Consider the following 200,423-nt stretch of genomic DNA (forward strand, 5'->3'; position numbering starts at 1 on the left):
TAGTAGTGTGATTGTTCGCGGGGAAGGGGGGCGCAAGCGCTGCGACGGCCTCAAGAGTCAAACGCGCCGCGATTTTCCCTGCAATGAACAAGTCCAAACTATTCTCGGAGAGGCGCGATCGCAAAACCATTCAGAAATAGTTTTCCCCAGCATCACGGGCAAGCCGATCCAAGACGGTGATTTTGGCAAAAGACACTGGCACCCAGTCCTCAAAAAAACGGGGATAAAGCAACGGAAACCCTACCAAATGAGACACACTTTTATCACCCTCTGTCTTGATACCGGGATTGATGCTAAAGACGTTGCGGCTTGGGTCGGCAACTCACCCCAAGTTATTTACCAAAACTATGCAGGCCGAAACCGGGGGCTTTCTATTCCCAAACTTTAGGACAATTTGGCTATAATTTGGCTATAAATTTTTAGCCTACAGACACAAGAAACCGCCACAATCATTTACGGATAAGGGTAATGGGTATTGATACCGTCCCGACTTGAAATCGAGTGAGCCGCAAGGTTCTCGGGGTAATATTTCACCCTCTCCGTTGTTTCAGCCCCCCACAAGACAGGTCAATCCTTTTGTTTAAGGCTTTGTGCTACCTCTTGCAAAAGGGCGATCGCCTGTTGGAGTTTATCCATAATTTCCGAATCTTTCGGGGTTTCTGTGTTGGGTGGTTTCGGTGTGTTGGGTGGTTTGGGCGGATCAATAACCGGAGCCTGACCGCCGCCCAATTGGGTAACATAGCCCAATAAATCGCGATCGCGTCTTAGCCAACCCTCCAAAAATATCTGTTGGCTAGGGTTAGTCTTAACCCGTTGGTAGCGATAGTCAATGCGACCCTGACAGTATCTTTGGGCAGTTTCCAGGTTATTATTTTGTTCGAGAACCCCTTGGCTTTTCGGTCCAAAGCGACCATCTACAGTCAGTCCTCCCAGAGTTTCTTGTAAAAACTCAATACTGCCGGGAACACTAAAATTAACCGCCGTATCAAACTGAACCACCGCCAAAGGTAACACCATTAAATCAGCCTTTGACGGTAGCCAGTACATCGTATAATAAACCTCTTCAACCTCTGGCTGAGTAATTTGCCTAACCGATTTCGACCCCTGACCCTTATTTTTTAAATAGGTGTCGTAGGTCGCCTGGGTGATGCCATAATTAACCACACCTCCCAGGTCTTCCGGGTGTCCAACGCCGCCCTCCCATTTCAAGGTAAATTTGAGGGCAATTTGAAAATTCTCATCAGATTGTGTCATAATTACTCGCCCATGCGTGAAGTTTAACTGCGCTGAACTTCGGCAAAAATTTCCGCCAAAATTTCCTCAGCACCCTGTTGTTTAAGTTTGTGGGCTAATTGAATCCCCAACTGTTCCGCGTCACTAGCCTGTCCGGTCACTGTATCTTTAATTAGGCGTTTTCCGTCCAAACTAGCCACCATTCCGGTTAAAGTTAGGCGATCGCCTTCCACCATAGTATTAACACCAATGGGAACCTGACAACCCCCTTCTAATTCCCGTAAAAATGCCCGTTCACTGTGACATCTTTGGGCTGTGACGGTATGTTCTAAGGCTTTAACCACCTCGAAAATTTCCGTATCTCCCTCTCGGCATTCAAGACCCAGAGCGCCCTGTCCCACCGCGTGCAGAGAGATTTCAGCCGGAATGACTTGGTGAATGCGATCGGCCATTCCCAACCGTTTCAGTCCAGCCACTGCTAAAATTATCGCATCATACTGACCCTCATCCAATTTTTGCAGGCGCGTGTTCAGGTTCCCGCGAATATCCTTAAATTCCAAATGCGGGAAATTGTGGCGTAGTTGTGCCAGACGACGCAGGGAAGACGTACCGACCACCGCACCGGGTGGCAGAGTGTCTAGTTGTTTGTCGCGATGGTTTTCGTGGACTACCAAAGCATCTGCGGGGTCTTCCCGTTCAGTCACACAGCCCAGCATTAGACCTTCTGGGAGGTTTGTTGGTAAATCTTTGAGGGAATGCACCGCCATATCAGTATCATGGTTAAGCATCCCCACTTCTAGTTCCTTGGTGAACAGTCCCTTATCCCCAATTTTGGCTAGGGCTACATCTAGGATTTTATCCCCCTGGGTGGACATGGTATGAACTTCAAACTTGATATCAGGAAAGCGCTTTTGTAGTTCTTCCTGAACCCAGTAAGTTTGAACTAGGGCGAGTTGGCTTTTGCGTGAAGCAATGCGAATGGTACGGGTTTGGGCAGATACAGATGTTGTCATCGAAACTCCTTGACTCTGAAACCCCGTCCTGATTAGAACGGTTTAATGTTGAAATTGATGTTCCTCTCCACAGCGCCCTTTTGGGGGAATGTTAACTTAGCCAGTCTTGTCCCGGCTGGTTAGACTTAGTGGCTGACATCAATTGTGCGATCGCTCTCTAAAATAAATATTAGTTCGGTTAGTTGCACTCGATCTAGCCTACCCCATCGGGGACACAATCACAATGGTAATGGGACAATCATGGTTCCCCCTACCTAGAGGGCTGGGGGAGTCGGAGAGTTACGTCCTGTTAGCAAATTAACTGAACATTGCTTTACAATACTCAACAATCAGTCTAAGCTAGATAAGTACACAGCAAGCGAGCTAAATGCCGAAATATACATCCCCAAGTGAAACGGCTCAATACTTTGGTGTATGTTTACATACTTTAAGAAGATGGGAAAAAAACGGCAAAATTCAAGCGATCAGGACACCATCAGGGCAGAGACGATATGATATTGCCTCCTACACGGTCTCATCAAACGAGAGAACGCAACGGGCAATTATCGCTTATGCCCGCGTTTCAAGTCGCGGACAAAAAGCAGACCTCGCGCGCCAAGTTGCAAAGTTACTCGAGGTCTACCCCAACGCCGAGCTCGTCACTGATATCGCCAGTGGTCTTAATTTCCAAAGAAAAGGACTTAGAGCCATTTGGGAGCGAGTCCGTAAAGGCGATGTCGGATTTATAGCATTAGTCAAGGTGGTTAGGACGCAGTTTTGAGAACGGAATCCATGGCATCATGGAGAGAATCAAACTGCTCAATACAATGGCGAATGCGGGCTTTCAACCACGACCAACATTTCTCTATCTTGTTGAGGTCTGGCGAATAAGGTGGTAGATAGAGCAAACGGCATTGAGCCGCCTCCACTAGCTCAGGAATCCGTCCCCCTTTATGAAACGTTGCATTGTCTAGCACTAGAGTCTGACCTGGCTTCAGTGTTGGAATTAAGATGAACTCCAACCACAACTCAAACACTGTCCGATTACAACAACCCTCAAAGGTAAAGGGGGCTAAGAGGTAAAGGGGGCTAAGAGTTGTTGATGACACCATGGGGCCATATAGCTCACCCTGCCCTGCCTCTTCCCTGATTTGAGGGCATGGAAGCGTTTTCCTTCCTCGCAGTAACCATAAGGGTAATCCGAGTCCTGACTATTCATGCCGGCTTCATCGAGGTAGACCACTTCTTGTGGCTCCATCTGTTCAATCTGAGCCATAAACTCCTCTCGCTGTTGCTTCCAACGTTCTTGGTAGCCGTAAGTTTTTTTTTCTGGTGAAGCCAATTTTCTTCAAGGCTCTGGATATGGTGCGAGGAGAGATGTCGTCATCCCAAAGTTCAGCCATTTGAGCGGAGGTTTTGTGGCCATGCTCTTGGGCAAAAGCCTTGAATTTATGCCAGTCGGTAATTTTGTGGTTATTGCCAGGTGGGTGATTAGGTTTAGGGAGGAAGCCTCCGGTCTGTGCTTTTCTTTGCAGCCAGAGATTAATGGTGTTCCTGCTGACATGGAAAACTTGACTGGCTTCTGTTTTGGGCATACCGTCTAGTTCAATGGCATCAATAACTTTTTGTCTGAGGTCGTAACTATAGGGGGCTGGCATTTTGGGTCTTCTTAGTCATCTCGTCCTCTCCATTATACGTCCTAAGTGTTCTGTCTTGTGCTATAACTTCACCAAAGGAACATGGTACAGCAAGTTAACAAAAACACTATCGTTTAAGGCAAGTGAACCAGTACCAGTCAGATGTGAGTACGGCACTCAATTAGTTTATCGGCGCGGCCTATGGTTTGCTATTTTCCCTGAACCCGTAATCGCAACGCATACATCTTCCCCAAAAATAATTGCCTTAGATCCTGGTGTCAGAACTTTTTTGACCGGATATGACGGCGATAAAGTCATTGAAATTGGCAATGGTGACATGGGACGAATCGTGAGATTATGTCAACACGAATATAATTTAATTAGCCGTTCAACTAAGGTAAGTGCTAAACAACGCCGTTCAATGAGAAAAGCGGCTAATCGGATTCGAGAAAAGATTCGGAACTTAATTGATGAAGTACACAAAAAAACAGCTCATTATCTGACTAATAACTATGGATTAATTTTTCTTCCTCGCTTCGAGTCCTCCCAAATGGTAGCCAAGTCAAGAAGAAAAATTAGATCTAAAACAGTCAGAAGTATGCTGACTTGGGCGCATTATCGCTTTAAGTTAATCCTAAAACATCAGGCAGCAAAGCGTGGTTGCGTGGTGCTTGATGTGGGCGAAAGTCACACATCTAAAACCTGTGGAGCGTGTGGACATCGCCACGCCCAACTAGGTGGTGCGAAGATACATAAGTGTCCCCACTGTGGTAGTCAAACACCTAGAGATGCGAATGGCGCACGTAATATAATGTTACGTGCTTTGAGGGATTCCTCCTTTACTGTCAGCAATGATGGTATTGTTATAGTTACAGTCCGAGCATGGTCAATCAATGTTAAGGAATGTTCAGCTTAAATGAATCAGGGCGATAATATGAATCGCAGCCCTGCGCTAGTTCCGACCCCACGAGCCAGAAGATTAATCAACCCGCCCTTTCGCGAGAGATTATGATGCACCCAACCCGCTAAAATTGGGTTAATAACTATCACAAAAATAGATTTATGTCTTACTACATTTCACCTCGATTTCTTGATAAGGTTTCCGTCCATATTACCAAAAACTTTTTAGATATTCCCCGGATAAAAGTTCCCCTAATTTTAGGAATACACGGACGCAAGGGAGAAGGCAAAACCTTCCAATGTGAACTTGTCTTTAAGACCATGGGAATTGAACCCGTGATGATTTCTGGGGGAGAATTAGAAAGTCCTGATGCCGGAGATCCCTCCCGACTGCTACGGCTACGGTATCGGGAAGCGGCCGAACAGGTGCGGGTAAAAGGTCAAATGTGCGCCATTTTTATTAATGATTTTGATGCCGGGGCTGGCAGGTTTGACTCAGGAACTCAATACACGGTTAACACTCAATTAGTTAATGCTACACTAATGAATATTGCCGACAATCCTACTAATGTGCAATTACCCGGAAGTTATGATGAAACCCCATTACATCGGATTCCGATTATTATAACGGGAAATGATTTCTCTACCCTCTACGCCCCTTTAATTCGCGATGGTCGGATGGATAAGTTTTATTGGGAACCTAGCCGGGAGGATCGCATTGCTATTGTGCGGGGAATTTTTGCTGATGATTCACTCTCGGATAGTCAGATTATCAAATTGGTTGATGATTTTACCGGACAGGCGATTGATTTCTTTAGTGCTATGCGATCGCGTATTTATGACGAACAAATCCGCGAGTTTATCTATCATCAAGGCTTAGATAAAATCTCGCGCCGCCTAGTTAATAGTGTCGACAAACCCCCCGAACTTCCTCAGCCTGATTTTAGTCTTCAACACCTGATCGAGTCTGGGCGTGCTATGGTAGAAGAACAGCAGCAAATCCAGAAACTACGCTTGGTGGAAGAATATAACCAATTCCGCACGGTTAATTCTCAGCCAATTAACCGCAATCCTCAACCGATTAATCAACCACACCTTCCCTATAACCCGGTCATGCCTCCCCATGCTTTTGATGATTTAGGTCCCTCTAATTGGCAGGGAGATAGTAGCAGTTCAACTACTTTTATTGACGGTCAAACTGTCAGCAGTAAGCTGAGTTTAGATGTTTTGGAACAGGTGCAAAAAATCCGGTCAGGGGGTTATCAAATTGGTTTGGAATATGCTGATCAGCGTCACTTTAAGACGGGTTCCTGGAAAAGTTGTGCTATTATTGATGGCGGTATCCCCGAGGCGATCGCTTCTGTGGAAAATTGCCTAAGTCAACACCCAAAGGACTATGTGCGACTGTTAGGCATTGACCCCAAACAGCGGCGGCGTGTGGTGGAAACCATCATTCAGCGTCCCTAAAACCATAAAAGTAGGGGTGAAATGTCCGCCGGGACACACCCCTAATTAAAGTCTTAGAAGCCACAATAACAGCTACAACCCCTAGTTAGGGTGGGTTCAATTCAAGCATTTTCTGGGATGCGATCGCTATGGCATCTTCACTGGTGGATATTTGACCCTCAGCCTTAGCAATTTGTATCTCTTGGAGTAGATCCCCTAATAAGGGACTGGGAGAGAGTCCCAATTTTGCCATTAAGAGTTTCCCGCTAATGACGGGTTGGGGGTGAGCGATCGCATCATCGGGATTCAGATAATGGTTAATTAGGGTAGTAAACTCCTGTAGGGATGCTCCGGCGGCTATGGACAGGACTACTAAGGCGGGGAAAAATTCCCCCACATTAGCAAATAGAAAATATTGTTGGCGTATGGATAGATCGGCTATGGGGGTGGGTTGTATAGCACAAGACAGGAAAGTTAGGACGTATAATGGAGAGGATGAGATGACTAAGAAGACCAAAAATGCCAGCCCCCTATAGTTACGACCTCAGACAAAAAGTTATTGATGCAATTGAACTAGACGGTATGCCCAAAACAGAAGCCAGTCAAGTTTTCCATGTCAGCCGGAACACCATTAATCTCTGGCTGCAAAGAAAAGCACAGACCGGAGACTTCCTCCCTAAACCTAATCACCGACCTGGCAATAACCACAAAATTACCGACTGGCATAAATTCAAGGCTTTTGCCCAAGAGCATGGCGACAAAACAGCAGCTCAAATGGCTGAACTTTGGGATGACGACATCTCTCCTCGCACCATATCCAGAGCCTTGAAGAAAATTGGCTTCACCAGAAAAAAAACTTACGGCTACCAAGAACGTTGGAAGCAACAGCGAGAGGAGTTTATGGCTCAGATTGAACAGATGGAGCCGGAAGAAGTGGTCTACCTCGATGAAGCCGGCATGAATAGTCAGGACTCGGATTACCCTTATGGTTACTGCGAGGAAGGAAAACGCTTCCATGCACTCAAATCAGGGAAGAGGCAGGGCAGGGTAAGTATGATAGCCGCATGGTGTCATCAACAACTCTTAGCTCCCTTTAGCTTTGAGGGTTGTTGTAATCGGACAGTGTTTGAGTTGTGGTTGGAGTTCATCTTAATTCCAACATTGAAGCCAGGTCAGACTCTAGTATTGGACAATGCAACGTTTCATAAATGGGGGGCGGATTGCTGAACTGGTGGAGGCAGCTCAATGCCGTTTACTCTATCTACCACCTTATTCGCCAGACCTCAACAAGATAGAGAAATGTTGGTCGTGGCTGAAAGCCCGTATTCGCCACTGCATTGAGCAGTTTGATTCTCTCCATGATGCCATGGATTCCGTTCTCAAAGCTGCGTCCTAACCACCTTGACTAATGCTATATAAACAGTTATGGGATGGTCAGGGTACGAGTCCCTTATATTTCACCAAGGGGTGAAAGTCCCACTAGGAAGTTATTTCAGGCATTGCAGCCCTATTTCACTCCTAAACGTCTCGCACGACCCACCTAGTATAGCAGGAAGTTGAGAGTAACGGCGATAGCCACCCCCAGTTTTAGGATTCACAACCCGTCAGATTGAAGCGGGGAACGGAAGGCGTGAGGTAGAACCTACTACCAAGACGCGACCACTGCCAACCATCCATGATTAGGGAAACCGAATGTCCGGCTTGAACCATCGTAACCATTGGGCAGCGAAACAGGTTGATACGCTGCGTTCAAAAGAACATGGGGAAAAGTGGGAGTTTTTATATACTACCCAGAAGCAACGAAAGTTGTGCACAGACCTTTAATGTACCCCGGTGGAAAGGACAAATCTAAAGATGGAATGCCCGTATAAACGGAACGTTTAAACCCCTTTTAGGCTCTCGACAAGTACATCTTGTTGAGTAGTGAAAGTGTAATCGTATGCCTTTAAGGAGAAGGGATGTGACTGAAAGCCAAGGCCTAATTGTAATGGTTAGGATATGCCCACTAGTCACGGTGTAGATATAGTTACTGCAATCAACAGGAGTTTAACGGCGAAAGCGAGTTTAAACACTACGATGTTGTATTTAGCTCCAAAAGTTGAAGTACAAAAGCAGGGGTTGGTAACCCTGTTCCCGTTGCCAAGGGGTATCTACATCAGGAGCCGTGTGATGCGAAAGTATCAAGCACGGTTTTGAATGGGAGTGGGGGAAGGCGACTTCCCTCTCGACCCCTACCCAGTCTTTTTCAAAAAAAGCCAGTAATCGGACTTGAACCGATGACCGTCCGCTTACAAGGCGGATGCTCTACCACTGAGCTATACTGGCTTGGGGTAAAGCTGGAATGATGATTTCAACCACTCAACCGACCCACGTTTTCTTAGTATATCATAGTTTTCTAAATTTGTTCCAAATAATTTAATAAATCTGCCATTTCTTGAGGATTAGGCTGAAACTGAGGCATGGGAGGGGTTTTGCCACTAACGACCTGTTGAATAATACTAATTTGTGATTTTCGTTGGGAAATGTCCTCCAGGTTTGGACCGATTTGATGTTCGACTTGGCTAACATGACATCCCGCACAGTTCATCTCAAAAATAGCGTGTCCTCGGGTTGGGTCTCCGGTTAGTGACAACACTTTTTGAATGTAGGGATCGGAAATTTTCACGGAACTGACTCCCCAGACCCAGAGGAGAATAACCACCATCAGCCCTAGGGCAACCAAAGCCACTCGCTGGATGATCTCGGTTATATGAGTGTTGGCAATATGGTTATCCAAAGCTACACGAATACACGAATCTACAAAAAACTTTACTTGTTCACTGTACAGCTTAATACTTTCCTGGGTTGAGGGCAAGTGGCGATCGCTCAAGGTGGAATTTATCGGTGGAATCTGTCAGAGCTAAATTTAATCCAAGATTAATTCAACATTTACGGGCCATGCGGTATAATGTTTCGGAAGGTGCGAGACGTTTAGGAGACTAAACAAGGCTGTAATGCCTGAAATCACCTCCTAGTTGGGAATCCAATCCCTTGGTTGGATATAAGAAGCTCGTTTCTGACCATCCCCATAACTCTTTATATGTCCCGACGCTTGGAGAAATCTAAGCAAGGCAGGGAACTCAAGGTCATAAACAAACTGAGAAATCAGGGAGTAGAGAGTGCGAAATGTTGAGGAGACCAAATAAGGCTGTGATCCCTGAAATCACCTCCTAGTTGGGAAGCCAGCCCCGAGTCTGGATAAGAGGTCGGAGCCTCGAACCATTCCCCATAACTGTTTATACGTCCCAACGTTTGGATTGAACCCCCAAACAAGGCAGGGAACTCAAGGTCATCAAACAAACTGTTTTGATGGGGAAGTTATGACCCCATGATAACAATGAGTAGAGAGTGCGAAATCTTTAGGAGACCAAATAAGGCTGTTATGCCTGAAATCACCTCCTAGTGGGGAAGCCAGCCCTGAGTCTGGATAAGAGGTCGGAGCCTCGAACCATTCCCCATAACTGTTTATACGTCCCAACGTTTGGATTGAACCCCCAAACAAGGCAGGGAACTCAAGGTCATCAAACAAACTGTTTTGATGGGGAAGTTATAGCATTAGTCAAGGTGGTTAGGACGCAGCTTTGAGAACGGAATCCATGGCATCATGGAGAGAATCAAACTGCTCAATGCAGTGGCGAATGCGGGCTTTCAACCACGACCAACATTTCTCTATCTTGTTGAGGTCTGGCGAATAAGGTGGTAGATAGAGCAAACGGCATTGAGCCGCCTCCACTAGCTCAGGAATCCGTCCCCCTTTATGAAACGTTGCATTGTCTAGCACTAGAGTCTGACCTGGCTTCAGTGTTGGAATTAAGATGAACTCCAACCACAACTCAAACACTGTCCGATTACAACAACCCTCAAAGGTAAAGGGGGCTAAGAGTTGTTGATGACACCATGCCACAATCATGCTCACCCTGCCCTGCCTCTTCCCGGATTTGAGGACATGGAAGCGTTGTCCTTGCTCACAGTAACCATAAGGATAATCCGAGTCTTGACTATTGATGCCAGCTTCATCGAGGTAAACCAACCCTTCCGGCTCCATCTGTTCAATCTGAGCCATAAACTCCTCTCGCTGTTGCTCATCACGTTCTTGGTAGCCGTAAGTTTTTTTCTGGTGAAGCCAATTTTCTTCAAGGCTCTGGATATGGTGCGAGGAGAGATGTCGTCATCCCAAAGTTCAGCCATCTGAGCGGAGGTTTTGTGGCCATGCTCTTGGGCAAAAGCCTTGAATTTTTGCCAGTCGGTAATTTTGTGGTTATTGCCAGGTGGGTGATTAGGTTTAGGGAGGAAGTCTCCGGTCTGTGCTTTTCTTTGCAGCCAGAGATTAATGGTGTTCCGGCTGACATGGAAAACTTGACTGGCTTCTGTTTTGGGCATACCGTCTAGTTCAATTGCATCAATAACTTTTTGTCTGAGGTCGTAACTATAGGGGGCTGGCATTTTTGGTCTTCTTAGTCATCTCGTCCTCTCCATTATACGTCCTAACTTTCCTGTCTTGTGCTATAACTCAAGTACAGCACGGCCCTTGGAATATTTAGCACCGCCTAACCCTATTATGTCTTTGATAATCTTGGATTCTATTACTCCTTTATCCAAGGCATCTAATACGGCTTGGCGATAGCGTTCGGCAAGTTTAGAAAGTTCGGTAAGTTCAAACTGACTAGCTAACTCAGAACTTTCTAACTTTTCTGGTAACTCGCTTAACTCCCCATATACTGCGGACTCTAGCAGTTCTGGTTGGGCATAAAGGGAGTCATGTCTCTGAAAATTTAGGAACTCGGCAATTGCCTGGTTAGTCTGCTGAGTTAAATACAGTGAACTGGCGACCGAATGCTTAAAGTCTACCTCCTCTTGTTTATTTAATGCGGTAATTTTTGGTTTGAGTTTGGCTAATTCATTACCGGTTAAGAGTAATCCGGCACCGCCCTCCATACCATAGCCAATAGATAACCATCTTAGGGTATTTTGATGGGTGAGGAAGGGCGTAAAAAACCAAACTGGTGTAGCAGTAACTGCTATTAAGACTGATATGCCGTTTAACAATCTCCAATTGCTCCGAATCGCCTGATTATTGGCGCTGGGATTAATTACGTCCACTGGATTGCACCCCCAATAATTAGAACGGCAGCCACAGCGATCGCAAAAACTAACCACTGCCACCATTCCTCAGATTTACCTTTGTGATAGTAAGCGATCGCCCCCATTGCACCCAAGATGCTGGCGGCAATTAAGGCAAGCCAGAAAGCCGGGAGGCGGAAACTTTGGTAGCTAACAGCCAACAGTGATACAGTGGAAGCACTAGCACCAAATAACAAAATCAATCCAAGAATTCTGTACAATTGAATCATTCTGCTCACTTTCCTTTAGCATTTTTGCCCCCAATGATGGGGGCATTTTTATGGGATTACAGAGTAGACATCAGGGCGTTAATTTTCTGGTCAGCCAGTTGTGCAGACTTTTCCAGACCCTGCCCTAAACGTGCATATTTAGGTCGCAATCCGTGCAGGTATTTGGCAGAATCGTGTTTAGCCGATTGGATCTTGTGTTCATTTCCAGCCTGATGGCGACGGAGTTTCTCATAAGATTCGTTGACCTTGCGGCTATTGTTATCTAGTCGCTTTAAGGCTCGGTATCCTTTGCGGGTACTGACAACGTGCTTATCGGATTCATCAGCCAGGTCGGTGAGGGCATCGGCTTCGGCCGGATCAAGGACACGGGGACGGTCAAGCACGGGAGCGAAACGGAAATGTTCCCAACTACCGGGGTTGTCGGGAGTGATGCCGTTCGGGCTGGTGACAAAAACCGACCCTTGATCAAGGTTGCTATGCTGACCCTCTACGGGTGCGATCGCTCCACCTTTTACATCGTCGCCTCTGAGAAATCCAATCATGGTTTATTGCTCCTAACTAATGGTTAACAGGCTTGGTGATAACGGGCAGCCACCCTCACTCGCGTGGCAATCGCATTTTTTATCAAGTGTTAATTGCCGGATTTTTCTGAGGATTCTTGTTCCTCAATCCACTGGTCTTGGACTGCCAAGAAATCGGCGGCGGCATCAAAACAGAGTGCTGCAATATGGCGGCGCACCGACTCGGATTTAAGTGGTATCGTCTCAGGATGGGAAAGCATGAAACAATACAATTTCATGGCTAACTGTTTGATTTGCCCATATTTAGGGTTCATTTCTGTTGCTCTGTGTTGGGGTTGGCAATATCTACAGTGAGGGTAAAGGGGGGGATTCTCAGATCACCAGTCCCTAGCCAGAATCCTAGCCACAGGAGAGCGATCGCCATGGCAGTTAGGGAAGCCTTGAACCCCACCCATCCGGCATCCCTCACCCCAGGGCGAAAAAACTCAACACCAAACCAACAACTACACCAGTGGCAGGGATTGGCTCAAGTAAGCCTTCCAGAAAACCCAAAACGACTGCGGCTCCGGTAACGCAAAGGGGCGCGGCGTTCAATTCAGCAATATCGGCATCGGATACCCCGGCTTGGCGGAATTTTTCAATAATTTCGTCACGGGTATCATCGTCAGCTTCTGGGGTGTACTGAATCAGATGACTAAGCCGAAAGGTTTGGGTTTCCTCATCCCCATCGGCGATCGCGTGACAGTTCCCCCACTTGTCAAAACCAACAATGGTAAAGCGGTTTCCCCGGGGTGTAGTAAATTTAGCGCCTACTTTCATCCATGGGCTCCAACAATCAAAGCGATCGTCTTTATCCTTGAGTTCGGGCAGGATGTCGGGGTCAACCTCATCATCGTGGCGACGGTAGAACATCTGACCACTACCATCAAACTCTCGGATTATGATTTGCTGCCCAAAAGTTAACTTAACTTGATCGGCAATGTGTTTCGCCTCTTTAATGTCAGCACCAGAGCTAATAACTTCCTCAATACCATCACAGGCCCCTGTAACCAAAATTACATCTTGTTGGTAGCGGCAATGATTCTCCGATTCTTTCAATGTACATTGATTTTCTGGCTGTTGGGTGGGGTCGGATTCAACCTGATGTAAGGGGTTGACCATAGCCTGGTTTGGCAAAAATTCGGGGATAGGCTCGGCCTCTGGTACGGCTTCGGATTCGGCTTGGGCAATAGCGGCTTCCCAAGTGGATTTTGACCGCAGGTCGCCAAACTGGCGGATATCATCTTTTGACAATCCTAGGGCGATCGCATTAGCTTTAAGTTCTGCTAAAGTCATAGTTACTCCTGTAAAGGGGTTTTCAGACCCACTGGTGGCTTGCTTGGCGGCTGACACCAGTGGGTTATTTTGTGTTTGACCTTTCGGTAAATTAACTGTAACATAAAAGTGAATGCTCTGTAAATACCCCTAGCATATTTTTTTGAGCAAGAGTAGAATTGGAGTAACACCTATATGACTGCCACAGTGCCTAGCAACAAGCCAAAGCTACAGGTTTACCTGGATGAACAGATGTTAGAAGAGGGTAAAAAATTGGCAGAGAAGAGACAAAGATCTCTTTCAAGCCTTATCCGCCGCCTGTTGCAGTTGGAAATTGAGGAAGCCAAGAACAAAGGTGAAATTTGAACACCCACTCCTTGTCTGTGCGGGCGTTTCTCTAATAGCAGGTTCAATCAATACACAATCACCAACCCCCGATCGCACCAGGTCGGGTATTTTTTTGTCCAACAGAAGCGGACAGGCAGACAGGCAGAGGACAGGCAGAATTTTTTCTGGGTGTCCACCTTGTAACTCCCTTGCTATAGCAGTTACAGCCACAGTGGACAGGCAGGACACCCAAAAATAAAAATTTGTGATTTTTTTTCAATCCATTACTGGCTGTACAAAAAAATGGCCCGTTTTATATTTTGGGCCTACTCTTGACGGGTTGATGGGGACAGGATGATTGTTGGCGATTGGTGGGTTTAGGGTTGAGGCGATCGCCTATCGGGTTATCAATGTACATTGATATAGTAATCATCTAAGGCAAGGGGCTAATATATGGCCAGATTATTGGACAATAGGGCGCAAAGTGCGATCGCCTACTTGACTGCTATCAATGTACAATGATAGCATTATCAATGTACAATGATAGATGTATAGGATGATTATGGCCAACTACAATCCTGATACCAGTGGTTTAAAACAACCCAAATGGATCAACACCCCGACCCGCGCGATCCGAGTTCCTGATGTATTTGCAGATGAACTATTGGCGATCGCTCATCGTTTGGATCAGGGTGATGTGATTGAGAAGCCAGCAAACAGTAATGGCAACCACCAGGCAGTCGGTGAGCTTCTGTCTGATCAGAGTCGCCAACAGATAATTGATATCCTCCTGGCTGCTACAAAAATGAAGGCTGGCAATGGAGGCGCGATCAAATTGGAGATTACCAAGGCTCTGACGCTGTTAGGAGTTGATGTCAAATTGACACAAAAAGGCTCCCGTTAATCTTCTCATGTATCAATGTACATTGATATTATGGCAGTTTTGGAGGCGACATGGTACAGGTTGGCTGTGTTTTGTATCTAGCCCCAAAATTTAACCACTGTACAATAGCAATCCGTTTGGCTAACGCATATATAAGGAACGGATTATATTTTGTGGATGGGGGCGGGGGGGTGATTTTTTGAAAAATTGTTTTGGCTATAATCGCCTAAATTTATAGCCAAATTATAGCCAAATTATAGCCAAAAGTATTTGTTTAGGGGCTGAAACAACGGAGAGGGTGGGATTTGAACCCACGGAACCTTGCGGCTCACTCGATTTCAAGTCGAGCGCGATCGACCACTCTGCCACCTCTCCAAGGGGATGTGAGCATTGACTATTATAACATAAAGCTGCTGAGATTAGCCATCAGTTTGTCTTGGTATGCGAATAAATGATATAAGAGATAATTATCATATCTTGATGAAATCAGAACCTTGGCTGAATATCTGGACATCCTAGACCAAACGGCGCGATCGCTAAAATCTCGGGGCGATCGCCTTTCTCCTGACCAGGTGGTTAATGCTTTATTGGCGGCGGAAAAGGCGGGTCGCCAAAATCGGAAACCGCACCCCTTCGAGAGTTTGTGTGGGTGTTGGCAATTATATTTCATTACCGGAACCAAAAAAACTCGCGCTAAAGCAGGGGTGATTATGGGGCCGGGTCGTTATCTGCCGGGCTTAGTTAGTGTATTATTAAACTATTCCCCAGTTTCGGGGGTGGAAAGCGGCGATCGCCAAACCTTTGAAGCTGGTAGAATCGAAAACAAAATCCAAGTCGGACTAATGACATTAACTGTTAGCGGTCCGGCTAAGTTTTTGGACAAAAATGATATTCTGGCTTTTGATTTTACCCGTCTAGCCGTGGAAGCCGTGGGGATAAAACTTTATGATAACTATATTCGTGGGGGGAAAACTAGCGAGGAAAGTTTTTATCAACGCCTAGTTAAAGACCAGGCTTTTTTTGCCTATTTCCTAATTCAAGAAAACTTCATCGCCGCCAGAGGTCGAGGGGGAGGGTTGGCGCTATGGGTAAAAGTCTGACGTAGCTGGTCAATATGTGGCTAACTTCGGTATAATTTCAGATTGTTGTGGCTTTTTTTTGATGATGCGCCGATTGATACTTTTTCTAACCGTGGTATTTTGCTGGCTATGGCTAGGGGTAGTATCGCCATATAATTTAGCCTGGGCTGCTACTGACACCGTGGGGGAAACGGTAGCGGAAATCTCTACTTTATCATTGGATGAACTACTAGAGAGGGCTTTTGCGACTAGCCAAGCGGGACGGTTTGCGGAAGCTGAGAATTACTGGACTGAAATTATTAATCGTTACCCGGATAACCCGGCTATGTGGAGTAACCGAGGTAATATCCGAGTTAGCCAAAACCGCCTCACGGAAGCCATAGGGGACTATAACCGGGCTATTGAATTAGCGCCGACGGCTGCGGACCCTTACCTTAACCGGGGAGTGGCTTATGAGGGTTTGGGGCGTTGGTCTGATGCGATCGCTGATTATAATCGGACTTTAGAGTTAAGTCCCTCTGATGCGATCGCCTATAATAATCGAGGTAATGCGGAAGCCGGACAAGAAAACTGGGAAGCGGCGATCGCCGACTATTTCCAGGCGGCGGAATTAGACCCTAACTATGCTTTTGCTAGGGCTAACTACGCCCTGGCTTTGTATCAGACTGGTGAGACTAAAGAAGCTATCCGCAACATCAAAAATCTGATTCGGAAATACCCCAATTTTGCCGATATGCGGGCAGCTTTAACCGCCTGTTTGTGGGATAGTGGTAAAATAGGGGAAGCCGAAAGTAATTGGGTAGCAGCCATTGGATTAGACCCCCGTTATCGAGATATTGATTGGGTAGCTAATATCCGTCGTTGGCCTCCCGCTTTGGTGGCAGCCTTAGACAGATTTTTGAATCTCAAATAGGCGGAAATTGCCGAGGATCACGAACCTAACATCTGTAACTGATACAGACTGGCGTAGAGTCCGCCCTGGTTTAATAATTGGTCATGGGAACCGGACTCTATCAGTCTTCCTCGTTGTAAAACTAAAATGCGATCGACATTTTTAATCGTTGATAAACGGTGGGCAATAATAATGGCAGTTTTGCCGATTAACATCCGATCAAGGGCATCCTGAATTAGGGATTCTGTCATCACATCTAGGTTAGCAGTCGCTTCATCTAAAACTAATATTTGCGGGTTTCTAATGGCTACCCTAGCAAAAGCTAAAAGCTGTTTTTGACCACTGGAAAGATTAGTGCCTCTTTCCCTAAGTTCGGTATCATAACCTTCGGGTAAAGCCTCAATAAACTGAGATACATTCGTCTTTTCCGCCGCCTGTCGAATGGCATCGATTGTATAGGTTTCCCCCAGGGTAATATTACTTTTAACATCTCCGGCGAATAGAAACCCATCTTGTAAGATTACCCCCACATGGCGACGTAATTCGGCTTGAGGTAAATCACGGATATCAATGCCATCGATTAAAATGCGACCGCGACTAGGTTCGTATAAACGACATAATAGCCGAATAATAGAACTTTTGCCAGCACCAGTAGGTCCGACTAGGGCGACTTTTTCGCCAGGATGAATAGTGAAATTAAGGTTTTGGATTACATATTCATCATTTTTATAGGCAAAATAGACGTTTTCAAATTTGATTTCGCCGATCGCCTCATATTTATTAGTTGGTAAAACACTGGCTTTTCCGATTTCGGGGTCGCGGATTTCTATGGGTTGGTTCAGAATGTCATTAATCCTTTCCACAGCAGTTAAACCGGCTTGAATAGCGGTAAATTTATCGGCAAATTGTCGGAGGGGGTCAAATAGACGTTGGGCGAATAGTATAAAGGTGGAAAGTATGCCAAAGCTGAGGGTTTGATTTAATACTTGTTTGCCTCCAAACCAGAGGACGGCGGCGATCGCTATTAGGGCAATCCATTCTAAGGTTGCCGAGACAGCCGAATCATAAAAAATGGTTTTATCAACGGCTTTAATATAACGCTGATTGGTGATGTGAAATAACTCGGCATTGTAACGTTCCCGGCGAAATAGTTGCACGACTCCAATACCAATCAAATTCTCTTGTAGTTGTGCGTTGAGGTCGGAGAGTTCCTCCCGTGCTTTATAATTAGCGGTGCGATATTGTTGTTGAAAATAGATAATTATTGCGGTGACGGGGAACATAGATAAAACCAACATTAAAGCCAACTGCCACTGAAGGCTAAACATGGCGATCGCAATTACTAAAATCGAGAATAAATCGCTAATAATGCCAATAGCACCAGTAGAGAATACATCCCCCAAAGCATCGACATCACTGGTGAGACGAGTAATGAGTTTTCCCACAGGAGTGCGGTCAAAAAATCTGACAGCTAAAGAGGTAACATGGTCAAATAAATCGTTACGAATATCTGCGGTCATTTTTTGTCCAACGGTTTGGACGACATATCCTTCGATAGCCTGAAGGGTAAATCTGAGGGAAATTGTCAATAATAACAGGAAAGCTAAGAGATTTAAGCCTGCTGATAGGGATAATCCCTCTAAAAATTTATAGGTGGGTTCTTGGCGAATTAGTGAAATAGTTTGTCCAATCAAAATAGGTTGGATCGCACTAGAAATAGAGAGAGGAATGAGTAAAATAATAGCGATCGCCAACAGTTTTCTATGTCGTTTGGCATAGTCTCGCAATCGCAAAAATAGCCGCCAGTCCGTTTCTAGGCTTCTTTGTTGTTGAGATGAAAGCATTGTTAATGATAATGGTGGGTCAGCAGAAACTAAGTTAACAAGTGTAAATAATGATTATACCCAAAAATCAGATATATGCACAATGAAGGGCTGAGATTTTAGGGACACAAAAGGCGATCGCTATCTTCTACCTCCACATTAGTCCGCAGATAATCCCCAACCCAATTGCAGGCATATTCCATAGGATCGAGATTTTTAATTCCCTCTAAATCCCATATAATCACCGTCCGGTCATCCCCACCAGATACCAAAAAATTACCATCAGCCGTAAATGCTAGGCTGAGTACCATAGCTTCATGTCCGGGTAAAGTTTGGAGTAACTCCCCTTCAAGATTCCACAATTTTACCTGATTGTTAACACCAGCAGTGGCGATATTTTTACCGTCTGGACTAAAGGCAACCCTGGTTAATCCACCGCTGTTCGCTCTAATTTTTCTGACCAAACTACCATCTAATCTCCACAGTTTTAAAGTATCATCACGACTAGCAGAAGCAATCAAATTTCCTTCAGGATTAATGTCAACTCCCCAAATAACTCCATCTTGATTTAGGGTGTTCACAAGCCCACCCTCTGTAGTCCATAATTTGACAGTCTTATCTTCACTAGCAGAGATAAGAGTTTGACCATCTGGACTAAAGGTTAGTTGCCAAATCCTTTCACTATGAGCCGGAAAACTATTGATCAGTTCCCCATCAATCGTCCATAATTTAATGGTTTTATCATCCCCAGCGGAAGCAATCATTTGACCATCAGGACTAATAGCAATAGCATAAATAACTGTTTCATGTCCAGTTAATATGGTGAGTAGTTCGGGTGGAGATTTTCTGATATTTCTAATATCCCAAAGTTGAACTTCATTATTAGCACCAAGTGCTAATATATCTGCCTTGGGAGTAAAAGCCACAGCGCGATTTAACTTTCCTGAGTGACTAATTATGCTTAAAATCTGACCATTTGTTTGTCTTAAATAGGTGTGATCACCAGACCCATAAGCAATCAATTGATTATCGGCACTGGTGGCTATATTCCACAGGATATCATCGTGATTATACAGGGGTTGTAATAAATATGCGTTACGTCGCCATAGTTTGACGGTTCCATCATCACTAGCGGAAGCAGCCATCAAACCATTAGCGCTTAATGCCACACCTCTAACCACGGCATTATGTCGTTGTAAGGTTTTCATAAAAGTGCCGTCTGTTTTCCAAATGGTTACTGTATTATTTGTACCACTGGTGGCAATGAATTCACCATTAGCACTACAATCAACCCCAAGAATTACATCTTTTTCCTGCATAGTTCTCACCAAGGTGCCATCTATTGTCCAGATTTTAGCTGTTTTATCTGTGCTGACAGAGACCAGTAAATTGGTATCATAACAAAAGGCTACATCCCAAATTGCTGCTTGATGTGCTTCTATGGTGTTTAATAATCTGCCATCGATACTCCATAATTTGATTAAACCATCAACGCTGACAGAAGCTACTATTTGACTGGTTTGATCAAAAGCCACATTCCAAACAATGGTTGTATGTCCTGTCAAAGTTGTTAATAATGTGCCGTCTAGTAGCCATAATTTAACAGTGCGATCGCCACTAGCAGAAGCGATAATTTGACCATTAGGACTAAAATCTATTCCCCAAACTGCCGCATCATGAGCGTGTATATTTTGCAATAATTCACCATCTACATTCCACAGTTTTACCTGACCATCTAAACTAGCAGAAACCACCAAATTACCGTCAGGTCCGAAAGCCACACGATGGACTGTTCCCGAATGTTGTAGGGTATTAATTAAGGTTCCATCTTGCCGCCAAATTTTCACAGTTTTATCATTACTAGCCGTAGCAATTAACTGACCATCACTGCTAATATCTACACTCAAAACCGAGCCTTTATGACCAATTAAACGATTAAATTCATTGCTATTATAAATGGCATTATTTAAAGCAAATGTAACTTGGGATTCAGTGTAGCTATCAACTTTGCCTAAACCCTCTAAACGACGTTTAGCCTTAATAGCATCCACCATAGCATCTAACTGGTTATGGGAGGCTAATAAACCATGAGAAGAAGATGCTAAGGCTCTAATTTCACTAATCCGTACTTGCTGATTTTGTCGCCATACCAAGACACCTAACCCAGAGGAAATGGTCAAAGCTACCGTGGCTATCAGTAACAGTAGCCGCTGCAATTTTGCGACTTTTTTTTCTTGAGCGAGTCGGTGATTGATTTCTTGGACTCTAGCAGCTTCTAAACTGGTTTTGATTTGCTGTTCTTCTAGTTCTTGACTAGCGGCTAAAAATTGATAATCTAAGTCACTTAAACTCCGGGAATGAGCCCAACTTTTAGCATCTATTAACGCTTGTCCGGTTAGTAATCGAGACACATCATTTTTGTCAGATTTAACCCAAGAATCTAAAAGCTGAGAATAGGGGCGAATATTTGCTAACTCTTGAGCAGCCCAAGTGGAATCAAATATAGTTTGATAAATGAGGTTTCTTATCTGTAAATTTCCTTCATTTTTAATAACTAATCCCGACAGAATTAACTCTGATTGTTCGCGGGTATTATCAACTTCTACCGGGCTTTTTTCTAGCAATTTTTGATAAATTCCTAGCATTTTAGGGATGATATCTACCCTGTACTTGATTCGGTTTAAGATAGTCATTAAATGCTCTGGCTGGTCTTGTTCTTGCCATTTATAGATGATTTTAATCCCAATTATTTCATCGATAAACTGGCTTTCTTCTCCCGGCTTAATGAACACAGGTGCATTATTGACCATCAAATTAATTTGATTAATTAAATCACAAACTTTTTGCGTTAAAAAAGGCTGCCCATTAGTCCAAAATAAAATGCGTTCAATAACTGCTATTTTGTCGCCACCTGTGATATTTAATCCTTGGGCTAATATCTGTGCTTCTGAGAGGGTAAAACCTGTTAAATCTATGGCTTTACCAACATTAAAAGGTGTCCGAGTCCGGTCTTGAATCAAATCGGAGGGTGTAGCTACTCCAAAAATGGCAAAAGTGAGGCGATTATATTCAGGATTAATGGCCCTTTGATTATACAAAAAACGGATCAACGCCCAAAAATCATCAGAGGGGAAATCCAGGCTTAACATACTATCAATCTCGTCTATAAAAATGACCAGATTTTTGTGGGGTATTTCTGGCAATAAGATATCATCAATAAAATAGCCTAATTTCTGTACTGGGGAAAGGTTATCTTGATTTTGCCACCAGGCTTTAAAAAATTGGAATTTTTCCCATAACTTAAATCCTCTGAGTAATTCAACAATAATACCTTTATACCACTGTGCAGAAGTAATCTGGTCTTGACCTACTAGGGTTAAGTCAATACTAGAACATCGAAATCCGTCTAGTTCTAAGCGGTATCTTGTCTGAGCCAATAAGGAGGATTTCCCCATTTGACGAGAGTTAAGAACATAACAAAACTTTCCAGCTTTCAAATGTTGATAAAGTTCTCGGTCGGCTTTTCTTTCTACATAACTCTCAGCATTACGCTCTAAGCTACCACCAACTTGATACATAATCAAAACCTCTCAGTCATTTTTATCTGGGGACTGTCCGCCATTGACAGTCTCGCAGCCAGAGGCGAATGGCGCGGGCGATCGCACTTTGGCTACTATCCCAAGGCTGGGGTAAAATCCTGTAACCAGGATAAGGGTCTGATTTAGATAACATTTTCACTAATTCCCACCCGTTAGGAGTTGAACGCAAGAATAACCAATGATAGCGTTGAATCACGAGCATCCTATTATTAATATACAACCTTTCACGGGTAACAATGAAGCCCAAATCAATATCATCACCAGTAGGTAAATCGGTGGGTAAATGCTCAGAAACAGGTATAGTTTCTGGGGGTAAACTGGTGGCTAAAATCACTGATGTAGGGATATCCTGTAAATGGTTGGTAGGTGGCGATCGCGTAATCACACGGTTAGCATAGGCGGGTAAATCCACCACCAACTCAGTGAGTAACTGGTTTAAATCTACCGGACATCGTGGATTTGGGGATATAATTTGTTGGACAGGTAAAATTCTAGGAGTCTGTTGTTGTCCATCAGACACCCTGACTCCCACCATTAGTCCCATAGCCCCCAAACTGACCGCCAGTTGGCTCAAAACTGACACAACGGTATAATCAACCATTAATAATCTGGTAAGGTGCGGATATCTCCCCTATATTGGGGAAGTCCGTACCTTGGATCGGCTGTAGCAGTTACGCTAGAGGCGTTAAAGTAGTAGATATATCGACTGGATAAGCGATCGCCGGAAGAAATACAATTGATGCTAACCTCGATCAAATTCCAGTCCCAAGCAGACATTAGGATCATTTATGTTGAAAAATTTGTTGGCAATTGTTAAACCGTTTTTTAAACCACTAATAGCGATCGCCCTGATTATCACCCTAGGATTTAGCCATGCTGACAGCGCCCTAGCAGCCAGGAGTGGCGGTCGGATTGGCGGTGGTTCATTTCGCGCCCCCAGTCGCACACTAGCCCCCAGTCCCAGACAAGCCCCAGGGGGTGGATATTACGGCCGCGGTGGGTTTGGATTTCCATTTTTACTTCCCTTCTTTGGTTTTGGCGGTTTCGGAGGACTATTTTCTATCCTGATTTTCGTGGCCATTGCCAATTTTATCGTGAGAAGTTTCCGCGCTGTCGGTGAAGGAGTCCAAGAAGCCGAATATAATAATCCCACAGTTTCCGTGGCTGAGGTACAGGTGGGTTTATTAGCTGAGGGTCGCTACCTCCAACAGGACCTCGCGCGCCTCGCGGCCACTGCTGACACCGGAACCCCAGAAGGTCGCGCCCAAGTCCTTCAGGAAGCGACTTTAGCCCTACTACGTCACCCAGAATATTGGGTCTATGGTGCGAGTGAGGCGGATCGGATGCGTTTAAATTCGGCGGAAGCGAAATTTAATCAGTTGGCGATCGCAGAACGTAGTAAGTTTACCGAAGAAACTCTCTCAAACTTCAATAATCAGCGCATTTCTGCTACTGATGACAAAGGGGCGATCGTCAGTCAAGATGCTACCGAAAATCCAGGGGAATATATTATTGTCACCCTAGTTGTGGGAGTTTTGGGTCAGCTTGAATTGCCTAAAATTGAAAGTTCCCAGGATTTGAGACAGGCGATCAGTCGTTTAGGTTCCATTGGTAGTGAACAGCTATTGGCGATCGAAGTTCTTTGGACTCCCCAAGCCAGTGGCGATACCCTTAGCACTGATGATATTTTGGCTTACTATCCTAATCTCAGATTGGTTTAGGCTGTCGTCCGGTGCGTCAAATCATCACGGCTGGTGTGGAGTTGACGCACCTATTTAATCCCATTTAATCCTGTGGCTGGTTCGATCGCCAATTATGTTTGACGATTTGCCTTTCTCTGGCGATCGCTAAGGAGTCGTCTGGCACGTCATTAGTAATCACAGACCCTGCTGCTACTGTCACATCATTTCCGAGGGTTACAGGGGCAACTATGACGCTGTTAGAGCCGGTTTTAGTGCGATCGCCTATAGTGGTGTGATGTTTCTTAAATCCATCATAATTAGCCGTAATAGTTCCCGCGCCAATATTAACTTTTTCCCCTAGGGTCGCATCCCCAATATAGGATAAATGGGCAATATTAGTTTTTGGTCCGACTTCCGCATTTTTCAACTCCACAAAGTTGCCAATTCTGCACCCCTCAGCTATGTTAGCATGACCTCGTAAATGGGTATATGGACCGATACGGGTATTAGAGGCGATCGTGCTATCAGAAATCACCGAATATAAAACCGTCACATTTTCCCCGATTTCGCTATTCTCAATTAAACTTCCCGGTCCGATACGACTTCCCGACCTAATCAGAGTTTTTCCTCGCAGGTGAGTTTGTGGTTCAATAATGACATCTGGTTCCAATTGCACCGTATCATCAATAGTAATACTATCAGGGTCTATCAAAGTTACACCCGCATCCATCCATTCTTCCTTAATCCATTCTTGAAATACCTCATGGGCGGCGGCTAAATGGCGACGATTATTGATACCCATAATTTCCCGGAAATCTTCCACATCAACCGCCATTACCGGGTCTAGGTCATGAACCGTATCAGTTAAATAATATTCCTGTTGGTCGTTGTCTGCTTTTAAATGGGGCAGAATTTTAGCTAAAGCCTGCCAATTAAAACAATAAACTCCGGCATTTATGCGATGATTTTGCTTTTGCGCTTCCGTACAATCACGATGTTCGACAATTTCTTTAACCAGGTTTTTACTATCACAAAAAACTCGACCGTATCCGGTGGGATTCGGCAAATTCGCCGTTAAAATAGTAGCAGCATTTCCCTGTTGTTTATGAATCGTCATCAACTGTTGCAGGGTGTGGGGTCTCAGTAGTGGCACATCCCCGTTAAGAACCAGTAAATCCCCAGTAAAATCCTGTAAATAGGGTAAAACCTGTTGGATAGCGTGACCAGTACCTAACTGTTGTTTCTGTTCGACAAATTCTAAGCCTGCGTCTGGATATTTCGCCACCAGAGAAGTCTGGACTTGATCGCCGCCATAACCGACAATCACCAACTTTCGTAAGGGTTGTAAGTCTCGGGCGCTTTCTAAAACCCATTCGACAAGCGATCGCCCTCCCAATTGATGTAAGACCTTGGGAAGGTCAGATTTCATGCGGGTTCCTCGTCCTGCTGCTAGAATTGCTACTGCTACCATCGGTTTTAATACTTATAGGGTCTTTAAATTTGCCCCGGACTCAAAATTACTGGTTGTCTATAGTAGCTGAAATCCAGCGTTTTTTCCAGTGGCTACTAGGTTCTAGGGGTGAGGTGGCTTGTTCCGTTTGGCGGCGGTCTATAATTGACTGGTGGCGATCGCCCAAATTCGGGTCACGATAGGGGATAGCCGCGCGGGTGTTAAGCTGTTCCAGTTCCTTTTCGCTTAGAGGTGGTAAACCTACCCCGTCCCAACTGGCGATCGTTCCTGGGGCGCGGCGACCAAAGGGGGTACTAGAAGCGATCGCTAATCCTGCCATCATTAAAGCAGTTCGCACCGCCGCCGCACAGGAATAAGTGGCTAAACGTCCGTCAGGTTTTAGACATTGAGCCACCATAGCCAAAAATTCCACCGTCCACAGTCCCGGACAGGTGGGGGGAGAAAAGGGGTCAAGACAAATAGCATCAGCCTGAAAACCGGAATCATAGACCTGTTTTAACATCTGTCTAGCATCACCAATTAGCAGTGTGGCTTGGAGGTTATGGGATGTTACCTGTAATTGAGTCCCCAGAGTCTTGAGATATTCGGGAATAGGAAGCGGATAATCATTTAATAAACCTTGGGCGATCGCCCTTTGGGGGACTCCCTGATCTAATTCTAATCCGATGATTTCAACTTGACAATGAGGGTTAACTTCCCAAATAGCAGCTAAAGCCGCTGCCGTATTATATCCCAAACCATAGCAAATATCCAAGATTTTCAGACTGGGTGCTGTAGCTTTAGCCGCTAAATTCAGGGGTTCGACAAATTTACTTTTTGCCTCTCCCTTCGCGCCAAAACGACTATGGAAAGCCTCCCCAAATTCTGGGGAAAAAAATGTAAAAGAACCATCCTCGGTAGGCTGTAGGGGTAAATCCTGCGGTGCCGACATCATGTTTAACCGTTGGGTATCTCTGGTAATCATATCTTGAATCTGGGGAGATTTATAGCAAATTTACAGGCGGGGAAGCCTGTAATCAGATTAGTGCAACTTTTCCCACTATTTAGAAGTAGACTGACGCAAAATTGGCGATAGGTCAAAATCGGGGACGGCGTAAGTATCTGGACCGCCATAACTACCGACAAAAATAACTAACGCTGTCAGTAACAAAAACAAAAACCCAACCGATCCCAACCCTTGAGACTCATAATCGTAGTCGTATCGATAACGAGGGTCAGAGTTAAGATCCACGTGAATATGGATATTTTTTCCTTCGATTTCGGTGCGATCGTAGCGAATTCTATCACGGTTTGAACCTCTCATGGTAACTTCTCCCTGGTGGTCAACTGTTAGTCTATTGCAGCCACCAGGACAGCCATTCAGGATCAAGCCAAAATAGCAGAAGTTAGGATCGAGTTAAATTCAACTAGCCGACATATCCAATTTGACCAACGAACCTGATTCATTGGTACGATAAACCAATTCATTTGCGCCGTCCGTTACTTTCACCTCCCACCCAGGGACAATCGCTAAAGTACAAAAAGCACCATCTTCCGGTAATCCCAAACAACCATCAGGCCATAATACTGGTTGAGCCTCCATGATTCTCAATTCAGAATCTGGTAACACGAACTGTTGGGATGCTGCCGCCAAAACACCTTGGACAACTTCGAGACCAATAACAGTTAACATACCTCCCTCATCAAGTCCAATCAAATCAGCATCAGAACCGGGAACCACTACTTCTTCTAAAAAGATAACTGCTTCGGGAAAGTCTGGCGGTTGTAAAAAGGTGATGAAGTCTATACCTGTTTCCAGGTTAAATTCTACCCCCAAATCCAATCCATCAGGTTCGTTAAAGTTGCCAGTTTGCAAAATGGTAGTGGTGGTAGTGTCAAAGTTGAAATTCAATTCACTGGTGGGAGGAAGCGGAAAATCGTAGTCAAAACTTTGTATGGGGTTCCCATCAGGGTCAAAGAAGGTTATTTGTAGGTCACTGAGTTGATCACGGGTAACTATGGTTCCCTCAAAACGCCTATCATAACTAAATTCTCCGATGGCGGTATAGCCGAAAATTCCTTGCCAGAATAAGGGATAGGTAATCAAGTCCTCGCTGAGAGGGGACGAAGCAAATACAAAGTTATCTGCTGTTAACTCAGCCGCTGTTTTTCCTAATACTATGGTCAGGGGTACGCCATCTAAACTAATGACTATATCAGGGTTAACTTCAGTGAGTGTCAGCCGTTCAAAACTGAGAGTAGGATCATCTAAACCAATGACATCAACTCCGGGTTCAAAATCAGTAATTACACTGGGATTAATGGGGAAATTGCCGTTATTTAAAATCCAAAACTGGTCAGAACCTGGGCCACCTGTAAGAGTGTCGCCATCAATTCCAGCAAATAATTGATCATCCCCCAAGTCTCCAAATAGTTGGCTACGAATGCCACCAATTAATACATCGTCTCCTTGACCGCCAAATAATTGGTTATTGCTGCCAGTTGATGCGTCTAGGATATCAGAACCTAACCCACCATACAGAATATCATTATTGCCTGCTAATAAGACATCATTTCCGTCTAATCCGTAGATCTGATTATTGCCACCGCCAACACTGCCATCAATTGTATCATTAGCTACAGTGCCAAATTGGATGGTATTATTTAAGCCTTCCAGACTGATATTCAGACCTGGCTGTGATGACATCAAGGCTTCCAGTCCTAATTCTGATGGAGTCATGATAATTCTTGGATAATTCAACAGTTGTCGCCGTCAGGCTATCATGGACTTCCTGAAATCGTCAAAGTTCTGATAATTATATAGTTAAGTATTCCGGCTATCAGTCACCAAAAATCCCCCACCAAAAGGCGGAGGATTAAGCGGTTTAGGTAATAGGGTTGATATTAGGCGTCGCTTTCAATATGGATGAACAGCAAACCCATCAAAACTGCAGGCATCAACCAGCAAACAACAGGAATCAAAATCCAAGGCAGGAAGGAAGCAGCGTAATCACCAGTCATGCTATAGGTCTCCTAATTTCAAAAGTTCAGGTTAATTTTTTACAAAAAAACCGACAGACTGATATTTGTGTGAAAATTCAGTCAGAATCGTGCTGATTAATTATTGACAAAACCTCTAAAGATTGCGTCAACAACAGCAAAGTTTTCTAACAAGAAAAATGCCAAAAATGCACTTCCCATACCGCCGATGAAAAATCCACCAGCGAATTGGCTCCAACCGGCGGCGCTTTGCAGGGAATCACCTTCTTCGGATTTATCCCCTTGGAAAGTTACCAAACCGTAAGCGGCTAAACAGGCTGTGGCAATCAGTAACATAGCCAAGCCACAAATCAGGCCATTGAGGTTGGCGAACTCAGTGCCGCGTTGGGTTCCAAATTTAACCCAGGGACCACCGATAAAGTAACCGTGAGCCATACCGATTTCTAAGCCTCGCAGAAGAGGAGACAGACCGGGACGGTAGGCGGGAAGGTTGCCGATAAAGGTGCGGGTGAAGGCGGAATCACTAATGGGGGTGGATAGATGACCTACAAAGGGATCGCCGTTGTAGGCTTGAATCAACCCTTGATCCGTTGCTTGAGGCATACTGATTTTTCTCCTGTTCGCTTAAAATCTTGAGTTCAGGTGTTAAGCTCATATTTTAAGCAGCCCTGTGCAAACTATCGACAAAAATGGGAGTTAGCGTTAAAAAAGTTCACATATAATCCTAAAAGTTCATAAATTTTTACGTTTTCTGGCCCGATACCACTGGGAGAGGGTGGGGCTGGGAATACGGAGAAGGTAACCGATAATGACGATTTGGTTAATTAGGGTGGTTTGGAGGATGCCAATTTGCTCCCAGCGCCTGGCTGAGGTGATGACTGGGACTGGGGCGATCGCAATTTTGCCCCGTTTCTGTAGTTGCCGCACCAGTGCAAAGTCTTCCATAATTGGTAAATCGGGAAAACCGCCAATATCCCTAAAGGTTTGGGTTTTCATAAATAAGGCTTGGTCGCCGTAGGGGAGTTGACAATAATGCGATCGCATTTTTACCCCGAATTCCACCCAACGCAGTGGTAACATGGGGGCGGCGATTTCCAGTTCAAAGGCTCCCGCGATAATCTCAGGTTGACGGAGAATTTGCTCTATCCAATGGTTAAAAGCGTCGGGAAGCTGGGTGTCACCGTGCAAGAAGAGGATAGTATCTCCGGTGGCTATCGCGGCTCCTGCGTTCATTTGTCGGGCTTTCCCGGCTGCTGTGGTGATGACTTGGACGCTGAAAGATTGGGCGATGGTAACGGTTTCATCTTGACTGCCACCATCAACTACAATTACTTCAATGCCTTTGATACCCTGCAATTGCTTGAGGGTATGGGGGAGGGTTTGCGCTTCATTGAGGACGGGGATAATAATTGATATTTGGGGAATGTTGGCAATATGGCGATCGCTATGGGGTTGGGTCAATCTAGGGGTTCCTGGCTTGAAAATGGTCATCTGTTTCCAATTACTGGTAGCATTATATATCAACTGCGAAACAGACGGGTATACTGGATTTCGTGAGCCATGCTTGCTAATCCTAATCCCCAACTACAGCTAACTAAATCATCATCGTTTAACATCAGTATTTGCTGGCTAATTTCGGTGAGAGTTGGGGAAAGTTGCCAGAGCAGTTTTTGTCCGATGGTTTGACCTAATGGAATGAGTTTGACTCCGGCACCGATGATATGGGTAGCCCAACTATGCAGATATCCCAGTAGGGCTGTTTGGGGGTCTATCTGGCTATGGGCGGCGGTAATTCCAAAGGCGATCGCATAATTACAAGGCTGATCAATGGCTGATTTTATGTATTGAAAATAATCATGATCGCCATTATTTGCCTGGTAGATTTCCCCCATTAGTGCCAAAAGAGAGTTACCCATCTGCCAGCTTTGCAGACGCAATTCTGATGTTTCTTTACTGGCACTTAACCAACTATTCCAATGACATATACTGGCTAAATCTTGATTGATAAAACTCTGAAAAGCTCTCATCATTAGGGCGGCTTCCAGACGAATCGCGCCATAATTGAGGTCTTGAATTAACCAGTGATTCAGGTCTTCGGCGTTGGCGATAGATCCAGTTTCGACCAGAGTTTCTAATCCATCAGAATAGCTATAAGCACCTAAAGGCAACGCCGGACTAGATAGTTGTAATAATGGTAAAATCAAAGCCTGTCTCTTCCCTCCCTTCTCTTATCCAATTAATGATCATGCCCATGGTAGGCTCCCCTGTCGGGGTAAAATGGGGCGATTTCCTGGGTGACATGGCATCCTAACTTAATCAGTAAATCTGCTAAAACTCCATCAGGTTCCAGGCGCAAATACTGGCTGGTAATTTCTAGGGGAACATGACGATTGCCCAAATGATAGGCGGCGCGAATGAGATCTAAATTAGTCTGGGCTGTAACTGTGATGACGGGTTCTGGTTGAGCGACAATAGCTACAACTTTATCCCCGGTTTCGGAAATTAGGCGATCGCCCTCGGAGATATTCACACCACGATCCAAACATAAAGTCATGCGATCGCCGCCGGGGATATCAATATGTTGTCTAGTCTTAGTGCGTTGTTCCGCTGTTAGGGCGATCGTCCAGTCCGGTATGCGATCGAGATCCGGTGCTAATTTTTGAGTAAAAACCAACATGATGGTCACCACCAAGTAATTTCGGACTAGGGGACGCTTATCCGCCTTTTGAATCAGGGGGATAAGCCTTCCCAACTTTGCTAAAGCAAACCGATAAAGTGCAAAGGTCCCTGACCAGTAATCAATTCGACAATCACAGCGACAATTCCAATCATAGCCAAGCGACCATTCCAGACTTCCGCTGCTGTAGTCATACCCCATTCCCAACGTTCCTGGGGATACATTTTGACCCGTTTGCTGGGGCGCACCACTTCCGAGAAATGAACACTAGGACTTTCTAAAGCCTCAACCACCATATCAGCCAAATCATTAATAAAAACCGGATGAGTGTTCAAAGCCGGAACCCGGTAAAAATTCTTAATCCCGGACTCTTCGGCTAATTCCCGATACTCCATATCAATTTCTTGGAGAGTTTCGATATGTTCGGATACAAAACTAATCGGTACAACCAATAAATCCTCGACCCCTTGCTGTGCTAATTCAGGGATAGCCTCTTCGGTGTAAGGTTTTAGCCATTCCACCGGACCAACGCGGCTTTGATAGGCCAGGGTGTGGGGGTTAGGGCGGTTAAGAGTTTTCATAATCAACTCAGTACACCTTTCAATCTCAGCCTGATAGGGGTCTCCGGCTTCCTCAACATATTTAAGGGGGACTCCGTGGGCGCTGAAGAAAATATGGACTTGATCAGGGTTAGGACAGTGATCAAGTTCCTGGGCGATTAGTTGCGCCATAGCTTGTAAATATCCCGATCGCTGATACCAGGAGGGAACCACGGTATAATCAATTTTTTGTAGTTCCGGGTCATCTTCCCAAATCCTCTCAAGCAGCCTAAAACTAGAACCACTGGTGCTAATGGAAAATTGCGGATATAGGGGGAGAATCACTAATTCGTCAATGCGATCGCGCTTAATTTTAGCCAATGCTTCCTCGGTAAAGGGATGCCAGTAGCGCATTCCCACATATACCTGAGCATTATTACCTTTTTCCCCAAGTTTTTCTTCCAGGGCGACCGCCTGTTCTTCGGTAATCCTTCGCAGTGGAGACCCACCCCCAATTTCTTTATAATTTTCCTGGGATTTTGTGTGGCGCATGGTGGCAATCATCCAGGCTAGAGGTTTTTGCAGCCAAGTAAATGGCAGCCGGATAATTTCTGGATCGGAAAATAGATTGTACAGAAAGGGGCGGACATCCTCTAATTGTTCAGGTCCGCCTAGATTCAATAGTAAGACTCCAACTCTTCCCATGGCGCTTAACAGGTTCCCAGACTCTAATTATTGTTACCCATTTTAACAAAATAATATATCAATAGGATCAAAGTCTATAGCAGAAGTTAAGGATTTTTGATTGATGGCAACATTTCTGAGACCGTTAAGCTATCGCTATCAGTGGCTGTATGATGGGATTTCCGCCGTGGCTGCTTTGGCTGTAGGTGGTGAAAGTCGGTTTCGCCGCCTCGCCCTAGAGGGTTTGTCTATCACCCCAGAAACGCGGGTGTTAGATTTGTGTTGTGGCAGCGGACAGGCTACCCAGATTATCGCACAATACTCGCAACAAGTCACGGGTTTGGACGCATCAAGGCGATCGCTTTCTAGGGCCAGGGCTAATGTCCCCACTGCTGAGTATGTGGAAGCCTTTGCCGAAAATATGCCTTTTGAGGACTGTAGTTTTGATTTAGTCCATACTAGCGCCGCCCTCCATGAGATGGCCCCCGACCAGTTACAACAAATTTTAAGGGAGGTTTACCGGGTACTCAAGCCAGGGGGTATATTTACTCTGGTGGATTTCCATAAACCGACTAATCCCATATTTTGGCCGGGTGTGGCGATGTTTCTATGGTTGTTTGAAACGGAAACCGCTTGGGAGTTAATTGATACCGACTTAAAAGGCTTACTGACTTCTATGGGGTTTCAAGTGGATCTTTCCTCACCCATGGCGGACCGGACTGCTTTTCGTCTCTATGCTGGGGGGAGTTTACAAGTTATTCAGGCCCAAAAGCCTAGTTGACTGACAGAAGTTTAAGTTTTTGGAGCAAGTTTTAACAAATATGTGGAAATATTAAGGATTGCTACATTTTGAGGCAGTTGCGAAAATTTTGTGATAAAAACTTGGACTTAAAGATAGTAAAATTTGTCAATTCTGCTGAAGTTTAAACCTTAGATTAGGAGAAGTCCATTGATTTACTCAACTTTAATTGCAGCGGCTCCTAGCACTTTACCCTGGAGTCCCAATGTTGCCATTGTGATGATTGTTTGTAATGTTTTGGCGATCGCTATTGGTAAATTCACCATTAAACAACAAAACGTAGGCGCACCCACCCCCATTGCTGGTATGAGTGCTGGTGCTGTAGTTGGAAGTGCTTGCTTAGGTCATATCCTGGGTGCTGGTGTAATTCTGGGACTGGCTAACGTCGGTGGACTTTAAAAGTTAGATTTGGCACTGATTGTCAAGGGTTTTTATACCTTCTTTCCTCAGTCTAAATTAGACCAGGAAAGGAGGTTTTATTTATGGGAGATTAATTATGATAATCTCCCCCAGAACCATAGCACCAAGCATCAACCCAGCGATGAATATAATACTGTTGTTGAGCAGATAATTTTTGAGTGAGAGGGTTCAGAGACTTTCCGAGAGGGTACAGTAGACTATAGCTGGCTAAATTCAAATAGTGAATAGTCCAATCAACTAAATTTCCTAACCCCACCTGGGGAATCACTTTTAAGACAATAGCAGGGTGTAGAATTCCGGTAGTAAATAAAGTTTTAGCTAAGGCGGGAAATTGAATAACATCTTGTAAAAAAGGTTTAAGCACTGGTTCCCCCAAACGCTCCATATCCTGAAATACGGCGGCGAGAAGTTGATTAATACTATGACTATTAATGGTTTTATCCATCGGGACACTCATAGATTTTTGAAATAACCAAGTCACCGACAAACTGGGTTGATATGGTTGTAACAAAGCCAGAGATTTACTATCCAAAATATTAGCTTTCAATGCTTCATCAATACCGTTAGTTAAGCGATTCAGATGGCGTACCATTGCGCCAAAACCACCAAAACTTAAAGGGGACTGGCTACCGCTACTATCACCAATGGGGATAATAGAATTCCAGGGAGTTGCTAGGGGACTCTGGCGATAACAGGGGAAAAAACCAAATAAGGCTCGTTTAAAATTTAACTGGGATAATTCCACATTTTGATATTGAGGAAGTAGGGTTAAATAATCCTCAAAAAAGTCTGTTAAACTGGGTCTAGCTGGGTGTGCATCAAGATAACTAAACATATAGGTAGTGCGTCCGTCTCGGGCTGGGAAAGCCTCCCAAAAATACTGACATTGATTTTGCACAGGAGTAAAAGAAGCGAATATATCTCCGGTTTCATTGCTAGGATATCCGGTGGCGCAAGTCCCGACCACTAAACAAACAGCATCAGGAGTTTTTCCCTGTCTGGCTTGTTTGATAATGGGGGAAAAGTGACCCATTGCATCTAGTAATAGTCGGCTGGTTAAAGTTTGATTGACTCCGGTTTCTACGGTAACTCCATTGGGGTGAATGGTGGCGGCTTGGTAGGGGGTATTTTCTAAGAGTTGACCGCCAGCTTCTAAAAACCGGGTTTTGATGGTTTCTAGCAAATAAACTGGGTCAACACCAATATTAAGAACATCTCTAACCCAGATATCGGGAATGTCAGGAAAGCTAATTCTAGCGGGGTTATATTCAGTGGCGATCGCTTTTTCTAATTCTTCTGGAGAGAGTAAATTTAATTGCTCAAATACCTGAAGTTCATGGCGGGAAATATTCCATTCTTGTTCTCGTCCCCTCAATTGTCCGCGTTCACAGACGGCGACGCGCCATCCTTTTTTGGCTAAGGTCGCACCGATAATAATTCCTAATGTTCCCCCACAAACTATGACATCATAATCAATTTGGTTAAGGGGTTGATCGGTTTCTGTGACGGTTTCTGGTATGGGTAGGCTATGGTTTTTGATAGCTTCCCAAAGGCGATCGGCGTTTTGTAGTCCGGTGAGAGGGTTTCCCGGAATTTGCGACAGAATTTGTTGAGTCAGAGACATGGCGTTTACAAGTTATCTTCAAGTTTGATAATACACTGGGAATAATTATTCATATTCTAACTCTATTCTGCGATAATTTCTTCCATAGTTCTGAAAAAGCGATCGCCATAACTAGAAGCAGCACGAACTTTGTTAATGTCTATGATTTCTCAAAGCTGGCAACCATGAGCAATTTTCTGATATTTGCCTTTTTGGGTATGACGAGTTGCTTCATTGAGAATAGTTGGTAATCTGTCCTTGGCTATGATTTCCACATTAGAATTTTCAGGGATTAAGTTTTTTCTAAATCCGTTTCCGTAGAACTTAATTAAGGCATCAATATCAGCAATAAACCAAGCCTCCATTGCTTGTACCATAAGATGACAGTAGCGATCGCTAACTTGGGCATCATTCCAGTGATCTCGATTTCTTAAATGTTGCCATGGGTTGTTATTGGTGACAGGTGCTTCTGAGTCAACTAATAAAATATTGCAACAATTCGGATGATCTACTAAAGCCTTGGTAAAACATTCATAGGCATTATTCCGCGAGCCACAGATAATTATATTCCATTTGAGCCGGCGAACACGAACCTTTTTTACCAAGTCTCTAAAGCACTGATTAAAACTACTTCTAAGTCGAGCTTTAGTATTTTTACTATCTCCCCCACCTTCAATATAAATGCGAATTTCCTTTACCATCGATTTCCCCCAATTTCACCCATTCTCCATAAGTCTCCCAGAGTGTAGTTTTCCAGCCATTTTTTGAGTTTATCGGCTTCCAATCGACGAATAAAACTTCCACTTTCATGGCGATCGCATACTAATACTGACTCCGGCGGAAGTGCTGATATTAAAGCATCAGAATGGGTTGTAACAATCAGTTGAGTTCTTTCTGAGGCGGATATTAGCATTTCAGCAATCATTGGGAGTATATCAGGATGTAAACCTATTTCGGGTTCTTCTATACATAAAATCGGTCCTGGTGTCGGATCAAGTAGTAAAGCCATTAAAAATAAATAACGCAGTGTACCATCAGAAAGACGAGTAGCTGGGATCGGCTGAATTAAATCTTTTTCGCGAATAAATATCTGGACTGTACCACCATAAATTTTGATGATCAGTTCCTCGGCTTCTTCGTAAAATTTTTGTAAATTCTCGATAATTTCCCGACTTCCCAATTGATATTGTAAGTTATTTAACACCAATCCCAGGTTACTAATGTCTTCTAATATTGGGTGGGAAGGTAAATCAGTTTGTTGAGCCAATCTGGGTTCAGAATATCTGCCAATTTGCCAGTTACGATATAGATTAATCTGTGCAAATTGAGCAGCCAGATAACTTAACTGAGGATACATATCTGGATCTTTTCTTTGGGATAAAACTGATTGTTCGGGACTCAGAGTTTCTCGACGTAAGGCTCTTTTTTTGTATCCATCAACTTCGGTAGCCTCATTGATAACTGGACGACCCCCTTGATAACGATAAAAAAAATATGGTTCATTTTCTCCTGGATAAGGCTGTTCATTTTCGATTGCTTCATCAATGATTTCTAACCTCTGACCAGTTTCGGTAAAACTGATTCTGTAGCGCAGATTCATTGAACCTTCTAGGGGTGCAATAGTTGCGTCAATTTCGGCTATAGGAATTTTTTGGGTTCCTTTCCACAGGAAATCACTAATTCCTCCTCCTTGACGAATGGGAGTAGTTAAATCTGTAGGAGTGGCTTTTAAAATCCCCAAGGCTTCGATTAAATTAGATTTACCGGAAGCGTTACGACCGATTAATACATTTAAAGGCTCTAATTTAAGCGGTTCTGTATCACTCCCGTAGGAGAGCAAGTTTCGCAACTTTAGACTATGAATAAACTGGGACACCATTAAATTTTTAAATAGGTAAATAGGTTTGATCTAATATAACACAAATCCCAGAATTAGGTCAATTTTGACAGAGAGATTACTGTAGCCATACTATAGCCATCCTCCAAGATTGGCAGCCTAGCCGGGGTATATGGTAAAATAGTAAGTAGTCTAAATGATGTCTTTTTGCTTCTGAATAATCGCAGTTAATCCCCAATAAATCAATAAATGTAACCCCAATATACCCCAATTTAATAATAAATTTTCCCAGGTGGGTTCATAAACTGATGATAACTCAAAGGGTTGGGGAATAATTGTGCCATCAGGGAGGGTTACGGGTGGGGGAATTAGGGAATTTATATCGACCAGGGAACCATAAGCACCCATAGACCAGCGACTGACCATTAACCAAGAAACTACTCGGCTAATTCCTGACATTTGAAATAATACCCCAGAAAAAATAATTTGTGGTAATAATAGCAGGGGTAATGCACTATTAGCCTGGGCGCTATTTTGCACATAAGCGGATACTAACACACCTAAACCCATGGCTGATATGAGGGTCAAAAAGGTGGTAATACTTACCCCTAAAATCCATGGGAATAAAGGGGTTGATGGAGATTGAAAGCAGATGGCAATTATCCCTACCATGAACAGGGTTTGTAAAAGGGCTAATCCTGATAAGACAATGAATTTGGATCCTAAATAAGAAACAATCCGTAAATTTACTAACCTTTCGCGGGTATAAATAGCGGTTTCTTTCACTAATTCTTGCAGAGAACTAGATAAACCCACCCAGATAGCGGCACAGGTAAAAACAAATAACACTTGTCGCGCTAAAGATGCTAAACTGATGTCAGCATCTCCCAGAAAGGGGTCTCGATCGCCTATAGCTAACCTAATCAATAAAATTCCCACAGGCGCGGTTAGCAAATTCAGTAATAAATTAAACGGATCTCGCTTAATAAGCCGCCAATAGCGTTGAGTTAAAATTGATAATTGTTGGGGAATATTGGCGAGTTTTTGCGTGGCAGGTTGCCGCTGTTTTTCGGGTGTTTCTCCCCCAGTTAGATGATTAACTACATAATTCTGAAATTGGGGAGATTTGCGAAACCGTAAAGACCAATCTTGAGCGATCGCTTCTCCCTCTTCCAACAAATTATAAATATCGGCAAAATCTCCCGTATCTAAATCAAAAAACTCGAAGGCTTCCCCTGGGGGTCCAAAATAACATAACCTTCCTCCCCTTCCTAAAAACACGACTCGATCGCACATCATCATATTGGCGGTGGCGTGGGTAACTAAAATCACTGTCCGTCCTTGGTTAGCCAAACGACGCAACAATTCCATCATCTTTTTATCCAACCCCGGATCAAGTCCTGATGTCGGTTCATCAAGAAAAAATAACTTAGGATCCGCTAACAATTCCACCCCGATACTAACCCGTTTTCGTTGTCCGCCGCTAAGTTGCGACACCATGACATCACGGCGATCGAGCATTTCTATTTCATAGAGAGTTTTAGTAACTGTGGCTTCAATATCTGCGTCTGGGGGTAAGCGTAATTTAGCCGCATAGGTGAGAACTTCTCCTACCGTTAAGTGGCGATGAATAATATCATCCTGGGGAACATAACCTATTTGATGACGATAGAGATTAAAGTTTTGTTGTAATTCGTCACCATTCAAATAAACGGAACCCTTAGTAGTCGGACTCAGACCCAATAACGTTCGCATTAGGGTAGATTTTCCTGCACCACTCCCCCCCACTAATGCTACAAATTGTCCGGGTTCAATGGCGAAGGTTAAATCACTTAATAATACCTTCGATTTCCCTCGTCGATCGCGAACTAATCGCAGCAATCTTTGAGCATCTAATCTAATGCGATCGCCTAAATCCATGATTTCTAAATTATCCCCCTGACGCATCAGGGTAAACGGACCGATTCTGATGGTATCGCCATCTAGCAATCGCGTAGCTTTCTCGATTCTTTTACCATTAACAAATATGCCGTTAGCACTATAATCATTTAAAATATAATGACCCGTGTCTAATGGTTCAATAATCCCATGACATCGTGATACAATAGGGGAATCTAACTGTACTGTCGCGGTGGAGTCTCTACCTAACATCACCGATCGCTCTTTTAAAGAGATAGCCGGAATGGCTGAATAGGGGGAGGTGCTGGGATTATTAGGGTCAAAGTAGCGCAACCTAATCTGATTTTTGGGATTCTGACCGATGGTAATTTCCACCCCACTATGTAGTCGATAGCCTTCCTTAACTGTAATTCTAGTATGGTTGACAAACAGACCATTAGTGCTGGGTTGCTGTCCGTCTCCGTCAAAAATATGGTAGGTGTCTCCGATTTGGCGTAGCATTAGATGACCGGAGGAAATCACCAGCCAGGTTTCGGGAACTACTAAATCAGCGCGGCTGCGATCGCGCCCCAAAATATGCTGATTTTGGGTCAATTCAAAGGTGATAATTTGTCCCTGATTGTTTAATTCTAAATAGGGGGACTTCTTAGATAAGTTGGACTTCCCATTTAAACCCGTCATCCCTACACCTCCCAAATCCTATCAGGTCAGCATAGCAAATATATGCACCTGTTGAGTTAACAGACCAGGGACTATGGACAGGGGACTAGGGACTAGGGACAATTAAAAATCCCCCTGAATTAGGGGGACCGAAGGAAGTAGCCGAGGGTTGAATCAGTTGGATAATTTTAGTAATCTGGGGTAATATCCCCAAGAATTGATAGGGTTTTATCAAAATTTTCTTCACCAATAGAGAAGTTTATGCTATATGAATATATGACAGTTGTCGGCGATTTTCAATAGCATCAATTTGGGACTTAATCCACTCCAAATCAGGAGAAATAATTTGTTCACCTGTTAAGTGGTCGTAGGCTTCCCAACTGCCATTAACATCGGCATCATACCAGATAAACCAGTCGCGATAAAGTTCGCCTTCGTCAATATCTGGACACAAGGCCAGCCAATCATCTCCAGTAAAGTGATCAACCTCATCGGCAATTAGATATAGCCAAGAATTGGATTCAACATCGGAGGTAGTAGGGGAAAAAATGGTAGATGTCATCGTTTTTTGTGTGAACTCGATAACTGTAATATACCCAGTGTCTGATTAACTTTGGGATAGTGTATGTGACAGTATTTGAACTGTGACAGTTCCCAAAACCATCAAATTTAGATCTGTAGTAGTCACCCAAAACCAGAAAGACTGGCATAATAACTGAGATGTCAACCTAGGTGTTTGGCGACCTTTCAACTGTCATGACCATTGTTTAACTCTGAGGTTTCTGGCCACTTCAAGCCGCTTGTGCTTGAGTTTTTTTTTCCTCAGACTTGATCACGATCCATTTGCCACTTATGGGGTCACGGTAAGTGGTGAATGGATTAGACTTTAGTTTTTTGTAACCAATTTGAGTATCCATCTGCTTAATTCTGATCAAATCGCCCTCAGTCTTTACAGATCAGGGGCGGGAGGACTAAAGGGTTAGAGTTGGGTTGAAATCGGTATGAACTCTAAAAACTATGCCCTGTATGTTCATTATTGTGCGAAACCTCTCTTATTTACCGTGATACTATGCCCTTGTTCAGGTGAAATTGATCAGATATGATTGTGATATGAAACACCTATGACTTGTGATCTTGCATCCGTGATTTTTCGGAGGTTATACTGTCCCGGTGAGGATAGACCTGGTAACTAATTGACGATTTGCCAGAAAAAGGTTTTATGATGTGGTAAAAGCTGATTTTGAGGATATGATGCACAAAAGAATCGAAGTTTTAGCTACCCGCGAGGAAATAGTCAGACGATCGCCAGAAATCATCCTCAGCAAAATGGAGGCGGCGATTCAAAGCCGAAATCGGTTTACCATAGCCTTAGCTGGGGGAGGGACTCCCAAACCCGTTTATGAGGCCTTAGCCAAACAAGATCTACCCCTAGACCAGATCCATATTTTCTGGGGAGATGAACGCTATGTACCCCCAGACCACCCAGATAGTAACCAAAAAATGGCTCGCAGTGCTTGGTTAGATCGGGTAAACTTCCCAGAGTCTAACATTCATCCTATGCCCACAGGTAGTGGCAATCCCCAAGTAGACGCAGAAAAGCACGATCGCCAAATTCGAGAATTTTTTGGGGTGGCTCCCGGAGAATTTCCCAGATTTGATATGATATTGTTGGGAATGGGGGATGATGCCCATACAGCCTCTCTGTTTCCTTTTACAGATGCACTACAAGTGTGCGATCGCCTAGTAACAGTTGGCAATAAAGACGGTGAACCTCGCATCACCTTCACCATTCCCCTAATCAATCAAGCTGATTGTGTCGTCTTCCTGGTAGCCGGGGCTAGTAAGCGATCGGCTTTGGCTGAAGTTTTTGCACCCACAGGGGATGCAAACGCCTACCCCAGTCGCTTCATTCAACCCCAGGGTGAACTTTGGTGGCTACTTGATGCGGCGGCGGGAGAAGAAATCCAGAAAAGCTGAGATTTTAGAGACTGATGCTAGGTTAGGATCTAATTGTTAGCTATGGTGCGATCGCTTTCGATAGCGTAAGGAGAACTCTATGATTGTCTGTCCAAACTGTAATCATCAGAACCCAGAGGGCGCAACTCAGTGCGAATCTTGTTATACTCCCCTTCCCACGACCACCAGTTGTCCCAATTGTGGCGCAACAGTCCAAGCCGATGCTTCTTTCTGCGGTCAGTGTGGTTATAATTTGCTACCGACCCCAGGCGGTGAAGAAAACCAGAACCCTGATTTAATTCCGACAGTAGTTCCGCCGCTACCAGATTTGGTACTTCCTGACCCCTTACCAGATGAAGAGGTCCCCACAGTAGCATCTGGTTCTAATTCGGCTGTGAATTTACAAAAATCAGGTCCCTCACCCGTTGCTAGTCCTAGTCCATCTTTCCCGCCACCTCAGCCAGACCCAGACCCAGACCCAGACCCAGACCCAGACCCAGTACAACCCCCAACTCAGTCAACAACAGTCCCCACCACAGCCATACCCCTACCATCCTCACCCCCCCCAGCAGCAGTGGTGAGCGCGGGAACTCACGCCACCCAACTTCAGCAACAAACTGCTAAATTGATTCATGTTCAAAGTACAACTCCGCTAGAAATCCCCCAAAACTTACCCGTGATTCATATTGGTAAACCTAATGATCTAGTTCCCCCGGATATAGATGTTTCTGGGTTTACTAATGCGGAAATCGTTTCGCGAACCCATGCTAATATTCGCCTAGAAGGCGATGCCTATTATATTGAGGATGTGGGTAGTTCTAACGGAACATATATTAACAATATTCCTCTGCCAAAAGGAAACCGTCATCGGTTGCGACCAGGCGATCGCATCGCTTTAGGTAAAGGGGATCTGGTGTCGTTTATTTTTCAGTTGTCCTAAGACCTGACCCGTCAATTGCCAGCCACTCAAAACTCACTGGAAACCGGGATGATTTTTAACACATTGGCTGTGCTTTGTCAACAATTATGTTACAATTAATAATGGCTGTAACTGTAAAAGGAAAAATTGGCTATGAACGCTAAGAAAGGAATCATCAAACGTAGTGACCTAATCGGTCGCCTAGTCCTCGATCGCCAAAGTGTCGAACAATTAGGCCACATCGAAGAAATAGCAGCAGATCTGAACTCCAACCAAGTGATAGGCTTCACTACCAAGTCAGGAATGTTACCAGTGGGAGGCAAAAAACGGGCATTTAGTTGGCAACAAATTGAGACTATTGGGGTCGATGCTGTTCTGGTGAATAAATCCTCAGATGAGGGCAATTTTATATTGCCAGAAAATGCTGATTCTAGCATTAATCATGAAGTGTGGACTAATGCTGGTAAAAAAGTGGGGGTTCTGGTTGACTATCTAATTAAAAATGATACGGGTACAGTGACTAATTATTTGTTCAAAACTGATGGTGGTTTGCGAGGCATTTTACAGGGAGTCTATATTATGCCAGCATCAGCCATGACCAGTGCGGGTAGTAAGCGAGTAATTGTGTCAGAATCAATGGTTGAAAATCCGCCCCAGTATACAGAAGGCTTAGATCAAAAAATTCGTCAGGCGGCGGAATTTTTACAGGAGGATTTGGAAAGGACTCTCAGCGACCTGGAAGGCTTAAAACAAGAAGCCCAAAAGTTATCTAAATCATTGGAAAGGGTGGCTGATCAAGATGATCGCGAAGATGATAGCGAAAAAGTTGGCTCTAAGGATTCAAGCCAGCCACAATAGATGAATCAGATTAATAAGTAGGTGATCCAAATGCCTCCCATGACCATATATAAGGCTTAGTCTTGATTTTGGGAAACTTACTTATTTGATATTAAAGCTGTCTGTAGTCATTGATTACACCTATGATGACCAGTGAAAAACTTAGCAGAAAAGGCTCAAAATCTGCTCTGCTAATCACACTATAACTTATAGGTGGGTTATCTATCCTTCACCAGTTTGTTGTATATTTTTGCCTATTAAATTTTGGTGTGATTACTCTCATCCTGCTTCATTCTAGCCGACCTATTCCTTTGCATCGTTGGACTTTTGAGGATAAACCGATCTTGCGTATTGGTCGCTCGAAAGATAATGATGTTACTATTGGTAGTGCCGTGGTTTCAAGACATCATCTGGAATTGTGGAATAAAACCTCTGGATGGGAATTAGTCAATTTTGGTGCTAATGGCACTTATGTTAATAATCAGATGGTTAACAAGAGGCGAATTGTAGATGGTATGGTAGTCCGTTTAGGACATACCGGACCCCGGCTTTTAATTCGCTTAAAACCTGTTAATGATATTCAACTCAACAAGCAATTAGATATCCCCGATTTAGAAGATTTAGCAGCCAATGATATCACCGAATCCGACCCAGGTCATACCACCCGGATCGAGTTTGATGATGATGATGATGATTAAACATTCAGGGAATTTAACTAGCTTTAATCTGGTCAAATCACGATCGCGATCGCCTTTTTTTAATCCCATATTGAGCAGCTTTGAAGGCTAAATAAGCTATCAGGCTACTGATAGCGATCGCACTCAAAAACGGATGGGGATATTTGCCAAATTCTGCTTCCCAGGGAAAGGTCATCCGTTGCTGTTCAAATAACAATCCGCTACAGGAAGCAACGATCGCACCCCCAGCAATTCCTACCCCCAACGCCTGAATGTGATCCTCTAGTTGTTGCTGCTTTTCTTGTATGTGGCGATCGCGTTCCGCTTGGTCAATTTCTACTAATCCCCGAATCGTCGCAATCGCTTGATTAAGTAGGTTGGAACCGGGGTTAAAATAGTTTAAATCCGCGCGGATTTGTTCCTGAAAGGCGATCGCTTCCTTTTCGTAAAATAACCGCCAACCTTCTAGGGGGGTGTCCGCTAGTTGTTCCATGCGTTCTAAGGTCGTTTGATAGTTTTTGCTATTGATGGCGATCGTATTGCGCGCATATTCCATATTTCGCAGTTGTTGAGAATAGTTGAGGGAAGTCGCCAGCAGCGTTTTTAACGTGATTTTCAACTTTTGCAATTCGGCGGCGGACAGCGTTTCCGTTTTTTCCCGATTCAGATAGTTTTGATGTAACTCACTTAATTGGATTTCATTTTCCGTCACAATGCGATCGGCGCGATCGTAATAAATCCGACTATCTTGAAAACTTTTGGCGATTTTGTGATAATATAGTAGTAATTCCGGCAATTCCCAATAACACTTTTGCAGGATTACAGTTGGCTCTTCTTCAAATAGAAACCAAGTCAATAAATGACCGTAGGGATTTTCCTGTAAATCCGCCTTCGGACTACCGTACTCGTAGAGATATCCCCCCAGCAGATTATAAGCGCGATAGAGACGGGGTAATTTTTCCCCATTTTTCAGGTGAAAAAACTTAATCCAGCCCTCTCTAGCCAAGGGTTCCAAGTCGCGGATATGCTCCGGTTTGGTCCTGTTTAAATAGGCACTTAATAACAGAGTTTGCCCTAAATTGGCAGCCGAGTCCGGTTCCGGTTTAAAGCAATTCCCCGGGTTGAATTTAGCTAAATCCGCCAGTTGATATTCATCTTGTCCGGGGTTTTCCGGTTGGTAAATATTCAGATTTAGGGCATAACTATCATGGAGACATTGAGGATAAATAAACCCTTCCAAATCCTGTTTGGTGGTAAAAAATTTGATAGCTCTTTTATCATCAGCCCCCACGAGCAAATCGAAATTTTTGGAGGGTTCATCTAACCGAATATCTAGCGGTAAGTCTACCTTGAACTTCTTAAAAATACTGCCATATTTTGCCCGCACCCATTGGGGGTTAATGTCGTCTAAAGTTTGGGCGGGGGTATCATCATTTGATGTCACTAACCCTCGATGATATTGATAGGCGAACCAATATAAACTAGGGGCATAAATTGGGGCTATTTTATCGCTCATGTTTCTGGCTGCTAAGTTGGCTAAACAGATTAAGACTGTGCTGCTTCTTTCGCCTCTCGCGCCCTAGCCACTAATAAAGCCTTATTATAGACAATTTCTGGGCGTTCTCCCTCCGCTGGCTTCGGGATTTCATCCCCTTGTTGAGCCATGTGAAGGCGCACAGTTATTAACTGTTCTCGGTTGAAGGTGATTTGATGCTTGTTACACCAGCCTTTAATGATTTTAGCCAGCTTTAAGGTTTTATCCTCGGCGGCGGTCAATTCGTCTTCTAATGCTTGTAGATTTTCCGACAGTTGCGGGTAATTTTGGGGGTCGGTTTTTGCTTGTTCCAGCCAGGTGAGGAAGTCTTCAATAATTTGTAGGAAATCTGACGGAATGCGATCGCTCATGGTACAATCTCCTTAGATTAGAAAACCCTGTTTCTGGCAGCATTTAAGCTGTCTTACCTCATTTTAACACAGAAACCCCCCTTTTTTACCACTTGGTTTTGGCTGTGGCTTCTTGGGTTGGGTTCGGGTTGGGTTCCGTGTTGGGTTCCGTGTTGGGTTGCTGGTTGGGTTCCGTGTTGGGTTCCGCTGCGCTTCACCCAACCTACAATTCATTATTAATTGTTAATTATTCATTATTAATTATTGACTGCGCTTCACCCAACCTACAATTCATTATTAATTGTTAATTATTCATTATTAATTATTGACTGCGCTTCACCCAACCTACAATTTATTTGAGGTTGTTCTCGAACTTCTAAAAAGTCCGGCGTAAACTCAGATAAGTTATTCCACCAATTGTTATCAAAATATCCCTGAGAATCAGAGTCTTTTTGTGGCGTTTTACCCTCATCAGCTATGACCTGATTAATATAGGCTAAAACCTTAGCTAACTGGGATTCTGGCAGGGTTTCAATGGCTTTAATTAGTTGTTCTCTGGCTGTCATCTGTTGTTTACCTCCAATTATCAATTACAATCGCTGGCTGTTGGGTTGCTGGTTGGGTTCCGTGTTGGGTTCGGGTTGGGTTCCGTGTTGGGTTCGGGTTGGGTTGCTGGTTGGGTTCCGTGTTGGGTTGCGCTGCGCTTCACCCAACCTACAATTCATTATTAATTGTTAATTATTAATTATTAATTGTTAATTATTAATTATTAATTATTAATTGATTACAAGCCGATCGCCACAAAAGCCGACCAATAACGCCAATCGCCAAACGGACAACTTTCATGATAATCCATCAACTTCAAATCGATTTTATCACACTCCTCTTCTGTCATTTTTAGACCATCAGAACACCACTCTAAAAAACCCGCCGCCGAAACCTCCCTTAGCCAATTTTGTGCCTTATGTAACGCCATCACGACCCGCGCATCTTTCCAAAATTCATAATAGAAACGAATCGCTAAACAAGCCGTCGCGAAATCATCCACACACCATAAACTACTCACTACCGTCGGAGTTCCCGCATACAAAAATCCACTCGCTAACCCAATATATTCATCCGTTAATAAACTCCCCATCAGTCCCGTCTCACAAGCCGAAAGCATCACCAGACGACAGGCGGGAATGTCTAAATTCCGATAAATTTCCCCTAGGGTTAAGCCTTGCTGTGCCGTGTCGAAGCAGCGACCATTCCGGAGGGTAAGGGTCTGGCGTTTTTTCTCCGTGGGGTCAGATTCAAGGGGTGCATCCCCTGCCAAAATAATAGCGGAATTGAGGGGATTTGCGCCGTCAAAGGCTCCGTGACAGGAAAAATGAATCAGATGACTCTCGCGCAGTTTCTCTAGGGTTTCCCGGCGATTGAGGGCGGATTTGGTCGCCGCTTCCTGGCTGAGGATATAGCAGTTGGGGTCGAAGTAGGGGCGGATGAACTCCACCTCCATTTGGGCATAGTTGAGGTCTTTGGTGGGGTTCTGCACGGCGAAGAATTGGGGCGCGGTGGCGGGTTGGGGGCGGTTGTGGAGGTAGTCGAGGATTTGGCAACTGGGGGCGTAGCTGACCCCTTGGCTAAAGCGCTCCAGTAACGGGGTAGCGGGGGCGTTGAGGTCAACGGATAAGGCGTGGAGGGGGAACAGGTGCAGGTAGAGGTGGGGAATCAGAATCAGCCGTTGACAAATCGGCGGCAGGGGTGCGATGATATCCGATAGGTGAAGATATTCGGTGAGGTCATCTAGGCGATCGCCTAGAGCTTGATACCAACTCGCTTGGCGGTAGTCCGCGAAGTAGGTTTGGTTGAATTGGTCGAGGCGCTGGCGTTGGTCGGCGCTGTAGCAGTGAACGTCGATATGGGGGCGGTCTTCGTCTAGGGTGACCGTGAACGCCCAGGCTCCCAAGTTCGGGTCTTGGGGGAGATACCATTCGATGAGAGCCGTTTCCGGGGTCAGGAGTTGGCGAAAGTCCGGGAGTTGGGGGCGCACGGTCTGGAAGGCGTTAAAGGCGGGGTCGTTGATTTCCGCCAGCAGGGTTTGCCGTTGTTGGAGCAGGCTTTGCAGGGGAGTGGTTCCCCGTGCCTCGGTGGCGGTGGCGAGTTCCAGGTTTGCCCGGATTTCCCCGCTTCCCGGTGTCCCCGTCTTCCCGTCGGTGGGGTTCTCCGTGGGGGCGAAGGATTGTTGCAGGGCGGCGATTTCCCGGTTGAGTTGGCGGTATTGTTCCTGTTGTTCGGGGGTGGCGTTTTTGGGAACCAGGTCGGCGCTGGTGAGCATTTCCATCAGGGTGCGGGACTTACTGCGATCGACGGTCAGCAGGGCTTGCTCGTAGCGTTCCAGGTGGATGCAGGCTTGTATCATTTTGCCATAGAGGGGCAGGGCATCTTCCAGGATTTGCCGTTTCGTGTCCGGGGAGGTCGCCCAGTCCCGGCTCTGTTCCACGGCGCGGATGGCGTTGTCGTAGCCTTGGATGGCGATTTCCCAGTTTTGCAGGTCATAGCCGAAGTTGCCGAGGTTGCGTCCGGTTTTGAGGCAGTCTAGGGGGAAGGAGGAGGGGGTGTAGACTTCTAAGGCGGATTGGAAGCAGTGAATTGCCGACTCGATATTGTCGGCTCGCTCTCCCCGGATGCGGTCAGAGTAGGCACTCCCCAAGTTATTTTGAGTCGTTGCCCAATATTCGGGAAAGGCGGTGCGGGTGCGGACTTCCAAGGCGGCTTGGTAGTAGCCAATCGCCGACTCGATATTGTCCGCTCGCTCTCCCCGGATGCGGTCAGAGTAGGCAATCCCCAAGTTATTTTGAGTCATTGCCCAATATTCGGGAAAGGCGGTGCGGGTTATGACTTCCAAGGCGGCTTGGTAGTAGCCAATCGCCGACTCGATATTGTCCGCTCGCTCTCCCCGGATGCGGTCAGAGTAGGCAATCCCCAAGTTATTTTGAGTCATTGCCCAATATTCGGGAAAGGCGGTGCGGGTTATGACTTCCAAGGCGGCTTGGTAGTAGCCAATCGCCGACTCGATATTGTCGGCTCGCTCTCCCCGGATGCGGTCAGAGTAGGCATTCCCCAAGCCCATTTGAGTCCTTGCCCAATCTTCGGGAAAGGCGGTGCGGGTTATGACTTCCAAGGCGGCTTGGTAGTAGCCAATCGCCGACTCGATATTGTCCGCTCGCTCTCCCCGGATGCGGTCTGAGTAGGCAGCCCCCAAGTTTATTTGAGTCGTTGCCCATTCATAGGGAAATGCCGTGCGGGTGAAGACTTCTAAGGCGGCTTGGTAGTAGCCAATCGCCGACTCGATATTGTCCGCTCGCTCTCCCCGGATGCGGTCTGAGTAGGCAGCCCCCAAGTTTATTTGAGTCGTTGCCCATTCATAGGGAAATGCCGTGCGGGTGAAGACTTCTAAGGCGGCTTGGTAGCAGCGAATCGCCGACTCGATATTGTCCGCTCGCTCTCCCCGGATGCGGGTTTGGTAGGCATTCCCCAAGTTATTTTGAGTCCTTGCCCAATCTTCGGGAAATGCCGTGCGGGTTATGACTTCTAAGGCGGCTTGGTAGGCAACAATGGCAATTTCCAGATTATTGGCTCGACTGCCTAATGGGAATTGCTGAATATAAACAGCAAAATTATTAAGATGTTTGGCGAGGTCTTCATTTTTCCTAATACGTTTGGGGTCAAGTTGGGAGTGAAACCATTGGCTGAGGGTTTCGGCAAACTCAAGGTCGAGTTTATCTTGGTATTTTTGGAAAATGGGATAAACTTTTTTCCTGCTTAACCCGCTTTTTTGGGCTTTCAGGATTTTTAACCAAATTGCTAAATACTCACTTCTACTGGTTAACCCGCTGTTTTGGGCTTCCAGGATTTCTAACCCAATTGCTAAATACTCAGGGGATATCCCCTCAACAGTCAGGTGGGAGGTTCTGGGAGACTGGGAGGCGAATAATAATAGGATGTTGAGCCTCTGCCATAGATTTTGCCATTTCTCACGCCAACTGGACATGGTTCCGCCTCCCTGAGTCTTGTTTCCGTGTAGTCGGTGCGGTGAAGCCTCGCGCGACCCCAACTCGATTATACCCCACCCGGCGACTCCGAGCAACCGGGTTAATCTCAGCTCATTGGGCATCCACCGCGCAAATGGCCTGGTCTTAGCCTGCGGCGATTTCCCAGTTTTGCGGGTCAGAGCCGAGGTCGCGTGGGGTGTTGAGGCCCTATAGGGGTAAGGAGGATGTACAGGCCCCTCCTTGTCAGGAAGCGATCGCCTCTTGGATATTGTCGGCTCCCTCTGTGGGGATGGGGTATACTCGGAGAAACCGGGTTTCTTAACCCCCCCGGTTCACAAGTCACGGGAAAAGCGAGCCAAAAGTTCTTCCCGTGATAACTGCCAAATCAACTGAGCTTGTTCCAATGGGGGAACTGCAATCAACCCGTCGATAATCTCAGCTAATTCGGCATCCACCGCCCCAAACTTCACTTGTAGCATACTTTCTAGGAGCGATCGTTGTCCTTGCTGAACTCCTTGTTGTCCGAGAAACCCGGTTTCTTTGAGAAACCGGGTTTCTTAACCCCCCCAGTTCACAAGTCACGGGAAAAGCGAGCCAAAAGTTCTTCCCGTGATAACTGCCAAATCAACTGAGCTTGTTCCAATGGGGGAACTGCAATCAACCGGTCGATAATCTCAGCTAATTCGGCATCGACCGCCCCAAACTTCACTTGTAGCATACTTTCTAGGAGCGATCGCTGTCCTTGCTGGATACCTTCTTCCTTAACAGTTTGTAACCGTTGTAAATACAGGGGTGATAGTTCCATAATTAACTCTCTCTCTTCTGGGTCTAAATTTTGCCGCGCTTCTAGCATCGCGCGCAGGTTATACAGTAATTCTAGCGTGGTTTCTCGGGTGGGATTGTCTCCTGGTAGTTGATAGAGTTCTTGCAAGGCTTGTTTTTGGACTCTCCCCGTCCCCAAAATCCGCAACCATAGGGTTTCTGCTGTCGGCGGTAGTTGGTGGATTACTATAATAGCGCTTTCCAGTCCCTTCGGCATAAAGTACACGCCACTCATCCAGTTTTCCAGGTCTACCATAGCGCCAAAATCTGCTAAGATGGCAGGGGATGCGGTCGGGGTCAGAATCCACAACCGGGGTGATTCTCCGGGAGCGAGCCGTCTTTTTTCCCGGTCGGCTTGGCGTTCCCATTGCGCCTTCATCTCTAATATCTTCACCAGACAACTGCGAATTTCTCTGGCTCTAACGGGATTGCTAAAAGGCTCAAAAACCGCTGGGGTGGTGGCTAATCTTCCCAATAAGCCTAGGTGACTAGCTGGGGCGATATTTTCCGGGTTGGGTGTGAAAAAGATGTCAATTTCTCGCCTTTCTGAAGCCATGGTTTTGCTGGTTTCAGTTTTACCTAATGGCTTTAAGAGTTCCTGGATATATTGCTTGGTGAATTGGTCGTAGATAAATCGGGTCATTTATAGCTGTTTTCTAGGTCTCTAATTACTAATTATACTCTAGTCTGGCTCCGACAGCAGCCCTCAATTGCTGCCTTCACCCCCCCAACTGAGAAACCCGGTTTCTTTGAGAAACCGGGTTTCTTAACCCCCCGGTTATATGTCACCGGAAAAGCGAGCCAAAAGTTCTTCCCGTGATAACTGCCAAATCAACTGAGCTTGTTCCAATGGGGGAACTGCAATCAACCCGTCGATAATCTCAGCTAATTCGGCATCCACCGCCCCAAACTTCACTTGTAGCATACTTTCTAGGAGCGATCGCTGTCCTTGCTGAACTCCTTGTTGTCCGAGAAACCCGGTTTGAGAAACCGGGTTTCTTAATCCCCCCAGTTCACAAGTCACCGGAAAAGCGAGCCAAAAGTTCTTCCCGTGATAACTGCCAAATCAACTGAGCTTGTTCCAATGGGGGAACTGCAATCAACCGGTCGATAATCTCAGCTAATTCGGCATCGACCGCCCCAAACTTCACTTGTAGCATACTTTCTAGGAGCGATCGCTGTCCTTGCTGAACTCCTTGTTGTCCGAGAAACCCGGTTTCTTTGAGAAACCGGGTTTCTTAACCCCCCCAGTTCACAAGTCACGGGAAAAGCGAGCCAAAAGTTCTTCCCGTGATAACTGCCAAATCAACTGAGCTTGTTCCAATGGGGGAACTGCAATCAACCGGTCGATAATCTCAGCTAATTCGGCATCGACCGCCCCAAACTTCACTTGTAGCATACTTTCTAGGAGCGATCGTTGTCCTTGCTGGATACCTTGCTGAACTCCTTGCTGGATACCTTGCTGAACTCCTTGTTGGATACCTTGCTGGATACCCTGTTGAACTCCTTGCTGGATACCTTCTTCCTTAACAGTTTGTAACCGTTGTAAATACAGGGGTGATAGTTCCATGATTAACTCTCTCTCTTCTGGGTCTAAATTTTGCCGCGCTTCTAGCATCGCGCGCAGGTTATACAGTAATTCTAGCGTGGTTTCTCGGGTGGGATTGTCTCCTGGTAGTTGATAGAGTTCTTGCAAGGCTTGTTTTTGGACTCTCCCCGTCCCTAAAATCCGCAACCATAGGGTTTCTGCTGTCGGCGGTAGTTGGTCATCCTATTATAGCTAAATGCTGAGAAACCGGGTTTCTATGGATATCTCGGTTAGGATACAGAAACCCTGACAGCAACCCGGTTTCTTTGATTCCACTCAACCTCAGACATTTCCAGAACTTGTTGGAGAGAGGCAGAGAGTTCAATAGGCATAAAATATGCGTTAGGATAGAGGTAATCTTCCCCTGATTCATCAATTATCCGCAGCATTTGATGACTATTCGCTTTTGAGTCGGGTAAGACTGGATAAATCTTGCGAACTTCTAGGGAAGCTGCATAGTCTGTATTTTTGATGCCAACAACAAAGTTCATTAGTTCATGGCTTTTCCTCTCATGGATAAAGCGGCGGCAGTTCAACATCCAATAAAAATTACTTGATTGGCGAAATCTTCTAATTCTCCCATTTTGGCGTAAACCTCTAACTCTTCGATCGCATAACCCATCGACACTTGAGGACTGAAAAAGAAAATTCCGGTAAACGCTTTACCTTGATTGACGCAATTTTTATCTAACACTAGAAAATCATGATTCGTGGTTACAAGAGGACGCTTTAGTTGCACATAAAGACTCAAAATTATTTCATCAATAGCACTACTATTATTGTCTTCTTGAGCGGTCATAACCTCAACCAATTTCAGTTGTAAACCAATCTTAATCGCTCGATGGAGTGGAGCATCGAAATAGTAATATATTGCCATTTTCATCCTGGCTGCTGCTGCCGTTTTTGCTGAAGCATTTGTTGAAAATCGGCAGTATGATGACCGACTCTCATTGTAATTAAATCAGCTTGCAGGTTCTGGATTTTTTCTTGTTCTTGAGCAATTTGAGCATCAATTTGGTGTTGATAGGTGTAGTAATAACTGAGGGCAGAATAAATGGCAGCGAGGGAAATTTCTGGGTGTTGAAAGTGCAGCTCTTCTGGACTCCAGCCGTGGGCGTGTTTTTCTTGAATCAGTTGGGCAACTGAAACGCGACTATTGGCAATAGTTGCCTGATTTTGAGCATCAATGTCTAGGTATTGCCAAGTTACCGGAGTATCGGTGATGAATGTCATATTGAGGATGGGGATATGGGTTGATACTAGGGGGTTACGACTATTATAGCCAAGTTGCCAGAAACCGGGTTTCTATTACTATCTTTGTTAGGATATAGAAAGCCTGACAGAAACCCGGTTTCTTAGAGTCAGTTTTAGTCTTTCTGGATTTCTAGGTTGGCGAAGTGTTTTTGTAAGAGGCGATCGGTGCATTTATTTAGGGAGTAAAAATCAGGTTTTATAGTGGTAAAATTAGGATAAGGTAAACAGTAGCTTCAACGCCAAAAAGATTCATACCCTTTCTTTAATTTTTCTGTGCCATCTCGCTAAATTATACTTCCATGAGCCATAATAAATCGCTCGAAATCCCATAACATTACTTGTTCAAACGATTGTCTAAATCGCTCTTTTTCATTGGTGGCAATCCGTTCCATGATTGATAGACTTAATTGTTTATATACTCCCAGCAGTCTAGCTGAAAATTGTGTCATAATTGGAAATGTTTCATCAAAGTGCAATTCTGTATCTGTCAAAATCAGAGTGCGACTTGCAGAATGAAAAACACACATTCATTAAGTGAATCAATTCCCGTTAAGCCCCAAACTCTTAAACCATCGAATAAGACAAAGTATAATCCAGGTAATAACTCACCTCGATCGCCCCTGATGGTCTGGTCAATCGGTAAATCTGGTTTTTTAATGGCTAAACCAGGGGCAGCCCCAAAGGTTGCCTGGGGATAAATAGATTTGAAATTAGCTGCAAATAAATAATGATAAAGGTTAGGGGCAATAATATACTTGACAACTCCCAGTTGACCTAGCTGGCTGACAAGTCTGTCGCTAGATTGAATTGGAGAAATTACCGCGAGTTCTCGATTAGCCAATCGAATAACCGTCATCCTGTTCCGACACTGAGTCCCAAATATCGGAAGGTCTATTCTGCAACCCAAACATCTATATCAACTTCTTTTAGCATGGTTTTGGTGAGTAGTTTGATGGCTAGGTTTAATGGTAGGAGCTTATGGTTTTAAAAACAACTTTGTCGATCGCATCTGAGTTAAGATATTTTGACGCGCGCGATACTCCTGTTTAGAGAATGATCGCCCCCTCGGTTGATTGTGCAGCCACTCCAACCCCTGCCGCACCTCTTGACGAAATTCCGTCACTTCTTGGCGCAACCCCTCTAGGCGTTCCTCTAGGGTTTGTAACAAGTCGCTGATGGTGGTTTCCATTACCCCCAACCGTTCACAGACTTCCGCAAAACCAGAATCAATACTATGGGAAACATCCCGAAAAAACTCCTCCTGCTGGGTGACGTTTCTCCTTTTACAGGCTGCCATGTTGAGGCGGATGAAGATATCACCCCATTCTGTATCGGTGAGGTTGCCTTGTTGGGTGAGTTGGTATTCTTCGGGGGTGAGGAATTGGTCGAGTTGGGCTTCTCGTAGTTCAGGGTAACGTTGCTGGGTGAGTTCCTGTTGGGCGATCGCTAAACCCACCCATATATCTCGCCTAATTCAATTAGTGATTTCCCTGGGCAAAAATACCCTACAACCGAACACCTAAGCCTCATCAATATGGTAGTAGCTTAGGGGTGGCTGCCATCGCCTTTTGGTGTCACCAACAACAACAATTATAGCCCAGTTTCCCGCAACCGGGTTATAGCAGAGCCATGTCCGATGCTCAGGGATTGAATGCTAATTTCACCGGTTCATCGTGCCAAGTTTTGCAACCACTGGAGGAGATGGGCAATCAAATCGGGGTCGCTTTCTAGGAATTGCGGTAATCGGCACTCGGGGAGGCGTTGGGGGACAATCACCGCCATGGGGGGATGGCTAAAGCGGGCGAGTTTATTGAGTACCGCGATATCAAAGCCTTGGGGGGGTGGGTCGGTGGGTTCTTCGTAGAGGATGAGGGCAATTGGATGGTCGCTGAGGTCATCCTCGCAGTAGGCTTGTAATTCGGCAATGGTACGGGGTTTACCGTCGGGACTGGGGGGACATCCGGCTTTTTTCAAGGTGGTGTAGATTTGCAAGGCGGGGTTACTAGGGTCGCTGAAGCGGCTGCCATCGATGCAAATGGCTTGGCAGTTGACGGGGTGGGTTTGGATGGCTTGGTTGAGGATTTGGGGGACAAGGGCGAGGTTACACTGTTGAATAAAGGGGGTGTTGTCTTCCACTTCGGGATGAGGGGTGGTGGGGAGATTGTGCCAGGGTTGATAAAATTCGGGATAGGGGAGGTTTTCGGCACAGTTGCAGATGAGTTTGTAGGATGCCTTGAATAGGTCAAAGTTGTTTTCGTAAACTTCATCGCTGAGGCAGTCTTTTAAGGCGGAGACGACTCCTGCATATTCTTCCGGTGTGGCGAGGATTTTCCCTAAACTCCATGCTGCCAGCCTACGGATATCTTCATCCTCAGTAGTGCGGATAATTTCGAGCAACCCAGCGATCGCCTCTGGATTTCCTGGGTCGATTTCCTCTAAACTATCTACCGCCAAGCTACGGGTACTTTCATTCTCAGTGGTGCGGATAATTTCAACCAACCCAGCGATCGCATCAGGGTTTCCCTGTCCGATTTCCTCTAAACTCCATGCTGCCCGCCAACGAGTCAATTTATCCTCAGTGGTGCGGATAACTTGGAGCAAACCAGCGATCGCATCAGGATTTCCCTGTCCGATTTTCCCTAAACTCTCTACTGCCTCCCTACGGGTCTTTTCATCCTCAGTCGTGCGGATAACTTGGAGCAAACCAGCGATCGCATCAGGATTTCCTTGTCCGATTTCCCCTAAACTATATGCCACCAGACCACGGGTATCTTGATCCTCAGTGGTGCGGATAATTTCAAGCAACCCAGCGATCGCATCAGGGTTTCCCGGGTCGATTTCCCCTAAACTATATGCCACCAGACCACGGGTATCTTGATCCTCAGTGGTGCGGATAATTTCAAGCAACCCAGCGATCGCATCAGGGTTTCCCGGGTCGATTTTCCCTAAACTCTCTGCGGCCAGCCAACGGGTATTTTCATTCTCAGTGGTGCGGATAATTTCGAGCAAACCAGCGATCGCATCAGGATTTCCTTGTCCGATTTTCCCTAAACTCTCTGCGGCCAGCCAACGGGTATTTTCATTCTCAGTGGTGCGGATAATTTCGAGCAAACCAGCGATCGCATCAGGATTTCCCTGTCCGATTTTCCCTAAACTATATGCTGCCCGCCTACGGGTCTTTTCATTCTCAGTGGTGCGGATAATTTCGAGCAAACCAGCGATCGCATCGGGATTTCCCTGTCCGATTTTCCCTAAACTCTCTACTGCCTGATAACGGGTATATTTATCCTCAGTGGTGCGGATAATTTCGACCAATACAGCGATCGCATCAGGATTTCCTTGTCCGATTTTCCATAAACTTTCTGCCGCCTGAATACGGGTATATTCATTCTCTGTGGTGCGGATAACTTGGAGCAAACCAGCGATCGCATCAGGATTTCCTTGTCCGATTTTCCATAAACTTTCTGCCGCCTGAATACGGGTATATTCATTCTCTGTGGTGCGGATAACTTGGAGCAAACCAGCGATCGCATCAGGATTTCCTTGTCCGATTTTCCATAAACTTTCTGCCGCCTGAATACGGGTATATTCATTCTCTGTGGTGCGGATAACTTGGAGCAAACCAGCGATCGCATCGGGATTTCCGACACCGATTTCCTCTAAACTATATGCCGCTCGCCTACGGGTATCTTCATCCTCAGTCGTGCGGATAATCTCGAGCAAACCAGCGATCGCATCAGGGTTTCCCTGTCCGATTTCCTCTAAACTCCATGCTGCCCGCCAACGAGTCAATTTATCCTCAGTGGTGCGGATAATTTCGAGCAAACCAGCGATCGCATCAGGGTTTCCTGGGTCGATTTTCCCTAAACTATCTGCTACCCGCCAACGGGCCCATTCATTCTCAGTGGTGCGGATAATTTCGAGCAATACAGCGATCGCATCAGGGTTTCCTGGGTCGATTTTCCCTAAACTATCTGCTACCCGCCAACGGGCCCATTCATTCTCAGTGGTGCGGATAATTTCGAGCAATACAGCGATCGCCTTGGGATTTCCTGGGTCGATTTTCCCTAAAGTCTCTGCTGCCTGCATCCGACTGTCCTTTTCTGGGCAATTCTCAATAAGTTCAATCAGTGCGGACATCGCCAAGGGTCTAATGGTTTGTGGTATCACCTCTCTCGCCGCTTCTTCGATGGGTTCTAAAAAGGTTTGCCATTCCTGTTTTTCAGTATTGAAATAACCAAACCCCCACTTCACCACCTGCCGCACAATATCGGTAGCCAGAGAACAAGTCTTAAATTGATTAATTTCAGCAGCAGCCAGCAAATATGTTTTATATTCATAAAAATCTCTGACCCCATCCTCAAACTCAACCAACGCCCGAATAAACTCCTCCTTCTTCTGAGCCTGAATCTCCTTACGCCCCAACCAACACAAAATCACCTGCTTCCACTGCTTCTCAAAAATCCGATACCGCCTCCCCGCCACCGGAGAATCAACATGATTCCGAGGCAGAAAATAATCCCAATCCTCCACCGCCAACGCTGCAAAATACTCCTGAAACGTCGCATGATAAAAGGCAAAAATACTATCGCCGCGTCCATCTCTGCCCACCCGATTTAACCAACCCAACCGCAACACCAAATAAGCCCACGAAGTCTGATCTGATTCCTCCCCTAGATGCTCTTCCACCAAAGCCTGTGATAACCGAAATCGCTGCCGGGGCAAATTCAGCGCCGCCTTTGCCAGTTCCCCCAATTGCCGATTCAAATTCTGCTTTAATTTCGTGGTATTCGTGCCACAAACTTCCGCATACTTTTCCAAGTCATTTAAATTCTGATTCCACTCATAAATTTTTCGCAGGTAACGCTGATATAACTCCGCCTGAGTGTCCGGCAACGACCCATCCCAAATCATGCAGAGCATCGTCAAACACAAGGGATTTTGGACTAAATCAAGGAGGTTTTCCCGTCCCGGTTCATGGAGGGCGGCGATTAGAGCATCTGCAGGAGTTGGGGCTAAATTTTTCATGGTATTCTGGTGGGAGTCAGGCATAAATTACTAGAAATTACCTATTGACAAAACGACCAAATAGTGCATTGAGAAATCTTGAGTGATCCAGTCAGAAAATACCCCCTAGTTGACATGAGAAACCCTGGCTAAATTTGACTAACCTACCCGACAAGAGTAGCGATCGCCCCCGCCAATAATCTGCATAAATTTAGTTGAGGTTTAACTGCTTGAGCAGGGCTTCACCTGTCGTCTGGGGAACATTATACTCAGATAGAGTTGTTGCGTCAATTGCACCGCCGCCATAGGTCAAAACTCCCCATTGCCCCTGTTCTTTTCGGAGCAACATCATCCCGGCTGTTTCCCCTTGCTGCCAAGTAAGTAAAGCCGTGTCATCAGCGATCGCCATTTTTTCAATGGTTGGGGTAGGCAACCCTGCTGCTAAGGCTCCCGGTTCCAAAAACATGAGGGCAATGCGTTGTATTTCTTGGCGGTCTGAAGTTGGCTGATTGCTGACTGTGAAATTATTGAGGTCAAACTGTGCAGAAATTTCGATGATCTGCTCTCTCGCATCGAGTTCTAGCTGATGCCAACGGGCTTTATCTGTAGTCACGTTGAGCGCCATTTTTTCAATAGTTGGGGTAGGCAACCCTGCCCCGGCTAAGGCTCCCGGTTGCCAAAACATAAGGGCAATGGGTTGTATTTCTTGGCGGTCTGAAGTTGGCTGATTGCTGACTGTGGAATTATTGAGGTCAAACTGTGCAGAAATTTCCATGATCTGCTTTCTCGCATCGAGTTCTAGCTGATGCCAACGGGCTTTATCTGTAGTCACGTTTATCTGTCGGTTTCCAACTAACTCTACAATGGTCTGGCGAGCTTCTGGGAGTAGCACAAAAACCTCATCAGAGTGGAAGTAGCGAATTGCATAGATATCTGCGTTCTCATTGAGCCAATATCCGGCACCATCACCCTCACTAGCCAGAGATGAAGAGGCATAAACCACTTGAATCAAGCCCTGGGAGTCAGTCATCGTGCAGAGCTGATAACGCAAATTCCCGACAATTTTTTCCTGTTGTTGACAGGCTCGCCGGGTCAAACGCTCAAATTCTGTATAAATTGCCTCGGCGTTGTAGTGCCTCGATGCCAACCCAGAGGGGCTGGATACAGTAACGGGAGATGAGGCGATCGCAGCGTTTTGGGGTAGAAAAGACTCCGAAGATGGTCTTATAGTCTGCTCAGTAGTCTGCCCAGTTGTCAACTGCCCACAAGCCAATAATCCACAACTCAACCCCAGGAGTCCAGCCCAGCTCAAAGTTTTGGTCATCTTTTAGTGACATCGAATAAATAGACTTTGAGTTTAGCATACTGCCTACAGCATCGTTTATCGTCCGGGTAAGGAGCGATCGCGCCGTTGGGGTTTGGGTGATGAGGGTAGAGCGATCGCGCCGTCCCTTGGCTCATTGGGAAAACATCTTTTTGACCAATGGAGCTTTATCGATGGTGTTTGGTCGAGAACAATTTGCCCTTCCTTACCCTGAAACTGGCAGGCAATTCGCGTCGGGTAGGCTTTCCCTTGTGTCGTCATTGGGGCAATAATCACCGTGGCAATATAAAGGTAGTCTCCTTGGCAAACTCTCGGATTTCAGCGATCGCAATTAGCAACTATTTCAACCTACCACAGGGAGATAGCTTGACAATTATTTTGCTTTGTGATATCTCAGGTTTATTGGTGCGAAATTTAGAATTAACCGTGCTACGGAGACGAGCGCGCGCACTTTCCCGATGCGCCCAGTCAATTTCAGGCTCATTAGCAATTCATGGGCGATCGTTTTTAGGCTGTCATTGCCCATCACTTCCACGGCGCTTTCATTCTCCGCCAGATCGTCATAAAAGGCGATTTCATCCGCAGAAAGTCCTTGTTCCTCGCCCCGTTGGCGGGCGGCTTTAATATCTTGAGCCAGATTGATTAATTCTTGCAGAACTTCAACCGTTGATCTATTGGTCTTGTTTGTAAACAATCAGCAATAGATTTTTGGGTTAATCCATTAACAGAAGAAGGATTAATTTCAACATTAGTTTTAATTTTGGCTTTTTTACTATTCCATTCAGTTATGGGAACAACTTGAATTATAGGAACTCTTTGATTATAAGTATTATTGGTCACAATAATACAAGGACGAATTTTCCCTGTTTCCGAGCCTTTGGTTGGCTCAAGATTAACGTCAATAATCATTCCTATTTCTAGTTTACTCATTCTACAAAATCCAATAATGCTGACTCAGTTAATTCTTTAAGTTCATTACTTTCTTGATATATTTCTGCATACAAATTAGCAGATTGTTCTAAATCTAATTCTTCTTGAATCTTCTTTTTAAGTGTTGTTTCTACTAATTTACTTGCCAAGAGATTTAAAAAATCTTCCTCACTTTCAGTAAATAGTTCTACAACAATTTCTTTAATCATATTTTTAAGTTGATTTTGTTCTAAGAATAAGTCAGACATAATAACCTCCGTAATGTATCAATGGCAGAATCAGGAATATTCTGGATTTCTTTAAGTCGTTTCGGCGAGATACTCATAATTTTGTCTCCGTCTCCTTTTGGTTTTTGTTTTCATCCCATTCACATTCCCTTGTAGGTTAAATACATTTTGTATATATATCAACAATAGCATAAGATTGAGTTTCAATAATAAAAATTAAATATTTTCCTCCGAATCCTCAAGTTGTAAACTTTTTACTCTTTGAAACTCCTTAGTATTATGAGTTACTAAAATCAGATTATTAGCTAAAGCAATAGCCGCAATCTGAAAGTCATAAGCACCTATAGGAGTACCTAATTTTGATAATTCCGAGCGAATTTCACCATAAATTTTCGCTGATTTACCATTAAAGGGTAAACTAACATATTGAGAGAAAAATAACTCATATAAAGCTAGATTTTGCTCTTTTTTAGCACTACGACAAGCAAATATAATTCTGCTTTGACTACATCACATAAACAAATATCTTGGCGAGGAGTAATTTTAAATTTATTGATTACATTAAGATTACGTCCCGTTAAATATTGAATACAGGTATTGGTATCTAACAAATAAATCATGATTCAATATCCCAAATTCTCTCATCACAATTTACTAATTCTTCTCTAATTAAAACTTCACCTTCCCACTTGCCCGCAGTCTTTTCAAAAAAATCAGCAGGATAACCTAATTCTTCAGGTGTTGGTATTGTTTCTTCAACCAAATCACTAATAACAATTTCTAATTCTTTGTTAGCTAATTGTTGGGGAAGTTGTAATAATAACTTCCCTTCAGGATCAGTTTTTAATTTGAGTTTGATTTTCATAGTAAAATTTCTCCCTAAAACTAAGAGGTGTCAAAAATTGCTAGATCTAGCATACACAAAACTTGATTCCTCGCCCAATTCCTTAACTGGCAAGGGGTTCAGCCTTTTTTAAAGGTGGATGTTATACAGAATCAAGGGGATATGCACCTTAGCCTCAAAAAGCTACAAGTCTTTACTGCCAGGAGTTACTGTTTTTAATCACTCTGGGCAAAGAATCACCGGATAAAGGTTTCCATCTGCTCCGCCTCAAAGGGTAAATTCGGATACACATCAAACCCGGAAAAGGCATTTTTATCGGCTTCCCAAACATTCACCCGACAAAAGGCGATACGGCTACCGCCACACTCAGCGATCGCTCCTTCAACTCTCGCCGACTTCAGCCATTGTTCCAGAATTAAAGCTACATCAAGGAAGATACCGAATTAGGTTTTGGCTACCTTCGGCTGTAAAAATAACAACCACCTTTTCACCTGGCTTGAGCAAGTCACGGGCTTTCACAAATCACTCCTACAATATCAATAATGGCAAGGTTTGATCAAACTGTACCCTGAAACTGGCAGGCAATTCGCGTCGGGTAGGTTTTCCCTTTTGTCGTCATTGGGGCAATAATCACCGTGGCAATATAAAGGTAGTCTCCTTGGCAAACTCTCTGTTTTCAGCGATCGCAGCCAGCACGTCTCTTACTCTATTTTTCCAATTCCTAGAAGGCACGAATCGCCTCCTGAAAAACGGGTTCTCGTAGATCAAGTTTGAGGGAGTCGGGCGTACCTAGATCAACTGATCTTTCTAAAATCTCCTCTAGGTATCGTTTCAACCGGACAAAAGTGAATAACCCAACTGGACGATCAAACTCGACGAGCAGATCGACATCACTGTTTATGTGCGCTTCATCCCTTGCCACTGAACCAAAGATCATCAGAGACTTCACGCCAAAATTTTTTAGTGTGTTTTGGTGATTTGCGAGTAATGTCAGGGCTTCCTGTTTTCGCACGGCCTAACCTGCCAGAAAGAGACTTATTGAAAATTGTAGCGTATAACATTCCCTCTCGTGAGTGGTTATCGCCCCCTTGGGGTTTGGGTGATCAGGGTAGAGCGATCGCGATTGGTAAAAATCACAATCGCCCCAACTCCCGTAGATTCTGCAATTTCAACTCAAAATCTTCCACGTCGTAGGAGTAGAAGGGAATATGGCGATCCGGTCGGGTGCAGTGATTGGTTATGGGTTTTGGTACAATGGCTTCCCTATCGTTTTTTCGTGAATGGGTAGTCCTAAATCTGCCCGCCTACGTCTTTAAACTTCTCAACAAACGCCGAGATTTTCTGGAAAACGCTCTGCTTTTTGGTTTTGTATTGTGGATTAAGCGGACTCATTTTAGGCAGTGTTGAATTTAACTCAGTCCCATTCTCGCTGGCGAACTTGCGTTTCAGCGAGGCACTGATATAGCGTCGCGCCGCTTCTTCATTCAAGCCTTCTGAATGAATCAACTCATCTGCTTCGCGGGCTTGCTCCGCTTGGGCAAATTTAAAGAAAGCATCAATGATGCTCGCCTTATCTGCCATCTCATCGAGATTGGTTTGATTAATAAAATCTACAATCAGGCTTTCTTTGGCTCGATTGCCTAGGCTGGCTCGAATCAAGCGGCGCACTTCTTCGATCAACTCACCTTTATTTTGATTCTTTTTGTTTTGCTCAAAAATTAGCTCAAGAATGTAATCCAGATTTATTTCTTGGGATTTCAGCAAATCCACTTCAAACACCACATCATCCCAATCGATCGCCAATTTTGCTTGTTCACCGTCCGCTTTTTCCCGGCGTAACCAGTCGCGGATATCGTTGTAGGTGGAGCGGTAATCTTGAATGGTGCGATCGCTCGGAATTTTGATCGCTTGCAGTGCCGTCAGGTCTTCATCAGTTAAATAGTGTTCCTCTTTAAACGCTGCCACCGCCGCCGGGTCATTTATATCCACCTGTTGCAAGGCTTTCAGGCTGGCAAATTCATCGTAGTTTTGCAGCACATTTTCAACGCGCAAATATTCGCCAAATAGCTTGGCAAAGTCTTTTTTGTCTGTTTCTAAAAAAATCTCGTCGGGGTTGGGAAAACGCTCCTCTAATTCCGTGACTATTTCCAAAAAGCCGCGCCGTGCTTCACCCGTCACCGCATCCGTAAAGCCCTCCATATATTCCCTGTAGCTTTTTTCCAACACCACGTTTTTCGTGTTTTTATCGCCAAATAGGGTAATAGCGTCAATGGTGGCTTGTTCCAAATCGCGGAAGGTGACGATATTGCCAAAGGTTTTGGTAGCATTATAAATGCGGTTGGTGCGTGAATAGGCTTGCAGCAAACCGTGATAGCGCAGGTTTTTATCCACAAATAAGGTGTTAAGTGTGGGCGCATCAAATCCCGTCAGGAACATCCCCACGACAATCAGCAGGTCAATTTCTTGGGCTTTTACTTGCTTGGCGAGATCGCGGTAGTAGTTTTGGAAACCGTTGCTATCTACGCTGAAGTTGGTTTTAAACAGGGCGTTATAGTCAGCGATCGCCGAGCTTAAAAATTCTTTGGCGCTGCTGTTCATAGCTGATACATCAAAGCTTTCATCCAAAATTTCCCCCACGGCTTCTTGTTCTTCATTGGCTGCAAAGGAAAAAATTGTCGCGATTTTCAAAGGTTTCTCGCGGTCTTTTTGCAACTTATTAAATGTTTCGTAATACAGCTTGGCAGCGTCCACACTGCTCACCGCAAACAGCGCGTTAAACCCTTTGCCGCCCCCTTGCAAGCGGTGGGTTTTTTGGCGGAAGTTCTTCAAGATGTATTCAGAAATCTCGCGAATGCGATCGGGGTGTAACAGGGCTTGTTTGTTTTCGGCGGCGCTCAGTTTTTGCTGGTCTTGCTCGGTTTCAATCGCTTTGAACTTGGGACGAACATCGTTGTAGTCCACCTTGAACTTCAGCACTTTTTCATCACGGATCGCGTCGGTGATTACATAGCAATGCAATTCACGACCAAAGACGCTGGCGGTGGTGTCTGCGCCCAGGGCGTTTTGCGGAAAAATGGGCGTCCCAGTGAATCCAAACTGATAAAACCGTTTAAATTTTTTCCGTAAGTTCTTCTGCGCCTCACCAAACTGGCTGCGGTGGCATTCATCAAAAATAAACACCACTTGCTTTTTATAGATGGCTAGGTCGCTTTCGGTTTTCATCAGGTTATTGAGTTTCTGGATGGTGGTAACGATGATTTTATTGTCATCTTTCTCCAGATTACGCTTCAGCCCCGCAGTGCTGTCAGAGCCATTCACGCTATCGGGCGAAAAGCGTTGATATTCTTTCATGGTTTGGTAGTCGAGGTCTTTGCGATCGACCACAAAAAACACTTTGTCGATCAAATCTAGCTCCGTCGCCAGCCGCGCCGCTTTGAAGCTGGTTAGGGTTTTGCCGGAGCCGGTGGTGTGCCAGATATAGCCGCCGCCCTCAAGACGGCTCCAGTGTTTGGCTTGGTAGGCGCTGTTGATTTTCCATAAAATGCGCTCGGTGGCCGCAATCTGGTAGGGGCGCATCACCAGCAAGGTGTTATTTACATCAAACACCGAATACTTCAACAGGACACTGAGGAGGATGTTTTTCTCAAAAAAGGTGGCGGTAAAGTCTTTCAGGTCTTTAATCAGGGTGTTATCGGCTTTCGCCCAGTGCATGGTGAAGTCAAAGCTATTTTTATTGCGCTGGGTGGTGTTGGCAAAGTAGCGGGTATTGGTTCCGTTGGAAATAACAAACAGTTGCAAATATTTATAGAGGGAATGTTCGGCGTTAAAGCTTTCTTTGCTGTAGCGATGGATTTGGTTAAAGGCTTCACGAATTGCCACGCCGCGTTTTTTGAGTTCGATTTGCACTAGCGGCAAGCCGTTGACTAAGATGGTCACATCGTAGCGGTTGGCTTGGGTCCCCTTTTGTTCAAATTGTTCGATCACTTGTACTTTGTTGCGGGGAAGGTTCTTTTTGTCCAGCAGGTAGATGTTTTGAATGCGACCATCATCAAATACAAAATCATGGATATAGTTTTCATGGATTTTGCGGGTTTTCTCAATAATGCTGTCGCCCGGTTTATCTAGAAAGGTTTCTACAAAGCGCTGCCATTCGCTATCGGTAAACTGCACATGATTGAGGGTCTGCAACTGCTCGCGCACGTTGGCTAACATGGCTTGGGGTTTGGTTAATTTCGGCAGGTAATGATAGCCTTGATTAACTAAGTCCTGAATCAATTCGCGCTGTAAATCGCTTTCGCTTTGGTAACTATTGCTCTGCGGTATTTTGGTGTATTGATCCAGAATGATAAAGTTATTGGATTCGGCGATCGCCTTGTAGTCGGTCATCTATGCCTCCGTTTTGGGAAAGGTGAGTAGTAAATCGCGGTAATATTCGTATTGCTTTACTGTTAGTCTTGCCGGGAACAAACTTCCATTTTTAATTTTTCTCCGATTGCATCTTCAGCTACATCCAGATCATAATCCATTTGCAAACCCATCCAAAACCGGGCGGACATATTGAAATAATAGGCTAAACGTAGGGCTGTATCTGCCGTAATTCTACGTTTACCGTGAATAATTTCATTAATTCGACGTGCAGGTACACGCAAGGCTAGAGCAACCTGATTTTGACTCAGATTCATGGGCTTGAGAAATTCTTCTAACAGGACTTCGCCAGGATGTACAGGGGTCAATTTATCTAATTTATTTTTTGTCATGATTCCACCTCAGTGATAGTCAACAATTTCTACATCTGTTGCATCCCCATCTTTCCACCCAAAGCAAATTCTCCATTGGTCATTAATTCGGATACTATACTGACCGATTCTACTGCCTACCAAGCGTTCAACGAGTCACGTTAAACGTCAAGCGCAAATTTCTCAGAAAAAATTCTTTCTTTTCCGAGAGATGGAAGTTGAGCCAGCATGATCGCGTTATTGGATTGGGCGATCGCCTTGTAGTTAGTCATCTATGCCTCCGTTTTAGGAAAGGTGAGCAGTAAATCGCTGTAGTAGTTATATTGTTTTTGGCGATCGCTCAGTTCGGCGGTCAGTTCGGCGGTCAACGCTGTAAAAGTGTCCAAAATCCGCACGATTTCGGCTTGAATGGCAAGGGGTGGGATCGGGATTTCTAATTTAGCCAAATCGGACTTATTGACTGCGGGCACTCCCCCTTCTTTTTTTAGACCTAAAAGCAGATCGCTTTCTGACTGAAGAAAATAGAAAAGATATTTGTTGATGAGTAGAGCTTCATCTGTTGATCGTAGCTTGTAGCATAACGGCCCCAACCAAAACGGGGTCTTTTGATATCCAACATAGCAAATTCCCCCTTGACCTCGATATGGCGTTGTAACTGTGTCGCCTTCGCAATTGCTGCTTGCGGTATATCCAGATCTAGTTGTTCCTGCGTTAATGTAATCATAATCTGTCGCGTTATCAAAAATTTCAGTTGGCTTCTGTCCAGTATTGATCTCAGCAATCTCCCCCAAGGTATTCCACTCCACCGCCGCCCCATCTAACAGCCTCCCCAGGAAATTCCTACCGCTCATCCCACACCTCCATCAAACCCCATCAATTCCCGCTCAATCTCTTCAATACTCGGCAATTGAGTTTGTAACGGAACAGGCAAAGATTCCAATAACTTATATTCCGCAATACCCATAGGCTGGCTTTTATCTCCCAAAGCATACTCAGCCCACCACCTTGTCTTTGCTTTTGCACAACAACAAACCGATCGTAACCCCATCCTCTTTAGCCTTCATTTGCCTATCCACCGCCGTCATATAAAACCCCAACTGCCCCAAATGCTCAGGCTTAAACTTGTCCGCTTTCAGTTCAATCACAACATAGCAGTGCAATTTCAGATGATAAAACAACAGATCAATAAAAAACTCCTCCTCACCCACTTGCAGCAACACCTGACGACCCACAAAAGCAAATCCTGCACCCAACTCCAACAAAAATTGTGTAACGTGCTTAACTAATGCCCTTTCTATTTCACGCTCCTGAGCCTCCTCAGTCAGACCCAAAAAATCAAAGCGATAGGGGTCTTTAATCGATTCACGGGCAAGATCGGAATCTGGCTTAGGCAAACGCTGCTCAAAATTAGAAACCCCATGACCCTGCCGCTCAATTAAGCGGGTTTCAATCTGCATCACCAGCACATTACGCGACCAATTGTTTTCTATAGCTTTTTGAGCGTACCAAATACGCTTTTCATTGTTGTCTAACTTATCTAAAAGTGCCAATTGATGATACCAGGGTAATTGTGCAAGCACCTCTTGCACAAATTCAATATCTGTCCATGTATGGGCAAAGGCTCGCATATATTTAAGATTGCGTGGCGAAAAACCTTTGATCTGAGGAAATGCACTACGCAAATCATGGGCAAGGCGATCGATAACCTTGGCTCCCCAGCCCTGTTCAGCTTGCCGAGCCAAAATATCCCGCCCAATTTGCCAATAAAGCAAAACCAATTCACGATTAACGGCTAATGTCGCTTTTTGTTGGGCTTTATGGATTCGTTCCTTGAGTTCCCTCAACCAGATGTTATAGCCATCAGGCACATCGATCAAAGCAATAGGACGTTTTGATTTATTCATGCTTCAATCTCCGCCACGATCGCATCAATCTCAGCCCGCAAGCGATCAATCTTCGCCACAGTAGTTTTTAACTCAGCATTAAGCTGGGTAATATCAACTTTTTCGCGAGTATCCTTGGCTTCCACATAGCTACTAACCGACAGATTGTAATCATTAGCCGCAATCTCTTCAAAAGGCACCGATCGGGCAAAGTGATCAACGTTTTCTTTGCTATCAAACACCCCCATAATTTCCGCAATATGGTCATCGGTCAGGGTGTTATTATTCGTTTCTTTTTTAAACAAGCCACTAGCATCAATAAACTGGGTGGTAGAGTCGGGCTTGTCCTTAGATAGCACCAAAACCGTCACAGCGATCGTAGTACCGAAAAACAGATTAGGCGCGAGGGCAATCACCGTTTCAACGTAGTTGTTATCTACCAGATACTTTCTGATTTTGGCTTCCGCACCGCCACGGTAAAAAATACCAGGGAAGCACACGATCGCCGCGCGACCACTGCTAGATAAATAACTCAAGCAATGCAGCACAAAAGCAAAATCAGCCTTAGACTTAGGCGCAAGCACCCCCGCAGGCGCAAAGCGATCGTCATTAATCAGCGTCGGGTCATCACTCCCAACCCACTTCACGGAATAAGGCGGGTTAGAGACGATCGCATCAAAGGGCTTTTCATCCCCAAAATGCGGGTCAGTTAACGTATTCCCCAACTGAATATTAAACTTGTTGTAATTGATGTTATGCAAAAACATATTCATCCGCGCCAAGTTGTAGTTAGTATGGTTAATTTCCTGCCCATAAAAACCCTCTTCAATCCGGTGATCATCAAAATGCTTTTTAGCCTGCAACAGCAGCGAACCCGAACCACAGGCGGGGTCATAAATTTTATTAACACTGGTTTGCTGGTGCATGGCAAGCTGGGCAATCAACCGGGAAACCTGCTGCGGTGTAAAAAACTCGCCCCCCGATTTACCCGCATTAGCGGCATAGTTGGAGATCAGAAACTCATAGGCATCGCCAAACAGATCGATGTGGCTGGCATCAAAACCACCAAAATCCAGCCCTGCCACCCCTTTTAGTACCGCAGCCAGGCGCAGGTTTTTATCTTTAACCGTGTTGCCGAGGCGGTTGCTGGTGGTGTCAAAGTCAGCAAACAGCCCTTTGATATCTGGCTCCGAGGGGTAGCCATTGGCAGAGCTTTCAATCGCCGCAAAAATCGCAGCTAGGTCAGTGTTCAGGCTTTCGTTAGTGTTTGCACTAGCGGCGATGTTAGCAAACAACTGGCTGGGATAAATAAAGTAGCCTTTGGTTTTGATGGCATCATCTTTGAAGTCGTCAGGAATATCACTATCGGACAGCTTGGCATAGTCGATGCTGTCATCGCCGCCCTCGGCGTAGCTAGTAAAGTTTTCACTGATAAAACGGTAAAACAGCGTGCCGAGTACATATTGCTTAAAATCCCAGCCATCGACTGAGCCGCGCACATCATTGGCGATTTGCCAGATTTGGCGTTGCAGGGCGGCGCGTTGTTGGGTACTCGTCATTGTCCAAATTATGGTTCAAAGGTTTTGAATAATGGTCAGTGTGACCTCGGTTTTGTATTTTAGCAAGTATTAGGTATTATAATCCAGCGGTTCGAGATGTCGGGATACTCAAGGCTCACCATATCAGAGAGCCTCTGTGGGATTCTCGCACTGATGACCTAGGATTAGATCAGGGTAGAGCGATCGCGCCGTCCCTTGGCTCATTGGGAAAACATCTTTTTGACCAATCGAGCTTTATCGATGGTGTTTGGTCGAGAACAATTTGCCCTTCCTTACCCTGAAACTGGCAGGAAATTCGCGTCGGGTAGGCTTTCCCTTTTGTCGTCATTGGGGCAATAATCACCGTGGTAATATAACCGTTCATTTCATCCGGTGAGATAATCACACAGGGTCGTTTTTTCTGAATTTCACTGCCAATTGTGGGGTCAAGATTAACCAAAAAAACATCGAAATGCGATCGCTACCACTCCCATTCGCTTTGCTCCCAATCGGTACTGTTGACTGGATCGAGAAGAACATCATCTTGTTCTTTCGCCATTGCTGCAAAGGCTTGCTCCCAGCCTGTGCGTAACCGTCGTGCGTTGCGAATCGTGAGATGATCGCCCTCCACTTCGATTTCAACGTCTGTCTGAATACCACTTTGCTCTAAAAGCAGTTTAGGAATACGCACACCTTGGGAGTTGCCAATTTTAACGATTCGGGTTCTAATCATTTTGCTCATGCTGGGATGGCTTGAAAAGCAGGATGTAATTATAGCATTAGTCAAGGTGGTTAGGACGCAGCTTTGAGAACGGAATCCATGGCATCATGGAGAGAATCAAACTGCTCACGTGCAGTGGCGAATACGGGCTTTCAGCCACGACCAACATTTCTCTATCTTGTTGAGGTCTGGCGAATAAGGCGAAAGATAGAGTAAACGGCATTGAGCTGCCTCCACCAGTTCAGCAATCCGTCCCCCTTTATGAAACGTTGCATTGTCCAATACTAGAGTCTGACCTGGCTTCAATGTTGGAATTAAGATGAACTCCAACCACAACTCAAACACTGTCCGATTACAACAACCCTCAAAGCTAAAGGGAGCTAAGAGTTGTTGATGACACCATGCGGCTATCATACTTACCCTGCCCTGCCTCTTCCCTGATTTGAGTGCATGGAAGCGTTTTCCTTCCTCGCAGTAACCATAAGGGTAATCCGAGTCCTGACTATTCATGCCGGCTTCATCGAGGTAGACCACTTCTTGTGGCTCCATCTGTTCAATCTGAGCCATAAACTCCTCTCGCTGTTGCTCATCACGTTCTTGGTAGCCGTAAGTTTTTTTTTCTGGTGAAGCCAATTTTCTTCAAGGCTCTGGATATGGTGCGAGGAGAGATGTCGTCATCCCAAAGTTCAGCCATTTGAGCTGCTGTTTTGTCGCCATGCTCTTGGGCAAAAGCCTTGAATTTTTGCCAGTCGGTAATTTTGTGGTTATTGCCAGGTCGGTGATGAGGTTTAGGGAGGAAGTCTCCGGTCTGTGCTTTTCTTTGCAGCCAGAGATTAATGGTGTTCCGGCTGACATGGAAAACTTGACTGGCTTCTGTTTTGGGCATACCGTCTAGTTCAATGGCATCAATAACTTTTTGTCTGAGGTCGTAACTATAGGGGGCTGGCATTTTTGGTCTTCTTAGTCATCTCGTCCTCTCCATTATACGTCCTAAGTGTTCTGTCTTGTGCTATAAGTCTCAAAAAAAAATATACAGGAGCGAAAAAGTAGTAACTGAAGAAGTACAGAAAGCGCGAGTAGATTATTGGTAAAGAATTAGAGATGTGGCTCCTGAAAAGCTTGTGTTTATTGATGAAAGTGGGTTATGGGTAGGGATGAGCAGACCGTTAGCCAGAGCTACGAAAGGGAAAAAAGTCTATGAACTGCGGAAATCCTATCGAGGTCAAAAAATGACAATAATTGGTGCAATTAAGCTCTCCGGAGTGGTGGCGACTCAAACATTATAAGGGTCAATGAAAAAAGAGGATTTTCTCCAATTCATCAAGTTAGATTTATTGCCAAAATTTAAAAAAGGAGATGTAGTGGTAATGGATAACTGAAATTCTCATCATCGAGAAGAAGTCAAAGAAATGATAGAGTCAGTAGGAGCCAGGGTAGAATATCTGCCGGTGTATTCCCCTGAGTTTAACCCGATAGAGATGATGTGGTCACAGCTCAAAAGTTTAGTGTGCAAGTTCAGGACGGAGACCATGGAATTATTAGTGAGATTGGTAGAAGTGGCGGTAAGCCTTGTGGATTTACAGTGTTTGAATAATATCAAGTCCGGATAATCAATTATAGTAAAGTCTCGGTTTGAGGCCACCAATGAAAACTGGTCAAGCCTCGAATTAATTCGCGCTGTTTCCACAAACTTCGGCAGCGAGCACACAAGAGTTCCTCTAGCTGATCAAGATTCTCAAATGAACGATTGGCAATGGGTTCATCTACCAGAGGTCACAGTCTTTCTGCTGGTTGTAGTTCCGGGGAATGGGACGGTAGAAACATTAAATGCAGTCCTTCGGGTACTTTCAGATTCTTACTGATATGCCATCCGGCTTGATCAACCACTAACATAATGTGTTGATTTGGACCTAATTTAAATTCGGCAGCAAACTCCTGTAACACTCGACTAAATAGAGTTGTATTGACGTAAGGTATAATCCACCAATCTCAGTACAGGACAAAAAAGCTGAAAGTCTTAGCCAAAAGGGAATCTAGCCGAAAATTCTGAAGGGGGCGCTCCGGGCTGAGGTGAAAGTCGAGGGGTGGGGGGGTAGCGCCAAGTTGGGGTGAGAGGGTTACATCGGAATTACCACAAACCAAACTTCCCTCTCATGAACGAGCTTAACCGATTACGAGACACTTTGCGCCCTCACTTGCCCTGGCACGGGGCGAGATTAAACTTTGTCTGCCTGTTCCTGATGGCGCTATTCCAAACAAAGACGGTTAATCTGATGGAAATAGCGACTGTATTCGCAAATCCTGTGCAAATTTCCTCAAATTACCAGCGATTACAACGTTTTTTTCGGCAATTCAAATTTGACCGGGCAGAGATTGCCCGTTTCGTCGTTAGCCTCATTGACATTCCCCAACCTTGGACTCTTAGTCTCGACCGCACCTGTTGGTCTTTCGGTCAAACCCATTTCAACATCTTGATGTTGGCAGTCGTCCACGAGGGGATTGCCTTTCCCCTGCTGTGGACGATGCTTGACAAAAAGGGCAATAGCAACAGTGGCGAACGCATGGACTTATTCGACCGCTTCGAGGCACTATTTCCTGACGTGGAGGTGGCTTGTCTGACCGCTGACCGGGAATTTGTGGGGCGAGATTGGCTCTCGTATCTTCTCATCGACCCCGAGGTTCCTTTCCGCCTACGCATCCGCCACAGCGAGCTGATTAGTCCTAAGTTAGGAGGAACTCGGCGTAGCGGCGAACGAATGTTTGATTCTCTGCGACCCGGAGAATTTCGCCAGCTTTCGGGTCGCCGTTGGGTTTGGGGACGGCAGGTTTACGTCATTGGCTCTCGTCTGGCTGATTCGGGGGAGTTGTTGATTCTCATCACTAACGCTTGCCCCGAAACGGCCCTCCCCGACTATGCTCGGCGTTGGGGTATTGAAAACCTCTTCGGAGCCTTGAAGACTCGGGGCTTCTGTCTCGAATCGACTCACTTTAAGGACCCTGAGCGCTTGAGCCGTTTATTGGCTTTGCTTAGCCTGGCTTTTACTTGGGCTATGAAGGTGGGTTTGTGGATTCACCAAGGTTCACCCATTCCTTTGAAGGCTCACGGACGACGCTCCCAGAGTCTTTTCCGCACTGGCTTCGATTTTCTACGCCGCACTTTCTCTAATCTGCCTTTGTTTTCAGGGCGGTTTCACCAGGCTCTACAACTTTTGTCCTGTACTTAGTCCACCAATAAGTCTCTCCCGTTTCCGGTCTCACAAAACCATATAGCCATAACCACTCGAATTTCCAATTAATATGGGCGAGTGGTTGACAATCTTCCGCTACATAAATACGTCGCATCACCGGTTTGAGTCCCAGACGGTGTTCATCTTCGCTCCACAATTGCACCTGTGCATCAGGGTATCTCCGGCGAAGTCCCTCTAACTCCGTTACCAGTTTTTTTTCCAGGCTTGCTGCTCGTCTTCGTCACTTTCGATGTGAGCCGGTCTCGGTACACGAAGCCGAAATGTCATTTGTCGCAGAATCTCCCATCCCCTTTGTCGGCTAATTTTTCGTCCAGTTACTCCTGTCAACCAGTCTGCCACCTGGCGACCGTTCCAAAGTCCCCCATCCGGCGCTGTTCCTTGCAGGGCTTGCCATAACTGAGCTTGAGTCACATCATCAATTAACGGTGGATGTCCGGGATTTCCTTTTCGGCGCGCACCCAGCCCTTTTAATCCCAATTGGTTGTATCTCTTTACCAATTCATAAATCCAGATGCGACTGTAGCCCGTAATTTCTTGGACTTCCTCCGTGGTCTTCCCCTTAGCCAACAACCAAATAATTTGATATTGGCGACTTTCCAAGCCCTCTTGGGCTTGGTGATCAGCCCGGCCAAGTTCTTCGGTACTTAAGTGGGGAGCTATACTAATTCGTCTGGGCATAACGCAAGTTTGGCATTGGTCACTGATATTATAACCGATTAAGCGAACTTGATATAACTGGTTTACCAAGTGTTGTTAATGTGCTTAATGATTGAGATAAAGGCTGTATTTCGCTACCTGTTCATTACGATGGTTCAAGCCGGACATTCGGTTTCCCTAATCATGGATGGTTGGCAGTGGTCGGATTTTGGGGTAATGGTTATCCCTCACGCCTTCCGTTCCCCACTTCAATCCTAGAGTTATGATTTCTCAAACTGGGGGTGGCTAACGCCGTTGCTCTTCACTGATACATTTACGCGACATTTATCCGGCTATTGCCTGACAAGGCGACGATAGCACTATTACCCGTTAAGGTAACAGAGGCGGTATCCCGCAAAGCTTTTAGAAAGATTCCAAAAGCACCGTTCCAGTCCCTGGGTAGAGTGAACCCACACTCAGGACATCGGAACACTTTTGAGCCACCTAGCTGGGAATGCACATGACCACAGTGAGTACAGGTTTTGCTGGTGTATTCTTCCGTCACATCTACAACTGTGGTTCCAGTTATCTCGGCTTGATGTCTCAGGGTTAGTTTGAATCGATAATGCGCCCATGTCAGCATGGCGCGGGCAGTCTTAGACCTGATTTTCCGCTTTACCTGACTAGCCATATCGGAAGTCTCGAAGGTGGGCAAAAAAATTAGGCTGTAGTTGTGAGTCAAGTAGTGAGCAATTTGTTTGTGGGCTTCATCAACTAGATTGCGGATTTTGGTTCTCATTCGTTGAGCCGCTTGCCTCATCCGTCGCCTCCTTGAACGACAGGGTTCCTTGGCGATTCGGCTCATCAAATCATCCAAATGTTGACATAACCGAGTGATGCGTCCTATATCTCCGGAGCCCAATTCCAGAAACCGAGAGCCATCAAACCCGGTCATAAAAGTTCGGACACCCGGGTCTAATGCAATTACGCCATTCGCTTCAGTTGGGGTAACGGCAACTGGTTCAGGGAAAATCGCCAACCATCGACCTTTGGTAAACACCAACTGAGTCCCTTGCCCGCAAGTTTTAGGGATGGGTTCGGAAACCATGAAAGTTCATCCTTTCGTGAGTCTTGGATACCAACTCCCTGAAGAGAAATTAGCATCGTTAAACTTGATGGCTTGAGAACTATCCCGACAGCTCCTAAACCTTGCGCCAGGACTGGCTGAAAAGGCGAGATAGGCATCAAAGATAGCATTCTGCCGAATATGGCAGGGTGTTTCTTTGACCCATGCAGGCAAGTCGCTCTGCATCACTTCGTTGCGTAATTTCAGTTTGCTTAGTCGTTTACCACTCCTAGATAATGCAATTGCTTGGTTGTAGCAATACCGACAAGCAGCCAGCCATTTACGCCAGACTTGATTTAGCTCTAGGCTGGGGTAAATCCGGATCTTCTTTGACCTGAGTTTTGTATTTACTCCGTCCGTATAATCGGGAACTGAAGCAGTGGAGGATAGTGAGGATGTCCTCAACCATTTCTGGTTCTGGACTGAGACTTGTCTGGTTGAGAACCATGAGTGAGCACCTGTTTTGCTCACAGAGCCATCGAAACAAGTCAAATCCCCATATTGCCAATCGGTCTGGGTGGGCAACGACAACCATGCCGACATCTCCTGACAAATGATGTCCCAGTAAAGCCAGCATTTTCTTTCCCTTGAAGTTGAGCCCGCCTTCGATTTCTGAGACGACTTCTGCTTCGGGGTAGAGGTTGGACAGTGCGGCCGGCCACCTGTCGGTTGAGGTCTGACTGCTGGGCGCGGCTACTAACTCTGGCATAGATAACGACTTTGCGTTTGTCACTGCCTGATTTGGCAGCAGTATATCACTCAACGTTTTATCGTCGTTGCCCAGCGGGGGTTCTGATGGTCTCGATTGAGCCATTGTCGTCCCATCTGCGGAGTGTTCTTTCATGGACTCCAAGGATTTGGGCGGCTTCCTTGGGTTTGACATATCTGGCAATAGGTTTATCCTCAACGTTATGGTCGAAAGGGAAGTCACCTTCCCCAACTCCAATTCAAAACCGTACTTGAGACTTTCACCTCATACGGCTCCTGATGTAGATACCCCTTTTGACATCGGGAACAGGGCAACAACTCCCTGCTTTGTGACTTCAACTTTTGGAGCTAAATACAACATCGTAGTCTTTAAACTCGCTCTCGTCATAAACACTCTTATTTGTCGCAGTCTCTATATCCACACCGTGACTAGTGGGCATATCCTAACCATTACAGTTAGGCATTAGCTTTCAGTCACATCCTTTCCCCTTAAAGGGTTAGGGGTCGAGAGTGAAGTCACCTTCACCCTCTCCCATTCAGAACCGTGCTTGATAGTTTCCCATCACACGGCTCCTGGTGTGGATACCCTATTTGTCAAAGGAGCAGAATCAAGAGACCTGCTTTCTACTTCGATGTTCAGAGCTATATGCACCACGTAGTCTTTAAACTCGTCCTCGCCATTATACTCTTACTGACCGCAGTATCTATATCCCCACCGTGACCTGTGGGCATATCCCCACCATGACAATTGGGCTTTAGCTTCTGGTCACATCCTTCACCCTCTAAGCATGCGCTTACATTTTTCACTACTGCCTTGTGAATAGCATTACTCACTGGTTTATAGGCAGAGCATTAGAGGGGTTACAACGTTCCGATTATATGGGCATTCCATCGTTAGATTTGTCCTCTCCGCCGGGGTACTTTTAAAGGTCTGTATAGGTAGTCGCACGAACCCCCTACTTTTCCCCTTGCCCTTTTGAGCGCAGCGTGTCAACCTATTTCGCTGCTAGTGTATTACGATGGTTCAAGTCGGACATTCGGTCTTGCTAATCATAGATGGTTGGCAGTGGTCGCGTCTTGGTAGTAGGTTCTACCTCACGCCTTCCGTTCCCCGCTTCAATCCTGGAGTTATGATTTCCAAAACTGGGGGTGGCTATCGCCGTTACTCTCTACTCCCTGATTTCTCAGTTCGTTTATGACCTTGAGTTCCCTGCCTTGCTTAGTTCCCTAAGCGTCGGGACATATAACCAGTTATGAGGATGCTCAGGAGAGGTATCCTTATATCCAGATTCGGAGCTGGAATCCTCACCGGGTAGTTATTTCGGGCATTTCAGCCCTATTTCATACCCGAACGTCTCGCACCATACGCTTACACTTTTCACTACTCCGCAGTTACATCCTGCTGAGAACCTATGAGGGGTTTAAACGTTCCGTTTATACGGGCATTCCATCTTTAGACTTGTCCTGTCCACCGGGGTAATTTTAAAGGTCTGTGTAGGTAGTGGATGAAAACTCCTACTTTTCCCCTTGCTCTTTTGAGCGCAGCGTATCAACCTATTTCGCTACTTAATAATTACGATGGTTCAAGCCGGAACATTCAGATTTCCTTAGTCATGGATAGTTGGCAGTGGTCGGATTATTGGGAATAGGTTTCCCTCACGCCTTCCGTTCCCCGCTTCAATCTGACGGGCTGTGATTCCTAAAACTGGGGGTGGCTATCGCCGTTACTCTCAACGCCCTGATTTCTCAGTTTGTTTATGACCTTGAGTCCCCTGCCTTGCTTAGATTTCTCCAAGCGTCGGGACATATAAACAGTTATGGGATGGTCAGGGGTGCGAATCCCTTATATTCCACCAAGGGGTGGAAGTCCCACTAGGAGGTTATTTCAGGCATTGCAGCCTTATTTGACTCCTAAACGTCTCGCACTCTTCTCGCTTATTATACCGTATTGCCGTAAAATGTTAACCTAATTTGAGATGAAATCATGCTCTCTACTGAAATGGGTCACGACTCCACTCAGCAAATTGTTTTGTGACCTTGAGCTCCCTGCCTTGCTTGGAAGGTCATGTCCAAGCGTTGGGACATATAAACAGTTATGAGGATGGCCATCAGCTCGCTTCTTATATCCAACCAAGGGGTTGGAGTACCCACTAGGCAGTTATTTCGGGCATTGCAGCCCTATTTGATGCCTAAACGTCTCGCACTGAGATCATGATCACAATTAGCCTTTCACCTGCTACTACTTTGATGGCTGGCTAATTGGAACTGCGAGGGTAAAGCTGCATCAACTTCTGCACCTGTTCAGCATGGTAGGAACTACGAGTCAGGGGAGAAGCGACAATTTGTAAGAACCCTAGAGACTCCCCGTAGGCTTTCCAAGTCGCAAATTGTTCCGGGGGAATAAAATCAGCTACAGCCAGATGCTTAGAACTCGGTTGCAGGTATTGTCCTAGGGTCAGGATATCGCAGTCAACCTCTCGCAGATCTACCATGGCTTGGCGGATTTCTGCATCGGTTTCACCTAATCCTACCATTAACCCAGATTTGGTATATAACCACGGGGCGATTTGTCGCGATCGCCTTAATAATTCTAAACTACGGTGATAGTCACCCTGGGGACGAACCCGCCGATATAATCGTTGGACAGTTTCAGTATTATGGTTGAGGACTTCTGGTTTAGCCTGTAGAATGGTCTCTAGGGCTTCCCAATTGCCACACAGGTCTGGGATTAATACCTCTATGGTAGTTTTGGGAGATAGCGATCGTACCGATTCAATACAGCGGACAAATTGAGATGCTCCCCCATCAGGTAAATCATCCCGGTTCACCGACGTAATCACCAGATGATTTAACTGCATCCGTCGCACCGCCTCAGCCAATCTTTCCGGTTCTGTCCGATCAAGAGCCTGTGGTTTTTTCTCAAAGTCAATATCACAATAGGGACAGGCGCGGGTACAAGCCGGACCCATAATCAAAAATGTAGCCGTCCCCGCGTTGAAGCATTCCCCAATATTCGGACAGGAAGCCTCTTCACAGACAGTATTTAATCCCAGATCCCGCAGGATCCCTTTAACGTTCCCAACGCGCTCGAACTGGGGCGCTTTAACTCTCAACCAATCGGGTTTAGATACCATAGTAGCTCATGATATGTTTAGCTTGATTTTAGCCAATTATAGCACAAGACAGAACACTTAGGACGTATAATGGAGAGGACGAGATGACTAAGAAGACCAAAAATGCCAGCCCCCTATAGTTACGACCTCAGACAAAAAGTTATTGATGCCATTGAACTAGACGGTATGCCCAAAACAGAAGCCAGTCAAGTTTTCCATGTCAGCCGGAACACCATTAATCTCTGGCTGCAAAGAAAAGCACAGACCGGAGACTTCCTCCCTAAACCTCATCACCGACCTGGCAATAACCACAAAATTACCGACTGGCAAAAATTCAACCTACATTCCGCAGGTTGACAGGGAATAAAAGATATGGTGCTAGTCTAGGCTAGAAAGGGTTCCTTCGAGCGGTAGGCTCTGGCGATGCAGATTAAAAATTTAGACCATCTGGGTTTAGTGGCTGGAGTGATTGACGAACTTGGCCTGGTCGAGTTGACGGATAAGCGGATTGAACCTCATAGCTTGGAGCATGTGAGTGCCGGACAAGTGGTTAAAGCCATGATTTTGAACGCCCTAGGCTTTCTCAGTGCACCGTTGTATTTATTCAGCGAGTTTTTTGAGAGTAAAGCGGTGTCTCATCTGCTCGGGGAAGGGGTAGAGGCTCGTCACTTGAATGACGACCGCTTAGGTCGAGTGTTGGATGAACTCTACGCAGAAGGGACGACATCATTTTTTCTCCAGGTGGCGCTCCAGGCTGTGGAACGATTTGGAATTGATATTCAACAGCGTCATCTCGATGCCACCTCGATCTCAGTAGAAGGGAAGTATCAGCGGTGCTCGAAGGGGAAATCCGAGGTAGGACTTGAGTCAGCTCCCCCCGGTGAGACATCAGCAGAACCCAGCCCAATTCGGCTGTGTCGAGGCTATTCCCGAGACCATCGTCCAGATTTGAAACAGTTTTTGATGACTCTAGTCTGTGCCGCCGACGGTGGCGTGCCGCTATGGTTGCAGTTGGCCAGTGGCAATGAACAGGACACTCAGCAGTTTGCAGAGGTGCTCAAGGCGTTTGGTGACCAATGGACTAGCGACGGTATCGTTGTGATGGATGCCGCCTTTTACACAGCAGCCAATCTGCAGCAGATGGAGACCACGGGGTGGCTATCACGGGTGCCGCTGACCCTAAAAGCGGCTCAAGAGCTGGTGCACAGCGATGTCACCCGACTGACTGAAGTCCCCTGCAACTCCAAGGATTACCGGATGTGGGAGATTGAGCAGACCTATGCCGGAGTGCGCCAGCGCTGGCGCCTCGTCGAAAGCCAAACCCGCAAAGCCAATGCCGACCTCTGGCAACCCGAATTAGAGAAGCTCGAACACCGCCTCAACCGCCAATTGAAAAAGCTGACCCAGCGGGTCTTTGCTTGCAAACCCGATGCCCTCGAGGCCTTGATGCAGTTTCAAGATGGACTCGAGGTGCATCAGCTCACTCAGGTCTCCCTGGAGACGGTGCGGGCCAAGCGACCCCCCGGTCGTCCCGCCAAATCCGCCGAACCCACCCCAGTTCAGGGCTATCGGCTCCAGGCCACGTTACAGCAGACCGCCACGGCGGAAGACCGCTTTAGCCGTCAGCGTAGTCGCTTTATTCTAGCCACCAATCAACTGGAGCAATCCCTCTGGCCGGCTCAGACCTGCTTGAGCGAATATAAAGGGCAACAGACCGTCGAGAGAGGCTTTCGCTTCCTCAAAGACCCCCTCTTCTTGGCCAGTAGCGTCTTTGTCAAAAAGCCGCAGCGGGTCGAGGCCTTAGCTCTCATCATGGCCCTAACCCTTATGGTGTATACCCTCGCCGAACGCCAACTGCGACAGGCGCTAGATGCTCAGAAGCAAACGGTGCGCGACCAACGCCAACAACCCACCGCTAAACCGACCTTTCGCTGGATTATGCAGAAGTTTCAAGGAATCCACTGGGTTAATCTCGATGGGCAAAGGCAGATTAGCAATCTCAATGATGAACGGCGATTGATTATTCACCTCTTCGGTCCACCCGTTGAGCGCTATTACTACGCATCCGGTTAATTACCTATCAACCTGCGGAATGTAGGATTCAAGGCTTTTGCCCAAGAGCATGGCGACAAAACAGCAGCTCAAATGGCTGAACTTTGGGATGACGACATCTCTCCTCGCACCATATCCAGAGCCTTGAAGAAAATTGGCTTCACCAGAAAAAAAAACTTACGGCTACCAAGAACGTGATGAGCAACAGCGAGAGGAGTTTATGGCTCAGATTGAACAGATGGAGCCATAAGAAGTGGTCTACCTCGATGAAGCCGGCATGAATAGTCAGGACTCGGATTACCCTTATGGTTACTGCGAGGAAGGAAAACGCTTCCATGCACTCAAATCAGGGAAGAGGCAGGGCAGGGTAAGTATGATAGCCGCATGGTGTCATCAACAACTCTTAGCTCCCTTTAGCTTTGAGGGTTGTTGTAATCGGACAGTGTTTGAGTTGTGGTTGGAGTTCATCTTAATTCCAACATTGAAGCCAGGTCAGACTCTAGTATTGGACAATGCAACGTTTCATAAAGGGGGACGGATTGCTGAACTGGTGGAGGCAGCTCAATGCCGTTTACTCTATCTTTCGCCTTATTCGCCAGACCTCAACAAGATAGAGAAATGTTGGTCGTGGCTGAAAGCCCGTATTCGCCACTGCACGTGAGCAGTTTGATTCTCTCCATGATGCCATGGATTCCGTTCTCAAAGCTGCGTCCTAACCACCTTACCTTGACTAATGCTATAGTTCAATTAGGGGTCGAGATAGACCTCACGGTCTACCCCTCCCATTCAGAACCGTGCATGAAAGTTTTCCCTTCACACGGCTCCTAGTTTGATTGCTTCTTTTGTTAAGAACACAGCTTTGCGTCATCTAATGCCGTCTTATTGTCGCGGGTGTGGCGGTGTAGCAGTTGAAGATTTTTGTATTCATCCTTTCCACCGTGGCTTCTAGGTACAATGTGGTCTACTTCAACTAAGTCTGATGGGGTAAAGTATTGCCCGCACCAGGTACACTTGCCTTTTTGCTTTTTGAGTAGTTTTGCTACCCTATTTGGTGTGTCAATTGCATTGCTTGTCCTTTTCGGGTTGCCCAGTAAGTCCAGTTTCCGTCATCAAGTGTTGCGTCTGGGCGTATTAGGGTGTGTCTGACAATCGGAGTCCAATTGTGTTTCCATAACTGAAATCCATCCTTGGTCTTGAATAACCAAGTTTCATACCTTTCTTTCCTATTGCTAAGTTTAACCGTTCCGTGACTGAAATAGTTTCTTAGCTTTTCATGTAGGTTTGCCCTTCCGCATCTTCAAACTTTCCATGCTCTTAACATTTCCCAGACTATATGGTCTAGTTTATTGAAGGCTTCTGTTGAAACTACCCCTGAATAGTAGTTTGACCAACCTCGTATTATTGGGTTGAGTCTGCTTATCAGGGCTGATTGAGGTGCTGTTTTATGCTTCCTGATTACACCTTTAATCACTTCTGTGTGAGCTTTAACTGCCTTATTGCTGGGTTTAATGTGGGTTTTGTGTCCGATTAATCGGCTCGCCGCTCCACCTGTTTTCCCGGATTGATATTTTCCTATAGGGTATTGCCTGATGTTGAATCCTAGAAAATCAAAGCCGGGTTCCTCTGTTTTACCTTCGTACTCAATGGGATTGAGTGTATGGCATATTCGAGTCTTTTCGGGTTTAATTTTTAGTCCTACAGGTTTTAACCATTCGGAAATAGCAGTTTTGCACTGTTCAATGATTTCTAGGTCTTTGGATATGACCACAAAATCATCGGCATATCTTATTAGGTTTACCTGGGTGGTCGTCCCTTTATTAGGATACATTTCTTTTACTATTCTTTCCATTCCATCCAGGGCGATGTTGGCCAATAGTGGACTTATCGCTCCTCCTTGAGGTGTCCCTGTTTCTGTATCCTCGAATACACCGTTATCTAGCACACCCGCTTTGAGCCATTGTTTCAAGTCTCTTTTCAGGCTGCTTGGACAATGAATTTGTGACAGTAGGTATTCATGGTTCACGGTAAGAGCATTTGGCTATATGTTAGGGGTCGAGAATGGAGTCACCACCATCTCCTCCCATTCAGAACCATACGTGAAAGTTTCCCTTCATACGGCTCCTGGTGTGGATACCCTGTTTTGTCAAAGGAGCAGAATCAAGAGACCTGCTTTTTACTTCGATGTTCAGAGCTATATGCAGCACGTAGTCTTTAAACTCGTCCTCGCCATTATACTCTTACTGACCGCAGTATCTATATCCACACCGTGACCTGTGGGCATATCCCAACCATGACAATTGGGCTTTAGCTTCTGGTCACATCCTTAGCCCTCTAAGCATGCGCTTACATTTTTCACTACTGCCTTGTGAATTGCATTACTCACTTGTTTATGGACAGAGCATTAGAGGGGTTACAACGTTCCGATTATATGGGCATTCCATCGTTAGATTTGTCCTATCCACCGGGGTACTTCTAAAGGTCTGTGTGGGTAGAATGCAGAATCCCCCACTTTTCCCCTTGCCCTTTTGGGCGCAGCGTGTCAACCTATTTCGCTGCTCATGCTTTACGATGGTTCAAGTCGGACATTCGGTCTTCCTAATCATAGATGGTTGGCAGTGGTCGCGTCTTGGTAGTAGGTTCTACCTCACGCCTTCCGTTCCCCGCTTCAATCCTGGAGTTATGATTTCCAAAACTGGGGGTGGCTATCGCCGTTACTCTCTACTCCCTGATTTCTCAGTTCGTTTATGACCTTGAGTTCCCTGCCTTGCTTAGTTACCTAAGCGTCGGGACATATAATCAGTTATGAGGATGGTCAGGAGAGGTCTCCTTATATCCAGATTCGGAGCTGGAATCCTCACCGGGTAGTTATTTCGGGCATTTCAGCCCTATTTCATACCCGAACGTCTCGCACGTGCATCAAGTACATAATAACTACTTGTTTTGATGGCAGGGTAAATTCTACCAATTGCATCTTGGGTTGACCTACCCGTTCTGAACCCATAGCTTGTGCCTTCAAATCTCGATTCCCATTCAGGTTCGAGAGCCGATTTAACCAAGGCTTGCCTCGCTCTATCTTGGATAGTGGGTATTCCCAGCGGGCGTTTCTCATCCCTACCAGGTTTTGGAATCCACACCCTACGCAGTGGTTTTGCTTTGATATTTCCTTTGATTTTCTCGGCTAAGTCTAACCTTTGCTTAGGGGATATTGCTATCACTCCATCCACTCCGGCTGTTTTCTTTCCTTGATTGTCTTGGGTCACTCGCCGTACTGCTAAGAGTCGGGCATAAGATGACTTCACCAATAGACGTTGCCACCTTCTTACCTTTGCATCCGGCCCCGATTTAGCTGCTTGAAATATCCTCTTTTGGAGCTTGAAAACTTTCCGCTGAACCTTAGCCCAAGGAATAGCTTTCCATACGTTATTCGTAGTCTTGATTGGTTTGGACTTGCCAAAGCCTTTCTTTAAACTCGCTTGCGTCATTTAAACACCTACTAGACTCTATTCTTACAATCAAACCGTGACCTGTTAGCATATCCCGTCCATTACAGCCGGGCGTTGGCTTTTGGTCACATCTCACATCCTCTAGGACTTGCGGTTACACTTATCCCTACTAACTACCTCGACCAGATAGTCAGAGTCCAGGAGGACTTAAAACGTTCCGTTTATATGGGCATTCCATCTTTAGATTTGTCCTTTCCACCGGGGTACTTTAAAGGTCTGTGTAAGTAGTATTAATAGCCTCCTACTTTTCCCCTTGCTCTTTTGAACGCAGCGTATCAACCTATTTCGCTGCTCAGTATTGACGATGGTTCAAGCCGGACATTCGGTTTCCCTAATCATGGATGGTTGGCAGTGGTCTCATTTCTGGTATTAGGTTACACCTCGAAGCCTTCCGTTCCCCGCTTTAGTCCCAAGGTTGTGAATCCTGAAACTAGGGGTGGCTATCGCAGTTACCCTCACCTTTGCCGTAACTATTCCGTTATGTTAAGAATTATTACGTTGTGTTGCAAAGTGTGTTGACCTTGGGTTCCCTGCCTTGATTTGGTATCGTATGATACCAATTTTCGGGACATATAAACAGTTATGGGAATGGTCAGAAGTGCGCTTCTTGTATTCAACCAATAGGTTGAATTCCCCACCAGGCGGTTATTTCAGGTATCTAAACCCTATTTAATGCCTGAACGTCTCGCACATTAAAGATATAATGTGCTATCATAGCTAAATGTGAGATAAAACTCCGGGATGTAGCGCAGCTTGGTAGCGCACCTCGTTCGGGACGAGGGAGTCGCAGGTTCAAATCCTGTCATCCCGATTTAACTTAAACCCTTATCCTGACGACTATCGGGTAATATCGCTCAACCCGATAGTCGTACCGTTGCGCACAAAATACACCCCATTAAGTCTTAACACACAGGATAATTAGCGCATATCCCTTAGCAACAAATCTTAATTATTGACGGCTTAATCAATAAGCAGTTATGGTCGAAAGGGAAGTCGCCTTCCCCAACTCCAATTCAAAACCGTGCTTGCGAGTTTCCCAGCACACGGCTCCTGATGTAGATACCCCTTTGTCAGTGGGAACAGGGCTACAACCCCCTGCTTTCGTACTTCAACTTTTAGAGCTATATGCTTGCGATAGTCTTTAAACTCGCTTTCGCCATTAAACTCCTACTAATCGCAGTATCTATATCTACACCGTGACTAGTGGGCATATCCTAACCATTACAGTTAGGCATTAGCTTTCAGTCACATCCTTTCCCCTTAAAGGGTTAGGGGTCGAGAGTGAAGTCACCTTCACCCTCTCCCATTCAGAACCGTGCTTGATAGTTTCCCATCACACGGCTCCTGGTGTGGATACCCTATTTGTCAAAGGAGCAGAATCAAGAGACCTGCTTTCTACTTCGATGTTCAGAGCTATATGCACCACGTAGTCTTTAAACTCGTCCTCGCCATTATACTCTTACTGACCGCAGTATCTATATCCCCACCGTGACCTGTGGGCATATCCCAACCATGACAATTGGGCTTTAGCTTCTGGTCACATCCTTCACCCTCTAAGGTTAGGGGTCGAGAGTGAAGTCACCTTCACCCTCTCTCTACCATTCAGAACCGTGCTTGATAGTTTCCCATCACACGGCTCCTGGTGTGGATACCCTATTTGTCAAAGGAGCAGAATCAAGAGACCTGCTTTCTACTTCGATGTTCAGAGCTATAGCATTAGTCAAGGTGGTTAGGACGCAGCTTTGAGAACGGAATCCATGGCATCATGGAGAGAATCAAACTGCTCACGTGCAGTGGCGAATACGGGCTTTCAGCCACGACCAACATTTCTCTATCTTGTTGAGGTCTGGCGAATAAGGCGGAAGATAGAGTAAACGGCATTGAGCTGCCTCCACCAGTTCAGCAATCCGTCCCCCTTTATGAAACGTTGCATTGTCCAATACTAGAGTCTGACCTGGCTTCAATGTTGGAATTAAGATGAACTCCAACCACAACTCAAACACTGTCCGATTACAACAACCCTCAAAGCTAAAGGGAGCTAAGAGTTGTTGATGACACCATGCGGCTATCATACTTACCCTGCCCTGCCTCTTCCCTGATTTGAGTGCATGGAAGCGTTTTCCTTCCTCGCAGTAACCATAAGGGTAATCCGAGTCCTGACTATTCATGCCGGCTTCATCGAGGTAGACCACTTCTTCCGGCTTCATCTGTTCAATCTGAGCCATAAACTCCTCTCGCTGTTGCTCATCACGTTCTTGGTAGCCGTAAGTTTTTTTTTCTGGTGAAGCCAATTTTCTTCAAGGCTCTGGATATGGTGCGAGGAGAGATGTCGTCATCCCAAAGTTCAGCCATTTGAGCTGCTGTTTTGTCGCCATGCTCTTGGGCAAAAGCCTTGAATTTTTGCCAGTCGGTAATTTTGTGGTTATTGCCAGGTCGGTGATGAGGTTTAGGGAGGAAGTCTCCGGTCTGTGCTTTTCTTTGCAGCCAGAGATTAATGGTGTTCCTGCTGACATGGAAAACTTGACTGGCTTCTGTTTTGGGCATACCGTCTAGTTCAATGGCATCAATAACTTTTTGTCTGAGGTCGTAACTATAGGGGGCTGGCATTTTTGGTCTTCTTAGTCATCTCGTCCTCTCCATTATACGTCCTAAGTGTTCTGTCTTGTGCTATATATGCACCACGTAGTCTTTAAACTCGTCCTCGCCATTATACTCTTACTGACCGCAGTATCTATATCCCCACCGTGACCTGTGGGCATATCCCAACCATGACAATTGGGCTTTAGCTTCTGGTCACATCCTTCACCCTCTAAGCATGCGCTTACATTTTTCACTACTGCCTTGTGAATAGCATTACTCACTGGTTTATAGGCAGAGCATTAGAGGGGTTACAACGTTCCGATTATATGGGCATTCCATCGTTAGATTTGTCCTCTCCGCCGGGGTACTTTTAAAGGTCTGTGTAGGTAGTCGCACGAACCCCCTACTTTTCCCCTTGCCCTTTTGAGCGCAGCGTGTCAACCTATTTCGCTGCTAGTGTATTACGATGGTTCAAGTCGGACATTCGGTCTTGCTAATCATAGATGGTTGGCAGTGGTCGCGTCTTGGTAGTAGGTTCTACCTCACGCCTTCCGTTCCCCGCTTCAATCCTGGAGTTATGATTTCCAAAACTGGGGGTGGCTATCGCCGTTACTCTCTACTCCCTGATTTCTCAGTTCGTTTATGACCTTGAGTTCCCTGCCTTGCTTAGTTCCCTAAGCGTCGGGACATATAACCAGTTATGAGGATGGTCAGGAGAGGTCTCCTTATATCCAGATTCGGAGCTGGAATCCTCACCGGGTAGTTATTTCGGGCATTTCAGCCCTATTTCATACCCGAACGTCTCGCACCATGCGCTTACATTTTTCACTACTGCCTTGTGAATAGCATTACTCACTTGTTTATAGGCAGAGCATTAGAGGGGTTACAATGTTCCGATTATATGGGCATTCCATCGTTAGATTTGTCCTCTCCGCCGGGGTACTTTTAAAGGTCTGTGTAGGTAGTCGCACGAACCCCCTACTTTTCCCCTTGCCCTTTTGAGCGCAGCGTGTCAACCTATTTCGCTGCTAGTGTATTACGATGGTTCAAGTCGGACATTCGGTCTTCCTAATCATAGATGGTTGGCAGTGGTCGCGTCTTGGTAGTAGGTTCTACCTCACGCCTTCCGTTCCCCGCTTCAATCCTGGAGTTATGATTTCCAAAACTGGGGGTGGCTATCGCCGTTACTCTCTACTCCCTGATTTCTCAGTTCGTTTATGACCTTGAGTTCCCTGCCTTGCTTAGTTCCCTAAGCGTCGGGACATATAACCAGTTATGAGGATGGTCAGGAGAGGTCTCCTTATATCCAGATTCGGAGCTGGAATCCTCACCGGGTAGTTATTTCGGGCATTTCAGCCCTATTTCATACCCGAACGTCTCGCACCATACGCTTACACTTTTCACGCTCTGCCGTGAGGCAGAGCCAATGAGGGGTTTAAACGTTCCGTTTATATGGGCGTTCCATCTTTAGACTTGTCCTTTCCACCGGGGTACTTTTAAAAGTCTGTGTAGGTATAGCACAAGACAGGAAAGTTAGGACGTATAATGGAGAGGACGAGATGACTAAGAAGACCCAAAAGGCCAGCCCCCTATAGTTACGACCTCAGACAAAAAGTTATTAATGCAATTGAACTAGACGGTATGCCCAAAACATAAGCCAGTCAACTTTTCCATGTCAGCCGGAACACCATTAATCTCTGGCTGCAAAGAAAAGCACAGACCGGAGACTTCCTCCCTCAACCTAATCACCCACCTGGCAATAACCACAAAATTACCGACTGGCAAAAATTCAAGGCTTTTGCCCAAGAGCATGGCCACAAAACCTCCGCTCAGATGGCTGAACTTTGGGATGACGACATCTCTCCTCGCACCATATCCAGAGCAGAGCCTTGAAGAAAATTGGCTTCACCAGAAAAAAAAACTTACGGCTACCAAGAACGTTGGAAGCAACAGCGAGAGGAGTTTATTGCTCAGATTGAACAGATGGAGCCGGAAGGGTTGGTTTACCTCGATGAAGCTGGCATGAATAGTCAAGACTCCGATTATCCTTATGGTTACTGCCAGGAAGGACAACGCTTCCATGCCCTCAAATCAGGGAAGAGGCAGGGCAGGGTGAGCTATATGGCCCCATGGTGTGATCAACAACTCTTAGCTCCCTTTACCTTTGAGGGTTGTTGTAATCGGACAGTGTTTGAGTTGTGGTTGGAGTTCATCTTAATTCCAACATTGAAGCCAGGTCAGACTCTAGTATTGGACAATGCAACGTTTCATAAAGGGGGGCGGATTGCTGAACTGGTGGAGGCGGCTCAATGCCGTTTACTCTATCTTCCGCCTTATTCGCCAGGCCTCAACAAGATAGAGAAATGTTGGTCGTGGTTGAAAGCCCGCATTCGCCATTGTATTGAGCAGTTTGATTCTCTCCATGATGCCATGGATTCTGTTCTCAAGGCTGCGTCCTAACCGTATTGACTAGTGCTATAGCACAAGACAGAACACTTAGGACGTATAATGGAGAGGACGAGATGACTAAGAAGACCAAAAATGCCAGCCCCCTATAGTTACGACCTCAGACAAAAAGTTATTGATGCCATTGAACTAGACGGTATGCCCAAAACAGAAGCCAGTCAAGTTTTCCATGTCAGCAGGAACACCATTAATCTCTGGCTGCAAAGAAAAGCACAGACCGGAGACTTCCTCCCTAAACCTCATCACCGACCTGGCAATAACCACAAAATTACCGACTGGCAGAAATTCAAGGCTTTTGCCCAAGAGCATGGCCACAAAACCTCCGCTCAAATGGCTGAACTTTGGGATGACGACATCTCTCCTCGCACCATATCCAGAGCCTTGAAGAAAATTGGCTGCACCAGAAAAAAACTTACGGCTACCAAGAACGTTGGAAGCAACAGCGAGAGGAGTTTATGGCTCAGATTGAACAGATGGAGCCACAAGAAGTGGTCTACCTCGATGAAGCCGGCATGAATAGTCAGGACTCGGATTACCCTTATGGTTACTGCGAGGAAGGAAAACGCTTCCATGCACTCAAATCAGGGAAGAGGCAGGGCAGGGTAAGTATGATAGCCGCATGGTGTCATCAACAACTCTTAGCTCCCTTTAGCTTTGAGGGTTGTTGTAATCGGACAGTGTTTGAGTTGTGGTTGGAGTTCATCTTAATTCCAACATTGAAGCCAGGTCAGACTCTAGTATTGGACAATGCAACGTTTCATAAAGGGGGGCGGATTGCTGAACTGGTGGAGGCAGCTCAATGCCGTTTACTCTATCTACCACCTTATTCGCCAGACCTCAACAAGATAGAGAAATGTTGGTCGTGGCTGAAAGCCCGTATTCGCCACTGCATTGAGCAGTTTGATTCTCTCCATGATGCCATGGATTCCGTTCTCAAAGCTGCGTCCTAACCACCTTGACTTGACTAATGCTATAAGATGAACTCCAACCACAACTCAAACACTGTCCGATTACAACAACCCTCAAAGCTAAAGGGGGCTAAGAGTTGTTGATAACACCATGGGGCCATATATAGCACAAGACAGAATACTTAGGACGTATAATGGAGAGGACGAGATGACTAAGAAGACCAAAAATGCCAGCCCCCTATAGTTACGACCTCAGACAAAAAGTTATTGATGCCATTGAACTAGACGGTATGCCCAAAACAGAAGCCAGTCAAGTTTTCCATGTCAGCAGGAACACCATTAATCTCTGGCTGCAAAGAAAAGCACAGACCGGAGACTTCCTCCCTAAACCTCATCACCGACCTGGCAATAACCACAAAATTACCGACTGGCAAAAATTCAAGGCTTTTGCCCAAGAGCATGGCCACAAAACCTCCGCTCAAATGGCTGAACTTTGGGATGACGACATCTCTCCTCGCACCATATCCAGAGCCTTGAAGAAAATTGGCTTCACCAGAAAAAAAAACTTACGGCTACCAAGAACGTTGGAAGCAACAGCGAGAGGAGTTTATGGCTCAGATTGAACAGATGGAGCCGGAAGAAGTGGTCTACCTCGATGAAGCCGGCATGAATAGTCAGGACTCGGATTACCCTTATGGTTACTGCGAGGAAGGAAAACGCTTCCATGCACTCAAATCAGGGAAGAGGCAGGGCAGGGTAAGTATGATAGCCGCATGGTGTCATCAACAACTCTTAGCTCCCTTTAGCTTTGAGGGTTGTTGTAATCGGACAGTGTTTGAGTTGTGGTTGGAGTTCATCTTAATTCCAACATTGAAGCCAGGTCAGACTCTAGTATTGGACAATGCAACGTTTCATAAAGGGGGGCGGATTGCTGAACTGGTGGAGGCAGCTCAATGCCGTTTACTCTATCTACCACCTTATTCGCCAGACCTCAACAAGATAGAGAAATGTTGGTCGTGGCTGAAAGCCCGTATTCGCCACTGCATTGAGCAGTTTGATTCTCTCCATGATGCCATGGATTCCGTTCTCAAAGCTGCGTCCTAACCACCTTGACTAATGCTATAGCTCACCCTGCCCTGCCTCTTCCCGGATTTGAGGGCATGGAAGCGTTGTCCTTCCTGGCAGTAACCATAAGGATAATCGGAGTCTTGACTATTCATGCCAGCTTCATCGAGGTAAACCAACCCTTCCGGCTCCATCTGTTCAATCTGAGCAATAAACTCCTCTCGCTGTTGCTCATCACGTTCTTGGTAGCCGTAAGTTTTTTTTCAGGTGAAGCCAATTTTCTTCAAGGCTCTGGATATGGTGCGAGGAGAGATGTCGTCATCCCAAAGTTCAGCCATTTGAGCGGAGGTTTTGTGGCCATGCTCTTGGGCAAAAGCCTTGAATTTCTGCCAGTCGGTAATTTGGTGGCTATGACCAGGTGGGCGATTAGGTTTAGGGAGGAAGTCGCCGGTGTGTTCTTTTCTTTGCAGCCAGAGATTGATAGTGTTCCTGCTGACATGGAAAACTTGACTGGCTTCGGTTTTGGGTATACCGTCTAGTTCAATTGCATTAATAACTTTTTGTCTAAGGTCGTAACTGTAGGGGGCTGGCATTTTGGGTCTTCTGTAGATATCCTTGCCATTATACGTCCTAACTTAACTGTTCTGTTTTGTGCTATAGCTTGTCTGACCTACCCTTTTGAAGGGGGTTCAGATTCATGGTAAAATTTCCCATACCCGACGGGATTTTACCCACCAAAGGGGGGAAAAACTTTCCGCCCCTCCTGATTCTCTTAAGGCGCTTATCTCCTCAAGGAAAAAATCTGGGGTTAGGTTCCGTCTGACCATGGGAGTCGGTGTAGGATTCTCTCAATACTCGCCCTAAAAGGGCGAGGCTTGAAGCCCATTTTTGGGGTCAAAAATGGGCTAGTCTGGATACCAGAACATCCCCTTGATCCCTTCGGGATCTGAGATAAACCCTAGGTTTCGATAAAATTCAACCACATGGGGGTCTGCAAACAACGTGATATTGCTAATATCATCGCTGCGAAGCTTTTTGATGATAAAACGCATCAAAGCCTTGCCTAAACCTTTGTTTTGGAAGTCTGGGTGAACCACGACATCCCAAAGGGTAGCATTAAAGGCATGATCGGAAGTAGCGCGAGCAAAACCGATTAGCCGTCGTTGGTTGCCCCGCATTTGCCACATGGAAACGACCAAAAAGCTATGCTGAATAGCCTTTTTGACCTTCCTGAGAGGGCGACGGGACCAACCGACAGCATTACAGAGTTCTTCTAGCTCATATAGATCAATGTCCCGATCCGTGCTGAAAAAAATCCGAGAATTCCGAGAGTTTGGTTGCCGAGTTACCTGGGACCAAGAGGATTGGTTCTCGATAGAGCATTCCTCTTGTTCCGCCGTTTTGGACATTGAGGTAGAATCAGAACCGCTAAAGAAATTTTTCCAAAAACCCATGCAGGCGTGGTTAAGGTAATAGATGATGTCTTTACTAGATAGTATATCTCCCGTACCTGATCCTCAATTATGGCTCCGGGTTTAAAATCATCAACGTTAGAACTTCTAAAGCGCTTCAATCGGGCGTTTCCGCAGTTTTATGAGCAATTTGTTAGCAGTGAGATTCAATTGCAAAATCTCAAATTGGCCTACAATGTTTATAAAACTACACAAGCGGTGATTGAGATTAAGCCAGAAGGGAGCAGAAGCGCCCTACACTTCGCCTATCGCAATCAATCATTTTTGTTGAGCGATATTTTTGGAGTTCTGGCTGCCTATGGGTTAACCATCCATAATCTTAGTTTGTATGGACAAATCTACCCGCCGATGCTGGTATTCATTAAGCTGGTGGTATCGAGGGGTGGTAAGGCACTCACAGAAAAAACGTCAGATAACGTTTGTCGTGCGATTAGAGAAGCATTGGCGGGGCATTTTGAGGTAGAAGAAATGCTGGCCGTCGAGTTTAACCTGGATGCGGGTTTAGAGGATGTAGCTACGGAGTTTTATGTTGACCCGGTGTTCCACCTACCAGCTTTGTTAATTGAAGCAGATAACCAGCCGGGATTATTCTATAAGGTGATGTATGCCATCTGGCAGGAAGACCTGTTGGTGGTCAATGCTAACTTGCTGGTCTGGCGGGGTCGCACTCGTCTGATTCTGTATCTTCTTGGCCCCAATGAGAGCTTGATCCCAGAATATTTGGGTCAGAAAATTGCTGAGGGTATCCGACAAAGGTTGATGGGTCAGCGTTTTTGAACAAAAAGAGCGACGCACTCGGTTCACGTCCCCACAGGCAGGTGGGGGTCAAGTATCGGTGGGGTCTTAGTCATCCTTTTGGCTCGACAGGACACAGCGTCACGATGTTATATAGCACAAGACAGGAAAGTTAGGACGTATAATGGAGAGGACGAGATGACTAAGAAGACCAAAAATGCCAGCCCCCTATAGTTACGACCTCAGACAAAAAGTTATTGATGCAATTGAACTAGACGGTATGCCCAAAACAGAAGCCAGTCAAGTTTTCCATGTCAGCCGGAACACCATTAATCTCTGGCTGCAAAGAAAAGCACAGACCGGAGACTTCCTCCCTAAACCTAATCACCCACCTGGCAATAACCACAAAATTACCGACTTGCAAAAATTCAAGGCTTTTGCCCAAGAGCATGGCGACAAAACAGCAGCTCAAATGGCTGAACTTTGGGATGACGACATCTCTCCTCGCACCATATCCAGAGCCTTGAAGAAAATTGGCTTCACCAGAAAAAAAAACTTACGGCTACCAAGAACGTTGGAAGCAACAGCGAGAGGAGTTTATTGCTCAGATTGAACATATGGAGTCACAAGAAGTGGTCTACCTCGATGAAGCCGGCATGAATAGTCAGGACTCGGATTACCCTTATGGTTAGTGCGAAGAAGGAAAACGCTTCCATGCCCTCAAATCAGGGAAGAGGCAGGGCAGGGTGAGCTATATAGCCGCATGGTGTCATCCTAAGTACAGGACAAAAGTTGTAGAGCCTGGTGAAACCGCCCTGAAAACAAAGGCAGATTAGAGAAAGTGCGGCGTAGAAAATCCAAGCCAGTGCGGAAAAGACTCTGGGAACATCGTCCGTGAGCCTTCAAAGGAATGGGTGAACCTTGGTGAATCCACAAACCCACCTTCATAGCCCAAGTAAAAGCCAGGCTAAGCAAAGCCAATAAACGGCTCAAGCGCTCAGGGTCCTTAAAGTGAGTCGATTCGAGACAGAAGCCCCGAGTCTTCAAGGCTCCGAAGAGGTTTTCAATACCCCAACGCCGAGCATAGTCGGGGAGGGCCGTTTCGGGGCAAGCGTTAGTGATGAGAATCAACAACTCCCCCGAATCAGCCAGACGAGAGCCAATGACGTAAACCTGCCGTCCCCAAACCCAACGGCGACCCGAAAGCTGGCGAAATTCTCCGGGTCGCAGAGAATCAAACATTCGTTCGCCACTACGCCGAGTTCCTCCTAACTTAGGACTAATCAGCTCGCTGTGGCGGATGCGTAGGCGGAAAGGAACCTCGGGGTCGATGAGAAGATACGAGAGCCAATCTCGCCCCACAAATTCCCGGTCAGCGGTCAGACAAGCCACCTCCACGTCAGGAAATAGTGCCTCGAAGCGGTCGAATAAGTCCATGCGTTCGCCACTGTTGCTATTGCCCTTTTTGTCAAGCATCGTCCACAGCAGGGGAAAGGCAATCCCCTCGTGGACGACTGCCAACATCAAGATGTTGAAATGGGTTTGACCGAAAGACCAACAGGTGCGGTCGAGACTAAGAGTCCAAGGTTGGGGAATGTCAATGAGGCTAACGACGAAACGGGCAATCTCTGCCCGGTCAAATTTGAATTGCCGAAAAAAACGTTGTAATCGCTGGTAATTTGAGGAAATTTGCACAGGATTTGCGAATACAGTCGCTATTTCCATCAGATTAACCGTCTTTGTTTGGAATAGCGCCATCAGGAACAGGCAGACAAAGTTTAATCTCGCCCCGTGCCAGGGCAAGTGAGGGCGCAAAGTGTCTCGTAATCGGTTAAGCTCGTTCATGAGAGGGAAGTTTGGTTTGTGGTAATTCCGATGTAACCCTCTCACCCCAACTTGGCGCTACCCCCCCACCCCTCGACTTTCACCTCAGCCCGGAGCGCCCCCTTCAGAATTTTCGGCTAGATTCCCTTTTGGCTAAGACTTTCAGCTTTTTTGTCCTGTACTGAGGGTGTCATCAACAACTCTTAGTCCCCTTTAGCTTTGAGGGTTGTTGTAATCGGACAGTGTTTGAGTTGTGGTTGGAGTTCATCTTAATTCCAACACTGAAGCCAGGTCAGACTCTAGTGCTAGACAATGCAACGTTTCATAAAGGGGGACGGATTCCTGAGCTAGTGGAGGCGGCTCAATGCCGTTTGCTCTATCTATAGCACAAGACAGAACACTTAGGACGTATAATGGAGAGGACGAGATGACTAAGAAGACCAAAAATGCCAGCCCCCTATAGTTACGACCTCAGACAAAAAGTTATTGATGCCATTGAACTAGACGGTATGCCCAAAACAGAAGCCAGTCAAGTTTTCCATGTCAGCAGGAACACCATTAATCTCTGGCTGCAAAGAAAAGCACAGACCGGAGACTTCCTCCCTAAACCTCATCACCGACCTGGCAATAACCACAAAATTACCGACTGGCAAAAATTCAAGGCTTTTGCCCAAGAGCATGGCGACAAAACAGCAGCTCAAATGGCTGAACTTTGGGATGACGACATCTCTCCTCGCACCATATCCAGAGCCTTGAAGAAAATTGGCTTCACCAGAAAAAAAAACTTACGGCTACCAAGAACGTGATGAGCAACAGCGAGAGGAGTTTATGGCTCAGATTGAACAGATGGAGCCGGAAGAAGTGGTCTACCTCGATGAAGCCGGCATGAATAGTCAGGACTCGGATTACCCTTATGGTTACTGCGAGGAAGGAAAACGCTTCCATGCACTCAAATCAGGGAAGAGGCAGGGCAGGGTAAGTATGATAGCCGCATGGTGTCATCAACAACTCTTAGCTCCCTTTAGCTTTGAGGGTTGTTGTAATCGGACAGTGTTTGAGTTGTGGTTGGAGTTCATCTTAATTCCAACATTGAAGCCAGGTCAGACTCTAGTATTGGACAATGCAACGTTTCATAAAGGGGGACGGATTGCTGAACTGGTGGAGGCAGCTCAATGCCGTTTACTCTATCTACCACCTTATTCGCCAGACCTCAACAAGATAGAGAAATGTTGGTCGTGGCTGAAAGCCCGTATTCGCCACTGCATTGAGCAGTTTGATTCTCTCCATGATGCCATGGATTCCGTTCTCAAAGCTGCGTTATAACCACCTTGACTAATGCTATAGCTCCGAAAGTTGAGGTCATAAAGCAGGGGGTTGTAGCCCTGTTCCCAATGACAAAGGGGTATCCACATCACGAGCCGTATGAGGTGAAAGTCTCAAGTACGGTTTGGAATTGGAGTTGGGGAAGGCGACTTCCCTTTCGACCATAACAAAATGCTCTTACCGTGAACCATGATTACCTACTGTCCAAAATTCATTGTCCAAGCAGCCTGAAAAGAGACTTGAAACAATGGTTAAAAGCGGGTGTGCTAGATAACGGCGTATTCGAGGATACAGAAGCTAGGACTCCACTTGGAGGGGTAATAAGTCCAATACTCGCCAACATCGCACTGGATGGTATGAGTAGGGGTCGAGAATGGAGTCGCCTCCATCCCCTCCCATTCAGAACCGTGCGTGAAAGTTTCCCCTCACACGGCTCCTAGTTTGACTGCTCCATTGTTAAGGACACAGCGTTGGCGTTGTCTAGTGCCGTTTTATCATCGTGACAGTGGTGGTGCAGTAATTGAAGATTCTTGTATTCATCCTTTCCACCTAGGCTTCGAGGTACAATGTGGTCTACTTCAATTAGGTCTGATGGGGTAATGTATTGCCCGCACCAGGCGCACTTGCCTTTTTGCTTTTTGAGTAGTTTTGCTACCCTGTTTGGCGTGTCGATTGCTTGTCCTTTCCTGGTTGCCCAGTAAGTCCAATTTCCGTCGTATGGTGTTGCGTCAGGGCGTATTATGGTATGTCTGACCAATGGAGTCCAGTTATGTTGCCATAATGTGAGTCCATCCTTAGTCTTGAATAACCAGGATTCATGTCTTTCTTTCCCATTGCTAAGTTTAACCGTTCCTTTATGGAAGTAGTTTCCTAGCTTTTCGTAACTTGCCTTTCCGCATCTTGAAATTGTCCATGCCCGTAACATTAACCAGACTATGCTATCCAGTTTATTAAAGGTTTCTGTTGAAACTACTGCTGAATAGTAGTTTGACCATCCCCTTATGATTGGGTTTAGTTTACCAATCAGGGCAGATTGAGGTGCTGTTTTATGTTGTTGAATTACACCTTTTATCACTTCTGTATGGGCTGTAACTGCTTTATTACTGGGTTTTATATAGGTTTTGTGACCGATTAATCGGCTGTTTCCTCCACCTGTTTTTCCAGATTTATACTTTCCTACTGGATATTGCCTGATATTAAAACCTAGAAAGTCGAACCCTGGTTCTTCTGTTTTGCCATTATACTCGATAGGATTGAGTGTGTGGCAGATTCGGGTCTTTTCAGGTTTTATTTCTAGTCCTACAGATTTTAACCATTCAGAAATAGCAGTTTTGCACTGTTCAATGATTCCTAAGTCTTTGGATATGACCACAAAATCATCGGCGTATCTTATTAGGTTGACCTGGGTGGTTGTCCCTTTATTTGGATACATTTCCTTAACTAACCTTTCCATTCTATCCAGTGCGATGTTGGCTAGGAGTGGACTTATTACCCCTCCTTGAGGTGTCCCTGAGTCTGTATCCTCGAATACACCGTTATCTAGCACGCCAGCTTTAAGCAACTGTTTCAGGTCTTTCTTTAGGCTGCTTGGACAATGAATTTTGGACAGTAGGTAATCATGGTTTATTCGGTCGAAACACTTTGCTATATCAGCATCCAACACATAATAACTACTATGTTTGATACATAGATAGATTCGTGCTATTGCGTCATGGGCTGACCGTCCAGGTCTAAACCCATAGCTTGTTCCTTCAAATCTTGATTCCCATTCGGGCTCAAGTGCCGACTTCACCAAGGCTTGCCTGGCTCTATCTTGGATTGTGGGTATTCCTAGAGGGCGTTTTTCATCCCTACCAGGTTTTGGAATCCACACCCGTCGCAGTGGTTTTGCTTTGAGGTTTCCCTTAATATTCTCAACAAGTTCAAACCTTTGTCTTGATGAGATTGCTCTCATTCCATCGACTCCAGCCATTTTCTTGCCTTGATTATCTTGGAGGGCGGGTTTATTAAGCTGACTGTTGGGAAGCATGGCTGACCGTGGAACCCGCCCCTACAGTCGCACTGCTAAGAGTCGAGCATAATATGACTTCACCAATAGACGTTGCAACTTTCTAGCCTTTGCATCCTGTCCCGATTTAGCTGCTTGAAATATCCTCTTTTGGAGCTTGAAAACTTTCCTCTGAACTTTTGCCCAGGGAATTTGTTTCCATCCGAACGCACGTCTTGATTAACTTCGATTTCTCAAAGCCTTTCTTTAAACTCGCTTTCGTCATAGTAACTCCTACTAGACTCTATTCTTTACAATCAAACCGTGACCTGTTAGCATATCCCTACCATTACAGTTGGGCGTTGGCTTCTGGTCACATCTCACATCCTCTAAGACTTGCGGTTACACTTATTCCTACTGATATCTCGACCAGATAATCAGAGTCTAGGAGGACTTAAAACGTTCCATTTATATGGGCATTCCATCTTTAGACTTGTCCTCTCCACCGGGGTACTTTTAAAGGTCTGTGTAGGTAGAACTACTAGCCTCCTACTTTTCCCCTTGCTCTTTTGAACGCAGCGTATCAACCTGTTTCGCTACTCAATTTTTACGATGGTTCAAGCCGGACATTCAGTCTCCTTAATCATGGATGGTTGGCAGTGGTCGCCTCTGGTAGTAGGTTCTACTTCACGCCTTCCGTTCCCCGCTTCAGTCCCAGGGTTGTGAATCCTAAAACTGGGGGTGGCTATCGCCGTTACTCTCAACGCAATTGTTAAGGAATCATTAAGATTTCTAATTTAGCGTTTTGACCTTGAGTTCCCTGCCTTGTTTTGTATATTTCTATACCTAACGTTGGGACATATAAACAGTTATGGGATGGTCAGGGTACGAGTCCCTTATATTTCACCAAGGGGTGAAAGTCCCACTAGGAGGTTATTTCAGGCATTGCAGCCTTATTTGACTCCTAAACGTCTCGCACGGTAGGTTAATTGAAACAATCTATCCTAAGAAAAAGAAGGTGGTACAAGCCACAGTAGTGAGATACGCCGATGATTTTGTAGTGATATCACCATCACTAGATATCATTGAACAGTGCAAAACTGCTATTTCCGAATGGCTAAAACCTGTAGGATTAGAAATAAAACCTGAAAAGACCAGAGTGTGTCCTCAGTACAGGACAAAAAAGCTGAAAGTCTTAGCCAAAAGGGAATCTAGCCGAAAATTCTGAAGGGGGCGCTCCGGGCTGAGGTGAAAGTCGAGGGGTGGGGGGGTAGCGCCAAGTTGGGGTGAGAGGGTTACATCGGAATTACCACAAACCAAACTTCCCTCTCATGAACGAGCTTAACCGATTACGAGACACTTTGCGCCCTCACTTGCCCTGGCACGGGGCGAGATTAAACTTTGTCTGCCTGTTCCTGATGGCGCTATTCCAAACAAAGACGGTTAATCTGATGGAAATAGCGACTGTATTCGCAAATCCTGTGCAAATTTCCTCAAATTACCAGCGATTACAACGTTTTTTCGGCAATTCAAATTTGACCGGGCAGAGATTGCCCGTTTCGTCGTTAGCCTCATTGACATTCCCCAACCTTGGACTCTTAGTCTCGACCGCACCTGTTGGTCTTTCGGTCAAACCCATTTCAACATCTTGATGTTGGCAGTCGTCCACGAGGGGATTGCCTTTCCCCTGCTGTGGACGATGCTTGACAAAAAGGGCAATAGCAACAGTGGCGAACGCATGGACTTATTCGACCGCTTCGAGGCACTATTTCCTGACGTGGAGGTGGCTTGTCTGACCGCTGACCGGGAATTTGTGGGGCGAGATTGGCTCTCGTATCTTCTCATCGACCCCGAGGTTCCTTTCCGCCTACGCATCCGCCACAGCGAGCTGATTAGTCCTAAGTTAGGAGGAACTCGGCGTAGCGGCGAACGAATGTTTGATTCTCTGCGACCCGGAGAATTTCGCCAGCTTTCGGGTCGCCGTTGGGTTTGGGGACGGCAGGTTTACGTCATTGGCTCTCGTCTGGCTGATTCGGGGGAGTTGTTGATTCTCATCACTAACGCTTGCCCCGAAACGGCCCTCCCCGACTATGCTCGGCGTTGGGGTATTGAAAACCTCTTCGGAGCCTTGAAGACTCGGGGCTTCTGTCTCGAATCGACTCACTTTAAGGACCCTGAGCGCTTGAGCCGTTTATTGGCTTTGCTTAGCCTGGCTTTTACTTGGGCTATGAAGGTGGGTTTGTGGATTCACCAAGGTTCACCCATTCCTTTGAAGGCTCACGGACGACGCTCCCAGAGTCTTTTCCGCACTGGCTTCGATTTTCTACGCCGCACTTTCTCTAATCTGCCTTTGTTTTCAGGGCGGTTTCACCAGGCTCTACAACTTTTGTCCTGTACTTAGGAGTGTGTCATACACTTAACCCCATACAATGTGAGGGTAAAACAGAAGAGCCAGGCTTTGATTTTTTAGGATTCAACATCAGACAATACCCGGTAGGAAAATACAAAACTGGAAAAACAGGTGGGACAGCAAGCCGATTAATCGGACACAAAACCCATATAAAACCCAGCAACAAAGCAGTTCAAGCTCATACAGAAGTGATTAAGGGTGTAATCAAACAACATAAAACTGCACCCCAGTCAGCCCTGATAAGCAGACTAAACCCAATAATACGGGGATGGTCAAATTACTACTCAGGAGTCGTCTCAGTCGAAACCTTCAACAAGCTAGACCATACAATCTGGCAGATGTTACGGGCATGGACAGTATCAAGATGCGGAAAGGCAAGTCATGAAAAACTGAGGAATTATAGCATTAGTCAAGGTGGTTAGGACGCAGCTTTGAGAACGGAATCCATGGCATCATGGAGAGAATCAAACTGCTCACGTGCAGTGGCGAATACGGGCTTTCAGCCACGACCAACATTTCTCTATCTTGTTGAGGTCTGGCGAATAAGGCGGAAGATAGAGTAAACGGCATTGAGCTGCCTCCACCAGTTCAGCAATCCGTCCCCCTTTATGAAACGTTGCATTGTCCAATACTAGAGTCTGACCTGGCTTCAATGTTGGAATTAAGATGAACTCCAACCACAACTCAAACACTGTCCGATTACAACAACCCTCAAAGCTAAAGGGAGCTAAGAGTTGTTGATGACACCATGCGGCTATCATACTTACCCTGCCCTGCCTCTTCCCTGATTTGAGTGCATGGAAGCGTTTTCCTTCCTCGCAGTAACCATAAGGGTAATCCGAGTCCTGACTATTCATGCCGGCTTCATCGAGGTAGACCACTTCTTCCGGCTCCATCTGTTCAATCTGAGCCATAAACTCCTCTCGCTGTTGCTCATCACGTTCTTGGTAGCCGTAAGTTTTTTTTTCTGGTGAAGCCAATTTTCTTCAAGGCTCTGGATATGGTGCGAGGAGAGATGTCGTCATCCCAAAGTTCAGCCATTTGAGCTGCTGTTTTGTCGCCATGCTCTTGGGCAAAAGCCTTGAATTTTTCCCAGTCGGTAATTTTGTGGTTATTGCCAGGTCGGTGATGAGGTTTAGGGAGGAAGTCTCCGGTCTGTGCTTTTCTTTGCAGCCAGAGATTAATGGTGTTCCTGCTGACATGGAAAACTTGACTGGCTTCTGTTTTGGGCATACCGTCTAGTTCAATGGCATCAATAACTTTTTGTCTGAGGTCGTAACTATAGGGGGCTGGCATTTTTGGTCTTCTTAGTCATCTCGTCCTCTCCATTATACGTCCTAAGTGTTCTGTCTTGTGCTATACTTTAGACCCGGAACGGTCAAGCTCAGTAATGGGAAAGAAAGGCATGAAACTTGGTTATTCCAAACCGAGGACGGTCATCAGTTGTGGAAACATAACTACACGCCGATTGTCAGACATACCCTAGTGCGCCCCGAAGCAACACTTTATGACGGAAATTGGACTTACTGGGCAACCAGAAAAGGACAAGCAATCGACACGCCAGCAAAGGTAGCCAAACTACTCAAAAAGCAAAAAGGCAGGTGTACCTGGTGTGGGCAATACTTTACCCCATCAGACCTAGTTGAAGTAGACCACATTGTAGCTCGAAGCCACGGTGGAAAGGATGAATACAAGAATCTTCAGCTACTGCACCGCCACTGCCACGATGATAAGACGGCGTTAGATAACGCCAACGCTGTGTCCATAACAATGGAACAATCAGACTAGGAGCCGTATGAGGGGAAACTCTCACGTGCGGTTCTGAATGGGAGGGGGAGATGGTGACATCTCTCTCGACCCCTAATTATGTCAATTATAGGGGAATCATCTGCTTAGTACGCAAGTTTTTAGCTGGTGACGGATTCAGAGTAGGATGTTATCTATGGCAACTATTAAAATCCACAGCGTTGGACACGCCTATGATCTGACGGAGCCAATAGATGGGTCCAATGTTGTTGTATTTATTCATGGCTGGCTGCTGAGTCGTCGGTATTGGCAACCTGTAATCGATCGCCTAAAACCTCAGTATCAGTGCTTATGCTATGACTTGCGAGGGTTTGGCGATTCTCAGTTAGCCAGTCGCCATCCATATTCTTGTGACTATGCTCCGGCTTCTTATGCTCAGGATTTAGGGATATTACTCGAGGAGTTAAATATCTCTAAGGCTTGGCTTGTGGGACATTCTTTAGGGGGGACGATCGCACTATTAGCGGCACAGCAATTGAGTGATCGCATTGCGGGGGTGGTTTGCGTGAATGCTGGTGGTGGTATTTACCTAAAAGAGGAATTTGAGCGTTTCCGAGTCACAGGGGAACAAATTGTCAAGTTTCGTCCGCGATGGCTTTGTTGCCTACCTCTAATTGATTTGCTGTTTACCAGGGCGCAAGTCGCTAGTCCGGTTTCTAGGGAATGGGGCCGCCAGCGATTAATTGATTTTGTGATGGCGGACCCAGAGGCGGCCTTAGGTGCTTTATTGGATTCGACTACGGAGACAGAAGTGCATCGCCTCCCCCAAGTGGTGGCTCAATTACAGCAGCCTGTGTATTTTTTGGCAGGAATGTGCGATCAGATCATGGAACCTCAATATGTTCGCCACCTGGCTAGTTTTCATCATCTGTTTCGCAGTGGCTATCAAAATGTGATTGAACTTGCTAATTGTGGACATTTAGCCATGATCGAACAGCCTGAGCAAGTGGTTGGTCACTTACGGGATATTCTGGCTCAACATGGCTCAACACAAGTGCAGCCCCATAATCACTAAATCCCGTTTGACTCCATCAATGACAGCTATCTGTGGGAGATAACCCCATTGTTGAAAGCCAAAACTGTCAAAGAGTTTCAGGCTGGGTTGGTTATGGGCAAAAATTAGAGCCAGTAGAGTTTCACAGCCAAACTTTGGCCCTTCTTCTATGGCTTGATAGAGTAGTTTTTTGCCAATTCCCTGTCCCTGATAGTCGGTGTGGATGTAGATACTCAGTTCGGCACTGGCATCATAGGCGGCTCGCTTCTTGAAAGCTTGAAAGCTCAACCATCCAATTATGCGATCGCCAATTTCCACCACCCATAGGGGACGTTGGGCTGACTGACATTCCCGATACCAGCCTAACCGACTCTCAACGGAAATTGGCTCTAGGTCAGCCGTGGCGATTTTTTGGGGAACGGCTAAATTGTAAATTTCGATAATTTGGGGTAAATCGTTTTCGAGTGCATCACGAATTTTCAAGTTATTCTCCATAAACTCCCGTACACAGTTTATTGGCAGTTGCTCACTCAGGCTTTGACCACATATTCTGAGTGTGAATATTTGATTCCCAGCAGCTTAAATATAAACTTGAAACAATCATTCAGATATGCCTTTGGCTAGTTTATGGTCTGGTTAGTGCTTTGGTCAGTAATCTTGAGAGCGCGGAAAGGATTTGGGGCTGCCAGTGGTGGTTTCATAATGCGATCGCTTTCTAATATTAGGGGTAACTGTAGAGAAATCGGTATTTTAGACTACCAATTTCTATGGCGGAACCTGTGTCCTTGGCAAATACTGCATTTTCCTGGAGTTAAAGTTGTTTATAGAATTCTAGCTGTTGCTTGGCTAGGGCGTGGTTAGTGTAGCAGGACTGGGCGCGCTCATATCCCCGTTGACCTAGCTCTTGGGTAAGGTCTGGGTTACTGATTAACTTTTCGAGGCAGTCGGCTAGGGCTTCGGGGTTCCCTTCGGGGAAGACTAACCCAGCTTGGTCAATTACATAGGGAATTTCCCCAGAGTCTGAACCAATTAGGGGAACTTGGCAAGCCATAGCTTCGATGAGAACGTGGCCAAATTGTTCTTTCCAACCCACGGAAGTTAGGGTTTTAAATTTGTAGGTAGTTTCTGAGGGTAAAACTAGGGTATTCATGACGTTGATATATTGCCAAACCCGGTCATGGGCAACACTTTCAACGATAATTAGCCTATCTTGAATGCCTAATTCTTGGGCTAGGTCTAAAAGTGGCGATCGCAACTCTCCCCGCCCTAGTAGTAACCATTTCCAAGGGTGATGTTTAACCTGAGCTAATGCTTTAGCTAGGGTGATGAGTCCTTTTTCTTCCACAAACCGACCAACGAACCCTACCACAAACGTATCGGGTTCAATGCCTAGTTCCGCCCTTAATTCTGGTTGGGGTTCCGGTTTAAATAGGGTTTCATCGACTCCTAATTGGGGCATCACCTCCATCGGTCCTTGATATCCATGGTCGCGCAAAATTTCCGCCCCATCCTGGTTTCCTACAATAATACCATCAGTGTTACCTAGGTTATATTGTTCCAGTAGCGACACGGGAAATTTGAGAGTATATGGTAAATTCCACCAGGTAAAAAACACATTTTTAGCGCCTATTCCTAGCAGTTTATTCAGAGTAATAAATTCAGCAAATGTTAAGGCTTTTGCCCCTTGTTCTACTTGGATAATATCAGGCTTAAACGATTGTAACAGAGGAATTAGATCCAGACCAAAAGTGAGCAAACCTTGGTTATTTTGACTGAGGTTAGATATAGGAACCACCTGAAAATTCCCCTCATCCACAGGTTCAGATTTAACCCGCTCACTTTGGACACCGCCAGGGTTCCAAAGACGAGGTACAACCACGATCACCTCAATACCAGGTTCAAGGTTAGCTAAAACCCGCAGTTTCTCCCGGTTGAGGTCAACAATATAAGTGTGACTAGCGACAATAATTTTCATGGCTATCAATTGCCTGTTGTTTGCTAATTAGGTCGAGGGTAAAGGTTAATGATTGATATTGCATATTCCCACGGCTTAAATAAGCCGTAGTTAATCAACAGCTCACCCGTGCTATACCATAAATATAGTTTATCCTAACTGTGGCAAAAAAGCTAATTGAGAGACCAGGAGACACCCAACTAGACCACCAGGTGTTTGGGGAATAATTGTGGCTGTGTTCCCAGGCATTTATTAATCATGCTTGCCAGTTTTTGATAAGTTTTTCATCAAAAGATTGTTATATATTAGATTTCATCTTCATCTAATTCTCCTTCTTCTATGAGTCGTTTAATTTCTTGCTTATCAATTTCTGGTAATTTATAGATAACCCCAGCAAAGTACCAATAATAAACCGCTACCGGGTCAACATCGAGGGGATAATAATAGGTGTTGTAACTAATCACCAAAACAAACACCCAGAAAGAAGCCCCAAAACTGCGGATACTTTTGTCTTTAACGGAACGGTAAGTTTTAAAAGCTGTGAAAGTAATCACAGTTACAAAAAATAGAAAGGCGATAGTCCCTAGAGGTCCAATTTCATAAATGAGTTTAGGATAGTAAGTTTCAATCAATCGAGTTCTGCCAAAAACACGAGCCGAGTTAGTCGCCCGTCCTAGACCATTACCAAAGATTCCCTGTTGTCCACCACTGCTGTGATCAAACTGGTCAGAAATAAAGCCAGTGGGGGGGGAAGCATTCCATCGACTGACAAAACTATCAACTCTTTCCTGAATTACTTCTGGGTTAGTAATCATGACTATACTCAAAAGTAATCCGAGACCTCCAGCAATAGGAATAAAGCGCTTTAGATTAGCAATTTGTCCAGTGAGAACCAGTAGAATAATTGTCACGACTGGCACTAATGCTAAGGCAATACGCTGTCCAGAAATCACAGCATTAACAAATACTAATGCCATGCCAATTAATCCGGTTATACGCCATTTCCCTGATGGATCACTAAAGGCTGTAGCAAAGGTAAAAAATGCGTTAGCAATTAAAAACCAAGCCCACTGCCAAGGAGCGACAAAGGTTCCCGGAAGTCGGATCATATTTTGGGAGGGGCTAAAAACTAAAGAACCGCCTACGAAACACTTATACTCGATGGTTGCTTGAAACAGATCATCCCCTGTCAGATGGTCAGTTCCTTGACAGCGACCACTAGCAAGAAATTGGTATTGTACCATCCCCAAAAGGCAACAGATAATTGCCAGTATTAGAGTCAGGCGAGTGAGAAACAGCAAATCTTTTTTGTCTCTAATGTGGTAGTAGGCACAGGTCATTAGTGGAATATAACCCATAAATACCTTTAAACCCAAAATTCCCATAGCTATGGGTTTATCGCCCGGTCTGGGGTCAAGTTGTTGCAAGCCATTCACACAAATGATGGTGAGAATACAAAAACCCAAAAGAATGAGCAAAGGTTGTTTAATAGCCTTGGGAATAATGATAGGGAGTCCTTTACTTTTCCAGTCTTTATACATAGAAGCTAAGGCTGGAAAATAAAAGCCATCTTTGGCAAGCTGAAATATGACATTTCCGCCCCCAATCCAGTAAGTAATAGTTCCAGAGAAGGGCATATAGATTAGGAAACCCCACAGACCATGGCGGGGGTATTTATAGCACAGAACCAAGACTAATATGCCACCACCACCAGCAATGGCGAGTTTTTCATCTTTGACGAAAAACAGAGCCACCCCAACGATCGCACCAACAATTAGAGTGGGAATTACAGTGCCTAGAACAGCTTTAACGTCTTTAGCAAACTGGCGCTGTTTAGCTTTAAGTTGGGCTTTAGTTAGGGTCGGCTTTTTCTGCTGTTGTTTGGAGTTTTTTTTCCGGGACTTCTTTTTTTTAGATTTAGTCTTAGATGCCATTTTGGGTTCAATTCTAAGTTGGGCAGTAACTAGGCATTTGTAACTTGCTCCCCGACTAAAAACCGCCTTGGTTGGTCACGCTAATCCAAATTATATACCAACAACTAGGGGACTGCCGAATCTGATCCGCCCTGTTATCCCCATCATGAGGAGAGATTAGGCAATTAAGTATTGTTGCACCACTCCCACTAAGCGATCGCACCAATATTGCACCAGATTAGGGTTAGCCGCTTCTACCATAACTCTGATCAGCGGTTCAGTACCAGAAGCGCGCACCAGTATGCGACCTTGATCCCCCATATCAGCTTCAGCATTAGCGATCGCATTTTGTAGAGGTTCGCAGTTTTTCCAATTACGGCGGCTGTCCGGGTTCTCAACTCTGACATTTCGTAACAGTTGAGGATAGGTGAGGAAACTATCATCCACCAGTTGGTTGAGCGATTTTTGCGATCGCTTCACTAAAGCTGCTAGGTGTAATGCTGTCAGTAGACCATCTCCTGTGATGCTGTAGTGATGACAAAGGATATGGCCCGACTGTTCACCCCCCAACATAGATCCCGTGCGCTTCATTTCGCTGTGGACGTGCTGATCTCCCACCGGGGTGCGGATCATTTTTCCTCCCAGTTTTTCCCAGGCTCTCTCAAATCCCAAGTTTGCCATAACCGTAGAAATAATCAAATCCTGGGGCAGTTGCTCCGCGTTTCTGAGGGTCTGACCCCAGAAGTATAGGATATAGTCCCCGTCAACGGTACGACCCTGGCTATCGACCGCTAACACCCGATCTGCGTCCCCATCAAAAGCAAATCCTAAATCCGCTTGATGTTCTACAACCGCTTGGCGGAGTAGGTCCAGGTGCGTAGACCCACAGTTAACATTAATTTTGTGACCGTCGGGAGACTCATGTAAACAAATTACTTCCGCCCCCATTTCTCTAAATACTTGGGGGGCAATATTTACCGCCGCACCCCAAGCCAGATCCAACACAACCCGCATTCCCTGTAGGTTAGTAGTTGGTAGCAGGGGACCATATAGCGAATCAGCATAATTCTGGATTAATTCCGGTCTGTAGTAATGTTGTCCACACGACTCAGAATAAACCGGGAACGCTTCCGCCCCGCGTAGGGCTGCTTCTATTTGCTTCTGGAGGTCGCTGGAGAGTTTTGTGCCGTCTGCGCCAAAAAATTTGATTCCGTTATCTTCTGGGGGGTTGTGGCTGGCGGATATCATCACCCCGCCCATAGCTTTACAGGTTTGGGTGAGGTAGGCTACTCCCGGAGTAGGACAAACTCCTAAATTCCATACTTCTAGTCCGGCTGCCGTTAACCCCGATGATAAGGCCATCGCTAACATATTACCCGAAATCCGGGTATCTTGTGCCAGGATGACTGGCCCTAGATTTTCCTGTTGCTGGCGGAGAATTTGTCCGGCCCAAAAGCCTACCTGTAGCGCCAGTGGCGCGTTGAGAAGTTCTCCGACTCGCCCGCGAATGCCGTCTGTACCAAATAGGGGACTGCTAGGAAGTTCCCCCCCAAATGCGGGACGGGTTTTGGCGGGGTTGACTGCATTTGCTACTGGGCGGGATAGTTTGATGTTCTGGGAAGGGACTGGTGTTGATACCATGTTATTCACTCCTCTCGATGTTCACACACTCACAGAGGAGGATAGCACGTCCGGAACTGAGGAACCTTGATCTACAATTCAAGTCTTGAGTTGATGTCTGGGAGCGTATCAGGATATTTTAAGTTTTGCGATCGCCTTTCATTAGCACTCAGCTAATCATTATGGCCATGACCTAGCTAGACGTAGTTAGGGGTTATTTGGTTCCTAGATTTAAGGGTCAACTGATAGGATTGATAGGATTTTATGTTATTCTCAATCCCTTGACAGCCTCTGGGGTCGAGACTGATACTGAGAGCATATTCAATTCATCATTCGGGGAAAAGTTAAGTTTAATGTTCAAAATTAATCAAGGGCGATCGCTGATTATTTATCCGGCTATATTAGTTGTGATTATCGCTCTAGCCGGAATAGTTTGTTATTATCCTATTATTAACTCATTTTTTCTGTCAGATGATTTAGTTTTAATTGCCATCTTTCAACAGGTCGGACCTTGGGGATTGTGGGTCAATCAACAACATGGTCAATCCTTGTTTTTTCGTCCGGTTCTGAGTTTAATCAGTTTCCTAGATTATCAAATTTGGGGGAATTCTCCCCTCGGTTATCATTTAACTAATTTGGGATTCCATCTCAGCAATGCTTTAGCAGTAGGTTGGATTGCTAGTTTATTAGTTCGGAATTTTCCCATTCGTCGCCACTATAAAATAGTTTTACCCTATATTTCCGGGTTTGTATTTTTACTACTTCCTAGTCACACCGAAGCAGTTTCCTGGATTTCCGCGCGCACAGATGTCATCTCTAGCTTTTTTGGGTTTGTCGCTTTTATCGCTTATTTAATCGGCAGAAATTCCCGATATAAATATCCTTATATATTATCCCTGCTGCTATTTTTTATGGCAGTGTTATCCAAGGAATCTCTCGTCACCTTTCCTGGGTTGATTATTTTGTTTGAAATTTACCATTATTTTACCCATAAACAAGATGGTAAATTGTGGAAAAAAAGACTAGGCTTAATTATTCCATATTTGGCAGTTTTGGCGGTTTATTTTATCTGGAGAGTTATCAAAATTGGTACACTGGTAGGGGGATACGGCGAGGATATTCATTTAAGGTTTGATTTCGCTCATATTGCCCAAAATTTGATTATCTACCCAACGAGAACTTTTCTTCCCCCTATTTTTAACTCTAGTTTTAGTCTGTGGTTATCGATTTTTTGGCTAATTGTTCTCCTGTCCTTGGCTTGTACTTCTTTACTGTTTAAAAGCCGCACTCCCGACCCAAGTATCCCGCCTTTACTGCTGTTTTTAGCAGGTAGTTTTTTTGTCGCGGTTTTACCTGCTATTAATGTGTTTGTGTCAATTACAGATACCCAAGGGGAAAGATACCTCTATTTCGGTTCTGGGTTTGCGTCAATTTATCTAGCCGTAGTCCTAGCGTGTTTGTGTATGAATATCCGGCTGATTTTGGTGGTTTCCTCAATTTTACTGTTGATTTTTGGGTTAACTGTTCAATCTTTGAACCAAAATTGGCGGGTGGCTGGTTCCATTTCTCAAAATATTCTTTTGGGAATGTTACAAGATCACCCTAATCTCCCCGCTATTATTACTGCTATTCCTGATAATTATCGGGGTGCTTATATTTATCGGACCGGTTTAATACAGGGTTTGTATCTATTTGGGGGAGGTGAAAAATATGCGATCGCATTTAATCGCGAACCCGGTGACGGACCCTTTGAAAGGGTACAATTTACCACCAATAACATTCAGACAGTCATGCACCATAATTTACGGGAATTGGACGATACAATTTTAATTAGACAAGATACCCCAGAGATTTATCAATTCAACTTGTCTAACCCGGAAACTTCCTTTTTACCCTGGCCGAAAAATTCCTTAAAAACTCTTGATTACGAAGTGATTAAGTTTGCACCCACCCAATATCAGCTACTCTTAAAAAATCCAGATTTGGCTGACCATCTAATTTTCTATTCCGACGGGAGGTTAACCGCTTCTCCCTATTAACTTGACTGCTAGGTGTCAGCACAACCCCTCATCGAGAATTGACACAGTAGAGACAAGACCAACCCTGTCTCTACTTATCGACTAATCAAAGCACCACCGAATCATTGCTGATGTCTGATAGGTGATAGAGGAGTGTTTATAGTTTAGTGCCACACTCAGGACAGAAATTGTTACTCGCGACATTTTTCGCGCCACAATTACTGCAATAGATTAACTCAACCGCTTTTTCTAACTGGCGGCGTTCCGGTAATCCTATCATCTGAGCATTACTCCTTCCTGGTGCTACCATAGGATAACAATTTTCATCCTTGGTAACATGAACATCCATCAGCACAGGACCCTCATAAGCCAACATTTCCGCTAGTGCTTGGTGTAATTCGTCACGACTCTTAACGACCATGCCTTTTACGCCATAAGAACGTGCTAACATTTCAAAATCTGGCATTCCGATTTCCATGTTAGAAGCCGAATAACGCTCACCATAAAAGGCTTGTTGCCACTGGCGGACCATACCCTGCCAACCGTTATTAATAATTACGGTCTTGACATTTATGCCATATTGTGCTACTGTTCCGAGTTCTTGGATGTTCATTTGCACACTGGCATCCCCAGCAATACAAATCACCTCGCGATCGCTCAAAGCCACTTTAGCTCCCATAGCCGACGGGATACCATAGCCCATAGTTCCTAACCCAGCGCTAGATATCCACTGACGGGGGCCATTTTTCAAAAATTGAGCCGCCCACATTTGGTGCTGACCCACATCCGTGGTATAGTACGCATCCGGTGCCATTTTTCCTAATTCTGCGATCACCTCTTGGGGAGAGAGGCTATCAGAATAAGAGGGAACCACCAGAGGATAATCTTCCCGCCAACGGTTAATCCGCTCTAACCACGATTGAGTTTGATTATCGTTCCCGACATCTCCAATTTCTCGGCAGCGGCGCAACAGGTCTATCAACACCTGGCGAACATCTCCGACAATTGGCACTTCCGGGGTCCGGTTTTTACCAACTTCCGCCGGGTCAATGTCAATATGAATCACCTTCGCCCTAGATGCAAATTCATCAAGTTTCCCGGTAACGCGATCGTCAAACCTAGCCCCGACAGCTATGAGCAAATCACATTCACTAACAGCAAAGTTAGCATAGGCTGTTCCGTGCATCCCCAACATTCCCACAGATAGGGGATGCTTTTCATCAAAAGATCCTTTCCCCATTAATGTGGTAGTTACCGGAATCTGAAAAAGCTCTGCCAATTCCGCAATTTCTGCATGGGCTCCGGCCGAAATCGCCCCACCACCGACATACATCAGGGGACGTTCTGCTTCTTCTATAAGTTTAATGGCTTGGTTGATTTGGCGAACATTGCCTTTAACCGTGGGACGATAGCCAGGTAGAGAAACCTCTCCTGGATTAACGGGAATATAGTCAAATTCTTCCAAACCTACGTCTTTGGGAACGTCTATGAGTACCGGACCGGGACGGCCTGTGCTGGCAATATGGAAGGCTTCTGCGACAATGCGAGCCATGTCACCCGGTTCACGAACCACATAGGAATGTTTGACTATCGGTAGGGTAATGCCGAAAATATCTGTTTCCTGGAAGGCATCCGTACCAATGGCGGGGCGCGCTACCTGTCCGGTAATGATTACCATTGGTATAGAGTCCATGTGGGCGGTGGCAATGCCAGTCACTAGGTTAGTGGCTCCTGGTCCTGATGTACCAAAGCACACTCCCACTCGTCCGGTAGCTCTGGCATACCCATCCGCCGCGTGGGATGCCCCCTGTTCATGGCGAACTAGGATATGCTGTATATCGCCCTCGGCTTCGGCTCGATACAGTTCATCATAAATGGGGAGAATGGCTCCACCAGGATAGCCAAAAATGTGCTGTACGCCATGACGTTTAAGACTATCAATGAGCGCAAACGCACCTGTTGCACGCTTGGCAGCAATTTTAGTTTGAAGTTGCACGATCGCTCCTCTAATTTAACTATATTGTTGAGTTAAAACCTCTATTTTAGATAAGGATTTTGTTTAAGGGGACTGGACGGTTAGGGTTTTAACAAGATTTTACATTGTTCAGCCACCACTATTAAGCCTAACGGTTGGCTCCGATAGGGTTAGGGGGTCGAGGCTTTCCTGCAATTGTATCACGATTTACCAATTGCGGGGCTTTGATAGTGATATCAAATGGTTTGGGCTATGTATGGCTGAATAAATCGGGGTCGAATGTCTACTCCCTGGGGAGATTTGCATCGAACTGGTAGTATCTTAGATAGCTGGTGAGCTGATCTCAAACAAAGTTCGACCGATTGCCTGGAAGACCTGATCAGCAGGCAGTAAACCCAACTGCCAAGTGTAGGATTGTCAAACAGTAAGCGTTAGGAGTGAAAGCCTTGAAAAAGATAGAAGCCATTATTCGGCCATTTAAACTTGATGAAGTCAAGATTGCCCTGGTCAATGCTGGCATTGTTGGAATGACGGTTTCGGAAGTTCGCGGGTTTGGCCGCCAGAAGGGTCAGACTGAGCGTTATCGGGGTTCGGAATATACAGTTGAGTTCCTACAAAAACTCAAGGTGGAAATTGTGGTCGAAGATGAGCACGTTGATATGGTTGTAGAGAAAATCGTATCGGCCTCTCGTACAGGTGAAATTGGAGACGGTAAAATATTTGTCTCTCCAGTTGAGCAAATTATTCGTATCCGCACAGGAGAAAAGAACCTAGAAGCAATTTAAACGCTTTCCGCGATTATTCCCCGCCATGAAGCCTCTCCCACCTGGGGAAGTAGTGGTGGGAGTTTCTTATCCACGCCTTGAGACGATCGCTATGTCGATCAGTGGCCGGGTTGACTATCCCTTGAGAAGGGCACTCAGTTGGGGAAGTAATAGGTCAAAGGCTTTTCCTCGGTGGGAGATTTTTCGCTTGAGTTCTGGAGACATTTCGGCAAAGGTCATTTGCTGCTCAGGAACATAAAAAATGGGGTCGTAGCCAAAGCCTCCTTGACCTTGGGGGGTTTGGGCAATCACTCCTGGACATATTCCTTGGACTTGTTGGACAATAGAACCATCAGGACGAGATATGGCGATCGCACAAATAAATTGAGCGCTACGGTCGGCCGCGGTTTCCAGTTCTTTGAGTAATTTACTAATGCGATCGCTATCGGTGGACGCATACCGGGCTGAATATACTCCTGGCATTCCCCCTAGGGCATCTACGGCTAGTCCTGAATCATCTGCGATCGCCCATTCTCCCGTCGCCTTTGCCACTTCACTGGCTTTTAGGCAGGCATTCTCCAAAAATGTCTTTCCGGTCTCTTCAACCTCCAAATTATCCGGCTTAAGCTGCAATTTGACATCGATACCACCTAGATAAGCCTGCATTTCATTTAACTTACCAGGGTTTCCGGTTGCCACTACTAATAGTTTGGTCATATCATGCACCTGAAATCTGCTTGATTAGCATAAATCACCCCAGACGGTTAATATATATTGATAATTAATTTCTGAGGTGCTGAGGGGTTTAATTGTTTTGTCTACGGAAATTGACAATTCAACAACTATAACTACTGTTATCTGTCCAGGATTTCACCCGCCCCATTTTACGGCTCAGTTTTTGGATAGATTGGGAGTAGACTGGGGGGATAATGGGCTGTTGGTGTTTCCGGCTGATCTATCTTCCCCTCTCTCACCGCGAGCCCTGGGGGAGTTTTTACAGGCTAATCTTGGCGCGCGCCATAGCACACCATTGATATTTATTGGTTTTAGTGCGGGTGTGGTGGCTGCTATGGTAGGCGCTTACAGATGGCAACAATCAGGGGGTCAGGTGAGGGGATTAATTGCGATCGATGGTTGGGGTGTTGGTCGGGTCGGGAATTTTCCCTTTTACCGTATCAGTCACGATCGCTTTACTCACTGGAGTTCTGGGCTATTAGGTGCGGGTGATGGTGGTTTCTATGCTGACCCGCCTGTAGAACATTTGGACTTGTGGCGATTTCCTCACCAGACCTGGGGCTGGTGGCTGGAAACTGGGTTAGTTGGCTTAAAAACAGCTTCTCCTATGATGGCATCTGAGGCAATATTTGCTATATTAAAAAAACTTGGCAAATTACCAAATTGATAGCTTGATGATTAATTTAACTCAGCAGACCGAGAGTTCTTATATTACTATTAATGGCGTAGAACACTATTATCAATGGGTGGGAACTCCCTACCATGGGGAAACTTATAAGCCGGTTATGGTGTTTATTCATGGTTGGGGTGGGTCGGGTCGCTATTGGGAAAGTACCGCTATGGCTTTGGGCGATCGCTTTCATTGTTTACTTTATGATATGCGCGGTTTTGGTCGGTCTAATCGCCCGGCTGTAAATGATAGCGATCGAGGTTATGAATTAACCGAATATGCTCAGGATTTAGCCGCGCTTTTACAGGCTTTAAATATTCCCAAAGTCTATATTAACGCTCACTCTATGGGGGCTTCCGTCGCTGCCATTTTTATGAATCTTTATCCGTCCATGGTAGTTCGGGCTATCTTAACCTGTAGTGGTATTTTTGAATATGATGAAAAATCTTTTACTACTTTCCATAAATTCAGTCGCTATGTAGTCATGTTTCGCCCTAAATGGATGGCACAACTACCTTTAATTCATCAAATATTTATGGCGAGATTTCTGCATCGTCCCCTACCTAGTCAGGTCAGCCGAGAATTTTTAGAGGATTTCTTATTAGCAGATTTTGCCGCCGCCTATGGTACTGTTTTAACATCCGTGAGCAAAGAAGCTACCCAATGGTTTCCCGAAGAATTTAAAAAGTTAACAGTTCCTACCCTCTTGGTAGCTGGGGAATATGACCAAATTATCCCTATGGAAATGGCTAAACAAGCGGCTACTCTCAATCCTAACGTTCAGCTTAATATTTTGCCAAATACTGCTCATTTCCCCATGTTAGAAGACTCTATAAATTACATGAAAATAATTCAAGAATTTTTAATTGATAATTAACAATTGTAGGGGCGGGTTCTGCTGTCAATTACATTTCCCCACCAGAATATCAATAAACCCGCCCCCACCCGGTCATTAATTATTAATTATTAATTATTAATTACATTTGAGGAGAGGTTGGCACGATATGCACATAATGGCGTTTTTGTCAATAGGCGGAAAAAAGACGATCGCTTTTCGGGGCAAAACTCGTGCATCGCCAGCTTAAACTTTTGGTGAGAGAATAATTGTAATCGCGATAGCATGGGGGTTGTAGCCTCTATTTTTGCGGATAGACATAGTAACCCCTTGAGAGCGATTGATTTCATGGTATCACAACCCCCATTGTCTCGTCAACTTTTTGCGAGCAATTTTCAATAAATTTGTAACAATTATTAACAATATTTTGGATGTCAAATTTATTCCCCCGTATAAATTAGCAAAACTTATGTAATTTGGTAAATTTGCTGGTGGGTTAGGTGGAAGGGGGGAGAGGGTAGGGTAGGGTAGGGTAGGGTAGGGTAGGCTGGTGTGTCTTAGGTTTTTTCGGATTGGAAATAGTAATCAAATCGCTTTTCGAGTTGTTGAACGGTGAGATTTTGGGTCCAGTATTCAACTAAAGCGTGTCCGAAAGCCCAAGCATTATGGTCAGGTGGATCGGGGTTATTTAAAAGTAGCGGCCAGAGGGCGAGAAGGTCAAAATTAGGGGATTTAGTGCGATCGCTAGTGAGGAGACAAAACAGATCATAACCCATCTGCAATTTACCGATCGCCACCGGAAGTTGCTCTATGGGTATTTGTTCAGCCAACAGATAGGCGAGGGTAGGGTTTCCGGTGGTGAGGGTAGAGATAAATTTGAGGACAGGACTTTTTAATAAGGCTGTTAACCCTTGGGTGGTTGCCATTTGCCGGGTATAGCGGTCAATAATTTTAGCGGCGGCGAGAGTGCGGGATTTTTGCTCTCGTAAAAATCGGGCTAATCTTAATTGTTTGGTCGGTCCGACTGCTTCCACTAAATGGTTGGATAAAACCTCAGCATTCCAAGGATTTCTCTGAGTTGAGGAATCACTGGTAACTAGGGGTAAAACCAGATCGCAAAATTCTCCTAACTGTTGGTGACGATATTCTGTCGCCTCCCGAATAGCTTTTTCTTTCGGTCTATTTCCGGTTTCCCAATTATAGGGAGGTTCCCATTCTCTGACCGGACGCAGACGGTCAACTTGGGTGACAATAGCGATCGCTTTCAGGTCAGGAACTTCCACACGCATATCCTGCAAAAAATCCCGATCCATTTGTAAGGCTGGATCGAGGGCGGGTGTGACTAATAATAGCAAATCTGCTGTTTGGGCTTCACTAACCACCAACTCCCGCAGGTCTTCTCGTTTCACTTGTTCATAACCGGGAGTATCCCACAAATTTAGGGATTCTCCTGTCGGTGTACTCCAGTGATAATTTTTAATGCGATCGGTACTGGGAAGAACATCAACTTCCGCGAGGTTAGCTTGAAATAGCGTATTAATTAAGCTGCTTTTTCCTGACCCAGTGCGTCCTACTAACAGAATGCTAACCGGTTTTTGTTCCACCTTTTCGGGAGGGTCAGCCTGGGAGATAATCTCCTGTAAAGTTTGGGTTTGCGCCTGGGGTAAATTTTCCTCGGTAACAGTTAACGCCGTCAGGGGAATTTGTTCGCCGCCATAAAGGGCGATCGCTTGTCGGGAGAGGTTTTGTAGGGCTACCTCTCGCATCATTTGACCTAAATTAACTAATAGTTCTTGAGTCGCTTTATTGCTCGGTTTCTGACTCGCTAACCTCGCCGCCGCCGATACCGGATTAAGTATCCATGAAGCCCAACTCCAGACCTGCCATAATTTCCGGGCTGAGGGTTCTAATTTCTGGTAAACTTCATAGGCTTGATAGGCTTGTCCTACCGTTACTTTATTTAGCACTGGGGATAGTTCTTGCATCCACCGATCTAAATCATCTACTGTTCCCCGAATTAATCCATAAGCCTGGGGTACATAAATATCAAGTAGGGGATATTTTACCTCGGGATGATATATATTAGCAATCACAATTACTAGCTGTTTACAGCGTTCCCAAAATTGCCCCCAGTCTAACCAAAATGGCGGATCATTTCGCGATTGTATCAGGATGTCTTGTACCGCTTTTTCTACCTGGGCGATCGCTTCACTCCCTCCCGTGGCTGCTGCCATTTCTTCCGTTAATTCAAACTTGGCGGCTGCTTCGTCACGAGCCGCTTCTATCTGGGCAAGAACTGGCTTTGTCCACCTTACTAATAACCATCGCCACCCCAATAATAGCAGCGTGACAATTCCCCAGATCCAGTTAATACCCCAGCTATGAATTTGCCACCCCGCTGAGATTAATAAAAATCCAACTATGATCGCGATCGGACTGACTATAATTGCCCATTGCCAAGGCTTTAAGTGTACCATTTCTCCATTTTCCTAGTCTTGATCAGCTCATATTTCTGCCTATTGTCTGGAACTGGTGGGCGATGGTATTCACAAAATGTCTCTTTTGTCAAGATGCCTATTGGGGGCTGTCCATTTTTTCGGGAAAATTCGTGCATCGCCAGAGGCAAGTTTGAGACGGCGAATTATGCTAAATCCTTATATGACAAGGGTTATAGACCCTGTTTTTGGCATTTAGGCACAATAAACCCTTGGGTAACATTAATTACAGTCTACCAGAACCCCTATAAACTCGTCAATAATTTGAGAATAATTGGCAATAAATTCTTATTAATTCTTAATGTCGTTGAAAATAACAAAACTCTCTAGCCGTATGTATTAGCAAAACTTAACTATTTGGGGACGATAGCGCCAACTGTTGGGTGAGGGTATGGGTGAGGGTGTATGTAGGCTTGGGAATTAATCCCAAGCCTATTTTGAGGTATTATGTACGGGTAAGACTTTCGTGCAATTGAGTTAGCATTTCCGCCTCATCTTGGGCGGGTTTTTTGCATTTGAGACCCTGACAAACGAGGGCGATCGCACCGGGAGGCAAATTTTGATCAAGTTTAAAAACAGCAGTAGGTAGATACTGCTTGTTTAACTTAGCGATTTGCTCATAATTAGTGCGAACCAAAGTATTATTACAATACCAATCAAAAGCCACAAACAGACTCGGACAGGCTTGTGGAGACTGGCGCATAACACTAGCAAAGGCTTCCAAAGCCTGGAGGGCGCGATCCAAGTAGTTGAGGTCTTCTGTTAACAGAAATAGGCGCACCAAATTAGCGATCGCCACCCCATTCGCCGCCGGAGTAGCATTATCCATATAACTACGTTCACGAATTAGCAAAGTTTCAGCATCATCAAGGGCTGTATTAAAGTAGCCCCCCAATTCCACACTCCAGAGATACTGGTCAAACTCATTCTGAACTTGGACAGCATTTGTCAGCCAAAAATCTGCCAATTCCGGCTGTTGCAAACTAGCTTGATGTAGATCAATTAGCGCTTTGATCAATAAAGCATAATCTTCCGACTGCGATAATACCGCCACCTTGCCGTCATAATTAACCCGGTGAAAACGGTCATCAACCCACTGATGTTCTAGGACAAATTTTGCCGCCTTAGTCGCCAATTCCAAATATTCGGAATTATCCAAAACCCGCGCCGCTTTCGCCAACCCCGAAATCATCAGAGCATTCCATGCTACAATCATCTTAGTATCAGTAACCGCCGGAATACGACCCGGCCAGTCCCTTTCTTTAGCCGCCTGATTATTCTCAGCCACCGGGAAAGTTGTAACCTCCGCTGGTGGCGCACCATAACGGACTGCGAATAGTTTAGTTAAAGCAGTTTCTATCAAAGGATCTAACTCATCACAATTCCAGCGCTGCAATACCGTTTTACCTTCAAAATTACCAGATTTTGTCACCGTAAATTGTGCTTGTAACTCGCCAAATTCTGCCGGACTCAGGAAAGTTTCTAACTCTTGGTTAGTCCATACATAAAACGCACCTTCTTCCGGTTCTTTATCCTGGGAGGTGACAAAACTATCAGCATCTTGTGCCGCGTAGAAATAGCCCTCCGGTGCAGTCATTTCCCGTTTCAGCCATTCCACTGTACCATTAATCGCCCTTTGATAAGCAGGTTGTTTCTCGCCATCAGACCATAGGTCTGCCAAAAACTCAAGAATTTGACCGTTATCATAAAGCATTTTCTCGAAGTGAGGAACTGTCCAGGTCGGGTCAACCGTGTAACGATGAAAGCCTCCCGCCACATGGTCATAAATTCCTCCAGTCACTAAGTCTTTTCCCCGTTGCAAACAGGCTGCTTTACCATCTACTTTAGGTGAAGAAATTAAGCGAGTTCCCCGCCAAGCCATATCCGCATAAGGAATCATCGGAAACCGAGGACCGCCGTAGTTATTACGACCAACTACTCCCGTGTTAGTTTCTAGTCCTTGTTTCAGTAAATCTTCGGTTAATTCCGAGGGTGGTAAAATCATAGACTGTCGCAGTTGGGTCAGAATTTCCTCGGTGACAGTTTCGAGTTTATTTTTGTCAGTCTGGTAAAAGTTGTGAATGGCTTTCAATAAATCCAAAAACCCCGGCCTTCCGTAGCGAGGTTCAATGGGAAAATAAGTCCCACCATAAAAGGGGATCCGATCGCCTGGGGTGAGAAATACATTTAACGGCCAGCCTCCTTGACCAGTCATCATTTGTAGGGCTTGCATATAAATGCTATCGATTTCTGGACGTTCTTCGCGATCGACTTTGATGGGGATAAAATTAGCGTTCATATATTCAGCGATCGCCGCATCAGAAAACGCTTCCCCCTCCATAACTGTACACCAGTGACAACTTGAGTAGCCAATAGACAGAAATATGGGCTTATCTTCAGTTCGAGATTTTTCTAAGGCTTCATCGCACCAAGGCCACCAGTCAATGGGATTATCTGCGTGTTTGCGGAGATAAAGGCTTGATGATTGGGCTAGACGATTGCTCATAATATTAGATAAGTTCTAGTGCTATTGACTATGTTGGGATAATTAGTTTTCAGTATAGCGTTTAAATTTACTCGGCGGTATTCTCAGCTAATAAAGCCCTAGCCGCCTCGATCATATCCTGCTGTAAACCCTTTAAATGGTCGTGGTTATCCAAATAGGTTTTTAGGGCTTCTAGGGGGTCGATCGCACTTCCCGCCGCCAATTGAGGGACACGAGGGCGGGCTAGTTGACTAATTAATTCCGGTTGGATAGTATAACTATGGGCTGCACTGAGGGCGGCGTGCAGTTTCGGCATATCGATCGCATCTAATTGATCTGGTCGCAACTGATACAGTAGTCGCACCACAGCCTGATCAATGTTTTTCTTAGCGATCGCCCCCAGCAATGCGGTTAGGGGGTCATCTTGCTGGGAAATATCCACCCTAATTGTACAAAATGAGCGCACTGGTAAAGGGCAAAATTCCCAAGTTGTTTGATTCTTCGCCAAATTCACCAACACAAACCCCTTGTCTTCTTTTTCCTCTGAAAAATCCACCCTTTCTATACTCCCCGGATACACCACCGGAGGGTTATTAGTAGGATTAAGATTTTGGTGTTTGTGAACGTGACCCAAAGCCACATAATCAAACTGAGGACGAGTCAACAACCCCAAAGGAAGATTAAAACCTTTCCCCACCGCCAGAAACCTCTCAGCCCCGAAACTAGCGCGATCGACCATTAAATGTCCTAACAATACCGTGGGAATATCCGGATCAAGCCGTCGAATTTCTCCCTCTAGGGCTACCGTTAGGCGATCGATGAGTAATTTATTAACCGCCTCCAAAGACAGCCCCTCAGTGTCCGGTCGAGTCAGTAGGGTTGAACGGGTCAACCAGGGGATAGTAATCACCTGAACTAAACCGTGGCGAGTTGGAATGGGATGGGTTTCTAAGCGATCGCCCACCACAAACCCCGGCACTCCCAGAGTCCGATAAATCCCCAAACTCGCCCCCCCCTGTCCTTGGGAATGTTGGTCATGATTCCCCACCAGTAACACCGTGGGAATTTCCGCATCTACCAGGCGGCGAAATTCCTGAGCGAAAGCCTGCTTAACAAATGGTGGCGGCGTAGAATCAGGGAAAGCATCCCCCCCAAACAAAACCAAATCCACAGGTTCTGCGATCGCCCGATCTATACATCGCCCCAAAGTTCTGGTAAAATCTTCCAGACGAGTATTTAAGCCAGTTTCCGGGTTGATCCGTCCTTGGGAAAAACCACTACCCAAATGGATATCCGAAAGATGCAGGACTTTAATCATCAAATTCTCGCCCAATGTATCAATGGCAGGTTACTGTTAACTGAGTAGTGTACCAAAGATTGGGGTTGAAGGGCTTGTCGTTTTCCAGAAACTTTGTGGTATTGTAGGTTTTTGAGAACGGTTGCATATTCCCTTGCCAGACCTTGCCATGTTAAATCCGAATTTGGATGAAATCCAGTTACAGCCAGACGAATACGAACGCTACTCCCGTCACCTGATTTTACCAGAAGTCGGGTTAGAGGGTCAAAAGCGTCTGAAAGCGGCCAGCGTCCTCTGTATTGGCACAGGTGGACTCGGTTCACCTCTGCTATTATACCTAACTGCAGCAGGGATTGGTCGCATTGGGATTGTCGATTTTGATATTGTAGACAATTCCAATCTCCAACGCCAAATCATTCACGGGACCTCCTGGGTGGGAAAACCTAAAATAGAATCTGCCAAAAATCGGATTCTCGAAATTAATCCTAACTGCCAGGTAGAGTTATACAATATCCGCCTCAGTTCCGAAAATGCCCTGGATATTATTAGATCCTATGATGTCGTCGTAGATGGCACCGATAACTTCCCCACCCGTTATCTGGTCAATGATGCTTGTGTTTTGTTAAATAAACCCAACGTCTACGGGTCTATTTTCCGATTTGAGGGTCAGGCTACCGTTTTCAATTATGAAGGCGGACCCAACTATCGCGACCTATATCCCGAACCCCCACCCCCTGGGATGGTTCCTTCCTGCGCTGAAGGTGGAGTTTTAGGGATTCTACCAGGCATGATTGGCGTTATTCAAGCCACTGAAACCATTAAAATTATTTTGGGACAGGGACGGACTCTTAGCGGTCGCTTACTGCTTTACAATTCCCTAGATATGAGTTTCCGGGAATTGAGATTACGGCCTAATCCTGAACGTCCGGTGATTGAAAAACTCATCGACTACGAACAATTCTGCGGCATTCCCCAAGCTAAACAGCAGGAAGCAGAAGCAGCCGGATCTCTCGCGGAAATGACGGTGACGGAATTAAAATCTCTGATTGACAGTGGTGCGGATGATTTTGTGTTGATTGATGTTCGCAACCCTAATGAGTACGAAATCGCCAAAATCCCCGGTTCTGTTTTAATTCCTCTACCCGACATTGAACAGGGTAAAGGGGTTGAACAGGTTAAAGAAATTGTCAATGGTAATCGTCTAATTGCACATTGTAAAATGGGAGGGCGATCGGCTAAGGCTTTAGGAATTCTCAAGGAAGCTGGTATTGAGGGGATTAATGTTAAAGGCGGAATTACTGCCTGGAGTAAAGAGGTTGATCCTTCGGTTCCACAATACTAACAGGGTGTAAAATGGTGCGTCAGTCAGTGGGATTATTCTATATTATTCATGATGATTAATCCGTCGGACGCACCCTACTTTGGCTTGGTTAAATCAATTAAAATATCATAGCGGAAATCATTAGCTAATTTGCTAAGATAATCAGCTAGGGGTTTATATTGACCAGGAATTTTCGCAATAGTATCAGCAATTAAGCGACCGTTTAGTTTAGTGGCAGCTTGATGTAATTCTTTTAGCCACGGTTCCGGCATTACGGAAAGATTGATTTCCGTTGTATCAACAGATGTGTTATAATTGCGATTGGCTGAGTTTTGGGATTCAGAAATAGCCAGATTTTCGGCTAATTGGGATTGATTTTGTTCATAGATAAAACGGACTCCGAGATGTTTAACGATAGTTTGTAATAGCTGGTCTACCCGGAAAGGTTTGCGGACAAAATCATCACACCCAGCCGATAAAACAATAGATTTTTCTTGTTGGAGGGCGCTGGCGGTTAGGGCAATAATTACAGTAGCTTGACCCTTGAGGTGGCGTTTAATTAGCTGAGTGGCTTCATAGCCATCCATAACTGGCATTCGCATATCCATAAAAATGAGATGGGGCTTCCATTCCTCCCAAATAGCGATCGCCTCCTGACCATTTTCCGCCTCTCGGACATGGAAACCCAAGGGGTTCAATAATTTGACCACTAATTTGCGGTTAGTCCAGTTATCATCAACCACCAAAATCCGATATTCCGGCTGATTTTCTGCTAAAGCGATCGCCCTCCCTGGAGATTTTTCGGAGTTTCTAGTCGCCGCCTCAGCCATAGTCACTTGAATATCAAACCGAAAAATTGTGCCTTTTCCTCTCTCGCTGCTAACTTGAATCTCCCCACCCATTAAACCAATAAACTTTTGAGTTATCGAGAGTCCCAAACCCGTCCCCTGTTGAGAATTACGACCAGTTTCTGTTTGCGAAAACGGTTCAAAGAGTAAATCCATTTCCGAGGGGTCAATACCGGGTCCGGTATCCTCAACTTCAAACCATAGTTGCCCAAAATCATGGTTAAATTTACCCAATTTCACCCGCAAAATCACCCCACCTTTCACAGTAAATTTAATGGCATTTCCCAGCAAATTAATTAAGCATTGACGCAGTTTTTGTTCATCGGCATAAATATAAGTCGGGATATGATCATCAATGGCAAAATCCAGAGTTAATTTTTTCGATGAGGCTGGCAATTCTAGCATTTCTCGCAGGGAATTAAGTAAGGAGATTAAATTAAAATTTGTGGGATTCAGAGAAACTCTACCCGCCTCAATTTTCGACATCTCCAAAACATCATTAATCAACTCTAAGAGATGTTCACCACTGCGACCGATAATTTCTAAATGTTCTTTATGGTCAAATAGAGGAATATTAGGATTATGATATAATTCCCTTTCCATTAATTGAGTAAATCCCAGAATAGCATTAAGTGGTGTGCGTAATTCATGACTCATGCGGGCGAGAAATTCACTTTTAGCCCGACTAGCGGTTTCGGCGGCTTCCTTGGCTTGTTGAAGGGCTATTTCAGTTTGTTTGCGATCGCGAATATCTCGGACTACAGCGCAGCCATATTCCCGGTGATTATATTCTAAATGACTCAGGGTAATTTCCACAGCGATCGCCTGACCAGTTTTAGTATAATGAGTTGATTCAAAAGTAAATGAACCTTGGTCTCGCAAATCATCCCAAGAAATTGACCAACCACCAGGGGAAGCGAGGGGATCTATATCTCCCACTTCCATGGTCAGTAATTCCTCTTGAGAATATCCCAGAATTTGACAAGCGGCTTCATTCACATAAAAAAACCTGCCATTAATATCACTAAATAAGACATAATCCCTAGATTTATCAATCGAAAATTGAGTTAAACGCAGCTTTTCGTCGATTTCCTTACTTTCGGTAATATCTTCTAAAACCCCCAAAATTCCCAACACATTACCCTGGGAATCTAACATAGGAATTCTGCTAACATCTAGCCAAATTCGCCGCCCTCCCGGTCCTAGCTTTTGTTTAGGCGCTACCACATTCATTTCCGGGGTGCGAGACTCCAAAACCTGTCTATCTTTTTCTCGGTAAAACTCGGCAATCTCAGCATCTGCAAATAAATCAAAATCTGTCTTTCCGACTACTGATTCTGAACTATCTAGTCCGGCGGCGATCGCCCAATTTCGGTTACAACCTCGAAATACTAAATTAGTATCTTTCCAAAATACTTGTTGGGGGATATTATCCAGAAGTAGACGTAAATACTCTTCTTTTTCGCGAATTTCTTGTTCGGAACGTTTGCGTTGGGTAATATCAATAATTTGAGCGATCGCACAGAGAGGATTTCCCTTGACATCCAAACGCAGATAACAAGTAACAATCCCATAAACCCAATGTCCGTCTCGATGACGGTAGCGTTTTTCGAGGGTGTATTCATCAATTTGTTGGGTAATTAATTGCTCAAATTTTTGCCGACAAATATCCCCATCTTCCGGGTGGGTAATTTCATTAAAATCCAAGTTAATTAAATCCGCTTGGGAGTAGCCCACCCACCGACAAAAAGCCGTATTTACCTCTAAAAAATAGCCCTCCGTTGAGATTTCCGCAATCCCAATGGGGGCTAAATGAAATAAATCTCGCAGGCGATTTTGACTCTCAGCTAGGGCGGTTTCTAGCTGTTGTAATTTCTGGTGTAATTGACGGTGATTGTGATTCATATATCGGTAAAGTAAAGTAGAAACTGGTGGCTAAACCCAGATCAGACTCTACCCAAATATCCCCTCGATGGCGATCAATAATTTTCCGACAAATCGCTAAACCGATACCATTTCCTGGGTATTCCTGCTGGGTATGTAGTCGTTGGAAAATCTGAAAAATTCTCTGGGTTTTATCCGCCGGAATACCAATCCCATTATCATGAATACCAAATTGCCAATTTTGATTTTTCGGCATCACAGAAACCGTGATTTGGGGGGGTATACCAGGACGGTGATATTTAACTGCATTAGCAATCAAATTTTGAAATAGCTGTCCTAACTGAAGGCGATCGCCAAATACCATTGGGAGTTTCTCTGAGGTAATAATCGCCCCACTTTCCTGAATCGCTAAACTTAGGTTACTCAGAGTTTCCTCTAATATAATATTACAGTCGATCGCCTCAAAAGCAGCTTGTTTCGTTCCCACCCGGCTATAGTGTAGCAGATTTTTAATTAATTGCTGTAGTCGCATTCCCTCATCTAAAATCGGCAGCACATATTCTTCTGCTTCCTCCTCCAGGTTAATTTGCGATTTCAGGGTCAGCATCAATTCCGCAAACCCGGTAATGGTCTGTAGTGGTTGTTGTAGGTCGTGGGAAACAATATAAGCAAATTGTTCAAGTTCTTGGTTAGAACGTTTCAGATCTTCGTTCAACTGCTGTAAACGAAAGTTTTGATTTTGTAATTGTTTCTGTAGTCTTCTAATGGTCAGTTGATGTTCAACCCGCGCCAACACTTCCTCAACTTGAAAAGGTTTGGTGATATAGTCCACTCCCCCCACCGCAAAGGCTTTCACCTTATCGATAACATCATCCAAAGCACTCAGAAAAATTACAGGTATATCAGCCGTTTTCTGTTGAGATTTTAAGGCTTCACAGACCTGATAACCGTCCATTTCCGGCATTTTAATATCTAGCAACACGAGATCCGGCGGTTGGTTGGCAACTGCCATTAGTGCTAATTTGCCGTTAATCGCACATTGTACATCATAATCGCGATCGCCAAGAGTTGCCGACAATACCCGCAAATTATCAGGTGTATCGTCAACTATTAAAATGCTACCTTTTTCTGGCTTTAAGCTGTTCACAAAATCTAATTAAAACAATAGGGAATTTTCCAGAAATCATCTGGTAACTGTTGCTGGTCAGTTGGGGACTACCGCCCATAATAATACCACATATAATAATAAACCCTCCCCTCACCAAAGGGAAGAGTTTAACCGGGAGCCAAATTCTCCCACCGCCTCTCAACTAAGATAGCAGTTGTGTGACTATTTGTCTGTATCTTTGATCATTCATCCCTCCGCTTTGTCCTGCTAGTTGTGGATCAATATGCCGTCTCATGGCTTCAATGCGATCGCGGGTGGCGGGGTGAGTGCTTAAAAACGTGGGAGGAGAACTGCTATTTAGAAGTTTTGCCATAAAGTCTATAGCTGCTTCTTGAGAATATCCAGCCCTACCCAAATTAATGATTCCCAGTTGATCTGCTTCATATTCAGCACTGCGACTATTCGGCCGTCTTAGGGCTAATTCTACCCCAATTTGTACCGCCCTATTAGTATCAACTCCAGCCGCCGAAGCCACACCTTGAGCGATCGCCATTTCTCGCATTTGTTGAATAGAATGACGACCGACAATATGCCCAATTTCATGAGCAATTACACTAGCCAGTTGTGCTTCATTATCGGCGGCGTTAATTAAACCTGTATGGATATAAACAAATCCCCCCATAGTAGCAAAAGCATTAATCCGAGAATCATCAACTACTTGGAAAGTATAGGGAATATTAGGGCGATCGCTAGTTTGTGCCAGTCGCTGACCAATTTGGTTAACATACATAGTTAAATCGCGGTTACGATGCAAACGAAACTCGCGACCTACCATCTGATCATTGATCTGTTTACCAATATTGACTTCTTGGCGATCGGAAATAGTAGAAAGCTGGATAACTTGAATTCCTCTAAAAATCAACTCCGGGATAGAAATCGCTTGGGTAGCGGGTATAGAACTTAATAAAATCCCACAGACCACCGTTACTGATAGCAGTGGATACAGCAAGCGACGGGTATTTTTTCGGAGTTGTGGCAGGTAGTTTTTAAACATAATTAAACAGTTGTTAAGGTGGAAAAGCCAGGCTAGAACATTACGAGGAATCCCAAAGGCTGAAAGGGTATGGTTGCACTATTTAATAGTTCGGGTGAACGTCTACAATTCAGGAAAAAAATGTGTGTTCCTCCTTAATGTTACTGTTCGCATTTTTAATCCTTGGCTTTCTCCCTGGTTTGGTGGTCAATCATCTAATTGACGCGCTTAGGTGCAGATTGGCTGTGGAAAACAGCGATCGCCCCTACTACACAGGGTGTGATACCATAACTATATTCTACCCGTATTTGAGACTCACAATCACTTAAAAAAGTTGCCATTCCCAAAGTTCACCCCAAAAATTTGGCGGCTAGGGGGTGAGGTTGAGTCAGATAATATCCCTGAGCATAATCTATTTCCAGGTCTCGGAGGGTTTCAAAGGCTGGGGAAGTTTCTACCCCGTTGGCTATGGTCTCAATAGCTAAAGACTGCGCCACCAACTGAATTATTTGGACAATTGAGCGATCGCCTAAGTCCTGCGCGATATCTTTCACCAAGTCATCGGCTATTTTCAGATAGTCAACGGTGACATAGTTAAGATAGTCCAATGACGAATACCGACCACCGACCTGATCTACTGTAACATAATAGCCCTGAATTTGCAGGTTAGCGATCGCATCCGCCGCCTTTTGAGGGTTAGCTAGAATAGTTGATTCCGCAATTTCCCAGCAGAATAGATCCGGTGTCAGGTCTCGTTTAAGTATTTCTCGCTCTAATTTTCGCCACTGTCGGTAATCATATAGAGTCCGACTCGATATGTTAATAGCGAAACGATATTTTTCCCGATTTTCGGGGCTAGTTTCCGACAACAAATCTAATACTGTTTCAATTACCCAGCGGTCTATTTTTTCAGCTAATCTATAGCCTTGGGTTATTATTGGTACAAGCCACGAAGCTGGAACCACTTGCTCTGGTTCATCAATGAAGCGGATTAGAATTTCACAGTATCGCTTCGACTCCCCACTGTTTAGGGAGATTGCTTCTTGAGTATACAGACCAAACCGCTGTGCTGATCGAGTCTTTTTCAGGCGGTTAATCTGGTGAATGCGATCGCCACAGCCGTCCAGATCGCCACCAGGTAAACAAATAACTTTAGACTGACCACTTAAACCATTTTTTAATGTCGCAGACCTTCTCATAAAACTTGACCCCCAACTTAGCTCAAACAGGTGAGCAGATATTATTGCCTACTTGTACGATAACTAGCCTAGGTAAAATAACCATGAAGATTTGATGAGATTTTTCTTAGGTTAGTTATGGCGAGCCAAGTCTGATAGTCTGCGGAGACCCTGAAAACTTACCGGAAAATCCACAGTTGTCAATCTAAATTTACGAACTGAGACGTGAAAAGTTGCACTGTCTCTGTATTAGGGGTGATACTCAATAACCCGAATCGGTTATCAAAAGTCCATTTCCACCCCAAATGCAGGTGTAGTGATAAAGTGATAAGTGCAGCCAGGATTAATTTTTCCAGCATAGCCGATCGCTCCTTTTCAGATAAACATTAACCGCACCCTTTGTGAATTTAGGATCGATTATAAACAATTAGTTAGATAACGACCATGATTTGATGCAGTTATCATCATGATCTTCTACACTCAATTGTTGTGATTTCCGTCACATTAGCAAAATCCCTAGAGAGCTTCTGTATTTTTAATTACGCTTATCATTTCGCAATATATTCCCCTAGCCTCAGAACCAGCTACCCCATTCATCACCCGAAAATCAAATGGTAGAATGGTAGGCTGGGTCAGAAACCAGCTACCCCATTCATCACCGGAAAATCGAAAACTGACCCACCAGAGCCGCGAATATGGTAGGGTGGGTCAGAAGCAGCCACCCCATTCATCACCGGAAAATCGAAAACTGACCCACCAGGATAGGTCATTATTAATTATCGATTACTTTTAGGTCGCGCTGAGATGTACAATGTCTGCAGTAGAGATTTGTGGAGCTAAAGATGCTGGCATACATCCTAGCGATCGCAGTTGGCTTAGGGAGCTTTACCCTATACATGGCTGCCTTCTTCTTTCCAGAGGTTCATCGCAAAAGTGACTTTATCTGGAGTGGTGTGGGTTTCTTCTACGCCCTAATTCTATGGGTGTGTGCAGCACGCTTCACCGGGGCAATTCTTTTGGGTCAAACTGCTAGTGTCGCCTTGTTGGGTTGGTTAGGTTGGCAGACCCTGTTATTGCGCCGGGAAGTCACGCCACCTCATTTACAAACCCCCCTCCCAGACCCCGTAAAACAGAAGGTCTCAGGCTTATTTAGCAGCCGTAGCGTTAAAAAATCTACCACCCCTAAACCATCATCTAAAAAGGCTAAAAAGGCTTCTCAACCCCCAACCCCCGCCGCCACTCCGGTGACACCAGAAGAAGTAAAACCTGTGGCGGAACCTGTAGCGGAACCTGTAGCGGAACCTGTAGCGGAACCTGTAGCGGAACCTGTAGCTACTACAGAAGAAGCAGAAGCGCCAGCAGAACCATCCCCTGTGGTGGCGGACAGTGAAGCGGTTGCGCCAGTAGTTGAACCAGAAACTATCACGGAGGAACCAGAATTAGCGGTTTCTCAGCCAGAAGTTGTGGAAGTTGTACCCGAAGCCGCGACAACAGCGCCAGCGGAAACCCCCACGACTGAGGAAGTATCGGAGACAGCATCCGAGACAGTATCCGAGACAGTATCCGAGACAGTATCCGAGGAAGTATCGAAGGCGGAGGAAACCCCCACGGAGGAGGTGAAAGAAACTCCAGAGGTAAGCAAACCTGATCGGGTAGAATCTGCTAAAGTGCCAGAAGATAAACCTAGTGAAGCGAAGAAATCCAAAGGATTAGGTAGCTTGTTGGGTCGTTTAAAAGGTATATTTGGCGATCGCAAAAAGAAAGAACCCGCCAAAACTGAAGCGCCGGATACTTCTCTGGACAACCCGAAAGCTCCAGAAACACAAGCGGATGCTTCTGATTGGGATGATAATGATGATAGTTGGGAAACCGAGGCTGATAATGCTTCCCCCTCTGAGGCGGAAAAAACTAACTCCCCCGATACAGCAGAAGCTGGTCAAGTTTCAACCCCAGATATAGACTCTGAGCATAGTGGTGCTGCTGCTGACCCAGTTTCAACGGGAGAACCGGGAGATGAGGAGGCTACAGATAGTAATATCAAAGCTGATGCTACTGATGTGGAGACTGTCCCCACCCCAGAACCTACAGATGAGGAGCATCAAGATAATAATATCAAAGCTGAGGCGGAACCTAGCGCTATAGAGACATCAGAAACGGGGGAACAGAAAGACACCAAAGAAGCTGAAACGGCTGTTTCTGAAGTAGCGGACTCTGAGGAGGTAAAAACAGATTCTGCGGAAAAGGCGGACTCCGAGACAATCATGGCGACTCCAGAACCTGAAACCTCAGATAAGATAGAATCTGAGAAGTCGTCAACAGAGACAGAGGAGCAGAAGGGAAGTTCATCTGAATCTCAATCTGATTCTGTTGTTGCGGAAGAGGAGGACGAGGAGGAGGACGAGGAGGAGGACGACAAAACCCCCCGCGCCTTGAAACGTCCCAGAAAGCCTAAACGCAAGAGATAATCTAAGGTTACATATCGATCCGATTCATTATTTGGGGGAAAAAGTGGCAACCTGGCTTTGTGTTAAACAGTGTGGCGCTTGCTGTCATCTTGACCCGACAGAACGCCCGGAATTAGACCAATATCTGGGAACGGAGGAACTCAAACTTTATCTCAGCTTGGTGGGTTCTGATGGTTGGTGCATCCATTTCAATCATGATACCCGTGAATGTAGTATCTACAGCGATCGCCCTCGGTTTTGTCGAGTCCAGGCTGATGTCTTTGAAGACCTCTATGGTATTGAACCAGACCAGTTAAATGATTTTGCGATCGATTGCTGTCAGCAACAGATTATCGGGGTTTATGGGGAGGACTCCCCAGAAATGGAGCGGTTTAACCAGGCTGTTGGTTGGGACGAATAACCTTGCATCTTCGGGCAGATTAGGTTAAATTGGATTTCATAATTGTTTCATAAAATATCCGTGACACTAATTTCCGAGCCTGTGGATTCTTCCCCAAATCAGTCTAATAGCCTTCCTGTGAGTCCTAACTTTCAGGAACAACCGTTAAATGAAACTACCATAATTGACCCCGCGCGCCTCCCAGGTGACTCTTCCACACAGCCAGATATGGTTTCGGGTGCGGCTGAATCTATCAAAGTTTGGGCGATTTTTACTTCGACATTTTTCACCATCTTTCTGGCGGAAATGGGGGATAAAACCCAGATTACTACCTTATTAATTACGGCGGAATCTCATAATCCTTGGGTGGTGTTTTTGGGCGCGGGAAGCGCTTTAATTACCACCAGTTTATTGGGGGTTTTGCTAGGTCAATGGTTGGCGCGTCATATTCAACCCCAAACTTTAGAACGGGCGGCGGGATTGACTTTGTTATTGATTTCTGCTATCATATTCTGGGAGGTTTTCCACTAAGTGATTGGCTGGTAAAATTAAATACTGAATATCAATGGATTTACAACTGTTAGGACTGAGTTTTATTACGGTATTTTTATCGGAGTTGGGAGATAAAAGCCAAGTAGCAGCGATCGCCCTAAGTGGTACGACCAAATCCCCTAAAGCCATCTTTTTTGGGACAGCATCAGCCCTAGTCCTGGCTAGTCTGATAGGGGTGTTGGTAGGTCAGGGTGTGGCGGAAATTTTACCGACTCAATGGGTGAAAATGGCGGCGGCGATCGGCTTTGCAATTATGGGAACTCGCCTATTATGGAATAGTAGCAAACCCACGGAAGATTAACCTACTTTAACCCTCTACCTTGGCTTTCATGGACTCGTCAAAGTGCCATCAGATTCCGATGACCTGTGTTAAGATGAAATTCCATGCCAATTATTTACTGTTTGTCTAGCTATGATTAACCTAAGTGGTGATATTCATTCCCTTTCCGACTTCCAGCGCCATACATCTGAATTTATAGCACAGATGAAAGAAACTGGGAAACCTATTGTCTTGACTGTAAACGGGAAAGCTGAATTAGTCGTCCAAGATGCTGTATCCTACCAAAAATTGTTAGACATGATGGAATATTTGGAAACACTTGCGGCGATTAAACAAGGATTAGCTGATGTCAACGCCGATCGCACTTCTTCTCTAGCAGAATTTCAACAGAAAATGCAGGAAAAATTAAGTTACTTCCAAACAAGCTGTAACTGCTGAAGATGGCGATAACCAAGTATAATCTCTCCCCAAGCCACCAATTAAGGCGGTTAAATTGTATTCCTCATCACAACCTCATGGGGGGTTACATTTCATTTCACCCTTTTAATCAATTTCTCCGCGACCCACCACGCACCCCATGAAAACAATATGCTCCCCAACAATGCTATAATAAACGGGTGGATATACGGTAGCCAAAAGCGATCGCTATCAGGACGCTCCCAAGGTTCAGTGATTAACCCGGAAGTTGAAGCGACGATCGCACCCGCCGCAATTCCCACACCCACCGCTTGGATATGGTTTTGTAGGTCCCCGTTAGCCTTTTGTTGTTTTCTGTAGTAGTCCGCTTCCGCTTGTTGGCGTTGGCGATCGCATTGTGCTTGGTCAATTTCCACAATGGCGCGAATAGAGGCGATCGCCTGGGAAATTAACCCCGTCCCCTGTTCAAAATAACTTAAATCCGCCGCAATTTGACCCCGGAATTGGGGCGCTGTTTGTTCCCCGAAGTGTCGCCAAAACGATAGTTCTTCCTTATCGGTTCCTAGTGTAGCACAAATCCGCTCGATTGTCTCATTATAATTGTTAAGATTTATGTTAATTGTATTCAATAAATCCTTAATTTTGCGGAGGAGGCGATCGTAAATCAAAGAATCAGCGGCTAGTTGTTTTAACTGAGTTTTAAAATGTTGGAGATAGGCATTATTTTCCGGGTCAGGTGTTGTCGCATCAATTTGGGATTGAATTGCGTCTAAAGTCGGGTCTAGGCTGAGATAATATTGTTTAAGTTGTTGATAAATTTCCCGGCTATCTTGAAAGGCTTTGCTGATTTTATGGCGATAGAAAAACAAATCAAAAGTTGGCTGAAAGCATTTCCCTAGAGTTTTATCGGCTATTTTATCTCGGAATAGCCAGATGAGAATATGGGGGGATTTATCGGGTTCGCGGGGGTTGCCATATTCAAAAATAGGACTCCCAAATAATTCCCCCAGACGGGATGGGGAAGTCTTTTGATGGAATAAAGCCTGATAGGATTGATTGGCTAATTCCGTCAATTCCGAACCTTGCAAATATTGATTTTCCGGGGTCAAATGGAGGGTTAACAGGAGAGTTTGTCCGAGAAAATAAGGAGTTTGGGGAAAGGGTAAAATCTGGTGAGGGTTGAACTGTTCCACCGCCAGAATTTCCACAATGTTGGTGGTGTCGCTATCATCATAGCCAATATTCAGAAAAACCCCATAACTGTCTTGAATTTGGACGGGTTGGATAAAGCCTTCGATATCGGGAGAGTCGGTGAAGGTGAAGGAAATCTGCTTTTTAGGTGGGGTGAGAAGGATACGATTTGGGGTGATGTGAAGATGGGGGTTTAGCCGGGTGTCGGTGAGGTGAGACAAAAGGCGATCGCAATTTGACCATAGAGGATGAGTCTCTCCCTCTGTGTCATCTTCCCGGAGATGATAAGCGCATAAATAGAGATTAGGGGCGAAAATGCGATCGGTCATTATTTTTCCTCAAGGCGTGTAGGTTGGGTGGAATGCAATGTAACCCAACATTTTACCCAGATTTGTTGGGTTGCGCTGTCGCTTCACCCAACCTACGATTTTAAGGGCTTTGTAGGTTGGGTGGAATGGAATATAACCCAACATTTTACCCAGATTTGTTGGGTTGCGCTGTCGCTTCACCCAACCTACGATTTTAAGATGGAACTTTAATAAATTCCGAGTTCAGGTCAACTTGCCAATTTTCATCAACAAATTCTAGGTTTTCATCATAGACTAACATCAGTTCCGCGATAGAAATGGGAGGGTTAGTGGTTTCGAGATTGAGGGTAAATTTCAGTTGAATGCGGCGTTTATCTCCGTTGAAAATCACGCCGCTGCTGATTAATTCGGGCGACAGAGGACGAGGGAGGATGATGTTTTCATAAAAGCGATCGCATTCATCCCAATAGCCGGATATTTGATAATCACATAATGCCAAATGCTCCCAAACCAGAGCATTAGCATCAATACCCTTAACAACCTCTGATAAATTTTCCCAAACCGGATGTTTATTGAAAGTTGCCATAAAAACCATCAAGATTAACCCTCTTTTTTGCCCATTTTCGGGGCGCGGGTTAGCAGAATTTCCGTAATTTTCGGATAGAGATTTATATAAGCCGTGTCCTCTGTATTGGGGGAATCGTTATCAGAACCTTTTAGCTTCCTTTCCCCCAACTTATCCATCACTTTTTGAGTCAGTTGAGGATAGGAAGCACACCATTTCCCCAGTTCATTCGCCAATTCCAAATCCGACTTATCTTGACAAGCTGCTAAACTATCGTTAAGCTGATCTAAGCCTTCGATAGCGCCTGAGCTTTGCCAAATATTATCCGGGTTACTGTCCCACACTTCCAGAAACGCAGCAATTAAATCTTGGGGATTCATTGGGGATTCTTCCTCATACAATACAGGTCAATTTATCTGTCCAATGGCGCAAAATGCAGCCCAGAAGTAAGGAGATGAAAACGGCTTACTTTCGGCGGTCTTCCCCCATTGTAAGGTAAATTTCATTTGCCCTCGCCGTTCCTCACTAATCACGGCACAGCTATCAATCCAGTCTAACAAATCTTGCACCGTGGCTTCCCGCAACCAAGTTTGAGTCTGTCGCAACGCCAAAACCACGGACAGGTCAGACTGCTGGAGAGTTTGATAAAACTGAATCATAAAAATCGCCGTCGATATATCCGCCACCGCCCAAAGGGTACTCACCACATTGGGAGAACCCGCCAAAATGAAGCCACTGGGTAAACCGATATATTCATCACTGGTGGAGGTGAAGTCCGTGATACCCGTTTCGCAGGCGGAGAGGGTGACGAGACGGCAACTGGTCAGGTCTAGGCGCAAGATATCCTCTAACGTCAGACATTTTTGCAGGTCTAGCAGTTTGTTGTCTTCTAGGGGCAGATAGTATTTTGTAGGTTGGGTGCAATGCAATGTAACCCAACATTTAACCCAGATTTGTTGGGTTCCGCGCTTCGCTTCACTCAACCTACGACTAAGCCCATATTTCCGAATCAGAGGCGAGCGCAATAATGAAGTTTATCTAATTAGCTAATTCTTCAATTAGTTCTACCATTGCTTTAGTCATAGGCATCCCAGTTAAAATCTCAATCCAATACCATTGACCATCTGGATTCAATTCAATGAAATATAAATTATCTTGTTCATCCTTAATAATATCAAAAGCACCAAACTTTAGTTTAAATTCTTTTAGCATATCATCCAGTTTTCTTAAATATTCTGATGGTAAATTATCAGGGTAGTGTAGTATTTTATCCGTTTCAGCAATACGCCAATCTACTGATACATTTTCGTCTTGTATCGTTTGTGAGTCAATTCTACATACAAAAGTATTTTTACCAATAATTGTTACGCGATATTCAGCTTTTTTATATACTTTTTTTTGGATAAAAACCGGACAAAGATGAATGCTATCTTTCATATTTTCTAATGTTTCTACATCTATTTTTCTAGTATAGCATTTATATTGCTTACCATTATAACTAAAACTGGGGTGACGTATCATAGACTTAACAACACATTCACCCTGTGATTGCACAAAATTTAAAGCTTTTTCGTATGAATTTGTAACTATTGTTGCAGGAATTTTTAACCCTAATTTATGAGCTAAAGGTATTTGATTAATACGGTAAAATGCTAAATTTATTTGATGCCAACAGTTAACCCAGTTCGCATTTGGGTATAGACCAATTAACGAATAAACTAGAGACTCTGTTTCCTTTTGACAATAGTTTATTGCCCATTCATTAGTAACTTCAGGCAAGACATTATATTGCTCAGACGATTGGAAGTTCCGCCACCATATAACTTTTACATTTTGTGCGTTTTTTTGAGAGTCTAAAAAATGCAAATAGTCTTGATTTAAGCGTCCCAAGCTCTCCCACTCATAAGCATAAAGACTGTTTTGTATAAACGTTTCTAAATTTAGTCTAACTATTTTTACAGAAGAATTAGAATTATTAATATGTTTAATAACTGCATCAGCATGAGTATCTAATTCAGATGTTACAATTAAACAAGATGGTTTCATGTTTTTTCCTATAAAAAAGACCTGTTGATCAAAGCATACAACAGGTCTTTATCGAGATTGCCTTAACCTACGCTTCCATCCAGACGACCAGTGGAAGAATTTTCAACGCACCACGGTTCATTCATGGCAGAAGTATTAGCTGTTTGGCTCTGAGGATCATAATCAGGAACATCACTAATCAATTGGTGATGAGGTGTGACGCTTAAGTGCATCATTAATGGATGAGAATTGGTTTCAAGAGTAATTTGTGTTGTTGTCATAGTGTTTGTTAATTAAATCTGCAAACAATCTGATTCGAGTATATCTATATCTTTACTAGATTGTCAAGTCGGATAAGATCAGATAAAGTCATATAAAGTCATGCTTTCCGAATCAGAGTAATTATATATGCCTCTCTAATGTTTCTCCCAGAATGTTAATATAGTAATCTAAAGTCATAAATGGTCATAATCTTGATCTGATCATATTTGAGGTCATTGCAGTGAATATCGAAGAAACATTACTCTTTGCCGATCAAGTTTTTTACTCCAATACTGGACAACACTTAGATGACGTACAAATAGGTTTAATTAAAGGAGTTTTAATGCGCCAAAAATATACTGATATTGCACAGGAGTTAAATTGTACAGAAGCTTACATAAAAAATGTCGGATATGAGTTATGGAAATTGTTATCGGAAATATTCCAAGAAGAAGTCAATAAATCTAATTTGCAGTCTACCCTATTGCGTCATCGATTTATTAACAGCTTCAACTTCAATATCTTTGGAAATATTGATCAAAATAATGTAATTGGTTCACTACAATTTTGTAGTCCAAGGCATGAATCGATGGAATTTTTACGTGGTAAGCAACAAGCCAAAGCGGAACTGGTTGTTCGTTTGCGAGAAATTGGAATGAGTGATGTACAAATATCTGAGTGTTTAAATATGAGTTTAGAAGATGTCAGAAAAATTGGTCTAGTAGAAGAATAGGCTTCTTTACTAGAAGCTTTAACATTGGGGTCGATGCCCATCTGGGCTTGGATGACGCGGGCATTCCGTAGGTTGCAGGTATTTTCGACTAAGACTGCTACATTTTCGGCTTGGTCGGGATTATCAGCTAGAAATGCTTGCACAAACTGGGCAATAGTATCCCGCCAAGCGGGAACAATCAACCCCATATTTTGCCGCATCAATTGATGCCCTGCGGCTGTATCGCCCGCCCTGCATTTCCGCTTGCAGCAGTTTTAACCAGAATTGCTGTAATCCTTCTTGCTGATTCTCTCCGGTTCTCCCCCCGTGCCAAAAACGCCCCTAGCTGTTTCGCCATCTTGCGTAAGAACCCCATAACCCTAAGTCTCCCCCTGCTCGCACACCTGCACAAACCCCTCATCCATCAACTCCAGATGACCGTTGATGATTTGCAGTGCTTCCCCCGGACAGTTGAGGAGTTCTTGAATCAGGGATAAATAAGCCTGCGATCGCTCTTCATCCATAGCCGCGCACCGGGTAGGGTATAGCACTCCCATTTTACCCCATTCCAGACACTCAGAAACGGGGTTAATTTATTAAATCTTGGTGAAGGAATCGAGATGCTACCAGAAACCCGGTTTCTTTTGTCAGAACACCCAATTATCAATTATCAATTATTTCGTCGTATTGGGTGCTGTTGTCTGTTGGCTGTTTTTTCATCGTCAGCAGAATCTCATCTAAGGATGTTTGGTCGAGAAACTGATGGCGTTCTTGGGTATAGTCGCCTTGACCATGAGTAAAGTATTGAATAAACCGGATTGTATCAACAACTCCCAAGGAATTGATTAGGACTTGATAGCCTTGTTTGATAATTTCTTGTTGTGTCTTGCTCATAATTGCTTTTTATTTTAGGTTGATAGTCATTAGCCATTGTACGGGATTTTGGATGGCAACATTTATCGTTTTAATATTTCGGTTTGCTCTGTTTATTAGACGATCGTCTGTGGATAAAAATACATCGGCATTACTTCGCTCTGCACTAGCAATATGGGTGGCATCATATCCAGAAAATCCTAGTTTTACAAGTTCTTGAGAACGGCTTTCTATAAACTGGCTACTATTTACCCTAATTTTAGCAAAACTCAGGATTGATTGTATATTTTTCAGTCTTTCAATGTCGGGAGTTTGAACAAGTTCTGCGTCTAAGGCGGCACTGGTGATAAGTTTCCACTGTCCTAATTCACATTGGTTTATAATCGTTAGGATTGCTTGAGTTTCTAGGGCGATTCTCGGCTGGGTTTGATTATCAAATGGACGATTGAGACAGCAAGCATCTAAGTAAATTCTGAGGCGATCGCTCATATTAGGCGAGTTCTCCCGGTTAAATTCCTGCATCACTCCCTGTTTTATGGCTTGGGAACACCATCCCGATTTTACCCATCCCCGCGACTCAGAAACCGGGTTGATTTCTTAAGTTTTTGTTAAGGAACAGAAATGCTGCCAGAAACCCGGTTTCTTTTGCCCGACTACCCAGAAACTAGATAGCTAAAGATTTCTGATTTTGCGTAACTCCTCCAAAAACTCCTCCCGCGTCACCGACCCTAAAACCTCGCGCCTTTCCTGGGTATAATCTCCCTGTCCCCAACCCATTTGTTGCAAAAAGCGAATCGCATCAGACTGTCCCAAATGATTGACTAAAATCTGATAGCCCTTTTCTCTTAACTCTAATGCGTTCATCATCAACAACTCCTGTTTACTACTCCTGTAAAACCTCAATCAGCCACACCACCGGATTACTAATAGCCACATTTAATTGTAGTTCATGCCTGCGAGCCGTCTTGAGCAGGCGATCATCCGTAGAAAGAAAAATATCCGCCCCAGATGCTTCAGCACAAGCAAGATGAAAAGAATCAAAAAGCCCAAACCCCAGACCTTCTAGTTGTCGTGAACGTTCCTCAACTGCCTGATTGATTTCCTGCATTCGTGTTGCTAATGCCAAGAGATTAAAGATGCTGGTTTTTTTCTCCAGATTCTGCATTTTTTCCAGTTCTACGAGAATGGCTTCACTCGAAATCAGTTGCCATTCTCCCGTGCGAACCCGTTCCAGAATACTTAAAACTGAGTCTCCCTCTAGCCGAACCCGCTCCTGCACCCAGTCATCAAAGGGGCGATTGAGACAACACACATCTAAATATACCGCAACCATCACACCCCCTGCAACTGAGCCGCCACCCACTCGCACACCTGCACAAACCCCTCATCCACCAACTCCAGATGACCGTCGAGGATTTGTTCTCCCCACTGGGACATTCCAGGAGTTCTGGAATCAGGGAGAGATAAGCCTGCGATCGCTGTTCATCCATAGCGGCGCACCGGGTAGAGGATAGCACCCCGATTTTACCCTATTCCCAAACCTCAGAAACCGGGTTTCTTTGTTAAATCTTTGTGAAGCAACAGATATGCTGCCAGAAACCCGGTTTCTTTTCCGGCGGCTAAAAGCCCGGTTTCTTCCCTGAAAAGATGAGTTATAATAATCCAACAGACTCAAATCACCTGAAAACTCAACCCTGACTATGACCCGGCAACCTACTCAAAATCAGCCCCAGGCAATCGAAGCACGAGTCACCAGCTTGGAAATCGAACTCACTCAAATTAAACAAGTCTTAGCCACCGTCACCTCCCCACCACAACCCTGGTGGGAACGCATTGCCGGGAGTCACGCCAATGATCCCAGCTTTGAAGCGGTGATTCAACTCGGACAAGAATGGCGCAAATCTGCCGAATAAAGTCAGCAAAATCCGATGTATATTCTCGATACTGATCATCTGAGTCTCATTCAACGCAATGGTGAACCCGGTCAACGGATTTTGGCAAAAATAGCAACCGTTGAGAATATTCAAATTGCCGTCACCGTCATCACCTATGAAGAACAAATCAGAGGAAGACTCAGTTTTTTGTCCCAAGCGAAAACAGTTCAGCAACAAATCATCGCTTATGAAGGACTGCAAAAAACGGCAAAGGACTATTGTTTTATCCCCATTTTACCCTTCGATTATCCTGCCGCAGTCGAGCATCAACGCCTCCGCAAAACCTACCCCCGTTTAGGGAATATGGACTTGAAAATTGCTGCCATTTCTCTGGTTCAAAATGCCACCCTCCTAACGTGCAACGAGTCTGATTTTGGCATTATCCAAGAACTCTCTATCGAAAACTGGTCAATCAACGGTTCTTGAATCAGGGAGAAATAAGCCTGCACTCGTTGTTCATCCATAGCCGCGCACCGGGTAAGGAATAGCACTCCCATTTTACCCCATTCCAGACACTCAGAAACGGGGTTAATTTATTAAATCTTGGTGAAGGAATCGAGATGCTACCAGAAACCCGGTTTCTTTTCCAGCGGCTCAAAACTCAGTTTTCTCTGACAAGATGGGTTATAATCATCCTGATGCTCCAATCATCTGAAAACTCAACCCTGACCATGACTCGGCAACCTACTGAAAATCACCCCCTGGCGATCGCCGCACGAGTCACCCGCTTGAAAAATGAATCGCACTGGTGGTTTAATGCTATCAGTAATTTAAGTTAAGATCAAACCCTTAATTACTCCTATCATCTTGATTAAAATGACTCGAAAAATCAACCTTGAACTTCCCGACGATCTGAGCCAACGTTTAGAATCCAAAGCTCAAATCATCAACCTCTCTTTAGAAGCAATGATCTTAAAATCATTAGAGGACTTAGCTACCCAACCTGATGATCCAATTGCCGCACTGATTGGCACATTAAGCGCTGAAAATAACGATATTGCATCTCGCCACGACGACTATATTGGCGAAGCCATTTATTCACGGGAGTTGCCCAGTGAATAATAGTGTATTTGTTGATACTTCTGGCTGGGCCAACTTATTTATCAAAACTGAACCGGCTCATCAGTATGCAGTAGAATGGTTTACTCAAGCTAGACAACAAAAATACTTAATGGTGACAAGTAACTATATTGTCCTTGAACTTGTAGCATTGCTCAATAGTCCACTTAGAGTTCCTCGCCCCCAAATTTTTCAATATATTGATGCGATTCAATCTGCTCCTTATTTGCAACTCGTTCGCGTCAATCAGCAGATTGAAAATGCCCCATGGGAACTTTTAAAACAGCGGTTAGATAAAAATTGGTCACTGGTTGATGCCACATCATTTATAATCATGCAACAATTAGAAATTACCGACGCTCTAACTAGCGATCATCATTTCGATCAAGCGGGTTTTGTTCGTCTTCTTAAATCCCAGAGCGCTTTTTATCCATAGCCTATAGCAATCCTAAATGATTTATAACATCTTCTTCAGGGGCACACCGGGTAGGGGATAGCATTCTGATTTTACCTCATCCCAGAGACTCAGAAACCGGGTTACTTTCTTAAATCTTTATGAAGAAACAGAGATGCTACTAGAAACCCGGTTTCTGGCAGCCCCCACCCGCTATTTTAGGGATTTGATGCACAATTCGGCTACATTCCCGTTAAAATAGATGGCATCCAACCCATTAAATTACCCCCTTATGGCACTGACCCGAATTACCCCAGAGGGAACCGCAACGATTCCCCCAGAAATTCTCGACTGGCTGCAATTAAAACCGGGAGACCCGATTAATATCGCCATTTCTCCTGATGGCAAAGTCTATTTAGAACCCGTCCCCAAAGCCGCTAAAATTGATGTCCGTACCTTATCGGGTTGTCTCTACGATCCAGACAGAAAACCCGTTTCTCTAGCGGAAATGGAACAAGCCATTGCTGAAGGGGCAGGAGAATCGATGTGAAAGGTTTGGATACCAATGTCATCGTCCGCTTTCTAGTCCGAGACGATGAATCACAATGGCAGCAAGCGGATCGATACATCAATCAAGCCCTAGAAAATCATCAAACCTGCTTGATTAATAATATTGTCCTTTGTGAAGTTGCTTGGGTATTACGCAGTCGGTATAAAATTAAGCGAGACCAACTCATTACTATCCTATAAACTCTCTTAAATACCAATATTTTTGTATTTGAAAATTCCGATGATATCGCTTGGGCAATTCATAAAATGAAGTCGGTAAATGCTGATTTTTCTGATTATTTGATTGTTCGCATCAATCAACAAGCTGGCTGTGATGAAACCGCATCGTTTGATGTCAAGCTAGGGCAATTATCCCAGGTTTACCGGCTGGGTTCATAAACTCTCAGAAACCGGGTTTCCTTCTTGATTTTTTGTGAATAAACACCAGATGCTGCCAGAAACCCGGTTTCTTTTGCCCGACTACCCAAAAACCCGACTACTCAAGATTTCTGATTTTGCGTAACTCATCCAAAAACTCCTCCCGCGTCACAGACTCTAAAACCTCGCGCCTTTCCTGGGTATAATCTCCCTGTCCACAACCCATTTGTTGCAAAAATCGAATCACATCAGACTGTCCCAAATGACTGACTAAAATCTGATAGCCCTTTTCTCTTAACTCTAATGCGTTCATCATGAAAAATTCCTGTTTACTGCTCCTGTAAAACCTCAATCAGCCACACCACCGGATTACGAATAGCTACCTTTAATTGGTGTTCATGTCTGCGAGCCGTCTTGAGCAGGGGCGATTGAGACAACACACATCTAAATATACCGCAACCATCACACCCCCTGCAACTGCGCCGCCACCCACTCGCACACCTGCACAAACCCCTCATCCACCAACTCCAGATGACTGTTGAGGATTTGCAGTGCTTCCCCCGGACAGTTGAGGAGTTCTTGAATCAGGGAGAGATAAGCCTGCACTCTTTGTTCATCCATAGCCGCGCACCGGGTAGGGAATAGCACTCCCATTTTACCCCATTCCAGAGACTCAGAAACCGGGTTAATTTCTTAAATCTTGGTGATGCGATCGCTATCCTACCAGAAACCGGGTTTCTTGTCTTTCAAGAATCTATGTGCTAAACTGAAATAGCGCTGAAGAAAAATGAGAGCCATATTTATGCAAATCCGAGGCATTAAACGCGGTAAAACTATCGAGCTAACCGAAAATATTGCGGTCCCTGACGGCTCTGAAATTATCCTGGAAATTAGCCCACCCATCCCCCCGACACCAGAAGAACATTGGCAGCAATTATGTCAACTATTTGGTGCTTGGTCAAACCAACCCGATTTAGATGCTACCTTGACAGCGATCGCTCAACAACGCCATCAAAACCACGGTCGAGAATTATTTAATCTTGATTGATTTATGTATTTGCTAGATACTAACGTATGTATCGCTTTACTTAAAAATCATCCCAATGCTGTAGCCAAATTCGCCCAGCATTTTCAATCGTCTTGTCTGAGTTCTATTGTGGTTTCCGAACTCTACAAAGGGGTTTATTGCTCACAAAAAATAGAACAAAACTTGGCTAAATTACAACAGTTACAGTTTATGAGTCTATTTTATCACAAATAGAGATAGCACCCCTATTGTCCCCCGAAACCGGGTTAATTTCTTAAATCTTGGTGATGCGATCGCTATCCTACCAGAAACCCGCTTTCTTTGAGAAACCCGGTTTCTTGACACTCCACCGAGAAACCCGCTTTCTTTGAGAAATGTTGGCTAATTTAGGATTAGTCACAATCAATTACCTCGGATATTTGGGATAGGGTGAATCGGCTGTAAAAAGGTTTCTGGAAGCCTCCCTAATTATTCAACCGAGAAGGGGTGAGGAAATAGATAAACTTATACCAACCCCCGTTGGTTCACTTGCGCCTAACAGCAGAGTCCCTGGGTGGCGTGAGAGGCTGGGGTTGAAGTAAGCTACTGGAAGGCAAAAATGGCGGGAATTTGTTAACATCAGAAAAATGTTAGTTGAGCAACCCGAGTCCCATGGCGTTAAAGAGCGATCGCATTGTCATTGTGGGCGCTGGATTTGGTGGTTTAACAGCAACCCGCCTCCTAGCTAAGGCGGGCGCGAATGTGTTGCTAATCGATCGCAACTGCTACCATACTTTTATACCCCTACTGTATCAAGTAGCCACCGGGTTACTATATCCCCACCAAATCGTTTATCCCCTCCAGTCAGCATTCAAAAAATATCCCAATGTCGAATTTATCCAGACTAACGTTGACCGGATTAATTATGAATATCAATGGGTAGATACAGATCACGGACAAATCAGATATGATATTCTCGTCATCGCTACCGGAAGCCGTCCCCAATTAGATCACATCCCTGGGGCTGCTAAATATAGCTTAACTTTAAATACCCTAGAAGATGCGGCGGTTGTGCGCCATCATATCGTCGATCGCATTCGCCGGGCTATTTTAGAACCTGAACCCATTGATCGCGCCCGGTTATTGACATTTGTGATTGTTGGTGGCGGTCCGACCGGGGTAGAATTGGCCGGAGGTTTAATCGACCAACTCCGCGCTTTGTTAGGTTGGCGGCGGTTATTCCCCCTGGCGAAGGTGATTTTAGTACATTCCGGCGATCGCCTACTTCCCAACTTTTCCCAGGGGTTTAGCGCCTATTGTGAACGTCATTTACGCCAATTGGGGGTATCTGTCTGGTTAAATCGTCGGGTTTTGCGGGTCAACTCCCAGGGGGTAGAATTAGACACCGGAGAAGCGATCGCCGCCCCAACTATTATCTGGACAGCAGGGGTACAAGCCGATCATCCCAGCCAGCTTGACCAAATCTCTACCGCCGCCAAGGGTAAAATCATTGTGGAACCCATTTTACAAGTTCCCGATCATCCTAAAGTATATGCGATCGGAGATGTGGCTTTTCTCTGGCCTGATCATGGTCTTAGCGGTATCGCCCCGGAAGCTATCCAACAGGGGGAAGCGGTGGCGACCAATATTTTGCATCAGTTACGGGGAACATCTCCGCAACCTTTTCGTTATATTGATAAAGGCAAGGCTGCTATTATTAGTCGCTATGCTGGGATTTTGTCATGCGATCGCCTCAATAACACCGGATTTTTGGGTTGGCTAACTTGGTTAGTGATTCATATGTGTTATCTACCGGGATGGCGCAATCGCTTAACAGTCGGCTATAACTGGTTCTGGGATTGTGTTTTAGGACTGAGACTGCTAAAACCGATTATCCGCCCTTACCGGGAAATTGCCTTTTTAAATAGTCCTGATCCGGCTATCGAGTTTTTTAAGGATAAATCCCAAAGAAAGCGATCGCATTTGTTGTCTCAAGATAATTGGATTATGAATTATATTCCCCTAATTGGACGAGCATTTTTAGCCACCATTTTTATCAATTCATCCGTTAGCAAAATCTTGGATTTCGCCGCTACCGAGGAAATGATAGCATTGCGGGGATTGCCACATCCCAATTTAATGCTATTAGGAAATATTGTGTTTCAATTAGTGGGGGCTTTTTCTTTAATTCTAGGTTATAAAACCCGTTGGGGGGCGATTATTTTGATATTATTTTTAATCCCCACCACCCTAGTTTTCCACAATTTCCTAGATGATCCTGCTCAGAAAACGGCATTTTTAAAGAACTTAGCCCTAATTGGTTCTTTAATGATGGTTTCCTACTTTGGCCCAGGACCTGTTAGCTTAGATGAGAGGGTATAAGCCAAGGACCCAGCAATCATCGCGATTATAAACAATACCGGGTTAAGAATACCTAAAACTAGGGCGGTAATGGCGGGACCCGGACAGTAGCCAGCAATACCCCAGCCAATGCCAAAAATAGCGGCTCCCATGATTAAAGTGGGGTCGATATCTTGGCGAGTAGGTAGATAAAATTTGTTGGAAAATAGGGGGTGAGGAAGACGGAGGACAAACCGAAAAGCGATCGCTGTCACCCCCACAGCGCCGCCGAGGACAAAGATTAAAGTAGGGTCCCAAACTCCCACAAGATCCAAAAATCCCAAGACGCGATCGCGATCCATCATTTGGGATAAACCCAGCCCGAAACCAAATAAAATCCCAGAAACCAAGACAATTATATTTTCTTTGAGGTTCATAAAATTACACCCCTAAAACATGACGCATGATAAATACAGTAATAAAAGCAGTGGTCATAAATGAGAGAACTGCTATCAGCGATCGCATAGAAAAGCGACCCAAACCACAAACCCCATGACCACTGGTGCAACCGTTACCCATACGAGTACCAAACCCCACCAGAAAACCACCAATAATCATTAATAAAGGTACGGAATTTGACAGGGGAGTTGGTGGGGATGGAAATCCATATTCATAAATAGCAGCCCCAGCTATTAAACCCAGAAGAAATAGCCATCGCCAAGCCTCCTGGGATTTAAAAGTAATCGCCCCATTAACCATGCCGCTAATGCCAGCAATCCGACCATTAAAAGCCAATAATATGGTAGCACTCAGACCAATTAAAACCCCGCCCATTAATGCACTTATCCAGTTAAAATCAGCCATATTACCTCCTGAACGATTAACACTGTTTCACCATCTCAATTATCATGATTGTGAGAGTTTTTCAGATGTGCAACTATCAAGAACGTCTAATATTGAAACAGCACCAATTCTGTCGCTTCCAGAGAGTGGCGACGATCCAGCCATGTTGTTCTAACAAATCAGCGATCGGTTTAGCCTGTTCTAGCAAAATACCACTGAGAACCCCCCAACTATTAGGTTTAGTCAGACAGTCCAACTGAGGAATTATATCCATAATCACCTCAGCCAAAATATTGCATAAAATCCCATCAACAGGTCCTTTAGCACGCTTAATCAACTCCTCAACACTTCCCACCTCACTAATCATTTGTTCTGGGGATATATGGTTAAGGTCGCGGTTTTCATTAGCCGATCGCACCGCTAAGGGGTCAGTATCGACACCATAAACCTGAGTCGCCCCCAATAGGATCGCACCAATACCCAAAATTCCCGAACCACAACCGATATCAACAACAGTGATCGGATTTTCCCCTAATATTCCCAAACGCATTTCTAGGGACTCCAAGCAAAGCTGAGTAGTAGCATGGGCTCCGGTACCAAAAGCCACCCCAGGGTCAAGACGTAAAATAAGGCGATCGCTATTTTCGGGGGGAGTTAGCCAAGCCGGATAAATCCAAAAGCGATCGCCAATTTCCGTTGGTTCCCAATGCTGCTTCCAACTACTAGACCAGTCTTCCTCATCAATGAGATCCCATTGCACAATAGGGATAGACATTTCCATACACAAAGCATCCTGGCGCAGCAAAATAGATAAAGCCGCCAGGTCCAAAAGATGAGCTTGTTCTTCTGGTAAATAGGCACAAATCAAACAAGACTGATGTTTAGTTTGACTGGCTGTTCCCCGAAAGCCAAAATTTTCGAGTCGCCAGAAGACAGTTTCTTCTAGGTTCAAATCACAGACTACTCGAATTTCCCACCAGCTATGTGCCATATCAGTTACTTTTGGGGCCAGACAATATGCGAGCATTTAGCTCACTAGAAGTATGGGGATAATTTATCCCACTAGAGGTAGTGTGAGCATCTGATTCTCCACTTTCTCCAGTCTAGTCTGCCAGGAGCCATTAAGTCCAGCACCCTAATTTCCTTGAGTTTAGAGAGTTACCGTATAGGCATCCCGGATACCTGCTACTTTCATGATCTCACTCAACAGTCCGTCCGGCAATGGGTCATCTAAACTTAAAACCATCACCGCCTCTCCCCGTACAATTTTACGACCGACCTGCATACTAGCAATATTGACATTAAAGCTACCCAGCAGCGACCCGATTTTACCGATAATTCCCGGCATATCTCGGTGGAGAGTAAATAACATATAACGAGTCGGGGGTACGTTAATGGGGAAATCATCAATATTTGTCACCCGAATTTCGCGATCGCCCAATAGAGCCCCCGTCACCGAATGAGTACCTAAAGATCCCTTAGCTTCCAAATGCAGAGAGCCGGTATAGTCACAGACCGAAGCATCCCTAGTTTCAATGACCCGAATACCGCGTTCTTTGGCTTCAATGGTAGCATTAACATAATTAACCCGCTCCCGCAGAGCCTGAGATAACAAACCTTTCAGAGCCGCTACCACCACCGGTTTACTATCGCGATTGGCTAAATCCCCTTGTAAACGGATATCCAAGAAATCGACCCTACCTCCTACCAATTGGCTGACCAAATTTCCCAAGGTTTCCGCCAGTTGTAGATAGGGCTTGAGTTGTTCGAGAGCATCGGGATACAACCCAGGAATATTGACCGCTGAACGAGCTGGTAAGCCCAACAATACATCTCTAATTTGTTCAGCTACATCAATGGCTACATTAACTTGAGCTTCTTCTGTCGATGCTCCTAAGTGGGGAGTGAGGATCACCTTTTGACCCAACTCCCGCAGGGGGGAATTTTCCTCTAGGGGTTCGTTTTCATAAACATCTACCGCCGCCCCAGCAATTTGATCATTTTTCAGAGCTTCTGCTAAAGCTACTTCATCCACAATACCCCCACGAGCGCAGTTAATGATACGAGCTGTGGGTTTCATTTGAGCCAGAGCCTGTGCATTAATTAAATGATAGGTCTCCTCAGTTTTCGGCATATGTAGACTGATATAGTCTGACTCGCGGATCAGTAAATCTAAATCTACTAACCGACAGCCTAACTGTTCGGCGCGATCTTGGGAAATAAATGGATCATAGGCTAGTAATTTCATCCCCATAGCTTTGGCGGCGGAGGCTACATGGGAACCGATTTTACCCAGTCCCACAATCCCCAGGGTTTTTTTGTAAACTTCTACCCCAATAAACTGTTTGCGATTCCACTGGCCGCTTTTTACGGATACATTGGCTTCGGGAATATGGCGCGATAGGGCTAACATCATGGCTATAGCGTGTTCGGCAGCGGCGATCGTGTTACCTTGGGGGGAGTTAACTACGACAATTCCTTGGCGGGTGGCCGCGGGAACATCCACGTTGTCCACCCCCACACCAGCCCGACCAATAATTTTAAGCTGAGTACCCGCTTCTATTATTTCTTTGGTGACACGAGTACCAGAACGGATCATCAGGGCATCATATTCGGGAATAATCTTTACCAGTTCCTCAGCAGGTAGTCCGGTTTTGACATCCACCTGAGCCACCTGAGAGATAATGTCAAGTCCAACTTGATCAATCGGATCAGATACAAGAACCTTAGGCATGGTTGGGCCAATAAATTGCAACTGTAGGGGATTAACCACAACTTCCTTGATTTAAGGATTCGTGGTAAATTGAGAGAGTCTGTTGATGCAGATCTCGATCGCGGTAAAAATACCGCAGTGAACTATTCTAGCGTTAAGGGGGACGACCTACCACAAATTGTTCACAAAAATTTAGTAAATTTAGTTTGGATTGTCCCCAGCATCATGGCCCTTGATAATTAACCACAGAATTATGGTGAATTTACCAACCATTACAGGGGATCATGAAACCTAGTGACTAACAGAATTGCAGCCGTATATCCAATAATCTAATCATCATATATGAACTACCTAATTGCTGTTTTACCCGATCGCATTCAAGCTGAGGCTGCCTATTTGGCTTTAGAAAAAGACGAAATCCCAATCACTCAAGTGAGTATTTTAGGCAGAGGATACAAAAGCGCTGATGAGTTTGGCTTGATTGACCCCTATGATCCGGCCCGCAAACAGGTTAAACTTATGGCTAGTTGGTTGATTCCTTTTGGCTTTGTGGCTGGCTACACCTTTAGCTTAATCACGGGACTTAATACCTTTGCTTGGGCGGGGGAAATTGGCGATCATTTCATCGGTGGCATTCTGGGGGGCATTTCTGGGGGACTCGGTAGCATTCTCGCTGGCGGCGGGGTAGGCTTGATTATTGGCGGGGGAGATGCTGTACCCTATCGAAATCGCCTCAATGCTGGTAAATATCTAGTTGTGGTTCAAGGTTCGGAAACTTTAGTCCGTCAAGCTACCCGCACCCTCAAACAATTTAACCCGGAAAATATCCAGGGTTATAGTATCTGAAAAAGGCAGCAGGATCCGATAGCTTACCTAGCAGCTTGCACAATTACGGTTAGCTGTGCAAGCTGTTGGCTTGGCAATTAGACCAGAGTTTTATCCTTATATATTGGGTATGCTTGACGGCAAATATTGACAAATTGCCTACGTCCTCGGTAAGCACACCAGGCAAAAATCACGAGAGTTTGCCAACTCAGTAAAATGGATAATTCCCCGGTTCCTAGTGCGACAGAAATAATCAGAAATGTAAACAAAAAGCACCGGAAAAACTCTCCCGGAAATTCCATCCATTCGGTGTGTTTACCGACTCGATACACAATATAGGCGATCCAGCGAGCTAAAACTTGAGAAGCAAATAACATAATACCTATGCTATTTGTGGTAGTTACTATCAAAAACCCAAAACATTTACTTGCTTGTAAGCAGAAATATAGCCAAATTCTAGTTTGTTTATCAAGGCGGTTATAACTCCAAAAATACCCAAATACAACGCTCAAAAAAGTGAGCCACAGGACACCATCTAAACCCATAGAACTGAGTAGGGATAAATTGATAGTTTTTGGGGTTAATTGAAGTTTTATCACCTCTAACAAGAAAAGTCCGGGTATTGCCAAAATTATCGCCCATAACCAAACCTGCCAGAGTTTGACACGATTTTTGTAGTTTTGATAGGTGGCGGTGAGAGTAGGTTTTTGCTCAAAAGTTTCGGCGATGATATCATTATCTACATAGCCATACTCGTAGATACACCAAAAAGATAAAAGCAAAAACAGCATCATGATTGATTGTAAAGCTGGATAAGGACTTATCCAAGCGATCGCCAAAATCAAGACTAACCAATCATCTGCGATAATGTTCTTGATGAAATATTTTTGGCCGGGGCGCTTACCGCGTTCCAGATACAAAAATGGAATATAAGCATCAGCCATAGCCGGGACATATTGAGCATCAGGCCACTGCACGAGATAGGGTGATGCTACAGCATCCAATAATACCTGATCATCTGTGGAATCTGTAATGACGGCGGCATTGGCGATTTCTTCGTCAGTTAATACTGCTTTAACTAACTCATACTTTCCCCGTTGACGATCAACCCCTCCCTGCCAAAACCGACAACTAATCACAGCATCAGGACAAAATTGTAAATTCTTAATAATGGGATTTATAATTAGATCAAAGCCGAGGGTAGCAATAACTATTTGTGAGGGGAATTGTTCAAGGAATTTTAGGATCAGTTCCTGGTTGATATAATTATGGGCAAGTTTCTGGGCTTGCTGTTGCCAAAAAATTAAAGTCCAGGGAAAAATTAGGGTGGAGATAATTACACGACACCAATCCCTTGATTGGTCTCCTTTGAGGGGTTGGGGTAACCAGTTCCAAGGCTTGAGAATATCTAGGGCAATTAATAAAACAGCCCCCAAGGTTTTAGGCTGTAAAGAATTTAGATATTCTTCTGTGGAGTTTCGCAGAAAAAGCGTTTCGTCCAAATCTACAATTACAAGTTTTCCTTGTAGTTCCATGGACATTGATTCGGGCTCTATTGTGGCCATAGGTTTTCAGAATTGATCAAGAAAATTTGATTTAGGGTGGAGTAAGCATTTAACGTATTCAGATTGTCTTGAGTGAAATTACGGATGTTACCATCATCAAATATATGCGATCATGGACTTAGTGGCTATAGCAGTCAAGAATAATCTGCGATCGCCTTGATCTGGAGATATCCTGCCCCTGGCTAAGGAAAAGGGCAGAAGTTGCTAATATTGACCGGTTATCTTTGACAACAGCTTCTAGGGGCTGCTAGTCAGATTGATGACTGGGTAGTGGGGTCAATTATACTTAATTGTGCGATTGGGCCGATCGCTGTTGGTGAAGGTAATCAAATACACTTTTATCACCAATATCAGAAGGAATGGCTTGGAAACACTTGCGGAGGGCAAAAATCCCGAATTGAATAGCCCAGAAAAACAACAAAAATTTCTGATTGATGACTGTCCACACTCCCGCCATATATCCCAACAGTAAGAGGGGGACTAGGGGAGTTAGCAGTTTGGTTTCCATGCGATTAAAACAAAAAGCCTCCTTAAAATAAATGCCTGTTAGAGCCACAAATGTAAAGCCGACACCGAATAAGCTATATGGCTGATTATAAACGGTGACGGCTAAGGGTTCAGGATCTGCGATCGCCACTACCAGGGTAGCAATACCCCCAATGAGCCAACAAAACTGAAGGAATCTGTGTAAAATAATTAGATAGATATGAATTGTGAACAGGCTAACTCCCAAAGCTAACCAGAACACAAGATAAATAGGGGTCAGCAGTTGCCGGAATATGGGGCTGTGTGAGTCCCATAAGACTAAAGCGGTCCCTAAACCAAAGCAGACGGCGGCGATCGCCAAACTAACTCTATATACTAGGACTCCCTGGCGATCGTCATCAGTGATGGTATACTCGCCAAACTGTCCTTGGTAGATCTGTGGCTGAGAGGTTGGTACTGTTTGGGTCACAATTTTGGTCTCCTGTTGATTATTCGGATCTATCCAGAACAAATTAAAGTAAGTTCTGTTGTTCACTAACCTAAATATTATGACAAAATTTCAGAAAAACTTAAAATCCGCCTCGACTCATCCCGAACCGTCTGACCTCAAGGGGATTCAAATTGATGAGACGATTACTTTTAATATCCGTAGTGGTAACAGTATAGACCGATTAGACCTCCCAGAAGATCCTCGTTTGTTGATGTTGGATGTCATCAAAAACTTGACTATAAGTGATATCGAAAATATCCCAGGTATTGATGACTTATACCTTGATTATTTGACCGATGCTGACCTGGAAATGGCGGTAGCTAAGACTGAAAAAAACTTGGGTTTTAAGCCTTCTTATAGTTTCCGAAAAAAACTTAAACTCTATCTGCAATATCTGAAAAAACAAATCAAGTTACCTTGTTATGTAACCGCAAGTGATGAATTTGCTTGGGAAGAAGAATATCTATTGTCTTCCGGTCGCAAAAAGGAATACGAGAAACAAAAAATCAACAATCCTTCCCATCAAGATACTTTTGAAATTCTGGGCTTTGCTGATAAATTTGATGAAGAATATGGCTTACAAGTGCAAGTCCGACGGGTTAGCGATGAGAAATTATTTACCCTAGACCTAGCGGATTTAGAATGCACAGATGAGGAGTCTGATAATTATCAATTAATTGAAGATTATTCGATCTGGTTTTTAACTTGCGCGGGAGATTGAGATGAGAATACAGCCCCAAGTGTCATGTAATCGGCGGATAATTAATAACTGCCAAAGAGATGAACGCTGGGGCTGTAGAGATTTTCTAAGACTGATAAATCCGGGCAGTATTCACGGTGGCTAATGCTTCCACGAGACTACGAACCGCTGCAATCATTGCTAATTCATTATCGAGGCGGTTGATAGCTGAACCGACACCGACACCGGCAGCACCGGCGGCGATCGCCAAAGGTGCTGTTACACTAGAAATTCCAGAAGCGCATAATACTGGAACCGATACGGCGCGGGAAATTTCCCGGGCGGCGGCTAGGGTAGGCGCAGCCTTTTCAATCAATCCTAAAGTTCCGGGATGCACAGGGTTAGCGCTAGTTCCCCCTTCTGTTTGGATAATATCCGCCCCAGCTTCCACTAAGTCTATGGCTAATTGGACTTGTTGATCCAGTTCCAAAATATGGGGAACTGTTACGGATAGGGTAATCTCAGGAAGTAGCGATCGAGTTTGACGGGTCAACTGCAACACTTCGGGGGCTTCAAAGCGCCGTCCTTGGGCGTAGAAAGCATCAAAATTCCCAATTTCAATCAGATCAGCGCCAGCTTCCACACAGGGGAGGAACTTTTCTGGTTCTACGGCTGACACACAAATAGGTAAATGGGTCAAATCACGCGCGATCGCCACTAATTCCGGGTCAGCGGCAATATCTACAAAGGTCGCGCCGCCTTGAGTTGCTGCTTTCACCACCGCCACCACATTGGGGCGATGGAAATTCATTAAACCGCTAATTACTTTCAGCCCTTGGCCTCGGTTAAAGGCTTGCTGTAGAGTAGAGTTGATCATTGTCATTACTTAGGCTCTATTTCCGATATCGATTTATTTTGACACAGAGCGGAAACACTGGGGCTGCTGAAATTTATAAATATCTGCGATCGCTTTTACCCAACTGTCTACCACCGACTCCAGTAGGCGACTCCCCTTCTCTTCTGTAGCCGCCGTTGCGTCTCCCAACACACCACTAGCGCTTAGATCCCGCGTTACCCAAGCAAAGGGCAATTTTCCTTCCATACTCAGTAAACTGTCGGAGGGTAAGCCGTGGGGAAACTCTCGCACCGCCTTATCCCGGCGTACCACATCCGGCAAAATTGATAACATCACACTGGTTTCTATGTCTCCGGCGTGAATCCCTAATTCCAATTCTTCCGGGGAAAATAGTTCTTTGGCTATGTGGGGAACCCGCCACACAAACAGGGGAAATACCATGAAATCTTCATGCTGTTGATGCAAGTCTCGCGCTACCATGTCTAAAATCTGGGGTTGTCCACCATGAGCGTTCAGAAATACTAATTTGCGGAACCCCGCCCTATATATACTTTCCCCTACTTCCATTAATACTGATATTAAGGTTTCAGAGGTTAAGGTGATGGTTCCCGGAAAGTGCCAATGTTCGTTAGATTTGCCGTAATATAAGGTAGACAGGGCATAGGCGGGAATAGTGCGATCGAGTTTTTCTAGGGCTAGACCCGTCACGGCGGTAGCAATAGCAGCATCCACAATTAACGGTAAATGGGGGCCGTGTTGTTCTATAGCCCCAATTGGTTGGATAATTACGGTATTTTCTGGATCGGGCATTTCCGCAATTTCTGTCCAAGTTAGGTAAGGGAAAAATCGATGAGGGGGGATAAAATTGTGCATGGTTTTCCAGGTAATTTTCACCAAAAATTGATAATATTTTGTAATCTCAGGAAACTAGATCTTGATCATGGTCTGCATACCTACCTAAAGACCAAGGGCATGGTACAATCAGACCGGGTTCACTTGCCAATATAGTAGGGGCGGGTTCTGTAATCATCTATATGGAAGTCCCGATTCTTTAGAACCCGCCCATACAAGCATATTCTTTAATCATCTATATGGAAGTCCAGACTATTTAGAACCCGCTCCGTATAAGACGATCGCTCGTCAGCAGCTTAGGCGGAATGAGAGCCGCCGTCTTTTTAGATCGGGGTGCTGACACTTGTTATGGTTGATATAGACTATACCCAAAATTTTATGCCAAAATTGACATAAGAAACTCAATGGTGAGTTCTCAATCCTGATGAAAATCAGTTAATCGATAGGAAAACCGATTCCATTTGCTCTCTCCAGCCATTTTATATCAAACTGTAACATATTATGAACTTAGACGATCGCTCCAAACCCCATTCCTCGAACTCCCCTAGAAGTTTCAAACCTCAACGCCAGATGGAAATCATTGGTCAACTCCTAGATGGAAGGTATCGAATTGTACAAATTTTGAGTTCAGGAGCATTTAGTCAGACCTATCTAGCCGCAGATACCCGCCGTCCTGGTCATCCTCAATGTGTGGTTAAACAACTGCGTCCCCCTAGTAATAATTCCAAAATCCTGAAAACAGCCTTACGCCTATTTCGACAGGAAGCAGAAATCTTAGAAAAGCTAGGACGCAACGATCGCATTCCCCTATTATTAGCCTATTTTGAGGATAATAATCACTTCTATCTAGTCGAAGAATTTATCGAAGGACATCCCCTTCATAAAGAACTAATTCCCGGTCATCCTTGGAAAGAAGATCTAGTGATCGAACTCTTAGAAGAAATCCTCAATATTTTAGTATTTGTTCACCAAAATGGCGTAATTCATCGAGATGTTAACCCCTCTAATTTAATTCGCCGCAAATCAGACCAAGCCCTAGTCTTAATCGATTTCGGTTCCGTCAAAGCCGTGACTAGCCAACTGGCTGAGGAAAATAATCAACCCATGCGAACGATCGCCACGGGTACACCCTCCTATATGCCGATCGAACAATTCCAGGGAAACCCCCAATTTAATAGCGATCTCTATGCTGTGGGAATGATTGCTATTCAGGCTTTAACTGGTTTAGAAGGCTCAGATTTGCCCAAACTCCAAGATCCTAGCCTATCTATATCTGGAGAAATTGCCTGGCGACAGCGGGCGCGAGTTAGTAACGAATTAGCTAGTATTATAGATAAAATGGTGCATCATTACTATGGGAAACGATATAAATCCGCTATTGATGCGATCGCTGAATTAAATCAACTCACCGGAAAAACCGGGTTAGTTAACCCAACTTCCCCAAATCATCCCCCCTATAAAACACACAAACCGCGACGAGACATATCCTTAAATCGCCTCTGGACTGTAGTGGGAATAGCGGCAACCGGATTAGTCGGTTTAATCGTGATATTTGGCTTATTTCAAGTGTTAAGCCGCCCCGATCCTGTCAAATCAGAAGCCGCCCTAAAAAGAGGGGTAGAACGTCTGGAAGCGGGAGACCCAGAGGCGGCAATTAAGGCTTTTACTCGGTCAATCCAGCTATTTCCTGATAATAGTGAAGCCTTCCGTAAACGGGCTAATGCTTACTATGATCTCCAGAAATATGAGCAGGCGATCGCTGACTATACCCAAGCCATTAAACTTGATCCTACTAATCCTGACATCTATTTTAACCGCAGTTTAGCATACCATCAAATGAGAGATTTTGGTAATGCTATTAATGACCTAAATCAAGTGATCCGTCTGAACCCAGAAGATACAGATGCTTTTTATCAAAGGGGACTCGCCCATTATAGCCAAGAAAACTACGAAGCCGCCATATTAGATTATACCGAAGTAATTAGGCGACAACCAAACAATAGTGAAGCCTATCGCGCTAGGGGAAGCGCTCACGTTAAATCTGGTAACTTACAAGCAGGAATGGCTGATTATACAGAAGCAATTAGACTCAATCCCGAGTCGGCTGCTGCTTATTATAATCGGGGTCGCGCTCGGTTTCATTTAGGAGATTATCAAGGTGCTTTAGCAGACTATAATCAAGTGATTAGTTGGGAACCAGATAATGCTGAAGCATACGGGAATCGTTGCAGTACCTACATCAATTTAGGGAATTATGAGGCGGCGATAGAAAGTTGTAGTAGATCCATTCAATTAAACCCCACAGCTATGGATTATAATAATCGCTGTATTGCTCATCTGAATGTGCAAAATTATGATGCAGCTATTGGAGATTGTACTAAGGCGATTGAGTTAGAACCTAATAATTCTAAGGCTCACAGTAATCGGGGGTTAGTTCACTCTTTGGCTGAGAATTATGAGGCGGCGATCGCTGACTATAGCCAAGCTATTAGTCTGAATCCTAATGATGCTGAATCATACAGTAATCGCGCTCAGGCTCATGCTGAACTTGGTAATTACTCTGAGGCGATCGCAGACTACGCCCAAGCTATTCGCATCAGACCTAATTTGGCTGGTGCTTTTTATGGTCGCGGAATGGTCCGAGCATCTTTAGGCGATCGCCGAGGTGCCATCAGTGATTTTGAACAGGCTGGAAAACTGTTTTTAGAGCAAGGTTTGACCGGGGGATTTCGGGATTCTCAATATCAAATTCAGCGATTACAGTAACCTGGTTTTTATCTAAAATTTATCCCAGATATTGGTTGGTAATTTTGTGGGACATTAGCCAAATCCTCTAACTCTATCTATAACCTAGTCATGACTAATCAATACCCTCAAAACTCTCTAAGTATCAGTGATGTTATCATTGCCGGGTTTCGGATATATCGAGACCATTTTAAACAATACTTTACTATGGCTTTGGTCGGCTGTTTATGGCTGATTGTTCCCGTTTATGGTTGGGCTAAATGTCTCGCCACTTTAGGAGCGATCGCTCGTTTAGCCTTTTTTGAAGTGAGCGAACGCCCCGAACCTCCATCAGACGCTAAACGCTACACTAACAAACGCCAATGGAGTTTTTTAGGACAATTACTGCTCGTCGGATTAATTATCATTGGCATTTTCATAGGTTTTAGTATGGTTCTTGGTACGGCAATCTTCATATTTATGAAACTGAATATTGAGACTTTTTGGTTATCATGGTTGATATTTTTATTGGCAGTATTTGGATTTATCATCTTATACCTGGGGTTGATGTGGATATCAGCCCGTCTGTATATATGTGACGTGATTCTCGCATTAGAAGACCAGACCAACGCCAAAAAGTCGATCAAGAATAGTTGGGAAATCACCGAAGAATCAGAGTTTCAAATTATGGGTATTTTTATAGTCGCAGTTTTAGCAACCTTACCCTTCCCCATAGCGACTCGGTTTATTTTGTTACTCAGCCGATTACTTATCAATTCCCTAGTTACGGCTGAGGTAGCAGTTGGGCTGAATTTATTAGTTTTATCAACTGTTTTAATTGCTATGGGGGCGCTGACTATCCCCTTCTTCAAATCCATTAAAGCCGTGATTTACTACGACCTCATCAACCATCAGGATGAACAGGATTTAGTCACAGATAACCCCAAAATCTTGGAAATCTGAAGGTATTTATAAAATTTTGTTTAAGAAAATCGCCCTAATTGGTCGATTCCTGTATAATCCCCACCATAGGAATTGTCTGGCTGGTGAATTAAAAGCAGATTCCTGGATCCCCCCCTAAACCCCCCCTAGGTGAAGACGATCAGCATTTCTGGCTTTGGTGAAATCAAGGATACCAAGAATCTGTAATTTTGGAGACAGTCAAAAATCCTATAGCTGCATCTATAAATTTAGTCATGACTAATAAATATGCTCATAAATCCCTCAACTTGGGTGATGTGATTAGTGCCGGATTTCGTATCTATCGAGACCATTTTAAACAATACTTTACTATGGCGTTTGTCGGCTTTTTATGGCTGATTGTTCCCATTTATGGTTGGGCGAAATTTGCGGCGATTTCAGGAGCGATCGCTCGTTTAGCTTTTTTTGAGGTGAGCGAACGCCCCGAACCAGGAGCAGACGCTAAACGCTATACAGACAAGCGCAAATGGAGTTTTTTAGGGCAATCACTTCTGCTACTATTGATTATGATTGGGGCTTTTATAGGTTTAGCCATAGCTGTGGGAATAGCCGGATTCTTGGTATCTATCCTACTGAGTCCCGAAAGTTTTGTATCATTATTACTAGGATTTTTATTAGGAGTAGTCGCATTTGTCATGTTTTATATAGGGTTGATGTGGATATCAGCCCGCCTGTATATATGCGACGTGATTCTAGCCGTAGAAAACCCGATGACTGCCACCGGAGCAATTAGCAAGAGTTGGCAAATAACCAAAGAATCAGCCTTTAAAATTATCTGGATTCTGATAGTCGCAGGTCTAGCCACGTTCCCCGTCAGCATTGGGGGTCAGTTGATTATGACAATCAGCCGATTAGTTATCAGTGTAATTTTGCCGTATGACTTAGCAGCTTTGGTGAATTTCTTAATTATCTTGGCTGTGTTAATTGCAATGAGTGCGCTGACTTGGCCGTTTTTCCAATCCATTACAGCAGTGATTTACTATGACATAATCAGCCGTAATGGGAAACAGAATCGAGTCACCGATCGCCCCAAAAAGCCAGAAATCTAGGGCTTACGGTCAGAAATAGAAAGGCTATAAGGATGTTGAGACTGTTGGCGATCGCCAATAAAAATCCGATAAGTCCCGCGAGTACCATAACCGGAAAACTGTAAAATAGACCCAGAGGGACTCTCCGGGAGTACACAATAGCGACCAGCCGGACCATCAATCAGTAAAGTGGGAGCCCCAGCCGTCTGTACAGTAATACTCCAATATGGTAGATCCTGAGTGACATCCAGAATATGATTAGGACTCTCAGCGATCCAACCACAGTCTCGGCTATTAGAACTTCCCCCCGAAGTTCCCGATAAAGTGATAGCCACCCCAGGAGAAACCGATCGCCTGTCAGCCAAAGCCGACTCCGCCGCAGCCAGAAACAGGGAAACCCCCAGAAGTCCAGCGGTGAAAACTTGACCCAAGTTAATATTAGTCATAACCCACCCTCTTAATCTCCTTGTACAATGGTAAAGCGTTGTTTTATATCCCCGGAGGAGAAATCCCTTGAACTACCAAGACGACCCGAAAATCAATCGTCGCCTCGAGGAACTCGAAGCCGAAGTTAACCCCAATGCACCCATAAATCCCACCCCCTCCAACTTAAACAGCAGCCTAAAAACCCTATATGGTCAGTTGATGGCGCGGTTCAAGAGATTACCCAAAGCCGGACAGATAGCCGTAGCCAGTGTGGGAGTCATCGCCGGGTTAGCCCTATTAAAAACCCTTGTCGAATTAATTTCCTTAGCCATAAGTCTTGCGGTAGTCGGGGTGATAGTGTACATAGGTTATCAAGTATTCAAATCATCCCAAAAACCCAAGATTTAAAGAAATCTGCTTAACCCATCATCAAAGATTCAGACAAAGGCAATTATTAATTATGGCTAGTCCGACTGCAAACCGACCCAGCATCGACCAACCAACGCCTACCTGGCAAAAACAAGCCAAACAACTCCCCTTTTGGGTGCGTCGCTGCAGTGCTTGGGCGGTCGAGATCTCCCTAGTAATCGTGGGGGGATTAGCCCCATTGACCATCGGTGCGATTGCTAATCGCGGTTCTGTGTCAGTCCCCCTCAACCCAGTAGTAAGAGGAACAGCCGAAACTGTGGCCGCTACCTTGGGACTACCAATGCGCGATCGCCAGCCCCGTGTATCTCCATTGACGAATTTCTTTTGGTCTGGTGCCTTAATTTTGCCGATAGCGATCGCCTCCTGGCAACTTTATCTATTGTCCACCACCGGACAAACCCTTCCCAAACGCTGGTTTGGGGTTCGTGTAGTCAACTCCAGACAACTCCCCCCCGGATTTTCACGGATTATCGCCAGGGAAACCATCGGGCGTTGGGGCATTCCCGTCGGTATCGCCTATCTAGTTTGGCAAGCCACAGGCGCATTCCCCAATCTCCTGGTATTTATGGGGTTATCGGGAATTATGATCGTCGCTGACGGACTAATGGGGCGGCGCTTCCACAGTCGCACCGGACACGATTTGCTGGCTGGTACTTATGTACAACCCGCGGCGACTTCCTTCTTTACCAATCCATTTACCTCCTACGACTGGGAAGAAGAAAACCAATCGGTCAAAGCGATCGTCTTGACCTCTAAGCCAAAACTCCCAGAGTGGAATTTATGGCAATGGATGCGACAATATCCTGGCTTAACCCTAATTATCGTCGGTAGCGCCAGCATGGCAGCGGTTTTGGGAACCTTTATTGGTACTCAAGTTTATATTCAAAATCAAGCCAACCTTCGCGCCTCCCAAAATCAAGATAACGAAATATTCCTGGCGCTGGTGGGTCGCCTTTCTCCCACCGCCAACACCGACCCCGCACAACGGCGGGGAGCAATTTTAGCTTTAGGAACCCTACAAGACCCCCGCGCTGTTCCCCTATTGGTGGATTTACTCGGTCAAGAAGATGACCCCATATTGCTAGAGGTGATTCAACAGGCTTTGGTGAGTACAGGTCCGGTGGCTTTACCTAACATCCGCAAACTGAATCAAGCCTTGAGAAATGACCTCGATTTCATGAGGTTTGGGGCGGACCAACGGCAAAGACGTATTGTTTCCCAACGACAGCAGGCTACTCAAAGGGCGATCGCCAAAATTCTCAAAGTCTATGGCGGTTTTATCCAACAAGCCGATCTCAGTCGTGTTCATCTCGGTCAAACTACCACCCCTCCCGCTCAGTTTACCCTCGTACTAGACCAAACCGACCTATCTGGGATCAGTTTCCGCAGTGCGATCATGACCCATGCAAATTTCCGTAATAGTCGCTTTGCTTCACCAGGACCTGACGGACGTTTTAACACCTTTGACGACTTGATCTCAGACCTCAGCGGCGCTGATTTGACCTCTGTTGACCTCACAGGCGCTTTTATGAGTCCCGTCATCATGCGGCGCACTAACCTGTTAAATGGGACCCTAGACCGCGCTAATTTATCAAATGCTGATTTGAATGGCAGTAATTTTAGCAGTGCTAGTCTGATTGGCACTAACCTAGAAAATGCTAATCTAAAAGAAGCTAGTTTGACCGGAGCAGATATCACTAACGCTAATCTGTCACGCTCAGACCTCAAATTAGCCCGTATGAGTCAGATTAACGCCCAAGGAACCCAATTTATGTTTGCTGACCTCCGGGAAGCAGATCTACAAAGGGGTTCCTTATCCGGCGCTGACTTCCAAGGCGCTAATCTTCAGAATGCTAACCTCAGTCAAGCTCAACTCACTGGCACTAATTTTAGAAACGCTAGGTTACAAAATGCTAACCTGAGTAATGCTGACCTGAGTTTAGTTAACCTACAGGGTGCTAGACTACATGGCGCAAATTTTGAGGGGGTGACCTTTGTGGTTAATCGGGAAACTCGCACTGATGAGTTTATCGAAGAAACCCATCAAGGTGAAACCTCAAACCGAATGCAGGGGGCTGATTTTTCCAGAGTGCAAAACTTGAGTGATGCTCAAATTACCCATATCTGCAATCAAGGCGGAATTCATCCTAATTGTGGGTCATGAAACGGCTTTTAAATGCAGTTAGATTCAGTGGTCTGGTCATAAGGGATTAACTACTGAACCCCCCCAGACTCCAGCTTTATTTTGGTTAATTCGGCTAATTTCACCGTAAAAAATAGACACCCAAATTGTTCCATATTGGCTAAAATCATGACCGATTCTATGGCACCTATTCCCTTTGTTGATTTATCCTTTCAATATCAGGAACTTACCGATGAAATTGAAAAGGCAATTCATGCAGTAATTGGACGCGGAGATTTTATTCTGGGACGCGCTCTGCAAGAATTTGAGGCGGATTTTGCTACAGCCTGTGGTGCAGAATATGGGGTGGGTGTCGCCTGCGGAACTGATGCGATCGCCATCGGTTTACAAGCCTGTGGGGTGAAACCAGGAGACGAAGTTTTAGTCCCAGCCAATACCTTTATTGCTACCATTATTGGCATTTTGCAAGCCAGAGCCAAACCCGTTTTGGTAGACTGTGAATTAAACACCGCTTTAATTGATATAGCTGCAGCCGAAAGGGCGGTAACCGAAAAAACTAAGGCGATTTTACCAGTGCATCTATATGGTCAAATTGTCACCCCTAGCCAACTGCTGGATCTAGCCCTAACTCATAACTTAATTGTATTTGAAGATGCGGCACAAGCTCATCTGGCTACCTGCGAAAACTATCGCGCCGGTTCTATCGGTCGCGCCGCCGCCTTTAGTTTCTACCCTAGCAAAAATCTAGGCGCTTTTGGTAGTGGGGGTATGGTGGTGACTTCCGATGAAACCGTAGCTAAACAGGCGCGAATTCTGAGGAATTATGGCGCACCGGAAAAATATCTACATACGGAATTGGGAACTAACAGCCGCTTAGATACTATACAATCCGCCGTTCTTAACGTCAAATTGCGTCATTTACCAGGGTGGAACCGCGATCGCAATTTAGCCGCCGAACAGTATGATGTTCAATTGATGGTACTCAAAGAATATGGCATTATCCCCATTTACAACTACAGTGAAGGCGGTCATGTTTATCATCTGTATGTAATTCGTGTGACCGAGGAATGTTCCCTCACTCGCGATCAACTACAAGCTAAACTGAATGAATTAGGGGTGCAAACAGGTATTCACTATCCCATCCCCTGTCACCTGCAACCCGGTTATACTGATCTGGGATACAAAGCTGGAGACTTTCCCAAAACTGAAACCCTCAGCCAGCAGATTCTATCTTTACCCATGTATCCTGGAATTACCAGTGATCAGATTAATCGGGTAGTCGCAGCTATTCGCACAGCCTTGGGAATTAAAAATGAGTAGGTGCGAGATGTTCGCGACCAAATAGGGACATCGAATCAGGTGGGAATGTGGCTCGATTACACAATTATTAAGGCTTATGGAAACTCAACCGAAAATTCCTGTGGCGATAGAGCGAAATCTATTTATCGGATTGGCTTGCGCCTTGTTGGTGTTATTATACGGCCCTTTGCTCGTGCATTGGTACGATGGCTGGCTGAACAAAAGCATTAGCATCGAACATGAATATTTTAGCCACGGCGTAATTGGTCTACCCTTCGCGGCTTATATTGCATGGAATAACCGCCACCAGTGGAACAAACTACCCAATCAACTGCACCCCTTGGGGGGAGTATTATTAGGACTCGGTGGCGTTTTCTACCTCAGTAGTATCTCCGATTTAGTCAATCTGTCCTTTCCGATGATTCTAGCCGGACTCTGCCTCTGGCTAAAAGGAATACCTGGGTTAAAATTGCAGGGGATAGCCTTATTATTTGTGCTACTGGCAACCCCTAACCATATCCCCTATCTGATAGAGCCTTTAGCCCTGCCTCTACAAACCTTTATCGCTAATATGGCGGGATTTGTTCTGATCCAGTTTAACGTCCCGGTGACAGTAGATCAAATCTATCTCTATGTAAATGGACAAATTGTTGAGGTTGCGCCGCACTGTGCAGGCCTGAAAATGTTATTTACCAGTCTGTATGTCGGTTTAATGTTATTGTACTGGACGGGTGCGATCGCTTCGAGAACCAAAACCATCCTCTTCTTGGTGGCAGCAGCTTTGACGAGTATTGTCGCGAATATTATCCGCAATACCCTATTAACTCTGTTTTTCGGCACAGGTAATCAAGAACTTTTTGATTGGCTTCATGAAGGGTGGGGAGGAGACCTATATTCTGCTTCTATGTTGGGTCTATTGGTGATTGTGATGAAATTAATGCAATATTATTTCCCTGAGCAAGAGGAATCCGAAGATAATGGACAAATCAGCCCCGAATCTTGAACCCACCAGCCATGAAACCCCCAAACTACAGCTAAAACCCTCTCAATGGGTACTATTGGGATTTCTCCTAGTCCTATTTTTGGTAGGGACCCTTCCCGGTTTCTTTCGGGGTGGCTGGTCCTGGTCAGATATGCCTGATATTCAAGCTCTCCCTCAACTGCAAACCATTCGCCGTGAGGGTTTAACCGTACCAGGGTGGGAAACTACCAGTCACGATACCATTCAAGTGGGGGCGAGGAGATGGTCTTTGCAGAGCCTCAAACAAAATGATACCGAAGTCCTGCTATTGCTGTTTCCCCAAAACTATTATAAAGACCAGCCCCAAGTCGAATGGATGGATCTGCAAGGGTTACAGAGCCTCAGAACTGACTCCCATCGTACCCTGCAATTGACCCTAGACTCCCCCCAACCAGTGACAATTAACGCCAGATTTTTTCGGGCTTGGAACCCCCGCCAAACCTATGCCCTTGTACAATGGTACGCTTGGCATAATGGCGGTTCTCCCGCACCAAGTCACTGGTTTTTTGCCGATCGCCAAGCTCAACTAAGAGGCGATCGCGCTCCCTGGGTAGCTGTCAGTATTATGATTCCTATGGAGCCTTTGGGTGACATAGAAACAGTGGCAACTATAGCTCAATCCCTCGGTCAGGATATCCAAAAAGAATTGATGACCACGATTTTCCAGCCAGAATAAACAGTTATCCACAGTGTTGATATGGGCGCTAACCTCAACCCGATTAAATCCCTATTCCTCACCAGTCTCTACTCAGTGGCGAGTATTATTCCTTTAGCCATCATCACCAGTGGCGGAAAGTCTATGGCTCAAAGGATACCTGATCGGTGCATCTTACCTCGCTCCTTTGTGAATCAACCCCTACCGAGAGGCGGCGGACAACCCGCACCAGTACAACCGGACTGGCCTACACTATTAGAGCTTTTCCGCAATGTGGATGCTCCCATTCAGACCAGACCCTCTGGTATTCCGGTGGAACCTTCTGTGTTTGAAGGCCCTGTTGGCGATCGCATGAAAAGTTATGAGCTAGGACCTGGAGATCAGATTTTTATTGATGTGTTTGTCAATGGTCAGCGTTCCCAAGAATTAACTATTCCCAATGCTACCATTGGTCCTCAAGGTTCCCTAGCTATGCCTTTAATTGGTCTAGTGGAATTGGAAGGATTAACCTTAGAACAGGTGCGCCAGAATATTCAACCCCGCCTAGCTCAATTTGTCAGAAACCCTGAAGTTGTCGTCTCTCTGGTCAATCAGCGACCGGTACAAGTCACCGTGACCGGAAAAATTGCCAGACCAGGTTTTTATCCCCTACCATCACCACAGCTAATTGTCGCCTTGACTACGGCGGGGGGAACTAGACCAGGGGCAGATTTACGACGGATTACTGTGCGCCGGACTTTACCCACCGGACAAACCCTCGAAACCCAAATCGACCTATTTACCCCCCTATTATTGGGTATGGAACCGCCTAATATTCGCCTAAGCGATCGCGATGTGATTACAGTTCCCACTATGGAGGTTAGCCCATCAGAAGGCGTAGAGCGAGATCTGTTAGAAAATTATAGTCTGGCTGCTGCACCAGTTCCCGCCCAAGTAACCGTCGTTGGGGAAGTTGTGCAACCAGGTTTCTATACCCTCCCGGCTGGGGGTTCTCGCGTCTCTACGGCTCTGTTAGCGGCCGGAGGTGCGACATTAACTGCTGATTTGCGTACCGTCCTAGTTTGTCGCACTACCGTTGATGGTCGAGTTTTAGAAGATATCATAGATCTATATACACCCTTAGCAGAAGCTACGGCTCTCCCGGATGTTTCTCTATCTAATGGTGATTCGGTGATTGTACTACCACTAGCTCCTGATGTGGATGAGAGAGACTACGATCGCAAATTAGTGGCTAGTTCAACTTTAGTTAACCAGCAAATTACCGTCAGAATTCTTAGTTATGCCGGAAATGCGATCGGTGCTGTAGCCTTACCCAATGGTAGCACCTTTATTGATATCCTCGCTAATGTACCTTTACAAACTGGAGACCTCGATAAAATTGCCCTGATTCGATATGACCGACAATCTCGACAAACAACTACTCAGATTCTGAATGGTAAAAATGTACTTAGAGGAGACCAAACCGACAATATTCTACTACAAGATGAAGATGTGATTGTGATTAATCGTAATCTGATTACCCAGGTCACTGTGTTTCTCAATAACTTTACCCAACCCTTTCGCGATGTCCTCGGCTTTACTCTCTTCTTTCAACAACTCATTAACTCGGCTGAACGATTATTTGGACCCGACCAATAACAGAATAATTAAAGGTATACAGCTTGTTCATAAATTGTGCTAAACATTACCCTCACCCTAAATCCCTCTCCCATGGGGGAGAGGGACTTTGACGGCCTATGGCATGATTACTGAAAAGGCTGTAAATACCAAATTGCTATTACCCAAAATCCTGAGATTGCCATGACTTTACCAATTGTTAAACGCTATTTAATCGCCTTTGAGAATTATAAATTAGCTGGATTAGCCGCCTTTGTAGTAGCCCTGGGAATTTCTGGGGGGGTGGGTATGATTTTGGAAGCGCCGCCAAGACCTCCCTACGAAGCCAGAGGAGTTTTAACCTATAAAAATCCGCCCGTTTTGTTCTCCCAAACAGGTCAGAATATTCGACAGCAAGGACAACAACTCACGGACCGGATGTTACTACAACCCCGTGTGATTGAGACGGTGTTAAATGAAACGATGATTACCCCTAGGGATTTTCGTAATGCTAGGGTTCAAATTAGACCGGGAGAGGGTGGTCAACCGGGTACAATTCAAGTCACCTTTAGAGATTATAATCGCGATCGCTCTGTGGAAGTGGTCAATGTATTAATGCGGGAGATTATCGAACAGAGCCGTTTAATTAATACCGAACAACTCCGCAATATTATCGACACAATTCAAGATCGCATGGGACCAGCGAGAGCGGACTTGAGAGAAGCTGAAAATACTCTGGAAGAGTATGATAGGCGAGAAGGCGCTACTTTATTGGCGATCACAAGTGGTTCCTTACCTCAGTCGATTATTTCCAATAGAAATCATGTAGAACAGCTTGAATTGAGACTGGATTCTATTAATGCTCAAATCGCTAGTTTGGAAGGTAGACTAGGATTGAATGTCGATCAGGCCTATGTTTCCCAAGCGCTGACCGCTGATCCAATTATTGCTCAATTGCGAGTACAACTGTATCAAATTGAGTCTCAGTTAGAGTTTCTCCGTAAGGATTTTACCGATGCTCATCCCCAGGTAGCAGATTTAATTAAACAACAACAGGCAAGCGAACAGCAATTACAAGCGAGAGCTTCTGAGGTTCTCGGAGGTCATGGAGTGGCGGCTCCCCTGCGACAGGTTGACCAAATTCGGGTTGATTCTTCCTTAGACCCCTCCCGACAGCAAATTGCTCAAAATTTAATTAACCTGCAAACTCAGCAAGAAACTCTACTCCAAGAAATTGCTACTAGCCGTGAGGTGGGACAAAGACTAGAACGGGAATATGCCACTATTCCTAATAAGCAAATGGAGAAAATGCGGCTAGAACAACAGGTGGGTTATAGACAGGCTCTCTACGATAAAATGCAGGCGCAATTGGCTGACGCTCAGGCGGCGGAAGCGGAAACGGTGAGCAGTTTACAGGTGGTTCAGGAGGCGGCGGCTCCTGATGTGGAAGATCCACCACCACCACCTAGTTTAATCCTGGTCATGGCTGCGGGTGGCTTTGGTGGGGTGATAGTTGGTGCGGTGCTGATTTTTGCGTTGGGTATACTTAGCGGTAAATTCTACACCTGGGAGGAGATTCAGGGCGCTTTGAAAGAACGAGAAATTCCGATTCTGGGGGTGGTTCCCAATGTTTTGGATGACCATGCGGATTGGGATATGCCTTTACTACTACATCATAATTCTCGGTATTTGGAACCTTATGAGCAGGTGCGTAGTAATTTGTTCAGTAACGGCCAAAAACCTCCGAAGGTGGTGTTGATGACTAGCACTAAGGGACCGGAAGGTAAGACTCTGACAGCCTATAATTTGGCGATCGCCTCCGCGAGAGCCGGAAAACGGACTTTGATAATTGAGGCAGATTTGCGATCGCCAAGCCAAGCTGAGAGAATGCGATTAGCTATTGATTCTCAAGACCGTTGGGAACCTTTGCGCTATTACGGAGATTTGAATAATTGTATCCGCATGGTTCCAGATGTGGAAAATCTCTATGTGATTCCCTCCCCGGGTCCCTTAAAACAAGTGACGGCGGTGCTAGAGTCTAGTGAGATGCGACGTTTACTTAAAGAGGTGCGCCATCGCTTTGATGTGGTGATTGTCGATGTACCTGCTTGGAGTGATCATAATGATGCCTTGACTCTGGAACCGTTAACTGATGGCATGGTTTTGGTGGCTAGAGCTAATTGTACTATGTCGGCTCAGATGAATCAATTGGCTGATCAGTTGACGGAAACTGATGAGGAGCAAACTGGACCGAAAAAATATCGGCCGAAGTTACTTGGTGCTATTATTAATGGGGCTGAACTCGGTCTTCTGCCTGAAGATGATGGCGAATTGATTGATATTCAGGGTGTTGATTCTTTGGATCGTCCGGCTTTACCTAGGGATTTACAGCCTATTCCTCAATTGCCTTCTGGCGCTAGGCGTTAAATGTGGCAACGGGTTCATTTTACCCCGTTTGGGGATGATGCGATCGCTCCGACTGTGGAGGTTTGGCAGGCTGATTTGGATTTGAATTTAAGTCAAATTGCTGGTCTGGAAGGACTCCTAAGTGCGGAGGAAAGACAAAGGGCGGCGCGGTTTCGTCGGGAGAGCGATCGCCTCCATTTTACCGCCGCTCGTGCCATTCTCCGCCAGATTTTAGCCTCTTATGTGGGGGTGGCTCCCCAGGGGTTGGAATTCGCCTATACTCCCCAGGGAAAACCGGGTTTAATTACCGGAAATTCTCAGGGTGAAATTCAGTTTAATCTTTCCCACTCCTACGGTAAGGCTTTATATGCGATCGCCTTGAACCGCAGAGTTGGTATTGACTTGGAAAAAATCCGCCCCCTGGATGGATTAACCTTAGCCAAACGCTTTTTTTGTGAGGCGGAATATTCCCAACTTTATAACTATCCAAAATCCGCACAAAACCGGGCTTTTTTTCAGCTTTGGACTGCGAAAGAAGCCTTACTAAAAGCCACTGGTACGGGATTAATGGGCTTAAAAGATGTGGAGATTTTACCCCAAAATTATGGTCAACTTTTCCGGGCTAAAATAGTTGGATATTCCCCCCAAGATTGGTATTTAAAAACCTGGGAAATTGACAATTGGGCGGCAGCTATAGCAGTAGAGACCCTGAATAAATAAGCCAATAGCAACTCTCCCAACAGTAACTTGATGTTAAAAATCATCCACCAGGGAACTCAGACGCTGAAGCAGTGGGTCGGCTTCTTGGGGGTGGACGGGTTCTGGTGGTGGGGGAGGTGGCGCAGTTGACCGAGGGGGTTCTGGTGGTGGGGGAGGTGATGTAATTTGGGGTAATTGACTAGGTATTTGAGCGATCGCCTCATTGGTAGCATCTAGTTTAGATGCGATCGCCGACTGAAATTGAGCAAGCTGCTGGGTTAACTGATTAACCTGACTCTCAAGTTGTTGGGTTTGATTTTCCGTTTTTTGGGCTTGTAGCTGTCGCTCCAAAACCCCTAATTGCCTCTGGAGACTCAATAAACCCTCTTCAATAGGTTTTAGATTAGGAGGGGGGTTTACAGGTCTTTCCGAGGTAATTTCCGAGCGGTAATCATTGTTAACCACAGGGGTCTGTGTGGTGGGAGAACTCAACAGAAACTGCCACAAAGCCTGTTTACAGAGATTGCTAAAAGTTTGATATTTGGTGAGAGATAGCTCTTTTTCGATCGCCTCTAACAGAGTTTGATCAGCAGCATCCTCAGTAAAAGTAACCGACTGCGTAAGTTTTTTATTAACCCAGAGCATAGTTAGGTAGGACGTATGGGCAGACCTGCCAATGAGGACTAACCCAGTTTAGCAGTAATTAGATCTAATTTCACCCCCAAACAGGCTATCCCGTTGAGAAACCACCCAACGGGATGAAAAAAACCAATTAATTAGCGTTTGGCTAGTTGAGCTTCCCCATAGACATATTGTCCTAGGGCGTTGGCTTTACGAGCCGGTTGAGTCAGATGAGCTCTTAACTGAGCGTCTTTGAGCAGGGGTTGTAAATCTTGCCAGAAAAACTCACCACCGCCGCCAGTAATCACTACATCTGTGACCCTTTCTGGGAGCCATTTTACCACGCGATCGCAAAGATCCCGTGCAAAAACCTTACGCAACTCAGGTACAATTTCATCTAGGTTAGCAGGTTTAGTCGCGCCTCTGGGACGATAAAAACGCTGTCCTTGAGGTTTATGTACTGCCTCTAGGAGGAATAGGGATTGAGCATCGGCTCCCTCAATCTTAGCGGCGACTTCCTCATAAAACTTACTCATGGCAAACACTTCACTCTGAGAAACCCCACGAGCAAAGCGGAAGCGATCCACAGTCAAGAAATCCGTAGTTTGATGTCCCACATCAACAACAGCTACAGAAAGATCCGCAAAGTTAGGCGCATCCTTGCTGCCCTGGGCTTCACACCAAATCAGGCTACCATAGCCTTCTGGCATTACCCGAACACTCTGGATATCAACCACTACTTGCTCACCCCTAAAGACCAACGTATTGGGTCCAGTGAGGAGACTAATAATTTGTTCTTTCTCCCGCTCAAACTGTTCTTGAGAGTAAAATGGTAAGCCCAGCACCACATCAAGATCACCTTTAAGGTTGAAATATCCCACACAAGCAAAGATCTTAATTAGGGCATCGTTCACCTTGGAGGGGTTGGCGGCGGGATCTACGCCAAACAGACTTGCTCCAAAATCAGCAGCCAGTTGACCTACGGCAAAACCATTTCCCTGATATTCCAGCCATAGATCCAACAGTGGATCGGTGTTTTTCGACTCAAAGCCACCGCCACGGGCTTTTTCTACACTCATTTGGGCAACATTCGAGGGAATAAAAACCACATCTGCGGGGTTGCGACTAATACAAGATTTAGTTGCGGTTCTCCCCAAGTCAACGCTGAGAATCGTTGAGCGGCCGACTACAGTAGTAGTGGTCGGTTTGGTTGTGGTAGTGGTAGCTTTAGCTAACGGTGACTGTGACTGTGACTGTCCGGGCTGTTTGTTACTCTGCATCTGAAAAATCCGTTACTTCACGAAGACTCAAAAATTGTGACACTCAGAGGGACTAAGTCCGTGAGATTCTTCTTTCGGCCATCAGACTTGCCATCGGGAACTAAAGTTCTCAACAGTCAAGCTGAGATCAGAAGAAGCGTTTGGGTTGCCTCACAACCCAGTTGACCAGTACATCAGGGTACTTAAATCTCATGCTTTCGATGTTAATTGCCACGTTGCCGCCCCATTCTCACAACTTGAATTCAGAAATATGAGTTTGAGTGTCTAGCAACCTTCTGACAATTCTCCCATAGTTATAACTTTCCTGAGATTTAGATATAGGCAATCCAACAACGGTAACTTTACCCTACTTCGCGCGCGAAATAATCATCTCTAACTACAATTCCTAGGATTATAGCCTGCTGTCCCCCATTGTCAGATTATATCCCACTGATATTTTTCCGTATCAGGACTTTTCCCCCTCATCAACTGTAGCGGGCCATTAAACTCCCCGGCCTGGTTGCCTGATCACAGACTCTTACGTTAAATTTAGTTAAGATTATGAATATCTTTAATCTTAGCCATTAACTGGGCTGAGTTTTAAGAAACTTCTGATGTATAGGACATAGAGGCAACGGAATTTATGAAAACGTCTTGGAGAACAATTCTGCTATGGACGATCCCGGCTCTGGTGATCGGGTTCTTCCTATGGCAGGGTGCTTTTGCTGCTTCCCCGACAGATATAGCCCAAAATAATACAGCCAGCACTCGCATGACTTATGGCCGATTCTTAGATTATCTCGATGCTGGGCGCGTTACCAGTGTCGATCTATATGAGGGGGGACGGACGGCGATCGTCGAGGCAATTGATCCTCAATTAGACAATGGAGTGCAGCGCCTACGGGTCGATTTGCCTAATAACGCCCCGGAACTAATTTCTCGCCTGCGTGCTGCTAATATTAGCTTTGACTCTCACCCTCCCCGTAATGATGGCGCGATTTGGGGACTTTTAGGAAATTTGGTTTTCCCGATTTTGTTGATTGTGGGACTGTTTTTCCTGTTCCGCCGTTCTAATAATGTGCCGGGTGGCCCTGGTCAAGCCATGAACTTCGGTAAGTCTAAGGCTCGTTTCTCTATGGAAGCCAAAACCGGGGTTTTGTTTGATGATGTAGCCGGGGTTGAGGAAGCTAAAGAAGAACTCCAAGAGGTGGTTACCTTCCTGAAAAAGCCGGAACGCTTTACGGCTGTTGGGGCGAGAATTCCTAAAGGTGTTTTGTTGGTTGGACCTCCGGGAACTGGTAAAACTCTCCTGGCTAAGGCGATCGCTGGTGAGGCTGGGGTTCCCTTCTTTAGCATCTCTGGTTCCGAATTTGTGGAGATGTTTGTTGGGGTTGGGGCTTCCAGGGTCCGCGATTTGTTTAAGAAGGCTAAGGAAACTGCCCCCTGTATCGTCTTTATTGATGAAATTGATGCGGTCGGTCGCCAGCGTGGTGCTGGTATTGGCGGCGGTAATGATGAACGAGAACAGACCCTTAACCAGTTATTAACTGAAATGGATGGTTTTGAGGGTAACACGGGCATTATTATTATTGCTGCTACTAACCGCCCAGACGTTCTTGATTCGGCTTTGTTGCGACCAGGAAGGTTCGATCGCCAAGTTATAGTCGATGCTCCTGATATTAAGGGCCGTCTGTCAGTTTTGGAAGTTCACGCCCGCAATAAAAAACTTGCCGATCAGGTGTCTCTGGAAGCGATCGCTCGTCGGACTCCCGGATTTACTGGGGCTGACCTGGCGAACCTACTTAATGAAGCTGCTATCCTCACCGCCCGCCGCCGCAAGGAGGCTATTACTATGGCGGAAATTGATGATGCCGTTGATCGCGTGGTGGCGGGTATGGAAGGAACCCCCCTCCTTGATGGTAAAACTAAGCGTCTGATTGCTTATCATGAGATCGGACACGCGATCGTTGGTACTCTGATTAAAGATCATGATCCCGTTCAAAAAGTAACCCTAGTTCCTCGTGGACAGGCTCGCGGTTTGACCTGGTTTATGCCTGATGAGGATCAGGGTTTGATTTCTCGCTCTCAAATTCTCGCTCGTATTACCGGCGCTTTGGGCGGTCGCGCCGCTGAAGATGTGATCTTTGGTGATGCCGAAGTTACCACCGGCGCGGGTGGAGACCTGCAACAGGTGGCGGGAATGGCTCGTCAAATGGTGACTCGTTATGGTATGTCTGACCTCGGCCCGCTGTCTCTGGAATCTTCCCAGGGTGAGGTTTTCCTGGGTCGGGATTTTGCTACCCGCACTGAGTATTCTAATCAAATTGCTTCCCGCATTGATTCTCAAATTAAAGCGATCGCCGAACATTGTTATCAAGATGCTTGTCAAATCATTCGCGATCACCGCGAAGTTATCGATCGCCTAGTTGATTTACTCATCGAAAAAGAAACCATTGATGGAGACGAATTTCGGCAAATTGTAGCCGAATACACTGAAGTTCCCGAAAAAGAACGGTTTGCTCCAGTATTATAATTTCTCTACCTGAGAAATCGCTCTGAAAATTTCCGCCCAGTTTCTTATTCAAGAGACTGGGTTTTTTCATGTACCCCCCATACCCTACAATTTTGCTCATACTTGCTCCCCCTTCGACTCCGGGAAAGGGAAACCATATCCAGCCACGGGAGGCGACGCGCTATATTAATCACCCCCCACTCACCCATCATTATCAATTACCAATCCCGCTTGACAGAATGAAATCTGCTATATTATCAAACACCACAAGAATCTTTATCAGGAACAGTTAACCAATGACCACACCAGTAGAATATAAACAGCGTCGCGAACAGTTAATGGCTAAAATTGGTGGGGGTACTGCCATTTTTAGAAGTGCGCCCACAGCAGTTATGCACAACGACGTTGAATATTCTTACCGCCAAGATAGCGATTTTTTCTACCTAACTGGCTTTAATGAACCCAACGCCGTCGCCGTCTTAGCACCCCACCACGAAAAACATAAATTTATTCTATTTGTACAACCCAAAGACCCCGAAAAAGAAACCTGGACAGGATATCGAGTTGGGGTTGATAATGCTAAAACTATTTATGGTGCTGACGAGGCTTATCCCATTCATGAATTAGACGAAAAATTATCCCAATACCTACAAAAAGCCGATCGCATTTATTACCGACTAGGACCTGATCAACAATTTAACCAGATAATTCTCAACCATTGGCAAAATTTAATCCGGGTTTATCCTAAACATGGCACAGGTCCCATTGCTATCCAAGATGCTGGCACAATTCTCCATCCTCAAAGGCTAATTAAAAGCCCCAAAGAATTGGAATTGATGCGAAAAGCGGCGGAAATTTCTGTAGATGCTCACCAGAGAGCGCGAGAATTTGCTCAACCCGGGAAGTATGAATATCAGGTACAAGCTGAAATTGAATATTTCTTTAGTCAACATGGTGCGACTCCCGCCTATCCTTCCATTGTCGCCTCTGGTGAAAATGCTTGTATTTTGCATTACATTGAGAATAATCGCCAAATGCAAGACCAGGATTTATTGTTGATTGATGCGGGTTGCGCTTATCAATATTATAATGCTGATATTACTCGCACTTTTCCCGTTAATGGTAAGTTTACACCAGAGCAAAAAACTATTTATGAGTTGGTTTTGCGCGCACAAATCGCCGCCATTGAACAAGTGAAACCAGGAAATCCCTATAACCAGTTACATGATACGGCGGTGCGGGTTTTGGTAGAAGGTTTGCTAGATTTAGGATTACTCAAAGGCGATATTGAGGAGATTATTAAGGAACAAAAATATAAGCATTTTTATATGCACAGAACCGGACATTGGTTGGGTTTAGATGTTCATGATGTCGGGGTTTATCAGTGGGGTGAAGAACCGCAATTATTGCAGCCAGGACAGGTGTTAACTGTGGAACCGGGGATTTATATTAAACCGGATATTAAACCCGTGGAAGGACAACCAGAGATCCATGAGCGATGGCTGGGAATAGGGGTGAGAATTGAGGATGATGTCTTGGTGACAACAGATGGTTATGAGGTTCTTACGGCTGGAGTCCCTAAGTCGGTGTCAGCTATGGAAAGTTAGGCTTAATTTGGGGGTGGAATTTATGGTAATTTCTACCCCGGTTTAAACTTACCCATGAGTGACCAATATTAAGTTTGGTTAAAAAATGGCTGCTTACGGTCGATTAACAACTATAATGGAAATAGTCAAATCATCACCAACAAACACCGATAAATGAAGCATTGGTCTAGTTCTGTGTTGATTTCAATAATCCTAGTCTCGGTTACGGGTTGGGGAACAGCGATCGCATTGACGGCTTCAGATAAGGCTAACCAGTCTTTAGAGCCAACTCCTGTAGGTGCTTGTCAGCACCCCCGGCTGAAGCACGGGGGCTTCCTGCCCCCCGCTTTCAGGTAGCTGACCAGCTTAAGCCTTAACTGGCTACGTGAGCGAGCAAGAGTTAAAGTTCCTACCCTGGAATGCGTGCTAGTTCCAGGCTCATGAACCAAATCGTTAAACAGTCCTAAGGGGTTAAGACAGTGCGATTTGGAAAGTACCGACTCTGAACATTAGCGAAGCAAACATTACCCCGCAAGGGAGTCGGAGCCAACCATAGCTCCATGGAGGGGCAACCATACCCCTCCACCCCGCAAGGGGGTGCTGGCGGCGGTCATCCGCTTGAGTCGGTTTTCCTCTCCGCGATAAATCACGGAGCTTCCAACCCTCCCAGGAGTTTTACGTGATTATAACTGCTCCTCGGAGCCTTGAAACTATCACCCAGATTAAGTTATGGTAAAGAAACAGCCCCGAACCTTAGCAAGTATGATCATATCCCCTATCATTATATGTTAGGCAATTATGTACAGAAAATTTTGGCATTATGTTTTGATTCCCATGACGATCGCCTCTGCTACGGGTTGGGGAACAGCAGCGATCGCATTTACTGATTTTGACTCTGTTAAACCGTCTCAGGAATTACAACTCGCTCAAACCCCTGTAGGCGCTTGTATTGTCAATGACCCTACCGGAACTCCCTTAAATGTGCGAGCAACTCCTGCTGGTAAAATTGTTGGTAGTTTACCCAATGGAACTCGCGTAATTTTAGGAATAACAGACGGTAGAGAAGGACCAAACTGGACTCGCATTATCGGACCCATAGAAGGTTTTGTTTGGAGTCTATATTTAAGTAATTGTGTTTATCGATAAATAACTACCATCAAACACTACATAAACCGGGTGGGAGGACTATTTGACGCGCTAATAACCCGGTAAATTCGGGTCAAGACCTAATAATTTCATAGCTTTTTGGTGGCTTTCCCAAAGATATATAACCAAGACCATAGCACAGGATATTATTGTGAGCATGAGACTCTGATAATAAACACGCAATAAGTTTTGTTTTGACTGCTTAATTTCCGACATTAACTGTTTAAAGGTATCATCCCCAAATATACTGAATGATAAATTATCCACTGCGATCGCCCAAATTTCACCATATTCTGGTACTGTTAACAATACCTGATTTTCTGCGATCGTCATGTTAGAAATATCAGTAGTTTCTGGTAGCCAAACTTTGCGGGGTCTCGACCAGTTAGGATCGAACCTAATCAGGTTATAACGGGAAAAGGAACTTTCAGAAACTAACACCCACCAAAAGCCCTGGTTATCCTGTTCCAAAAATATCGGAAATGTTTTTCCACTGTCTGCGACAGTTAAAGCGATCCTCCTTCCTTCGATGTAGTAATTTGTATGATCTCTTAAGAGTTTTTCCCAGGAGCGAATTATCCAATTTTTAGGTCGAGTTGTGTGGTCAGGAAGACACTCCGTAATAGGTCGTGGTGGTCGAACTGTATCAATTTGTTGATCTGGGGTAATTTCCAAGCCTTCGCTATTGGTTAACCAAGTAATCAGCCGAAAATTGTTACTATCAGCAACAGCCAATTTTCCGTTATTGTCAATGGTGATACCGTTGGGATAACACAGTAACATTTCTTCCTCGGTGGGTAAAATTTCTTCCCCTCTGGTACTTTCGAGAATTTCCCCATTCATGGTTAAGGCGACCAGGCGATGTCTGGCTGTGTCCGTAGCATAGATTAACTGTTTTTCGTGATCAACAACAAATTTAAAGGTACTGCGAAACTCCCAATTTATTCCTGTATCTTTCTGAAAACCTGGTAATTCTTGACAAGTATTTTGGTCTAGTTGACAATATTCGATTCTTCCAGTTTCCCAATTTCCGAGAAATAATTGAGAGCGATCGCTTACCTGTAGGTCTGTTATTCCTTCTCGAATACCTAAATCTTTTAAAGCATATTTATTGTGCAGATTTCCTTGAGAGTCTAAGTTATATAAATAACGATGATCCGTCGTAAAAACATCACCATTGGGACTGGCGCTAATAAAGCCTAATTGTTGAGGATACGCCGCATTGAAGCTACTATAAATCGTCGTCAACAGTCCAATAAACATCACCACTATTAGGGACTGAACAAATATTTTTAACTCTTGTGTTGGTTGACCATAGGAGATGATTCCACCCCGAAAATGAGCCGATAGTTGATTAAACACTTCTCGAGTTTTCCGGCGGTCTATATTACCCCATATATCAGTAACCACAAAGTAATAACTTCTCTTTTTGCGGGGGTTAATAATCCGAATCAAAGGAGGTATTTTCGACGATATTAAAACTTTGGGATTCATCAAAACCACTTCTGCATCTTGGTCAAATTCTTTGGTAATCAGTCTATAATCATCTTCATAACGCATTACACCAATGATTTTCCGCTTTCCATATTGTAAAACTCCCGGGGTAGTTTCCGGATTAGTTATCATCGTGATTTCCTCGATTTTATGTTGAAGAATAAAACCGACTAGACACTGGTTAGGTTGGCGGTAATTGTAATTATGCTTAATATCTTTGAAGGTTCTATAATGGGATATTCGTTGATAAATTCTCACAAATATACTGACAATTACTGTCATTATAACAATAATTAGATAAACCATCAATATAGATTTCATAGGACTACAACTCCTCTGCAATTATTGAACTTTCCACAGGTCTGGGGTCTCCAGGACTTGCTCAATGTCGCCATAATTTTGCTGTAACAACTCTTGTAATTCCTGAGAAGGTCTAAATACAAAAATGGTGGACTGTTCAGGAATTAATTGTAATGATGGTTGATTACTCATCAGGATAAGTTTCACATCATTATTTAATAGATAACTCAGGGAGATTAAATCTCCTGTATTAGTACCATTTCCCGCATCGGAAATTAACACAGATGAGTTGGCTTGATTAATTTCGGTAGCCACTTGATGATTAAAATAGCTTAAACCTTTATCCCACCAAGTTGATGAAACTGTACTCAAACCCAAGGAAATAATACTAAAACTTAGTAATATGGCTAATACCCACAGCCACAACTTTTCACCATCGAATAATGATTGACGACCGCTATTAAGGTGGGTTCCTAATAAAAAGGCGATCGCTATTTGAATAGCCGGAAAACAAGCGATCAGATACCGAGTGACAGAGGAACGTTGTCCTCCCCATAATAAATCTGGTAAAACCAGCAGGATAAACGGTATCCAAATGGCAGTTAAAATAAACAATCCGGTTTGACTATCATTGGTTTCACTTACATAATACAGAGCATAAATAATGAGCAGTAAAAACGGCAGCCTAAATAAATACGTCCAGAAGCTGTTAAAGCCAAAGTCAATATCAACTAAAACCGACGTAAAACTGAGCAGCCAAAACTTGGATAAATCCAGTAAACTCATCGATTGCTGAGTCCAACTGGTTAAGGTTTGAGCCTGTTCCCAATTATGGATAATAACAGTTATCCAGGGGAGATAAAGAACCAAAGTTAAACATATAGATATCCCCAACTGAATGAAAAACAAAGACAGACGTGGTTTATAATTCCGTCTCGGTTCTGACCCAAAAATCAAGATTCCCCAACCGATATGACTAGCTATAACTAATCCAAAAAATAAATGGGTATATAGTCCCAAAGTGCAGGTGATTACATAACCCAACCACCACAGCCAATTGTTAGTCCGACTCCCCTTGAGTAACATGAGACTAGAGGCGATAATTAAAGCCGTCATTAAGCTGTATTGACGAGCGGTTTGCGCTAATAATACATCCACCGGAGAAACAGCTAGTAAAGCGGTAGCCATGAGGGAAATTAGCGGAGATTGAAATAATTCCCAAGCTAAGGCATAAATAAGCGGTAAGGATATTAAACTAATGACGGCGGGTAAAAGACGGGAAGCTAAAATCGAACTGCCAAAGCCTCGCATCCAACCCCTAGCCATGAGATAATATAGGGGGGGATGATGGGGGTTTCTATGCAGAGATGCGATAGTATCGGCGGCGGTGCTATCGGGTTTGAGGCGTTGATATTCTAGGACTTCTGAGGGGGTAAAAATGCGATCGCTGAACAATTGCTGATCTACCTGTTCCCGGGTAAAACCAGCCGATCGCAAATTGGTAAAAACTTCATCATGGGAATATAGTTTGCGATCGAGACTCGCAAAACGAAACAACACCCCCAGGACAATCACGATCATTAACAGAATAACCAGGCGACGGGGTAGACCACCTGTAAACACCTTTGGTTGGTAGAGCATTCCTGTGGTTAAGGGTTTTTATCCATTCTACCCATATCATAAAGGCAGGGAGTCACCCCTGCCTCAAAATTTTAGAAATTGGCGGTTAGCCTAATCCTAGATTAAATTTTAGCGGGTGATTTAGTACAGTGAGCCAGTGGGACGGTGAACGATAAAGCTGAGAACTTGGCACTGCTTCACGTTATCAAAACCCATAACGCGGATAAAGCACTTAGGATATTCCCGACGGCATTCGTCGATTTCCGCCATAACTTCGCGAACGGAAGTTGCATTAAACAGAGGCAACTTCCACAGAGTCCAGTAGTGTTGCTCAGGCGCAGAGGATTCGCTGAATTCTACCCCAGCAATAAAGCCTTGCTCAAGAATATACTGAAGCTGTTTCTGGGTCTGAGCATCAGTCAGAGGGGGTAAATAGGACAGAGTTTCGTAACGGCGCTCTTTTGGTAGTGTTTGCATTGTGATTTTCCAGGGTAGTTGTTGAAATTAATTATTTAGGCTCCGACCTTAGTCGGGAGGGTTAGTCTCTGAAGTAGTGAGTTGCGTCATTCGTTCCAGGTACTGGCGGCGATGTGCCATATTTCCCTGCTGAATCCCCTGCCGAACCATCTCCGGTAGATAACCCGCCACCTCTTCAGCGAGATGATCTCGGACGGTCATCACTCGGAAAGCCAGTTCTTGATTTTCCTGTAACAGTTCCTCAAGATAAGCCTCACCATCCTGGATTTTCCCCTGAGAGGAAAAATCACTTAGCCAGATAGCTAAACCAGGGTTAGTCTCTGTCAATTGGTTGGTGATGATGATTACAGCTTGGTAGGTTAGGTAACTTGTCAGTACCTTGGTCGTGTCCTTAGCAACTTTTTTGATATCCATGTTCCGACACCAACCCTCTGTTAAGACTTCAAGTTTGAGATATTGGATTGAGTTGTATCCGTAGCTCTCCAAAATTGTCAAGTTAGAGGAGTTGCCCAATCCAAAATCACTTCTCGAAATCTGAGGAAACCTACAGGGTGTCCATGGCCTCGAACTCGAACTTGATTTCTTTCCAAAGTTCGCAAGCCACAGCCAGCTCAGGACTCCACTTGCAAGCCTCACGAATCACGTCGCCGCCTTCACGGAACAGGTTGCGGCCTTCGTTACGAGCTTGGATACAGGCTTCGAGAGCCACACGGTTAGCAGTTGCACCAGGAGCATTACCCCAGGGGTGTCCCAAAGTACCACCACCGAACTGCAAGCAGGAATCATCACCGAAGATTTCCACCAGAGCTGGCATATGCCAAACGTGAATACCACCGGAAGCAACCGGCATTACACCAGGCATAGAAGCCCAATCTTGAGTAAAGAAGATACCACGAGAACGATCTTCTTCGATGTGGTCTTCCCGCATCAGGTCTACAAAACCCATGGTGATACCTTTTTCACCTTCGAGTTTACCTACAACTGTACCGGAGTGCAGGTGGTCACCACCGGACATCCGCAGACACTTGGCGAGAACCCGGAAGTGGATACCGTGGTTACGTTGACGGTCAACCACAGCGTGCATAGCGCGGTGAATGTGCAGCAACAGACCATTATCACGGCACCAACGAGCTAGGGTGGTGTTGGCGGTAAAGCCAGCGGTGAAGAAGTCGTGCATGATGATGGGGGTGCCGATTTCTTTGGCAAATTCCGCCCGTTTCATCATTTCTTCGCAGGTGGGGGCTGTTACGTTTAGGTAGTGACCCTTAATTTCGTTGGTTTCAGCCTGGGCTTTTTCGATCGCCTCTTGTACAAATAGGAAGCGATCGCGCCAGCGCATGAACGGCTGAGAGTTGATGTTTTCGTCGTCTTTGGTGAAGTCCAGACCGCCACGCAGACACTCATAAACCGCACGACCGTAGTTTTTCGCCGACAGACCCAGTTTAGGTTTGATGGTACAACCCAACAGAGGACGACCGTATTTATTCAATTTGTCCCGCTCAACGGTGATACCGTGGGGAGGGCCTTGGAAGGTTTTCAGGTAAGCAATTGGAATCCGCATATCTTCCAACCGCAAGCCCCGCAGAGCCTTAAATCCAAATACGTTACCCACGATGGAGGTTAACATATTGGTAACGGAACCTTCTTCAAACAGATCCAGCGGATAGGCAACAAAGCAGAAATATTGATTGTCTTCGCCGGGTACTGGTTCGATGTGGTAGCAACGACCTTTGTAGCGATCGAGGTCTGTTAACAGGTCAGTCCATACAGTTGTCCAAGTTCCGGTCGAAGATTCTGCTGCTACTGCTGCTCCCGCTTCTTCCGGGGGAACTCCCGGTTGAGGAGAAACACGGAACGCGGCCAGAATGTCTGTATCTTTGGGCGTATAATCCGGCGTGTAATACGTCAGCTTATAGTCTTTTACACCAGCCTGATATCCGGCTTTCGATTTGGTTTGAGTTTGAGAGTAAGACATAACTCCTTTATATCTCCCTTCTGAGGAATCGCTCTTTAAATTTCCGGCTATTTGCCGATTGATTAAAATACTATCAATAAATGGCTTCAGTCAACCTTTAATATTGTTAATATTTCCATTACATTTGTTTATATTTCTTTGCAAAACCACATATCGGGTATCTGGGAAAAAATATCTATATCACTAAATGGCTAAAAAAAATATTAAGTATTGTAAATATAATCTATATGAAAGTTTTAGGGTTGGGATCTGAGCGATCGCGATCAAAAATCTCGATCGCCCCTCCATACCCATGAGTTATACAGGCTCAGGAATTAGTCCCAGCCGAAAAAAGGCTTTCTGCCCCCTTATGATCCAGGAACTGCTATAACCGATATAGGTAATTATATCAGTGTCAATCTATTGTATATTATCTATATTTTGATAGACTTAAATCAATAGTACAATCATCGCCCATTACTTGGAGGACAAAGCTGGTGATTCAGGCCACACTGCATCAGTTAAAGGTTTTTGAAGCCGTAGCGCGTCACGGTAGCTTCACTCGCGCAGCAGAAGAGTTATTGATCACCCAACCCACTGTCTCAAGTCAAGTCAAACATCTATCGCAAGCGGTGGGACTACCACTATTTGAGCAAATTGGCAAACAACTTTATCTTACTGATGCGGGTCAGGAGTTACAAGCGACCTGTCACGATATTTTCCAGCGCCTGGAACATTTCGATATGACCATTGCTGACCTGAAAGGCGCTAAACAGGGACGATTAAGTTTATCAGTAGTCACCACAGCTAAATACGTTATTCCCAGACTGTTAGGGTCTTTTTGTCAAAACTACCCAGCCATTGATATTGCCCTACAGGTGATCAATCACCAACAGATTACCCAACGGATGCTGGAAAATAAAGATGATCTATATATACTAAGTCTACCGCCCGAAGATATAGACCTTTGTACAAAACCCTTTTTAGATAATCCCCTAGTGGTGGTAGCCCCCTGTAACCATCCCCTAGTCGGTCAAACCCAAATTCCCATTGAAGCGCTGAACAATGAACCATTTATCATGCGAGAATCTGGGTCAGGGACTCGTAGGGCAGTGCAGAAATTATTTGACAAGAGTAAGGTATCAGTGCGGGTACGCCTAGAGTTAGGTAGCAACGAAGCGATCAAACAAGCGATCGCCGGAGGTCTGGGGATTTCCGTTTTATCCAAACATACATTAAACTCGTATGGCGATCGAGGAGAGCTAACCACTTTAGATGTGGTAGGATTTCCCATCCAACGCTGTTGGTATGCAGCCTACCTCAACGGGAAACAATTATCAGTTGTCGCCCAGACCTTCTTAGAGTATCTTCTCGAGTCCGGTAAGTCTAATTGACTTGGGTTGAAACATAGTGTGATCATGAAACTACCCTTTTGGCCATCTCCACCACCATCAGAACCCCCGCCAACTTCCCAAACCGGAGCCGGTTTAGGGACTTTTGGTGGTGTCTTCACTCCCTCAATTTTAACCATCCTGGGGGTGATTATGTATCTGCGATTTGGATGGGTAGTGGGTCAGGTGGGACTGTGGGGAACCTTAGCTATTGTCACCCTATCAACATCTATCACCTTTCTGACCTCCCTTTCCATTTGTGCGATCGCCACTGATCAAGTAGTCAGAGCCGGCGGAGCCTATTATATGATTAGTCGCTCCCTCGGTATTGAATCCGGCGGAGCCATTGGGATACCCTTATATTTTGCCCAAGCCATCTCCGTTGCTCTGTATACCATTGGTTTTGCCGAAAGTCTAGTCATCACCTTTCCCCAACTCAATATTAAAGTTGTAGCCATCATCACCACCATCATGGTGGCGATAATTGCCATTAAGTCCGCCAAATTAGCGATTAAAGCCCAATACTTCATCATGGCAGCGATCGCCCTATCCCTAATCTCCCTGTTATTCGGTAGTCCAGTCGAAGCCAGCACACAAGACATAGCAATTGCCACCAACCTCCCCAAAGTAGGATTTTGGCAAGTGTTCGCCGTCTTTTTCCCCGCCGTTACTGGAATTATGGCAGGGGTCAATATGTCAGGAGATCTGCAAAACCCCACCAAATCTATCCCTACAGGAACCCTCGCCGCCGTCGGCACAGGTTATGTAATATATATGTTGCTACCCGTCCTATTGTGGATGCAAGGGGATACAGACAGCCTCCTAGTCGATGCGCTAATCATGAAACGGATAGCTTTCTGGGGACCCGCTATCTTGCTGGGAGTCTGGGGAGCCACCCTATCGAGCGCCCTAGGTAGTATATTAGGAGCGCCAAGAGTCCTGCAAGCCTTAGCCAAAGATGGCATTTTACCCAACTGGTTAAAATTCCTAGGAACCGGATCGGGACCCGATAATGAACCCCGTATCGCCACAGTTGTTACCCTAGGATTTGTATTAATCGCCGTTGCTGTCGGCGACCTCAACCTGATCGCCCCAGTGTTGAGTATGTTCTTTCTGACCACCTATTTGGTACTCAACCTAGCAGCAGGTATCGAGACCTTTTTAGAAAGTCCCTCCTTTCGTCCCACCTTCAAAGTTCACTGGCTATTGTCTCTGTTGGGAGTCGTCGGCTGTTTAGGCGTAATGTTCCTCATTGATGCGATCGCCACCATTATCGCGGCTATCATTGTCTTTAGTATCTATATTTGGTTAGAGCGACGAGAACTAGAAAGCGCCTGGGGAGATATCCGTCAGGGAATTTGGATGGCGCTAGTGCGTCGGGGTTTATTTCAACTGAGTTACACCCCAGACACCAAAAACTGGCGACCCCATATCCTCACCTTTTCCGGTGCGCCCAATAAACGTTGGTCTTTAGTGGAATTAGCAGCTAATTTTTCTCATAACGTCAGCCTGTTTACTGTTTGCACCATCTTACCCACAGGCTCCCGTAGTCCGACCCAAAGAAATGAAATAGAAGCGATTTTGCGCGATTATTTAGAAAAACGAGCCATAGCAGGCTTAGTCCGGGTGATTATGGCAGATGATCCTTTCACTGGCTCCCGTCAACTCGTAGAATCCTACGGAATTGGTCCTTTAGTACCCAATACAATTTTATTAGGAGATTCCCAATCCCCTGAACGTCGAAAATCATATTGTGAAACCCTAGTACATTTTCACAAAACCGCTCGTAGTGTACTTATACTAAGAGATGAATCAGATCGGGGATTTGGCGCGCGACAGAAGATTGATCTCTGGTGGGGGGGTCTTAATACTAATGGAGGCTTGATGCTAATTCTGGCTTATTTGCTGCGGACGAGTCTGGAATGGCGCGGAGCCGAAATTAATTTAAACTTAGTTGTACCCGACGAAACAGCAGCACTAGCAGCCCATACCAATTTGGCTAAAGTGGTTGCACAGTTACGCATTGGGGCTAAACCCAAGGTGATTGTGTCTCAAGGACAACCTTTCCCGGAAATTCTACGGTCTTCCTCTCAGGATGCCGATTTGGTATTTTTGGGTATGGCTACCCCCAAAGAGGATTTGCAGTACAGTAAATATTACGAGGGACTCCAGAAAATGGCTACGGGATTACCCGCTACAATTTTTGTGTTAGCTGCTCCTGATTTTGCCTTCTCTGAGGTGTTACAAAAAGATTAGGTTCACTTTTTTTTCAACCAGTAGTCTGAGGTGTTATGGGGCTGAACTTTCAATGGTCTAGGTTCAAGTTAGCTGTACTTTCGGCGATCGCATTGGGGACTCATATTGCGATCGCTACCCCAGTGAAGGCAGCAGAAACAATTATAGTTCGCCAAGGGATTATGTCTCTCTCTCTGGCGATCGAAGATTTAGAAACATTAGCCAACACCGGAAAAGTTCCCCCCGGACTCCGAGGTTATGAGCTGTTTCTGTCCCCCCAACAAAAACAACAAGTCCTGGGAGTCTTAAATTCTCAAGTAGGTATCCCACCCACCGCCGTCAGCAATTTACTGACAACCCAAATTGGCGAAAACATCCTTGACGAAATTGCCACCATTACCCGCACTCAGGACCCCCAAACCCGAGGCGCAGACATTAAAACCGCCCTATTAGAAGCAGCCGAAAGCGAGTCTGGGTTATCAATACTAGGGTTTTTACAAAGCTACCCTAACCCAGAATTGAGAATTGATATCGATGTCGCCTTTGATGTATTTAGTCGCCTCAACCGTTCTTTTTGGCAGACTCAGCAGTTTATGGTGGAAATAGTCCAACAATTAGGACTCACAGATGCTAATGTCTCTTGATTCTGCTCCTTTGACAAATAGGGTATCCACACCAGGAGCCGTGTGATGGGAAACTATCAAGCACGGTTCTGAATGGGAGAGGGTGAAGGTGACTTCACTCTCGACCCCTAACGCTTGAGGATGAGAGATGTGACCAGAAGCCAATGCCCGGCTGTAATGGACGGGATATGCCCACAGGTCACGGTGGGGATATAGATACTGCGGTCAGTAAGAGTATAATGGCGAGGACGAGTTTAAAGACTACGTGGTGCATATAGCTCTGAACATCGAAGTAGAAAGCAGGTCTCTTGATTCTGCTCCTTTGACAAATAGGGTATCCACACCAGGAGCCGTGTGATGGGAAACTATCAAGCACGGTTCTGTTCTGAATGGTAGAGGGTGAAGGTGACTTCACTCTCGACCCCTAACGCTTGAGGATGAGAGATGTGACCAGAAGCCAATGCCCGGCTGTAATGGACGGGATATGCCATGCCCACAGGTCGCGGTTTGATTGTAAGAAATAGAGCCTAGTAGGAGCAAGAATTTAATCCAAGATTTGCTTGATATCTTAGGACAATAAGGTACAATACCCAAAAAGATTCGCAACTCAATAATGAATATACGGTCAAACCCCAGACCATGCCAAATTTCCCTGACGACATACTCATCAAGTCGGATTCATGGTAAAATCCAATCATGCCTTACAAAGCTTTCCGAACCAAACTAAAACTCAATGACCGTCAAGCCACCTTGATGGCCAAACACGCGGGTTATGCTCGGTTCGTGTTTAATTGGGGATTACACTTATGGAGGTCAGCTTATGAAGAGGGACTCAAGCCTAATATCAACTCCATTAAAAAGGTTTTTACTAATTATGTGAAACCTCAATATCCTTGGATGTCCGAATTGTCTTCTAAAGTTGATCAATATGCCTTCATTAATCTAGGGGATGCCTTTAAGCGCTTCTTCAAGGGAATAAGCAGTTATCCTAAATTTAAGAAGAAAGGCCACCATGATAGTTTTACGCTTGACAATTCCGGAAAGCCATTCAATCTGTCAGGAACTCGCCATAAGCTGCCTTTTGTGGGCTGGGTTTCTACATTTGAGGCACAACCCGAAAGTTGGGTTAAGAAAGTCACTATAACGCGCCAAGCAGGTGACTGGTATATGAGCTTTTTCGTAGAAATCACACCAGAAATCACACCTAAATATCGAGAGAGAATCGGGGTAGACCTAGGAATTAACAATTTGGCGACTTGCTCCGATGGGACCCAATTCTCTAATCCCAAGGCTTATAAAGCAGCCACCCAAAAACTAGCTCGATTACAACGTCATTTAAGTCGCAAAGTCAAAGGCTCGAAAAATTGGGCCAAATGTCTCTTAAAAGTTCAAAAGCTACATCAAAGAGTAGCAAACATTCGGCGGGACACGATTCATAAAATCACTACTTTCTTGGCTAAGAACCACAGCCAAGTCGTCATTGAAGATTTGAATGTGTCAGGTATGCTGAAAAATCATGGTTTGGCGGGTTCTATCGCTGATGCTTCATTTTATGAGTTCCGTCGGCAACTAGGTTACAAGGCAGAACGTTATGGTTCAAAGTTGATTATTGCCGATAGATTTTATCCATCCAGTCAACTGTGTTCTAATTGCGGTTATCGTCAAAAAATGCCCCTAGTCCGTCGGACTTTTGAATGTCCAAACTGTGGCCTGAAGATTGATAGAGATTTGAACGCCAGTATAAATTTAGAAAAATCGCCTGGTTCCGACGATTACACTTGTGGACGGGGTGCTGCCGACAGTCCCGGACGAAGCCAGAAATAAACATCAATATCCGGCTATGTCCGGTTTTGTTTAAGTTTTATAGAGCAGTACACATGGCGATAGCGAGTTCAAAGAGAGGATTTGGCAAGTCCAAACCAACCAAGACTACGAACAACGCATGGAAGGAAATCCCATGGACTAAGGTTCATCGGAAAGTCTTTAAGCTCCAAAAGAGTATATTTCAAGCAGCTAAATCGGGACAGGATGCAAAGGTAAGAAGGTGGCAACGTCTATTGGTGAAATCATATTACGCCCGACTCTTAGCGGTGCGACTGTAGGGGCGGGTTCCACGGTCAGCCATGCTTCCCAACAGTCAGCTTAATAAACCCGCCCTCCAAGACAATCAAGGCAAAAAGACAGCTGGAGTTGACGGGGTAAAAATAATATCTCCAAAACAAAGGTTTGAACTAGCCGAGAGAATCAAAGGGAACCTCAAAGCGAAAGCACTTAGGAGAGTATGGATACCAAAACCTGGAAGGGATGAAAAACGCCCCCTAGGCATTCCTACAATCCAAGATAGAGCAAGGCAAGCCTTGGTGAAGTCGGCGCTAGAACCCGAATGGGAGGCGAAATTTGAAGGCACGAGCTACGGGTTTCGATCCAGATATTTCGGTTTCGATTAAACCCCTACCCTGACTGCGATAACCGGGATTTACTCAACCCGATAGTCGTACCGTTACACTCTAAATGCACTCCATTTAGTCTTAGCACATGGGACGATTAGTGCATATCCCTTAGCAACAAAACTTAATTATTGACGGGTTAATCAATAAGCACAACTTAATCAATCTGTCAAATAGCTACATCACCCCCCAACCAGACACCGATAGGTTAACTCCCTTGTGATACCCGTCAATGGCAAGCCTATCGGTTCGTACCTCACCATTGACTGCTATCACGTCGGTCGTTTCCCCAAAGAGTGTTTGTTCCGGTTGGGGGGAGGATATGTTTCAAAATCAACCACGACAACAGCAGAAGATAATTCCCCAAGCTATCAATGTACAAAGATACACCTATCAATGTACAAAGATATCAGACCGCCTTTCCATGGACTAGACCTATAGGTAAACCTATGAGCGATCGCCTATCCGGTTATCTATGGGTCTAATTCATAATCCTCGGTGAGGGGAAACTATGGGCTATCATCTACCGACTCCAACCCGATACCCCTAAACAACTTTTCAACTGGTGACAATTACCGAGATGGGAATCGATACCCACATAATCCTCAGCAAGTCTCCAATCTTTGATGGTAATCATCCCGTGCGGAAACCGATACCAACATAATCAGTTCACCTCCAAAATCTTAGTCGTAGGTTGTAGGTAAAGCTATCTGTTGGGGGTAACTCAGTTCTGGGTAATATCTGGACATGATAGGGTAGGCATTCATATAAACTTCTATCAGGCCTGAATATTCAGGCCTGAAACGGGATAGGCTAAATGATTTTTTAACTTTTTTCAGGCCTGAATATTCAGGCCTGAAACGGAAAAATACATAGACACCCCCTACAGTCAGAAACCATAGGGGGCCATTAAGTTATTGGGGTAGCTGTTAGGAGCTAGGCTGTTAGCTGTTAGGGCTTACGCCAGTTTGGGGTTGCACCGATAAAACATAGCTATAGCAGCCTGTTGAATCTTCTCATTGGTAGTCTGGTCAGATTTTCCGATATAGATATGGTGGTTGATTTTNCCGTCCCAACCTTTCAGATTCCAGTATGCAAAGCCATTGATTTGATTGACGTTTTTTTGCAAGCTGTAAACCTTTTGCCGTTTAACTCAACCGAAAATGACTTGTTTTTTCTCAGGGAGTTAAACCACTCAGGCGTATCTAGTTCTACACAAGTTCCACCATAACCCAGCAGAAAATTGCTGAAATTTCCAGTATGTAGGCTGATTACTGGCAATAACTTAGGCATTGAAGTCACCCCCCATAAAGATATCGCTACTGTAACCATTGCCACTAAAGTCGGGCATAAATGATGCTGGCTGAATAACTGTCTCTTGAGACGATACCCACTTTTCTTGTACCGCCATAAAATCAACAGCGGCGTTATGGGCGATTTCGGCTAATTTCACCCTGGTATCTTGGTTAGCGTAGGGGATATCTCGTGACATCATTTGGGCGTAAATATCACGTGCTAATTCCGCGATAACCATCAACCTTGCTTGTTCTTCGTTCATGATATGGTTTTATCCTCTTAGTGTGTTGTTTGCCGTAGTTTACCGTCATTGCGGACGAATATTTATTGAACTTTATCCATTAAGTGTTTCGTGTAATTCAACTCCTTAATCAGCAATTGTCTTTTGAGTTCAGTGATGGTTAATTCTGTTTCACAGTCGTCTAGTATTGACTTTAATGTTGCCAAACCCTCTTCTTTATTGCTGTTGTAAACTAGACTATCTACCATAGTCTTAAACTTTACAAACATTTGATTATTGATATCTGTCATCATTTTTGTTCTCCTAGGTCAATGAACTAATTGGAAATCAAGTGATTTGCTTCCACAGGTTTTTACCGTTAACATTAATCATGTTATAACCTCTGTTTTTCATTAAATTGGTTAATTCATTTACAGTAACCCGTGAATCTAAATAACCATCATTTTTAGCGGTTTCTATGGCTATTTTTAGCATTTTAGGGTCAATATCTGTCACCGCTTCAATTAACTCAGGACAACCCGCCTTTATCGCTTGCTCATTTTGTTTAGTTTTATTCTCAATACTTTGAGTGATAAAGCTATCTAAAAATTGTTCTGTACCGCTAGATACTGTAAATATTTTATCTTCTGCTAACTCCCAGTAACGGTTAAATGCTTTGATTGAATTATCTATTGATGTTTTGTATATCATTGAATGTGTAGCGATTACATCAATGGATAATCTGTAATTAATTTTGTCTTGTTTCTTTTTTTGCATTGTCCGTTTAGTTTTGGCATAATTAGTGCAATTATTTATATCTCTCCAAAACATTTCTAAGCGAGATGATATTTTACCAAGGTTTATATCTTCAATATCAGAAAGTTCCGTTAACTCAAAACCGTTTCCCTTGTATTCCTCACTTGTCATTGATTGCCGTTTTTTAAACCATATAGGAAACATACGGCGTTTTAATTCGTTTAATTCCCAAAATGTCCAGATTGGATGTATTGAATTTATAACCTTTAATGCAAATGCGTTAAACATCATGTTTTGACCAGGCGTTTGACTACTAATTGTTATTCGGCTATTTTTCCTATTTAAGACTTTAAATAGAGATAACATATTTTCGTTTTCAATCAATAGGTTGGGTGTGATATCTTCCCAGACTAATAAGAAATTACGTTCAAACTCACTCCGTAACGGGTCATAATATCTCTCCTGTTGGATTTTGTTTCTTAGTGACGCAAATGTACTGTTAGCCAACACTGTATCGGTGTTATATAGTGAGGCTGCAATAGTAGCTATCTGGCTTTTCCCCGTACCACTAGAACCCCAAAGGAATAAACAGCCTGCGGTTGACATTAGCGTTACGGGTGAGCAAATAAAGCTAGTAATAACTGGGAACTGAATATCCGGGTAGGGTAGAATAGCACAAGCCCTACATATTGACTCTATTTGCTCACCCAATACACCATCAACGATTATTTCTTCTAATTCATTTGCTAATGAATCACGTATTAGCCTATAATCTAAATAGTCGTCAGACATGGTAGCAATCTCCTAGTATGTTGGCTTGCTGTATGGTAGTTATCCCCCCAATATTGGGGGGATTTTTGTTGTGATTAACTGAGTTTCATCAGCTCAAGTAACGCCATCAAAACGTTGGGGTCTAATTTTTTAACCTTGCTGTAGAGGCTGTCAAAGTCGGGCTCACAATCAAGAATTTTTGCTGTCCCTTCAACTCGTTCTTCCCAGGTTTTGTACTTAGCTTTACCACCAAAGCTACCATTTTTTTTGTTAGATTTTAATTCAACAAAATCAATAGCTTCCTGTACAGTGTAACCCGCAACAGTAGGTTCAAAGGTATCTAATCCCATAGCGTATTCTAGAATAAATGACGCTAAATCATGTTTAATTTTAGTTGATTCAAAATCATTTGAATTCTCACTATTTACCTCAAGGAGTCGCTCGGCTACCCGTGTGGCTGATTGTCCTAGATTTACAGTTCCCGTGAACATCATTTTACCGTTTGTCAGCATAGCGTCACTTTCGACTAAATGCAGTAACGCCAATTCTACTGGAGTAGGCTTGTATTCCCGTTTTTTCCCTTGATATTCACTAGAGTACTCAGCAATACAGAAGCGTACTGCGATTAATTGCTCTTCAAATTTCCACGACCTATCATTGAAGTTCTGAAAGTCACCAGACAACCCATAACCAAAAAGCCATAAGTGGGGAGGCTTGACAACGAATATAGCGCTCGTGATTTCTAAAAACGTTCCAGATTCTCCAGGTTTAACTGCACTGCAAAACGCGAATTTATCGTCATCTTTTTTACCGTAATATCCAATACTCATGATTACTCTTCCTCAGTTAATTGTTGATTGTTGATTGTGTTAGGTGATTCGATTCTGGCTGCAATTTGGCGACAAGCAGCCCAAAACAGTGGATTGCCAGATAAATAGACTCGAAGTCTTGACTCCTTAACAAGTTTAACTAAGTGAGTTTGCTTGATAAGTCTAAATAATTGCAGAGCCTTGATAATCACCACGTGGTCTGTAACTACCCATTACCTGATAGGTAATATTCTTTACTTCAAGTGTTTTTGTGTTCCTCAATATGTGGTCAGAATTTGATTAGCCACATTGATTGCAGTTTTTTCAAATTCATGCGGATTGAAGTAAATTTGCACAAGTTTCCCCCTTGAAGGTTAAAATGCCTTTATAGTGTAGATTTCTCACGGGTTGATGTTCTCCTGTTAACTTTAAATTCTTGTGTTTTTAGGTGTCGTTGGAACTCATCGATATTCATTAAATAAATACCTTGCCAGCGATAAGACCTGTTCCGAGTGACAAACCAAATATCTTCAATCATTCCGGGATTGAGATAATTAATCAACTGCATCTTGAACTTAAACTCGGTTGTTAGCGCTCCCTTTACTTCGATGTATTGGTTGAAAACTGGACTATAAAAGTCAGGTTTCCAAGTAATTGGTCGCCAAGGTTTCTTACCATTAACTAAAGTTAATTGCGGGTGAACTAACAGCCTATCGTCATATTTTTTAAGCAAGTGATACACTTTGGCTTCTAATGTTGAACCAAAGTAATGCCCGTCGTAGTATTGTCCTTTGGCATGATACTTGTTAATCATCATTTATCTCCCCAAAATAAGTTTCATTATCTGGCTCTCTATCGCCGCCAGATTCAGTTTGATAAATGTTCCATTCCGCTCGATAATATTCGAGTGCCTCGTTGAGAATTTCCTCAATTTTGTCTGGGTGTAATGGGATTAATTTTTTGATTATTTCCCCCATGTAATAAGCCAGAAATTCTTTATCAAACTTAACGGCTGTTAATTGCCATTGAGGTTGTCTTCTCCCTACATAGTTAGGAACCTTTATAGCAAACGACATTCCCACATACATCAACGGGTCAAGTTTAATATTCCTGAGATTTAACCGCACTTCTTTCCAGTCCAGTGCTTTGATATCATGGTGATAGTCCTCGATGTTTGGTGTATTGGCTACCTGTAATAGGTAGCCTTTTTTTTGCTAATTAGGCGTTAGTCTGAAGCCAGTCTGAGAACGGGTCAACAGCATCAGGCTCACTGATAACCATTTCGTTATCGTCATTAGACAAGTAGAAAAAATGATTTTCCAGGGCTACGATGTCATCAGCAATAGCACCGGATGCTTTGCGCGGTGTTTTGACACCACAAGTCTTGAGTAAGGTCAAAATAGCTTTTATGCTATTTTTTAGTACAACAATTTCTGAGTAGGTTAACTCTAGTTCAGATTTTGCTGTTTCTGTGGTTTTAGCCAGTAACAATTTTTCTTTTAATGTGCAGATAGGTGATGTTTTGGGATATGGCAAAAATGGTGTCACATCTTCAAAAAACCCGATAAATTTACTGAACCTTTGTAGTATTATTAGGTATTCAGTAGGTGAGAGTTGATTGTTTGCCTTAACCTGATAAATGGCAGTATTTTGGTCTGGTGATGTATCTTTGTTTTTAGACATCTGTCAGTGATTTCAAACTCATTGACAAAATCAATTTTTAAAAATACGATTGGGTTGTTGAGTTTGAAATCACTGTTATTTATGCTTTTTGTTATTTATGATTATTGTTGTAGAATTAATCAATACTTATGAATAAGTAATAAATATATAAGCAAAAACGATAAAACAATTATTGACTTTATACGATAATTGTGCAATATTTAAATTATCGCCACAGACAACTCAAACAAAAAACCACTATCTAAAAAAATAGTGGTTAGTTTACTTTGTTTGCTTTTTGGCGGTTTAGCTTTTCTTACCTCTGTTTTTACCGCCAGGTGATTTCGGAGGTGCACTAGCGGGGATGTCACCTCGTGTTTGATTTTCGCCTTCACTTCTCCCAACCCAACAGTTAATTCACCTAAGTTAGCTAGGGTAAGCCAAGCCCCTCGCTACTAGGAATTCTGAACATACTGTTATAGGTCCTTAATGATGCTGGCTTGACAGTAAAATAGTGAGCAAATACATATAACAAGCCACTAACAGAAACGATAGGAGGCGCTTTAATACTGATAAATCTCAGTATTTTTTCACCTACCCGTGTTTGGGTGTATTTGCGCCAATAGCCAGGATTAACCGGGGCCTCAACAAAGAAACGGGTGTATTCAGCCTTCTTGTATGCTCTTACTCGAGTTCCTCTTAGGATATTACGTCTGTTAGCATTAGGCGTGGAAGTATTGCTAACAGGTGGCCTCCAAATGGTTAAATTCCTAACATCGGCTGGCTCATTAGTTACTGAACTTCCACTTAAAACGTGGAGTAAAAGCATAGGCATAGGTACGCCTATTTTTGAAGTTGCATCCACTGGAACTTCAACTACTAAACTTCTGCCTAGGTGGGTGTGGACCCTTGGCTGTTACTAACTTTTCCATCCAACCATCTTTGTATTTGTTCCATGCGTCAGCTAAAGGCATGATATTAGTTTCCTTTTTTCTAGATTATCTAAGCTAGGGTAGGCAAAATAATGATATTAACACCTACCCGATATCCATTAATCAATAAATAGCTCTGTAGCTATTACATCAATACTGCCGTCTGTAGGGTCTAAAACATCATCTGTTGGAATTGATAATGAAACGGTTACAAGACCGGTAGCCATATTACGGGTGTAACTTGTGACAACGGTTACACCATCAGGATTGTTTGCTGCAACAGATTGCATCCGTTGGGTTTGCTCAATAATTTCAAGTAATTGGTTTTCCAGTGTCGCAGCGCCTAGCGTTTTCTTAGTAGCCATAGTTTTATTTTTACTCAATTCAATATTTAGACTATAGCAGTATATTCGCTGATTATGGTGGTTTCGTTTAACTCAAAAGCTGCTACATATATGTAGCTTCTGTTGCGTTTAACTCAACAGTACGCTACCAATACCAACATTACGCTAACTACCAGTTTAACCATGTCTAAGTATGTTGGTAATCTCTTTCATCGTGGATGATAGTTAGTGACTGATATGACTCAATGATTAGGTTGTAGTTGGGGGTTGATTTCCGGTTTTTAATTCTAACGATGTCCTCGTGGCTTTCCGTATGGCATTATCAACCCAACTAGGTTTTCTCTCAAAATGTAGAGGGATTTTGACTTTGGCTTTTCTAGGGTCCTGATACCATGCCAAAACACTAGCTTCCCCCTAAGTCGAATTTAGCTTGTTCAAAATTTATCAATTAATCCCCAGTAAGGATTTTCACTCCACAGAAATAATTTAAACCCCTTTATTTTTTTTTTTTTTTGTTCCACAACCAAACCTTTTCCTTCCCCAAAAGTAATGGGGACAACTATCACGCGCGCCGATAAATCAAACAAACTCTTTGTATATAATTTTCATCTTCCTTTTTGCGATGGATCCCTAAAAAAAAAAAGTGAATCTTTCTGCGATAGGTTCAAAGCAAAAGCAAAACCGTAGAATCCCCCTTTAAAAAAAAGGTGGGAAAACGGGGGGAGTGAGCGAAAATCCCCTCGATAAACCCACCCCCCCACCAAAGTGTTTAGTCCCAAGCAACCCGCGGGGGGCGTCTTCCTTTCGAGGGCTTCTGTGGCAATATTTACACACCCACGAAGTCATCTCGGACACCACAAAGCAGGGGGGCGATCTACCGTGAAAAAGGAAAAAAAAGAACAGAACAATGTCTTAAATTGAGGAATTAGCAATAAAATATAATAGATTAACAAAAAAAGAGTGTTGTGTGCGGCAATGTGTTGAGCCACCTATATCTTATCATCA

At 44.9% G+C, this 200,423-nt stretch carries 184 protein-coding genes, 3 tRNA genes and 26 pseudogenes (1 of these 213 running past the window's edge); 77 read left to right on the top strand and 136 right to left on the bottom strand.

Going from position 1 to position 200,423, the window contains the following annotated elements; translation table 11 throughout:
- Positions 1-388 (top strand): annotated as a pseudogene (locus XZ46_RS20945) (site-specific integrase); its annotated part reaches 107 nt to the left of the window's first position; the annotation flags it as partial.
- A gap of 179 nt (positions 389-567) precedes the next feature.
- Here the strand turns inward: XZ46_RS20945 and XZ46_RS20950 are convergent.
- Together XZ46_RS20950 and hemC are read right to left on the bottom strand one after the other, a co-directional pair.
- Positions 568-1,254, bottom strand: a complete 687-nt coding sequence (locus XZ46_RS20950) for a glycoside hydrolase family 108 protein (protein WP_006623857.1) — start codon at positions 1,252-1,254, stop codon at positions 568-570.
- A gap of 23 nt (positions 1,255-1,277) precedes the next feature.
- Entirely contained in the window at positions 1,278-2,246 is a 969-nt protein-coding gene (gene hemC, locus XZ46_RS20955) for a hydroxymethylbilane synthase (protein WP_006623856.1), read from the bottom strand.
- A gap of 367 nt (positions 2,247-2,613) precedes the next feature.
- Between hemC and XZ46_RS20960 the strand changes: the two genes are divergently transcribed.
- Positions 2,614-3,006, top strand: coding sequence for a recombinase family protein (locus XZ46_RS20960; protein ID WP_006623855.1), 393 nt, complete (start codon positions 2,614-2,616; stop codon positions 3,004-3,006).
- Here the strand turns inward: XZ46_RS20960 and XZ46_RS38430 are convergent.
- The 3 genes from XZ46_RS38430 to XZ46_RS38440 are packed head-to-tail and all read right to left on the bottom strand — an operon-like array spanning position 2,990 to position 3,883.
- The gene (locus XZ46_RS38430) at positions 2,990-3,337 is read right to left on the bottom strand and encodes a transposase (protein ID WP_006623854.1); all 348 of its coding nucleotides are present in this window, start codon (positions 3,335-3,337) and stop codon (positions 2,990-2,992) included. The genes XZ46_RS20960 and XZ46_RS38430 overlap by 17 nt on opposite strands.
- Positions 3,298-3,501 (bottom strand): hypothetical protein, encoded by a 204-nt coding sequence (locus XZ46_RS38435; protein WP_006669813.1) that lies wholly within the window; start codon positions 3,499-3,501, stop codon positions 3,298-3,300. Before XZ46_RS38435 ends, XZ46_RS38430 begins: the two co-directional genes overlap by 40 nt.
- Positions 3,488-3,883, bottom strand: coding sequence for an IS630 transposase-related protein (locus tag XZ46_RS38440; protein ID WP_006623853.1), 396 nt, complete (start codon positions 3,881-3,883; stop codon positions 3,488-3,490). Before XZ46_RS38440 ends, XZ46_RS38435 begins: the two co-directional genes overlap by 14 nt.
- Positions 3,884-3,938: 55 nt before the next feature.
- Here XZ46_RS38440 and XZ46_RS20975 point away from each other — a divergent pair, with 55 nt between their 5' ends.
- Both XZ46_RS20975 and XZ46_RS20980 read left to right on the top strand, forming a co-directional pair.
- Positions 3,939-4,778 (top strand): RNA-guided endonuclease InsQ/TnpB family protein, encoded by an 840-nt coding sequence (locus tag XZ46_RS20975; protein WP_008053623.1) that lies wholly within the window; start codon positions 3,939-3,941, stop codon positions 4,776-4,778.
- 146 nt (positions 4,779-4,924) lie between these two features.
- Positions 4,925-6,229, top strand: a complete 1,305-nt coding sequence (locus XZ46_RS20980; RefSeq protein WP_006623851.1) for a RuBisCO small subunit-like domain-containing protein — start codon at positions 4,925-4,927, stop codon at positions 6,227-6,229.
- An 85-nt stretch (positions 6,230-6,314) separates the two neighbouring features.
- On the opposite strand, the gene XZ46_RS20985 is transcribed toward XZ46_RS20980, so the two are convergent.
- Positions 6,315-6,725 carry an HD domain-containing protein gene (locus XZ46_RS20985; protein WP_006623850.1) on the bottom strand — a complete coding sequence of 137 codons (411 nt, stop codon included), beginning with the start codon at positions 6,723-6,725 and terminating at the stop codon, positions 6,315-6,317.
- 2 nt (positions 6,726-6,727) lie between these two features.
- On the opposite strand from XZ46_RS20985, the gene XZ46_RS20990 reads away from it, so the two are divergent.
- Positions 6,728-7,604, top strand: a protein-coding gene (locus XZ46_RS20990; RefSeq protein ID WP_108614731.1) for an IS630-like element ISAtsp1 family transposase whose coding sequence is annotated in 2 segments (ribosomal slippage) — positions 6,728-7,417 and positions 7,419-7,604 — 876 coding nt in all. Because the reading frame shifts where the segments join, the coding sequence is not laid out codon by codon here.
- Positions 7,605-8,461: 857 nt separating this feature from the next.
- Here the strand turns inward: XZ46_RS20990 and XZ46_RS20995 are convergent.
- The 9 genes from XZ46_RS20995 to XZ46_RS21035 form a co-directional block, all read right to left on the bottom strand.
- Positions 8,462-8,533, bottom strand: a tRNA-Thr gene (locus tag XZ46_RS20995).
- A gap of 70 nt (positions 8,534-8,603) precedes the next feature.
- On the bottom strand, positions 8,604-9,077 hold the full coding sequence (locus XZ46_RS21000) for a c-type cytochrome (protein WP_006623847.1): 474 nt from the start codon (positions 9,075-9,077) through the stop codon (positions 8,604-8,606).
- A gap of 738 nt (positions 9,078-9,815) precedes the next feature.
- A protein-coding gene (locus XZ46_RS33155) for an IS630 family transposase (RefSeq protein WP_150105348.1) occupies positions 9,816-10,690 on the bottom strand; the annotation gives its coding sequence in 2 pieces (ribosomal slippage) (positions 9,816-10,363 and positions 10,363-10,690; 876 coding nt in all).
- A 60-nt stretch (positions 10,691-10,750) separates the two neighbouring features.
- Complete coding sequence (locus XZ46_RS21015; RefSeq protein WP_046320669.1) at positions 10,751-11,347, bottom strand: hypothetical protein; 597 nt, start codon at positions 11,345-11,347, stop codon at positions 10,751-10,753.
- Positions 11,338-11,598, bottom strand: a complete 261-nt coding sequence (locus XZ46_RS21020; protein ID WP_006669821.1) for a hypothetical protein — start codon at positions 11,596-11,598, stop codon at positions 11,338-11,340. Before XZ46_RS21020 ends, XZ46_RS21015 begins: the two co-directional genes overlap by 10 nt.
- Positions 11,599-11,654: 56 nt before the next feature.
- Complete coding sequence (locus XZ46_RS21025; RefSeq protein WP_048895224.1) at positions 11,655-12,140, bottom strand: hypothetical protein; 486 nt, start codon at positions 12,138-12,140, stop codon at positions 11,655-11,657.
- An 89-nt stretch (positions 12,141-12,229) separates the two neighbouring features.
- Positions 12,230-12,433 carry a hypothetical protein gene (locus tag XZ46_RS21030; protein ID WP_006669822.1) on the bottom strand — a complete coding sequence of 68 codons (204 nt, stop codon included), beginning with the start codon at positions 12,431-12,433 and terminating at the stop codon, positions 12,230-12,232.
- Complete coding sequence (locus XZ46_RS35540) at positions 12,430-12,588, bottom strand: hypothetical protein (protein ID WP_006623840.1); 159 nt, start codon at positions 12,586-12,588, stop codon at positions 12,430-12,432. The genes XZ46_RS21030 and XZ46_RS35540 overlap by 4 nt, the downstream gene beginning before the upstream one ends.
- Entirely contained in the window at positions 12,585-13,511 is a 927-nt protein-coding gene (locus XZ46_RS21035) for a hypothetical protein (protein WP_006623839.1), read from the bottom strand. Before XZ46_RS21035 ends, XZ46_RS35540 begins: the two co-directional genes overlap by 4 nt.
- Before the next feature lie 117 nt (positions 13,512-13,628).
- Here XZ46_RS21035 and XZ46_RS21040 point away from each other — a divergent pair, with 117 nt between their 5' ends.
- Together XZ46_RS21040 and XZ46_RS21045 are read left to right on the top strand one after the other, a co-directional pair.
- The gene (locus tag XZ46_RS21040; RefSeq protein WP_006623838.1) at positions 13,629-13,799 is read left to right on the top strand and encodes a ribbon-helix-helix domain-containing protein; all 171 of its coding nucleotides are present in this window, start codon (positions 13,629-13,631) and stop codon (positions 13,797-13,799) included.
- 523 nt (positions 13,800-14,322) lie between these two features.
- Complete coding sequence (locus XZ46_RS21045) at positions 14,323-14,664, top strand: hypothetical protein (RefSeq protein ID WP_006623837.1); 342 nt, start codon at positions 14,323-14,325, stop codon at positions 14,662-14,664.
- Positions 14,665-14,933: 269 nt separating this feature from the next.
- Here the strand turns inward: XZ46_RS21045 and XZ46_RS21050 are convergent.
- Positions 14,934-15,018: transfer RNA gene (locus XZ46_RS21050), tRNA-Ser, on the bottom strand.
- A gap of 119 nt (positions 15,019-15,137) precedes the next feature.
- On the opposite strand from XZ46_RS21050, the gene XZ46_RS21055 reads away from it, so the two are divergent.
- Together XZ46_RS21055 and XZ46_RS21060 are read left to right on the top strand one after the other, a co-directional pair.
- Entirely contained in the window at positions 15,138-15,743 is a 606-nt protein-coding gene (locus tag XZ46_RS21055; protein WP_006623836.1) for a hypothetical protein, read from the top strand.
- Positions 15,744-15,807: 64 nt separating this feature from the next.
- Positions 15,808-16,635: a tetratricopeptide repeat protein gene (locus tag XZ46_RS21060; protein WP_081587741.1), complete on the top strand. Its 828-nt coding sequence runs from the start codon at positions 15,808-15,810 to the stop codon at positions 16,633-16,635.
- 17 nt (positions 16,636-16,652) lie between these two features.
- Here XZ46_RS21060 and XZ46_RS21065 read toward each other — a convergent pair whose 3' ends face one another.
- The 4 genes from XZ46_RS21065 to XZ46_RS21080 form a co-directional block, all read right to left on the bottom strand.
- The gene (locus XZ46_RS21065) at positions 16,653-18,458 is read right to left on the bottom strand and encodes an ABC transporter ATP-binding protein (protein ID WP_008053672.1); all 1,806 of its coding nucleotides are present in this window, start codon (positions 18,456-18,458) and stop codon (positions 16,653-16,655) included.
- Positions 18,459-18,556: 98 nt separating this feature from the next.
- Positions 18,557-22,015 carry a WD40 domain-containing protein gene (locus XZ46_RS21070; RefSeq protein WP_048895225.1) on the bottom strand — a complete coding sequence of 1,153 codons (3,459 nt, stop codon included), beginning with the start codon at positions 22,013-22,015 and terminating at the stop codon, positions 18,557-18,559.
- 22 nt (positions 22,016-22,037) lie between these two features.
- Positions 22,038-22,637: a hypothetical protein gene (locus tag XZ46_RS21075; protein ID WP_008053129.1), complete on the bottom strand. Its 600-nt coding sequence runs from the start codon at positions 22,635-22,637 to the stop codon at positions 22,038-22,040.
- On the bottom strand, positions 22,637-22,822 hold the full coding sequence (locus XZ46_RS21080) for a hypothetical protein (protein WP_008053128.1): 186 nt from the start codon (positions 22,820-22,822) through the stop codon (positions 22,637-22,639). Before XZ46_RS21080 ends, XZ46_RS21075 begins: the two co-directional genes overlap by 1 nt.
- A 2-nt stretch (positions 22,823-22,824) precedes the next feature.
- Between XZ46_RS21080 and XZ46_RS21085 the strand changes: the two genes are divergently transcribed.
- Complete coding sequence (locus XZ46_RS21085) at positions 22,825-23,757, top strand: DUF1517 domain-containing protein (RefSeq protein ID WP_008053127.1); 933 nt, start codon at positions 22,825-22,827, stop codon at positions 23,755-23,757.
- Between the two features lie 64 nt (positions 23,758-23,821).
- Here XZ46_RS21085 and glmU read toward each other — a convergent pair whose 3' ends face one another.
- From glmU to hemH, 10 genes are all read right to left on the bottom strand, one after another.
- Positions 23,822-25,189, bottom strand: coding sequence for a bifunctional UDP-N-acetylglucosamine diphosphorylase/glucosamine-1-phosphate N-acetyltransferase GlmU (glmU, locus tag XZ46_RS21090; protein ID WP_008053674.1), 1,368 nt, complete (start codon positions 25,187-25,189; stop codon positions 23,822-23,824).
- Between the two features lie 46 nt (positions 25,190-25,235).
- Entirely contained in the window at positions 25,236-26,153 is a 918-nt protein-coding gene (locus XZ46_RS21095) for a tRNA (5-methylaminomethyl-2-thiouridine)(34)-methyltransferase MnmD (protein WP_008053675.1), read from the bottom strand.
- Positions 26,154-26,228: 75 nt separating this feature from the next.
- Entirely contained in the window at positions 26,229-26,492 is a 264-nt protein-coding gene (locus XZ46_RS21100; protein ID WP_006623824.1) for a hypothetical protein, read from the bottom strand.
- A 99-nt stretch (positions 26,493-26,591) separates the two neighbouring features.
- The gene (locus XZ46_RS21105) at positions 26,592-27,908 is read right to left on the bottom strand and encodes a DUF8738 domain-containing protein (RefSeq protein WP_008053677.1); all 1,317 of its coding nucleotides are present in this window, start codon (positions 27,906-27,908) and stop codon (positions 26,592-26,594) included.
- Positions 27,909-28,072: 164 nt separating this feature from the next.
- Complete coding sequence (locus tag XZ46_RS30620; RefSeq protein WP_006618478.1) at positions 28,073-28,189, bottom strand: photosystem I reaction center subunit VIII; 117 nt, start codon at positions 28,187-28,189, stop codon at positions 28,073-28,075.
- A gap of 96 nt (positions 28,190-28,285) precedes the next feature.
- Positions 28,286-28,771 (bottom strand): photosystem I reaction center protein subunit XI, encoded by a 486-nt coding sequence (locus XZ46_RS21115; RefSeq protein ID WP_006623822.1) that lies wholly within the window; start codon positions 28,769-28,771, stop codon positions 28,286-28,288.
- Positions 28,772-28,900: 129 nt separating this feature from the next.
- Positions 28,901-29,659: a TIGR04283 family arsenosugar biosynthesis glycosyltransferase gene (locus XZ46_RS21120; protein ID WP_008053678.1), complete on the bottom strand. Its 759-nt coding sequence runs from the start codon at positions 29,657-29,659 to the stop codon at positions 28,901-28,903.
- A 29-nt stretch (positions 29,660-29,688) separates the two neighbouring features.
- Positions 29,689-30,372 (bottom strand): urease accessory protein UreF, encoded by a 684-nt coding sequence (locus XZ46_RS21125; protein WP_008053679.1) that lies wholly within the window; start codon positions 30,370-30,372, stop codon positions 29,689-29,691.
- Between the two features lie 32 nt (positions 30,373-30,404).
- A complete protein-coding gene (gene ureE, locus XZ46_RS21130) occupies positions 30,405-30,845 on the bottom strand; it encodes an urease accessory protein UreE (protein ID WP_008053680.1) in 441 nt (146 codons plus the stop codon).
- Between the two features lie 80 nt (positions 30,846-30,925).
- Positions 30,926-32,089 (bottom strand): ferrochelatase, encoded by a 1,164-nt coding sequence (gene hemH / locus XZ46_RS21135; protein WP_006668453.1) that lies wholly within the window; start codon positions 32,087-32,089, stop codon positions 30,926-30,928.
- Between the two features lie 103 nt (positions 32,090-32,192).
- Between hemH and XZ46_RS21140 the strand changes: the two genes are divergently transcribed.
- Both XZ46_RS21140 and psaK read left to right on the top strand, forming a co-directional pair.
- Positions 32,193-32,849 (top strand): class I SAM-dependent methyltransferase, encoded by a 657-nt coding sequence (locus tag XZ46_RS21140; RefSeq protein ID WP_006623817.1) that lies wholly within the window; start codon positions 32,193-32,195, stop codon positions 32,847-32,849.
- A 168-nt stretch (positions 32,850-33,017) separates the two neighbouring features.
- Positions 33,018-33,266 carry a photosystem I reaction center subunit PsaK gene (gene psaK, locus XZ46_RS21145; RefSeq protein ID WP_006623816.1) on the top strand — a complete coding sequence of 83 codons (249 nt, stop codon included), beginning with the start codon at positions 33,018-33,020 and terminating at the stop codon, positions 33,264-33,266.
- Positions 33,267-33,357: 91 nt separating this feature from the next.
- On the opposite strand, the gene XZ46_RS21150 is transcribed toward psaK, so the two are convergent.
- The 5 genes from XZ46_RS21150 to XZ46_RS21170 all read right to left on the bottom strand — a co-directional run bounded on the left by XZ46_RS21150 (position 33,358) and on the right by XZ46_RS21170 (position 39,848).
- Positions 33,358-34,911 carry an FAD-dependent oxidoreductase gene (locus tag XZ46_RS21150; protein ID WP_006623815.1) on the bottom strand — a complete coding sequence of 518 codons (1,554 nt, stop codon included), beginning with the start codon at positions 34,909-34,911 and terminating at the stop codon, positions 33,358-33,360.
- A 149-nt stretch (positions 34,912-35,060) separates the two neighbouring features.
- Positions 35,061-35,591 (bottom strand): DUF4276 family protein, encoded by a 531-nt coding sequence (locus XZ46_RS21155; RefSeq protein WP_008053690.1) that lies wholly within the window; start codon positions 35,589-35,591, stop codon positions 35,061-35,063.
- The gene (locus XZ46_RS21160) at positions 35,585-36,769 is read right to left on the bottom strand and encodes an AAA family ATPase (RefSeq protein WP_006623813.1); all 1,185 of its coding nucleotides are present in this window, start codon (positions 36,767-36,769) and stop codon (positions 35,585-35,587) included. The genes XZ46_RS21155 and XZ46_RS21160 overlap by 7 nt, the downstream gene beginning before the upstream one ends.
- Positions 36,770-36,919: 150 nt before the next feature.
- Positions 36,920-39,307, bottom strand: a complete 2,388-nt coding sequence (locus tag XZ46_RS21165; protein WP_008053691.1) for an ATP-binding cassette domain-containing protein — start codon at positions 39,305-39,307, stop codon at positions 36,920-36,922.
- 238 nt (positions 39,308-39,545) lie between these two features.
- Complete coding sequence (locus XZ46_RS21170; RefSeq protein WP_006623809.1) at positions 39,546-39,848, bottom strand: hypothetical protein; 303 nt, start codon at positions 39,846-39,848, stop codon at positions 39,546-39,548.
- A 689-nt stretch (positions 39,849-40,537) separates the two neighbouring features.
- Between XZ46_RS21170 and pgl the strand changes: the two genes are divergently transcribed.
- The 4 genes from pgl (at position 40,538) to XZ46_RS21190 (ending at position 43,696) form a co-directional block, all read left to right on the top strand.
- Positions 40,538-41,263, top strand: a complete 726-nt coding sequence (gene pgl / locus XZ46_RS21175) for a 6-phosphogluconolactonase (RefSeq protein WP_008053696.1) — start codon at positions 40,538-40,540, stop codon at positions 41,261-41,263.
- Positions 41,264-41,342: 79 nt separating this feature from the next.
- Positions 41,343-42,182: a double zinc ribbon and FHA domain-containing protein gene (locus XZ46_RS21180; RefSeq protein ID WP_006623806.1), complete on the top strand. Its 840-nt coding sequence runs from the start codon at positions 41,343-41,345 to the stop codon at positions 42,180-42,182.
- A 132-nt stretch (positions 42,183-42,314) separates the two neighbouring features.
- Positions 42,315-43,019 carry a PRC-barrel domain-containing protein gene (locus XZ46_RS21185; protein ID WP_006623805.1) on the top strand — a complete coding sequence of 235 codons (705 nt, stop codon included), beginning with the start codon at positions 42,315-42,317 and terminating at the stop codon, positions 43,017-43,019.
- A 248-nt stretch (positions 43,020-43,267) separates the two neighbouring features.
- Positions 43,268-43,696, top strand: coding sequence for an FHA domain-containing protein (locus XZ46_RS21190; protein WP_008053707.1), 429 nt, complete (start codon positions 43,268-43,270; stop codon positions 43,694-43,696).
- Between the two features lie 37 nt (positions 43,697-43,733).
- Here the strand turns inward: XZ46_RS21190 and XZ46_RS21195 are convergent, their stop codons facing one another.
- From XZ46_RS21195 to XZ46_RS33165, 32 genes and pseudogenes are all read right to left on the bottom strand, one after another.
- On the bottom strand, positions 43,734-45,191 hold the full coding sequence (locus XZ46_RS21195) for a hypothetical protein (protein ID WP_008053708.1): 1,458 nt from the start codon (positions 45,189-45,191) through the stop codon (positions 43,734-43,736).
- Between the two features lie 29 nt (positions 45,192-45,220).
- Complete coding sequence (locus XZ46_RS21200; protein WP_008053709.1) at positions 45,221-45,580, bottom strand: hypothetical protein; 360 nt, start codon at positions 45,578-45,580, stop codon at positions 45,221-45,223.
- 287 nt (positions 45,581-45,867) lie between these two features.
- Positions 45,868-46,125 (bottom strand): hypothetical protein, encoded by a 258-nt coding sequence (locus tag XZ46_RS21210; protein WP_006668463.1) that lies wholly within the window; start codon positions 46,123-46,125, stop codon positions 45,868-45,870.
- A gap of 218 nt (positions 46,126-46,343) precedes the next feature.
- Positions 46,344-49,595: a CHAT domain-containing protein gene (locus XZ46_RS21215; protein ID WP_008053710.1), complete on the bottom strand. Its 3,252-nt coding sequence runs from the start codon at positions 49,593-49,595 to the stop codon at positions 46,344-46,346.
- A gap of 333 nt (positions 49,596-49,928) precedes the next feature.
- Positions 49,929-50,075 carry a hypothetical protein gene (locus tag XZ46_RS33160; RefSeq protein WP_006668470.1) on the bottom strand — a complete coding sequence of 49 codons (147 nt, stop codon included), beginning with the start codon at positions 50,073-50,075 and terminating at the stop codon, positions 49,929-49,931.
- 92 nt (positions 50,076-50,167) lie between these two features.
- A complete protein-coding gene (locus tag XZ46_RS21220) occupies positions 50,168-51,061 on the bottom strand; it encodes a hypothetical protein (RefSeq protein ID WP_008053718.1) in 894 nt (297 codons plus the stop codon).
- A 135-nt stretch (positions 51,062-51,196) separates the two neighbouring features.
- A complete protein-coding gene (locus tag XZ46_RS21225; protein WP_008053719.1) occupies positions 51,197-51,442 on the bottom strand; it encodes a hypothetical protein in 246 nt (81 codons plus the stop codon).
- A complete protein-coding gene (locus XZ46_RS30625; protein WP_006668469.1) occupies positions 51,432-51,578 on the bottom strand; it encodes a hypothetical protein in 147 nt (48 codons plus the stop codon). Before XZ46_RS30625 ends, XZ46_RS21225 begins: the two co-directional genes overlap by 11 nt.
- 92 nt (positions 51,579-51,670) lie before the next feature.
- Positions 51,671-52,183: pseudogene (locus XZ46_RS21230) on the bottom strand (hypothetical protein); the annotation flags it as partial.
- Between the two features lie 53 nt (positions 52,184-52,236).
- Positions 52,237-52,497, bottom strand: a complete 261-nt coding sequence (locus XZ46_RS21235) for a hypothetical protein (protein WP_006623788.1) — start codon at positions 52,495-52,497, stop codon at positions 52,237-52,239.
- Positions 52,498-52,538: 41 nt separating this feature from the next.
- Complete coding sequence (locus XZ46_RS21240) at positions 52,539-52,805, bottom strand: hypothetical protein (protein ID WP_228116390.1); 267 nt, start codon at positions 52,803-52,805, stop codon at positions 52,539-52,541.
- A gap of 80 nt (positions 52,806-52,885) precedes the next feature.
- On the bottom strand, positions 52,886-53,239 hold the full coding sequence (locus XZ46_RS21245; protein WP_006623786.1) for a DUF433 domain-containing protein: 354 nt from the start codon (positions 53,237-53,239) through the stop codon (positions 52,886-52,888).
- 514 nt (positions 53,240-53,753) lie between these two features.
- A complete protein-coding gene (locus XZ46_RS21255; protein WP_228116391.1) occupies positions 53,754-54,167 on the bottom strand; it encodes a DUF4336 domain-containing protein in 414 nt (137 codons plus the stop codon).
- A 69-nt stretch (positions 54,168-54,236) separates the two neighbouring features.
- Complete coding sequence (locus XZ46_RS21260; RefSeq protein ID WP_006623783.1) at positions 54,237-54,716, bottom strand: hypothetical protein; 480 nt, start codon at positions 54,714-54,716, stop codon at positions 54,237-54,239.
- 212 nt (positions 54,717-54,928) lie between these two features.
- Positions 54,929-58,288 carry a HEAT repeat domain-containing protein gene (locus XZ46_RS21265; protein ID WP_008053722.1) on the bottom strand — a complete coding sequence of 1,120 codons (3,360 nt, stop codon included), beginning with the start codon at positions 58,286-58,288 and terminating at the stop codon, positions 54,929-54,931.
- Between the two features lie 190 nt (positions 58,289-58,478).
- On the bottom strand, positions 58,479-59,591 hold the full coding sequence (locus XZ46_RS21270) for a hypothetical protein (RefSeq protein ID WP_008053724.1): 1,113 nt from the start codon (positions 59,589-59,591) through the stop codon (positions 58,479-58,481).
- 57 nt (positions 59,592-59,648) lie between these two features.
- Complete coding sequence (locus XZ46_RS36985; RefSeq protein WP_162198549.1) at positions 59,649-59,852, bottom strand: hypothetical protein; 204 nt, start codon at positions 59,850-59,852, stop codon at positions 59,649-59,651.
- Positions 59,853-59,964: 112 nt separating this feature from the next.
- Positions 59,965-60,285 (bottom strand): type I restriction enzyme endonuclease domain-containing protein, encoded by a 321-nt coding sequence (locus XZ46_RS21275; protein WP_006623779.1) that lies wholly within the window; start codon positions 60,283-60,285, stop codon positions 59,965-59,967.
- Complete coding sequence (locus tag XZ46_RS21280) at positions 60,234-60,521, bottom strand: type II toxin-antitoxin system PemK/MazF family toxin (protein ID WP_006623778.1); 288 nt, start codon at positions 60,519-60,521, stop codon at positions 60,234-60,236. The genes XZ46_RS21275 and XZ46_RS21280 overlap by 52 nt, the downstream gene beginning before the upstream one ends.
- Positions 60,518-60,769 carry a hypothetical protein gene (locus XZ46_RS21285; RefSeq protein ID WP_006623777.1) on the bottom strand — a complete coding sequence of 84 codons (252 nt, stop codon included), beginning with the start codon at positions 60,767-60,769 and terminating at the stop codon, positions 60,518-60,520. The genes XZ46_RS21280 and XZ46_RS21285 overlap by 4 nt, the downstream gene beginning before the upstream one ends.
- Before the next feature lie 195 nt (positions 60,770-60,964).
- Positions 60,965-61,243: a type II toxin-antitoxin system VapC family toxin gene (locus tag XZ46_RS30635; protein ID WP_315663180.1), complete on the bottom strand. Its 279-nt coding sequence runs from the start codon at positions 61,241-61,243 to the stop codon at positions 60,965-60,967.
- 121 nt (positions 61,244-61,364) lie between these two features.
- Positions 61,365-61,613 (bottom strand): hypothetical protein, encoded by a 249-nt coding sequence (locus tag XZ46_RS21290; RefSeq protein WP_006623775.1) that lies wholly within the window; start codon positions 61,611-61,613, stop codon positions 61,365-61,367.
- 700 nt (positions 61,614-62,313) lie between these two features.
- On the bottom strand, positions 62,314-62,604 hold the full coding sequence (locus XZ46_RS21300; protein ID WP_008053734.1) for a nucleotidyltransferase family protein: 291 nt from the start codon (positions 62,602-62,604) through the stop codon (positions 62,314-62,316).
- 278 nt (positions 62,605-62,882) lie between these two features.
- Positions 62,883-65,978, bottom strand: a complete 3,096-nt coding sequence (locus XZ46_RS21305) for a type I restriction endonuclease subunit R (protein WP_008053737.1) — start codon at positions 65,976-65,978, stop codon at positions 62,883-62,885.
- Positions 65,979-66,040: 62 nt separating this feature from the next.
- Positions 66,041-66,349, bottom strand: coding sequence for a HigA family addiction module antitoxin (locus XZ46_RS21310; protein WP_006623772.1), 309 nt, complete (start codon positions 66,347-66,349; stop codon positions 66,041-66,043).
- Between the two features lie 9 nt (positions 66,350-66,358).
- Complete coding sequence (locus XZ46_RS30640) at positions 66,359-66,472, bottom strand: type II toxin-antitoxin system RelE/ParE family toxin (protein ID WP_081587642.1); 114 nt, start codon at positions 66,470-66,472, stop codon at positions 66,359-66,361.
- A gap of 128 nt (positions 66,473-66,600) precedes the next feature.
- Positions 66,601-67,179 carry a restriction endonuclease subunit S gene (locus tag XZ46_RS21315; RefSeq protein ID WP_006621085.1) on the bottom strand — a complete coding sequence of 193 codons (579 nt, stop codon included), beginning with the start codon at positions 67,177-67,179 and terminating at the stop codon, positions 66,601-66,603.
- A 141-nt stretch (positions 67,180-67,320) separates the two neighbouring features.
- The gene (locus XZ46_RS21320; RefSeq protein WP_228116392.1) at positions 67,321-68,232 is read right to left on the bottom strand and encodes a PDDEXK nuclease domain-containing protein; all 912 of its coding nucleotides are present in this window, start codon (positions 68,230-68,232) and stop codon (positions 67,321-67,323) included.
- Positions 68,229-69,770: a type I restriction-modification system subunit M gene (locus XZ46_RS21325; protein ID WP_008053744.1), complete on the bottom strand. Its 1,542-nt coding sequence runs from the start codon at positions 69,768-69,770 to the stop codon at positions 68,229-68,231. Before XZ46_RS21325 ends, XZ46_RS21320 begins: the two co-directional genes overlap by 4 nt.
- 169 nt (positions 69,771-69,939) lie before the next feature.
- Entirely contained in the window at positions 69,940-70,209 is a 270-nt protein-coding gene (locus XZ46_RS21330) for a type II toxin-antitoxin system PemK/MazF family toxin (RefSeq protein WP_006623767.1), read from the bottom strand.
- A 21-nt stretch (positions 70,210-70,230) separates the two neighbouring features.
- Positions 70,231-70,491, bottom strand: a complete 261-nt coding sequence (locus XZ46_RS21335; RefSeq protein WP_006623765.1) for an AbrB/MazE/SpoVT family DNA-binding domain-containing protein — start codon at positions 70,489-70,491, stop codon at positions 70,231-70,233.
- 50 nt (positions 70,492-70,541) lie between these two features.
- Positions 70,542-71,419 (bottom strand): annotated as a pseudogene (locus XZ46_RS33165) (IS630-like element ISAtsp1 family transposase).
- Between the two features lie 70 nt (positions 71,420-71,489).
- On the opposite strand from XZ46_RS33165, the pseudogene XZ46_RS33170 reads away from it, so the two are divergent.
- Positions 71,490-72,080, top strand: a pseudogene (locus XZ46_RS33170) (IS630 family transposase); the annotation flags it as partial.
- Positions 72,081-72,084: 4 nt separating this feature from the next.
- Here XZ46_RS33170 and XZ46_RS34680 read toward each other — a convergent pair.
- Positions 72,085-72,456, bottom strand: a pseudogene (locus tag XZ46_RS34680) (transposase); the annotation flags it as partial.
- 167 nt (positions 72,457-72,623) lie between these two features.
- Between XZ46_RS34680 and XZ46_RS21360 the strand changes: the two are divergent.
- Entirely contained in the window at positions 72,624-73,694 is a 1,071-nt protein-coding gene (locus tag XZ46_RS21360) for an IS4-like element ISAtsp3 family transposase (protein ID WP_006669216.1), read from the top strand.
- Between the two features lies 1 nt (position 73,695).
- Here the strand turns inward: XZ46_RS21360 and XZ46_RS21365 are convergent.
- The 5 genes and pseudogenes from XZ46_RS21365 to lipA all read right to left on the bottom strand — a co-directional run.
- A pseudogene (locus XZ46_RS21365) lies at positions 73,696-74,396 on the bottom strand (IS630-like element ISAtsp4 family transposase); the annotation flags it as partial.
- Positions 74,397-74,688: 292 nt separating this feature from the next.
- The gene (locus XZ46_RS21370) at positions 74,689-75,462 is read right to left on the bottom strand and encodes an RNA-guided endonuclease InsQ/TnpB family protein (RefSeq protein WP_006668493.1); all 774 of its coding nucleotides are present in this window, start codon (positions 75,460-75,462) and stop codon (positions 74,689-74,691) included.
- A 6-nt stretch (positions 75,463-75,468) separates the two neighbouring features.
- On the bottom strand, positions 75,469-75,666 hold the full coding sequence (locus tag XZ46_RS38445) for a hypothetical protein (RefSeq protein WP_157234559.1): 198 nt from the start codon (positions 75,664-75,666) through the stop codon (positions 75,469-75,471).
- A gap of 127 nt (positions 75,667-75,793) precedes the next feature.
- A pseudogene (locus tag XZ46_RS21375) lies at positions 75,794-76,373 on the bottom strand (IS607 family transposase); the annotation flags it as partial.
- A 2,070-nt stretch (positions 76,374-78,443) separates the two neighbouring features.
- On the bottom strand, positions 78,444-79,322 hold the full coding sequence (lipA, locus tag XZ46_RS21385) for a lipoyl synthase (RefSeq protein WP_006615955.1): 879 nt from the start codon (positions 79,320-79,322) through the stop codon (positions 78,444-78,446).
- Between the two features lie 102 nt (positions 79,323-79,424).
- Here lipA and XZ46_RS21390 point away from each other — a divergent pair.
- The 3 genes and pseudogenes from XZ46_RS21390 to XZ46_RS21400 form a co-directional block, all read left to right on the top strand.
- Positions 79,425-79,637: pseudogene (locus XZ46_RS21390) on the top strand (IS630 transposase-related protein); the annotation flags it as partial.
- Between the two features lie 87 nt (positions 79,638-79,724).
- Positions 79,725-81,374: an IS1634-like element ISAtsp2 family transposase gene (locus XZ46_RS21395; protein ID WP_048895005.1), complete on the top strand. Its 1,650-nt coding sequence runs from the start codon at positions 79,725-79,727 to the stop codon at positions 81,372-81,374.
- Positions 81,375-81,401: 27 nt separating this feature from the next.
- Positions 81,402-82,069, top strand: a pseudogene (locus XZ46_RS21400) (IS630-like element ISAtsp1 family transposase); the annotation flags it as partial.
- Positions 82,070-82,198: 129 nt separating this feature from the next.
- On the opposite strand, the pseudogene XZ46_RS36995 reads toward XZ46_RS21400, so the two are convergent.
- From XZ46_RS36995 to XZ46_RS21410, 3 pseudogenes are all read right to left on the bottom strand, one after another.
- Positions 82,199-83,376: pseudogene (locus XZ46_RS36995) on the bottom strand (group II intron reverse transcriptase); the annotation flags it as partial.
- Between the two features lie 168 nt (positions 83,377-83,544).
- A pseudogene (locus XZ46_RS38450) lies at positions 83,545-83,736 on the bottom strand (hypothetical protein).
- 529 nt (positions 83,737-84,265) lie between these two features.
- Positions 84,266-84,835, bottom strand: a pseudogene (locus XZ46_RS21410) (reverse transcriptase N-terminal domain-containing protein); the annotation flags it as partial.
- 758 nt (positions 84,836-85,593) lie between these two features.
- Here XZ46_RS21410 and XZ46_RS21415 point away from each other — a divergent pair.
- Positions 85,594-85,667 (top strand) — tRNA-Pro (locus XZ46_RS21415).
- 918 nt (positions 85,668-86,585) lie between these two features.
- Here the strand turns inward: XZ46_RS21415 and XZ46_RS33200 are convergent.
- Positions 86,586-87,463, bottom strand: a pseudogene (locus XZ46_RS33200) (IS630-like element ISAtsp1 family transposase).
- A gap of 1,590 nt (positions 87,464-89,053) precedes the next feature.
- Between XZ46_RS33200 and XZ46_RS33205 the strand changes: the two are divergent.
- Positions 89,054-89,896 (top strand): annotated as a pseudogene (locus XZ46_RS33205) (IS630 family transposase).
- A gap of 81 nt (positions 89,897-89,977) precedes the next feature.
- Positions 89,978-90,852 (top strand): IS630 family transposase gene (locus tag XZ46_RS33210; protein WP_157883459.1). Its coding sequence is split into 2 segments (ribosomal slippage): positions 89,978-90,305 and positions 90,305-90,852, totalling 876 coding nucleotides; the frame shifts between segments, so codons are not numbered across the junction.
- A 23-nt stretch (positions 90,853-90,875) separates the two neighbouring features.
- Here XZ46_RS33210 and XZ46_RS34705 read toward each other — a convergent pair.
- A pseudogene (locus tag XZ46_RS34705) lies at positions 90,876-90,980 on the bottom strand (IS630 family transposase); the annotation flags it as partial.
- Between the two features lie 57 nt (positions 90,981-91,037).
- Here XZ46_RS34705 and XZ46_RS33215 point away from each other — a divergent pair.
- Positions 91,038-91,914, top strand: a protein-coding gene (locus XZ46_RS33215) for an IS630-like element ISAtsp1 family transposase (protein WP_006670343.1) whose coding sequence is annotated in 2 segments (ribosomal slippage) — positions 91,038-91,367 and positions 91,369-91,914 — 876 coding nt in all. Because the reading frame shifts where the segments join, the coding sequence is not laid out codon by codon here.
- Between the two features lie 20 nt (positions 91,915-91,934).
- Here XZ46_RS33215 and XZ46_RS33220 read toward each other — a convergent pair.
- Together XZ46_RS33220 and XZ46_RS21465 are read right to left on the bottom strand one after the other, a co-directional pair.
- Positions 91,935-92,468 (bottom strand): annotated as a pseudogene (locus XZ46_RS33220) (IS630 transposase-related protein); the annotation flags it as partial.
- 312 nt (positions 92,469-92,780) lie between these two features.
- Positions 92,781-93,329: a GNAT family N-acetyltransferase gene (locus XZ46_RS21465; protein ID WP_006623763.1), complete on the bottom strand. Its 549-nt coding sequence runs from the start codon at positions 93,327-93,329 to the stop codon at positions 92,781-92,783.
- Positions 93,330-93,398: 69 nt separating this feature from the next.
- On the opposite strand from XZ46_RS21465, the gene XZ46_RS21470 reads away from it, so the two are divergent.
- A complete protein-coding gene (locus XZ46_RS21470; RefSeq protein WP_006616009.1) occupies positions 93,399-94,124 on the top strand; it encodes a hypothetical protein in 726 nt (241 codons plus the stop codon).
- Positions 94,125-94,299: 175 nt separating this feature from the next.
- A pseudogene (locus XZ46_RS21475) lies at positions 94,300-94,855 on the top strand (IS630 transposase-related protein); the annotation flags it as partial.
- Position 94,856: 1 nt separating this feature from the next.
- On the opposite strand, the gene XZ46_RS21480 reads toward XZ46_RS21475, so the two are convergent.
- Positions 94,857-95,927: an IS4-like element ISAtsp3 family transposase gene (locus tag XZ46_RS21480; protein WP_048895229.1), complete on the bottom strand. Its 1,071-nt coding sequence runs from the start codon at positions 95,925-95,927 to the stop codon at positions 94,857-94,859.
- 167 nt (positions 95,928-96,094) lie between these two features.
- Here XZ46_RS21480 and XZ46_RS30725 point away from each other — a divergent pair.
- The 3 genes and pseudogenes from XZ46_RS30725 to XZ46_RS37000 form a co-directional block, all read left to right on the top strand.
- Positions 96,095-96,289 (top strand): annotated as a pseudogene (locus XZ46_RS30725) (transposase); the annotation flags it as partial.
- Positions 96,290-96,352: 63 nt separating this feature from the next.
- A protein-coding gene (locus tag XZ46_RS33225) for an IS630-like element ISAtsp1 family transposase (protein ID WP_228116393.1) occupies positions 96,353-97,229 on the top strand; the annotation gives its coding sequence in 2 pieces (ribosomal slippage) (positions 96,353-96,682 and positions 96,684-97,229; 876 coding nt in all).
- A 182-nt stretch (positions 97,230-97,411) separates the two neighbouring features.
- A pseudogene (locus XZ46_RS37000) lies at positions 97,412-97,594 on the top strand (group II intron reverse transcriptase/maturase); the annotation flags it as partial.
- A gap of 71 nt (positions 97,595-97,665) precedes the next feature.
- Here the strand turns inward: XZ46_RS37000 and ltrA are convergent.
- Positions 97,666-99,502 (bottom strand): annotated as a pseudogene (gene ltrA, locus XZ46_RS21495) (group II intron reverse transcriptase/maturase).
- 696 nt (positions 99,503-100,198) lie between these two features.
- Here ltrA and XZ46_RS30730 point away from each other — a divergent pair.
- From XZ46_RS30730 to XZ46_RS21505, 3 pseudogenes are all read left to right on the top strand, one after another.
- Positions 100,199-100,381: pseudogene (locus tag XZ46_RS30730) on the top strand (reverse transcriptase domain-containing protein); the annotation flags it as partial.
- A 166-nt stretch (positions 100,382-100,547) separates the two neighbouring features.
- A pseudogene (locus XZ46_RS21500) lies at positions 100,548-101,617 on the top strand (IS4-like element ISAtsp3 family transposase).
- A 2-nt stretch (positions 101,618-101,619) separates the two neighbouring features.
- Positions 101,620-102,027 (top strand): annotated as a pseudogene (locus XZ46_RS21505) (group II intron maturase-specific domain-containing protein); the annotation flags it as partial.
- A gap of 17 nt (positions 102,028-102,044) precedes the next feature.
- Here the strand turns inward: XZ46_RS21505 and XZ46_RS33235 are convergent.
- Positions 102,045-102,922: pseudogene (locus XZ46_RS33235) on the bottom strand (IS630-like element ISAtsp1 family transposase).
- Between the two features lie 63 nt (positions 102,923-102,985).
- On the opposite strand from XZ46_RS33235, the pseudogene XZ46_RS21520 reads away from it, so the two are divergent.
- Positions 102,986-103,414, top strand: a pseudogene (locus XZ46_RS21520) (HNH endonuclease); the annotation flags it as partial.
- Positions 103,415-103,559: 145 nt separating this feature from the next.
- Positions 103,560-104,447: an alpha/beta fold hydrolase gene (locus tag XZ46_RS21525; RefSeq protein ID WP_006623757.1), complete on the top strand. Its 888-nt coding sequence runs from the start codon at positions 103,560-103,562 to the stop codon at positions 104,445-104,447.
- On the opposite strand, the gene XZ46_RS21530 is transcribed toward XZ46_RS21525, so the two are convergent.
- From XZ46_RS21530 to glmM, 4 genes are all read right to left on the bottom strand, one after another.
- Positions 104,418-104,921, bottom strand: a complete 504-nt coding sequence (locus XZ46_RS21530) for a GNAT family N-acetyltransferase (RefSeq protein ID WP_006623756.1) — start codon at positions 104,919-104,921, stop codon at positions 104,418-104,420. The genes XZ46_RS21525 and XZ46_RS21530 overlap by 30 nt on opposite strands.
- A gap of 316 nt (positions 104,922-105,237) precedes the next feature.
- Complete coding sequence (gene hpsO, locus XZ46_RS21535) at positions 105,238-106,401, bottom strand: hormogonium polysaccharide biosynthesis glycosyltransferase HpsO (protein ID WP_006668521.1); 1,164 nt, start codon at positions 106,399-106,401, stop codon at positions 105,238-105,240.
- Between the two features lie 284 nt (positions 106,402-106,685).
- Complete coding sequence (gene hpsL / locus XZ46_RS21540; RefSeq protein ID WP_006623754.1) at positions 106,686-108,314, bottom strand: hormogonium polysaccharide biosynthesis protein HpsL; 1,629 nt, start codon at positions 108,312-108,314, stop codon at positions 106,686-106,688.
- A 156-nt stretch (positions 108,315-108,470) separates the two neighbouring features.
- Entirely contained in the window at positions 108,471-109,934 is a 1,464-nt protein-coding gene (gene glmM / locus XZ46_RS21545; protein WP_006668522.1) for a phosphoglucosamine mutase, read from the bottom strand.
- A 332-nt stretch (positions 109,935-110,266) separates the two neighbouring features.
- On the opposite strand from glmM, the gene XZ46_RS21550 reads away from it, so the two are divergent.
- On the top strand, positions 110,267-111,952 hold the full coding sequence (locus tag XZ46_RS21550; RefSeq protein ID WP_008053881.1) for a glycosyltransferase family protein: 1,686 nt from the start codon (positions 110,267-110,269) through the stop codon (positions 111,950-111,952).
- 136 nt (positions 111,953-112,088) lie between these two features.
- Here the strand turns inward: XZ46_RS21550 and ilvB are convergent, their stop codons facing one another.
- Positions 112,089-113,927 (bottom strand): biosynthetic-type acetolactate synthase large subunit, encoded by a 1,839-nt coding sequence (gene ilvB, locus XZ46_RS21555; RefSeq protein WP_008053882.1) that lies wholly within the window; start codon positions 113,925-113,927, stop codon positions 112,089-112,091.
- Between the two features lie 425 nt (positions 113,928-114,352).
- Here ilvB and XZ46_RS21560 point away from each other — a divergent pair, with 425 nt between their 5' ends.
- On the top strand, positions 114,353-114,691 hold the full coding sequence (locus tag XZ46_RS21560; RefSeq protein WP_006616905.1) for a P-II family nitrogen regulator: 339 nt from the start codon (positions 114,353-114,355) through the stop codon (positions 114,689-114,691).
- Between the two features lie 114 nt (positions 114,692-114,805).
- Here the strand turns inward: XZ46_RS21560 and rdgB are convergent, their stop codons facing one another.
- A complete protein-coding gene (rdgB, locus tag XZ46_RS21565) occupies positions 114,806-115,387 on the bottom strand; it encodes an RdgB/HAM1 family non-canonical purine NTP pyrophosphatase (protein WP_006668525.1) in 582 nt (193 codons plus the stop codon).
- A 97-nt stretch (positions 115,388-115,484) separates the two neighbouring features.
- Here rdgB and XZ46_RS21570 point away from each other — a divergent pair, with 97 nt between their 5' ends.
- The gene (locus XZ46_RS21570; RefSeq protein ID WP_223064657.1) at positions 115,485-116,072 is read left to right on the top strand and encodes a hypothetical protein; all 588 of its coding nucleotides are present in this window, start codon (positions 115,485-115,487) and stop codon (positions 116,070-116,072) included.
- Between the two features lie 7 nt (positions 116,073-116,079).
- Entirely contained in the window at positions 116,080-116,952 is an 873-nt protein-coding gene (locus XZ46_RS21575; RefSeq protein WP_048895233.1) for an alpha/beta fold hydrolase, read from the top strand.
- A 515-nt stretch (positions 116,953-117,467) separates the two neighbouring features.
- Here the strand turns inward: XZ46_RS21575 and XZ46_RS21585 are convergent.
- The 3 genes from XZ46_RS21585 to sbcD form a co-directional block, all read right to left on the bottom strand.
- Positions 117,468-119,387, bottom strand: coding sequence for a GTPase family protein (locus tag XZ46_RS21585; protein WP_008053885.1), 1,920 nt, complete (start codon positions 119,385-119,387; stop codon positions 117,468-117,470).
- Positions 119,388-119,850: 463 nt separating this feature from the next.
- Positions 119,851-121,911 carry a thioredoxin domain-containing protein gene (locus XZ46_RS21595; RefSeq protein WP_008053887.1) on the bottom strand — a complete coding sequence of 687 codons (2,061 nt, stop codon included), beginning with the start codon at positions 121,909-121,911 and terminating at the stop codon, positions 119,851-119,853.
- A gap of 67 nt (positions 121,912-121,978) precedes the next feature.
- The gene (sbcD, locus tag XZ46_RS21600) at positions 121,979-123,208 is read right to left on the bottom strand and encodes an exonuclease subunit SbcD (protein WP_006623742.1); all 1,230 of its coding nucleotides are present in this window, start codon (positions 123,206-123,208) and stop codon (positions 121,979-121,981) included.
- A 148-nt stretch (positions 123,209-123,356) separates the two neighbouring features.
- Here sbcD and moeB point away from each other — a divergent pair, with 148 nt between their 5' ends.
- Positions 123,357-124,529: a molybdopterin-synthase adenylyltransferase MoeB gene (gene moeB / locus XZ46_RS21605; protein ID WP_048895234.1), complete on the top strand. Its 1,173-nt coding sequence runs from the start codon at positions 123,357-123,359 to the stop codon at positions 124,527-124,529.
- 74 nt (positions 124,530-124,603) lie between these two features.
- Here moeB and XZ46_RS21610 read toward each other — a convergent pair whose 3' ends face one another.
- The 6 genes from XZ46_RS21610 to XZ46_RS38605 all read right to left on the bottom strand — a co-directional run bounded on the left by XZ46_RS21610 (position 124,604) and on the right by XZ46_RS38605 (position 130,918).
- Entirely contained in the window at positions 124,604-127,261 is a 2,658-nt protein-coding gene (locus XZ46_RS21610; protein ID WP_008053891.1) for a PAS domain S-box protein, read from the bottom strand.
- On the bottom strand, positions 127,200-128,387 hold the full coding sequence (locus XZ46_RS21615) for a sensor histidine kinase (RefSeq protein ID WP_008053893.1): 1,188 nt from the start codon (positions 128,385-128,387) through the stop codon (positions 127,200-127,202). Before XZ46_RS21615 ends, XZ46_RS21610 begins: the two co-directional genes overlap by 62 nt.
- 163 nt (positions 128,388-128,550) lie before the next feature.
- Positions 128,551-129,402: a M48 family metallopeptidase gene (locus XZ46_RS21620; protein WP_008053895.1), complete on the bottom strand. Its 852-nt coding sequence runs from the start codon at positions 129,400-129,402 to the stop codon at positions 128,551-128,553.
- 194 nt (positions 129,403-129,596) lie between these two features.
- Positions 129,597-129,722, bottom strand: a complete 126-nt coding sequence (locus tag XZ46_RS37640; protein WP_006668533.1) for a hypothetical protein — start codon at positions 129,720-129,722, stop codon at positions 129,597-129,599.
- 9 nt (positions 129,723-129,731) lie between these two features.
- Positions 129,732-130,580, bottom strand: coding sequence for an EAL domain-containing protein (locus XZ46_RS21625; protein ID WP_006668534.1), 849 nt, complete (start codon positions 130,578-130,580; stop codon positions 129,732-129,734).
- Between the two features lie 179 nt (positions 130,581-130,759).
- The gene (locus tag XZ46_RS38605) at positions 130,760-130,918 is read right to left on the bottom strand and encodes a QAALIT motif small membrane protein (protein ID WP_008051997.1); all 159 of its coding nucleotides are present in this window, start codon (positions 130,916-130,918) and stop codon (positions 130,760-130,762) included.
- A 483-nt stretch (positions 130,919-131,401) separates the two neighbouring features.
- Here XZ46_RS38605 and XZ46_RS21630 point away from each other — a divergent pair, with 483 nt between their 5' ends.
- From XZ46_RS21630 to XZ46_RS21650, 5 genes are all read left to right on the top strand, one after another.
- The gene (locus XZ46_RS21630; protein WP_008053906.1) at positions 131,402-133,024 is read left to right on the top strand and encodes a Ycf66 family protein; all 1,623 of its coding nucleotides are present in this window, start codon (positions 131,402-131,404) and stop codon (positions 133,022-133,024) included.
- A gap of 43 nt (positions 133,025-133,067) precedes the next feature.
- Positions 133,068-133,424 carry a YkgJ family cysteine cluster protein gene (locus XZ46_RS21635; protein WP_006668538.1) on the top strand — a complete coding sequence of 119 codons (357 nt, stop codon included), beginning with the start codon at positions 133,068-133,070 and terminating at the stop codon, positions 133,422-133,424.
- Between the two features lie 60 nt (positions 133,425-133,484).
- Positions 133,485-133,934, top strand: a complete 450-nt coding sequence (locus XZ46_RS21640; RefSeq protein WP_008053910.1) for a TMEM165/GDT1 family protein — start codon at positions 133,485-133,487, stop codon at positions 133,932-133,934.
- A 34-nt stretch (positions 133,935-133,968) separates the two neighbouring features.
- Complete coding sequence (locus XZ46_RS21645; protein ID WP_006623729.1) at positions 133,969-134,256, top strand: TMEM165/GDT1 family protein; 288 nt, start codon at positions 133,969-133,971, stop codon at positions 134,254-134,256.
- A gap of 111 nt (positions 134,257-134,367) precedes the next feature.
- Positions 134,368-134,673 (top strand): type II toxin-antitoxin system Phd/YefM family antitoxin, encoded by a 306-nt coding sequence (locus XZ46_RS21650; RefSeq protein WP_006668540.1) that lies wholly within the window; start codon positions 134,368-134,370, stop codon positions 134,671-134,673.
- Positions 134,674-134,765: 92 nt separating this feature from the next.
- Here XZ46_RS21650 and XZ46_RS21655 read toward each other — a convergent pair whose 3' ends face one another.
- The 6 genes from XZ46_RS21655 to XZ46_RS30735 form a co-directional block, all read right to left on the bottom strand.
- Entirely contained in the window at positions 134,766-136,172 is a 1,407-nt protein-coding gene (locus XZ46_RS21655) for a hypothetical protein (RefSeq protein WP_008053911.1), read from the bottom strand.
- A 193-nt stretch (positions 136,173-136,365) separates the two neighbouring features.
- Positions 136,366-136,737, bottom strand: coding sequence for a hypothetical protein (locus tag XZ46_RS21660; protein ID WP_228116394.1), 372 nt, complete (start codon positions 136,735-136,737; stop codon positions 136,366-136,368).
- Positions 136,738-136,751: 14 nt separating this feature from the next.
- Positions 136,752-137,096, bottom strand: coding sequence for a hypothetical protein (locus XZ46_RS21665; protein ID WP_006668545.1), 345 nt, complete (start codon positions 137,094-137,096; stop codon positions 136,752-136,754).
- 27 nt (positions 137,097-137,123) lie between these two features.
- On the bottom strand, positions 137,124-137,699 hold the full coding sequence (locus tag XZ46_RS21670; protein WP_228116395.1) for a CHAT domain-containing protein: 576 nt from the start codon (positions 137,697-137,699) through the stop codon (positions 137,124-137,126).
- Positions 137,700-137,754: 55 nt separating this feature from the next.
- A complete protein-coding gene (locus tag XZ46_RS21675) occupies positions 137,755-138,762 on the bottom strand; it encodes an MvdC/MvdD family ATP grasp protein (RefSeq protein ID WP_008053921.1) in 1,008 nt (335 codons plus the stop codon).
- 62 nt (positions 138,763-138,824) lie between these two features.
- Positions 138,825-139,022: a hypothetical protein gene (locus XZ46_RS30735; RefSeq protein WP_008053923.1), complete on the bottom strand. Its 198-nt coding sequence runs from the start codon at positions 139,020-139,022 to the stop codon at positions 138,825-138,827.
- Positions 139,023-139,243: 221 nt separating this feature from the next.
- Between XZ46_RS30735 and XZ46_RS21680 the strand changes: the two genes are divergently transcribed.
- Positions 139,244-139,735, top strand: coding sequence for a helix-turn-helix domain-containing protein (locus XZ46_RS21680; protein ID WP_008053925.1), 492 nt, complete (start codon positions 139,244-139,246; stop codon positions 139,733-139,735).
- A 359-nt stretch (positions 139,736-140,094) separates the two neighbouring features.
- On the opposite strand, the gene XZ46_RS35560 is transcribed toward XZ46_RS21680, so the two are convergent.
- The 5 genes from XZ46_RS35560 to XZ46_RS21700 form a co-directional block, all read right to left on the bottom strand.
- On the bottom strand, positions 140,095-140,271 hold the full coding sequence (locus XZ46_RS35560) for a hypothetical protein (RefSeq protein WP_008053927.1): 177 nt from the start codon (positions 140,269-140,271) through the stop codon (positions 140,095-140,097).
- 106 nt (positions 140,272-140,377) lie between these two features.
- The gene (locus tag XZ46_RS21685) at positions 140,378-140,608 is read right to left on the bottom strand and encodes a hypothetical protein (protein WP_008053929.1); all 231 of its coding nucleotides are present in this window, start codon (positions 140,606-140,608) and stop codon (positions 140,378-140,380) included.
- 9 nt (positions 140,609-140,617) lie between these two features.
- The gene (locus XZ46_RS21690; RefSeq protein WP_008053931.1) at positions 140,618-141,109 is read right to left on the bottom strand and encodes a PIN domain-containing protein; all 492 of its coding nucleotides are present in this window, start codon (positions 141,107-141,109) and stop codon (positions 140,618-140,620) included.
- Positions 141,110-141,259: 150 nt separating this feature from the next.
- On the bottom strand, positions 141,260-141,454 hold the full coding sequence (locus XZ46_RS21695; protein ID WP_008053933.1) for a hypothetical protein: 195 nt from the start codon (positions 141,452-141,454) through the stop codon (positions 141,260-141,262).
- Between the two features lie 16 nt (positions 141,455-141,470).
- On the bottom strand, positions 141,471-141,920 hold the full coding sequence (locus tag XZ46_RS21700; RefSeq protein WP_008053935.1) for a PIN domain-containing protein: 450 nt from the start codon (positions 141,918-141,920) through the stop codon (positions 141,471-141,473).
- Between the two features lie 367 nt (positions 141,921-142,287).
- Here XZ46_RS21700 and XZ46_RS21710 point away from each other — a divergent pair, with 367 nt between their 5' ends.
- The 7 genes from XZ46_RS21710 to XZ46_RS37645 all read left to right on the top strand — a co-directional run bounded on the left by XZ46_RS21710 (position 142,288) and on the right by XZ46_RS37645 (position 144,922).
- Positions 142,288-142,500, top strand: coding sequence for a hypothetical protein (locus XZ46_RS21710; protein ID WP_008053940.1), 213 nt, complete (start codon positions 142,288-142,290; stop codon positions 142,498-142,500).
- Positions 142,501-142,515: 15 nt separating this feature from the next.
- Positions 142,516-142,947, top strand: a complete 432-nt coding sequence (locus XZ46_RS21715) for a type II toxin-antitoxin system VapC family toxin (protein WP_008053942.1) — start codon at positions 142,516-142,518, stop codon at positions 142,945-142,947.
- Between the two features lie 390 nt (positions 142,948-143,337).
- Complete coding sequence (locus tag XZ46_RS21725; protein WP_006668555.1) at positions 143,338-143,583, top strand: hypothetical protein; 246 nt, start codon at positions 143,338-143,340, stop codon at positions 143,581-143,583.
- A complete protein-coding gene (locus tag XZ46_RS21730; RefSeq protein ID WP_008053944.1) occupies positions 143,576-144,016 on the top strand; it encodes a type II toxin-antitoxin system VapC family toxin in 441 nt (146 codons plus the stop codon). Before XZ46_RS21725 ends, XZ46_RS21730 begins: the two co-directional genes overlap by 8 nt.
- 250 nt (positions 144,017-144,266) lie before the next feature.
- Positions 144,267-144,524, top strand: a complete 258-nt coding sequence (locus XZ46_RS21735) for an AbrB/MazE/SpoVT family DNA-binding domain-containing protein (RefSeq protein ID WP_006668558.1) — start codon at positions 144,267-144,269, stop codon at positions 144,522-144,524.
- Complete coding sequence (locus XZ46_RS37010; protein WP_008053946.1) at positions 144,521-144,724, top strand: type II toxin-antitoxin system VapC family toxin; 204 nt, start codon at positions 144,521-144,523, stop codon at positions 144,722-144,724. Before XZ46_RS21735 ends, XZ46_RS37010 begins: the two co-directional genes overlap by 4 nt.
- 66 nt (positions 144,725-144,790) lie before the next feature.
- Positions 144,791-144,922: a PIN domain-containing protein gene (locus tag XZ46_RS37645; protein ID WP_008053947.1), complete on the top strand. Its 132-nt coding sequence runs from the start codon at positions 144,791-144,793 to the stop codon at positions 144,920-144,922.
- A 97-nt stretch (positions 144,923-145,019) separates the two neighbouring features.
- Here XZ46_RS37645 and XZ46_RS21745 read toward each other — a convergent pair whose 3' ends face one another.
- The gene (locus XZ46_RS21745) at positions 145,020-145,217 is read right to left on the bottom strand and encodes a hypothetical protein (protein ID WP_008053949.1); all 198 of its coding nucleotides are present in this window, start codon (positions 145,215-145,217) and stop codon (positions 145,020-145,022) included.
- Between the two features lie 146 nt (positions 145,218-145,363).
- Positions 145,364-145,555 carry a hypothetical protein gene (locus XZ46_RS37015; protein ID WP_006623694.1) on the bottom strand — a complete coding sequence of 64 codons (192 nt, stop codon included), beginning with the start codon at positions 145,553-145,555 and terminating at the stop codon, positions 145,364-145,366.
- Between the two features lie 133 nt (positions 145,556-145,688).
- Here XZ46_RS37015 and XZ46_RS21755 point away from each other — a divergent pair, with 133 nt between their 5' ends.
- From XZ46_RS21755 to XZ46_RS21765, 3 genes are all read left to right on the top strand, one after another.
- On the top strand, positions 145,689-145,949 hold the full coding sequence (locus XZ46_RS21755) for a hypothetical protein (RefSeq protein ID WP_228116396.1): 261 nt from the start codon (positions 145,689-145,691) through the stop codon (positions 145,947-145,949).
- A gap of 9 nt (positions 145,950-145,958) precedes the next feature.
- Complete coding sequence (locus tag XZ46_RS21760) at positions 145,959-146,162, top strand: type II toxin-antitoxin system VapC family toxin (RefSeq protein ID WP_198449133.1); 204 nt, start codon at positions 145,959-145,961, stop codon at positions 146,160-146,162.
- A gap of 399 nt (positions 146,163-146,561) precedes the next feature.
- Positions 146,562-148,289 carry an FAD-dependent oxidoreductase gene (locus tag XZ46_RS21765; RefSeq protein ID WP_228116397.1) on the top strand — a complete coding sequence of 576 codons (1,728 nt, stop codon included), beginning with the start codon at positions 146,562-146,564 and terminating at the stop codon, positions 148,287-148,289.
- Here the strand turns inward: XZ46_RS21765 and XZ46_RS21770 are convergent.
- The 4 genes from XZ46_RS21770 to serA form a co-directional block, all read right to left on the bottom strand.
- Entirely contained in the window at positions 148,247-148,684 is a 438-nt protein-coding gene (locus XZ46_RS21770) for a DUF6691 family protein (RefSeq protein ID WP_006623692.1), read from the bottom strand. The two genes, XZ46_RS21765 and XZ46_RS21770, sit on opposite strands and share 43 nt — an antisense overlap.
- A gap of 4 nt (positions 148,685-148,688) precedes the next feature.
- Positions 148,689-149,111 (bottom strand): YeeE/YedE family protein, encoded by a 423-nt coding sequence (locus XZ46_RS21775; protein WP_008053957.1) that lies wholly within the window; start codon positions 149,109-149,111, stop codon positions 148,689-148,691.
- A gap of 76 nt (positions 149,112-149,187) precedes the next feature.
- The gene (prmA, locus tag XZ46_RS21780; RefSeq protein ID WP_006623690.1) at positions 149,188-150,081 is read right to left on the bottom strand and encodes a 50S ribosomal protein L11 methyltransferase; all 894 of its coding nucleotides are present in this window, start codon (positions 150,079-150,081) and stop codon (positions 149,188-149,190) included.
- 159 nt (positions 150,082-150,240) lie between these two features.
- Complete coding sequence (serA, locus tag XZ46_RS21785) at positions 150,241-151,824, bottom strand: phosphoglycerate dehydrogenase (protein ID WP_006668563.1); 1,584 nt, start codon at positions 151,822-151,824, stop codon at positions 150,241-150,243.
- Positions 151,825-152,145: 321 nt separating this feature from the next.
- On the opposite strand from serA, the gene XZ46_RS21790 reads away from it, so the two are divergent.
- Positions 152,146-152,649 carry a hypothetical protein gene (locus XZ46_RS21790; RefSeq protein WP_006623687.1) on the top strand — a complete coding sequence of 168 codons (504 nt, stop codon included), beginning with the start codon at positions 152,146-152,148 and terminating at the stop codon, positions 152,647-152,649.
- Positions 152,650-152,726: 77 nt separating this feature from the next.
- On the opposite strand, the gene XZ46_RS21795 is transcribed toward XZ46_RS21790, so the two are convergent.
- Both XZ46_RS21795 and XZ46_RS21800 read right to left on the bottom strand, forming a co-directional pair.
- Positions 152,727-154,193, bottom strand: coding sequence for a hypothetical protein (locus XZ46_RS21795; RefSeq protein WP_008053961.1), 1,467 nt, complete (start codon positions 154,191-154,193; stop codon positions 152,727-152,729).
- A gap of 286 nt (positions 154,194-154,479) precedes the next feature.
- Complete coding sequence (locus XZ46_RS21800) at positions 154,480-155,148, bottom strand: DUF2301 domain-containing membrane protein (RefSeq protein ID WP_006668565.1); 669 nt, start codon at positions 155,146-155,148, stop codon at positions 154,480-154,482.
- A gap of 79 nt (positions 155,149-155,227) precedes the next feature.
- On the opposite strand from XZ46_RS21800, the gene XZ46_RS21805 reads away from it, so the two are divergent.
- Positions 155,228-155,890 (top strand): calcium-binding protein, encoded by a 663-nt coding sequence (locus XZ46_RS21805; RefSeq protein ID WP_006668566.1) that lies wholly within the window; start codon positions 155,228-155,230, stop codon positions 155,888-155,890.
- Between the two features lie 85 nt (positions 155,891-155,975).
- Here the strand turns inward: XZ46_RS21805 and XZ46_RS21810 are convergent, their stop codons facing one another.
- Together XZ46_RS21810 and XZ46_RS21815 are read right to left on the bottom strand one after the other, a co-directional pair.
- Positions 155,976-156,731: a DUF561 domain-containing protein gene (locus tag XZ46_RS21810; RefSeq protein ID WP_006668567.1), complete on the bottom strand. Its 756-nt coding sequence runs from the start codon at positions 156,729-156,731 to the stop codon at positions 155,976-155,978.
- 27 nt (positions 156,732-156,758) lie between these two features.
- Positions 156,759-157,577: a creatininase family protein gene (locus XZ46_RS21815; protein ID WP_006668568.1), complete on the bottom strand. Its 819-nt coding sequence runs from the start codon at positions 157,575-157,577 to the stop codon at positions 156,759-156,761.
- A gap of 480 nt (positions 157,578-158,057) precedes the next feature.
- On the opposite strand from XZ46_RS21815, the gene XZ46_RS21820 reads away from it, so the two are divergent.
- From XZ46_RS21820 to XZ46_RS21830, 3 genes are all read left to right on the top strand, one after another.
- A complete protein-coding gene (locus tag XZ46_RS21820) occupies positions 158,058-160,322 on the top strand; it encodes a tetratricopeptide repeat protein (protein ID WP_006623681.1) in 2,265 nt (754 codons plus the stop codon).
- A gap of 90 nt (positions 160,323-160,412) precedes the next feature.
- Entirely contained in the window at positions 160,413-161,243 is an 831-nt protein-coding gene (locus XZ46_RS21825; RefSeq protein ID WP_006668570.1) for a hypothetical protein, read from the top strand.
- A gap of 233 nt (positions 161,244-161,476) precedes the next feature.
- A complete protein-coding gene (locus XZ46_RS21830) occupies positions 161,477-162,310 on the top strand; it encodes a glycerophosphoryl diester phosphodiesterase membrane domain-containing protein (protein ID WP_008053966.1) in 834 nt (277 codons plus the stop codon).
- Here the strand turns inward: XZ46_RS21830 and XZ46_RS21835 are convergent.
- Positions 162,307-162,735, bottom strand: a complete 429-nt coding sequence (locus XZ46_RS21835; RefSeq protein WP_008053968.1) for a hypothetical protein — start codon at positions 162,733-162,735, stop codon at positions 162,307-162,309. The genes XZ46_RS21830 and XZ46_RS21835 overlap by 4 nt on opposite strands.
- A 67-nt stretch (positions 162,736-162,802) precedes the next feature.
- On the opposite strand from XZ46_RS21835, the gene XZ46_RS21840 reads away from it, so the two are divergent.
- The 8 genes from XZ46_RS21840 to XZ46_RS21875 all read left to right on the top strand — a co-directional run bounded on the left by XZ46_RS21840 (position 162,803) and on the right by XZ46_RS21875 (position 172,984).
- Positions 162,803-163,123, top strand: coding sequence for a hypothetical protein (locus XZ46_RS21840; RefSeq protein WP_006623674.1), 321 nt, complete (start codon positions 162,803-162,805; stop codon positions 163,121-163,123).
- A 52-nt stretch (positions 163,124-163,175) separates the two neighbouring features.
- Entirely contained in the window at positions 163,176-165,308 is a 2,133-nt protein-coding gene (locus XZ46_RS21845; protein WP_008053971.1) for a pentapeptide repeat-containing protein, read from the top strand.
- 147 nt (positions 165,309-165,455) lie between these two features.
- A complete protein-coding gene (locus XZ46_RS21850) occupies positions 165,456-166,607 on the top strand; it encodes a DegT/DnrJ/EryC1/StrS family aminotransferase (protein WP_006668574.1) in 1,152 nt (383 codons plus the stop codon).
- A gap of 76 nt (positions 166,608-166,683) precedes the next feature.
- Complete coding sequence (crtB, locus tag XZ46_RS21855) at positions 166,684-167,589, top strand: cyanoexosortase B (RefSeq protein WP_006623671.1); 906 nt, start codon at positions 166,684-166,686, stop codon at positions 167,587-167,589.
- Entirely contained in the window at positions 167,564-168,283 is a 720-nt protein-coding gene (locus XZ46_RS21860; protein WP_006623670.1) for a cyanoexosortase B system-associated protein, read from the top strand. Before crtB ends, XZ46_RS21860 begins: the two co-directional genes overlap by 26 nt.
- 21 nt (positions 168,284-168,304) lie before the next feature.
- Positions 168,305-169,900, top strand: a complete 1,596-nt coding sequence (locus XZ46_RS21865) for an SLBB domain-containing protein (RefSeq protein ID WP_008053976.1) — start codon at positions 168,305-168,307, stop codon at positions 169,898-169,900.
- 162 nt (positions 169,901-170,062) lie between these two features.
- On the top strand, positions 170,063-172,285 hold the full coding sequence (locus XZ46_RS21870; protein ID WP_008053979.1) for a GumC family protein: 2,223 nt from the start codon (positions 170,063-170,065) through the stop codon (positions 172,283-172,285).
- Positions 172,286-172,984 carry a 4'-phosphopantetheinyl transferase family protein gene (locus tag XZ46_RS21875; protein ID WP_006668577.1) on the top strand — a complete coding sequence of 233 codons (699 nt, stop codon included), beginning with the start codon at positions 172,286-172,288 and terminating at the stop codon, positions 172,982-172,984.
- Between the two features lie 33 nt (positions 172,985-173,017).
- Here the strand turns inward: XZ46_RS21875 and fcmC are convergent, their stop codons facing one another.
- Positions 173,018-173,608 (bottom strand): filament morphology membrane protein FcmC, encoded by a 591-nt coding sequence (fcmC, locus tag XZ46_RS21880; protein ID WP_006623666.1) that lies wholly within the window; start codon positions 173,606-173,608, stop codon positions 173,018-173,020.
- 131 nt (positions 173,609-173,739) lie between these two features.
- Positions 173,740-174,864, bottom strand: a complete 1,125-nt coding sequence (fcmB, locus tag XZ46_RS21885) for a filament morphology actin-like protein FcmB (RefSeq protein ID WP_008053981.1) — start codon at positions 174,862-174,864, stop codon at positions 173,740-173,742.
- A gap of 622 nt (positions 174,865-175,486) precedes the next feature.
- On the opposite strand from fcmB, the gene ftsH2 reads away from it, so the two are divergent.
- The 3 genes from ftsH2 to XZ46_RS21900 all read left to right on the top strand — a co-directional run bounded on the left by ftsH2 (position 175,487) and on the right by XZ46_RS21900 (position 180,087).
- Positions 175,487-177,376, top strand: a complete 1,890-nt coding sequence (gene ftsH2, locus XZ46_RS21890) for an ATP-dependent zinc metalloprotease FtsH2 (RefSeq protein ID WP_006668579.1) — start codon at positions 175,487-175,489, stop codon at positions 177,374-177,376.
- 275 nt (positions 177,377-177,651) lie between these two features.
- Positions 177,652-178,962 carry an aminopeptidase P N-terminal domain-containing protein gene (locus XZ46_RS21895; protein ID WP_006623663.1) on the top strand — a complete coding sequence of 437 codons (1,311 nt, stop codon included), beginning with the start codon at positions 177,652-177,654 and terminating at the stop codon, positions 178,960-178,962.
- Positions 178,963-179,739: 777 nt separating this feature from the next.
- A complete protein-coding gene (locus XZ46_RS21900) occupies positions 179,740-180,087 on the top strand; it encodes an SH3 domain-containing protein (protein ID WP_008053983.1) in 348 nt (115 codons plus the stop codon).
- A 51-nt stretch (positions 180,088-180,138) separates the two neighbouring features.
- Here XZ46_RS21900 and XZ46_RS21905 read toward each other — a convergent pair whose 3' ends face one another.
- The 5 genes from XZ46_RS21905 to XZ46_RS21925 all read right to left on the bottom strand — a co-directional run bounded on the left by XZ46_RS21905 (position 180,139) and on the right by XZ46_RS21925 (position 185,953).
- Entirely contained in the window at positions 180,139-181,902 is a 1,764-nt protein-coding gene (locus XZ46_RS21905) for an NHL repeat-containing protein (protein WP_006668581.1), read from the bottom strand.
- A 21-nt stretch (positions 181,903-181,923) separates the two neighbouring features.
- Complete coding sequence (locus XZ46_RS21910; RefSeq protein WP_008053984.1) at positions 181,924-183,522, bottom strand: glycosyltransferase family 39 protein; 1,599 nt, start codon at positions 183,520-183,522, stop codon at positions 181,924-181,926.
- Between the two features lie 120 nt (positions 183,523-183,642).
- Positions 183,643-183,978, bottom strand: a complete 336-nt coding sequence (locus XZ46_RS21915) for a ribulose bisphosphate carboxylase small subunit (protein ID WP_006623659.1) — start codon at positions 183,976-183,978, stop codon at positions 183,643-183,645.
- Positions 183,979-184,026: 48 nt separating this feature from the next.
- Positions 184,027-184,392, bottom strand: coding sequence for a RuBisCO chaperone RbcX (rcbX, locus tag XZ46_RS21920; protein ID WP_006623658.1), 366 nt, complete (start codon positions 184,390-184,392; stop codon positions 184,027-184,029).
- 130 nt (positions 184,393-184,522) lie between these two features.
- Complete coding sequence (locus XZ46_RS21925) at positions 184,523-185,953, bottom strand: form I ribulose bisphosphate carboxylase large subunit (RefSeq protein WP_006623657.1); 1,431 nt, start codon at positions 185,951-185,953, stop codon at positions 184,523-184,525.
- 476 nt (positions 185,954-186,429) lie between these two features.
- Here XZ46_RS21925 and XZ46_RS21930 point away from each other — a divergent pair, with 476 nt between their 5' ends.
- The 5 genes from XZ46_RS21930 to XZ46_RS38120 all read left to right on the top strand — a co-directional run bounded on the left by XZ46_RS21930 (position 186,430) and on the right by XZ46_RS38120 (position 192,283).
- The gene (locus XZ46_RS21930) at positions 186,430-187,326 is read left to right on the top strand and encodes a LysR family transcriptional regulator (RefSeq protein WP_008053985.1); all 897 of its coding nucleotides are present in this window, start codon (positions 186,430-186,432) and stop codon (positions 187,324-187,326) included.
- 24 nt (positions 187,327-187,350) lie between these two features.
- A complete protein-coding gene (locus XZ46_RS21935; protein WP_008053986.1) occupies positions 187,351-189,579 on the top strand; it encodes an APC family permease in 2,229 nt (742 codons plus the stop codon).
- A 35-nt stretch (positions 189,580-189,614) separates the two neighbouring features.
- The gene (locus XZ46_RS21940; RefSeq protein WP_048895460.1) at positions 189,615-190,202 is read left to right on the top strand and encodes an alpha/beta hydrolase; all 588 of its coding nucleotides are present in this window, start codon (positions 189,615-189,617) and stop codon (positions 190,200-190,202) included.
- 675 nt (positions 190,203-190,877) lie between these two features.
- Complete coding sequence (locus tag XZ46_RS21945) at positions 190,878-192,005, top strand: RNA-guided endonuclease InsQ/TnpB family protein (RefSeq protein ID WP_006668585.1); 1,128 nt, start codon at positions 190,878-190,880, stop codon at positions 192,003-192,005.
- 53 nt (positions 192,006-192,058) lie between these two features.
- Positions 192,059-192,283 (top strand): reverse transcriptase N-terminal domain-containing protein, encoded by a 225-nt coding sequence (locus tag XZ46_RS38120; RefSeq protein WP_008052085.1) that lies wholly within the window; start codon positions 192,059-192,061, stop codon positions 192,281-192,283.
- Positions 192,284-193,586: 1,303 nt separating this feature from the next.
- Here the strand turns inward: XZ46_RS38120 and XZ46_RS21960 are convergent.
- The 9 genes and pseudogenes from XZ46_RS21960 to XZ46_RS22010 all read right to left on the bottom strand — a co-directional run bounded on the left by XZ46_RS21960 (position 193,587) and on the right by XZ46_RS22010 (position 199,439).
- A pseudogene (locus XZ46_RS21960) lies at positions 193,587-193,921 on the bottom strand (hypothetical protein).
- On the bottom strand, positions 193,914-194,186 hold the full coding sequence (locus XZ46_RS21965; RefSeq protein WP_006622134.1) for a hypothetical protein: 273 nt from the start codon (positions 194,184-194,186) through the stop codon (positions 193,914-193,916). Before XZ46_RS21965 ends, XZ46_RS21960 begins: the two are co-directional and overlap by 8 nt.
- Positions 194,187-194,248: 62 nt before the next feature.
- Entirely contained in the window at positions 194,249-194,458 is a 210-nt protein-coding gene (locus XZ46_RS21970; RefSeq protein ID WP_008050914.1) for a hypothetical protein, read from the bottom strand.
- A 34-nt stretch (positions 194,459-194,492) separates the two neighbouring features.
- Positions 194,493-195,692, bottom strand: coding sequence for a hypothetical protein (locus tag XZ46_RS21975; RefSeq protein WP_048895240.1), 1,200 nt, complete (start codon positions 195,690-195,692; stop codon positions 194,493-194,495).
- A gap of 74 nt (positions 195,693-195,766) precedes the next feature.
- Entirely contained in the window at positions 195,767-196,501 is a 735-nt protein-coding gene (locus XZ46_RS21980) for a hypothetical protein (RefSeq protein WP_048895241.1), read from the bottom strand.
- 364 nt (positions 196,502-196,865) lie between these two features.
- Complete coding sequence (locus tag XZ46_RS21990) at positions 196,866-197,297, bottom strand: DUF1064 domain-containing protein (RefSeq protein WP_048895242.1); 432 nt, start codon at positions 197,295-197,297, stop codon at positions 196,866-196,868.
- A complete protein-coding gene (locus tag XZ46_RS21995; protein ID WP_048895243.1) occupies positions 197,287-197,631 on the bottom strand; it encodes a hypothetical protein in 345 nt (114 codons plus the stop codon). The genes XZ46_RS21990 and XZ46_RS21995 overlap by 11 nt, the downstream gene beginning before the upstream one ends.
- A gap of 67 nt (positions 197,632-197,698) precedes the next feature.
- Positions 197,699-198,163 carry a hypothetical protein gene (locus tag XZ46_RS22000; protein WP_048895244.1) on the bottom strand — a complete coding sequence of 155 codons (465 nt, stop codon included), beginning with the start codon at positions 198,161-198,163 and terminating at the stop codon, positions 197,699-197,701.
- A 1,030-nt stretch (positions 198,164-199,193) separates the two neighbouring features.
- On the bottom strand, positions 199,194-199,439 hold the full coding sequence (locus XZ46_RS22010; protein ID WP_008055877.1) for a hypothetical protein: 246 nt from the start codon (positions 199,437-199,439) through the stop codon (positions 199,194-199,196).
- Between the last annotated feature and the right edge of the window lie 984 nt (positions 199,440-200,423).

Origin of the sequence: Limnospira indica PCC 8005, from assembly GCF_000973065.1 — a bacterium.
GTDB lineage: Bacteria > Cyanobacteriota > Cyanobacteriia > Cyanobacteriales > Microcoleaceae > Limnospira > Limnospira fusiformis.

What these genes read in the sequence shown, in the direction of transcription:
- XZ46_RS38435 (WP_006669813.1), bottom strand. Translation starts at nt 3,501, where the DNA reads ATGGCTCAGATTGAACAGATGGAGCCACAAGAAGTGGTCTACCTCGAT.
- XZ46_RS21870 (WP_008053979.1), top strand. Translation starts at nt 170,063, where the DNA reads ATGACTTTACCAATTGTTAAACGCTATTTAATCGCCTTTGAGAATTAT.
- XZ46_RS21975 (WP_048895240.1), bottom strand. Translation starts at nt 195,692, where the DNA reads ATGTCTGACGACTATTTAGATTATAGGCTAATACGTGATTCATTAGCA.
- XZ46_RS21850 (WP_006668574.1), top strand. Translation starts at nt 165,456, where the DNA reads ATGACCGATTCTATGGCACCTATTCCCTTTGTTGATTTATCCTTTCAA.
- XZ46_RS21965 (WP_006622134.1), bottom strand. Translation starts at nt 194,186, where the DNA reads ATGAACGAAGAACAAGCAAGGTTGATGGTTATCGCGGAATTAGCACGT.
- XZ46_RS21045 (WP_006623837.1), top strand. Translation starts at nt 14,323, where the DNA reads ATGGCCAACTACAATCCTGATACCAGTGGTTTAAAACAACCCAAATGG.
- XZ46_RS22010 (WP_008055877.1), bottom strand. Translation starts at nt 199,439, where the DNA reads ATGGCTACTAAGAAAACGCTAGGCGCTGCGACACTGGAAAACCAATTA.
- XZ46_RS21795 (WP_008053961.1), bottom strand. Translation starts at nt 154,193, where the DNA reads ATGGCCACAATAGAGCCCGAATCAATGTCCATGGAACTACAAGGAAAA.
- XZ46_RS21060 (WP_081587741.1), top strand. Translation starts at nt 15,808, where the DNA reads ATGCGCCGATTGATACTTTTTCTAACCGTGGTATTTTGCTGGCTATGG.
- moeB (WP_048895234.1), top strand. Translation starts at nt 123,357, where the DNA reads ATGTTAAATCCGAATTTGGATGAAATCCAGTTACAGCCAGACGAATAC.
- XZ46_RS30735 (WP_008053923.1), bottom strand. Translation starts at nt 139,022, where the DNA reads ATGACAACAACACAAATTACTCTTGAAACCAATTCTCATCCATTAATG.
- ftsH2 (WP_006668579.1), top strand. Translation starts at nt 175,487, where the DNA reads ATGAAAACGTCTTGGAGAACAATTCTGCTATGGACGATCCCGGCTCTG.
- XZ46_RS21830 (WP_008053966.1), top strand. Translation starts at nt 161,477, where the DNA reads ATGACTAATAAATATGCTCATAAATCCCTCAACTTGGGTGATGTGATT.
- XZ46_RS21655 (WP_008053911.1), bottom strand. Translation starts at nt 136,172, where the DNA reads ATGACCGATCGCATTTTCGCCCCTAATCTCTATTTATGCGCTTATCAT.
- XZ46_RS21700 (WP_008053935.1), bottom strand. Translation starts at nt 141,920, where the DNA reads ATGGTTGCGGTATATTTAGATGTGTGTTGTCTCAATCGCCCCTTTGAT.
- XZ46_RS21860 (WP_006623670.1), top strand. Translation starts at nt 167,564, where the DNA reads ATGGACAAATCAGCCCCGAATCTTGAACCCACCAGCCATGAAACCCCC.
- XZ46_RS21075 (WP_008053129.1), bottom strand. Translation starts at nt 22,637, where the DNA reads ATGGTTGATTATACCGTTGTGTCAGTTTTGAGCCAACTGGCGGTCAGT.
- XZ46_RS21915 (WP_006623659.1), bottom strand. Translation starts at nt 183,978, where the DNA reads ATGCAAACACTACCAAAAGAGCGCCGTTACGAAACTCTGTCCTATTTA.
- fcmC (WP_006623666.1), bottom strand. Translation starts at nt 173,608, where the DNA reads ATGCTCTGGGTTAATAAAAAACTTACGCAGTCGGTTACTTTTACTGAG.
- XZ46_RS21215 (WP_008053710.1), bottom strand. Translation starts at nt 49,595, where the DNA reads ATGTCCAGTTGGCGTGAGAAATGGCAAAATCTATGGCAGAGGCTCAAC.
- XZ46_RS21905 (WP_006668581.1), bottom strand. Translation starts at nt 181,902, where the DNA reads ATGAAATCTATATTGATGGTTTATCTAATTATTGTTATAATGACAGTA.
- hpsO (WP_006668521.1), bottom strand. Translation starts at nt 106,401, where the DNA reads ATGAAAATTATTGTCGCTAGTCACACTTATATTGTTGACCTCAACCGG.
- XZ46_RS21650 (WP_006668540.1), top strand. Translation starts at nt 134,368, where the DNA reads ATGATTAACCTAAGTGGTGATATTCATTCCCTTTCCGACTTCCAGCGC.
- XZ46_RS38430 (WP_006623854.1), bottom strand. Translation starts at nt 3,337, where the DNA reads ATGGTGTCATCAACAACTCTTAGCCCCCTTTACCTCTTAGCCCCCTTT.
- pgl (WP_008053696.1), top strand. Translation starts at nt 40,538, where the DNA reads ATGCACAAAAGAATCGAAGTTTTAGCTACCCGCGAGGAAATAGTCAGA.
- XZ46_RS21610 (WP_008053891.1), bottom strand. Translation starts at nt 127,261, where the DNA reads ATGAATCACAATCACCGTCAATTACACCAGAAATTACAACAGCTAGAA.
- XZ46_RS21195 (WP_008053708.1), bottom strand. Translation starts at nt 45,191, where the DNA reads ATGAGCGATAAAATAGCCCCAATTTATGCCCCTAGTTTATATTGGTTC.
- XZ46_RS21080 (WP_008053128.1), bottom strand. Translation starts at nt 22,822, where the DNA reads ATGATCCTAATGTCTGCTTGGGACTGGAATTTGATCGAGGTTAGCATC.
- XZ46_RS21620 (WP_008053895.1), bottom strand. Translation starts at nt 129,402, where the DNA reads ATGTTTAAAAACTACCTGCCACAACTCCGAAAAAATACCCGTCGCTTG.
- rdgB (WP_006668525.1), bottom strand. Translation starts at nt 115,387, where the DNA reads ATGACCAAACTATTAGTAGTGGCAACCGGAAACCCTGGTAAGTTAAAT.
- hemC (WP_006623856.1), bottom strand. Translation starts at nt 2,246, where the DNA reads ATGACAACATCTGTATCTGCCCAAACCCGTACCATTCGCATTGCTTCA.
- fcmB (WP_008053981.1), bottom strand. Translation starts at nt 174,864, where the DNA reads ATGCAGAGTAACAAACAGCCCGGACAGTCACAGTCACAGTCACCGTTA.
- XZ46_RS21935 (WP_008053986.1), top strand. Translation starts at nt 187,351, where the DNA reads ATGAAACTACCCTTTTGGCCATCTCCACCACCATCAGAACCCCCGCCA.
- XZ46_RS21100 (WP_006623824.1), bottom strand. Translation starts at nt 26,492, where the DNA reads ATGAGAGGTTCAAACCGTGATAGAATTCGCTACGATCGCACCGAAATC.
- XZ46_RS21815 (WP_006668568.1), bottom strand. Translation starts at nt 157,577, where the DNA reads ATGCACAATTTTATCCCCCCTCATCGATTTTTCCCTTACCTAACTTGG.
- XZ46_RS30620 (WP_006618478.1), bottom strand. Translation starts at nt 28,189, where the DNA reads ATGACTGGTGATTACGCTGCTTCCTTCCTGCCTTGGATTTTGATTCCT.
- XZ46_RS21270 (WP_008053724.1), bottom strand. Translation starts at nt 59,591, where the DNA reads ATGACCAAAACTTTGAGCTGGGCTGGACTCCTGGGGTTGAGTTGTGGA.
- XZ46_RS21140 (WP_006623817.1), top strand. Translation starts at nt 32,193, where the DNA reads ATGGCAACATTTCTGAGACCGTTAAGCTATCGCTATCAGTGGCTGTAT.
- XZ46_RS35560 (WP_008053927.1), bottom strand. Translation starts at nt 140,271, where the DNA reads ATGGGAGTGCTATACCCTACCCGGTGCGCGGCTATGGATGAAGAGCGA.
- XZ46_RS20980 (WP_006623851.1), top strand. Translation starts at nt 4,925, where the DNA reads ATGTCTTACTACATTTCACCTCGATTTCTTGATAAGGTTTCCGTCCAT.
- XZ46_RS21170 (WP_006623809.1), bottom strand. Translation starts at nt 39,848, where the DNA reads ATGACATCTACCATTTTTTCCCCTACTACCTCCGATGTTGAATCCAAT.
- XZ46_RS21245 (WP_006623786.1), bottom strand. Translation starts at nt 53,239, where the DNA reads ATGACATTCATCACCGATACTCCGGTAACTTGGCAATACCTAGACATT.
- XZ46_RS21235 (WP_006623788.1), bottom strand. Translation starts at nt 52,497, where the DNA reads ATGAACTTTGTTGTTGGCATCAAAAATACAGACTATGCAGCTTCCCTA.
- ureE (WP_008053680.1), bottom strand. Translation starts at nt 30,845, where the DNA reads ATGTTGGTTTTTACTCAAAAATTAGCACCGGATCTCGATCGCATACCG.
- XZ46_RS21775 (WP_008053957.1), bottom strand. Translation starts at nt 149,111, where the DNA reads ATGGCTGATTTTAACTGGATAAGTGCATTAATGGGCGGGGTTTTAATT.
- XZ46_RS36985 (WP_162198549.1), bottom strand. Translation starts at nt 59,852, where the DNA reads ATGACGACACAAGGGAAAGCCTACCCGACGCGAATTGCCTGCCAGTTT.
- XZ46_RS21160 (WP_006623813.1), bottom strand. Translation starts at nt 36,769, where the DNA reads ATGGTGTCCCAGTTTATTCATAGTCTAAAGTTGCGAAACTTGCTCTCC.
- prmA (WP_006623690.1), bottom strand. Translation starts at nt 150,081, where the DNA reads ATGGCACATAGCTGGTGGGAAATTCGAGTAGTCTGTGATTTGAACCTA.
- XZ46_RS21180 (WP_006623806.1), top strand. Translation starts at nt 41,343, where the DNA reads ATGATTGTCTGTCCAAACTGTAATCATCAGAACCCAGAGGGCGCAACT.
- XZ46_RS21240 (WP_228116390.1), bottom strand. Translation starts at nt 52,805, where the DNA reads ATGACCGCTCAAGAAGACAATAATAGTAGTGCTATTGATGAAATAATT.
- lipA (WP_006615955.1), bottom strand. Translation starts at nt 79,322, where the DNA reads ATGGTATCTAAACCCGATTGGTTGAGAGTTAAAGCGCCCCAGTTCGAG.
- XZ46_RS30625 (WP_006668469.1), bottom strand. Translation starts at nt 51,578, where the DNA reads ATGCTACAAGTGAAGTTTGGGGCGGTCGATGCCGAATTAGCTGAGATT.
- XZ46_RS21210 (WP_006668463.1), bottom strand. Translation starts at nt 46,125, where the DNA reads ATGACAGCCAGAGAACAACTAATTAAAGCCATTGAAACCCTGCCAGAA.
- XZ46_RS21165 (WP_008053691.1), bottom strand. Translation starts at nt 39,307, where the DNA reads ATGACGGGTTTAAATGGGAAGTCCAACTTATCTAAGAAGTCCCCCTAT.
- hpsL (WP_006623754.1), bottom strand. Translation starts at nt 108,314, where the DNA reads ATGGCATCTAAGACTAAATCTAAAAAAAAGAAGTCCCGGAAAAAAAAC.
- rcbX (WP_006623658.1), bottom strand. Translation starts at nt 184,392, where the DNA reads ATGGATATCAAAAAAGTTGCTAAGGACACGACCAAGGTACTGACAAGT.
- XZ46_RS38120 (WP_008052085.1), top strand. Translation starts at nt 192,059, where the DNA reads ATGGCGATAGCGAGTTCAAAGAGAGGATTTGGCAAGTCCAAACCAACC.
- XZ46_RS21810 (WP_006668567.1), bottom strand. Translation starts at nt 156,731, where the DNA reads ATGACAATGATCAACTCTACTCTACAGCAAGCCTTTAACCGAGGCCAA.
- XZ46_RS21585 (WP_008053885.1), bottom strand. Translation starts at nt 119,387, where the DNA reads ATGGTACACTTAAAGCCTTGGCAATGGGCAATTATAGTCAGTCCGATC.
- XZ46_RS21020 (WP_006669821.1), bottom strand. Translation starts at nt 11,598, where the DNA reads ATGATTCAATTGTACAGAATTCTTGGATTGATTTTGTTATTTGGTGCT.
- XZ46_RS21220 (WP_008053718.1), bottom strand. Translation starts at nt 51,061, where the DNA reads ATGACCCGATTTATCTACGACCAATTCACCAAGCAATATATCCAGGAA.
- XZ46_RS21865 (WP_008053976.1), top strand. Translation starts at nt 168,305, where the DNA reads ATGGGCGCTAACCTCAACCCGATTAAATCCCTATTCCTCACCAGTCTC.
- XZ46_RS21325 (WP_008053744.1), bottom strand. Translation starts at nt 69,770, where the DNA reads ATGACGAGTACCCAACAACGCGCCGCCCTGCAACGCCAAATCTGGCAA.
- XZ46_RS21120 (WP_008053678.1), bottom strand. Translation starts at nt 29,659, where the DNA reads ATGACCATTTTCAAGCCAGGAACCCCTAGATTGACCCAACCCCATAGC.
- XZ46_RS21715 (WP_008053942.1), top strand. Translation starts at nt 142,516, where the DNA reads ATGTATATTCTCGATACTGATCATCTGAGTCTCATTCAACGCAATGGT.
- XZ46_RS21290 (WP_006623775.1), bottom strand. Translation starts at nt 61,613, where the DNA reads ATGAAAATCAAACTCAAATTAAAAACTGATCCTGAAGGGAAGTTATTA.
- XZ46_RS21550 (WP_008053881.1), top strand. Translation starts at nt 110,267, where the DNA reads ATGTTCAAAATTAATCAAGGGCGATCGCTGATTATTTATCCGGCTATA.
- XZ46_RS21030 (WP_006669822.1), bottom strand. Translation starts at nt 12,433, where the DNA reads ATGAACCCTAAATATGGGCAAATCAAACAGTTAGCCATGAAATTGTAT.
- XZ46_RS21660 (WP_228116394.1), bottom strand. Translation starts at nt 136,737, where the DNA reads ATGGCAACTTTCAATAAACATCCGGTTTGGGAAAATTTATCAGAGGTT.
- XZ46_RS22000 (WP_048895244.1), bottom strand. Translation starts at nt 198,163, where the DNA reads ATGTCTAAAAACAAAGATACATCACCAGACCAAAATACTGCCATTTAT.
- XZ46_RS20960 (WP_006623855.1), top strand. Translation starts at nt 2,614, where the DNA reads ATGCCGAAATATACATCCCCAAGTGAAACGGCTCAATACTTTGGTGTA.
- XZ46_RS21465 (WP_006623763.1), bottom strand. Translation starts at nt 93,329, where the DNA reads ATGGGTTTTTGGAAAAATTTCTTTAGCGGTTCTGATTCTACCTCAATG.
- XZ46_RS21595 (WP_008053887.1), bottom strand. Translation starts at nt 121,911, where the DNA reads ATGAGCAATCGTCTAGCCCAATCATCAAGCCTTTATCTCCGCAAACAC.
- XZ46_RS21910 (WP_008053984.1), bottom strand. Translation starts at nt 183,522, where the DNA reads ATGCTCTACCAACCAAAGGTGTTTACAGGTGGTCTACCCCGTCGCCTG.
- XZ46_RS21770 (WP_006623692.1), bottom strand. Translation starts at nt 148,684, where the DNA reads ATGAACCTCAAAGAAAATATAATTGTCTTGGTTTCTGGGATTTTATTT.
- XZ46_RS21575 (WP_048895233.1), top strand. Translation starts at nt 116,080, where the DNA reads ATGATTAATTTAACTCAGCAGACCGAGAGTTCTTATATTACTATTAAT.
- XZ46_RS21360 (WP_006669216.1), top strand. Translation starts at nt 72,624, where the DNA reads ATGAACGAGCTTAACCGATTACGAGACACTTTGCGCCCTCACTTGCCC.
- XZ46_RS21625 (WP_006668534.1), bottom strand. Translation starts at nt 130,580, where the DNA reads ATGAGAAGGTCTGCGACATTAAAAAATGGTTTAAGTGGTCAGTCTAAA.
- glmM (WP_006668522.1), bottom strand. Translation starts at nt 109,934, where the DNA reads ATGGTATCAACACCAGTCCCTTCCCAGAACATCAAACTATCCCGCCCA.
- XZ46_RS21825 (WP_006668570.1), top strand. Translation starts at nt 160,413, where the DNA reads ATGACTAATCAATACCCTCAAAACTCTCTAAGTATCAGTGATGTTATC.
- XZ46_RS21320 (WP_228116392.1), bottom strand. Translation starts at nt 68,232, where the DNA reads ATGAATAAATCAAAACGTCCTATTGCTTTGATCGATGTGCCTGATGGC.
- XZ46_RS20950 (WP_006623857.1), bottom strand. Translation starts at nt 1,254, where the DNA reads ATGACACAATCTGATGAGAATTTTCAAATTGCCCTCAAATTTACCTTG.
- XZ46_RS21710 (WP_008053940.1), top strand. Translation starts at nt 142,288, where the DNA reads ATGACCCGGCAACCTACTCAAAATCAGCCCCAGGCAATCGAAGCACGA.
- XZ46_RS21735 (WP_006668558.1), top strand. Translation starts at nt 144,267, where the DNA reads ATGGCACTGACCCGAATTACCCCAGAGGGAACCGCAACGATTCCCCCA.
- XZ46_RS21265 (WP_008053722.1), bottom strand. Translation starts at nt 58,288, where the DNA reads ATGAAAAATTTAGCCCCAACTCCTGCAGATGCTCTAATCGCCGCCCTC.
- crtB (WP_006623671.1), top strand. Translation starts at nt 166,684, where the DNA reads ATGGAAACTCAACCGAAAATTCCTGTGGCGATAGAGCGAAATCTATTT.
- XZ46_RS21530 (WP_006623756.1), bottom strand. Translation starts at nt 104,921, where the DNA reads ATGGAGAATAACTTGAAAATTCGTGATGCACTCGAAAACGATTTACCC.
- XZ46_RS21105 (WP_008053677.1), bottom strand. Translation starts at nt 27,908, where the DNA reads ATGACTCCATCAGAATTAGGACTGGAAGCCTTGATGTCATCACAGCCA.
- serA (WP_006668563.1), bottom strand. Translation starts at nt 151,824, where the DNA reads ATGCCTAAGGTTCTTGTATCTGATCCGATTGATCAAGTTGGACTTGAC.
- XZ46_RS21895 (WP_006623663.1), top strand. Translation starts at nt 177,652, where the DNA reads ATGACCACACCAGTAGAATATAAACAGCGTCGCGAACAGTTAATGGCT.
- XZ46_RS21280 (WP_006623778.1), bottom strand. Translation starts at nt 60,521, where the DNA reads ATGAGTAAACTAGAAATAGGAATGATTATTGACGTTAATCTTGAGCCA.
- XZ46_RS21335 (WP_006623765.1), bottom strand. Translation starts at nt 70,491, where the DNA reads ATGAGCAAAATGATTAGAACCCGAATCGTTAAAATTGGCAACTCCCAA.
- hemH (WP_006668453.1), bottom strand. Translation starts at nt 32,089, where the DNA reads ATGGGAAGAGTTGGAGTCTTACTATTGAATCTAGGCGGACCTGAACAA.
- XZ46_RS21025 (WP_048895224.1), bottom strand. Translation starts at nt 12,140, where the DNA reads ATGATTGGATTTCTCAGAGGCGACGATGTAAAAGGTGGAGCGATCGCA.
- XZ46_RS21685 (WP_008053929.1), bottom strand. Translation starts at nt 140,608, where the DNA reads ATGAGCAAGACACAACAAGAAATTATCAAACAAGGCTATCAAGTCCTA.
- XZ46_RS38445 (WP_157234559.1), bottom strand. Translation starts at nt 75,666, where the DNA reads ATGCAGAGCGACTTGCCTGCATGGGTCAAAGAAACACCCTGCCATATT.
- XZ46_RS21525 (WP_006623757.1), top strand. Translation starts at nt 103,560, where the DNA reads ATGTTATCTATGGCAACTATTAAAATCCACAGCGTTGGACACGCCTAT.
- XZ46_RS38605 (WP_008051997.1), bottom strand. Translation starts at nt 130,918, where the DNA reads ATGCTGGAAAAATTAATCCTGGCTGCACTTATCACTTTATCACTACAC.
- XZ46_RS21115 (WP_006623822.1), bottom strand. Translation starts at nt 28,771, where the DNA reads ATGCCTCAAGCAACGGATCAAGGGTTGATTCAAGCCTACAACGGCGAT.
- XZ46_RS21690 (WP_008053931.1), bottom strand. Translation starts at nt 141,109, where the DNA reads ATGCAGGAATTTAACCGGGAGAACTCGCCTAATATGAGCGATCGCCTC.
- XZ46_RS21480 (WP_048895229.1), bottom strand. Translation starts at nt 95,927, where the DNA reads ATGAACGAGCTTAACCGATTACGAGACACTTTGCGCCCTCACTTGCCC.
- XZ46_RS21085 (WP_008053127.1), top strand. Translation starts at nt 22,825, where the DNA reads ATGTTGAAAAATTTGTTGGCAATTGTTAAACCGTTTTTTAAACCACTA.
- XZ46_RS38440 (WP_006623853.1), bottom strand. Translation starts at nt 3,883, where the DNA reads ATGCCAGCCCCCTATAGTTACGACCTCAGACAAAAAGTTATTGATGCC.
- XZ46_RS21155 (WP_008053690.1), bottom strand. Translation starts at nt 35,591, where the DNA reads ATGGTAAAGGAAATTCGCATTTATATTGAAGGTGGGGGAGATAGTAAA.
- XZ46_RS21945 (WP_006668585.1), top strand. Translation starts at nt 190,878, where the DNA reads ATGCCTTACAAAGCTTTCCGAACCAAACTAAAACTCAATGACCGTCAA.
- XZ46_RS21940 (WP_048895460.1), top strand. Translation starts at nt 189,615, where the DNA reads ATGGGGCTGAACTTTCAATGGTCTAGGTTCAAGTTAGCTGTACTTTCG.
- XZ46_RS21395 (WP_048895005.1), top strand. Translation starts at nt 79,725, where the DNA reads ATGCAGATTAAAAATTTAGACCATCTGGGTTTAGTGGCTGGAGTGATT.
- XZ46_RS37015 (WP_006623694.1), bottom strand. Translation starts at nt 145,555, where the DNA reads ATGGGAGTGCTATTCCCTACCCGGTGCGCGGCTATGGATGAACAAAGA.
- XZ46_RS21790 (WP_006623687.1), top strand. Translation starts at nt 152,146, where the DNA reads ATGAACTACCTAATTGCTGTTTTACCCGATCGCATTCAAGCTGAGGCT.
- XZ46_RS21150 (WP_006623815.1), bottom strand. Translation starts at nt 34,911, where the DNA reads ATGTCTCTGACTCAACAAATTCTGTCGCAAATTCCGGGAAACCCTCTC.
- XZ46_RS21820 (WP_006623681.1), top strand. Translation starts at nt 158,058, where the DNA reads ATGAACTTAGACGATCGCTCCAAACCCCATTCCTCGAACTCCCCTAGA.
- XZ46_RS21470 (WP_006616009.1), top strand. Translation starts at nt 93,399, where the DNA reads ATGGCTCCGGGTTTAAAATCATCAACGTTAGAACTTCTAAAGCGCTTC.
- XZ46_RS21065 (WP_008053672.1), bottom strand. Translation starts at nt 18,458, where the DNA reads ATGCTTTCATCTCAACAACAAAGAAGCCTAGAAACGGACTGGCGGCTA.
- XZ46_RS21185 (WP_006623805.1), top strand. Translation starts at nt 42,315, where the DNA reads ATGAACGCTAAGAAAGGAATCATCAAACGTAGTGACCTAATCGGTCGC.
- XZ46_RS37645 (WP_008053947.1), top strand. Translation starts at nt 144,791, where the DNA reads ATGAAGTCGGTAAATGCTGATTTTTCTGATTATTTGATTGTTCGCATC.
- XZ46_RS21645 (WP_006623729.1), top strand. Translation starts at nt 133,969, where the DNA reads ATGGATTTACAACTGTTAGGACTGAGTTTTATTACGGTATTTTTATCG.
- XZ46_RS21990 (WP_048895242.1), bottom strand. Translation starts at nt 197,297, where the DNA reads ATGATGATTAACAAGTATCATGCCAAAGGACAATACTACGACGGGCAT.
- XZ46_RS21845 (WP_008053971.1), top strand. Translation starts at nt 163,176, where the DNA reads ATGGCTAGTCCGACTGCAAACCGACCCAGCATCGACCAACCAACGCCT.
- XZ46_RS21305 (WP_008053737.1), bottom strand. Translation starts at nt 65,978, where the DNA reads ATGACCGACTACAAGGCGATCGCCGAATCCAATAACTTTATCATTCTG.
- XZ46_RS21970 (WP_008050914.1), bottom strand. Translation starts at nt 194,458, where the DNA reads ATGATGACAGATATCAATAATCAAATGTTTGTAAAGTTTAAGACTATG.
- XZ46_RS21675 (WP_008053921.1), bottom strand. Translation starts at nt 138,762, where the DNA reads ATGAAACCATCTTGTTTAATTGTAACATCTGAATTAGATACTCATGCT.
- XZ46_RS21310 (WP_006623772.1), bottom strand. Translation starts at nt 66,349, where the DNA reads ATGACAAAAAATAAATTAGATAAATTGACCCCTGTACATCCTGGCGAA.
- XZ46_RS21040 (WP_006623838.1), top strand. Translation starts at nt 13,629, where the DNA reads ATGACTGCCACAGTGCCTAGCAACAAGCCAAAGCTACAGGTTTACCTG.
- XZ46_RS21070 (WP_048895225.1), bottom strand. Translation starts at nt 22,015, where the DNA reads ATGTATCAAGTTGGTGGTAGCTTAGAGCGTAATGCTGAGAGTTATGTA.
- XZ46_RS21630 (WP_008053906.1), top strand. Translation starts at nt 131,402, where the DNA reads ATGCTGGCATACATCCTAGCGATCGCAGTTGGCTTAGGGAGCTTTACC.
- XZ46_RS21665 (WP_006668545.1), bottom strand. Translation starts at nt 137,096, where the DNA reads ATGAATCCCCAAGATTTAATTGCTGCGTTTCTGGAAGTGTGGGACAGT.
- XZ46_RS21725 (WP_006668555.1), top strand. Translation starts at nt 143,338, where the DNA reads ATGACTCGAAAAATCAACCTTGAACTTCCCGACGATCTGAGCCAACGT.
- XZ46_RS21745 (WP_008053949.1), bottom strand. Translation starts at nt 145,217, where the DNA reads ATGATGAACGCATTAGAGTTAAGAGAAAAGGGCTATCAGATTTTAGTC.
- XZ46_RS37640 (WP_006668533.1), bottom strand. Translation starts at nt 129,722, where the DNA reads ATGGCAACTTTTTTAAGTGATTGTGAGTCTCAAATACGGGTAGAATAT.
- XZ46_RS21835 (WP_008053968.1), bottom strand. Translation starts at nt 162,735, where the DNA reads ATGACTAATATTAACTTGGGTCAAGTTTTCACCGCTGGACTTCTGGGG.
- XZ46_RS21925 (WP_006623657.1), bottom strand. Translation starts at nt 185,953, where the DNA reads ATGTCTTACTCTCAAACTCAAACCAAATCGAAAGCCGGATATCAGGCT.
- XZ46_RS21315 (WP_006621085.1), bottom strand. Translation starts at nt 67,179, where the DNA reads ATGAGCGGTAGGAATTTCCTGGGGAGGCTGTTAGATGGGGCGGCGGTG.
- XZ46_RS21370 (WP_006668493.1), bottom strand. Translation starts at nt 75,462, where the DNA reads ATGGTTTCCGAACCCATCCCTAAAACTTGCGGGCAAGGGACTCAGTTG.
- XZ46_RS21695 (WP_008053933.1), bottom strand. Translation starts at nt 141,454, where the DNA reads ATGATGAACGCATTAGAGTTAAGAGAAAAGGGCTATCAGATTTTAGTC.
- XZ46_RS21200 (WP_008053709.1), bottom strand. Translation starts at nt 45,580, where the DNA reads ATGAGCGATCGCATTCCGTCAGATTTCCTACAAATTATTGAAGACTTC.
- XZ46_RS21095 (WP_008053675.1), bottom strand. Translation starts at nt 26,153, where the DNA reads ATGATTACCAGAGATACCCAACGGTTAAACATGATGTCGGCACCGCAG.
- glmU (WP_008053674.1), bottom strand. Translation starts at nt 25,189, where the DNA reads ATGGTAGCAGTAGCAATTCTAGCAGCAGGACGAGGAACCCGCATGAAA.
- sbcD (WP_006623742.1), bottom strand. Translation starts at nt 123,208, where the DNA reads ATGATTAAAGTCCTGCATCTTTCGGATATCCATTTGGGTAGTGGTTTT.
- XZ46_RS33160 (WP_006668470.1), bottom strand. Translation starts at nt 50,075, where the DNA reads ATGCTACAAGTGAAGTTTGGGGCGGTGGATGCCGAATTAGCTGAGATT.
- XZ46_RS21875 (WP_006668577.1), top strand. Translation starts at nt 172,286, where the DNA reads ATGTGGCAACGGGTTCATTTTACCCCGTTTGGGGATGATGCGATCGCT.
- XZ46_RS21755 (WP_228116396.1), top strand. Translation starts at nt 145,689, where the DNA reads ATGAGAGCCATATTTATGCAAATCCGAGGCATTAAACGCGGTAAAACT.
- XZ46_RS21900 (WP_008053983.1), top strand. Translation starts at nt 179,740, where the DNA reads ATGTACAGAAAATTTTGGCATTATGTTTTGATTCCCATGACGATCGCC.
- XZ46_RS21805 (WP_006668566.1), top strand. Translation starts at nt 155,228, where the DNA reads ATGACAAAATTTCAGAAAAACTTAAAATCCGCCTCGACTCATCCCGAA.
- XZ46_RS21980 (WP_048895241.1), bottom strand. Translation starts at nt 196,501, where the DNA reads ATGAGTATTGGATATTACGGTAAAAAAGATGACGATAAATTCGCGTTT.
- XZ46_RS21285 (WP_006623777.1), bottom strand. Translation starts at nt 60,769, where the DNA reads ATGTCTGACTTATTCTTAGAACAAAATCAACTTAAAAATATGATTAAA.